Source organism: Mariniluteicoccus flavus, from assembly GCF_054776655.1.
Window position 1 is genome coordinate 1 of record NZ_BAAHBN010000003.1, and the last position, 196,220, is coordinate 196,220.

At 70.9% G+C, this 196,220-nt stretch carries 169 protein-coding genes, 2 tRNA genes, 1 other RNA gene and 3 pseudogenes; 103 read left to right on the top strand and 72 right to left on the bottom strand.

The features are described 5' to 3' along the window. The 5 genes from infB to truB all read left to right on the top strand — a co-directional run. The coding region (gene infB, locus ACYVAG_RS06220; protein WP_460768052.1) for a translation initiation factor IF-2 at positions 1-2,541 on the top strand (2,541 nt) is incomplete at its 5' end. 170 nt (positions 2,542-2,711) lie between these two features. Further along, positions 2,712-3,059, top strand: a complete 348-nt coding sequence (locus ACYVAG_RS06225; protein WP_460768054.1) for a GntR family transcriptional regulator — start codon at positions 2,712-2,714, stop codon at positions 3,057-3,059. Next, positions 3,056-4,096 carry a DUF1648 domain-containing protein gene (locus tag ACYVAG_RS06230; RefSeq protein ID WP_460768056.1) on the top strand — a complete coding sequence of 347 codons (1,041 nt, stop codon included), beginning with the start codon at positions 3,056-3,058 and terminating at the stop codon, positions 4,094-4,096. The genes ACYVAG_RS06225 and ACYVAG_RS06230 overlap by 4 nt, the downstream gene beginning before the upstream one ends. A 17-nt stretch (positions 4,097-4,113) precedes the next feature. Then, positions 4,114-4,554: a 30S ribosome-binding factor RbfA gene (gene rbfA, locus ACYVAG_RS06235; RefSeq protein ID WP_460768057.1), complete on the top strand. Its 441-nt coding sequence runs from the start codon at positions 4,114-4,116 to the stop codon at positions 4,552-4,554. Between the two features lie 4 nt (positions 4,555-4,558). Beyond that, entirely contained in the window at positions 4,559-5,467 is a 909-nt protein-coding gene (truB, locus tag ACYVAG_RS06240) for a tRNA pseudouridine(55) synthase TruB (RefSeq protein WP_460768059.1), read from the top strand. Positions 5,468-5,483: 16 nt separating this feature from the next. Here the strand turns inward: truB and ACYVAG_RS06245 are convergent, their stop codons facing one another. Then, positions 5,484-7,217, bottom strand: a complete 1,734-nt coding sequence (locus ACYVAG_RS06245) for an LGFP repeat-containing protein (protein WP_460768061.1) — start codon at positions 7,215-7,217, stop codon at positions 5,484-5,486. Between the two features lie 285 nt (positions 7,218-7,502). Here ACYVAG_RS06245 and ACYVAG_RS06250 point away from each other — a divergent pair. From ACYVAG_RS06250 to ACYVAG_RS06265, 4 genes and pseudogenes are all read left to right on the top strand, one after another. Next, a pseudogene (locus tag ACYVAG_RS06250) lies at positions 7,503-7,838 on the top strand (sodium:solute symporter family transporter); the annotation flags it as partial. Positions 7,839-7,858: 20 nt separating this feature from the next. Next, positions 7,859-8,800 (top strand): sodium:solute symporter family transporter, encoded by a 942-nt coding sequence (locus tag ACYVAG_RS06255; RefSeq protein ID WP_460768062.1) that lies wholly within the window; start codon positions 7,859-7,861, stop codon positions 8,798-8,800. Then, complete coding sequence (locus ACYVAG_RS06260; protein WP_460768631.1) at positions 8,739-9,281, top strand: aminotransferase class I/II-fold pyridoxal phosphate-dependent enzyme; 543 nt, start codon at positions 8,739-8,741, stop codon at positions 9,279-9,281. Before ACYVAG_RS06255 ends, ACYVAG_RS06260 begins: the two co-directional genes overlap by 62 nt. Continuing rightward, the gene (locus ACYVAG_RS06265) at positions 9,278-9,847 is read left to right on the top strand and encodes an aminotransferase class I/II-fold pyridoxal phosphate-dependent enzyme (protein WP_460768064.1); all 570 of its coding nucleotides are present in this window, start codon (positions 9,278-9,280) and stop codon (positions 9,845-9,847) included. The genes ACYVAG_RS06260 and ACYVAG_RS06265 overlap by 4 nt, the downstream gene beginning before the upstream one ends. A gap of 88 nt (positions 9,848-9,935) precedes the next feature. Here ACYVAG_RS06265 and ACYVAG_RS06270 read toward each other — a convergent pair whose 3' ends face one another. Then, positions 9,936-12,959, bottom strand: coding sequence for a glycoside hydrolase family 70 protein (locus ACYVAG_RS06270; RefSeq protein ID WP_460768066.1), 3,024 nt, complete (start codon positions 12,957-12,959; stop codon positions 9,936-9,938). Positions 12,960-13,139: 180 nt separating this feature from the next. Between ACYVAG_RS06270 and ACYVAG_RS06275 the strand changes: the two genes are divergently transcribed. Both ACYVAG_RS06275 and ACYVAG_RS06280 read left to right on the top strand, forming a co-directional pair. Beyond that, positions 13,140-14,063, top strand: coding sequence for a Rossmann-fold NAD(P)-binding domain-containing protein (locus ACYVAG_RS06275; protein ID WP_460768068.1), 924 nt, complete (start codon positions 13,140-13,142; stop codon positions 14,061-14,063). A 108-nt stretch (positions 14,064-14,171) separates the two neighbouring features. Then, positions 14,172-15,101 carry a bifunctional riboflavin kinase/FAD synthetase gene (locus tag ACYVAG_RS06280; protein WP_460768070.1) on the top strand — a complete coding sequence of 310 codons (930 nt, stop codon included), beginning with the start codon at positions 14,172-14,174 and terminating at the stop codon, positions 15,099-15,101. A gap of 143 nt (positions 15,102-15,244) precedes the next feature. Here ACYVAG_RS06280 and ACYVAG_RS06285 read toward each other — a convergent pair whose 3' ends face one another. Then, positions 15,245-15,553 carry an AzlD domain-containing protein gene (locus ACYVAG_RS06285; protein WP_460768071.1) on the bottom strand — a complete coding sequence of 103 codons (309 nt, stop codon included), beginning with the start codon at positions 15,551-15,553 and terminating at the stop codon, positions 15,245-15,247. Continuing rightward, positions 15,553-16,308 (bottom strand): AzlC family ABC transporter permease, encoded by a 756-nt coding sequence (locus ACYVAG_RS06290; protein WP_460768073.1) that lies wholly within the window; start codon positions 16,306-16,308, stop codon positions 15,553-15,555. Before ACYVAG_RS06290 ends, ACYVAG_RS06285 begins: the two co-directional genes overlap by 1 nt. A gap of 65 nt (positions 16,309-16,373) precedes the next feature. On the opposite strand from ACYVAG_RS06290, the gene prfB reads away from it, so the two are divergent. From prfB to ACYVAG_RS06320, 6 genes are all read left to right on the top strand, one after another. Next, positions 16,374-17,486 (top strand): peptide chain release factor 2, encoded by a 1,113-nt coding sequence (gene prfB, locus ACYVAG_RS06295; RefSeq protein ID WP_460768074.1) that lies wholly within the window; start codon positions 16,374-16,376, stop codon positions 17,484-17,486. 151 nt (positions 17,487-17,637) lie between these two features. After that, a complete protein-coding gene (ftsE, locus tag ACYVAG_RS06300; protein WP_460768075.1) occupies positions 17,638-18,327 on the top strand; it encodes a cell division ATP-binding protein FtsE in 690 nt (229 codons plus the stop codon). 43 nt (positions 18,328-18,370) lie between these two features. Beyond that, positions 18,371-19,273 (top strand): permease-like cell division protein FtsX, encoded by a 903-nt coding sequence (gene ftsX, locus ACYVAG_RS06305; RefSeq protein WP_460768077.1) that lies wholly within the window; start codon positions 18,371-18,373, stop codon positions 19,271-19,273. 133 nt (positions 19,274-19,406) lie between these two features. Next, positions 19,407-20,909, top strand: coding sequence for a peptidoglycan DD-metalloendopeptidase family protein (locus tag ACYVAG_RS06310; protein ID WP_460768079.1), 1,503 nt, complete (start codon positions 19,407-19,409; stop codon positions 20,907-20,909). A 126-nt stretch (positions 20,910-21,035) separates the two neighbouring features. Beyond that, positions 21,036-21,509 carry an SsrA-binding protein SmpB gene (gene smpB, locus ACYVAG_RS06315; RefSeq protein ID WP_460768081.1) on the top strand — a complete coding sequence of 158 codons (474 nt, stop codon included), beginning with the start codon at positions 21,036-21,038 and terminating at the stop codon, positions 21,507-21,509. 4 nt (positions 21,510-21,513) lie between these two features. Further along, positions 21,514-23,382, top strand: a complete 1,869-nt coding sequence (locus ACYVAG_RS06320) for a DUF2207 domain-containing protein (RefSeq protein ID WP_460768083.1) — start codon at positions 21,514-21,516, stop codon at positions 23,380-23,382. A 3-nt stretch (positions 23,383-23,385) separates the two neighbouring features. On the opposite strand, the gene ACYVAG_RS06325 is transcribed toward ACYVAG_RS06320, so the two are convergent. Beyond that, positions 23,386-23,763 (bottom strand): FKBP-type peptidyl-prolyl cis-trans isomerase, encoded by a 378-nt coding sequence (locus tag ACYVAG_RS06325; RefSeq protein WP_460768633.1) that lies wholly within the window; start codon positions 23,761-23,763, stop codon positions 23,386-23,388. 100 nt (positions 23,764-23,863) lie between these two features. Here ACYVAG_RS06325 and ACYVAG_RS06330 point away from each other — a divergent pair, with 100 nt between their 5' ends. The 13 genes from ACYVAG_RS06330 to ACYVAG_RS06390 all read left to right on the top strand — a co-directional run bounded on the left by ACYVAG_RS06330 (position 23,864) and on the right by ACYVAG_RS06390 (position 36,167). Next, positions 23,864-24,604, top strand: a complete 741-nt coding sequence (locus ACYVAG_RS06330) for a DUF4870 domain-containing protein (RefSeq protein ID WP_460768085.1) — start codon at positions 23,864-23,866, stop codon at positions 24,602-24,604. A gap of 116 nt (positions 24,605-24,720) precedes the next feature. Beyond that, positions 24,721-25,088, top strand: a transfer-messenger RNA (tmRNA) gene (gene ssrA / locus ACYVAG_RS06335). Positions 25,089-25,180: 92 nt separating this feature from the next. Next, a complete protein-coding gene (gene folP, locus ACYVAG_RS06340; RefSeq protein WP_460768086.1) occupies positions 25,181-26,044 on the top strand; it encodes a dihydropteroate synthase in 864 nt (287 codons plus the stop codon). 35 nt (positions 26,045-26,079) lie between these two features. After that, on the top strand, positions 26,080-26,634 hold the full coding sequence (locus ACYVAG_RS06345) for a YqgE/AlgH family protein (RefSeq protein ID WP_460768088.1): 555 nt from the start codon (positions 26,080-26,082) through the stop codon (positions 26,632-26,634). A gap of 25 nt (positions 26,635-26,659) precedes the next feature. After that, positions 26,660-27,469 carry a hypothetical protein gene (locus ACYVAG_RS06350; RefSeq protein ID WP_460768090.1) on the top strand — a complete coding sequence of 270 codons (810 nt, stop codon included), beginning with the start codon at positions 26,660-26,662 and terminating at the stop codon, positions 27,467-27,469. After that, positions 27,466-28,743, top strand: a complete 1,278-nt coding sequence (locus ACYVAG_RS06355) for a hypothetical protein (RefSeq protein ID WP_460768092.1) — start codon at positions 27,466-27,468, stop codon at positions 28,741-28,743. The genes ACYVAG_RS06350 and ACYVAG_RS06355 overlap by 4 nt, the downstream gene beginning before the upstream one ends. Before the next feature lie 5 nt (positions 28,744-28,748). Continuing rightward, positions 28,749-29,645, top strand: a complete 897-nt coding sequence (locus ACYVAG_RS06360; protein ID WP_460768094.1) for a hypothetical protein — start codon at positions 28,749-28,751, stop codon at positions 29,643-29,645. 305 nt (positions 29,646-29,950) lie between these two features. Next, on the top strand, positions 29,951-30,820 hold the full coding sequence (locus tag ACYVAG_RS06365) for a hypothetical protein (RefSeq protein ID WP_460768096.1): 870 nt from the start codon (positions 29,951-29,953) through the stop codon (positions 30,818-30,820). Positions 30,821-30,909: 89 nt separating this feature from the next. Beyond that, complete coding sequence (gene mtrA / locus ACYVAG_RS06370) at positions 30,910-31,608, top strand: MtrAB system response regulator MtrA (RefSeq protein ID WP_460768097.1); 699 nt, start codon at positions 30,910-30,912, stop codon at positions 31,606-31,608. Between the two features lie 92 nt (positions 31,609-31,700). After that, positions 31,701-33,284, top strand: a complete 1,584-nt coding sequence (gene mtrB, locus ACYVAG_RS06375) for an MtrAB system histidine kinase MtrB (protein WP_460768634.1) — start codon at positions 31,701-31,703, stop codon at positions 33,282-33,284. Then, positions 33,281-35,020, top strand: coding sequence for a GerMN domain-containing protein (locus ACYVAG_RS06380; protein ID WP_460768099.1), 1,740 nt, complete (start codon positions 33,281-33,283; stop codon positions 35,018-35,020). Before mtrB ends, ACYVAG_RS06380 begins: the two co-directional genes overlap by 4 nt. Positions 35,021-35,086: 66 nt before the next feature. Then, complete coding sequence (locus ACYVAG_RS06385; protein ID WP_460768101.1) at positions 35,087-35,788, top strand: ComF family protein; 702 nt, start codon at positions 35,087-35,089, stop codon at positions 35,786-35,788. A gap of 166 nt (positions 35,789-35,954) precedes the next feature. Next, complete coding sequence (locus tag ACYVAG_RS06390) at positions 35,955-36,167, top strand: hypothetical protein (protein WP_460768102.1); 213 nt, start codon at positions 35,955-35,957, stop codon at positions 36,165-36,167. A 3-nt stretch (positions 36,168-36,170) separates the two neighbouring features. Here ACYVAG_RS06390 and ACYVAG_RS06395 read toward each other — a convergent pair whose 3' ends face one another. The 3 genes from ACYVAG_RS06395 to ACYVAG_RS06405 form a co-directional block, all read right to left on the bottom strand. Beyond that, complete coding sequence (locus ACYVAG_RS06395) at positions 36,171-37,892, bottom strand: [protein-PII] uridylyltransferase family protein (RefSeq protein ID WP_460768104.1); 1,722 nt, start codon at positions 37,890-37,892, stop codon at positions 36,171-36,173. An 87-nt stretch (positions 37,893-37,979) separates the two neighbouring features. Then, a complete protein-coding gene (locus ACYVAG_RS06400; RefSeq protein WP_460768105.1) occupies positions 37,980-38,318 on the bottom strand; it encodes a P-II family nitrogen regulator in 339 nt (112 codons plus the stop codon). After that, positions 38,315-39,703, bottom strand: a complete 1,389-nt coding sequence (locus tag ACYVAG_RS06405; RefSeq protein WP_460768107.1) for an ammonium transporter — start codon at positions 39,701-39,703, stop codon at positions 38,315-38,317. Before ACYVAG_RS06405 ends, ACYVAG_RS06400 begins: the two co-directional genes overlap by 4 nt. A 349-nt stretch (positions 39,704-40,052) precedes the next feature. On the opposite strand from ACYVAG_RS06405, the gene hpf reads away from it, so the two are divergent. Continuing rightward, positions 40,053-40,697 (top strand): ribosome hibernation-promoting factor, HPF/YfiA family, encoded by a 645-nt coding sequence (hpf, locus tag ACYVAG_RS06410; RefSeq protein WP_460768108.1) that lies wholly within the window; start codon positions 40,053-40,055, stop codon positions 40,695-40,697. A gap of 95 nt (positions 40,698-40,792) precedes the next feature. Here the strand turns inward: hpf and gndA are convergent, their stop codons facing one another. Further along, the gene (gene gndA, locus ACYVAG_RS06415) at positions 40,793-42,262 is read right to left on the bottom strand and encodes an NADP-dependent phosphogluconate dehydrogenase (protein ID WP_460768110.1); all 1,470 of its coding nucleotides are present in this window, start codon (positions 42,260-42,262) and stop codon (positions 40,793-40,795) included. A gap of 725 nt (positions 42,263-42,987) precedes the next feature. Here gndA and ACYVAG_RS06420 point away from each other — a divergent pair. Further along, entirely contained in the window at positions 42,988-43,974 is a 987-nt protein-coding gene (locus ACYVAG_RS06420; protein WP_460768111.1) for a LacI family DNA-binding transcriptional regulator, read from the top strand. Positions 43,975-43,983: 9 nt separating this feature from the next. On the opposite strand, the gene ACYVAG_RS06425 is transcribed toward ACYVAG_RS06420, so the two are convergent. After that, entirely contained in the window at positions 43,984-45,282 is a 1,299-nt protein-coding gene (locus ACYVAG_RS06425; protein ID WP_460768113.1) for a lactate racemase domain-containing protein, read from the bottom strand. Positions 45,283-45,377: 95 nt separating this feature from the next. Here ACYVAG_RS06425 and uxaC point away from each other — a divergent pair, with 95 nt between their 5' ends. The 6 genes from uxaC to ACYVAG_RS06455 all read left to right on the top strand — a co-directional run bounded on the left by uxaC (position 45,378) and on the right by ACYVAG_RS06455 (position 54,412). Continuing rightward, a complete protein-coding gene (gene uxaC, locus ACYVAG_RS06430) occupies positions 45,378-46,787 on the top strand; it encodes a glucuronate isomerase (protein WP_460768115.1) in 1,410 nt (469 codons plus the stop codon). Continuing rightward, positions 46,784-48,121, top strand: coding sequence for a mannitol dehydrogenase family protein (locus ACYVAG_RS06435; protein WP_460768117.1), 1,338 nt, complete (start codon positions 46,784-46,786; stop codon positions 48,119-48,121). The genes uxaC and ACYVAG_RS06435 overlap by 4 nt, the downstream gene beginning before the upstream one ends. After that, on the top strand, positions 48,118-49,662 hold the full coding sequence (locus tag ACYVAG_RS06440) for a gluconokinase (RefSeq protein ID WP_460768119.1): 1,545 nt from the start codon (positions 48,118-48,120) through the stop codon (positions 49,660-49,662). Before ACYVAG_RS06435 ends, ACYVAG_RS06440 begins: the two co-directional genes overlap by 4 nt. A 929-nt stretch (positions 49,663-50,591) precedes the next feature. After that, positions 50,592-52,160: a DUF222 domain-containing protein gene (locus ACYVAG_RS06445; RefSeq protein ID WP_460768121.1), complete on the top strand. Its 1,569-nt coding sequence runs from the start codon at positions 50,592-50,594 to the stop codon at positions 52,158-52,160. A gap of 307 nt (positions 52,161-52,467) precedes the next feature. Further along, positions 52,468-53,049 (top strand): DUF2231 domain-containing protein, encoded by a 582-nt coding sequence (locus ACYVAG_RS06450; RefSeq protein WP_460768123.1) that lies wholly within the window; start codon positions 52,468-52,470, stop codon positions 53,047-53,049. A gap of 139 nt (positions 53,050-53,188) precedes the next feature. After that, on the top strand, positions 53,189-54,412 hold the full coding sequence (locus ACYVAG_RS06455; protein WP_460768125.1) for a winged helix-turn-helix domain-containing protein: 1,224 nt from the start codon (positions 53,189-53,191) through the stop codon (positions 54,410-54,412). On the opposite strand, the gene ACYVAG_RS06460 is transcribed toward ACYVAG_RS06455, so the two are convergent. Then, the gene (locus tag ACYVAG_RS06460; RefSeq protein ID WP_460768127.1) at positions 54,369-54,944 is read right to left on the bottom strand and encodes a CDP-alcohol phosphatidyltransferase family protein; all 576 of its coding nucleotides are present in this window, start codon (positions 54,942-54,944) and stop codon (positions 54,369-54,371) included. The two genes, ACYVAG_RS06455 and ACYVAG_RS06460, sit on opposite strands and share 44 nt — an antisense overlap. 128 nt (positions 54,945-55,072) lie before the next feature. Here ACYVAG_RS06460 and secA point away from each other — a divergent pair, with 128 nt between their 5' ends. Further along, complete coding sequence (gene secA, locus ACYVAG_RS06465) at positions 55,073-57,886, top strand: preprotein translocase subunit SecA (RefSeq protein WP_460768129.1); 2,814 nt, start codon at positions 55,073-55,075, stop codon at positions 57,884-57,886. Positions 57,887-57,916: 30 nt separating this feature from the next. Further along, positions 57,917-58,840 (top strand): polysaccharide deacetylase family protein, encoded by a 924-nt coding sequence (locus ACYVAG_RS06470; RefSeq protein ID WP_460768130.1) that lies wholly within the window; start codon positions 57,917-57,919, stop codon positions 58,838-58,840. A gap of 3 nt (positions 58,841-58,843) precedes the next feature. Here the strand turns inward: ACYVAG_RS06470 and ACYVAG_RS06475 are convergent, their stop codons facing one another. From ACYVAG_RS06475 to ACYVAG_RS06485, 3 genes are all read right to left on the bottom strand, one after another. After that, positions 58,844-59,326, bottom strand: a complete 483-nt coding sequence (locus tag ACYVAG_RS06475; protein WP_460768132.1) for an Rv3235 family protein — start codon at positions 59,324-59,326, stop codon at positions 58,844-58,846. 141 nt (positions 59,327-59,467) lie between these two features. Continuing rightward, a complete protein-coding gene (locus ACYVAG_RS06480) occupies positions 59,468-60,745 on the bottom strand; it encodes a hypothetical protein (RefSeq protein WP_460768134.1) in 1,278 nt (425 codons plus the stop codon). After that, the gene (locus tag ACYVAG_RS06485) at positions 60,745-61,140 is read right to left on the bottom strand and encodes a cupredoxin domain-containing protein (RefSeq protein ID WP_460768135.1); all 396 of its coding nucleotides are present in this window, start codon (positions 61,138-61,140) and stop codon (positions 60,745-60,747) included. The genes ACYVAG_RS06480 and ACYVAG_RS06485 overlap by 1 nt, the downstream gene beginning before the upstream one ends. 171 nt (positions 61,141-61,311) lie before the next feature. Here ACYVAG_RS06485 and ACYVAG_RS06490 point away from each other — a divergent pair, with 171 nt between their 5' ends. The 6 genes from ACYVAG_RS06490 (at position 61,312) to pruA (ending at position 67,603) form a co-directional block, all read left to right on the top strand. Beyond that, positions 61,312-62,814, top strand: coding sequence for a wax ester/triacylglycerol synthase family O-acyltransferase (locus ACYVAG_RS06490; protein ID WP_460768137.1), 1,503 nt, complete (start codon positions 61,312-61,314; stop codon positions 62,812-62,814). A 5-nt stretch (positions 62,815-62,819) separates the two neighbouring features. Next, on the top strand, positions 62,820-63,284 hold the full coding sequence (locus ACYVAG_RS06495) for a DUF6912 family protein (protein WP_460768636.1): 465 nt from the start codon (positions 62,820-62,822) through the stop codon (positions 63,282-63,284). Between the two features lies 1 nt (position 63,285). Beyond that, a complete protein-coding gene (gene ku / locus ACYVAG_RS06500; RefSeq protein ID WP_460768138.1) occupies positions 63,286-64,146 on the top strand; it encodes a non-homologous end joining protein Ku in 861 nt (286 codons plus the stop codon). Between the two features lie 219 nt (positions 64,147-64,365). Continuing rightward, positions 64,366-64,920 carry a cysteine hydrolase family protein gene (locus tag ACYVAG_RS06505; protein WP_460768141.1) on the top strand — a complete coding sequence of 185 codons (555 nt, stop codon included), beginning with the start codon at positions 64,366-64,368 and terminating at the stop codon, positions 64,918-64,920. Positions 64,921-64,927: 7 nt separating this feature from the next. After that, complete coding sequence (locus tag ACYVAG_RS06510) at positions 64,928-65,842, top strand: GlxA family transcriptional regulator (RefSeq protein ID WP_460768142.1); 915 nt, start codon at positions 64,928-64,930, stop codon at positions 65,840-65,842. Between the two features lie 132 nt (positions 65,843-65,974). Beyond that, complete coding sequence (gene pruA, locus ACYVAG_RS06515; protein ID WP_460768143.1) at positions 65,975-67,603, top strand: L-glutamate gamma-semialdehyde dehydrogenase; 1,629 nt, start codon at positions 65,975-65,977, stop codon at positions 67,601-67,603. Between the two features lie 9 nt (positions 67,604-67,612). Here pruA and ACYVAG_RS06520 read toward each other — a convergent pair whose 3' ends face one another. Then, positions 67,613-68,410: a class I SAM-dependent methyltransferase gene (locus tag ACYVAG_RS06520; protein ID WP_460768145.1), complete on the bottom strand. Its 798-nt coding sequence runs from the start codon at positions 68,408-68,410 to the stop codon at positions 67,613-67,615. A gap of 27 nt (positions 68,411-68,437) precedes the next feature. Between ACYVAG_RS06520 and ACYVAG_RS06525 the strand changes: the two genes are divergently transcribed. Then, complete coding sequence (locus ACYVAG_RS06525) at positions 68,438-68,713, top strand: hypothetical protein (RefSeq protein WP_460768146.1); 276 nt, start codon at positions 68,438-68,440, stop codon at positions 68,711-68,713. Positions 68,714-68,884: 171 nt separating this feature from the next. On the opposite strand, the gene ACYVAG_RS06530 is transcribed toward ACYVAG_RS06525, so the two are convergent. Further along, positions 68,885-69,355, bottom strand: a complete 471-nt coding sequence (locus ACYVAG_RS06530; protein WP_460768148.1) for a DUF2505 domain-containing protein — start codon at positions 69,353-69,355, stop codon at positions 68,885-68,887. 194 nt (positions 69,356-69,549) lie between these two features. Between ACYVAG_RS06530 and ACYVAG_RS06535 the strand changes: the two genes are divergently transcribed. Genes ACYVAG_RS06535 through ACYVAG_RS06545 form a run of 3 tightly spaced genes read left to right on the top strand, consistent with a single transcriptional unit; the run spans position 69,550 to position 75,747 of the window. Next, the gene (locus tag ACYVAG_RS06535) at positions 69,550-74,415 is read left to right on the top strand and encodes an NAD-glutamate dehydrogenase (protein WP_460768149.1); all 4,866 of its coding nucleotides are present in this window, start codon (positions 69,550-69,552) and stop codon (positions 74,413-74,415) included. Further along, positions 74,412-75,248 (top strand): PHP domain-containing protein, encoded by an 837-nt coding sequence (locus ACYVAG_RS06540; protein WP_460768150.1) that lies wholly within the window; start codon positions 74,412-74,414, stop codon positions 75,246-75,248. Before ACYVAG_RS06535 ends, ACYVAG_RS06540 begins: the two co-directional genes overlap by 4 nt. A 34-nt stretch (positions 75,249-75,282) precedes the next feature. Then, positions 75,283-75,747, top strand: a complete 465-nt coding sequence (locus ACYVAG_RS06545) for an S-ribosylhomocysteine lyase (protein WP_460768151.1) — start codon at positions 75,283-75,285, stop codon at positions 75,745-75,747. A gap of 18 nt (positions 75,748-75,765) precedes the next feature. Here ACYVAG_RS06545 and ACYVAG_RS06550 read toward each other — a convergent pair whose 3' ends face one another. Together ACYVAG_RS06550 and ACYVAG_RS06555 are read right to left on the bottom strand one after the other, a co-directional pair. After that, positions 75,766-77,478 (bottom strand): AMP-binding protein, encoded by a 1,713-nt coding sequence (locus tag ACYVAG_RS06550; protein WP_460768153.1) that lies wholly within the window; start codon positions 77,476-77,478, stop codon positions 75,766-75,768. 130 nt (positions 77,479-77,608) lie between these two features. Further along, positions 77,609-79,271: pseudogene (locus ACYVAG_RS06555) on the bottom strand (DEAD/DEAH box helicase). Positions 79,272-79,367: 96 nt separating this feature from the next. Between ACYVAG_RS06555 and ACYVAG_RS06560 the strand changes: the two are divergent. The 7 genes from ACYVAG_RS06560 (at position 79,368) to ACYVAG_RS06590 (ending at position 87,556) form a co-directional block, all read left to right on the top strand. Next, a complete protein-coding gene (locus tag ACYVAG_RS06560; RefSeq protein ID WP_460768154.1) occupies positions 79,368-79,889 on the top strand; it encodes a hypothetical protein in 522 nt (173 codons plus the stop codon). 136 nt (positions 79,890-80,025) lie between these two features. After that, a complete protein-coding gene (locus ACYVAG_RS06565) occupies positions 80,026-80,739 on the top strand; it encodes a ferritin-like fold-containing protein (protein ID WP_460768155.1) in 714 nt (237 codons plus the stop codon). 180 nt (positions 80,740-80,919) lie between these two features. Beyond that, entirely contained in the window at positions 80,920-81,903 is a 984-nt protein-coding gene (locus ACYVAG_RS06570) for an ABC transporter permease (protein ID WP_460768157.1), read from the top strand. A 1-nt stretch (position 81,904) separates the two neighbouring features. Next, on the top strand, positions 81,905-82,849 hold the full coding sequence (locus tag ACYVAG_RS06575; protein ID WP_460768158.1) for an ABC transporter permease: 945 nt from the start codon (positions 81,905-81,907) through the stop codon (positions 82,847-82,849). Next, positions 82,846-84,945, top strand: coding sequence for an ABC transporter ATP-binding protein (locus tag ACYVAG_RS06580; RefSeq protein WP_460768159.1), 2,100 nt, complete (start codon positions 82,846-82,848; stop codon positions 84,943-84,945). The genes ACYVAG_RS06575 and ACYVAG_RS06580 overlap by 4 nt, the downstream gene beginning before the upstream one ends. A 105-nt stretch (positions 84,946-85,050) precedes the next feature. Next, positions 85,051-86,772 (top strand): ABC transporter family substrate-binding protein, encoded by a 1,722-nt coding sequence (locus tag ACYVAG_RS06585; RefSeq protein WP_460768161.1) that lies wholly within the window; start codon positions 85,051-85,053, stop codon positions 86,770-86,772. Between the two features lie 115 nt (positions 86,773-86,887). Further along, positions 86,888-87,556, top strand: a complete 669-nt coding sequence (locus ACYVAG_RS06590; protein ID WP_460768162.1) for an NUDIX hydrolase — start codon at positions 86,888-86,890, stop codon at positions 87,554-87,556. 671 nt (positions 87,557-88,227) lie between these two features. Here the strand turns inward: ACYVAG_RS06590 and ACYVAG_RS06595 are convergent. From ACYVAG_RS06595 to ACYVAG_RS06670, 16 genes and pseudogenes are all read right to left on the bottom strand, one after another. Next, positions 88,228-88,653: a glutaredoxin family protein gene (locus tag ACYVAG_RS06595; RefSeq protein WP_460768164.1), complete on the bottom strand. Its 426-nt coding sequence runs from the start codon at positions 88,651-88,653 to the stop codon at positions 88,228-88,230. Beyond that, positions 88,653-88,877, bottom strand: coding sequence for a DUF3107 domain-containing protein (locus tag ACYVAG_RS06600; RefSeq protein WP_460768165.1), 225 nt, complete (start codon positions 88,875-88,877; stop codon positions 88,653-88,655). The genes ACYVAG_RS06595 and ACYVAG_RS06600 overlap by 1 nt, the downstream gene beginning before the upstream one ends. Before the next feature lie 70 nt (positions 88,878-88,947). Beyond that, on the bottom strand, positions 88,948-89,610 hold the full coding sequence (locus ACYVAG_RS06605) for a hypothetical protein (RefSeq protein WP_460768669.1): 663 nt from the start codon (positions 89,608-89,610) through the stop codon (positions 88,948-88,950). Positions 89,611-89,696: 86 nt separating this feature from the next. Further along, positions 89,697-90,026, bottom strand: a pseudogene (locus ACYVAG_RS06610) (MFS transporter); the annotation flags it as partial. Positions 90,027-90,091: 65 nt separating this feature from the next. Further along, entirely contained in the window at positions 90,092-91,027 is a 936-nt protein-coding gene (locus ACYVAG_RS06615) for an FHA domain-containing protein (RefSeq protein ID WP_460768167.1), read from the bottom strand. A 2-nt stretch (positions 91,028-91,029) separates the two neighbouring features. Then, positions 91,030-92,310: a vWA domain-containing protein gene (locus ACYVAG_RS06620; RefSeq protein WP_460768169.1), complete on the bottom strand. Its 1,281-nt coding sequence runs from the start codon at positions 92,308-92,310 to the stop codon at positions 91,030-91,032. A gap of 49 nt (positions 92,311-92,359) precedes the next feature. Beyond that, positions 92,360-93,469: a PP2C family protein-serine/threonine phosphatase gene (locus tag ACYVAG_RS06625; RefSeq protein WP_460768171.1), complete on the bottom strand. Its 1,110-nt coding sequence runs from the start codon at positions 93,467-93,469 to the stop codon at positions 92,360-92,362. Then, a complete protein-coding gene (locus tag ACYVAG_RS06630) occupies positions 93,466-95,832 on the bottom strand; it encodes a serine/threonine-protein kinase (RefSeq protein WP_460768173.1) in 2,367 nt (788 codons plus the stop codon). The genes ACYVAG_RS06625 and ACYVAG_RS06630 overlap by 4 nt, the downstream gene beginning before the upstream one ends. Beyond that, positions 95,832-97,022 carry a hypothetical protein gene (locus ACYVAG_RS06635; protein WP_460768175.1) on the bottom strand — a complete coding sequence of 397 codons (1,191 nt, stop codon included), beginning with the start codon at positions 97,020-97,022 and terminating at the stop codon, positions 95,832-95,834. Before ACYVAG_RS06635 ends, ACYVAG_RS06630 begins: the two co-directional genes overlap by 1 nt. Next, positions 97,019-97,945: a transporter substrate-binding domain-containing protein gene (locus ACYVAG_RS06640; protein WP_460768177.1), complete on the bottom strand. Its 927-nt coding sequence runs from the start codon at positions 97,943-97,945 to the stop codon at positions 97,019-97,021. Before ACYVAG_RS06640 ends, ACYVAG_RS06635 begins: the two co-directional genes overlap by 4 nt. Continuing rightward, complete coding sequence (locus tag ACYVAG_RS06645; RefSeq protein WP_460768178.1) at positions 97,942-99,297, bottom strand: hypothetical protein; 1,356 nt, start codon at positions 99,295-99,297, stop codon at positions 97,942-97,944. Before ACYVAG_RS06645 ends, ACYVAG_RS06640 begins: the two co-directional genes overlap by 4 nt. Continuing rightward, positions 99,294-101,048: an AAA family ATPase gene (locus tag ACYVAG_RS06650; protein ID WP_460768180.1), complete on the bottom strand. Its 1,755-nt coding sequence runs from the start codon at positions 101,046-101,048 to the stop codon at positions 99,294-99,296. Before ACYVAG_RS06650 ends, ACYVAG_RS06645 begins: the two co-directional genes overlap by 4 nt. Continuing rightward, positions 101,045-101,638: a hypothetical protein gene (locus tag ACYVAG_RS06655; protein WP_460768181.1), complete on the bottom strand. Its 594-nt coding sequence runs from the start codon at positions 101,636-101,638 to the stop codon at positions 101,045-101,047. Before ACYVAG_RS06655 ends, ACYVAG_RS06650 begins: the two co-directional genes overlap by 4 nt. Position 101,639: 1 nt before the next feature. Continuing rightward, positions 101,640-102,923: a toxic anion resistance protein gene (locus tag ACYVAG_RS06660; RefSeq protein ID WP_460768182.1), complete on the bottom strand. Its 1,284-nt coding sequence runs from the start codon at positions 102,921-102,923 to the stop codon at positions 101,640-101,642. 128 nt (positions 102,924-103,051) lie between these two features. Further along, entirely contained in the window at positions 103,052-103,672 is a 621-nt protein-coding gene (locus ACYVAG_RS06665; RefSeq protein ID WP_460768184.1) for a TetR/AcrR family transcriptional regulator, read from the bottom strand. 34 nt (positions 103,673-103,706) lie between these two features. Next, positions 103,707-104,678 carry a DNA polymerase domain-containing protein gene (locus tag ACYVAG_RS06670; protein WP_460768186.1) on the bottom strand — a complete coding sequence of 324 codons (972 nt, stop codon included), beginning with the start codon at positions 104,676-104,678 and terminating at the stop codon, positions 103,707-103,709. 595 nt (positions 104,679-105,273) lie between these two features. On the opposite strand from ACYVAG_RS06670, the gene moeB reads away from it, so the two are divergent. Further along, on the top strand, positions 105,274-106,452 hold the full coding sequence (gene moeB / locus ACYVAG_RS06675; RefSeq protein ID WP_460768187.1) for a molybdopterin-synthase adenylyltransferase MoeB: 1,179 nt from the start codon (positions 105,274-105,276) through the stop codon (positions 106,450-106,452). Between the two features lie 60 nt (positions 106,453-106,512). Here the strand turns inward: moeB and ACYVAG_RS06680 are convergent, their stop codons facing one another. Beyond that, entirely contained in the window at positions 106,513-106,722 is a 210-nt protein-coding gene (locus ACYVAG_RS06680; protein WP_460768189.1) for a cold-shock protein, read from the bottom strand. Between the two features lie 195 nt (positions 106,723-106,917). Here ACYVAG_RS06680 and ACYVAG_RS06685 point away from each other — a divergent pair, with 195 nt between their 5' ends. The 3 genes from ACYVAG_RS06685 to nudC are packed head-to-tail and all read left to right on the top strand — an operon-like array spanning position 106,918 to position 114,406. Then, on the top strand, positions 106,918-110,205 hold the full coding sequence (locus ACYVAG_RS06685) for an ATP-dependent helicase (RefSeq protein WP_460768191.1): 3,288 nt from the start codon (positions 106,918-106,920) through the stop codon (positions 110,203-110,205). Further along, positions 110,202-113,537: an ATP-dependent DNA helicase gene (locus ACYVAG_RS06690; protein WP_460768193.1), complete on the top strand. Its 3,336-nt coding sequence runs from the start codon at positions 110,202-110,204 to the stop codon at positions 113,535-113,537. Before ACYVAG_RS06685 ends, ACYVAG_RS06690 begins: the two co-directional genes overlap by 4 nt. Next, positions 113,534-114,406 (top strand): NAD(+) diphosphatase, encoded by an 873-nt coding sequence (gene nudC, locus ACYVAG_RS06695; protein ID WP_460768195.1) that lies wholly within the window; start codon positions 113,534-113,536, stop codon positions 114,404-114,406. Before ACYVAG_RS06690 ends, nudC begins: the two co-directional genes overlap by 4 nt. A 24-nt stretch (positions 114,407-114,430) precedes the next feature. Here nudC and ACYVAG_RS06700 read toward each other — a convergent pair whose 3' ends face one another. The 5 genes from ACYVAG_RS06700 to ACYVAG_RS06720 all read right to left on the bottom strand — a co-directional run bounded on the left by ACYVAG_RS06700 (position 114,431) and on the right by ACYVAG_RS06720 (position 123,914). Beyond that, the gene (locus ACYVAG_RS06700) at positions 114,431-114,898 is read right to left on the bottom strand and encodes a VOC family protein (protein WP_460768197.1); all 468 of its coding nucleotides are present in this window, start codon (positions 114,896-114,898) and stop codon (positions 114,431-114,433) included. 100 nt (positions 114,899-114,998) lie between these two features. After that, a complete protein-coding gene (recD, locus tag ACYVAG_RS06705) occupies positions 114,999-116,894 on the bottom strand; it encodes an exodeoxyribonuclease V subunit alpha (RefSeq protein ID WP_460768199.1) in 1,896 nt (631 codons plus the stop codon). Beyond that, positions 116,891-120,346, bottom strand: coding sequence for a UvrD-helicase domain-containing protein (locus ACYVAG_RS06710; protein ID WP_460768201.1), 3,456 nt, complete (start codon positions 120,344-120,346; stop codon positions 116,891-116,893). Before ACYVAG_RS06710 ends, recD begins: the two co-directional genes overlap by 4 nt. After that, positions 120,343-123,600 (bottom strand): exodeoxyribonuclease V subunit gamma, encoded by a 3,258-nt coding sequence (gene recC / locus ACYVAG_RS06715; RefSeq protein ID WP_460768203.1) that lies wholly within the window; start codon positions 123,598-123,600, stop codon positions 120,343-120,345. Before recC ends, ACYVAG_RS06710 begins: the two co-directional genes overlap by 4 nt. Before the next feature lie 68 nt (positions 123,601-123,668). Next, complete coding sequence (locus ACYVAG_RS06720; protein WP_460768204.1) at positions 123,669-123,914, bottom strand: mycoredoxin; 246 nt, start codon at positions 123,912-123,914, stop codon at positions 123,669-123,671. A gap of 51 nt (positions 123,915-123,965) precedes the next feature. On the opposite strand from ACYVAG_RS06720, the gene ACYVAG_RS06725 reads away from it, so the two are divergent. From ACYVAG_RS06725 to ACYVAG_RS06735, 3 genes are all read left to right on the top strand, one after another. Continuing rightward, positions 123,966-126,104, top strand: a complete 2,139-nt coding sequence (locus tag ACYVAG_RS06725) for an ATP-dependent DNA helicase UvrD2 (protein ID WP_460768206.1) — start codon at positions 123,966-123,968, stop codon at positions 126,102-126,104. A gap of 148 nt (positions 126,105-126,252) precedes the next feature. Then, entirely contained in the window at positions 126,253-126,510 is a 258-nt protein-coding gene (locus ACYVAG_RS06730) for a hypothetical protein (protein WP_460768208.1), read from the top strand. Positions 126,511-126,605: 95 nt separating this feature from the next. Then, positions 126,606-126,926, top strand: a complete 321-nt coding sequence (locus ACYVAG_RS06735) for a WhiB family transcriptional regulator (protein ID WP_460768209.1) — start codon at positions 126,606-126,608, stop codon at positions 126,924-126,926. A gap of 75 nt (positions 126,927-127,001) precedes the next feature. On the opposite strand, the gene ACYVAG_RS06740 is transcribed toward ACYVAG_RS06735, so the two are convergent. Genes ACYVAG_RS06740 through ACYVAG_RS06750 form a run of 3 tightly spaced genes read right to left on the bottom strand, consistent with a single transcriptional unit; the run spans position 127,002 to position 129,489 of the window. Continuing rightward, on the bottom strand, positions 127,002-127,175 hold the full coding sequence (locus ACYVAG_RS06740) for a hypothetical protein (protein ID WP_460768211.1): 174 nt from the start codon (positions 127,173-127,175) through the stop codon (positions 127,002-127,004). After that, positions 127,172-128,548 carry an ABC1 kinase family protein gene (locus ACYVAG_RS06745; RefSeq protein ID WP_460768213.1) on the bottom strand — a complete coding sequence of 459 codons (1,377 nt, stop codon included), beginning with the start codon at positions 128,546-128,548 and terminating at the stop codon, positions 127,172-127,174. Before ACYVAG_RS06745 ends, ACYVAG_RS06740 begins: the two co-directional genes overlap by 4 nt. A 44-nt stretch (positions 128,549-128,592) precedes the next feature. After that, on the bottom strand, positions 128,593-129,489 hold the full coding sequence (locus tag ACYVAG_RS06750; RefSeq protein WP_460768214.1) for a hypothetical protein: 897 nt from the start codon (positions 129,487-129,489) through the stop codon (positions 128,593-128,595). A 778-nt stretch (positions 129,490-130,267) separates the two neighbouring features. Between ACYVAG_RS06750 and ACYVAG_RS06755 the strand changes: the two genes are divergently transcribed. Continuing rightward, positions 130,268-130,876, top strand: coding sequence for a YgjP-like metallopeptidase domain-containing protein (locus tag ACYVAG_RS06755; protein WP_460768216.1), 609 nt, complete (start codon positions 130,268-130,270; stop codon positions 130,874-130,876). Here the strand turns inward: ACYVAG_RS06755 and ACYVAG_RS06760 are convergent. Together ACYVAG_RS06760 and ACYVAG_RS06765 are read right to left on the bottom strand one after the other, a co-directional pair. Beyond that, entirely contained in the window at positions 130,873-131,454 is a 582-nt protein-coding gene (locus ACYVAG_RS06760; RefSeq protein WP_460768217.1) for an NUDIX hydrolase, read from the bottom strand. The two genes, ACYVAG_RS06755 and ACYVAG_RS06760, sit on opposite strands and share 4 nt — an antisense overlap. Next, positions 131,451-132,842, bottom strand: a complete 1,392-nt coding sequence (locus tag ACYVAG_RS06765; RefSeq protein ID WP_460768637.1) for a zinc-dependent metalloprotease — start codon at positions 132,840-132,842, stop codon at positions 131,451-131,453. The genes ACYVAG_RS06760 and ACYVAG_RS06765 overlap by 4 nt, the downstream gene beginning before the upstream one ends. Positions 132,843-133,018: 176 nt before the next feature. Between ACYVAG_RS06765 and ACYVAG_RS06770 the strand changes: the two genes are divergently transcribed. The 4 genes from ACYVAG_RS06770 to ACYVAG_RS06785 are packed head-to-tail and all read left to right on the top strand — an operon-like array spanning position 133,019 to position 138,035. Next, positions 133,019-133,462: a molybdenum cofactor biosynthesis protein MoaE gene (locus ACYVAG_RS06770; RefSeq protein WP_460768218.1), complete on the top strand. Its 444-nt coding sequence runs from the start codon at positions 133,019-133,021 to the stop codon at positions 133,460-133,462. Continuing rightward, positions 133,459-134,565, top strand: coding sequence for a YlbL family protein (locus tag ACYVAG_RS06775; protein WP_460768220.1), 1,107 nt, complete (start codon positions 133,459-133,461; stop codon positions 134,563-134,565). The genes ACYVAG_RS06770 and ACYVAG_RS06775 overlap by 4 nt, the downstream gene beginning before the upstream one ends. Beyond that, positions 134,562-135,143, top strand: coding sequence for a PPA1309 family protein (locus ACYVAG_RS06780; protein ID WP_460768221.1), 582 nt, complete (start codon positions 134,562-134,564; stop codon positions 135,141-135,143). The genes ACYVAG_RS06775 and ACYVAG_RS06780 overlap by 4 nt, the downstream gene beginning before the upstream one ends. 48 nt (positions 135,144-135,191) lie before the next feature. Continuing rightward, positions 135,192-138,035, top strand: coding sequence for a UPF0182 family membrane protein (locus ACYVAG_RS06785; protein WP_460768223.1), 2,844 nt, complete (start codon positions 135,192-135,194; stop codon positions 138,033-138,035). A gap of 24 nt (positions 138,036-138,059) precedes the next feature. Here the strand turns inward: ACYVAG_RS06785 and ACYVAG_RS06790 are convergent, their stop codons facing one another. The 4 genes from ACYVAG_RS06790 to ACYVAG_RS06805 all read right to left on the bottom strand — a co-directional run bounded on the left by ACYVAG_RS06790 (position 138,060) and on the right by ACYVAG_RS06805 (position 142,083). Next, positions 138,060-139,385 (bottom strand): M16 family metallopeptidase, encoded by a 1,326-nt coding sequence (locus tag ACYVAG_RS06790; RefSeq protein ID WP_460768225.1) that lies wholly within the window; start codon positions 139,383-139,385, stop codon positions 138,060-138,062. Continuing rightward, positions 139,382-140,716, bottom strand: a complete 1,335-nt coding sequence (locus tag ACYVAG_RS06795; RefSeq protein ID WP_460768227.1) for a M16 family metallopeptidase — start codon at positions 140,714-140,716, stop codon at positions 139,382-139,384. Before ACYVAG_RS06795 ends, ACYVAG_RS06790 begins: the two co-directional genes overlap by 4 nt. Before the next feature lie 89 nt (positions 140,717-140,805). Next, a tRNA-Met gene (locus tag ACYVAG_RS06800) sits at positions 140,806-140,882 on the bottom strand. Between the two features lie 64 nt (positions 140,883-140,946). Then, positions 140,947-142,083, bottom strand: a complete 1,137-nt coding sequence (locus ACYVAG_RS06805; protein WP_460768228.1) for an FUSC family protein — start codon at positions 142,081-142,083, stop codon at positions 140,947-140,949. A 107-nt stretch (positions 142,084-142,190) separates the two neighbouring features. On the opposite strand from ACYVAG_RS06805, the gene ACYVAG_RS06810 reads away from it, so the two are divergent. Further along, positions 142,191-143,687: an ABC transporter substrate-binding protein gene (locus ACYVAG_RS06810; protein WP_460768230.1), complete on the top strand. Its 1,497-nt coding sequence runs from the start codon at positions 142,191-142,193 to the stop codon at positions 143,685-143,687. A 13-nt stretch (positions 143,688-143,700) separates the two neighbouring features. Here the strand turns inward: ACYVAG_RS06810 and ACYVAG_RS06815 are convergent, their stop codons facing one another. The 3 genes from ACYVAG_RS06815 to ACYVAG_RS06825 form a co-directional block, all read right to left on the bottom strand. After that, entirely contained in the window at positions 143,701-145,395 is a 1,695-nt protein-coding gene (locus tag ACYVAG_RS06815) for an alpha-amylase family protein (protein WP_460768232.1), read from the bottom strand. Between the two features lie 28 nt (positions 145,396-145,423). Next, positions 145,424-145,666: a hypothetical protein gene (locus tag ACYVAG_RS06820; protein ID WP_460768233.1), complete on the bottom strand. Its 243-nt coding sequence runs from the start codon at positions 145,664-145,666 to the stop codon at positions 145,424-145,426. A gap of 215 nt (positions 145,667-145,881) precedes the next feature. Beyond that, positions 145,882-146,376, bottom strand: coding sequence for an LLM class flavin-dependent oxidoreductase (locus tag ACYVAG_RS06825; RefSeq protein ID WP_460768235.1), 495 nt, complete (start codon positions 146,374-146,376; stop codon positions 145,882-145,884). A 59-nt stretch (positions 146,377-146,435) separates the two neighbouring features. On the opposite strand from ACYVAG_RS06825, the gene ACYVAG_RS06830 reads away from it, so the two are divergent. From ACYVAG_RS06830 to serA, 5 genes are all read left to right on the top strand, one after another. After that, positions 146,436-147,398, top strand: coding sequence for an ABC transporter permease (locus tag ACYVAG_RS06830; protein WP_460768236.1), 963 nt, complete (start codon positions 146,436-146,438; stop codon positions 147,396-147,398). Further along, a complete protein-coding gene (locus ACYVAG_RS06835; protein WP_460768238.1) occupies positions 147,395-148,207 on the top strand; it encodes an ABC transporter permease in 813 nt (270 codons plus the stop codon). The genes ACYVAG_RS06830 and ACYVAG_RS06835 overlap by 4 nt, the downstream gene beginning before the upstream one ends. Then, positions 148,207-149,064 carry an ABC transporter ATP-binding protein gene (locus tag ACYVAG_RS06840; RefSeq protein ID WP_460768239.1) on the top strand — a complete coding sequence of 286 codons (858 nt, stop codon included), beginning with the start codon at positions 148,207-148,209 and terminating at the stop codon, positions 149,062-149,064. Before ACYVAG_RS06835 ends, ACYVAG_RS06840 begins: the two co-directional genes overlap by 1 nt. Further along, on the top strand, positions 149,057-149,842 hold the full coding sequence (locus ACYVAG_RS06845) for an ABC transporter ATP-binding protein (RefSeq protein ID WP_460768241.1): 786 nt from the start codon (positions 149,057-149,059) through the stop codon (positions 149,840-149,842). The genes ACYVAG_RS06840 and ACYVAG_RS06845 overlap by 8 nt, the downstream gene beginning before the upstream one ends. Before the next feature lie 76 nt (positions 149,843-149,918). Next, the gene (gene serA / locus ACYVAG_RS06850; RefSeq protein WP_460768243.1) at positions 149,919-151,115 is read left to right on the top strand and encodes a phosphoglycerate dehydrogenase; all 1,197 of its coding nucleotides are present in this window, start codon (positions 149,919-149,921) and stop codon (positions 151,113-151,115) included. Here serA and ACYVAG_RS06855 read toward each other — a convergent pair. From ACYVAG_RS06855 to ACYVAG_RS06875, 5 genes are all read right to left on the bottom strand, one after another. Then, positions 151,112-152,383 (bottom strand): HNH endonuclease, encoded by a 1,272-nt coding sequence (locus ACYVAG_RS06855; RefSeq protein WP_460768244.1) that lies wholly within the window; start codon positions 152,381-152,383, stop codon positions 151,112-151,114. The two genes, serA and ACYVAG_RS06855, sit on opposite strands and share 4 nt — an antisense overlap. A 91-nt stretch (positions 152,384-152,474) precedes the next feature. Then, positions 152,475-153,332, bottom strand: a complete 858-nt coding sequence (locus tag ACYVAG_RS06860; protein WP_460768245.1) for an inositol monophosphatase family protein — start codon at positions 153,330-153,332, stop codon at positions 152,475-152,477. A gap of 19 nt (positions 153,333-153,351) precedes the next feature. Continuing rightward, positions 153,352-154,365 carry a ribosome small subunit-dependent GTPase A gene (gene rsgA, locus ACYVAG_RS06865; protein WP_460768246.1) on the bottom strand — a complete coding sequence of 338 codons (1,014 nt, stop codon included), beginning with the start codon at positions 154,363-154,365 and terminating at the stop codon, positions 153,352-153,354. After that, a complete protein-coding gene (gene aroA / locus ACYVAG_RS06870; RefSeq protein ID WP_460768248.1) occupies positions 154,362-155,729 on the bottom strand; it encodes a 3-phosphoshikimate 1-carboxyvinyltransferase in 1,368 nt (455 codons plus the stop codon). The genes rsgA and aroA overlap by 4 nt, the downstream gene beginning before the upstream one ends. Before the next feature lie 45 nt (positions 155,730-155,774). Then, positions 155,775-156,368: a DoxX family protein gene (locus ACYVAG_RS06875; RefSeq protein ID WP_460768250.1), complete on the bottom strand. Its 594-nt coding sequence runs from the start codon at positions 156,366-156,368 to the stop codon at positions 155,775-155,777. Between the two features lie 62 nt (positions 156,369-156,430). On the opposite strand from ACYVAG_RS06875, the gene ACYVAG_RS06880 reads away from it, so the two are divergent. After that, positions 156,431-157,174 (top strand): SOS response-associated peptidase, encoded by a 744-nt coding sequence (locus ACYVAG_RS06880; RefSeq protein WP_460768251.1) that lies wholly within the window; start codon positions 156,431-156,433, stop codon positions 157,172-157,174. 7 nt (positions 157,175-157,181) lie between these two features. Here the strand turns inward: ACYVAG_RS06880 and ACYVAG_RS06885 are convergent, their stop codons facing one another. Next, positions 157,182-157,619: a DUF4178 domain-containing protein gene (locus tag ACYVAG_RS06885; protein WP_460768252.1), complete on the bottom strand. Its 438-nt coding sequence runs from the start codon at positions 157,617-157,619 to the stop codon at positions 157,182-157,184. 54 nt (positions 157,620-157,673) lie between these two features. Here ACYVAG_RS06885 and ACYVAG_RS06890 point away from each other — a divergent pair, with 54 nt between their 5' ends. From ACYVAG_RS06890 to rsrA, 3 genes are all read left to right on the top strand, one after another. Next, a complete protein-coding gene (locus ACYVAG_RS06890; RefSeq protein ID WP_460768254.1) occupies positions 157,674-158,330 on the top strand; it encodes an alpha/beta hydrolase family protein in 657 nt (218 codons plus the stop codon). Between the two features lie 71 nt (positions 158,331-158,401). Next, complete coding sequence (locus ACYVAG_RS06895) at positions 158,402-159,094, top strand: sigma-70 family RNA polymerase sigma factor (RefSeq protein WP_460768256.1); 693 nt, start codon at positions 158,402-158,404, stop codon at positions 159,092-159,094. After that, the gene (gene rsrA / locus ACYVAG_RS06900; protein WP_460768258.1) at positions 159,091-159,366 is read left to right on the top strand and encodes a mycothiol system anti-sigma-R factor; all 276 of its coding nucleotides are present in this window, start codon (positions 159,091-159,093) and stop codon (positions 159,364-159,366) included. Before ACYVAG_RS06895 ends, rsrA begins: the two co-directional genes overlap by 4 nt. 71 nt (positions 159,367-159,437) lie before the next feature. Here the strand turns inward: rsrA and ACYVAG_RS06905 are convergent, their stop codons facing one another. Then, complete coding sequence (locus ACYVAG_RS06905; RefSeq protein WP_369797015.1) at positions 159,438-159,512, bottom strand: 50S ribosomal protein bL37; 75 nt, start codon at positions 159,510-159,512, stop codon at positions 159,438-159,440. Between the two features lie 144 nt (positions 159,513-159,656). Between ACYVAG_RS06905 and ACYVAG_RS06910 the strand changes: the two genes are divergently transcribed. Further along, a complete protein-coding gene (locus tag ACYVAG_RS06910) occupies positions 159,657-161,144 on the top strand; it encodes a sensor histidine kinase (protein ID WP_460768259.1) in 1,488 nt (495 codons plus the stop codon). 78 nt (positions 161,145-161,222) lie between these two features. On the opposite strand, the gene ACYVAG_RS06915 is transcribed toward ACYVAG_RS06910, so the two are convergent. Continuing rightward, positions 161,223-161,474, bottom strand: a complete 252-nt coding sequence (locus ACYVAG_RS06915; protein WP_460768639.1) for a WhiB family transcriptional regulator — start codon at positions 161,472-161,474, stop codon at positions 161,223-161,225. 241 nt (positions 161,475-161,715) lie between these two features. Here ACYVAG_RS06915 and ACYVAG_RS06920 point away from each other — a divergent pair, with 241 nt between their 5' ends. Beyond that, a complete protein-coding gene (locus ACYVAG_RS06920; protein ID WP_460768261.1) occupies positions 161,716-162,159 on the top strand; it encodes a hypothetical protein in 444 nt (147 codons plus the stop codon). An 8-nt stretch (positions 162,160-162,167) separates the two neighbouring features. Here ACYVAG_RS06920 and ACYVAG_RS06925 read toward each other — a convergent pair whose 3' ends face one another. From ACYVAG_RS06925 to galK, 4 genes are all read right to left on the bottom strand, one after another. Continuing rightward, positions 162,168-162,995 carry an amino acid ABC transporter ATP-binding protein gene (locus tag ACYVAG_RS06925; protein ID WP_460768641.1) on the bottom strand — a complete coding sequence of 276 codons (828 nt, stop codon included), beginning with the start codon at positions 162,993-162,995 and terminating at the stop codon, positions 162,168-162,170. Positions 162,996-163,069: 74 nt separating this feature from the next. After that, positions 163,070-164,029 (bottom strand): amino acid ABC transporter permease, encoded by a 960-nt coding sequence (locus ACYVAG_RS06930; protein WP_460768262.1) that lies wholly within the window; start codon positions 164,027-164,029, stop codon positions 163,070-163,072. Positions 164,030-164,031: 2 nt separating this feature from the next. Further along, positions 164,032-164,937, bottom strand: coding sequence for an ABC transporter substrate-binding protein (locus ACYVAG_RS06935; RefSeq protein ID WP_460768264.1), 906 nt, complete (start codon positions 164,935-164,937; stop codon positions 164,032-164,034). Positions 164,938-165,033: 96 nt separating this feature from the next. Beyond that, positions 165,034-166,185 carry a galactokinase gene (galK, locus tag ACYVAG_RS06940; RefSeq protein ID WP_460768266.1) on the bottom strand — a complete coding sequence of 384 codons (1,152 nt, stop codon included), beginning with the start codon at positions 166,183-166,185 and terminating at the stop codon, positions 165,034-165,036. A gap of 47 nt (positions 166,186-166,232) precedes the next feature. Here galK and ACYVAG_RS06945 point away from each other — a divergent pair, with 47 nt between their 5' ends. Further along, positions 166,233-166,778, top strand: coding sequence for a TetR family transcriptional regulator (locus ACYVAG_RS06945; protein ID WP_460768267.1), 546 nt, complete (start codon positions 166,233-166,235; stop codon positions 166,776-166,778). A 210-nt stretch (positions 166,779-166,988) separates the two neighbouring features. On the opposite strand, the gene ACYVAG_RS06950 is transcribed toward ACYVAG_RS06945, so the two are convergent. The 5 genes from ACYVAG_RS06950 to ACYVAG_RS06970 all read right to left on the bottom strand — a co-directional run bounded on the left by ACYVAG_RS06950 (position 166,989) and on the right by ACYVAG_RS06970 (position 173,975). After that, a complete protein-coding gene (locus tag ACYVAG_RS06950) occupies positions 166,989-168,203 on the bottom strand; it encodes a pyridoxal phosphate-dependent aminotransferase (protein ID WP_460768268.1) in 1,215 nt (404 codons plus the stop codon). A 128-nt stretch (positions 168,204-168,331) separates the two neighbouring features. Further along, the gene (locus ACYVAG_RS06955; RefSeq protein WP_460768270.1) at positions 168,332-168,508 is read right to left on the bottom strand and encodes a DUF6104 family protein; all 177 of its coding nucleotides are present in this window, start codon (positions 168,506-168,508) and stop codon (positions 168,332-168,334) included. Then, complete coding sequence (locus tag ACYVAG_RS06960) at positions 168,509-172,339, bottom strand: multifunctional oxoglutarate decarboxylase/oxoglutarate dehydrogenase thiamine pyrophosphate-binding subunit/dihydrolipoyllysine-residue succinyltransferase subunit (protein WP_460768271.1); 3,831 nt, start codon at positions 172,337-172,339, stop codon at positions 168,509-168,511. It abuts the gene before it with no gap. Between the two features lie 135 nt (positions 172,340-172,474). After that, on the bottom strand, positions 172,475-173,842 hold the full coding sequence (locus tag ACYVAG_RS06965; protein ID WP_460768272.1) for a hypothetical protein: 1,368 nt from the start codon (positions 173,840-173,842) through the stop codon (positions 172,475-172,477). Between the two features lie 61 nt (positions 173,843-173,903). Then, positions 173,904-173,975, bottom strand: a tRNA-Arg gene (locus ACYVAG_RS06970). A 119-nt stretch (positions 173,976-174,094) separates the two neighbouring features. On the opposite strand from ACYVAG_RS06970, the gene ACYVAG_RS06975 reads away from it, so the two are divergent. From ACYVAG_RS06975 to ACYVAG_RS07025, 11 genes are all read left to right on the top strand, one after another. After that, positions 174,095-174,598, top strand: coding sequence for a hypothetical protein (locus ACYVAG_RS06975; RefSeq protein ID WP_460768274.1), 504 nt, complete (start codon positions 174,095-174,097; stop codon positions 174,596-174,598). Positions 174,599-174,675: 77 nt separating this feature from the next. After that, a complete protein-coding gene (lysA, locus tag ACYVAG_RS06980) occupies positions 174,676-176,100 on the top strand; it encodes a diaminopimelate decarboxylase (protein WP_460768276.1) in 1,425 nt (474 codons plus the stop codon). Next, the gene (locus tag ACYVAG_RS06985) at positions 176,101-177,411 is read left to right on the top strand and encodes a homoserine dehydrogenase (RefSeq protein WP_460768277.1); all 1,311 of its coding nucleotides are present in this window, start codon (positions 176,101-176,103) and stop codon (positions 177,409-177,411) included. Further along, positions 177,411-178,481 carry a threonine synthase gene (gene thrC / locus ACYVAG_RS06990; protein WP_460768279.1) on the top strand — a complete coding sequence of 357 codons (1,071 nt, stop codon included), beginning with the start codon at positions 177,411-177,413 and terminating at the stop codon, positions 178,479-178,481. The genes ACYVAG_RS06985 and thrC overlap by 1 nt, the downstream gene beginning before the upstream one ends. A gap of 41 nt (positions 178,482-178,522) precedes the next feature. After that, positions 178,523-179,419 carry a homoserine kinase gene (gene thrB / locus ACYVAG_RS06995; RefSeq protein ID WP_460768643.1) on the top strand — a complete coding sequence of 299 codons (897 nt, stop codon included), beginning with the start codon at positions 178,523-178,525 and terminating at the stop codon, positions 179,417-179,419. Between the two features lie 264 nt (positions 179,420-179,683). Continuing rightward, positions 179,684-181,729 (top strand): transcription termination factor Rho, encoded by a 2,046-nt coding sequence (gene rho, locus ACYVAG_RS07000; RefSeq protein WP_460768280.1) that lies wholly within the window; start codon positions 179,684-179,686, stop codon positions 181,727-181,729. Positions 181,730-181,873: 144 nt separating this feature from the next. After that, positions 181,874-182,107 carry a 50S ribosomal protein L31 gene (gene rpmE / locus ACYVAG_RS07005; protein ID WP_460768282.1) on the top strand — a complete coding sequence of 78 codons (234 nt, stop codon included), beginning with the start codon at positions 181,874-181,876 and terminating at the stop codon, positions 182,105-182,107. Between the two features lie 70 nt (positions 182,108-182,177). After that, the gene (gene prfA / locus ACYVAG_RS07010; protein ID WP_460768284.1) at positions 182,178-183,281 is read left to right on the top strand and encodes a peptide chain release factor 1; all 1,104 of its coding nucleotides are present in this window, start codon (positions 182,178-182,180) and stop codon (positions 183,279-183,281) included. Beyond that, a complete protein-coding gene (gene prmC / locus ACYVAG_RS07015) occupies positions 183,278-184,147 on the top strand; it encodes a peptide chain release factor N(5)-glutamine methyltransferase (RefSeq protein WP_460768285.1) in 870 nt (289 codons plus the stop codon). Before prfA ends, prmC begins: the two co-directional genes overlap by 4 nt. 87 nt (positions 184,148-184,234) lie before the next feature. Next, complete coding sequence (locus tag ACYVAG_RS07020) at positions 184,235-185,167, top strand: L-threonylcarbamoyladenylate synthase (RefSeq protein WP_460768286.1); 933 nt, start codon at positions 184,235-184,237, stop codon at positions 185,165-185,167. Between the two features lie 12 nt (positions 185,168-185,179). Next, the gene (locus ACYVAG_RS07025; protein ID WP_460768288.1) at positions 185,180-186,343 is read left to right on the top strand and encodes a glycosyltransferase family 4 protein; all 1,164 of its coding nucleotides are present in this window, start codon (positions 185,180-185,182) and stop codon (positions 186,341-186,343) included. Between the two features lie 5 nt (positions 186,344-186,348). On the opposite strand, the gene ACYVAG_RS07030 is transcribed toward ACYVAG_RS07025, so the two are convergent. Genes ACYVAG_RS07030 through ACYVAG_RS07040 form a run of 3 tightly spaced genes read right to left on the bottom strand, consistent with a single transcriptional unit; the run spans position 186,349 to position 187,691 of the window. Next, on the bottom strand, positions 186,349-186,543 hold the full coding sequence (locus ACYVAG_RS07030) for a helix-turn-helix transcriptional regulator (RefSeq protein WP_460768290.1): 195 nt from the start codon (positions 186,541-186,543) through the stop codon (positions 186,349-186,351). 1 nt (position 186,544) lies between these two features. After that, on the bottom strand, positions 186,545-186,925 hold the full coding sequence (locus tag ACYVAG_RS07035) for a hypothetical protein (RefSeq protein WP_460768292.1): 381 nt from the start codon (positions 186,923-186,925) through the stop codon (positions 186,545-186,547). A gap of 1 nt (position 186,926) precedes the next feature. Continuing rightward, complete coding sequence (locus ACYVAG_RS07040) at positions 186,927-187,691, bottom strand: CPBP family intramembrane glutamic endopeptidase (protein ID WP_460768294.1); 765 nt, start codon at positions 187,689-187,691, stop codon at positions 186,927-186,929. A gap of 164 nt (positions 187,692-187,855) precedes the next feature. Here ACYVAG_RS07040 and ACYVAG_RS07045 point away from each other — a divergent pair, with 164 nt between their 5' ends. The 10 genes from ACYVAG_RS07045 (at position 187,856) to ACYVAG_RS07090 (ending at position 195,626) form a co-directional block, all read left to right on the top strand. Continuing rightward, on the top strand, positions 187,856-188,362 hold the full coding sequence (locus tag ACYVAG_RS07045; RefSeq protein WP_460768296.1) for a hypothetical protein: 507 nt from the start codon (positions 187,856-187,858) through the stop codon (positions 188,360-188,362). A 35-nt stretch (positions 188,363-188,397) separates the two neighbouring features. Further along, positions 188,398-188,595 carry a hypothetical protein gene (locus tag ACYVAG_RS07050; RefSeq protein WP_460768298.1) on the top strand — a complete coding sequence of 66 codons (198 nt, stop codon included), beginning with the start codon at positions 188,398-188,400 and terminating at the stop codon, positions 188,593-188,595. A gap of 55 nt (positions 188,596-188,650) precedes the next feature. Then, positions 188,651-189,436: a F0F1 ATP synthase subunit A gene (gene atpB / locus ACYVAG_RS07055; RefSeq protein WP_460768645.1), complete on the top strand. Its 786-nt coding sequence runs from the start codon at positions 188,651-188,653 to the stop codon at positions 189,434-189,436. 76 nt (positions 189,437-189,512) lie between these two features. Further along, the gene (locus tag ACYVAG_RS07060; protein ID WP_460768300.1) at positions 189,513-189,734 is read left to right on the top strand and encodes a F0F1 ATP synthase subunit C; all 222 of its coding nucleotides are present in this window, start codon (positions 189,513-189,515) and stop codon (positions 189,732-189,734) included. 8 nt (positions 189,735-189,742) lie between these two features. Continuing rightward, the gene (locus ACYVAG_RS07065; protein ID WP_460768302.1) at positions 189,743-190,285 is read left to right on the top strand and encodes a F0F1 ATP synthase subunit B; all 543 of its coding nucleotides are present in this window, start codon (positions 189,743-189,745) and stop codon (positions 190,283-190,285) included. Next, positions 190,282-191,085: a F0F1 ATP synthase subunit delta gene (locus ACYVAG_RS07070; RefSeq protein WP_460768304.1), complete on the top strand. Its 804-nt coding sequence runs from the start codon at positions 190,282-190,284 to the stop codon at positions 191,083-191,085. The genes ACYVAG_RS07065 and ACYVAG_RS07070 overlap by 4 nt, the downstream gene beginning before the upstream one ends. An 89-nt stretch (positions 191,086-191,174) precedes the next feature. Continuing rightward, on the top strand, positions 191,175-192,815 hold the full coding sequence (gene atpA / locus ACYVAG_RS07075) for a F0F1 ATP synthase subunit alpha (RefSeq protein ID WP_460768305.1): 1,641 nt from the start codon (positions 191,175-191,177) through the stop codon (positions 192,813-192,815). Between the two features lie 2 nt (positions 192,816-192,817). Further along, positions 192,818-193,750, top strand: a complete 933-nt coding sequence (locus tag ACYVAG_RS07080; RefSeq protein ID WP_460768306.1) for a F0F1 ATP synthase subunit gamma — start codon at positions 192,818-192,820, stop codon at positions 193,748-193,750. 5 nt (positions 193,751-193,755) lie between these two features. Then, positions 193,756-195,207 carry a F0F1 ATP synthase subunit beta gene (atpD, locus tag ACYVAG_RS07085; protein ID WP_460768308.1) on the top strand — a complete coding sequence of 484 codons (1,452 nt, stop codon included), beginning with the start codon at positions 193,756-193,758 and terminating at the stop codon, positions 195,205-195,207. 2 nt (positions 195,208-195,209) lie between these two features. Next, positions 195,210-195,626: a F0F1 ATP synthase subunit epsilon gene (locus ACYVAG_RS07090; RefSeq protein WP_460768310.1), complete on the top strand. Its 417-nt coding sequence runs from the start codon at positions 195,210-195,212 to the stop codon at positions 195,624-195,626. The last annotated feature ends 594 nt before the right edge of the window (positions 195,627-196,220 follow it).

The following is a 196,220-nucleotide window of genomic DNA, read 5'->3' on the forward strand; positions in this document are numbered from 1 at the left end:
CCCAGCGCGCCGGCGGCGTCGAGCGCGCCCACCCCGCGTCCCGACACCGCCCCGCGTCCCGGCGCGACACCGCGTCCCGACACGACCGACCGTGCCCCCGGCGCGGGTGGATCGGCGCCTCGACCGGGCGCTCCCGCCCCGCGTCCGGCGTCGCGTCCCGGCTCGACCGGCGGCCTTCCCGGCGCCGCGCCGCGCCCGCCGCGTCCCGCGGGGGGTGCTCCGCGCCCCGGCAACAACCCGGTCTCGTCGTCGCAGGGCATGGGCACCCAGGCCCGTCGTCCGCGTCCCGAGGGCGGCGACGCCCGTCCCGGTGCCCCGCGTCCCGGTGGTCCGCGTCCGGCCGGTGCCGGTGCGGGTGACCGCGCCGGTGGTCCGCGCCCCGGCGCCCTGTCCGGCATGCCTCGCCCCAACCCGGCGATGATGCCGAAGCAGTCCTCGACCCAGATCGGTGCGCCCGCGGGCCGCGGTCGTCCTGGCGGCGGCCCCGGTGGCGCCGGTGGGCGCGGCCGTCCCGGCGGCGGTGGCGGCCCCGGCCGTCCCGGCATGGGCGGCGGCCCCATGGGCGGTCCGCCCAGCGGTGGCGGCGGTCGCGGTCGTGGTGGCCGCGGCGGTTCCGGCACGCAGGGCGCGTTCGGTCGCGCCGGTGGCCAGCCGCGTCGAGGTCGCAAGTCGAAGAAGCAGCGTCGTCAAGAGTTCGACCAGATGGAGGCTCCCGCACCCGGTGGCGTGCGCGTACGCAAGGGCGACGGTGCGACCGTCCGCGTGCGTCGTGGCGCGTCGATCACCGACTTCGCCGAGAAGATCGGCGCCGACGCCGCTTCGCTGGTGCAGGTGCTGTTCGCCCTCGGTGAGATGGTGACGGCGAACCAGTCGATCAACGACGACACCCTGCAGCTGCTCGGCGCGGAGCTCGACTACAACATCGAGGTCGTCTCGCCCGAGGACGAGGACCGCGAGCTGCTCGAGCGCTTCGACCTCGAGTTCGGCGAGAACGACGGCGGCGAGGACGACCTCGCGCCGCGCCCGCCGGTGGTCACGGTCATGGGTCACGTCGACCACGGCAAGACGAAGCTGCTCGACAAGCTGCGTTCGGCCAACGTCGTCGCGAAGGAGGCCGGTGGCATCACCCAGTCCATCGGCGCCTACCAGGTCGAGACCGAGGTCGACGACAAGGAGCGTCGCATCACGTTCATCGACACCCCGGGCCACGAGGCGTTCACCGCCATGCGTGCCCGTGGTGCGAAGTCGACCGACATCGCCGTCCTGGTGGTCGCGGCCGACGACGGCGTGATGCCCCAGACGATCGAGGCGCTCAACCACGCCGTCGCGGCCGACGTGCCCGTCGTGGTCGCGGTCAACAAGGTCGACAAGGAGGCCGCCGATCCGTCGAAGGTCCGCGGCCAGCTGACCGAATACGGCCTCGTGGCCGAGGAGTACGGCGGCGACACCATGTTCGTCGACGTCTCGGCCATCACGGGCCAGGGCCTCGACCAGCTGCTGGAGGCCATCGTGCTGACGGCCGACGCGGCCCTCGACCTGCGCGCCAACCCCGAGATGGACGCCCAGGGCGTCGCCATCGAGGCCCACCTCGACAAGGGCCGCGGCCCCGTCGCGACGGTCCTCGTCCAGCGCGGCACCCTGAAGGTCGGCGACTCGATCGTCGCCGGCCCGGCCCACGGCCGCGTACGCGCCCTGGTCAACGACCTCGGCGAGAACGTGGACGAGGCGCCGCCGTCGATGCCGGTCCAGGTGCTCGGCCTGACGTCGGTGCCCGGCGCCGGTGACTCGGTGCTCGTGGTGTCCGACGACCGCACGGCCCGTCAGATCGCCGACCAGCGCGAGTCCCGCAAGCGGGCCGCGATGCAGGCGATCGGCGCCCGCCGCAAGACGCTCGACCAGCTGTTCGAGCAGCTCGAGAAGGGCGAGACGCAGGAACTGCTGCTCATCCTCAAGGGCGACGGTGCGGGTTCGGTCGAGGCCCTGGAGGAGTCGCTGTCGAAGATCGATGTCGGCGACGAGGTGTCGCTGCGCGTCATCGACCGCGGTGTCGGTGCGATCACCGAGACCAACGTCTCGCTGGCCGCCGCCTCCGGCGCGGTCATCATCGGCTACAACGTCCGCCCGCAGGGCAAGGCGACCGAGCTGGCCGACCGCGAGAACGTCGACATCCGCTACTACTCGGTCATTTACCAGGCGATCGACGAGATCGAGGCGGCCCTCAAGGGCATGCTCAAGCCGATCTACGAGGAGGTCCAGCTGGGCCATGCGGAGATCCGCGAGATCTTCCGTTCCTCGAAGTTCGGCACGATCGCGGGCTGCATGGTGTCCGACGGCCTCATCCGCCGCAACGCCAAGGCGCGTCTGCTGCGTGACGGCGTCGTCATCGCCGACACCGACATCCGCTCGCTGCGCCGCGAGAAGGATGACGCGACCGAGGTCCGCGAGGGCTATGAGTGCGGTCTGACGTTGGGCAACTACACCGACATCCACGTCGGCGACGTCATCGAGACCTACGAGATGCGCGAGAAGGCCCGCAACTGACGTTGTGAGTCGTACGCGGCGCCCGGACCCCTGTGGGTCCGGGCGTCGCGCGTTTCCGCGTTCTCCGAGCGAAGTCGTCCACGTTCTCCGAGCGAAGCCGTCCACGTTCTCCGAGCGAGCGAAGCGAGTCGAGGAGTTGCCCCTCCCAATGTTCTAGTTACTCTATAACTATGCTCTGGAAGGTCGACGCCACGCTCCCGACGCCCCTGCACGCGCAGGTCGCCGCGTCGGTGCGCGGCGCCATCGCCGACGGGAGCGTGCGCACCGGCGAGCGCCTGCCCTCGGCCCGCGACGTGGCCGAGTCGCTCGACATGAACCTCCACACCGTCCTGCGGGCCTACCAGGCCCTGCGTGACGAGGGGCTCATCGAGCTGCGCCGCGGCCGGGGCGCCGTCGTCATCGCCGACGACCCGGGCCACGCCCGCCTCGCCGGGCTGGTCGGCGACCTGCTCGCCGAGGCCGGGCGCCTGGGCATGGCCCGTGCCGACGTCATCCGATTGATCGAGGAGAAGCCATGACCACCACCCCTGCTGCCACCTCCGCCGATGCCGCCCTCCGGCCCCAGCCGCGGCGCGCGTTCGTCATCTCGGCGGTCGTGGTCCTTGCCGCCGTCATCGGCGCCGTCGCCCTCGTCCAGGGTGCCCGCGACGAGCTGCCCGACCCGATCGCGACCCATTGGGGTGCCGACGGGCGCGCCGACGGCTTCATGGCGCTGACGCGTCATCTCGTGTTCGGGGGAGTCTTCACGCTGGTCATGACGGGCTTCCTCCTCGGGGTGGGCGCGGCCGTCCGCCAACTCCGGGCGATGGCGTCGGTCGCCGCCGGCCTGGGGGTGTTCCTCGCCGTGGTCCTGATCGGTTCGACGCTGACCCAGCGCGGGCTGGCCGACGCCCGCGACGCCCGCGACCAGGGAAGCCTGCTGATCGGCGCCGCGGCCGGGGCGGTCGTCGGCGTCCTCGTGTGGCTGGCCGTGCGTACGCATGTCGTCCCCGCGGCCGCCCGGCCGGCCGCGCTGCCACCGGATGCCGCGGTCCTGGGCGTCGGCGACGCCGCGCGGGTCGCCTGGACCGGGCGTACGCGGGTGGGGCGGTGGGCCGTCGTGGTGATGGCGGCCACCGCGGCGCTGCTGCTCGGTCTGGCCATCGTGTTCTCGGTCCTCGGCAACGGGCAGGCGGGAGCCTTCGTGCTCATCGTGCTCGTGGCGATCGCGCTGCTCGGGTCGTCGACGTGGTCGCGGGTCATCGTCGACCGCGGGGGCGTGACGGTGCGCGGCCCCGGCCGGCTGCGCTGGGTGCACGTGCCCCTGGCCACCATCGAGTCCGCCGGCGTCGGCACGGTCGACCCGCTGGGGGAGTTCGGGGGCTACGGCATCCGGGGTGGGCTCGACGGCTCGGCCGGCGTGGTGACCTCCGCCGGGCCGGCGCTCCGCGTCGACCGTGCGGGCGAGAAGCCGCTGTGGGTGACTGTCGACGACGCCGACGGCGCGGCCGCCGTGTTGAACACGTTGCTGCGGCGGCAGGGCGCGCCCGGCGGGAGGCAGGGCTTCCGCGCCTGATCTGGAAAGATGGGCGCATGAGCAACCCGCGCATCCTCAAGCTCGCCGATCAGATCAAGGTCATCACCGCCCAGATGCTCGAGCGACGGATCAAGGACCCGCGCCTCGGCTTCATCACCCTCACCGACGTCACGGTGACGGGCGACTCGCGGGAGGCGACGATCTTCTACACAGTCCTCGGCCAGGACTCCGACGTCGTCTCGACCCAGGCGGCGCTCGACTCGGCGAAGGGCCTGATCCGGTCGACCATCGGCAAGCAGCTCGGGCTGAAGTTCACGCCGATCCTGACGTTCCAGGCCGACGCGATGCCCGAGAACGCCCGCCACATCGAGGAGCTCCTGGCTGCCACGCGCGCCCACGACGCCGAACTCGCCCAGCGCGCGCGGGAGGCGAAGCCCGCGGGCGAGGCCGACCCGTATCGCCGCAAGGACGAGGACGACGTCGACCCCGAGGCCTGAGCGCGTGGCCCCCGGGTCCCCCGATGGTTCCGTCGGCTCCGGCATCGTCGTCGTCGACAAGCCCCAGGGCTGGACCTCCCACCAGGTCGTGGGGCGCTGCCGTCGCATCCTCGGCACGAAGAAGGTCGGCCACGCCGGCACCCTCGACCCGATGGCGACCGGCGTCCTGGTCATCGGCGTGAACCGCGCGACGCGCCTGCTGGGTCACCTGATGCTGACCGAGAAGGCGTACGACGCGACGATGCGGCTGGGCCAGTCGACGGTCACCGACGACGCCGAGGGCGACCTCGCCGAGTCACTGGGCGCCGGTGCGGTCACGCGCGACCGGGTCGAGGCCGCGGCCCGGGCGTACGCGGGGGAGATCCTGCAGGTGCCCACGGCCGTGTCCGCCATCAAGGTCAACGGCGAGCGGGCGTACGCGCGGGTGCGCGCCGGCGAGGAGGTCGCGCTGAAGGCGCGGCCCGTCACCGTCCACGAGCTGACGGTGCTCGACGTGCGCGAGGCCGAGGCCGACGGCGGCGTACGCGTGCTGGACTGCGACGTGCGGGTGCGGTGCTCGTCCGGCACCTACATCCGCGCGCTGGCCCGCGACATCGGCCGCGACCTCGGCACGGGTGGTCACCTGACCGCGCTGCGGCGTACGGCGGTGGGACCGTTCGCGCTCGACCGCGCGGCGGTCGTCGACCAGGAGACCGAGGCCGTACGCCTGGTCGACATCGACGAGGTGGCGGCCGAGTGCTTCCCGACGTACGCGGTGGACGACCGCCAGGCGAAGGCCATCTCGTACGGCCAGCGGCTCGACGTCGCGCTGGCGGGGCTCACGGCGATGATGCACGAGGGCCGGTTCCTCGCGCTCTATGTGCCGGAACGCGAAGACGGCCCCGGCGCGAAGGCCGAGGCCGTCTTCAGCTGACGGTCACGCGTGCGGACTACCAGGTGCCGCGGTCGGAGCGGAACCAGATGGTGCCGCGCTGGAACCTCTGGGAGCACTGGGTGACCGACCCGCTGGTGGTGCAGCGTTCCGACTCCAGGGGATAGCCGTAGCGCCCCGCCTCCCAGCCGTTGCGACCCCAGTGGTCGCGGATGGCGCCCTTGACGCCCTGGACCTCGGTGGCCGGCGACCAGTACGCGCTGGTGCTCCCGAAGTCCTGCCAGCAGCCGCCCTGGACCAGGCCGCAGAACTCGCCCGAGCGAGGGGGCAGGTGGGTCCGGTTGTAGGAGCCCTGGTCCTGCCACCACTGGCGGATCGCGCCGCGCAGCGGCCACGCGCCGCTCGACGGCGTCCAGAGGATCTCCCCGCCCTGGAACTGGCTGTCGCACGAGAGGAACCACCGCCCGTCGATGCCGAGGTTGATGCAGTTCTCGTCGCGCGTGGGATAGCCGAGCCAGCTGTTCTCCCAGCCCAGGGCGGCCCAGCGGTCGCGGATGGCCCCCTGGACGCGCACGGCGCCGGTGGCGGGGGTGAAATAGATGGAAACGTCGCCGAAGTGCTGGAAGCAGCCGCCGTCGCGGATGCCGCAGATCTCGTCGGTGGTGGGGGCGACGCGCAGGCCGGACAGCCACTTGGCGCGGACGGCTCCGCGGAGGAAGAACGTCTCTCGGCTGCTGCTGATCAGCGTCCCGCGCTCGAACTCCTGGGAGCAGTAGTCGCCGTCGCCGCAGTATTCATCGCCGATCGGATAGCCGAGGAACGAGTTCTCCCAGCCCAGCTGGCCCCACCGTTCGAGCATCTTTCCGCGCACCGCATGGGCCTGCGTCGCGGGCGACCAATAGATCATGCCGCCGGTGAAGCGCTGGAAGCATCCACCGTCGCGGATCCAGCACTGCTCATTCTCGGTGGGCGCGCCGATCGACCGGTGCACCCGGCTCAGGTCGGCCCGCTCCGCCTCGATCGCGCCCAGCGACACGGCGGCGCGACCCTGGACGGAGAAGAACGTGCCGCCTTCGAAGGCCTGCGAGCAGACGTCGTCGGTGCAGAAGTTCGGCCCGGCGGGATAGCCGAGCTGTCCGTTCTCGGCCCCACGCTGCGTCCAGAGGTCGATGTAGGCGTTCGGGACGAACTTGCCCGTGGCCCTGTGGGAATAGATGCGGCCGTTCTCGAACGACTGCACGCAGCCGTCATCGCGCAGCCCGCACTTCTCGAGGGAGAGCATGACGCCCGTCGGCCGCGGGCCGAGGGAATATCCGGTGCTGGCCACCGGCGAGGGCGTCCCCGTCAGCGGGATGTCGAGACCGAAGGAGGCTTGGGTCGAGCCGCTCCCTGCCCGCATCACGACGATTGTGGACGAGGCGCCCATGTCCGGCATGCGTACGGGCACGCGGACGCGACCCGAGGTGTCGGTGGTCGAGGCCGGGGGCCACCCCGTCACCACGGTCCACCAGGCGGCTTCGTCCCGGGTGTCGAACGTGACGGGAATCCCTGCCTCCGGGGCGCCCGATGCGTCCAGCACGGTGCAGTCCACAAAGACCGCAGCCCGGGGCGTGGTCGTGATCGGCGCACAGCTGATCGTGCGTGTCGGCGCGGTGGGCGTCGCCCGGGGCAGGGCGGTACGCGTGGGCGTGGCCACCCCAGATGGCGTCGGCGCCGCCTCGGCCGGCGAACCCAGCAGGGGAAGGGACAGGGCACCCGCCACGAGCGGGACGAGGAGGCGGCGCAGGGCCATGGTTGATCCTTAAGTCAGCAGTGACGGGATGATTCAACACCCAAAACACGAAGAAGTGTGGTCATGTGACCTGATCGTCACATTTGCCCACTAGGTTGACGGCGTGACTCAGTGAGGAGCACAAAAGTGACGTTGCATCCGTTGGACCTCGTGGTCATCGGGATCTACTTCCTGGCCATGATCGGCATCGGCTTCTGGTCGATGCGCATGGCCAAGACCCGCGAGGACTACCTCGTCGCCGGTCGCCGCCTGAAGTTCCCCCTCTTCTTCGCCTGCATGGCCGCGATGGCCGTGGGCGGAGCCGTCACGGTCGGCGGCACGGGCAAGGGCTACAAGGACGGCATCGCCGGCCTCTGGGTCGGCGGCTCGCTCGGCATGGGCCTGATCGTGCTCGGCATGCTCGTCAGCTCGAAGCTCAACCGCCTGCGCGCCCTGTCGATCAACGAGGTCATCGAGCGCAACTACGGCGCGGCCGCCCGTGTGTTCGGCGCCGTGCTGACGATCATCTACACCGTCGCGCTGTCGGTCGTGCAGGTCGTCGCGATGGGCTCGATCCTCGCCGGCATCCTCGGCATCGACACCCGCATGGCCAGGGTGTACGCCGGCCTGGTGGTCGTCTTCTACACGTTCCTCGGCGGCATGTGGTCGGTCACGATGACCGACATCGTGCAGTTCGTCATCAAGACGCTCGGGCCGCGCGCAACGAGCGCATCGCGAAGTCCGGCACGCTCGCGGCCGGCGTCTATTCCATCCTCTATTCGCTCGCCGCGGTCCTGCTCGGCATGGCCGTCCTCGCCGCCGGCATCAAGGTCGCCAAGCCCGGCCTGGTGTTCGAGACCGGGGTGGTCAGCTTCCTGCCCGTCGGCATCGCCGGCCTCCTGCTCGCCGCCGCCATGGCCGCGGCGATGTCGGTCGCGTCCGGCACGATCCTGGCGGCGTCGACCGTCGTCTACAACGACCTCTACCTGCGCTTCGTCCGCGGCCAGAAGCACGCCGAGGTCGAAGAGGCCCCGATGAGCGCCGAGGGCCACGTCGGCACCGCCAGGGACGTCTGGGTGAACCGCATCATCGCGCTCGCCCTCGGTGCGGTCATCATCATCCTCTCGGTCATCATCGAGGACATCTTCAAGGCCCTCGACCTGTCCTACGGCTTCCTGTCGGGCTGCGTGTTCATCCCGGTGTTCGCCGCGTTCATCCTCAAGAAGGTCAGCCCGCGCGCCGGCCTGGTCAGCCTCGCCCTGAGCTTCGTGGGCGTGGCCGGCACCATGATCTACGGCGAGTCCACCAAGCAGGCCGACTTCGCCATCGGCGGCACCTATCCGATCATGGTCGGCATGGCCATCGGCCTGGTGTCCTACGTGATCGTCCACGTCACCGACCGCACCAAGGTCACCCCCAACGTCGACCCGGGGTCGACGACCTCGAGGAGCTGCCCGCATGACGGCCGACCCCACGAACACCGGCGTACGCGACCCCGAGCGCCTCGTCTCGTCGCGCTATCGAGGCGCGGCGTCGACGCCGATGAGCTCGGCGGTCGACCTCGCGTCGCGCTTCGACGACGTGATCTCGTTCTCGCTGGGTGACCCCGACCTGACGACGGACGCCGCGGTGATCGACGCCGCGGCGGCCGACGCCAGGGCCGGGCACACCCACTACACCGACACCTACGGCGACCCGGAGCTGCGGCGCGAGCTGCTCGCGTTCTATGCCGACGAGTACGCCCACCCCCGCCCGCTGAGCGACCTGCTCGTCACCACCAGCGCGTGCCACGGCATGTGGCTGGCGCTCGAGTCGATCCTCGACGACGGCGACGAGGTGATCATCCACGAGCCCTATTTCACGCCCTATCCCCACCAGATCCGGCTGGCCCGCGGCGTGCCGGTCAGCCTGCCGACCCACGAGGCGGAGGGCTGGCGGGTCTCCCCGGAGCGACTCGAGGCCCTGATCACCCCGCGTACGCGGGCGCTCATCCTCAACTCGCCGACGAACCCGACCGGGGCCTGCTTCACCCGCGAGACGTTGGAGGCGATCGCCGGGATCGCGCAGGGCACGACCTCATCGTGATCGCCGACGACATCTATCCGCTGTTCTCCTACGACGAGCCCCACACGCCGATCGTGACGCTGCCCGGCATGGCGGAGCGCACGAACGTCCTGGGCTCGTTCAGCAAGGACTACGTGATGACCGGCTGGCGCATCGGCTATGCGATCGCGCCCGCCACCGTGATCCGCACCATGAAGGACGTCAACGAGAACGCCGTCTTCACCGCGCCCGCCATCTCCCAGCGCGCGGCCCTGCACGCACTGCGGCGGCGCCACGAGATCCAGCCGCCGATCAAGGAGCTGTACGCCGAGCGCATGGCGTACGCGTACTCCCGGGTCGAGGCGATGCCGAACATGTCGGCGCTGCGGCCGCGCGGGTCGATCTACCTCTGGGTCAACGTGGCGGCGACCGGGCTGACCTGCGCCGAGGCGGCCGAGCGCATCTTCGCCGAGTCCCACGTGCTGACGATCCCCGGCACGGCGTTCGGCGACTCGTGCGAGGGCTACCTGCGGTTAGCGATGACCGTGTCGGTGGAGCGGGCGGCCGAGGCCTTCGACCGGATCGGGCGGATGAGCCTGTTCAGCTGAACAGGACGACGTCGACACCTGCATGACGCGCGAGACCCGCGGTGCCCAAGGGCGCCGCGGGTCTCGTCGTTGTCATCTCGGGCGTGGGTCAGTAGACCCCGCGCGCCGAGTTGTAGGTGATCACGCCGCCCTGGTAGCGCTGGGTGCACTGCCAGTCGGGCCCGACGGGTCCGCACTGCTCGGGGCCGACGGGGTAGGCGTACCTGCTTCGTTCCCAGCCCTGGCGCGCCCAGAAGTCCCGGATCGCGCCCTTGACCTCCCAGACGCCCGAGGCGGGCGACCAATAGATCGAGTGGCGCTGGAAGTGGTTGAAGCAGCCGCCGTCGCGCAGACCGCAGGTCTCGTCGGTCGTCGGATAGCCCAGCTCCGAGTTCTCCCAGCCCAGCGCGGCCCAGCGGTCGCGGATCGCGCCGCGGATGGCGTGCGCGCCCGACGACATCGACCAATAGATCGAGCCTCCCTGGAAGTGGTTGTAGCAGCCGCCGTCACGGATGCCGCAGATCTCGTCGGTGGTCGGATAGCCGAGGTACGACAGCTCCCAGCCCAGGTCGCGGAACCTGTCCTGGATCGCGCCGCGCACCCAGTGGGCGCCCGTCGCCGGCGACCAATAGATCGTGCCGCCCTGGAAGTGCTGGCCGCAGCCGCCGTCCTTCAGGCCACAGAACTCGTCGGTCGTCGGATAGCCCAGGAAGCCGTTCTCCCAGCCCTGCGAAGCCCACTTGTTCCAGGTCTCGCCGCGGACCCAGTGGGCGCCCGTGGCGGGGGACCAATAGATCGTGCCGCCGGCGAAGGTCTGGAAGCAGCCGCCATCGCGCAGGAAGCAGTTCTCGCCCGACTTCGGCTGGCCGAGGATCGCCTGGTCGGCGGCCCACTTGGCGCCGATCGCGCCGTGGACGGCGGTCTGCACGTTCGTGTCCACCGGCGCCCACACACCGAGGTGGCCGCGGACGTCGGCGTCGTGGCGCCCGGTCACGTGGAGGTCGAGGTTGCCCTGGCCGTCGGTGATGACCGTGCCGGCGTTCTTGCCGGTGACATCGCGGTACGCCTGGTTGGCGTGGCGGGCGCCCATCGGCACCTTGATCCACGTGTCCACGCCCGGGTCGTCCGACACGACGGTCGCGATGCCCTTGGCGCGGTCATAGCTGTCGCGGACGCTGGCGACCAGGTCCTGGCCCACCGCGGCGCGGTTTGTCGCGAACTGGTGGACCTGCTGGGGGCCGTCGACATAGCGGGCGCGCGCCTTCAGCAGCGCGTCGATCTCGTCGAAATAGGGCGTCTTGGTCGACATGTACGCGGCGTCGGTGCGATAGAGGTCGCCGTACCAGACCGTGGGGACGGTCTTGGCGTTGGTGAGCAGCATCGCGTACCGGGCCGGGACGTTCCAGTCGGTCACGCGCTTGTCCTTGGCGGACAGGTCGGCGAACCACGCGTCCAGCGCGGCCTTCTCGCCGGCCTTGGTGTATTCGTCGGCGAACGAGCGGGCGTTCGCGAGGGAGCCGTACTGGGCGCCCGGCTGGATGCCGAGGCGGCGCAACATCTCCCAGTTCACCTGGATCGTCTGCTTGTCGTGGTTGGCGACATAGCTCCAGTTGGGACGCGAGGCGCCGTCGGGGTTGGCGATGCGCGAGCCCGCGGCCGAGATGTCGTACGCGTCGGCCAGCCGGCGACCCGAGTTGGGCATCATGGCCTCGTTGGCGACGTCGCGCTGCGGCGCGTCCATGATCAACTGGGTGTTGTTGTTGGCGTCGATCACCGGCGCGATCTCGTTGGTGTTGTACGACTCGAGGTAGCTCGTGTATTTCGACCGGTCGCCCCCGAACTTCTCGCTGACGACCTGCGACTCGGCCGCCAGCACCTTCGGGTTGACGTGCGACGCCGCGTCGACGCGGAAGCCGTCGAAGCCGTAGGTGTCGAGCAGGAACTTCATCCAGTTCTTCTGCTCGGCGACGACGTCCTCGCGGGAGTTGTCGATGTCGTTGCCGACGAGGAACTCGAAGTTCACGACGCTGCCCATGGTGTCGTGGCCCTGGAACTTCACCTGGTCGTCCCACTCGATGCCCTCGGGCGCGTTGCCATACCAGCGGTCCTCGGACCGGCCGCCGTACGCCGGGGTCGCCGCGATGTATTTGTCCTTGCAGTCCCACACGCTCATCGTCGCGCTCGAGCCGGTCTTGACGGCCTCGCGGTCGGCGAAACCGCACGTCGCGACGGCGTGGTCGAGGAACGCGGGGTAGTTGATCAGGTAGGGGCGCCAGTTGCCGGGCGTCGCCTCGTACGCATCGCGCGCCGACAGGTAGCCGTCGACGTGGTTGAACCCGCGGCTGGTGCTGAACGGCGTGCCGTTCCACGCCCAGTCCGGCAGGTTGAGGTTGTCGCCGACGACCTTGAAGGGCTTGCCGGACGGGTCGCGGAGCAGGTCGCCGCGGCCGATGTTCTGGGTCGAGGTGCCGTTGAAGTGGTTCTTGTTCCACTCCTTGATCTGGCCATACTTCTGCTGCCCCGGGCCGCCGCCCTTGGTGTACATGAGCATGAGCTCGTCGACCCAGGTCGTCGTGTGCTTGTCGGTGAAATCGTCGACGAACCGCGTACGCCCGTCCCGGTCGACGCGGCTGGAGACCACGGCCTCGCGCCCGTTCAGGCCGATCATCTGGTTGGGGACGAGGTCCATCTGGACGCGGGATCCCTGCCCGTGCAGTTTGGCGATGAGCGCCTTGAGCTCCTCGGCCGTGCCGTACTTCGTGGCCTTCTCGCCGCCGAATCCCTGGTCGAACTCGCCCAGGTCGTAGCGGTCCTTGATCGCGTAGCCCTCCATGTAGCGCGACATGTCGAACGCGCGGTACGCGGGCGGCATCCACACGTCGGTCACGCCCCACTGCGCGAGCTGGCCGGAGTTCGCGCCGAGGGTCGCGTACATGTTCTTGTCATAGGGCTGGTAGACGCTGAACGACTGGAAGATCACGCGCTTGTCGTAGTCGTGGCCCCACTCGGCGCGCGGCGAGGCGGGGGTGGCGGCGCGGCTGGTCGCCGTGCGGGTCGTGGTGGCCGTGTCCTGCGGGCTCGGGGTGGCGGTGGCCGGAAGCGCCGAGCCGACGCACAACGTGCCGGCGGCCACCAGGGTGACGGCGAGGCGGGCGGGTTGTTTCAGGGATGTCCCATCATGTTGATGCTGGTCCGGTCATCCTCGGCCGGGATCGCCCCGGCGACGCCCGCGGCTCGGCGCCTGTGACGCTTTCGTTACGTTCGTGGGGCGGTGGGCCCCGCGAGCGGGACGGGTGTCCATGGACGAATTCGCATGTATGAGCGTGATTCACGTATGGATGGTCGGAACCGTACCGGCTTGTCTGGTCTCATGACTACGACACACACTCCACGCACCGTCCCTTCTATCGCGGTCCTCGGCGGCACCGGGCGCACCGGTGGCCGGGTCGCCGGCCGTCTCCGAGATCGTGGTATCGACGTCCACATCGGATCGCGTTCCGTCACCCCTGCATTCCACTGGGAGCACCCCGAGACCTGGGAGCCGGTGCTGAGCGGATGCACTGCCGCCTATGTGGCCTACACGCCGGAGATCACCCATCCCGGAGCTGTTGAAGCCGTCGCCGCACTTGCCGAGTCTGCGCGCCGATGTGGCCTGCGCCAACTGGTCCTGCTTTCCGGTCGTGGCGAAGAGCAGGCGGAACGTGCGGAGGAAGCTGTTCGAGCCGCCGGCGTCCCGACCGCAGTGATCCGCTCGGCGGTCTTCGCCCAGAACTTCAGTGAGCATTTCCTCCATGACCCCGTCCTTGCGGGCGTGATCGAGCTGCCTGCGGGGGATGTGGCCGAACCGTTCATCGACATCGACGACCTGGCCGATGTTGCCACCCACCTGTTGCTCGCCACCGAGCCCGCAGACGTGACGCTGGAACTGACCGGCCCGGAGCTGCTCACCTTCGCCGACGTCGCCGAGGAACTGTCGGTGGCGGTGGGTCGACCCGTGACCTACCGGGCCATCAGCGTCCACGAGTTCGTCGAAGGCTCGGTGGAGGCAGGAATGCCCCGCGAGGACGCAGAGGACCTGGGCGTCGTGTTCGCCCAGATCTTCGATGGTCGCAACGCATACGTCACCACGGCGGTGGAGCAGATCCTTGGTCGCCCGGCCGGTGATTTCGCGGCATACGTCCGACGTGCAGCCTCCTCCGGCGCGTGGGTATCGCCCGGCGAGCCGGTTCGCCCCTGAGAGACCGCTCCGGCGTCGCCCGCGGCTCGGCGCCTGTGTCCCTTTCGTCACGTTCGTGGTGCGGTGGGCGCCCCGCTACGATCGTGGCGGCGTACGGAAAGGACACCTGTGAATCCCCAGCCCACGCAGCCCTCCGGGGCGGCGACCGTGGTCGCGATCGGCAACTTCGATGGCGTGCACCGCGGCCATCACGCGGTGCTGGCGCGCGCGCGTGCGCTGGCGCCCGAGGCGCGCCTGGTGGTGGTGACGTTCTGGCCCCACCCGATGTCGGTGATCCGCCCGGGCCAGGCACCGAAGCTGTTGTGCTCGCTGGACGACCGCGTGGCCCTGCTGCGGCAGGCCGGGGCCGACGACGTGGTGGTGTGTCCGTTCACCACCGAGATGGCGGCCCTGTCGCCGGAGGAGTTCGTGGCCGCCCACATCGCGCCGCTGGCGCCCTCGCTCATCGTGGTGGGGACGAACTTCCGGTTCGGCCACCGCGCGTCGGGTGATGTCGCGACCCTGCGGCGGCTGGGGGAGTGGCGCGTCGAGGCGCTGGACCTGCTCGAGACCGACGCCCACACCACGAGCTCCACCGAGGTACGCCGGCTCCTGTCCGGCGGCGACGTCGCCGGCGCGGCCCACCACCTCGGGCGGCTGTTCAGCTTCCGCGGCACCGTCGTCGTGGGCCACCAGCGCGGCCGCGGGCTCGGCTTCCCGACAGCCAACCTGCCGGTGCCCGCGGGATTCGCGGCCCCGGCCGACGGAGTGTACGCGGGCTGGGTCACGCGCCTGGACGACGCGGCCGCCGCGCCGTGGCCGGCCGCGATCTCGGTCGGGACGAACCCGACGTTCGACGACGTCCCGGAGGTCGTGGTCGAGGCCCACGTGCTGGGCCGCGACGACCTGGAGCTCTATGGGGTGGCGATCGCGGTCGACTTCGTGGATCGGTTGCGGGGGAACGTGCGGTTCGAGGGCATCGAGCAGCTCGTCGCCCAGATCGGCGCGGACTGCGCCAAGGCGAAGGAACTGCTGGGGGCGCGTACGCCGGGGGAGTGAGGTTCGCCGAGAGGGCGCAGCCCGCGGACGTTCTCCGAGCGAGCGCACGACCTGACGTTCTCCGAGCGAGCGCACGACCTGACGTTCTCCGAGCGAGCGCACGACCTGACGTTCTCCGAGCGAGCGCCAGCGAGTCGAGGAGCTCAGCCCCACCCCGCCAGCCGCACCAGCGCCGCCGCGAGCGCCCCGACCAGCACCACGACCAGGTAGGGCGCCCGCAGCATCAGCGCGATCGCCCCCGCGACCAGCGCCGCCAGCCGTGCGTCGACGGCCAGCGTCGGACCCTCGGCGGCGAACGTGTTCATCATGACCAGCGCGGCCAGCAGCCCGATCGTCATCGTTCCCGCGACCCGCAGGATGCGCGGGTGCTGAAGGCGTTCGGCCGGCACGAGGTAGCCGACGCCCTTGGTCACGAAGGCGATCAGGCAGGCGAGCAGGATCCAGGTCCACATCACGCGCCTCCTCGACTCGCTGGCGCTCGCTCGGAGAACGTGTCGGGGTCCTCGTCCGCCGGTCCCCGCCCGAACCACCCGAACAGCGCCGCCACGGCGGCCGCGATGATGATCGGCACGCCCGCCGGCACCAGCGGGATCGTGATCGCCGTGACCAGCGCACACGTCACCGCGATCGCCCACGGCTCGCGGCCGCGCAACCGCGGCCACAGCAGCCCGAGGAAGGCCGCGACCGCGGCCCCGTCCAGGCCCCACTGCTTCGGGTCGCCCAGGCTCGCCCCCGCGTACGCGCCCACGAACGTGAACAGGTTCCACAGCACGAAGATCCCGACGCCCGCGGTGAAGAACCCGCGCCGCTGCTCCACCAGGCCGTCCTGACCCGCCGCCGTCGCCGTCGACTCGTCGATCGTCAGGTGGGGCATCGCCAAGCGGTGCCATCCGGCCGGGCGCAGCAGGGCGTTCATCTGCATGCCGTACACCGCGTTCCGGACGCCCAACAGACTCGCGGCACCGACGGCGGCGCCCGGCGTGCCGCCGGTGGCGATGACCCCGATGAACGCGAACTGCGAGCCCCCGGTGAACATGAGCAGGCTGAGCGCGCACGTCTGCAGCACCGACAGCCCGGCGGCGACCGACAGCGCCCCGAACGAGACCCCGTAGAGGCCGACGGCGAGGCTGATCGCCACCCCCGCGCGTACGCCGGGCGAGGCCCGCCGCCCGCCGGTCTCCGCGCCCCGTGTCACCTCGTCCGCCACCCGCGCATCGTAGGCGTCCCCGCGCGGGTGCGGGGGCCCGTCCCAAACGGGTAGCATCGGTTCCTATGGCCGTTGACTTCTCCACCGACATCGCCGACCTCGAGCGCGCCCTCGCGTCGATCGAGGCCGTCCTCGACCCCGACGCCAAGCGCCGGGAGATCGCCGACCTCGGCGAGCAGGTCGCCGCCCCCGACCTGTGGGACGACCAGGAGAACGCCCAGAAGATCACCTCGCGCCTGTCCCACCTCCAGGGCGAGGTCGAGCGCCTCGAGTCGCTCCGCGGTCGCCTCGACGACCTCGGCGTCCTCGTCGAGCTCGGTGAGGAGGAGGGCGACGCCGACTCGCTCGCCGAGGCCGAGAAGGAGCTGGGCTCGCTGCGCAGGGCCGTGGAGGCCCTCGAGGTCCGCACCCTGCTGTCGGGCGAATACGACGAGCGCGACGCCGTCGTCAACATCCGCGCCGAGGCCGGCGGCGTGGACGCGTCCGACTTCGCCGAGCGCCTCATGCGCATGTACCTGCGCTGGGCCGAGCGCCACGGCTATCCGACCGAGGTCTACGACACGTCCTACGCCGAGGAGGCCGGCATCAAGTCGGCCACGTTCAGCGTCAAGGCCCCCTTCGCCTACGGCACGCTCTCGGTCGAGTCCGGTACGCACCGCCTCGTCCGCATCTCCCCGTTCGACAACCAGGGCCGCCGCCAGACGTCGTTCGCCGGCGTCGAGGTCCTCCCCGTCGTGGAGGAGGCCGACCACATCGAGATCCCCGAGGGTGACCTCCGCATCGACGTGTTCCGCTCGTCGGGCCCCGGCGGCCAGTCGGTCAACACCACCGACTCCGCAGTCCGCATCACCCACCTCCCGACCGGCGTCGTCGTGTCCTGCCAGAACGAGAAGTCCCAGCTCCAGAACAAGGCCGCGGCCATGCGCGTCCTCCAGGCCCGCCTGCTCGAGCGCGCGCGCCAGGAGCGCGAGGCCGAGATGAACGCGCTCAAGAGCGATGGCGGCAACTCGTGGGGCTCGCAGATGCGCTCCTACGTCCTGCACCCCTACCAGATGGTCAAGGACCTGCGTACCGACCACGAGGTCGGCAACCCCGACGCCGTCTTCGACGGCGACATCGACGGGTTCATCGACTCCGGCATCCGCTGGCGCAAGCAGTCCGAGACCGCCGACGCCTGAGGCGCGCCACGCCGTGCGCGGCGGAAATGTCGACCCACGGCGTACGCGCGCGCCTAGACTCCCCGCAGGCCGTTCCCCTGCGCGTCCTCGTGATGGGGGCATGCCCCTTCCTTCCCCGGGGGCGTGATGTCGAACTCGGCCCTGGATGACCGTGATCCGTTTCGAGAATGTCTCCAAGACCTATGAGGGCCAGCGTCGTGCTGCCCTCAAGAACATCGACATCGAGATCGCCAAGGGCGAGTTCGTGTTCCTCGTCGGTGCGTCGGGGTCCGGCAAGTCGACGTTCATGCGCCTCATCCTGCGCGAATACCGTCCGTCCACCGGCCGCATCTGGGTGTCCGGCAAGGACCTCTCGCGCCTGCCGAACTGGAAGATCCCGGGCCTCCGGCGCCAGATCGGCACCGTGTTCCAGGACTTCCGCCTGCTGCCCGGCAAGACGGTCCACGAGAACGTCGCCTTCGCCCTGCAGGTGATCGGCAAGTCCAACGCCCACATCCGCACCGCCGTGCCCGAGACGCTCGAACTCGTCGGGCTCGGCAACAAGGGCGACCGCCTCCCGGAGGAACTGTCCGGTGGCGAGCAGCAGCGCGTCGCGATCGCCCGCGCCTTCGTCAACCGGCCCAAGATCCTGATCGCCGACGAGCCGACCGGCAACCTCGACCCCGCCACCAGCGTGGGGATCATGAAGCTCCTCGATCGGATCAACCGGGCCGACACCACCGTCGTCATGGCGACCCACGACTCCACGATCGTCGACCAGATGCGCAAACGCGTCATCGAGCTCGACGACGGCGAGATCGTGCGCGACCAGACCAAGGGCGTCTACGGGTATCAGCGATGACCACCCGACCCGCCCAGCACCGACGCCACACCGAGGATCACTGATGCGCCACACCCTGTCCGAGACCTGGTCCGGCCTCCGCCGGAACCTCACCATGACGATCGCGGTGATCGTGACGATGTGGGTCTCCCTGTCCCTGTTCGGGGCCGGCCTCATGGCGACCCAACAGGTCGACCTGATGAAGGGCCGCTGGTACGACAAGATCGAGATCTCGGTGTTCCTGTGCACCAAGGACACCCGGGGCGACTACTGCGACCCGGGCCAGGACGTCACCGAGCCCCAGAAGCAGGCCATCGAACAGACCCTGAAGACGAACCCCGAGGTCGCCCAGGTCTATTTCGAGACCAAGCAGCAGGCGTACGACGAGTTCCGCCGGGCGTACGAGGGGAGCCCGATCCAGGACTCCCTCACGGTCGACCAGATGCAGGAGTCGTTCCGGGTGAAGTTGAAGAACCCGGAGCAGTACCAGGGCGTCGTGTCCGCGGTCGAGGGCATGCGCGGCGTCCAGATGGTGCAGGACCTCCACCGGGTGCTCGACCAGCTGTTCGAGTGGCTGGGCTTCCTGAAGTGGGGGACCATCATCGCGTCGGGCCTCCTGCTCCTGGCCGCGGCGCTCCAGATCGGCAACACCATCCGCATGGCCGCGTTCGCCCGGCGACGGGAGATCGGCATCATGCGCCTGGTCGGCGCCAGCAACCTCTACATCATGCTGCCGTTCCTGCTGGAGGCACTCGTCTCGGCCCTCATCGGCGCCGGTCTGGCGTGCCTCACGCTCGCCGCCGCGCAGGAGTTCCTGATCGTCCGAAAGGCTCAAGTCTTACTCAAGGCTTCACCCTGGATCGGCTGGCCCCATGCGGGTCTGGCCATGGCGGGGGTTGCCCTGGTGGGCATTCTCCTGTCCATAATCCCCACGCTGATTGCAACTCGTAAGTATCTGAAGGTGTGACCCTCCTGGCCACCTTCGGGCAGCCATCGACATTGATTGGGGACCAGCTGTGCAACGGGACCTTCCCTCCGCCCTCGGCGGCCCGCGCACCGGCACCACCAGCCGCCCGCGTAAGCGCACGATCGTCGCCTCCATGGCCGCGGTCGCCATCGGCCTCGGCGGGCTCGCGCCCGTCGCGTACGCCGACGACCTCACCGACCAGCGCGACCGCGTGAACCGTCAGCTCGCCCAGTCGCAGTCGAACCTGCACGAGTCGAACACGGCCCTCAATGCCGCCGCCGACGCCCTCGCGCGCTCGCAGGCAGACCTCGCTGAGGCCCGCTCGGCCCTCGCCCAGACCCAGGCCCAGCTGGCGGACGCCCGGGAGAAGGACTCCGCCATGGCCGCCGCGCTGGCGACCGCCCAGAACGACCTCGAGCGTGCCCGCGCCGCCGTCGCCCAGGCCGAGCTCGACGTGGCCGACGAGCAGGCGAAGGTCGGCGACATCGTGCGTACGCAGTACCAGCAGAAGACCGGCCTCGTCGGCATCGGCATGTTGGTCTCCGGCCAGTCCACCGGCGAGGTCGGCACGCGCATGCAGTGGTCGACCACCATGTTCGACACGACCCAGGCCGAGATGGACCGTCTCAAGGCGACCCAGGCCCGGCTCACCGCGGCCAAGGACGCGCAGACCGCGGTCGAGGCCCGCGTGGCCGCCGACCGCCAGACGGCCGCCCAGAACCTCGAGACGCAGCGCCAGCTCGAGGCGTCCGCGCGCTCCCAGACCAACCGCATCGCCTCGCTCGTGAACGCCAACGCCGTCGCCCAGAGCGCCGCGCAGAACCAGGTCGAGGCCGAGCGCAACAACCTCGACGGGCTCAACTCCGAGCGCAACGACGTCGAGCGCCGCATCGCCGAGCGGATCGCCGCCCAGCGCGCGGAGGAGGCCCGCATCGCGGCGGAGAACGCCGCCCGTGCCGTCGCCGAGCGCCAGGCCCGCGAAGCCGCAGCACGTGCCCGCGCCGAGGCTGACGCCGCAGCACGCCGCGCCCGCGCGGCCCAGCAGGCCGCCGAAGAGGCCGCCGCCAGGCCCGCCCCGAGGGCCGCGGCGCCGGCCCCGAAGGCCGCAGCCCCGGCCCCGAAGGCCGCAGCTCCCGCACCCCGGGCCGAAGCCCCCGCACCCGCGCCCCGGGCCGCCGCTCCCGCCCCGGCTCCGGCAGCCCCCGCACCGGTCAACATGACCGCCGCCCGGGCCACCGAGCACCACGGCTTCATCTGGCCCAGCGGGTCCGCGATCACCTCGCAGTTCGGCATGCGCCTCCACCCGGTGCTCCGCTATTGGAAGCTGCACGACGGCACCGACTTCGGCGCCGCCTGCGGGTCGCCCATCCTCGCGCCCTACGACGGCGTGGTGAAGGAGCGCTACTACAACGCCGGCTACGGCAACCGCCTGATCATCGACCACGGTCGCGTGGACGGCCGGTTCGTCACCACGGCGCTGAACCACGCCATCACCTACAACGTGAGCCCCGGCCAGCGCGTACGCAAGGGCCAGGTCGTCGGTTCGGTCGGCTCGACGGGCTATTCGACGGGCTGCCACCTGCACTACATGGTGTGGCTGGACGGCGACCTGACGAACCCGATCTCCTGGTACTGAGCTGAATTGCGTCGCTCCGCGACGCGTACGGCTCGCCCTCACGTTCTCCGAGCGAGCGCCAGCGAGACGAGGAGCGCCCCGCGATATCAGCGAGACTCCGTCCCCGCGGCCCACTATCATTGCCCCATGCCCAAGGAGACCGGTAAGAAGCTGATCGCGCAGAACAAGAAGGCGCGCCACGATTACCACATCCACGACACCTTCGAGGCCGGCATGGTCCTCACGGGCACCGAGGTGAAGTCGCTGCGGCAGGGGCGCGGAACGCTCACCGAGGCTTTCGCCACCGTCGACGAGGGCGAGGTGTGGCTGCGGCAGGCCCACATCCCCGAATATTCCCACGGCACCTGGACCAACCACACCGCCCGCCGCACCCGCAAGCTGCTCCTCAACCGGCGCGAGATCGGCAAGCTCGAGAAGTCGCTGCAGGACAAGGGCACCACGCTCGTCCCGCTGTCGCTCTATTTCAACGACGGCTACGCGAAGGTCGAGATCGCGATCGCCAGCGGCAAGAAGGAATACGACAAGCGCGAGACCCTCCGCAAGCGGGACGCGAACCGCGAGGCCGACCGCGCCATCGCCGACCGCCAGAAGAAGCACTGACACCGTGGGTACGCGCGCGCTCCACCGGTGCCTCCTGTTCGTCGCCGCGCTCTGCCTGGCCGCGCTCGGCCCGCTGGCCGCGACCCCCGCGTACGCGGCCCCCGGTGACCAGATCGAGAAGTACGCGATCACCTACACCATCGCGCCCGACGGGCGGGTGGACGTCTCCGAGACGATCGACATGACTTTCGGCAGCAGCGGACGCCACGGCTTCGAGCGCACGCTCGTCACGCGCGAGCGCTGGGACGACAAGCAGGACGCCACCTTCCCGATCTCGAACATCTCGGTCACCAGCCCCACGGGCGCGCCGACCCAATACACGGTGAAGTCGGCCGAGAACGGCTCCGACGCCACCACCGCCATCCGCATCGGCGACCCCGATCGCTACGTCGACCGGCGCGAGACGTACGTCCTGAAATACAGCGTCGCGGGCGCCATGCGCCCCTTCGCCGACCACGACGAGTTCTCGTGGGACGCCACGGGCTTCGACTGGAAGATGCCGATGCGCAACATCACGGTCGACGTGACGGGTCCCCGGGCGCCGCAGGAGACGATCTGCTTCGCCGGACCCGTGAAGTCGACCACGCCCTGCACCAGCAAGTCCGTGTCGGTATCGACCGCCACGTTCACCCAGTCCTCGCTGCCGCAGGGCCAGAACCTCACGGTGGCGATCAAGCTCCCGAAGGGCGCGGTGACCAACCCGAACCCGCGCCTGGTGCCGAACGCCGCCGCGGAGTCCCAGCGCCAACTGCTCCTCGCCGGGGGAGCGACCGGGCTGACCGCACTCCTCGCGCCGCTGGTCGGCCTGCTCCACTGGCGCCGCAACGGCCGCGACGAGCGCTACGTCGGCCTCGCCCCCGGCACGGTCCCGCTGGCCGGCGCGCCCGCGGCGACGGGCCCGGACACGATCACCAACATCCCGGTCGCTTTCTCCCCGCCCCGCATCCCGGTGGGGGAGGCCGGCCTCCTCATCGACGGTGCCGTCGACATCCGCGACACGACCGCGACCCTGATCGACCTCGCCGTACGCGGGGCCCTCACCCTCGCCGACTCCGGTGGCTCGAACTATCGCGCGACCCTGCGCGACCCCGGCGTGGCCGCCGCCCCCCACGAGGTCGTGCTGCTCAACGCGCTGTTCCGCGGCGCCGGGCCGGGCGCGAGCGTCGAGCTCGGCCAGCGCGGCACCCTGACCGACGCCCACGAGGAGGTCTCCCGGTCGCTGCGCAGCCAGGTCACCGAGCGGCAATGGTTCCGCCGCATCCCCGGCGGCGGGTCGGGCGTACGCCTCGGCGCCGGCTCGCTGTGGATCGTCGTGATCGCGGCGTTCTGGTTCTTCCCCCAGCTCGGGTCGGGTCTCCTGGGCTCGGTGCTGGGTGGCGCCGGCGCCATCGGGCCGTTGGTCTGGATCCTGCCGCTCATCCCCGTCATCGCGACCGTGCTGGTCGTCCGCGCCAAGATGAAGCGGGGCCAGCGTACGGCCCAGGGGCGCGCGGTCACCGACCAGATCGAGGGGTTCCGCACCTACCTCGCGACGGCCGAGGCGAACCAGCTGAAGTTCGAGGAGGGCGAGGACATCTTCTCGAAATATCTCCCGTGGGCGATCATGCTCGACCTCGCCGAGCGCTGGGCGACGCTGTGCGAACAGCTCGTGCGGATGGGGCGCATCCCCGAATACCAGCCCACCTGGTACGCCGGCCACTATTCCGGCTTCAACGTCATCTACCTCAACGACGCCCTGGCCCACTCGAGCATGCCGGAGCCGCCCGCTCCCAGCACGGGATCGAGCGGCTCCGGGTTCGGCGGTGGGTCGTCGTTCGGCGGCGGAGGGTTCTCCGGCGGCGGTGGCGGCGGGGGCGGCGGCGACAGCTGGTGAGGCTCAGCGGCCCCTGATGCCGACGAGGTCGCAGACGAAGATCAGCGTCTCGTTCGGCGCGATCGCGCCGGGCGCCCCCCGCTCGCCGTACGCGAGGTGGGACGGGATGACGAGCTCGCGGCGACCGCCGACCTTCATGCCCTGGACGCCCTGGTCCCAGCCCTGGATGACCCTGCCGGCGCCGAGGGGGAACTCGAGCGGCGCGCCGCGGTTCCACGACGAGTCGAACTCCTCGCCGGAGCTGAACGCCACGCCGACGTAGTGGACCGAGACCACGTCGCCGGCCTTGGCCTCGGCGCCGTCGCCCGTGACGATGTCGGTGACCTTCAGGTCGGTGGGCGGCTCGCCGCCGGGGAAGTCGACTTCGGGCTTGCTGTTCATGTCAGTCATGGTCTCGACCCTAGCGACGACCGACAGGTCAGGGGGCGACCGGGGGTCCAACCGATGGTGCGGGGGAGCCCCGCGAGGGAGCATTGCACCTATGAGCACCCAGTTCCCGCACTACCGCGATTACCTCGAGCGCCCGGCGTCCTCCGACGCCGGCCCCACCGCCGCCTACGCGAACCCGACCGTCGCGCCGAGCCAGGCGTACGCCGAGCCGCAGCCCCAGCCCGCGCAGGCGTACGCCCCCGCCTTCCAGCACCCCACCCTGGACCTGCTCGTCAGCACCGAGCAGCGCGAGCGCGCCGAGTCGTTCCTCCAGGAGGCGTACGCCGACGGCCGACTGACGCACGCCGAGTTCGAGGTGCGCATCGACCAGGTCATGGGCGCGACGAACCGGCGCGAGCTGAACCAGGCGTTCTACGGGCTGGTCCAGGTGCCGTCGACCTCACAGGCGCTGGGGCTCCACCCCGCGTACCGCCCCTCGCTCATGAACCAGGGCAACACGGGCCGCACCGGCAAGGCGATGGCGTCGCTGGCCCACTTCTCGTCCTTCTTCACGTGGTTCTTCGGGCCGCTGGTGATGTACATGCTCGGCACGCAGGGCTCCTACGCCAAGCGCCAGGCCGCGCAGGCGTTCAACTTCCAGATCTACACCTTCATCGGCGGAGTCCTGGGTGGGATCGTCGCCGGCATCACCGGCATCGACGCGATCATGGCGATCGGCTTCGTGGGCTGGGTGGTGCTGAACATCGTCGGCGGCGTCAAGGCCTCGCAGGGTGAGGACTGGGTCAACCCGGTCAACAAGATGATCCCGTGGAAGCCGGTCTCGGAGAGGTGAACCGCCCCCCGCAACACGGGGAAACCCCGTGGCTGGTGCTCGCCACGGGGTGTAACATGGAATCTCCGGCGGTGACCCGAGGCTCAGGCCGACGAGCCGCCGGAGACAACTCAAGAGGGGATGATCGGTTTCGACTTGGGGCGCTTGCTCCAGGGGAAGCGGGCCGAGGAGCCACAGTTATCTCGTTAACGCTCTGTGGAAACCAATAAGTGCCAACAACCAGCGCACTGACTTCGCTCTCGCTGCCTGAGCAGTGACCGAAGGGTCAGCCCGGGGACGCCTTCGCCCCGGTTCCTGGCCTCATTCAGAAGGCTTGCTCCACTGACTCTGTCCTGAGGTCAGCGGGGGACTTTTTCAGGACTGGGCCTGACTGCAACTCGCCGGCGTGAGTGCAGGGGCCGAGCAGATCGCCTAGCCGGCTGCGCCCGGAGAAGCCCTGGTCCACGTTTTGAGGACGCGGGTTCGATTCCCGCCATCTCCACGATCACCTCGACGAGTGCGCGAACGCCTCGGCCCACGGGCCGGGGCGTTCGTGCGTTCCTGCACCCGCCCGTCCGGATCGCTAGGGTTTGCCTCATGTCCCCACGGGTGATCGGCCGACGCGCCTTCGACTTCGACCGCCAGGTCGCGGTCATGGCGATCGTCAACCGCACCCGTGACAGCTTCTTCGACGAGGGCCGCACCTTCGCGCTCGACGCCGCCGTCGACGCCGCGCTCACCGCGGCGCGGCTGGGGGCGGACTGGGTCGACATCGGCGGCGTGCCGTTCTCTCCCGACGCCGAGCCCGTCACCGAGGCCGACGAGATCGAGCGGCTCGTGCCGGTGGTGGAGCGGGTGGCCGCGGCCAGCGACGTCGTCATCTCGGTCGACACCTGGCGGACCGGGGTGGCGGCCGCCTGCCTCGCCGCCGGCGCGTCGGTGGTCAACGACACCTCCGCGCTGCACGACCCCGAGCTGGCGCCGATGGTGGCCGAGACCGACGCGACGCTCGTGCTGACCCATTCGCGCGCCCGGCCCGGCGTCCACCTGCCGAGGCCCGCGTACGCCGACGTGGTCACCGACGTCCGCGACCGCTTGGCCGAACTGGTCGAGACGGCGCGCGGCCACGGCATTCCCGAGGCGCGCCTGGTGATCGACCCCGGCCCCGACCTGAACAAGAACACCCGCCACACCCTCGAGATCTGTCGGCGGTTCGACGAGATCACCGCGCTGGGGCTGCCGACGCTCGTGGCGCTGTCGAACAAGGACTTCGTCGGCGAGACGCTCGACCGGCCCAAGCCCGAGCGGCTGGTGGGGTCGGCCGTGGCGGCCACCTGGTGTGTGTCCCGCGGCGGGCGCATCCTGAGGGTCCACGACGTGGTTGGCGGCGTCGACACGGCGCGCATGTGCGAGGCCATCCTCGGTTGGCGCGCCCCGGCGTACGAGCGGCACAACGTGTGATTCCATCCGAGGGTGAGGCGCGTGAAGGAGGCGGCATGGGTGCGGTGAAGGCCGGTGACCTGCTGATCAGCCACGTCCAGGTCGCCGACGACCGGTTCGACCAGACGGTGATCCTGGTGCTCGACTCCGACGAGACCGGGACGCTCGGCGTGGTCCTGAACCGCATCTCCGAGGTCGAGCTCGCGTCCGTGCTGCCCGACTGGGCCGACCAGGTGTGCGAGCCCCGCGACCTGTTCGACGGGGGCCCGGTGTCGCCGAACGGGGCGATCTGCCTGGCCTCGTTGGCCGGCGACGAGGAGCCGCCCGGCTGGCGCCGCGTGTTCTCCGACGTGGGACTGCTCCACCTCGACACGCCGATCGAGCTGGTTGCGGGGGCGTACGCGTCCCTGCGAATCTTCGCGGGCTATGCGGGCTGGGACCCGTCCCAGTTGGAGGTCGAGCTGGCCCGCGGCTGGTGGTTCGTGGCCGAGGCGCGCTATGACGACGTGTTCGGGGCGGCGCCCGAGGGCCTGTGGCGCTCGGTGCTGCGCCGACAGAATCCGGAAGTTGCCGTTTACTCCACCTGGACGGACGATCCGGAGGCCAACTGAGCCGAGATCCTGTCAGGGTTGTCTCGTGACCACGTGGGATGACCTGAGTGACGACGACGATTTGGTCGTCGACGCCCTGTCGCGCCCGCCGCGGGAGGACCAGCCGCGTTCGGGGGTGCCGGAGGACCAGACGGTGTCGGTGCAGGAGCTCCTGGCGGCGGGCTCGTCGGACGACGACGACGATGACGACGGTGGCGGTTTCAGCGATCCGAGCGGCAGTGTGACGGTGTGGGTCGACGAGGCGTACGCGGTGGTGCGCGTACGCGTGTCGACGCGGTGGCGGCACGCCTCGCCGCAGCCGCTGGGTCACCGGCTCCTGTTCGCGGCCCAGGCCGCCACGCTGGGAAAGCTCTATGCGGAGCCACCGGGTGACGGTGTCGAGGCACTGCCCGACACGCCGCCCCATCCGTCCGTCCCGATCCTCCAGCGCACCTACGACGAGCGGCTGTTGGCGGAGCTGGAGGAGGAGACCCTCCAACTCGGGGAACGGCTGGCTGCGCTCGAGGCGCGCAACGATGTGCGACCGACCGTGGTCCACTTCGACGAGGCGCGGGGCCACAGCCAGAATCGGCAGGTCAGCATCACCCTCGACCAGTTCCGCCGGCCCACCACGGTGGTCTTCGACGACCGGTGGCTGGCGGGGGCGCGGACGGAGAAGATCACCGAGTCCGTCACCGAGGCGTTCGCCGACGCGTACGCGCAGTGGCGCGAGCCCGTCGTCGAGCCGGGCGAATATGACGAGTTGGCCGACGAGTTCGCCGACCTGCGCCGACGCACCCTTCACCCCCTGCTGGTCGCCGGTGGGTGGATCGATCCACGAAAGGTTCTGTCATGACGGAGAAGTCCGGGAACGACCGGCTGTCGACGCGTGCTGGTGTGACGAACATCAGCGATCGGTTCAACGACACCGATGAGGATCTCGACCTGTATGAGGCGTTGATCGATCCCAACGGCGGCGGCGCCGGTGGGGGCAAGAAGGGCGGCGCGGGCGGCGGTCCGATGATGATGCCGCCGATGGGAGGCGGCGGTGCCGCAGGTGCGGGTGGGGCTCCGGGGGGTCTGGGTGCGGGTGCGGCCGGGGCCGGCCTGCGTGGCCCCGGGGCCGGCGCTGGCCCGGGGGGCGGTGCTGGCCCGGGGAGCGGTGCTGCGGGGCTGGGCGGGCCGGGTGGTGGACGTGACCTCGCGGCGGGTGGCCCCGGCACCTCGGCGGCCGGACTCGATGATCGTCCGAAAACAGGCCTGCCCGATGTCGACGGTGACGGGATCCCGGACTACGACGATCCTGATTTCCCGGTTCCGGGCGGCAGTGGGCCGCGTGGTCCGGGGTCGCCGGATCTGCGTACGCCCGACCTCGGGTCGCCGAACCTGCGTACGCCGGATCTGCGGACGCCCAAGCCGGGTGACCGGGACGGTGACGGGATCCCGGATTGGAAGGACCCGGATTTCCGGGGTCCGAAGCCGGGCGACCAGGACGGTGACGGGATCCCGGATTGGAAGGACCCGGATTTCCGGGGTCCGAAGCCGGGCGACCAGGACGGTGACGGGATCCCGGACTCGCAGGACCCTGACTTCCGGGGTCCGAAGCCGGGCGACCAGGACGGTGACGGGATTCCCGACTCCAAGGACCCCGACTTCCCCGGCGGACCGAAGACCCCCGAGATGCCGGGCGGACCGAAGACCCCCGAGATGCCGGGCGGACCGAAGACCCCCGAGATGCCGGGCGGACCGGGAGGCACGGGTGGCCCGAGTACGCCCTCGGTGCCCTCTGGCGGGGGCGGCGGCGGTGGGGACGCGGGCGCGGGCCATCAGTCCAGCGAGGACCTGTTGAAGAAGGACGCGGCGCGCTGGGACGAGTTGGCCGACCAGCTGGATCGCACGAGCAAGGCCCTGGCCGAGCCCGAACTCCAGTTGAGTCACTTCGGCGTGGCGGGAGGCGTCGCCGAGGGCTATCGCGACAACTGGGCCCAGAACGACGCCTGGTTCGGGCAGGGATCCACGGAGTTCCGCCGCATCGGTGAGCAGCTCCGCACCAATGCCAAGCAGTTCGGCGACACCGAGGACGAGGCCACCCGAGTGGCACGCTCCGCCAAACCGAGGAGTGCACGATGAGGCCCATGGACGAAGGCCGCGGCGGCAGCCCGGAGATCGATCGCGTCGCGACCGAGATCGACACGCGCATCGACCGACTGCGCCAGCTCGCCGAGGACTGCGCGAAGAAGGACAGCGACCAGATCGACGAGCACGGCAGCTTCTGGGACGAGGTCGGCAACGCGATCAAGAACACCTTCACCGGCAAGAACTTCTGGGTGCCGGTGATCAGTCCCGGTGGTGCGGTCATCATGTCGGCCTTCTCCGCGAACGAGGTCGCCGACGCCACCCGCCGCTACTACGAGGGGGTCCACACGAGCATGTGGAAGGCCTACGACGACATGGTGGCGGTGTGGAACAACGACCTCCGCACCGGGACCGTGGGTGCGGCCAAGCTGAGCCAGAAGGCCGTGGAATGGAAGCAGGAGCAGGACAAGAACATCGAGCAGATGCTGACCGGCCTCAACGACCTGGAGAAACAGGATCACTGGAAGGGTGACGGTCATGACGCCTACAAGGCGGCCATCCCGTCGCAGCGCGGGGCGTTGAACGAGATGAGCCAGCTGGTGCAGCGCAGCGCGGACGTCTACAAGAAGGGGAGCGTCCATCTCGGACTCGCCAACACCAACATGCGAGGGATCGTGGACAGCAGTGTGCTCCGCATCCAGAACCTGCCGGCGCCGGCCGATACGCGCCACTGGTGCACCCGGATGAAGGCGGCCCAGCAGACCTTCGTGCAGGTCAAGCAGCAGTTCGACAACAGCGTCACGGAGCTGCGCAGGTTCGGCGAAGACGTCCACACCGTCCAGAACGAGATCCGTCACGCGACCGCGAAGAGCGTCCCGTTCGCCGAAGGGGGCGGCACATGGCCCCAGGCCAAGGGCGACCAGAGCCACATGGCCCCCGCGTCCCCGCACGCCTGAGGGGGGGTCGGGGGAGGGGTCGGCGACCCGCCGTCGGCTAAGGTGCGGCCTGTGCCACGAGGAGGTCGCTGATGACGTACCCACCCCCGCCGCCCCCCGGATACCCCCCAGGCGGGCCGATGGGCCCCCCCGGCGGCCACCCGCAGGGTCCTCCGCCGCACCAGGGTCCTCCGCCGCACCAGGGTCCTCCGCCGCACCAGGGTCCTCCGCCGCACCAGGGTCCTCCGCCCTATCAGCCCGCGCGTTCCCCGCAGGGATTCCCCCCGCCCAGGCCGTCGCGTACCGGTCTGTGGGTCGCGCTGGCCGTGAGCGCCCTGGCCGCGGTGCTGGTGCTCGTGCTGGTGGCGACGTCGTTCGTGGGAGGGGGCGGCGACGACGACCGGACACCCCGGGACCTTCGGGCCGAGATCGGGCAGAAGGTGCACGTGATCACGAAGACCGGGGAAGCCGACATCAGGGTCCTGGGTGTGCAGTGGACCCGCACCGACAAGGGTGAGTCGAAGGGTCTGGTGGGGGTCGAGATGACCACCACCCGCGGGCAGGTCGCCGTGGACGTCATCACTTGCGACGGCCCCGAGGCGTTGGGCGACGATCGCGCAGCGGGGACGACTCCCGCGTTCCCCACCGATCCGGTGAAGGAGGGTCCCACGGTCCGGGGGATCGTGGACCTCGATCGCGCGAAGGCTCCCTGTGACCTCGTCTTCCGCGGGGCCAACGGCGAGTCCATGCCCAAGACCGTCCTCACGGTCCCCCTGCCGGGCGCAGACACCGGTGAGAAGCCGATGGCGATGCGCCCCACGGTGGGCGAGAGCGCGCTCGGGAAGGACGTGCAGGTCACCGATCGGTTGGGGACCTACACGGTCCGGGTCGTCTCTGCCCGGTGGCAGCCGCACCTGGGGCGCATGAACCTGTGCGTCGACGTGGAGATCGGGGTGCAGTCGGGTGAGAACCGCGTCTTCTACCACGGCTGGGAGTTCGCCTCCGACACGCGTCGCAACGGCCCGAATCCGTGGATCTCCACCGACGCCTGCCCCCCTCCCGCCGTGGGGACGGTCGGGGCCGGCCAGAAGGCGCGCGGCACGGTCGTCTACGCCCTTGACCAGCGGGAGAACGGCAGCATCTATGTGACCGAATTCGGTGGGAGGGTCGTCGCCCGGTTCCCGGTCGCGGGCTGAGCCCGCCGGGGGACCGGCGCGTACGCGGTGGCGTACGCGCCCGTCGGGCCTAGGATGTGGGCAGCCCAACCGCAGACCAGGGGGAGCACGTGACCGATTCGAAGGCCCATTCGAAGATCCTCGTCGTCGACGACGACGCCGCGCTGGCCGAGATGCTGCAGATCGTGCTGCGTCAGGAGGGCTTCGAGACCGTGTGGTGCGGCCAGGGTGACACCGCCGTGCAGGTGTTCCGGGAGGCGCGCCCCGACCTGGTTCTGCTCGACCTGATGCTCCCGGGCCGTGACGGCGTGGAGATCTGCCGCGACATCAGGGCCGAGTCCGGCATTCCGGTGGTCATGCTGACGGCCAAGTCCGACACCCTCGACGTGGTCGCAGGTCTCGAGGCGGGCGCCGACGACTATGTCGCGAAACCGTTCAAGGCCAAGGAACTCGTGGCCCGCATCCGCACCCGCCTGCGTCGCATGCCGGCCGATTCCGACCAGGACACGCTGCGCATCGGCGACCTGACGATCTCGGTGGAGGGCCACTCGGTCAAGCGCGACGGCCAGCCGATCGCCCTGACGCCGCTGGAGTTCGACCTGCTCCTCGCGCTGGCGCGCCGGCCGCGCCAGGTGTTCTCGCGGGAGACGCTCCTCGAGCAGGTCTGGGGCTACCGCCACGCCGCCGACACGCGCCTGGTCAACGTCCACGTGCAGCGCCTGCGCTCCAAGATCGAGCTCGACCCCGAACACCCGAAGATCGTCGTCACGGTCCGCGGCATCGGCTACAAGGCCGGCGAGGTCGACTAGGCCCGTGATCGTGTCTGGTGGGACCCGTGACCGTGTCTGAGGGGGCCAGCCTCCGGGGTCGTGCCGCCCGGGTGCTGAAGAGCCCCCTGGCCGTGTGGTGGGGTTCGCTGCCGCTGCGGGTGATCGGTTCGATCCTGCTGGCCTCGGCGGTCGTGCTGCTGCTCGGCGGCGTCCTGCTCATGCAGCAGGCGACCGACGGCGTGCTCAGTGGCAAGCGCCAGTCGGCGCTGGCCGAGGCCTCCGTCGCGGTCGACACGGCCCAGCGCAAGCTCCGCGCGGCCGACCTGACCACGGCCAATGTCAACGACCTCCTCACCCAGCTGGCCGTGGAGGTCGCCAACCGCGGCACGCTGGGCGGGCAATACCAGGTGGTGGTGTCCGGTCCGGTGTCCGACATCCGCTCGGGCCGCGTACTGCCCGAGTCGGTGCCGGCCGAGCTGCGGCGTACGGTCCTGTCGAACGCGGGCTCTGACCGGTTCTGGACCACGCCGACGCTGGTGCGCTACGGCGACGGGCGCGCCGACGAGCCCGGGCTGGCGATCGGGGCGACGCTGGAGACGTCGGCGTCGACGCGCTACCCGATGTATCTGGTCTTCCCCCTGACCCAGGAGCGCCAGACCCTCGACGTGCTCCAGCGCGCCGTCATCACCACCGGCCTGCTGCTGACGATCCTCCTGGCGATCATCGCGGCGCTGGTCTCGCGCCAGGTGGTCGCGCCCATCCGTGACGCGCGGCTCGCCGCCGAGAGCATCACGTCGGGCCGCCTCGATGACCGTATGGAGGTGCGCGGCACCGATGACCTCGCCCTGCTGGCGACGTCGATGAACAACATGGCTGCGGAACTGCACAAGCAGATCACCCAGCTCGAGGAGCTGTCCCGCGTCCAGCAACGGTTCGTGTCCGACGTGAGCCACGAGCTGCGTACGCCGCTGACGACCGTCCGGATGGCCGCCGAGGTGCTCCACGACAGCAAGGACGATTTCGCGCCGATGGAGCGCCGCTCGGCCGAGCTGCTGCAGGACGAGCTCGACCGGTTCGAGGAACTGCTGGCCGACCTGCTCGAGATCTCGCGGTTCGACGCCGGCGCCGCCGAGCTGTCGACCGAGGAGGTCGACCTCGTCGAGGTGGTGCGCAGCGAGCTGAACGCCCACGCGAAGTTCGCCGAGCGCAACGGCACCGAGCTGAGGCTGCATGCGCCCGAGCCATGCCGGGCCGAGATGGACGTACGCCGCGTACGCCGCGTCCTGCGCAACCTGCTGACCAACGCGATCGAGCACGGCGAGCGCCAGCCGATCGACGTGACCGTCGCCGCCGACGACAAGGCCGTGGCCGTGGCGGTGCGCGACCACGGCGTCGGCTTCGAGGCCAACCAGGTCAAGCAGGTCTTTCACCGCTTCTGGCGGGCCGACCCCGCCCGGAACCGCACGGTCGGCGGCACGGGGCTCGGGCTGTCGATCTCGATGGAGGACGCCCGGCTGCACGGCGGCTGGCTCAACGCGTGGGGCCGCCCCAACCAGGGGGCGCAGTTCCGGCTGACCCTGCCGCGTCGCGCCGGCGCGGTGCTGGAGATCTCACCCCTCCCGGTCGTGCCCCGCGACCTCGCCGAGATGGCCGCCGCCCGCGCGACCGCGCGGCCGCTGGAGCTCACGGCCGGCAGTGAGGGGGCCACCCCATGACCCGACGCTGGCTCGCGTACGCCCTCGTCCTCATGGTGCTCACCGGCTGCGCGACGATCCCGACCACCGGACCCGTCACCCCCGGCAACGGACCGTCCCGCGCCCCCGACGTGTCGGTCGAGATCGCGCCGGAACCGCCGCGCGCCGGGGCGGCGCCCGGCACGATCGTCAACGGGTTCCTGCAGGCGATGGCGAACTACCAGCAGGGGTACGCGGTGGCCCGCGAATACCTGGCGCCCGAGGTGCGCGACGCCTGGAAGCCCGAGGACGGCGTGACGGTGTATGCCGACGGGTACGGCGTGACCAGCGCCCCGGAGTCGGCCGTCCTGGCCGCGCCCGTCGTGGGGCGCGTCGGGCCCGACGGGGCGTACGAGCACGTCGACGAGCAGATGCGCGTCGACTTCGGGCTGGTGAAGGACCCCACCGGCGAGTGGCGGATCGGCCGCCCGCCGACCGGCATCCTCGTGAGCCAATACCTGTTCGGCCGGTTCTATGAGCGTGTCAACACGTATTTCTACGACCCCGACTTCTCCACGCTGGTGCCCGATCCGCTGTTCCTGCCGAAGGGCTCCCAGCTGGCCACGCCGCTGCTGCAGGCGCTGCTCCGCGGGCCCACCAGCTGGATCAGGCCGGTGGTGGTGTCGGCGATCCCGAGCCAGGCGCGGCTGAACGTGCAGTCGGCGTCGCGCGACCCGCGAGGGGTCGTCGAGGTGTCACTCAACCAGGCCGTGGCGGGGCTCGCCGACGACCAGCGGTCGCGCGTCGCGGCCCAGATCGTGTGGACCCTCGGCCAGGTGTCGGGCGTGACCGGCGTGCGCGTGACCGTCGACGGGGCGCCGTGGGCGGTGAAGGAGCAGGTCCAGGGGGTGATTCCCATCGGGGAGTACGGCTGGCTCGACCCGGTGCCGCTGCAGCGCTCGCCGCAGCTGTTCGGGGCGACCGCCCAGGGCATCGTCCGGATGAACGAGAACTCGCGGGGCCTCGAGCTCGCACCCGTGCCCGGGCCCCTGGCCAAGCAGGCCGGCCTCTCGGCGCTCGCCGTGGCGCCCGCCGGCGACCGCGTCGCCGTGGTGGCCGAGCGCGGCACGGAGCTGTGGGACGCGCCGCTGGCCGAGGTGGCGCCGGAGAAGGTCCTCACCGGCATGACGAACCTCCAGCGACCCCACTGGGTCGGGGGCAGCGCCCCCGAACTGTGGGCGGTGGGCGACGCGAACGGCGTCCAGGTGGTCCGCATGGTGGTGAACCGCCGCGTCGTGCCGGTGGCGGCTCCGGCTTTCGCGGGCGCCCGCGTCCAGGCGTTCCGGGTGTCACCCGACGGGGCGCGCCTCGCCGCGGTGCTCAAGCGCGGGGACACGCTCGAGGTCGGCATGGCGCGCATCAACCGCACGGGCCCCGAGCCGGTCGTCGAGGAGTGGCGGCTGCTGCGGCTCGGCGACGGGACCGACCCGGGGCCGACCCGTCCGGTCGACGTGGGGTGGACCGACGCGACCACGCTGATGGTGCTGGCGGCCGAGGACCCGAAGAAGCCCGTGCGCCCCTATCGCGTCGACCAGAACGCGTTCCAGGTGACGGCGATCGGCCAGCCCGACAACTGGCAGGCGACCCACCTCGCGACCTCCCCGCGCGTGGGGTCGGTCCGGGCCGTGGTGCTGGGGGAGCGAGGGGCCTGGCGCTACGACGAGGACTACCGCTGGCCCCTGCTGACCCGCGACGTGCTGACGGCGGCGTACGCGTAGGTCACGGATCGATCACGGTTTCGGGCGGAGCCGCACGATCCTCGGGGGCGCCGCCATAGTCCCTGGGTGTCGAGTCCTGTTGCGCCCGGTCCCGGTGAGCCGAGTCCTGTTGATGCCGCCGCCGATCTCCTGTTCGGCAGCCGGTGCCCCGGCTGTCGCGCGCCCGCGTGGCGCCTGTGCACCGGGTGCCGGGCGTCGCTGTCGGCCGAGTCCCCGGCGCGGGTGACGCGGCGGCTCCCGGGCTTTCCGGCGCGCGCGGTCGCGGCGAACGTGTACGACGGACCCGCCCGGACGCTCGTGGCCTCGGCGAAGGACGGCGGTGTGTGGTCGGCGGCAGGACCACTGGCCGACCGGCTGGCGTTGGCGGTGGGGTCGCTGGTGCCGGGTCCCGTCGTGCTGGTCCCGGTGCCGTCGTCGCCGGCCGCCGTGCGGCGACGTGGCCGCGACGCGGTGCGTCACCTCGCGCGACTGACGGCGCGCCGGCTCGGCGGGGGCGTACGCGTGGTCCCCGCGCTCGCGCAGCGCCGCCGGGTCGCCGACCAGGGCGGGCTCGACAGCGCGGGCCGCAGCGCCAACCTGGCGGGATCGCTGGTGGCGGCGCGGTGGGTCTGTGGACGTCCGATGGCAGGGCCGGTGGTGGTCGTGGACGACGTCATCACGACCGGGGCGACGGTGGCCGAGGCGGTGCGGGCGCTCGAGGCCGCCGGGGTGGAGGTGGCCGGTGTGGCGGCGGTGGCGGCGACGGTGCTGCGGAGGACCCGGGTGTGAGGCCAGGGGCCGGATCAGCGAGCCAGCGCGCTCTCGACGATGGTCGAGGCCGTGGCCCTGGCCGCCCGGGCCACGCCCGGCGGTGGGGCCAGGGCGCCGGAGGACAGTCCGCCGTCGAGGACCATCGCGAGCGCCTCGGCGAGCGCGCGGGGGTCGCCGGCGGTGTGTGGCCGCCGGCGACCACACGGTCTTCGTGTCGGCCGACGACGCCGCAGCCAAGGAGGTCGTGCGGGGCCTGCTGGCGCAGATGGGCCACACCGACGTCCTCGACCTGGGCGGACTCGACACGGCGCGCGGGACCGATGCCTACCTGCCCCTGTGGCTGCGCCTGTTCGGCGCGCTCGGCACCGGCATGTTCAATGTGAAGGTGGTCCGCTGACGGTCAGCTGACGTGTGCCCGGGTCTGGGCCACCAGCTCCTTGACCAGGCCCGCGCGCAGCGAGGTCCACGTGCGGGGCCCCGCGGCGCGGGAGTCGGCCTCGGTGAGCGCGGCGAGGAGGTCGAGCACCTCGGCTGAGTCGCCCACGCGCCGGGCCAGCCGGGCGGCCGTCGCCGGGTCGGCGACGTCGCGCGTGGTGGCCAGCACCATGAGGGTCAGGTGCTCGGCCACCAGCAGCTCGAGGGTCCGGGCGTCGGCGTGCGAGAAGCCCCAGCGCCGGGCGATGGCGCGTACGCGCTTGGCTCCCGTCGCGCTGTGGTCGCTGCCGTCGCCGATCTTGCCGATGTCGTGCACGAGGGCGCCGACCAGCAGGAGGTCGGGCCGTCCCACACGGCCGGTGAGCTGGTGGGCCTCGACGACGGTCTCGAGGCTGTGCCGGTCCACGGTGTGACGGTGCAGGGGATTGCGCTGGGGCCGGTCGCGCACGTCGGCCCACTCGGGGAGCCAGCGGTCGACCACGCCGCACAGGTCGAGGGTGTTCCAGGTGGCCACGACCGAGGTGCCGCCGAGGAGGTCCACCAGGAGCGATCGGGCCTCCTCGGGCCAGGGCTCGGGGAGCGGGGGCAGTTCGGCCAGGGCCGTGGTGGTGTGCGGTGCGAGCGGGATGTCCTGGGTCGCCGCGACGACGGCGGCGCGGAGGGCGAGCATCGGATCCGGGGCGGTCTCGCGCTGCGCCACGCCCGAGCCGCGACCGAGGACGACCTCGCCGTCGTGGGCATAGATGCCGGCGCCGAGTGGCTCGAGCTGGGGGCGCCGCGGCCCGCGGCGCGGGAGCCGCTGTCGCTGGCTCTGGCCCGCGCGCCGCAGCGTGGCGTCCAGGGCGGCAGCGACCTGCCGCGACGCCCCGCCGACCCGCTGCAGGAGGGCGTCGGCGTCCGCGTCACCGAGCAGGTCCGCGACCGCGTCCTGGTCGTTCATGGTCAGCAGGTTGCGAGGCCGCTTCGTCGTCAGCTGGAGGGCGTCCCGCACGTCGAGGAGGGTCGCGTACGCCTCGTCGACCGGACCGTGGGGCCGATCCGCGAGCCAGGACGCCGTCAGCGAGCGCAGGATGCCCATGTCCCGCAGGCCGCCACGGGCCTCCTTGAGGTCCGGCTCGAGCATCTGGGCGAGCTCGCCGAACCGCGCGTGGCGGGCGGCGACGTTGGCGGCGAGGTCGGGCAGGCGCTTGCGGGCGTGGGCGCGCCAGTCGTCGGCGAGGCGCCGCGCGGTGGCGTGGACGAGCTCGCCGTCACCGGCGATGGGGGACAGGTCGAGCATCGCCCCGGCGACCGAGAGGTCGTCGCCGCCGACGGTGCGGCAGTCCTCGAGGGTGCGGACGGCGTGGTCGAGGGACAGGCCGGAGTCCCAGATGGGATACCAGACCTGCTGGGCCACCTCGGCGACGCGGGCGGCGGGGGTGCGGCGGTCGTGGATGACCACGAGGTCGAGGTCGCTGAGCGGGCCGAGTTCTCGGCGGGCGAGCGATCCGGTGCAGGCGAGCGCCATGCCGGAGTCGGGACCGCCGGCGTCGCGCCACAGGTCGCCCAGCCAGTGGACGATGCGGTGGGACTGGGCGCCGCGGGCGGCGGTCCCGCGCGGGGCGGAGGAGCCGTGCGGCGCCGCGCCGGGGCCGTTCGGGCGCCGGAGTGCGGCGCCGAGGGCGAGCTGCTCGGATCGTGTGGTCATCATCGTCCCTTCACGGAGCGGGCGCGCCCGGCCGGGTGTCCCGGCCGGGCGCATTGGGGGTGGGTGCGTGCTGGGTGTCGCGCGCGGTCAGATCGCGTCGGGGCCGCGCTCGCCGGTGCGTACGCGGACCACGTCCTCGACCGGGATCGTCCAGACCTTTCCGTCCCCGATGGAGCCGGTCTGGGCCTGCTTGACGATCATGCCGACCACGGCTGACGCGTCGTCGTCGTCCGCGAGGACCTCGAGGCGGATCTTGGGCACCAGGTCGACGTTGTATTCCGCGCCGCGGTAGACCTCGGAGTGGCCGCGCTGCCGGCCATAACCGGAGGCCTCGGACACGGTCATGCCCTGGATCCCGAACGACTCGAGGGCGTCCTTGACGGGTTCGAGCTGGTGGGGCTTGATGATGGCGGTGACGAGCTTCATCGGGTGCTCTCTTCCTTGGTGGTGGACAGCTCGTCGTGGTGACGGGCGTCGGGCTCCTGCGTACGCCCGGTGGACGGGTGGCCGACAGCCGCCGCGAGGGCACCGCGGCCGAGGCGGCCACCGAGCGGGGTGAGGTCGTACGCCGACTCCGCGTGCTCGCGGGTGTCGACGCCGTCGGTCTCGGCATCGGCGGTGACCCGCAGGCCCATGACGAGGTCGAGGACCTTGGCGATGACCGCGGTGACGACGAACGAGTACGCGAGGACCGCGACCGCGCCGACGGCCTGGCGCCAGAGCTGGTCGACCCCGCCGCCGTAGAACAGGCCGTTGACCGCAGCCGGGGCCGACTCGGTGGCCAGGAAGCCGATGGCGAGGGTGCCGACGAGGCCGCCGACGAGGTGGACGCCGACGACGTCGAGGGAGTCGTCATAACCGAAGCGGAACTTCAGGCCGACGGCGAGGGCGCACAGGGCGCCGGCGAGCAGGCCGATGATGATCGCGCCGACGGGGGAGACCGCGGAGCAGGCCGGGGTGATGGCGACCAGGCCGGCGACGATGCCGGACGCGGCACCGAGCGAGGTGGGGTGGCCGTCGCGGATGCGCTCGGTGACGAGCCAGCCGAGCATCGCGGCGGCGGTGGCGGCCAGCGTGTTGACCCAGGCGACCGCGGCGGTGCCGTTGGCGCCGAGCGCGGAGCCCGCGTTGAAGCCGAACCAGCCGAACCAGAGGACGGCCGCGCCGAGCATGACGAGGGTGAGGTTGTGGGGCTTCATCGGGTCCTTGCGGAAGCCGATGCGCTTGCCGAGGACCAGCGCGAGGGCGAGGGCCGCGGCGCCGGCGTTGATGTGGATCGCGGTGCCGCCGGCGAAGTCGACGGCCTTGATGGTGTTGGCGATCCAGCCGCCCTTCTCCGCGGCGACGCCGTCGAAGGCGAAGACCCAGTGGGCGGCGGGGAAATAGACCAGGACGGCCCAGAGGGCCGAGAAGGCCAGCCACGCGCCGAACTTCATGCGGTCGGCCACCGCGCCCGAGATCAGGGCCACGGCGATGATCGCGAAGGCGGACTGGAAGGCGACGAAGGCGAGGGTCGGGACGGTGCCGACGAGGGCCTCTTCGCTCATCAGGCCCTTGAGGCCCAGGAACTGGGTGGGCGAGCCGATGACGCCGCCGATGGAGTTGCCGAACGTGAGGGAGTAGCCGAACAGGACCCAGAGGACTCCGACGACGCCCATCGACGCGAAGCTCATCATGATCATGTTCAGGACACTCTTGGAGCGGACCATGCCGCCGTAGAAGAACGCGAGACCGGGGGTCATCAGCAGCACCAGGGCGGCGCTGATGAGGACCCAGGCGGTGTCGCCGGTGTTGATCTCCAGTGCTGTCATGCAGATCAGTGAACTGGGCCGGTGTTTCGCGCGAATCGCGTCGATGTTCCGCGTGTGTTACAGGTTTGGTCTCATGTTTCGGCCATGTTTCTGAGACGAGTTGGGCGCGTGGACGGGCGTGGCGGGGCCGGGGGGCGTGGCGTGGGCAATGTCTCGTGTGTTTCGGGGGTGAACCTCTGGTGAACGGCACGTGTTGGCACTACCGTTGGTTCATGGCACCGACGACGATCCCGCGCCGAGGCCGAACCGGGTCACTGACCCCTTCGACCGACTGCGGGAGCGTCGTGGGTGCCTGTGTTTTTCCCACTGTCGTGGAGAAGCACAGCGCTCAACCCCAAGGAGGTTCGCAATGGACGTCACGGTGACCGGTAGGCACTGCAACGTTTCGGACGAGTTCCGCGCCCATGTGATGGACAAGATCACGAAGATCGAGAAGATCTCCGAGAAGGTCATCCGGGTCGACGTGCAGGTCTCGGCGTACGCAAACAAGCGACAGGCCGATGAGGCGTCGCGCGTGGAGATCACGGTGCGCGGGAAGGGCCCCGTCGTGCGCGCGGAGGCCGCGTCCCAGGACAAGATGGCCGCGTTCGAGCACGCCATGGACCGCCTGCGCGCCCAGCTGCGCAAGGCACAGGACCGCAAGAAGGTCCACCGCGGCCAGCACGCGCCGCGCTCGCTGCAGGAGGCGACGGCCCAGCTGCCGTCGGTCGATGACGGCCTGGCGACCGCGGAGGGCGAGGAGCCCCAGACCCGTTCTGTGGCAGGGATCGAGGTCACCGGCGACGGACCGCTGGTGGTGCGCGAGAAGACCCACCCGGGTGCGCCCATGTCACTGGAGCAGGCCATCGAGCAGATGGAGCTCGTGGGCCACGATTTCTATCTGTTCGTGGATTCCGGCAGCGGACAGCCGAGCGTGGCGTATCGCCGCCGGGCGTACGACTTCGGCGTGATCCACCTGGACGTCAACGACACCGACGAGGCGAAGTCGGCCTGATCGTCGGCCCGTGCGAACGGCGAAGGCCCGGATCCCTGTGTGAGCGGGGATCCGGGCCTTCGTGATTGCTCGACTGCGGTTCGTGTGCCTCGCCGTCAGCGGGGTGCGGGGCCCTGGCCGGGCTCGATGTCGATGCGCGACTCGGAGCGGTCGGCGGTCCACTCGATGTGGTATTTCCCTTCGTCGTCGATGCGCTGGTAGGTGTGCGCGCCGAAGTGGTCGCGCAGGCCCTGCACCAGCGCCGCAGGCAGGCGCTCGGCCCGCACCGTGTCGAAGTAGGCCAGGGCGGCGGAGAAGCCCGGAACCGGAACCCCGGCAGCGATCGCGAGGCCCACGGTGCGGCGCCAGCCGTCCTGGGCGGTGGCGAGATCGGCTGCGACCGAGGGTGCCTCGAGCAGCGTGGTGAGGTTGGAGCCGGCGTACTCGGAACGGATGCGCTCCAGCAGGCGCGCGCGGATGATGCAGCCCGCGCGCCAGATCTTCGCGACCTCGGCGACGTCGATGTCCCACCCGTACGCCTCGGCGGCGGTGCGGATCTGGTCGAGCCCCTGGGCGTACGCGATGACCTTGGACGCCCACAGGGCGGAGCGGACGTCGTCGAGCAGGGCGGCGCGGTCGTCGGCCTGCAGTGTGCGATCGGGGCCGGTGAGGGCCTTCCGTGCGGCGGCGCGCAGGTCCTTGTGGCCCGAGGTCGAGCGGGCGAACACCGACTCGGCGATGGTGTTGACGGGAACCCCGAGCTCGAGGGCGATCTGGACGGTCCAGCGACCGGTGCCCTTCTGCTCGGCCTCGTCGACGATGACGTCCACGAGGGGCTCGCCGGTGCGGGGGTCGGCCTGGTCGAGGACCTTGGAGGTGATCTCGATGAGGAACGAGTCGAGGTCGCCGGAGTTCCACTCGCGGAAGGCGTCGGAGATCTCGGCGACGGTGAGCCCGGCGGCGCGCAGGACGTCGTACGCCTCCGCGATGAACTGCATGTCGGCGTACTCGATGCCGTTGTGGACCATCTTCACGAAGTGGCCGGCACCGTCGGTGCCGATGTAGGCGCAGCAGGGCTCGCCGTCATACTGCGCGGCGATCTTCTCGAGGATCGGCCCCAGCGCCTCGTACGACTCCGGTGACCCACCCGGCATGATCGAGGGGCCGCGGAGCGCACCCTCCTCGCCGCCCGAGATGCCGGCGCCGACGAAGTGGAGCCCGACCTCGCGGAGCTTCTTCTCCCGGCGACGCGTGTCCTCGTAGTGGGCGTTGCCGCCGTCGACGACGATGTCGCCCTCCTCGAGCAGCGGGACGAGCTGGTCGATGACCGCGTCGGTGCCGGCGCCGGCCTTGACCATGATGACCATGCGGCGGGGCCGCTCGAGGCTCGCGACGAACTCCTCGAGGGTCGCGGCGGGGACGAAGTCACCCTCGGACCCGAACTGGTCCATCATCTCGTCGGTCTTGGCCTGGGTGCGGTTGTAGACCGCGGTGCGAAAGCCCTTGGAGGCGAAGTTGCGGGCGAGGTTGGAGCCCATGACGGCGAGGCCGATGACGCCGACGTCGGCGAGGGGAGTGTTGGTCATGGTCCGACCCTGCCTCGGGCTCATGGCGTACGCAAGAGGTTGCCACGTGTTGCCGGGGGATTTCCGTGGGTGCGCGGGGTGGGTGTCCGGGAGCGTCGGCTTGCGGCTGGGACGCCGAGCCGTAGGTCCTTTGGTCCCGTGGGCTCGCGGCGTCTTTACGCCGCTTCGCCGAACTCCCGGTCACCCACCCCACGCCGACGTTCTCCCAGCGGGCGCAGCGAGACGAGGAGTGTGCCCCGCGTTGGTCGAGCGACGGAGTCGAAGTCACCCGCGCACCAACACACGGCCACGCGAGCCGTTGGCGAACGCTCCTGCAGTTGGCGAGCGGTAGTTGTCCTCGAGAATGGTGCACCGCTCTCCAACGCAATTCCGACTCGCCAACTGCACGAGCGTTCGCCAACGGAGCGACCCCGGGGACGTTCGAGTCCCGAAAGGTCGTTTGAGTCTGTTGGAACCGACTCGAACGACTTTTCGGAACTCAAATGTGGGGGAGGCGGTCGCCCCCTCGTCCCTCTGGCGCCGGCTCGGAGAGCGTTCGGCGTGGGTGGGGTGGGGGCCGGGCACCCGCGAGTTCGGCGAAGCGGCGTAAAGACGCCGCGAGCGCACGGGACCCAAGAACTCACGACTCGGCGTCCCAGCCGCAAGCCGAAGCTCGCGGAGCCCGGAACCCACCCCAACCACGCCTGGCCCGGTCCACGAAGAGCCCGCCCCGATAGCATCGGCTCATGTCCCCCGCACCCACGATCTATGACGTGGCACGTGTTGCGGGTGTCTCGCCGTCCACCGTCAGTCGTGCGCTCAGCAAGCCCGGCCGCGTCTCCTTCGAGACCGCCGAGCGCGTACGCGCCGCTGCGGCCGAGCTCGGCTATCGCACGCGTACGCTCCATCGCGACGTGAGCTTCACCGCCGGGCTCATCGTCCTCGCTGTCGCCGACATCACCAATCCCGTGTTCGCGCCGCTCATTCGGGGCGCGCAGCGCACCGCCGAGGAGGCCGGGCACCACCTCATGCTCGTCGACTGCCACGGTTCGCCCGAGGTCGAGGAGGAGATCCTGACGCGCCTGGCCGGGTCGGTGGACGGCATGATCCTGACCTCGTCGCGCATGCCCGATTCCGCGATCCGTCGCTTCGCCAAGCAGGTTCCGCTCGTCGTGCTGAACCGTGTCGTCACCGATGTGCGCTCGGTCGTCCCCGACAACCTCCGCGCCGTACGCCGGGCCGCCGAGCTGCTCGGCCAGCACGGCCACCGCGAGGTCGTGTGGCTGTCGGGTCCCGAGCGCTCGTGGGCCGATGGGATCCGCTGGCGGGGGCTGCGCGAGGTCGCCCACGAGCTCGACCTCCGCGTACGCCGGCTCGGTCCCGCCGACCCGACCATCTCCGGTGGGGCGTCGCTTTTCGAAGCCTGGCAGGAGAAGCCGTCGACGGCGGTGATGGCCTACAACGACCTGCTCGCCATCGGCTTCGTCGAGGCGGCGCGGCGGGCCGGCGTACGCGTCCCCGGGGACGTGAGCGTGATCGGCTTCGACAACATCGTGAACGGGGCCCAGATGACGCCCGCGCTCACGACCATGGCGGCGCCGCTGCTGACGCTCGGGGTGACCGGCGTCCACCACCTGCTGTCGGTCGCCCAGCACGGCGACGCGCGGGCGCCGGTGCACCTGCCCGTACGCCTGGTCCTGCGCGATTCGGTGGGGCCAGCGAAGACCGCCTGACTTGTACGCTCACCGCAGCCGGTGCAGCACCTCACCCGCGTGGGGCACGACGAGCGTGTCCGGGTCGGCCTCGTACGCCGCCACGTCCACCTCGGCCGGGTCGAGGTAGCCCAGGTTGATGGATTCGCAGACCTCACGGGGAATGCCGGTCGCCAGGGTCACGCGTACGCGGTTCTGCTCGCCGCCCTCCGGCGTCCACGTGCCCATGCCGCGGAGGTGGGTCGAGTGGGCGAGGACGCCCCAGTGGTGGTGCTTGAACCGGTCCCACTGGCCGACGAAATAGTCGCGGTTGTGATAGCCCACCTCGAGGATATCGGGGTGCATGACCGAGACCTCGGTGATGTGGGGCGCATAGATGATGACCTCGCCGCCGTCGGCCACGATCGGCTCGAGCTTGTAGAAGCCCTTGGCGCCGGTCCAGATGTCCTCATATTTCGTCGGCATCATCGACAGGACACGCTTCACGGGCCGGTCCAGATAGGTGATGTGGGTCTCCGCCGACACGTCGGAGGCGGCCGCCCACGCGTCCTCCGGCGTGCCGATCGCCACGGCGTGCAGCGTGTCGGAGCCCGACGCGACGACCAGACACACAGCCAACCGCTGCGCCGGGATCATCGCCGACGCCTCGTTGATCAGGGCCCGCACGGGGGTCACGCCGCGCGACCCGATCATGGTGTAGCTCGTGATCAGCGCCCCCACCCAGTGGGACAGGTCGATGAGGTCGGCGCCGGCGACGCCGGGATAGAAATATTTGTTGCCACCCGAGAATCCCACCACTTCGTGGGGGAACACCGGCCCGACCACCAGCGCGACGTCGGCCTCGGCGACGTGGCGGTTGATCTGCACCGACACGCCCTGGTCGTGCAGCCGCCCGCCGGTCAGCTCGGTGACGCGCTCGGCGGGGATCTGACCGAGCGTGGTGAAGGTGTCGGGGTCCCAGTGCTCGTGGTTCAGCACCGTCATGCCGGGATAGGTCGCCTCGAGCTCGCCCTCGGCGAAGCCCAGGTGGCGCGCGATCGCCGCGTCGGTCATGGCCTGGTGGGTGCCGAGCGCGACGACGGCGGTGAGGGCGCGCACGCGGCCGTGCAGCGCGCGGTGGACCGCGCCGAGCACCAGCGGCAGGGGACAGGACCGCGTCCCGTCGGGGATGACGACGCAGACGCGTTTGCCGTCCCAGTCGTACGCGGCCAGCTGATCGGCCACGAAGGCGTCGACGGCGGCGGGGTCGAGGTGGTCACCGGGCCCGCCGAGCGTACGCGCGCGGGTCGCGTCGCCGGGGTCGGTGCCGAAGGCGTCAGGCGTGCTCATGGAGTCAGGGTAGTCCCGACTCCTGCGGTCTGGTGAGGCGCGGAAACATCTGGCAACCGGTGGCGATCCCCGCCCCGGCCCCGCAGGATGGCCCCATGGCATCACTGGAGCTGCACCCCGACCGGCTGTTCCCCGTCGACCCGACGGTCCGCGACATCACGCGCGAGCTGTACGCGTCGGTCGCCGACCTGCCGATCATCTCGCCGCACGGGCACGTGCCGCCGGCGTGGCTGGCGGAGGACACGCCGTTCGGCGACCCGACCTCGCTGCTGATCACGCCGGACCACTACGTGAACCGGCTGATGCACGCCTCGGGCGTCGACCTGGGGGAGCTGGGGGTGGGCTCCTCGGGAATGACCGAGGCCGAGTCCCGCCACGCCTTCCGCCTCCTGTGCGAGCACTGGCCGATCTATCGGGGGACCCCCGTGCGGCTGTGGTTCGAGTCGATCCTCGTCGACGTGTTCGACGTCCACGTCGTGCCCGCGGCCGACACCGCCGACGCGATCTATGACGCCATCGCCGCCAAGCTGGCGACCCCGGCGTACCGGCCCCGCGCGCTGTTCGACCGCTTCCGCATCGAGGTGCTCGCCACGACCGACGACCCCTGCGACGACCTCGCCCACCACGCGGCCATCGCCGCCGACGATTCCTTCACCGGAAGGGTTCTGCCGACGTTCCGCCCCGACCGATATCTCGAGCCCGGGCGCGACGACTGGGCCGAGCTCGTCGATCGACTCGGCGAGGTCGCCGGCACCGACACGTCCACGCTGGCCGGCTGGGTGGACGCCATGGAGTCGCGCCGCGCCCACGTCAAGGCCCACGGCGCGGTGTCGGCCGACCATTCCCACGCCGACCCGGGGATGGTCCCGCTCGAGCCGTCCGAGGCCGAGCGCCTGTACGCCGGATTCCGTAGCGGGGAAGGGAACGCGGCCGAGGCGGACCGCCTGCGCCGCCACCTCCTGTTCGAGATGGCGCGCATGTCGAGCGAGGACGGCCTCGTCATGACCCTCCACCCGGCGGTGCACCGCAACCACCACATGGCGACCTTCGAACGCTTCGGCGCCGATGTCGGCTGCGACATCCCGATCGCCGTCGAGTGGACCCACAACCTCGAGCCCGCGCTCAACGCGTTCGGCACGAACCCGAACTTCCGCCTCGTGCTGTTCACGCTCGACGAGACCACGTTCTCGCGCGAGATCGCCCCGCTGGCGGGCTTCTATCCCAGCGTGTACGCCGGGGTGCCCTGGTGGTTCATCGACGCCCCCGAGGCGATCCGTCGATTCCGCTCCGCGGTGACCGAGACCGCCGGGTTCACCCGCACCAGCGGCTTCATCGACGACACCCGCGCGTTCTGCTCGATCCCCGCGCGCCACGACATGTCGCGTCGCCTCGACGCGGGCTTCCTCGCCCAGCTCGTCGCCGAGCACCGCCTCACCGAGGACGAGGCCGCCGAGACCATCCACGACCTCGTCGCAACCCAACCCAGGAAGGTGTTCCGACTGTGACCGACCACGCCACCGAGAACCAGGCCACCGAGAACCACGCCCCGCGCCTGTCGCGCGACCTCCCCGGCATGCCGCCAGCCCCGCCCGTACGCATCGTCCACGTCGGCGTCGGCAACTTCCATCGCGCCCACCAGGCCTGGTACACCCACCACGCGCCCGACGCCGCCCAGTGGGGGATCGCGGGGTTCACCGGCCGCTCCGCCGCCATGGCCGAGGCGCTGACCCCGCAGGACGGCCTGTTCACGCTCGTGACGCGGGCCGCCGACGGCGACAGCTGCGAGGTCATCGGGTCGATCGCCGAGGTCCATCCGGCGGCCGACGAGGCCGCGTTCCTTGCCCTGCTGGCGAATCCCGAGGTCGCGGTCGTCACCGCGACGGTCACCGAGCAGGGGTGGCTGAGCGGCGATCTGCCCGCCCGCCTGGCGGCCGGGCTGAGGGCCCGCCGCGACGCCGATGCCGGGCCGATCACGATCCTGTCCTGCGACAACCTTCCCCACAACGGATCCGTGGCCCGCGACGTCGTGCTCAAGGCCGCCGCCGACGACGACCTCGCCGCCTGGATCGACGCCCACGTGGACTTCGCCTCCAGCATGGTCGACCGCATCACGCCCGCAACGACCGACGAGCTGGTCTCCGTGGTGGACACCGAGTGCGGCCACCACGACGTCGCGCCCGTGCCCACCGAGCCCTTCGCGGAGTGGGTCATCGCGGGCCGCTTCCCGGCCGGGCGGCCGCGTTGGGAGGACGCGGGTGCGACGCTGGTCGACGACGTGGAACCCTATGAGCGCAGGAAACTGTGGCTGCTCAACGGTTCCCACTCCCTGATGGCGTACGCCGGCTCGATCCTCGGCCACACGACCGTCGCCGAGGCCATTGCCGACCCGCGCCTGCGCCGCTGGGTGGAACAGCTCTGGGACGAGGCCTGCCGCCATCTGACGCTGCCGGCCGACCACCTGGCCGACTACCGCGCCGCGCTGCTGGACCGGTTCGCGAACCCCCGCGTACGCCACAACCTGGCCCAGATCGCCGGCGATGGGAGCTCCAAGATCGCGGTGAGGATCACGCCGATCCTCACCGCGGAGCGGGAAGCCGGCCACCTGCCGGAGGGCGCGGCCACCGCCTTCGCGGCGTGGGTCGCCCACCTGCGCGGCCACGGTGCGCCGGTCAAGGATGCGGAGGCCGGTGCGTACGCGGAGGCCGCCTCGGAATCCGAACCCACACAGGCGATCCGGGGCGTACTCTCCGCCCTCGGCGAGGACGCCCTCGCCACAGACGACGCGCTCGTGGACCTCGCGGCCGCGCGCCTGGCCGAGTTGGAGGACGGGGACCGGTGACCGAGCACGGCTTCCTCGACCCGCCGGTCCACATCGGTCTCGACGTCGGCACCACCGCCGTCAAGGTCGCGGCCTTCGACATCGGGGGCACCGCCGGGGCCCGCGCCATGGCCGTACGCCCGTGCGCGCTCCAGCAGCCGCAACCGGGGTGGCAGGTGGTGGACCCGGCGGCGTTGCTGAAGGCCGTGGACCAGGCGATGGAGTCGTGCCTGCGTCAGCTCGGCGGCGCGCAGGTCGTCACGATCTCCGTGTCCACGGCGATGCACGGCCTGATGGCCTTCGACGAGGACGTACGTCCGCTCACACCCGTGGTCACCTGGGCCGACGCGCGCGCGGCCGACGTGGTGGCGTCGCTGCGCTCGGAGGGCCTGGCGACGATGCTGCTGCAGCGCACCGGCACGCCCGTGCACACCATGAGCCCGCTCGCCAAGGTGATGTGGTTCGCCCGCAACGAGCCCGACCTCGTGCGCCGCGCCCGCTGGTGGGGCGGCATCAAGGAACTCGTCATCCACCACCTCACCGGTGGGCTGGTCTCGGAGTTCTCGAACGCCTCGGGCTATGGGCTGCTCGACGTGACGACCCTCGACTGGGACGAGGTCGCCCTCGAGATCGCGGGACTCGACCGCGACCGTCTGCCGGAGGTCGTCGACCCGACCACCGCGTACGACCTGCGGCCGGAACTGCGTGAGCGCTGGAGTCTCGACGCAGGGACGCGGGTGGTGATCGGCGCCGCCGACGGGCCGCTCGGCAACCTCGGCACCGGCGCCCTGACCCCCGGCACTGTCGGCCTCTCGCTCGGCACCAGCGGCGCGGTCCGCATGACCGTCGCCGAGCCCACGTTCGATCCCGAGGGCCGCCTGTTCTGCTATGCGCTCACTCGCGACCTGTGGGTGGCCGGCGGGCCGGTCTCCAACGGTGGCATCGCGTTCGACTGGGCCGCGCGTACGTTCGCCTCCGACGTCGTCGAGGGCAACGATCCCGGCCAGGCGCTGGAGATCGCCGCCACCGCACCGGTGGGCAGCGACGGGTTGGTGATGGTGCCCTACCTGCTGCCTGAGCGGGCGCCCTTGTGGGACGGCGGGATCCCGGGGGCCTACCTGGGGATGCGCTACGGCCATCGCCGCCAGCACTTCCTCCGCGCCGCGCTCGAGGGCGTCTGCCTGCAGGTCGGGTCGATTGTCGACGTGCTCGAGACCGTGGAGCCGGTCACGTCGATCCGGGCGACCGGCGGGCCGTTCCGCGCCCAGCTGTGGCGCTCGGTCATGTCGGCGGTGCTCGACCGCCCGTTCTTCGTGGCGTCCGATGCGGGCGGGACGGCTCTGGGGGCGGCGGCCCTCGGCGTACTGGCGGTGGGGGAGGCCGACTCGCTGGAGGCTGCGCTGACCTCGTTGGGCGGCCGGGTGGCGGGCAGCGATCCGGAGGAGCGGCCACTGGCGGTCTCGCGCACGGACGCGGCGGCGTACGCAGCCCTCCGGCGCGGGCTGCCGCAGCTGATCGAGGGCTATCAGGAGGTGGCGAGCCTGTACGCGGCGCGGCCCTGATCTCAGGGTTCGTGTGCGCGGTCGGTGCGCCGCTGCGCCGAACTCGCGGGTGCCCGGCCTCCGTCCCAACTGCGCCGACGTTCTCCGAGCGAGCGCCAGCGAGACGAGGAGCAGGTGACCGATCCGAGGAGTCGCGGTCGCGCTGGCTGAGCGAGGAACGAGTCGAAGCGCTCTGGAGGTCACGTTGGCTGAGCGAGGAACGAGTCGAAGCCACTCGCGGTCACGCTGGTTGAGCGAGGGACGAGTCGAAGCCCCTGGGGGTCACGCTGGCTGAGCGAGGAACGAGTCGAAGCCACCCCCCGGGCTCACGCTGGCTGAGCGAGGAACGAGTCGAAGCCACCCCCCGGGCTCACGCTGGCTGAGCGAGGAACGAGTCGAAGCCCCTGGGGGTCACGCTGGCTGAGCGAGGAACGAGTCGAAGCGCTCTGGAGGTCACGTTGGCTGAGCGAGGAACGAGTCGAAGCCACCCCCGGGCTCACGTTCTCCGAGCGAGGAACGAGTCGAAGCCACTCGCGGTCACGCTGGCTGAGCGAGGAACGAGTCGAAGCCCCTGGGGGTCACGTTGGCTGAGCGAGGAACGAGTCGAAGCCACTCGCGGTCACGTTGGCTGAGCGAGGGACGAGTCGAAGCCCCTGGGGGTCACGTTGGCTGAGCGAGGAATGAGTCGAAGCCCCTGGGGGTCACGCTGGCTGAGCGAGGGACGAGTCGAAGCCCCTGGGGGTCACGTTGGCTGAGCGAGGAACGAGTCGAAGCCACCCCCGGGCTCACGTTCTCCGAGCGAGGAACGAGTCGAAGCCACCAGCCCGCGATCACCTTCTGCGACAGAAAAAAATAGTTCGAGAAACTTTTCACGCACCCCTGTTCTGGGTCCGAAATTGTCAGACCCCCTTCCTAGGCTGGAACCATCACCACACCACCAGGGGGGAACCATGGACGATCTCATCGAACACCTTCTTGCGAAGGGAAAACCCGACCGCACCGCGGTCATCCTCGGCCTGAAGGATGCCGCCGACCGCCAACACCAGGCCGAGATCGACCAGATCTCGTTGATCGCTGCCGCAGCAAGGGCGTACTCGTGGATCAACGAACCGCTGTCCGACAACGATTCCGCGCCGTCGGTGCTTCATGGCGAACGGCTGATGGTTCTCGGTGGTGATGGTACGCCGGAGGTCGCCGAGTTCTGTTCGTTGGAGGTCGGTCCAGCGCTCGGCATCTCGCCGGACGCCGCCGCCCAGCTGATCGCCGACGTCCTCGACCTTCGTCATCGTCATCCGAAGTTGTGGGCGCTGGTGATCGGCGGCTACGTCCGTGTCTACGCCGCACGGAAGGTTGCCCAACTCACCCGGACTCGTGAACTCACCCACGAGATGGCGGGTGAGGTCGACCGGCAGCTCGCCCCGTTCGCCCCGCAATACACCGTCACGCGGCTGCTCAACCAGGCCGAACTGTTGTGTGATGTCGTCGACCCCGAGGGTGCCGAGGCCCGGCGGAAGGCCGCACTCGAGCGGCGGTTCGTCAACGTGCGTGCTGGTGAAGCGGGGACCGCGCTGGTCACGGGCCAGGTCGATGGCCCCGCCGGGCTCCGGCTCGACCAGACCGTCACTCAGCTCGCGGGCATCCTCCGTGACGCCGGACACCGGGACTCGGCCGACGGTGATGGCACGGTTGTCGATGGGGCGGAGGTCGACCGGTTGGACGAGCAGTTCGCCGTGCTGCGCGCCCAAGCGCTCGAACTCCTGGCCGACCCCGCCCGCGCGGGACGCGTCCTCGGCGCCGGAACCCTCGACCTCGACGGCACTGACCAAGCCGACACGTCGTCGGGATTGCCCTCGCGCAAGGACCTGCTCGAGCTCGTGGTCCATGTCCGCCCGGACCAGGTCGATCGCGGTGCGGGCGGCCAGGTCACCGTCCTCGGCTCGGTCGCCCGCTCCCAACTCGACGCGCTCCTCGCGAACGCCGAGAAGGTCACCGTCCGGCCGGTCCTGGATCCGGAGGTGCCCCACGTGACGGTCGGCTACGAACCCACTGAGGCGCAACGCCGGGAAGTGTTGCTACGGGAGGAATTCGAAGCGTATCCCTTCTCCACAAGGAAATCAGCGAGCACATTCATTGACTTGGACCACGTCACCCCCTTCCCCCTCGGTGCGACGTGCACCACGAACCTGACCCCGTTGTCGAAGCGGGTCCACCGGGCCAAGACGTTCGGCGGGTTCACCTCCACGCCGGTCCGGCCGGGCGTGAAGCACTGGAAGACCCCGACGGGGCAGGAGTTCTGGACCACTCCGCACGGGACTTATACGCGGAGCCCTGACACCGACCTGGTCATCGACCCAACAGGCACCCAGCGAAGAATCCGACAGGCCACCCGGCGAGCCGCCGAACTCGCCGACAAGCACACCAAACAACAGATCAAGGAGGAAGCACGAGCTGCTGCAGAACGACTGTTCGCTCAGATGAGCCCAGCCCTCATCCCCCTCACGGAGGACACCGCCGCCTGAGCCAACCGCACGATCGCGGCCCACCTCACTGCTGACCGACCCGCCAGGAGAACCCACCCGGCGGGCGCGAAGCATGCCCCCAGCGAACCAGCCGGCTCCTCGTCTCGCTGGCGCTCTCTCGCAGAAGGTGGACCGGTCCTCAGGTCGTCACGACTCCTCGTCTCGCGGAGCCTGTGCTGAGCGAGGCCGTCCGCGGCCGAGACGAAGTGCTCGCGCGGAGGACGTCCCGGCGATCTCCGACCCCGGGCGGAGCCGAATCTCCCACGAGGGCCAGACTGGTGACCACGCCCGCATCCCTGGAGGAACCATGGCCACCGATCGCCCCACCCGCAGCTTTCCGAAGGCCCAGAGCCCTCTCAGCCCCCTCATGCAGAAGCTCGAGCGCGCCAGCGGCCTCGACGGGGCCGTCGCCGCGGTCCAGCCCGTCATGGACGCGGTGACGGCGAACCCTGCCGTACGCGGCGCCCTGCAGGGTCGTTCGCTCGGCCACGCCCTCCACCCGCTGCTGGTGCAGGTGCCCATCGGGGCGTGGATGAGCGCGTCCGCGCTCGACGCGACGGGCGCCGACCCGGACGGCCGCGCCGCGCGACTCCTGGTCGGGCTGGGATTCCTCGCCGTCCCGCTCTCCGCGCTGTCCGGGTGGGCCGAACTCGCCGAGACCGGCCAGCGGGAGAAGCGCGTCGGAGTCGTGCACGCGGTCGCCAACGGCGCGGGCGCCATCCTGCAGGGCGCGTCGTGGGTCGCCCGCGGCAAGGGTCACCGCGGCATCGCCGCGCTCACCTCGGTCGCCGCGCTGTCGTTGGTGGGCGCCGCAGGGTTCCTGGGGGGTCACCTCGCGGTCGCGCGCGACGTGGGTACGCACGACCCGGTGTTCGACGACACGATCTGAGGGGGCGGCTCCCAGGGCCAGCGAGGTGGCTTCGACTCGCTGGCGCTCGCTCAGCCAGCGTGGGGACGCGCTCGCTCAGCCGGCGTGGGGGACGCGCTCGCTCGCAGAGCCTGTCAGACCGGTCGGCTAGCGTTCCCCCATGCACCCCGCACCTGTTCGCCTTGGCCTTCCCGCCGCCCGGCGCATCGCGCTGGCAGCGCAGGGGTTCGACCGGCCACGGCCGGACCGCCCGCCGACGATGCGCGACGTCCAGCGTGTGATCGATCGCCTCGCCCAGTTCCAGATCGACTCCATCAACGTGGTGGCCCGTGCCCACTACCTGCCGCTCTATTCGCGCCTCGGCCCCTACGACACCGGGCTGCTCGACCGTGCGTACGGCCGCGCGCCCCGTCGCATGTTCGAGTATTGGGGCCACGCCGCCAGCCTCGTCGACGTCAGCCTCCAGCCCGCCCTCCGCTTCCGCATGGCCCGTGCCCGCGAGGAGTCCTGGGGTCGCATGCAGCGCATCAGCGCCGACCAGCCCGATCTCGTCGACCGCATCCGCGCCGACGTCGCCGAGCGCGGCCCTATCACGGCCCGCGAGATCGACGCGCTCCACAACCCCGAAGGCGCCGAGCGGCGCCGCGACCACTGGGGCTGGAACTGGTCGGACACCAAGACCGCGATGGAGTTCCTGTTCTGGGCCGGCGAAATCACCTCCGCCAGCCGCAACAGCCAGTTCGAACGCAGGTTCGACCTCCCCGAACGCGTCCTGCCGAAATACATCACACAAGAGACCACGCCCACCGATGCCGACGCCGCCCTCACCCTCGTACGCCGGGCCGCGGCCGCGCTAGGGGTCGGCTCCCTCGCCTGTCTGGCTGACTACTTCCGTCTGCCCACGGCCATGACGAAAGCGGCGGTCGACTCCCTCGTCGACGCGGGCGAGTTGATCCCGGCCACGGTGGAAGGGTGGGCGAGGCCCGCGTACCTCTGGCACGAAGCCCGCCGCCCCCGGGCCATTCGCGCCCGCGCACTCCTCAGCCCGTTCGACTCCCTGGTGTTCGAACGGGCGCGGCTGCTCGCGCTGTTCGACTGCGACTACAAGATCGAGATCTATGTCCCCGAGGCGAAGCGGCGCTACGGCTACTACGTCTACCCGTTCCTGCTGGGCGACCGGTTCGTCGCCCGCGTCGACCTCAAGGCCGACCGCGCCCGCGGCGTCCTGCTCGTCAAGGCCGCGTGGCTGGAGCCGGGGGAGGACTCGTCGCGGGTGGCGCCCGAGTTGTACGCGGAACTCCGCACGATGGCCGACTGGCTGGGGCTCGACCGCGTCGAGTTCACCGGCGCCGGAAACCTCGTCCTCGACGCTCCTGGAACCTGATGTCGCGAGCGAAGGACCCGGCGAGCAGGACGAGGGCCACGGCTGTCAGGCCCTGACCGACCCACAGTGGGAGGAACGGGGCCAGGGCGGTCACGAGCGCGACCGCCTGGAACGCGGCGATGAGCCGCCGCGACTGGCGGAACGGCAGCGGCCCGAGCCAGTGGGGACGGACGAGTCCACCCACCACGAAGAGGTAGCGCGCGAGCCCGATCGCCAGGGCCCAGGGCGCCCACGGGACGACGGCGAGGCTGAGGACGAGCAGCACCGCCGCATCCACCTCCATGTCCCAGCGCGCGCCACGCTCGGTCACCGTGCCGGTGTGTCGCGCCACGGGTCCGTCGACGGCATCCAGCACGGTGGTGGGCACCGCGAGGAGGAACAGCCACCAACTCCGCGCCGGGAGGAACCCCAGGTGTTGGACCGCCACGAGCGCGGCGCAGCCGACGCCCAGCGCTCCGCGGAACAGCGTGACCCGGTCCGCGGGGGTCAGCCACCGGCCGGGCGTCCCTGCCCACGGCGTCGGCGAGCTCATGGGCCGAGCCTAGCTGGGGCGCCCTCGCACCCGCGCTGGCTGCGCCCTTGCCCCCCACCCACTAGGCTGGGGAAGGCTGCCCCGCCGCGGGGTGGTGAACGCCGACACACTCAGGGAGACAGGGTCTCGTGGCTGTATTCGACAAGTTGCTGCGCATGGGCGAGGGCAAGATCCTCAAGAAGCTCGGCAAGGTCGCCGACAGGGTCAACCTCATCGAGCCCGACTTCGAGGCGATGACCGACGAGGAGCTCAAGGCCCAGACCGAGGAGTTCAAGCAGCGGCTCGACGACGGCGAGACCCTCGACGACATCATGCCCGAGGCGTTCGCGACGGTCCGCGAGGCGGCCCGCCGCGTGCTCGGCAAGCGCCACTTCGACGTGCAGATCGAGGGTGGCGCGGCGCTCCACTGGGGCAACATCGCCGAGATGAAGACCGGTGAGGGCAAGACGCTGGTCGGCACGCTGCCGGCGTACCTCAACGCGCTGACCGGCAAGGGCGTCCACGTCGTGACGGTCAACGACTACCTCGCCGAGGTCCAGTCGGAGCAGATGGGCCGTGTCCACCAGTTCCTGGGCCTGAGCGTCGGCTGCATCCTGTCCAACATGACGCCCGCCCAGCGGCGCGAGGCGTACAACTGCGACATCACCTACGGCACGAACAACGAGTTCGGCTTCGACTACCTGCGCGACAACATGGCGCTGTCGGTGGAGGAGTGCGTGCAGCGCGGCCACCACTACGCCATCGTCGACGAGGTCGACTCGATCCTGGTCGACGAGGCGCGTACGCCGCTCATCATCTCCGGACCGGCCGAGGACACCCACGAGTGGTATCCGGAGTTCGCCAAGATCGTGACCCGCATGAAGCGCGACCGCGACTACGAGGTCGACGAGAAGAAGAAGACGATCTCGATCCTCGAGCCCGGCATCGAGGTCGTCGAGGACCGGCTCGGCATCGACAACCTGTACGAGTCGGCGAACACCCCGCTGATCTCCTACCTGAACAACGCGATCAAGGCGAAGGAGCTGTTCAAGCTCGACCGCGACTACGTCGTCATGGACGGCGAGGTGCTGATCGTCGACGAGCACACCGGGCGTACGCTCCACGGCCGCCGCTACAACGAGGGCCTCCACCAGGCCATCGAGGCCAAGGAGCAGGTGGAGATCAAGGACGAATACCAGACGCTCGCCACCGTCACCCTCCAGAACTTCTTCCGCATGTACGACAAGCTCGCCGGCATGACGGGCACCGCGAAGACCGAGGAGTCGGAGTTCCAGAAGATCTACGGCCTGTCGGTCGTGCCGATCCGCACGAACAAGCCGATGATCCGCAAGGACAACAAGGACCTCATCTATCGCACCGAGCAGGCGAAGTTCGACGCGATCATCGCCGATGTGGCCGAGCGCCACGAGAAGGGCCAGCCGGTCCTGATCGGCACGGCGTCGGTCGCGAAGTCGGAGATCCTGTCGCAGATGTTGAAGGCAGCCGGCGTGAAGCACGAGGTGCTGAACGCGAAGAACCACGCGCGTGAGGCCGCGATCGTCGCCCAGGCAGGAAAGCGTGGCTCGGTCACGGTCGCCACGAACATGGCCGGCCGCGGCACCGATATCATCCTCGGCGGCAACGCCGAGTTCCTCGCCGACCTCAAGCTGAAGCAGCAGGGCATCGACCCCCACGAGCACGCGGAGGCGTACGAGGCTGCCTGGGCCGACACGCTCGCGGCGTTCGAGGAGGAGGCCAACGCCGAGCACGAGGAGGTCGTCGAGGCCGGCGGCCTCTATGTCGTGGGCTCCGAGCGCCACGAGTCGCGCCGCATCGACAACCAGCTCCGCGGTCGTTCCGGCCGTCAGGGCGACCCGGGCGAGTCGCGGTTCTACCTCTCGCTCGGCGACGACCTGATGCGCCTGTTCAAGTCCGACATCGTCGAGTGGGTGCTGAACGCGCTGAAGATCCCCGACGACCAGCCCATCGAGGACAAGCGCGTCTCGAACTCGATCGCATCGGCCCAGAAGCAGGTCGAGTCGCAGAACTTCGAGATGCGCAAGAACGTCCTGAAATATGACGACGTGATGAACCGCCAGCGCCACGTGATCTACGCCGACCGGCGTCGGGTGCTCGAGGGCGCCGACCTCGAGGAGCAGCTGCGCGGCACCGTCGACCAGGTCGTGGGCGCGTACGTCGTGCAGAACACCCAGGGCTTCGCCGAGGACTGGGACCTCGACAAGCTGTGGGCCGACATGCGCTCGCTGTATCCGGTGACGCTCGACATCGAGGACTACCTCGAGGCCGAGATCTCGCAGGAGACGCTGATCGAGGACTTCCAGGCTGACGCCCAGAAGGCCTACGACGCCCGCGAGGAGACCATCGGCGAGGAAGGCATGCGCGACCTGGAGCGCCAGGTGCTGCTGACCGTGCTCGATCGCAAGTGGCGCGAACACCTCTATGAGATGGACTACCTGCGCGAGGGCATCGGCCTGCGCGCGATGGCACAGCGCGACCCGCTCGTGGAATACCAGCGCGAGGGCGGCGACATGTTCAACGCCATGCGCGACGCGTTCTTCGAGGAGGTCGTGGGCTTCATCTTCCAGGTCGAGGTCCAGGTCCCCGAGGTGCGTCAGCTCGCCGACGCCGAGGGCAACGCCATCTCCGCCGACACGCTCGAGGCCATGCTGGCCACCACGGCCGAGGACCGCTCCGAGCCCACGAACGAGGAGCTGGCCGAGCGCGAGGAGAAGGCGGAGCCCGAGCACGTCCGCGTCAAGGGGGCCGGCGAGCGCCGCGCCCGCACGCTGAACTATTCGGCCCCCGGCGAGGACGGCAACGCCGAGGAGCGCGCCGAGGCCGAGCCCGGCGACGACGACGCGTACGCCGGGGTCGGCCGCAACCAGCAGTGCCCGTGCGGTTCCGGAAAGAAGTTCAAGGCTTGCCACGGCAAGAGCGCGTGATCGGGGCCGTCGCGTCCTTATGATGGGCGCGTGACCCACCCCTCGAAGTTCCTGCTGCCCGTGACCGTCGGCCTCGCGCTGGCGGTCACGGCCTGTTCCGGCACCGACCAGCGCGTGGCCGCGCCCGCGGCCACGTCGGCGCCGCCTCCCGCGCCCGCCCCGGCCGCAACCCCGGAGCCCGCCCCCACGCCCACGCCGACCCCGGCGAAGACGACGCCGGCCTCGGCGACCCCGGCGAAGACGCCGTCCGGCAAGGCCTCGTCGGCCGCCCCCGCCAGCCCCTCGGGCAGACCCGCGCCCGCACCCGCGCCGGGGGTCCAGCCCCCTCCGGGCGCGCCGGTGGACTGCGCCAAGGTGAAGTGCGTGGCGCTCACGTTCGACGACGGGCCCGGCAAGGACACCCCGAAGGTCCTGGAGGCGCTGACGTCGCGCGGCGCCGTCGCGACGTTCTTCATGCAGGGCCCGTCGCTGCGGACCTATCCCGACATCGCCCGTCAGGTCGCCTCGACCCCCGGCATGGAGCTGGGCGACCATTCCTGGACCCACCCCAACCTCACGGGTCTCGGCCGCGACGGCGTGAAGAAGCAGCTGTCGCAGACCCACGGGAAGATCAAGGAGCTCACCGGCAAGGACGTGACGGTGTTCCGCCCGCCGTACGGGTCCCACAACGCGATGGTCGACGGTGTGGCCAAGGAGCTCGGCGAGTCCGTGATCCTGTGGGACGTCGACACCATGGACTGGAAGTCGCGCAACGCCACCGCCGTCCGCGGCGAGGTCAAGCGGCTGACGAAGCCCGGGTCGATCGTGCTCATGCACGACATCCATGCGTCGACGGTCGCCGCCGTGCCGGGGGTCGTCGACGACCTCAAGGCCCAGGGCTACGTCTTCGTCACGGTCACCCAGCTGATGGGCGGCCAGACGACGCCCGGCAAGACCTACACCAATCGCGGCTGAGCCCTAGGCGCTCGTCGAGCGGGCCTCGCGCGGCGCGCGGGCCGGCCCCAGGTCGGCGACGGTGCACAACCAGCTCCCCGCGGTGCGTTCGAGCCGCAGCGCCAGGGCGATCGAACGTCCCGTGGGCGCGGTCAGGCGCGCGCACGTCTCGACGACGTCGACGGCCGGCTGTTGGGCCCGCAGTGACTGCACCTGCCACTGCACCCGCGGGTCCTGGGCCCGGGCCCAGCCGTTGAGGGCGTCGAGCGCCTCGGCGGTGGTCCACCGGACGAGCTGGGCGGGCGTACGCCGGCCCACGGCCAGGTCGGCCGCCGCGCGGGCGAGCCGCAGTGCGGTCTCCACCGCCGGCGGCTCGGCATCGGTCACGACGGGGACGGCCATGGGGTCGACGAGCCGCAGGGTCAGCGACGCAGCCGGCGTGGGCAGCGCCGCCAGGGGTCGCGGGGTCGGTAGGGGGCGGGGATCGGGGATGAGTGCGATCGACATGGGACCAGCCTGCCGCGCGGAGGGACGCCGGAACGGGGTCGAGGGGAAATCTGTGGACAACTCCTCGACTCGCTGGCGCTCGCTCGCCTCGGAGAACGTTCTCCGAGGCGAGGAGGGCGGGCTCGCCCAGCCAGCGGGGGGTCACGGCGAGAACAGCAGCAGCAGCCCCGCGCAGCTGTAGAACACCATCACCGCCAGCATCGGCAGCTGGCCGACCACGCCCGCGTCGCGACGCACGAGGCGCAGCGACTGCTCGTGGGCCGCGACGATGCCGAGGAGGTGGCCGCCGACGATGCCGACGAGCTGCACCACGGCGGTCACCGTCGGGTGGTCGAACAGCGCCGCGTTGACGCCCATCTCGGCGCTGCCGAACAGGTTCCACCCCCGGCCCAGCGGGTCGGACAGGTGGATCGCGGTGCGCTGGCCCTCGACGACGAGCAGGCTGAAGTAGTGGGCGATAGCATAGCCCGCGCAGATCGGCAGCACCGTCGGCGCCATCAGCCGCGGCAGGTCGCGCGCCGGCACGTCCGACCAGCGGGCCATCGCCCGGGCCGCCGCCCCGTAGGTGACCGCCACGATCGTGATCATCGCCAGCAGCCCGCCGGTGCCCCAGACCCAGCCGGGGATCGCCGAGTCCTGCACCGCGCGGATCCACAGGGTCGTGTTCGCGAACGAGTCGTACGCGGTGGCCCCCAGCAGCACCACCACGACGGCCGCGAGGCCGCGCGGCGCGTCGAACGACAGGAGTCCGCGCAGGGGGTTGACCGCGTGGAGGACTCCGTCGACCCGGCGCAGCCACGACAGCTCGGCGAGCGAGGACGCGTACGCCGCGAATGGGTCGGCCGCCCGCAGCCAGCGGCGCCCGAACCACAGCGCGCCGCCGACGACCGCGATCGCCCACGCGACGAACCAACCGCGAAACACCGGCAGCGTGGCGCGGTCGGGCTGGACCAGCTCCAGCCACGCGAACGCGGCGAGGCCGAGGGCTGCCGGCCACACGCCCACGCGTACGGCATTGACGCTCCCGAAACCCTGCTCGGGAAGGCGTTCCAGCGGGTTCGCCCAGCGCCAGGCCTGGCCCGCGAGCAGCGAGATCGGCACCAGCCCGACCCACAGCCACGCGAACACGAAGCCGAACACCGGGTTGGTGTAGAGGTCGCGCCCGAACCACAGCGCCGCGAGCACGAGCAGCCAGACCCCGGCCACCAGAAGCTGGGCGACGGCCCGCGTCGCGGGATGGTCGACGACGCGGGTGAGCCGCGGCAGCGGGCGGCCGGCGGTGCCGACGAGCCGGGGCGTACGCCACGCCAGGCCGAGCAGGGCGAACGACAGGACGAGGACCGCGACAGTGCCGCCGACGACCGCCTCGAAGGGGAGGGGAAGGTCGTGGCGCGACGCGATGCCGTGCAGGAGGCGCATCAGCGGATGTTCAGGCGCGCGATCACCCGCGGCGGGTGATGGCTCTCGACCTCGAACTGCCCGATCTTGTCGGCGACGAACGTGAAGTCGGCGGGCTTGCCGGGGCCGACCTCCACCTCGCGGTCATAGCCGTGCACGTGGATCGAGTCGGGCGCGTCGCTCGTCGCCGTCACGTGCACCGTCGCGCCCTTCGGCACCTCGATCTTGGCGCCCGACGGGTCGACCCTACCCCCGGCGATGGTGATCTTCAGCTCGATCGGGCCCGACGGGGCCGGGGCGGGCGCCGCCGACTGGCAGGCGGCGAGCACCGCCACCGCCAGCAGCGCGGCGACGACCGACAGGAGGCGCCGGGGTGACAGGGAAGGTCGGACGGACGGCGTGGTTCGGGGTGACATCGGGGCCTTTCGTGGTGGAGCGAGGGTGCGCAGGCGTGCGTACGCACCACCATGGTCCACGAACGGCCCCGGGCGCGGGTTCCCCCGGGGCGCGTGGGACGGCAGGCGGTACCGTGATGTCAGTCACGAGCACGCACGAGCAATGATTCAGGAACGACGCGAGGAGGATCGATGCCGGACCGGCTGAGCGCGCGCGAGGTCACCATGCTGGCGGGGGACACGCTGCACACGCCCGCCCACGTCGGCACGGTCGACGTGTTCGCGGCGTCGGAGGACTTCGACTACGGCGCGCTGGTGTCGCTGATCCGGGACCGGCTCGACTTCGTGCCCCGCTATCGCATGCGCGTGCGCCAGGTCCCGGGGGCCCTCGCCGCGCCGGTGTGGGTGGAGGACGAGGACTTCGACCTGACCTATCACGTGCGGCGCTCGGCCCTGCCTCGGCCGGGGACGATGGAACAGCTGCGCGAGTTCGTGGGCCGCGTCATGGCCCGACGCCTCGACCGCGACCGCCCGCTCTGGGAGGTCTATCTCGTCGAGGGTCTCGAGGACAACCGCTTCGCCATCGTGACCAAGACCCACCAGGTGCTCGTCGACGGCGTCGACGGCGTCGACCTCGGCCAGGTGTTGCTCGACGAGTCGCCGGACGACGAATGGGACCCCGACCGCGAGCCCGCGCGCTGGGAGCCGGTGCCGGAACCGCGCCCGGTCGACCTGCTGCTGGGCGCGCTGGCCGAGGGCCTCGGCGACGCCGACGCCCTGATCGAGTCGGCGCGCCGCGGCGTCACGGGTCTGCTCGGCACGGCGGTGACCATCGGCGAGGCCATGGGCGGCATCGGCGGCACGCTGGGCGAGCTCGCCGGGTCGGCGCTGCGGGGCAGCGGACGCGTACGCGGGGACTCGCCGCTGGCCGGCATGCCCTCGGAGCAGCGGCGCTTCGCGACGATCGCGTTCGACCTCGAGGAGCTGCGCTCGCTGCGGATGGAAGAGCGCTACACCGTCAACGACGTCGTGCTCGCGCTGATCGCGGGAGGCTTGCGCGGCTGGGTCGCGACCCGCGGCGAGAGCCTGCGCCGCGGCGAGCTGCTCGCGATGGTTCCGATGAGCGTGCTGGAGGAGGAGGACGAGCCGACCTCGCTGGGATCCAACGTCGCGCCCCACCTGATCTCGCTCCCGGTGGGGGAGGCGAACGCGCTGATGCGGCTCCACCAGGTCAGCTTCGGCACGCGAGCCCACCTCGACACCGGACGCGCGGTCGGCGCGCGCACGCTCAGCCAGATCGCGGGCTTCGCGCCCACCACGCTGCACTCCCTGGGGGCGCGGGTCTCGAACGTCGTCACGCGGCGCGCCCACGACCTGCTGATCACCAACGCGCCGGGGCCGCAGCACGCGCTGTACGCGGCGGGGGCTCCCATGGTCGCGAGCTATCCCATGCTGCCGCTGGCGCCGGGCCAGCTGCTGGCGATCGGCGTGACGTCCTACAACGGCGAGGTCTTCTTCGGGTTCACCGGCGACCGCGACGCGCTCAGCGACCTCGACGTGCTCGCGCAGTGCGTCATCGACGCCCGCGACGAGCTGGCCCAGACTGCGGCCCTCGCGGCGGCGGCGCGGACGCCCACGCGACCGGCGCGGCGGCGTACGGGTCCTTCGGCCGCCGATCAGGAGGACGTGTCGTGAAGCCCATGGTGTTCGTGCCCGTCTCCTCCGAGGAGTTGGCGGGCTGGGTCGGGGCCGCCTACGCGCCGGACGGCCCGGCGTACTCGGCGACGCCGGGCCTCCTTGCCCTGTTCGGATTCGACGCGTCCGAGGACGAGGAGGCCGACCACGCGGCCCTGGTGTTGGCGTCGCTGGCCTGCGTACGCCGGGGTCTGCCGCGCCTCGTCGTGGCGGCGGAGGTGGCATCGCTGCCGGACGCCGCTCGCGACGACGGGCGCGTGCCCGGCGAGGTGACCGTCGGTCGAGTGCCGTGGCGCGACGTGCGCGCGGTGTTCGTCGACGACCCTGACGACGCCCCGACCCCCGAGACGTTCGAACTCGCGCTCGGCGGCGACCTGTCCGCCCTCGATCCCCACCCGCTGCTGTGGTTCGCCCCCTCGGAGGTCGACCAGCTGCCGCCGTTGTCCCGACCCGAGACCCCAGGAGCCTGACATGCCTCGTTCGACGTGGAAGGGGGCCATCTCGTTCGGCCTCGTGACGATCCCGGTGAAGCTCTACACCGCCACCGAGGAGAAGGACATCTCGTTCCGCCAGGTGCACCCGGAGGACGGCGGGCGGATCAAATACAAGCGGGTGTGCGACAAGTGCGACAAGGAGATCCCGTACGCGGAGATCGCCAAGGGCTATGAGACCGCCGACGGGCGCATGGCGATCCTCGAGAAGGAGGACTTCGACAACCTGCCGCTGGCGACGACGAAGGCCGTCGAGGTCGTGCAGTTCGTCGAGGAGGAGTCGATCGACCCGACCTATTTCGCGAAGACCTACTACATGGAGGCTGATGGGCCGGGCGTGAAGCCCTACGTGCTGCTGCGCGACGCGCTGACGAAGACCGGGCGCGCGGCGCTGGTGAAGGTGGCGCTGCGGTCGCGCGAGTCGCTGGCGCTGATCCGGGTGCACGAGAACCAGTTGGTCATGCACACGATGCTGTGGCCCGACGAGATCCGCGACGGGGAGTTCGCGGCCCCGCCGGAGGAGGTCACAGTGTCGGCGGCCGAGGTGAAGATGGCCCAGTCGTTCATCGACGCGCTGTCGGGGGAGTTCACGCCGGAGGACTACAAGGACTCCTATCGCGAGGCGCTCGAGGAGGTCGTGGCGGCCAAGCTGTCGGGTGTCGAGATGGCCGAGGAGGCCGACGAGCCCAAGGGCGAGGCCGAGGTCGTCGACCTGGTCGCTGCGCTGCGCGCGTCGGTCGAGGCGGCGAAGAAGCGGCGCGAGGCGGAGAAGGGCGACTCCGACTCCGGCGCCAAGTCCGACGCACCGAAGAAGACGGCCAAGAAGTCGAAGGCGAGCTGAGGGGCACGTCGGCTGAGCGAGCGCGGTCTGACGTTGGCTGAGCGAGCGGGTTTGACGTTGGCTGAGCGAGCGCCAGCGAGTCGAAGCCATCTGGCCAGATCGTTCCGCCCCCCGTTGGCTGAGCGAGCGCCAGCGAGTCGAAGCCACCTGGCCAGATCGTTCCGCCCCCCGACCTGATCGGCTCTGGTCGCCGGGCCTGCGGCAGGGGAGTCTGGTGTCATGACCGACACCGCACTCCTCGTCATCGACGTCCAGGACTCCTTCCGCGCGCGCCCCGATTCGTGGGCGGCGATGCAACCGGCCGACATCGCCGATCGCTGCTCGCGTCTGGTGGCCGACGCCCGCTCGCGCGGTGAGCTCGTCGTGTGGGTGCTCCACGCCGAGCCCGGCAGCGGCGGGGTGTTCGACCCCGAGAGCGGCCACGTACGCCTGCTCGAACCCCTCGATCCCGACGCCGGGGAACCCCTGCTCCACAAGACATCCCACAACGCGTTCACGTCGACCGACCTCGGGCAGCTGCTCGAGGAGCGCGGGATCACCGCGGTCCGCGTCTGCGGCATCCGCACCGAGCAGTGCTGCGAGACGACGGCCCGACTCGCGTCCGACCTCGGCTTCACAGTCGAGTTCGTCGTCGACGCGACGGCGACCGACCCGCTGCCGCGGTGGGACGGGTCGGGCACGTTCTCGCCGGCCGAGGTCGTCGAGCGCACGGCGTCGGCGCTGCAGGGGAGATTCGCCCGGGTGGTCAGGCTGGAGGAGGTGCTGGCACGATGACCACATCATGACCACCCCCGTCCGCTTCCTGCTCCCGCCCGGCCTCCACCTGCTCGACCTCGCCGGCCCGGCCCAGGTGTTCTCCACCGCGAACGACCACGGCGGGGCGTACGTGCTGGAACACCTGGCCGAGACGTCGACGGTCGCCACACACCAGGGCGTCGAACTGGCCGCTCGGACGGACTGGCCCGAGCCGGACGGGCGCGGTCTGGTGGTCGTGCCGGGGTGGCGGGTGGGGACCGGACGCGTACGCCAGCCCCTCGGAAAGCCTGCCCTGCAGTGGATCCGCCACCACATGACCGCGGGCGGCGAGGCCGTCAGCGTGTGCGCCGGGGCCTGGTCGCTGGCCGCTGCGGGCGTCCTCGACGGGCGACGAGCCACCACCCACCACGACGTCCAGGCGGCCCTGGCCGCCCGGTTCCCTCGCGTCACCGTCGTGCCCGACGTGCTGTTCGTCGACGACGGCCCGATCCACACGTCAGCAGGGATCGCGTCGGGCATCGACCTCGCCCTCCACCTCGTCGCGCGCGACCTCGGACCGGCCGCGTCGGGGCGCGTGGCGCGGGCCATGGTCGTCTACGCCCGCCGCAACGGGGACGAGCCCCAACAGTCGGTGTTGCTGGGCCGCCGGGCCCACCTCGTCGACGCGGTGCATCGCGCGCAGGACGTGATCGAGGGGCGATACGCCGACCCGCTGCCGCTCGAACTGCTGGCGGGCGAGGTGGGGGTGAGCGCGCGTACGCTCACCCGACTCTTCGCCCACGCGCTCGGGACGACGCCGCTGCGCCACCAGCAGGCCGTGCGGGTGGAGCACGCCGAACGCCTGGTCGGTCAGGGGTGGACGCGGCAGGCGGCGGCGCGGGCGGTGGGATTCGCGGACGCGCGGATGCTGCGGCGGCTGGTGCGGGAGCGGGCGGGGTAGGCGGGCTTCGACTCGGCCGCAGGCGGCCTCGCTCAGCCAGCGTGGGGGCTGTGGGCGGCCTCGCTCAGCCAGCGTGGGGGCTGTGGGCGGCCTCGCTCAGCCAACGTGCGCTCCCTCAACTATGGTTCGTGGGTGGATATCTTCAGCCCCGTACCCCAGCCCCGCAACGAGACCGTCCTGACCTATGCCCCCGGCACTCCCGAGCGCGCGACCCTCGAGGCCGAGCTTGCGAAGCAGTCCGCGCAGGGTCCCATCGACCTCACCGCCCGCATCGACGGCGAGTCGCGCATGCCCGGCGGCGAGAAGTTCGACGTGACCATGCCGTCGGACCACCAGCACGTCCTCGGCCACTCGGCCGAGTCGACCGCGCAGGACGCCACCGACGCGATCGCCGCGGCCGCCGCCGCGGCTCCGGCCTGGGCCGCGCTGCCGTTCGCCGAGCGCGCCGCGATCTTCCTGCGCGCCGCCGACCTGCTCGCCGGCCCCTGGCGCGCTCGCCTGAACGCCGCGACGATGCTCGGCCAGGCCAAGACCGCCCAGCAGGCCGAGATCGACTCCGCGTGCGAGCTGATCGACTTCCTGCGCTTCAACGTCGCGTTCGCCGAGCAGATCATCGGCGTCCAGCCCGAGAGCTCGCCCGGCGTGTGGAACCGCACCGACTATCGCCCGCTCGAGGGCTTCGTCTATGCGATCACCCCGTTCAACTTCACCGCGATCGCGGGCAACCTGCCGATGGCCCCCGCGCTCATGGGCAACGTCGTGCTGTGGAAGCCGTCGACCACCCAGCAGTACGCGGCCCACCACACCATGGAGCTGTTCCGCGCCGCCGGACTGCCCGACGGCGTCATCAACCTGCTGCCGGGTCGCGGCGAGGACATCTCGTCGGTGGCGCTCACTCATCCTGACCTGGCCGGCATCCACTTCACCGGCTCGACCAAGACCTTCCAGATGCTGTGGAAGACCGTCGGTGAGAACATCGCGAACTATCGCTCCTATCCGCGCATCGTCGGCGAGACCGGCGGCAAGGACTTCGTGCTCGCCCACCCGTCGGCCGACGTCGACGTCCTGCGTACGGCGCTGCTGCGCGGCGCCTTCGAATATTCGGGACAGAAGTGCTCCGCGGCCAGCCGCGCGTACGTCCCCCGTTCGCTGTGGGAGCAGATGAAGGACGACCTGGTCGCCCAGGCCGACGCCATCACCGTCGGAGACGTGCGGGACCTGTCGAACTTCACCTCGGCGGTCATCGACGAGCGCTCCTTCACCAAGCTGTCCGACGCGATCGACCGGGCGAAGGCGGCCGACGACGCCGAGGTCGTGGCCGGCGGCTCTGTGGACCGCTCGACGGGCTGGTTCGTGCGCCCGACGATCGTGACGACCGAGAACCCCGACCACGAGGTGCTCACCACCGAGTTCTTCGGGCCGCTGTTGGGTGTCTACATCTACGACGACGCCGACTTCGACGAGGTGATCGAGGTCGTGGACCGCACGTCGCCGTACGCGCTGACCGGCGCGATCATCTCGGAGGACCGGTATGCGACCGAGCGCGCGATGAAGGGTCTGCGCCAGGCGGCCGGCAACTTCTACATCAACGACAAGCCGACCGGCGCGGTCGTCGGCCAGCAGCCCTTCGGCGGCGCCCGCGCATCGGGCACCAACGACAAGGCCGGCTCGATGTGGAACCTCATCCGCTGGACGAGCCCGCGCTCGGTCAAGGAGACGTTCGTGCCGCCGACGGCGATCGACTACCCGCACATGGGCTGAGGCGTCTCGCTAGGGCTTTCGCGCCACGATCTCCCCGTGCAGCAGCGACAGCCAGCCGTCGGGTGAATCGGCCCACCGCAGCCACGCGCCACGGATCTGATCCAAGTCCGTACGCGTGGCTGCTCCGTCGTCCAGCGCCTGACCGGCGAAGCGTGACTGCAGGACGCGGTCGGCCCACATGCCGCCCCACCACGCGCGGTCGTCGGGCGTGGCGAAGCACCACGTGCTCGAGGTCGGGGTCACGTCGGTGAGCCCGGCCTCGCGGGCCCAGCGGGCGAGGTGACGACCGGCGTCCGGCTCCCCGCCGTTGGCCCGCGCGAGGCGCTGGTAGAGGTCCATCCACCCGTCCAGTGCGGGGTCGGCGGGTGCCCAGACGAAGCCGTGGTAGTCGGAGTCGCGTACCGCCACGAGCCCGCCGGGGCGGCACACGCGCCACATCTCGCGCAGCGCCTGCACGGGGTCGCCGACATGCTGCAGGACCTGGTGGGCGTGGACGACATCGAAGCTCGCGTCCGGGAAAGGGAGGGTGTGCACGTCGCCGGTGGCGTACGCCAGCTCGACCCCCTGGCGCTCGGCCTCGGCGCGGCACAGGTCGAGGGCGTCCTCGGTGGGTTCGAGGGCGGTGACATTGGGCCCGGAGCGGGCGAGGTCGACGGTCAGCGTGCCGGGGCCGCACCCGATGTCGAGGAGGCTCTCGCCCGGGCGCAGGTGGGGCAGCAGGTAGGCCGCCGAGTTCTCCGCCGTGCGCCAGCGGTGGGAGCGCAACACGCTCTCGTGGTGGCCGTGGGTGTAGGTCGCATGCGCCATGCGGCGACGCTCTCATAGGCTGGGGGAATGGCCATCAGGATCCACTGTGCGGACGCCGAGACCGCGGACGAGTTCGTCGAGACGCTCACCCTCGGAGGCTTCATGGCCTCCACCGAGGCCGAACGGTTCGCGGGCGAGGACGACGACGAGGACGTGGTGCACGTCGTGACCACCGACGCCCCGGTCGACGCCGTCACCGAGCTGGTCGGCGACGGCGACGAGTTCGTCGAGGTGTCCGACCCGACGACGGGCGTGCGGGCGGGTGTGCCGGCGACCTACCTGCCGAACGGGCCGAAGAAGTAGGGATGGCCATCGCCGGGTGAGTTCACCCGACGATCCTCATGTCCTCGATCCGCCCTGCGCGAGGAGATGGCGATCGTTGGGCATACACACCCAACGATCTGCAGGAATCAGGCGGGCCATCGCGCAGGCCGGTCAGGTAGGCGCGACCCGGCGGCCCTCGTCAGCGACAGCTCAGCGCGCCAGCCACTTGTCGCCCACCTGCTGCTGGATGCCGATCCCCTCGAGGATCGCGGGGGCCGCGGCCTTCTCGAGCTTCTTGCCCAGCAGGGGGATTTTCACGGTGAGGTCGCCGTTGACGGTGATCTGGGTGCCGCGGCCACCGGGGGCCAGCGAGACCCGGCCCGGCATGGTGACGGGCTGGCCCGGCACCTTGAGGTCGAGCGTGCCGGTGCGGGAGCCGTCCGGGCCCGCCTCGCCCCACACGACCTCCTCGATGACGGTCAGGCTCGGGCCCGCGAACTTCGCCATCTCGGGCGGGTTCGGCAGGACCCGCTTCGAGCGGGTGGTCGAGCCGGAGACGGCGACCTCGTGCTCGGTGGCGCCCGACGCCTTCGCGACCTCGGTCAGGAATGCCTCGTCGGTCAGCATCGCGTACACGGTCTGGGGATCGGCGGCGAAATCTGCGGTGGTGGAGATGTCCATGGCTTCACTATGCCCTACGCCGTCGACGGGCTACTCGCGCGTAGGTCACGGCGCGCCGAAACCCCCGCGACCGATGGTCAGACGTGCCGTCTAGGGTGGGCCGGAGGGCACGACGACGTGCCCGCCGGGCGGTCCACAAGACCCCGCCCCGGGTGAAGAGATCCACAAGATCGGAACGCAGCGAAGTGACAGTCATGCAGCCCACCAAGGACCGCGACGTCCGGGGCAAGGAGTCGAAGATCGCCGAGGTCGCCGACCTCGGAGCCGAGCGAGCCCAGGAGATCATGGGGGCCGACCCCGACCAGGTGCGCACCTTCGTCGGCCACTATTTCCGCCACGTCGACGCTGCCGACGTCGTCGACCGCGACACCCGCGACCTCCTGGGTCTGGTGAACAGCCACGTCACGCTGGCCGGCACGCGCGCCGACGCGAGCCCCAACGTGCGGGTCTTCCGCCCGGTGCGCGACGCCGACGGCTGGGAGGTCGGTGCGGCCGTCGTGCAGGTCGTGACCAACGACCTGCCGTTCCTCGTCGACACCGTGTCGATGGAGGTCCTGCGCCAGGGCTGGAACATCCGCGAGGTGTTCCACCCCCAATACGTGGTCCGCCGCGACGCCGTCGGCGGGCTCGAGGCCATCGTGCACAGCGCCGCCGCGTTCACCGACCCCATGACCACGCGCGAGTCGTGGATCCACCTGGAGGTCGATGCCCCGCTGTCCGACGAGCCGTTCGAGGACGTCGCGCGCGAGCTCGAAGAGGGCCTGCGCCGCGTCATCGGGTCGGTCGAGGAGGCCGTCGAGGACTGGCAGCGCATGCGTGCCAAGATGAGCGAGACCGTGCGCCTCCTCGAGGCGATGCGCTACGAGATCCCGTGCCCGGAGTCCGAGCGCGACACCGCCGAGGAGTTCCTGACCTGGTTGGGGGAGAACCACTTCACGTTCCTGGGGTATCGCGAATATCGCCTGACCGGCGAGGGGGAGAACCGCGCGTACGCGCCCGTACCCACGACCGGGCTCGGCATCCTGCGCGCCGATGCCGACGAGAAGGACGCCTTCCACGCGCTGCCGCCCACCGACGACCGGCCGCTGCTGATGGTGGTGACCAAGGACAACGTGAAGTCGACGGTCCACCGGCCGTCCTACCTCGACTATGTCGGCGTCCGCCTGTTCGACGGTGACGGCCACGTGGTGGGGGAGCGACGCTTCCTCGGCCTGTTCGCGGCGTCGGCCTACACCGACTCGGTCAAACGCATCCCGATGCTGCGCGCGAAGGCCGACCGCATCCTGCGCAACTCCGGCTATGACCCCGATTCCCATGGCGCCAAAGCCATCGAGGCCGTGGTCGAGTCCTATCCGCGCGACGAACTGTTCCAGACCAAGGCCGACGTGCTCAGCCCGGTCATCGAGCAGATCTCACGGCTGCGGGAACGCCGCCAGGTGCGCGTCTTCGCGCGCCGCGACACCTACGGGCGGTTCGCGTCGTTCCTCGTCTATTTCCCGCGGGACCGCTACAACACCGCCGTCCGCCAGAAGGTCGAGCGCGTCCTGATGGATCGCCTCGGTGGGGCGTCCGTCGAGTTCCAGGCGCGCGCCAATGAGTCGATCCTGGCGCGCCTGCACTTCGTCGTACGCATGGCCCCGGGCCAGCGGGTCGGCGACATCGACCTCGTCACGCTCGAGACCGACGTGACTGCGGCCGTGCGCAGCTGGGACGACGACTTCGCCGCCCAGGTCGCCGACGGCGGCATCGGCGGCCACCTCGCCGCGGTGGCCCAGGCGCTGCCCGAGGGCTACAAGGAGGACTTCTCCGCCCGTCACGCCGTGATGGACCTGTCGGCGCTCACCGGTCTCGGCGACCAGCGCGCCATGGACATGGTGCTGTACACCCCCGACGAGGAGGCCGACGAGGCCGACCTGCGCTTCAAGGTCTTCCGCCGCGGCGCGTCGATGTCGCTGTCGCAGGTGTTGCCCCACCTCACGCGGCTCGGCGTCGACGTGATCGACGAGCGGCCCTACGAGATGAACGTGCCGGGTGTCGGGCGGGCCTACGTCTATGACTTCGGGCTGAAGGTGCCGGGCGGCGAGGCCGCGCTGGCGTCGTGGACGCCGGAGGCGCGCCAGCGTTTCGGTGAGGCGTTCGAGGCGGCGTACGCGGGCCAGGCCGAGTCGGACCTCCTGCATGGGCTCGTGCTCAGCGCGGGGCTCGACTGGCGTGAAGTGACGTGGCTGCGGACGATCTCGCGCTACCTCCAGCAGGCCGGGACCACCCACTCGCAGGCCTACATCGCGCAGGCGCTGCTGGCGAACGTCGAGATCGCGGCCGACCTCGCGGCGCTGTTCCGCACCAAGTTCGATCCGGCCGGCTTCACCGACGACGACGAGCGCCACGCCGAGGTCGCGCGCCTTGTCGACCAGGTGACTGCCGCGCTCGACGACGTGGCGAGCCTCGACCACGACCGCATCATCCGGTCGTTCCTGGCGATCATCGGCGCGACGATCCGCACCAACGCGTTCCGCGACGACGCCCAGGCGATGGCCATCAAGCTGCTTCCGCGTGAGTTGAAGGACCTGCCGGAGCCGAGGCCGGCGTACGAGATCTTCGTGTGCTCGCCGCGCCTCGAAGGGGTGCACCTGCGCTTCGGCGACGTGGCGCGCGGCGGCCTGCGCTGGTCCGACCGCCGGGAGGACTTCCGCACCGAGGTGCTCGGTCTGGTGAAGGCCCAGATGGTGAAGAACACCGTCATCGTGCCGGTCGGCGCGAAGGGCGGGTTCTTCCCCAAGCAGCTCCCCGATCCCGGGGTGGACAGGAATGCGTGGTTCGAGGAGGGGCGCGCGTCCTACAAGGTGTTCATCAACTCCCTGCTCGACGTGACCGACAACATCGTCGAGGGTGAGATCGATCCGCCGCGGAACGTGGTGCGCTACGACGGCGACGACCCCTATCTCGTGGTGGCGGCCGACAAGGGCACGGCGACGTTCTCCGACACGGCCAACGAGATCTCGACGACGCGCGGGTTCTGGATGGGTGACGCGTTCGCCTCGGGTGGCTCGGTGGGCTATGACCACAAGGCCATGGGCATCACGGCCCGCGGCGCGTGGGAGTCGGTCAAGCGCCACTTCCGCGAGATGGGCGTGGACTGCCAGACCGAGGACTTCACCTGCGTCGGCATCGGCGACATGGCCGGTGACGTGTTCGGCAACGGAATGCTGCTCAGCAAGCACATCCGGCTGGTCGCGGCGTTCAACCACCAGCACATCTTCCTCGACCCCACCCCCGACGCGGCGTCGTCGTGGGAGGAGCGCCGGCGCCTGTTCGACCTGCCGAGGTCGTCGTGGAGCGACTACGACGCGTCGCTCATCAGCGAGGGCGGCGGCATCCATTCGCGCCAGGCCAAGTCGATCCCGATCACGCCGCAGGTGCGCGAGGCGCTCGGCATCGACGACGACGTCACCGCGCTGCCGCCGACCGAGCTGATCTCGGCGATCCTGACGTCGCCGGTCGACCTGCTGTGGAACGGCGGCATCGGCACGTACGTGAAGGCCGCCACCGAGACCCACACCGAGGTCGGCGACAAGGCCAATGACGTGCTGCGCGTCAACGGCGAAGACCTGCGCTGCAAGGCGATCGGCGAGGGCGGCAACCTCGGGTGCACCCAGCTCGGCCGCATCGAGTACGCGATGGCCGGCGGTCGGGTGAACACCGACTTCATCGACAACTCGGCGGGTGTCGACACCTCCGACCACGAGGTGAACATCAAGATCCTGTTGCAGAACGAGGTTGCGGCCGGTCGCCTGACGATGGAAGAGCGCAACGTCCTGCTGGGATCGATGACCGACGAGGTCGCCGAGCTGGTGCTGGCGCACAACTACGACCAGAACCTGGCGCTGGCGAACGGCGTGTTCCAGGCGGCGTCGATGGCGGGCGTCCACGAGCGCTGGATGGCCGAGCTGGAGCGCATCGGGCTGCTCGATCGTGGCATCGAGTTCATGCCGTCGACCGAGGAGATGGGCCGGCGCATGGCCGACGGACGCGGGCTGACGGCACCGGAGCTGTCGACCCTGCTGGCCTACACCAAGATCCACCTGGAGCAGCAGATCCTCGCCTCCGACCTGCCGGACGATCCCTATCTGGCCGACCGGCTGGTGCAGTATTTCCCGGCGGCGCTGCGGGAGAAGTACGCCGCCGTGATGCCGGAGCACCGGCTCCACCGCGAGATCATCACCACGGTCGCGGTGAACCGCTATGTGAACTCGTCCGGCATCACGGGGTTCCACCGCATGGTCGACGAGACCACCGCGTCGGCGCCCGACATCATCCGGGCCCAGCTCGCGGCGCGGTCGATCTTCAAGGTCGGGCTCCACGAGGTGCAGACCCAGCGGCTCGACAACGAGCTCGACGCCGACGTGCAGACCCGCGTACGCCTCGAGCTGCGCAACCTGGTCGAGCGCGGCGGCCGCTGGATCCTGATGAACCGGCCGACGCCGCTCGACGTCCAGGGCGCGCTCGACCAGTTCACCGAGGGCGTGCAGGAGGTCAAGGCGAACCTGGCGTCGGTGCTCAGCGGGCGGCCGCTGGAGCTGTTCGAGCGGCGCCACTCCGAGCTCGCCGAGGCGGGCGTACCCGACGACCTGGCGCGCGTGGTGGCGGGGACGCCGCTGCTCTATCAGGCGCTCGGCATGGTGCAGAACGCCCAGGCGCTCGACCGCGACGTGCTCACGGTCGCGCGCATCCACTTCGCACTCGCCGACGAGCTCGGCCTCGACCGCCTGCTGAGCCAGATCTCGGCGCTCCCGCGCCAGGACCACTGGGACTCGATGGCGCGGGCGGCGCTGCGCGACGACCTGCTGCAGGTCCACGCGCAGATCACGGCGGAGGTGCTGCGATCGCACGGCTCGGCCGCGGTCGACGCGGACGACGTGGACGAGGTCGTCACGGGCTGGGTGGCGGCGGCGCCGCGCGGCCAGGCCGCGCGCGACACCATCGCGTCGGTGATCGAGGGTCGGGCCGACGTGGCGCGCCTGTCGGTCGGGCTGAGGACGGTCAGGTCGCTGCTGCCGTGAGGATCGATCTCCACACCCACTCGTCGGTCTCCGACGGCACCGATCCGCCGGAAACGCTGGTGCGCAAGGCGAAGGCGGCCGGGCTCGACGTGGTGGCGCTGACCGACCACGACACGTTCGCGGGCCTGCCGGAGGCCGAGGCGGCGGGGCATGAGGCCGGCGTGGTCGTCGTGCCCGGCATGGAGATGTCGACGACGCTCGACGGGCGGTCGGTGCACCTGCTGGCGTACGGGATGGACGTGACGGACGCACCGTTGCTCGCCGAACTGGAGCGCATCCTCGAGGGGCGCGACGGGCGCCTGCCGGCGGTGCTCGCGCTGCTGGCCGGGCTCGGCATGGAACTGACGGAGGACGACGTGCGCGCCCAGGCCGGTTCTGCGCCGGCGCTGGGGCGGCCGCACATCGCCGATGCGCTGGTGGCGAAGGGATTCGTCGCCGACCGCACCGAGGCGTTCGACCGCTTCCTGCACGACGGCGGCCCGGCCCACGTGGAGCGGTATGCCTGTGACCTCGAGCGCGGCATCGCGCTGGTGCGGGGAGCGGGGGGAGTCCCGGTGATCGCGCACCCGTGGGGGCGCGGGTCGCGGGGGGTGCTGACGGCCGACGTGCTGGGGTCGCTCGTGCGCGACCACGGGCTGGCGGGTTTCGAGGTCGACCACCACGACCACGGGCCCGAGGCGCGGGAGACGCTGCGTACGCTCGCGCGGGACCTGGACTGTCTGGGGACGGGCTCGTCGGACCACCACGGGCTCGGCAAGGTCGACCACGAGCTGGGCAGCAACCTCACCACGCCACAGATGTACGCGCGGCTCAGGGAGCTGCTGGGACGGTGAGGTCTCGAGGGTCGTGGTCGGGCAGACTGGCCCCATGACCGAACGCATGAACGTGGAGAGCTTCAACCTCGATCACACCGCCGTGGCCGCGCCCTATGTGCGCGTCGCCGACGTCAAGCGGCTGCCGCAGGGGGACGTGCTGACCAAATACGACGTGCGGTTCTGCCAGCCCAACAGCGAGCACCTCGAGATGACGGCCATCCACTCGATCGAGCACACGTTCGCCGAGAAGTCCCGTGACCACAGCGATGCCGTGATCGACTTCTCGCCGATGGGCTGCCAGACGGGCTTCTATCTGATCATGAGCGGCGAGCCCGACATCGACCAGGCGATGGGCCTCGTCGAGGCCGCGTTCAGCGACATCCTCACCGCGACCGAGGTGCCCGCGGCCAACGAGGTGCAGTGCGGGTGGGGCGCCAACCACTCGCTCGCCGACGCGCAGGCCGCGGTGCGGGCCATGCTCGACCGGCGCGCCGAGTGGGCGCAGGTCATGGCCTGAGCCGTTCGGCCCACCGTCTCACAGCCCCAGCAGCTGCGCCGCGCTGGCGCGCATCTCGACCTTGCGTACCTTGCCGGTGACGGTCATCGGGAAATCGTCGACGACGAGCACGTATTTCGGGATCTTGAAGTTCGCGAGCTGCCCGGTCGCGAACTCCCGGATCGCCGCCGCGTCCAACTGCTTGCCGTCGCGGGTCTTGAGGAACGCGCACAGCTCCTCGCCGTATTTCTCATCGGGCACGCCGACGACCTGGACGTCGGTGACGTCGGGGTGGGCGTACAGGAACTCCTCGATCTCGCGGGGGTAGATGTTCTCGCCGCCGCGGATCACCATGTCCTTGATGCGGCCGACGATGGTGAGACAGCCGTCCTCGCGCATCACCGCGAGGTCGCCGGTGTGCATCCACCCGTCGTCGTCGATCGCCTCGGCGGTCTTTCGGGGCTCGTTCCAATAGCCGATCATGACCGAATAGCCGCGTGTGCAGAACTCGCCGGTCTCGCCGCGGGGGAGCGTCTCGCCCGTCGCGGGGTCGACGACCTTCACCTCGACGTGGGGGTGGACGCGCCCGATCGTGGCGGTGCGGCGCTCGACGTCGTCGTCCATCGCGGTCTGGGTCGACACGGGCGAGGTCTCGGTCATGCCGTAGGCGATCGACACCTGCGCCATGTGCATGTCGCTCATGCAGCGCTTCATGACCTCAATGGGGCAAGGGGATCCCGCCATGATGCCGGACCGCAGCGACGACAGGTCGAAGTCGGCGAACGACGGCAGGTTCTGTTCTGCGATGAACATCGTCGGCACCCCGTGGAGGATCGTGGCCCGCTCGTCCTGCACCGCCTGCAGGCAGCTCTCCGCGTCGAACGTCGGCGCGGGCTGGATCATCGTCGCCCCGTGGGTGGTGCACGCGAGGTTCGACATGACCATGCCGAAGCAGTGATAGAGCGGCACGGGATAGACCAGCCTGTCGGCCTCGGTCAGCCCGATCCCTTCACCCACGAAGAATCCGTTGTTCAGGATGTTCGTGTGCGACAGCGTGGCGCCCTTCGGATAGCCCGTCGTCCCCGACGTGTATTGGATGTTGATGGGATCGCCGGCCTGCAAGGAATCGGAGGCCTCGCGCACGCGCTCGATCGCCACGGAATCCTTGCGCGCAAGGAAATCGGTCCAACTGGACACGGTGAGGTCGCCGGCGGCGTACGCGTCGGGAAGCGCGGCGGCAGGGTCGCCCGGCTCGCCGAACAGCACCACGCCGCGCAGGAAGTGGGCCTGCGGGGCGACCTCGGTGATCATGGCCGCGTACACCGACGTCTTGTAGGCCTGCGCCGCGACCAGGAGCGAGCACTCGGACTGGTTCAGCGCGTACGCGAGCTCGTGGGTCCGGTAGGCCGGGTTGATGTTGACCAGGATGATGCCGAGCCTCGCCGTCGCGTACTGAAGCAGGACCCACTCGGCGCAGTTGGGCGACCAGATGCCGACGCGATCGCCCGTGCTCACGCCGGCCGCGATCAGCGCCCGGGCGACGTCGTCGACGTCGCGGTCGAGCTCACGGTAGGTCCAGCGGCGGCCCGTCCACCGCTCGACGAGCGCCTCGCGATCACCGTGGGCGGCCACGGTGGCCTCGAAGTTCGCGCCGATCGTCTCGGTCAGCAGGGGCACGTCGGTCGGGCCGGCGGCGTAGGACAGGGTCGGGTCCTCCGGGGTCGGGCCAGAGGAGGTCGCTTCGTTGCGCATGGGGCACAACGTAATGGCCGTCACACCGAAACGGCACCCCCTGTTCGGGGGTGCCGTGGTGGCTTCGACTCGCTGGCGCTCGCTCAGCCAGCGTGGGCGGTGGGCGCTCGCTCAGCCGGCGTGGGCCGGTTCAGCCCGCCTGGTCCTCCGCGGTGCTCTCGCCGTCGCCCCCACCGCTGCGGCGGCGACGGCGGCGGCGCGGCTTGCGGGCCTCGCCGTCGACCGGGGCGACGCCCTCCACCGCGCGCTGCGGCGCGGACTCGGCGGGCACGGACGCCTCGGAGCCCTCGGCGACCGTCTCGCCGTTGCGCGTACGCCGGCGCGAGCGATCGCGACGCGGGCGCTCCTCACGCTTGCGCTCGGTGCCCTGTTCGCGCTCGCGGTCGCGGCGCGGGGGAGCGGGCTCTTCGTCCTTGAGACGGCCCTTCGTGCCCGCCGGGATGTCCATGTCGCTGAACAGGTGGGCCGACGTCGAATAGGTCTCCACGGGCTCGTCGAACGACAGGCCGAGGGTCTTGTTGATGACCTTCCAGCGCGTCGTGTCGGCCCAGTCGACGAAGGTGACGGCGATGCCCTTGGCGCCGGCGCGGCCCGTGCGGCCGATGCGGTGGACGTAGGTCTTGTCGTCGTCGGGGCACTCGTAGTTGATGACGTGGGACACGCCGGCGACGTCGATGCCGCGCGCGGCCACGTCGGTCGCCACGAGCACCTTGATCTTGTCCTCGCGGAACTTCTTCAGCGCGCGCTCGCGCGCCTCCTGGCGCAGGTCGCCGTGGATCGGGGCCGCGTTGAACCCGCGGGCCTCGAGGTCGTCGGCGACGCGCTGGGCCGACCGCTTCGTGCGGCAGAAGATGATGACCTTGCCCACGTCATCGGCCTGCAGGATGCGGCCGACGATCTCGGGCTTGTCGAGGTCGTGGGCCTGGTAGATGTATTGCGTCGTCAGCGGCACCGTCGTCAGGTCGTCGTGGTGCTCCGCACGGATGTTGACCGGCTGGGTCAGGTGGGTGCGGGCCAGCGAGGCGATGGCTGACGGCATGGTGGCCGAGAAGAGCAGCGTCTGGCGCGAGTCGGGCGTCTGGGCGATCAGGCGCTCGACGTCGGGCAGGAAGCCCAGGTCGAGCATCTCGTCGGCCTCGTCGAGCACCATGACCTTGATGTGGCGCAGGTCGAGCGCGCGGCGGTTGACGAGGTCGAGCAGGCGGCCCGGCGTACCGACGACGACGTCGACGCCGTCGCGCAGCGCGTCGAGCTGGGGGTCATAGCCCACGCCGCCGTAGACGGTGAGCACGCGCGCGCCCAACACCGACGAGGCCACGGCGAGGTCCTTCGACACCTGCAGCGCGAGCTCGCGCGTCGGCGCGACGACGAGGGCCTGCGGCGCGACGCCCGGCTCGTTGTCGACGGTGATGCGCTGCAGCAGCGAGATGCCGAACGCCAAGGTCTTGCCGGTGCCCGTGCGGGCCTGGCCGATCATGTCGGTGCCGGCGACCGCGATCGGGATCGACATCGACTGGATGGGGAACGGGTGGGTGATGCCGACCTGCTCCAGCGCCTCGCAGATCGAGGGCAGCACGCCCAGGTCGGCGAACGTCTGGCGGGGGTCTTCGATGGGCTGGTCATCAGTCACGAGCTCGGCCGCGACGATGTCAGAGATGTCCTCGGACAGGATCCTGTTTCCTTCTGTGGGTCCCGGACCCGTCAGGACCCGGCGTGGAACGTGTGTCGCGGTGCAGCGCCGAAGGGCGCCGGGCGACCGCCGACAGTACGCGGGATCGCGTACGCCTGGCCATTCTAGCGCGAAAAGGGCGAGAACCCGGGAACACCCGGGGGAGGTGGGTGCATCGCAGGGGTCCGAAGCAGTACCCGAGAGCATGAAGGAGAAGACCATGAGAAGGACCATCCTCGCCCTCGCGACCGCCGGAGCCGCCGCCGCGGCGACGCTGACCGGCACGTCGGCGCACGCGGGGGAGCCGAACCCCGTCATCGAGGCTCCCGGCCCCGTGGCGTTCGCGTCGCCGACGGGCAACCTCGGCTGCACCATGGACGCCGAGAAGGGGGTCACCTGCAACGCTGACGAACGTCAGTGGGAGACGCCGCCCCGCGACTGTGAGCCCGGCACCAGCGCCGGTGTGCTCAGGCTCGCCCAGGTCGGCGCCGGAGGCTGCGCAACCCAGGCGGGCCAGGCGTTGGCGCACGAGGGGACAGCGCCGACGGCGTGGTGGAGCGGCCACCCGAACGCCGGGCACCGCATCGACTGGCACGGCGCGCCGACCGTGGCGCTGAACTATGGCCAGACCATCAAGGTCGCAGAGTTCCAGTGCTCGTCGGCCGAGGCCGGCATCACCTGCCTCAACCAGGAGACCGGTGGGCGCCTGGAGATCGCGAAGGAGGCGTACAGGCTGGGCTGACGGCCGCGTACGCCCGCTCCCCGGCGTGTCCCGTGTGCACGAATCGCGGCGACACGCCGGGGCGGGCACCCAACCCGTGCAGTCGGGTGCGCAAGTTGCGTGAGTGGGGAGCGGAGCGACCTCCTACGATGGCGGCATGTCAGAGCAGCCTGCGCTCACCCCCGAGCCCTCCACTCCCGAGCCGTCCACTCCCGATGTCTATCGCGACGGCGCCGTCGACCTGCTCGGCGTCCTCGCCTACGGCGAGCTGACCGCGTTCCAGCGCCTCGCCGAGGACGCCGACGGCGCCCCGACCCTCGCCGACCGCGTCATGGTGTCGTCGATGGCGGCGGTGCAGTTCAACAACTTCGACCGCGTACGCCAGCGCCTGCTCGACCTCGACGCCGACGTGATGGACGTGATGGAGCCGTTCCACAAGGCGTTCGACGCCTACCACGCGTTCACCAAGCCCCACTCGTGGCTCGAGGGCCTCGTCAAGACCTATGTGGGCGACGGGTTCGCGGCCGACTTCTATCGGGAGGTGGCCGCGTACGTCGATCCCGAGACCCGCGACCTCGTCTTCGAGGTGCTGGCCGACGAGCGCGCGTCGGACTACATCGTGGGCCGCGTACGCCAGGCCATCTCCGAGGACCCGACGGTGGGCGGCAAGCTGGCCCTGTGGGGCCGCCGGCTGGTCGGGGAGGCGCTCACCCAGGCCCAGCGCGTCGCCGTCGACCGCGAGGCGCTGACCGCGCTGCTGTCGGGCTCGGCCGACCGTCCGGGGCTCGACCTCGCGGCCATCGGGCGCATGCTCACGCGGCTCGTCGAGAATCACCAACTGCGCATGGATCGTCTGGGTCTGGCGTCCTGAGTTCTGAGTTCTGACAGTTTGATAACGCTTCGGCACCGGGTGCTGTCAATCTGCCCAGACGAGGACTAGTTTCGCGTCACCGCAACGACGCGGTGGAAGAAATCCCCGACCGAAGGTGGAGACGGGCCCTGCGACCCAGGGCGCGGGTGACGCCGGGAAGAAGCGCGTAGGCCACCCCCTATGTTCAAGTACCTCATGCAACGGGTCGTCACCTGGATCATCATGATCTTCGCGGCGACGAACCTGACCTACTTCTTGGCGAACTGGGCCCTGGACCCCGAGTCCAACTATGCCGACCGGCGACCCCCCATCCCCCCGCAGCAGCTGGACCGGATGCTGCGTGAATACAACCTGTCGGAGCAGCAGCCGATCCTCGAGCGCTGGTGGACCTGGATCAGCGGCATCTTCCTCCACTGGGACTGGGGCAAGTCGCCCATCGGCGACCCCATCAACAACCAGATCTCCTACCGCATCTGGATCTCCTTCGAGCTGATGCTCCTGGCCACGGTCCTCACCGTCGTCATCGGCGTCGCGATCGGAGTGTTCACCGCGTCGCGGCAGTACAAGGCGGGGGACCGCTTCTTCCAGTGGACCTCCATCATCGCGATGAACATCCACGTGGTCGTGGCCTCGCTGATCGTCGTGCTGCTCGGCATCCGCTTCAACAAGCTGGTCGGCACCACGGTGTTCTACGTCGCGGGCTCGGAGTCGCCGACGCCCAAGGAGGGTTTCGCGAAGTTCGTCGACGTGATCCAGCACCTCGCGCTCCCCACGGTCGCCCTCGTGCTGATCGGGTATGCGTCCTACCACTTCCTCCAGCGGGCGCTGCTGCTCGACAACATCGGCGCCGACTTCGTCCGCACCGCGCGGGCCAAGGGCCTCACCAAGGCCGAGGCCATCCGCCGCCACGCCCTGCGCGCCTCGATCATCCCGGTCGCCAACTCGGTCGCCTTCTCGATCCCCGGCATCTTCTCCGGCGCCGTGATCACCGAGACCCTGTTCGCCTGGAAGGGCATGGGCTCCTATTTCATCGAGACCCTGAATAAGAACGACATCCACGGCGTCGTCGCGGTCGCCGCGTTCGGCGCCCTCATGACCGCGATCGGCGCAATCCTCGCCGACATCGCGCTGGTCGTCCTCGATCCGAGAGTGCGGGTGAACTGACATGGTCATGCAGAACCCCGAGGTGCTGGCCACCACGGCCGACGCCGAGAACGATCCGGGCCCGCTCGGCCCCGTGCCGCCCAAGCGCCGCCCCGGCGGCCGCCTGCGGCTCTATGTGCGCCGCTTCTTCCGCAACAGGATGGCCTGCGTCGGCGTCGTGATCTTCCTGCTGCTGGTGCTCTACAGCCTGGTGGGCCAGATGCTCACGAAGTTCGGCCCCACCGACACCGACTTCATGGCGCTCGGCGAACCGCCGGGCCCCGTGCACTGGTTCGGCACGAACGACGCCGGCAACGACGTCTTCGTCCAGAGCGTCTATGGCCTGCGCCGCTCGCTGATGATCGCCCTCACGGTGTCGCTGTCGGTGACGGTCATCTCGGCCATCATCGGCTCGCTCGCCGCGTTCTTCGGCGGCCGCATCGAGAAGGTCATCCTCAACATCATCAACTTCCTGCTGATCCTGCCGACGTTCCTGATCCTCGCGCTGCTGTCGAGCAAGACCAGCGGCCAGTGGCAGATCCTCGTGATCATCCTCATCGCCACCGGCTGGATGTATCAGGCCCGCGTGGTCTGGTCGCTCGCCACCTCGCTGCGCGAGCGCGACTACGTCACCGCGGCCCGGTTCATGGGCGTGCCCGCCCTGACCAACGTCGTGCGCCACATCATCCCCAACATCGGCTCGCTGCTCGTGATCAACTTCGCCCTCGGCGTGATCACGACCGTGATGGCCGAGACCGGCCTGTCGTTCCTCGGCTTCGGTGTGAAGATCCCCGACGTGTCGCTCGGCACCCTGCTGGGCGAGGGCGTCGCGTCGGTCTATGTCTCGCCCTGGCTGTTCTACGTCCCCGCCGGCATCGTCACGCTGCTGACGGTCTCGATGGCCTTCATCTCCGACGGCCTGCGCGACGCCCTCGACCCGAACTCGGCCGCAGGAGGTCGCGCATGAGCACCAGCGTGGAGTCCAACCCCTGGGCCGAGCCCGCGGCGCCGGCCGGCGGCCCCGTGCTGTCGGTCCGCGACCTGTGCGTCACCTTCCCCTCGGAGGCCGGCCGCGTCGACGCCGTACGCGGGGTCAGCTTCGACCTGCACGCCGGGCGTACGCTCGCCATCGTCGGCGAGTCCGGCTCCGGCAAGTCGGTGACGTCGCTGGCGATCATGGGGCTGCTGCCCGACACCGCCCGCGTGACCGGCTCGGTGATGCTCGAGGGCAGCGAGATCCTCGGCCTGAGCGACAAGAAGCTGTCCGACATCCGCGGCAAGAAGATCGCCATGGTGTTCCAGGACCCGCTGTCGTCGCTGACCCCGGTGTTCAGCGTCGGCGACCAGATCGTCGAGGCCCTGCGTACGCACGATTCGAAGATCTCCAAGCAGGCCGCGTGGAAACGCGCGGTGGAACTGCTCGACCTGGTCGGCATCCCGAACCCGAGTGAGCGGGTGCGGTCGTTCCCGCACGAGTTCTCGGGCGGCATGCGCCAGCGCGTGGTCATCGCCATCGCGATCGCCAACGACCCCGACGTGATCATCGCCGACGAGCCCACCACGGCGCTCGACGTGACGGTGCAGGCCCAGATCCTCGACGTGCTCGACAAGGCCCAGCGCGAGACCGGCGCCGCGGTGATCATGATCACCCACGACATGGGTGTCGTCGCGGCGACCGCCGACGACGTGGTCGTGATGTATGCGGGCAAGCCCGTGGAACAGGCGCCCGTACGCGAGGTCTTCCGCCACCCGCAGATGCCCTACACCGTGGGCCTGCTCGGCGCGATTCCTCGTCTGGACACCGATTCCCGCGATCCGCTGGTGCCGATCAAGGGCAACCCGCCGCTGCTGATCGACCTGCCGGCCGGCTGCCCGTTCGCGCCGCGCTGCCCGGTGGCGATCGACGCGTGCCGGGTCGAGGAGCCCGAGCTGCGGCCGGCGCTCAGCGGCGACCACCGCGTCGCCTGCATCCGCTCGGGCGAGATCCGCGACGGGGCGATCGACGGCAGGCCGCTCTATCCGCTGCCCGAGCGGCCCGAGGGCGTGCTGGCCGACGTGCCGCGCGACGAGCGGCCGACGGTGCTCGAGGTCAAGAACCTGACCAAGGTGTTCCCGCTGATGAAGGGGTCGCTGTTCAAGCGGCGCGTGGGCTCGGTCCACGCCGTCAACGGCCTCGACTTCGAGATCAAGCGCGGCGAGACCCTGGCGATCGTCGGCGAGTCGGGCTGCGGCAAGACCACGACGCTGCTCGAGATCATGTCGCTGCTGGCGCCGGAGAACGGCGAGCTCGTGCTGGACGGGACCTCGGTCGGCTCCCTGCGGTCGAGCGCGGAACGTCGTGAGCTGCGACGCAACGTGCAGATGGTGTTCCAGGACCCGATGGGCGCGCTCGACCCGCGTCTGACGGTGCAGGAGATCATCGCCGAGCCGCTGACCGCAGTGGGGGAGAAGGCCGACGCCGCCCACGACCGGGTGACCGAGCTGATGGCGCTCGTGGGACTCGACCCGACCCACGCCGAGCGGTTCCCCGGTGCGTTCTCGGGCGGCCAGCGGCAGCGCATCGGCATCGCCCGAGCGCTCGCGACCAACCCGAAGCTGCTCGTGCTCGATGAGCCGGTCTCCGCCCTCGACGTGTCGATCCAGGCGGGGGTGATCAACCTCCTCGACGAGCTGCAGGCCAGGCTGGGGCTGTCGTACCTGTTCGTGGCCCACGACCTGTCGGTCGTGCGCCACCTCGCCGACCGCGTGGCCGTGATGTATCTCGGCCGGTTCGTCGAGCACGGCGACGTCGACAAGGTGTTCGCCGACCCGCAGCACCCCTACACGCAGGCCCTGCTGTCGGCCATCCCGGTGCCCGACCCCGACGACCCGCGCAACCACGACCGGATCGTCCTCAAGGGCGACCTGCCGAGCCCCACCGACGACCGCGAGGGCTGCCGGTTCGCCGGGCGCTGCCCCCTGCGGGCCACCCTGCCGGAGGCGGACCGGGAGCTGTGCACGTCGCAGACCCCGCCGCTGCACGGGAAGGAGGCGGACCACGTCAATGCCTGTCACTTCCGCTGACGGCATCCGCGCACTACACCTTTCACCCGCATCACGCTTTTCACCCGCACCACCCATGGACCCGGGGCGATCCTCGCCCCCACCCCCATCATCCGAAGGAGAACCATGAAGTATCGAAAGACAGCAGTGGCCGCGCTCGCCACCCTGGCGCTCGGCCTGACCGCCTGCGGCGGCGGAGGCGGCGGCCCCCAGACCGGTGGCGGCGCCCCCGGCCAGCCCGGCGGCTCCGCGTCGAAGGGCACCAACACCTCGCTCAAGGCCGAGTTCGGCGAGACGCCGCGCGACCAGGTCAAGGACGGCGGAACGCTGACCACCTCCATCGTCGAGATCAACGCCCAGATGAACGGGTGGCACGGCGACTCGTCGGCGTACACCACCCAGCTCGAGCACTGGTTCACCCCCGTCACGGTGTCCTACACGCCCGATGGCGAGTGGAAGCCCAACCCCGACTACTTCACCGACGTGAAGTCGGAGGAGAAGGGCGGCAAGACCGTCGTCACCTACACGATCAACCCGAAGGCCAACTGGAACGACGGAACGGCCATCGACTGGAAGGCGATCGAGTCGGGCTGGATCGCGTGTGGCAAGGGCGACGAGGCCTTCTCCTGCAACTCGACCGACGGCTATGACCAGATCGAGTCGGTCGCCCAGGGCGCCGACGCCAAGCAGGCAGTCGTGACCTTCAAGGCCGCCTTCCCGTGGTGGAAGGGCCTGTTCAACAGCCTCCTGCACCCGAAGGCCGCCAACGCCGAGGTGTTCAACCAGGGCTTCGTGAACAACCCCCACCCGGAGTGGGGCGCGGGTCCCTACAAGATCGACCAGTTCGACGCCAACAAGGGCATCGTCTCGTTCGTCCCGAACGAGAAGTGGTGGGGCAACAAGGGCAAGCTCGACAAGCGCATCTTCCAGCAGATGGAGGAGTCGGCCTCGATCAACGCCTTCAAGAACGGCCAGATCGACGCCACCGGCGTCTCGTCGAAGGACCGCCTCGCGCAGGTCAAGGACATGCAGGGCATCGAGGTCCGCAAGGGCAACACGCCCTCCAACGGCCTCTACACGCTGAACACCGCGTCGCCGGTGCTGTCGGACATCAAGGTGCGCGAGGCCGTCATGGCCGGCATCGACCGCAAGACGATCGCCGACATCTCGTTCCAGGGCCTCGACTACACCGAGAACCTGCCCGGCTCGTTCCTGTTGTTCCCCTGGCAGAAGGGCTACAACGACAACTTCGGCTCGGTCGTGAAGTTCGACAAGGCCAAGGCCGGTCAGATCCTCGACGAGGCCGGCTGGAAGAAGAACGCCGAGGGCGTCCGCGAGAAGGACGGCAAGAAGCTCACGGTGAACTTCGTGCTGTTCGGCGACAACCCCGTTCGCAAGAACATGGCCAAGGCCCTGCAGTCGATGCAGAAGGAGAACGGCGTCGACCTCGTCGTCGTCGAGAAGGCGTCGGGCGACTTCGCCAAGGTCATGAAGGCCAAGGAGTTCGACATCGTCTATTCGGGCTTCCTGTCCGGCGACCCGTTCGGCGTGGCGTACACGTGCCAGATCTGGTGCTCCAACTCGACGCTGAACAAGTCGGGTGCCGGCACCAAGGAGATCGACGCCAAGCTGCAGGCGATGGCCAAGATCGGCACCGAGGAGGGCCAGATCTCCGAGGCCAACAAGATCGAGGCCGAGGCCATGAAGTCCTTCGGCATCATGCCGGTCCTCAACGGTCCGACGCTGATCGCGGTCAAGAAGGACGTCGCCAACTACGGTGCGGGCGTCTTCAACGGCTCGCCGCTGAAGAGCTGGTATCCCGTGCAGGACATCGGCTTCAAGAAGTGAGCTGAGAGCTGAGCTGATCGCGAACGACCCCCGGGAGATCCTCCCGGGGGTCGTTTCGCGTGTGAGCGACGCGAAACACTTCGGTCGGGCACCGGCGCCCCCTATGCTCGGGGGCGTGGACAACCTGGCGGCGGCGGTGACGGTCGACCTCGTGGTGCTCACGCTGAGGGCGGGCGAGCTGTCGGTGCTGCTGGAGCGGCGTACGCGGGAGCCGTGGGCGCGGGCCTGGGGGCTGCCGGGCCGCGCGGTCGAGGCAGACCTTTCGCTGGACGAGGCCGCGTACGCGGAGCTCGCCCACATGGGGCTGCCCGGCGACGAGGTGGTGCTGGAGCAGCTGCGCACCTATGGGGACCCGGGGCGCGACCCGCGGGGGCGCGCGGTGACGGTGGCCCACATGGTGCTGGGCGCCGACCTCGAGGTGCCGGATCGCGACGACGTGATGGTCGACTGGTGGCCGGTCGCGGTCGCGGGGCGGGAGAACCTCGTGTTCGACCACGGCGCGGTCCTGGCCGACGGGGTCGAGCGCGCGCGGGCCAAACTGGAATATTCGGCGCTGGCGACGGCCTTCTGCCAGCCGGAGTTCACGATCCCGCAGCTGCGTGAGGTCTACGAGGCGGTGTGGGGGGAGCGGCTCGATCCGCGCAACTTCCACCGCAAGGTCATGTCGGTGAAGGGATTCGTGCGCGACACCGGCCGTCGGACGCAGGGTCGCGGGCGGCCGGCGACGCTGTATTGCCACGGTGGGGCGGACGTGCTGCACCCGCCTCTTCTGCGTCGGAAGTAGGCCTGGGTCTGACCGGGGGGTTGAGCGCGCGGTTGGGGCGCGGGCCGGGCTCCGCGAGCTTCGGCTTGCGGCTGGGACGCCGGGTCGAATCTTCTTCGGTCGCGTTTGTTCGCGGCGTCTTTACGCCGCTTCGCCGAACTCGCGGGCGCCCGGCCCACGCCCCAACCGCGCCGAACGTTCTCCGAGCGGCCGCAGCACCCACGTTGGCTGAGCGACGAAGGAGTCGAAGCCACGCCAGTGACGCTCTCCGAGCGAGCGCCAGCACCCACGTTGGCTGAGCGACGAAGGAGTCGAAGCCACGCCAGTGACGCTCTCCGAGCGAGTGCCAGCACCCACGTTGGCTGAGCGACGAAGGAGTCGAAGCCACGCAAGTGACGTTCTCCGAGCGAGCGCCAGCGAGTCGAGGAGCAGTGTCACGAATCGTCCACAACTCTTCGCAGATCCGTCAAAACCGCCGATCCAAGGGATCGACTGGACGGTTCGTGACATCTGGCGTGCTGATGAGGCCTCGTTGTGGACGATGTGCGGAAATCGGAGCCGGGACGGCGGACATGAGGCGCTACTGGGCGGTAGGCGCAGATCGTCCAATCCTCGACTCGGCCGCGGGCGGCCTCGCTCGGAGAACGTGAGGACTGCTCCTCGACTCGCTGCGCTCGCTCGGGGAACGTGATTCAGCGCGGGGTCTTCACCAAATGGGCGCCGACCCACTGCGGGTCGGGGTTGCGGCGGACCTCCTCGCCGACGACCACCGTCGGGACCAGTTCGTCGCCGCGGTTGAGGTCACGCACGTGGGCCGCCGCGTCCGGGTCGGCCCAGATGTCGACCCATTGCGCCTTCCTGGCGATGTTGCGCAGGCCCAGGCGCAGGCGTACGCAGAACACGCAGCCGGGGCGGAAGAAGATCGTGACCCGCTCGGGGTGGCGCCGGGCGACCGCGTACGGGGTGCGGCGAGGGAAGAACAGGGGCGAGACGACCCAGGCCAGCGGCAACAGGATCGCTGCGTACACGAGGTTTCCGCCCTGCTTCGCCGCCAGCGACATCGCCACGAAGGCGGCCAGGAACGCCACCAGGGCGAGGGCGGCGCCCCAGCGGCGCATCAGACGGCGCCGAAGCCCACCCGGCGGACGTTCTCCTTGCCGAGGTCGAGATAGGCCACCGAGGACGCGCGCACCAGCGTGCGGCCGCCTCGGGAGTCGACGAGGGTGAACAGGCCGTCGTCGGCCAGCGCCTTGGTGAAGGCCTCCTCGACCTTCTCGGCGGCCTCGTCGGTGTCGACCGTCAGCTCGCGGGCGATGTGCTGGATTCCGACCTTGACTTCCACGGTTCCTCCTCGAATGGGCGCGGTGACTCTGCGCCGAACAGCCCCCACCCTGCCACGAGCGGGGGCGCGATCATGCATCTGTTCGCCGTGGGCGGAGCGCCGCGGCGAGCGTCACGACCGCGACGGCGAGGCCCACGAGCAGCACTGGTGTGGGCGCCTCGACCGGCAGCAGCGAGATCAGCCACGGGCCGAAGAAGCCGACGTAGGTGAAGCAGTAGTAGACCGCGGCCGCCGGCGCCAGCAGCCCCAGCGGCACCCGGGCCTCCACGAGCTGGAGGCCGCCCACCATGAGGGCCCCGTACGCGGCGCCCCACAGCGGGGCGGTCAGCGCGATGAGGGCAGGGTGGCGTACGGCCACGGCGAGCAGGGAGGCGAGCAGCGCGAGGACGAGGAGGGCGAGGCCGAGGGGGAGCGTACGCCCGGGGTGGCGCGCCTCGAGCCGGCGTACGCTCGGCTGGACCAGCACGCCGGTGCCGAGGCTGAGCCCTGCGGCGATGCCCGCCACCAGGGTGGGCGGCAGGCCGGGGGCGATGCGGGGCGCGACATAGACGAACGACATCGAGACCGAGCCGAAGACCCACGGCGCGACCGGCACGACGCCGAGCCAGAACCAGCGGTGGGCCAGCGCGCGCCACACCGCGCCCATCGTGGGCGTCGCGTGGTCGCTGCGATCGAGTTCGGGCGCGCGCCACGCGAGCACCGTCGCGACGGCGATGAGGACCAGGTGCGGCACATAGGGGACCACGCGCGGGTGGGGCAGGACGTAGCGAGGACGCCGCTGACCAGGGGGCCGCCGGCGAAGCCCAGCGAGAGCGCGATCGTGGCGCGGCGTGCGCCGGTGCCGACGGGCTCACCGGCACTGAGCTCCTTGATCCACGCCGTGCCGGGCCCCATGGCCGCGCCGGTGGCGAAGCCGGCGAGGACGCGGGCGGCGAACACGGCCTCGGTGCTGTGGACGCCGAGGAACAGCAGCACCGTGGCGACGAGCGAGCAGACGAGGGCCGGGCGGAGCGTACGCCGCTTCCCGATGTGCTGCGACGCCCATGCGGCGCCGAGGAGTCCGGGGACGAGGCCGATGACGTACGCGGCGAACGCGAGCGTTGCGGTCGACTCGGTGAACCCGCCCCACTGGCGATAGACCGACAGCATCGACGCGAACTGGTTGGCACCCCACGCGATCGCCGTCAGTGCGAGGGCGACACGGACCCAGGCGGTCAGGCGTACAGCTCCTTCTCCTCGGGCGTGGCGCGGCGCAGGACGATGCGCGTCCAGGCGCCGAGATAGACCCGGTCGTCGGCGTCGAGCTCGCGGCGGCGGCCCTGCGGGATCGGCGTCGTCGGCAGCGGCTCGGCAGCGCCCGCGACGTAGGTGCCGTTCGCCGAGTCGAGGTCCTCGACGAACCAGCGCGAGCCGTCGGTCGAGAGCTGGGCCTGGCGGCGGCTGATGCCGGAGTCGGGCTCGAGGTCGAGGTCGGGGTGGATGTTGCGGCTGCGGGACGCGCGGCCGATCAGGAGCGAGCGGCGACGCAGCGGAACCATCGTCGGCAGGCCGGGCGAGGGGAGCGGGTCGGGGGCCTGCTGGAGGGTGTACCACTCGGGGTCGATCCAGACCTCCGCGATCCATTCGAACGGGATCTGGGGCGCGGGGGTGTCAGGCGCGGGAGTGGCCTCGGGCGTACGCGGGGCCGCGGCCTGCGGAGCGCTGGGCGCGGGCGGCGCGGGGGTGTCGAGGTCGAGCAGACCGGCCACGGGGGGCTGCTGCGGTGTCGCCGATCCCGGCGCCGAGGGGTCCGGCGGGGCCACCTGGCCGGCCGCGGGCACCTCCCGCTCGCGTTCCCGGGTGGGGTCGGGCGACTCGGGCGCCGAGGCGCCGCGCGGCATCGTGCCGGTGGTGTAGTCATAGCCGCACGCCTCGCAGAACAGCGAGTCGGGCGGGTTGATCGTCGCGCAGCTCGGGCAGGGCGCACCGACCGGCTTGTCGGGGGTGGCGTCGGGGGCGTTCGCGGCGTGGCCGGGCGACGACGACGGGGCGGAACCGGACGGCGCGCCGGCGCCCGCCGGCCCCTGCGAGGCCGCGGCCATCGGCGTGCCGCACACGTCGCAGTAGTCGCTGGACTGGCTGGGATGTCCCGCGGGGCAACTCGGTGCCATGGTCAACCTCGGATTCGCGTCGTCTTCGTCGAGGCGGTGTCGAGGGCCATCTCGTCGGCCTTGTCGACCGCCTTCTTCAGTCGCACCGTACCGGTCTCGGCGTCCTGCACGTCGACGACCTTCCGCAGCTTGGCGGTCGCCTCCTCGTTGCCGGTCTCGCGGGCCAGCTGGACCGCGCGGCCGAGCCGGGTGGTCGCGGTGCGGTCGTCGCCGGCGGCCTTCGCGGCCAGCCCCTCCTGGATGGCGTCCGCCAGCTCGGTCTGGCCGGTGTAGTGGGCGACGGCCGGGTTGATGCGGGTCGTGAGGGTGTCGTCGGAGCTCCACGTGGCCTTGACAAGGCCCTGGGTCACCAGCTGCCCGTCGACCTCGAGCTGGACCCGGGCCGCGAGCTGCTCCTGGCCCACGGCCTTCGCGGCCAGGCGTACGCCGATGTGGTAGTCGCGCGCCTCGTCGCCCCACGCGCCGGTGGGATATTCCGACGTGAGCGGGTTGGTCTGGCGGCCGCGCGCGGTCAGGTCCTCGACGGTCGGCGAGACCTGGCGCACGAACATCACCTGGGCGCCCTGCGGCGCCCAGACGCGCAGGCTCGCGTCGGCGACGCCGCGGCCCATGGACTGCTGCATGATCTCGGCGAACGCGGCTCCCATCTCCTGGGGGCTCGGGATCAGGTCGACGGTGCCGAGCAGCGCCTGGGCGACCTTGCGGATCTCGGCGACCTTCCAGTCGACGCCGATGCCACGGCAGTCGCACTGGAACTGGCCGATCGCGCCCTGGATCGCCGCGTCGAGCTGCTGCGGCAGCTCGTTGTGGTTCTCGCCATCGGTCAGCAGCAGGGCGTGCTTCTGGCGCAGTCCGGGCACGGATGCGAACAGCGCGCGCGTCAGCGACAGCCACGACCCGATGGCCGTGCCGCCGTCGGAGTGGAAGTGGCCGATGGCCTGGGCGGCCTGGAAACGGGTCGTCGCGTCCATGCGGACCATGCCCTGCGACGACTGGGTCAGCGGGTACGCGAGGTAGGCCTGGTGGTTGCCGGCCACGACCGCGAACCAGGTGCCGTCGACGATGTGGTCGAGGGCGGTGACGGCGGCCTGCTTGGCGGCCTCCATGTTGGTGTCGCCCATCGAGCCCGACGTGTCGACGATGATGATCTCTCCGGCGTCACCGCCCGCGCCCGCCCCGGCCTTGCCGGCGTTGGCGCACGTGATGGTCACGATCGCGTTCACGTCGGTGCCGCCGTCGGGCAGGAACTCGTTCTGATAGACCGCCGAGGTGAAGTCGGCCATGGGATCCTCCTGGGTCGAATCGGGTCGGTGTGGCTGAGGCTGCGATGGGTCAGGTGGTCGGAAGCGGGCGGGCCTCGCCGAAGCGCGCGAGGGCCACCGTGATGTTGTCGCGCCCGCCCTGGTCGCAGGCCCATCGCACGAGGCGGTCGGCGAGCGCGCGGGGGTCCGCGTACGCGGGGTGGTCGTCGACGAGCGCGCGGGCGAACAGCGCGTCGAGGTCGCCGACCGCCGACGCGTAGTTCCACAGGCCGTCGGAGCAGACCATCAGCCAGCCGTCGCCGGGGACGCGCAGCGAGCCCGCGGTGGGGACGAGGTCGGGGGCGTCCCGGCCGAGCCAGCGGGTGATCGCGTGGGACTGCGGGCCGTTCTCGGCCTGCTCCCGCGACATGCCCTGCTCCATCTGGATCTGGGCCACCGAGTCGTCGACCGACAACTGGACCGAGTCGCCCTCGTCGGCGATCCAATAGACGCGCGAGTCGCCGATGTTGCCGAAGACGATCAGGTCGTCGACCACGACGGCGGCCGCGAACGTGCACGACGCCGGGCTGCGGCTCTCGGGCCTCGTGTTCTCGAGGACGGCGTCGTTGGCGGCGCGTGCGGCCTGCGCCAGCGTGGCGGTGAGGGCCTGCACCTGCGACTGCTCGAGGCCGAGGCCGGCGGGCCGCTGGCCGTCGAGCACGTCGCGGGCCGCGCGCGCCGCGGCCAGCGACGCGACGTCGGAGTCCTCCGACGACGACACGCCGTCGCACACGACCAGCACGGCGCGGGTGTCCTGCGCCGACAGGGCCATCGCGTCCTCGTTGCGCTTGTGGCGGATGCCGCGGTCGCAGACCCCGGCGACCCAGGGGGCCACGACCTCCTCGAAGTGGTCGCGGTCGCTCGGGGCCTTGGCTCCGCAGCTCTCGCAGTAGCCGTCGGCGTCGACCGTGCCGCCGCAGTCGCGGCAGGGGCGGCGCGGGCCCGGCGCGGTGGCGACCTGCTCGCCCTCACGGGTCACGGGGACCGAGAGGGTGATGGGGGCCTCGCGCGTCTCGGCGGCCGGTGCGGGGGCCGACGGGGTGAGCTCGGCGCCGCAGCCCTCGCAGAACGACTCCCACGCGGCGGCCGGCGAGCCGCAGGAAGGGCACGGCACGGGCTCGGGGGTCACCTCGGTGGTCACAGCAGGCTCCATTTCCTCATCCGGTTCGCCCGGTCGATCAGCTCGATGCGACGCTCGGGGGCGAGTTCGTGCCGCGCCAACGAACGATAGGCCCTCTCGAGTCCGCCGCGCAGGGCATCCGGGTGGGCGGGATAGTCGCCGACCATGATCGACGGCTGGGGTCCGGTGCGGGTGACCTCGGCGAGCGAGCGTTCGAGCACCGTCACCTGGAGTTCGGCGGCGGCACGCTCGTCCATGCGGATGCCGTCGACCGACTGGAGGGCGGCCGCGAGGTCGGGGAGGCCACGGCCCAGCGCAAGGAGGTGCATCGAGCGCTGGCGGCGGGCCTCGGCGTACCCGCGGCTCGTGGTGGGCACGAGGTCGAGCGCGGCGACCGCGGCCTCGAGGTCGCCGCGGCCCGCGCGTACGCGGTTCAGGCCGAACGCGGCCGGCGTGACGTAGTTGGCATCGGTCGCGACGCAGGTGAGGTAGAGGGCCTCGGCGACGTCGGGCGCCTGCCCGTGCTCGCAGGCCAGCGCCAGCGCCAGCTTGGGTGCGAGCTCGCCGGGGACCTGGCCGTAGACGGCGTTGAACGCCGCCTGGGCGTCGGCCCACTGGCCGGACTGGAGGGCGTGGAGCCCCTGCATCCACACCGCGCGCCACTCCCACGGGTCATGGGCCAGCAGCTCGTCGACCGTCTGGCGGACCAGGGCGCCGTCGGAGAGCTCGAGGGCCGCAGAAGCGCGCGCGAGCATCACCTCGGGCGACGACTCCGGGGCCGTCGCCAGCGCCTGCAGGCGCTCGGCGGGGTCGTCGAGGTCGATGTTGGAGAGCCACGCGTACTGGCTGTCGGCGGTGTCGGGGCGCAACCGCGGCAGCTGGTGCCAGTCGAGGGAGTCGCCCATGATCAACGGCGCCTCGAACAGCAGCGAGCTGGCCGACGTCAACGCGGTGCCGGCGGTGCGCCGCGCCACGGTCTCGCGCAGGACGCCGAGGACCTGGACCCGGAGCTCGTCGGCGGTGGAGAACCGGTCGGCGGGGTCGGGCGCGCAGCACTTGAGCAGCAGGCGGTAGAGCGAGTCGTTCTCCTGGAACAGCGGGGTCTGCTCGACCGGCGGCAGCGAGAACTCATACGTCGTCTGATAGCCGCGGAACTCGCTGCACAACACCATCAGCGTGCGGCCGATCGTGAAGATGTCGGACTCCACCGAGACGCCGATGCGGGCGACCTCGGGGGCCTGGTAGCCGACGGTGCCGTAGATCGCCGAGTCCTCGTCGTCGGCCCGGCGCACGCCACCCAGGTCGATCAGCTTGATGGCGTCGCCGACCTGGATGATGTTGTCGGGCTTGAAGTCGCAGTAGATCAGGCCGAGGTCGTGGAGGTAGGAGAACGCGGGCAGGGCCTCGACGAGGTAGGCCAGCGCCTGGTCGACCGGCAGCGGGTCGTACTCCCCGCCGTTGTTGGCCATGCGGGACTTCAGCAGCTGCTTCAGCGAGCGGCCGCCCACGTATTCCATGACGATGTAGCCCGCGCCGTCGTGGGTCACGAAGTTGTAGATCTCGACGATCAGCGGGTGTTCCACCTGGGCGAGGAACTGCTGCTCGGCGATCGCCGCCGCCAGCGCGTCGGGATCGCCGGAGTTGAGCAGGCCCTTGAGCACGACCCAACGGTCGGAGACGTTCTTGTCGCGGGCGAGATAGATCCACCCGAGGCCGCCGTGGGCTAGGCAGCCCTCGACCGCGTACTGGTTCGCGATCAGGTCGCCCCTCTTGAGTTTCGGCTCGAAGCTGAAGGGGTTGCGGCACTTGGCGCAGAACCCCGTCGTACGCCCGGGCTGGCCGTCGCGCGAGCGGCCGACGGGCGCACCGCAGCTGGGGCAGGTGCGCTTGTTCTCGGGGACCTGCGGGTCCTTCATCAGGGCCGCGGCCGGGTCCACCGGCGGGGCGGGGGGTACGCGGGTCAGTCCGGCGCCGATGCGGGCGGCCCGCAGGCGCTGGCTGCCGGTGCCGGTGCGGCGGGTGGCCTTCGAGCCCGACTTCCGCGCGCGGGCCGAGCCGAGGGCCGTGGAGTCGAGGCGGTTCGAACCGCGGGTGATCGTCGACAGGCCGGCGTCGTCGCCGACCGGAGCGGGGGCGGCATCGGGCGGGGAGCCGCAGATGTCGCAGTAGCCGTCGCGGATCTCGCCGCCGCAGCCGGGCATGACGCAGCGCCCGGTGGCGGCCGCGGCGGGGCGCGCTCCGGGGACGGGGACGAGACCGGCGGGACGCTGCTCCTCGCCCCCCTGCTGGGGCTGGTTCGGAGCAGGCGCGTCACCAGGCATGCCGCAGCGGTCGCACCACCCGTCGACGATGGTGCCGGCGCAACCGGGCTGGGTGCAGGTCATCAGGACTCCTTCGCGCCGGACGCCGGCGTCTGAACCAGCGTGGCCAGCGCCATCTCGTACGCCTCCACGAGCTCGCGGGCCAGCGGTAGGGGGCTGGGGCGGCGGTCGAGCACGTCGGCGGTGAGCGTCCCGATCGTGACGAGGTCGGCATGGTCGGCGTGACGGGCAGCGTCCGCGTCGGCCCGGGCCTTCGCCAGGCGGCCGGCGAGCGCGTCGCGGTCGCCGAGCGCGCGCGAGTAGGCGTCCTGGACGACCTGCATCGCGCGGCTGACCTGGTCGAGGCGCTTCAGGTAGGCCTCCACGCGCTCGCGCGTCCCCGGCACCGCCCCGAGGGCCTCGACGTCGGGGACCGCGTACTTCGGGCACGGGCTGACGGTCTCGATGGTCTGGTGGACCAGCCGCGTCAGGGCCGTCTCGCGGGCGCTCAGGTCGGCGCGCAGCTCGCGGGCCTTGTCGAGCAGGTCGCGGGCCTCGCGGCGCTCGACGCCGCCGACGATCAGGTCGCGCTCGAAGCGGGCGGCCTCGATCTCGGCGGGGCCGATCATGCCGCCGATGTCGCCGCCGCGCGACGCCTTCGCGACCATCGCGTCGACGCGGGTGGCGAGCTCGGCCAGCCTGGCGTTGGGGGCGGCCCGCAGGCCCGCGGGCTCGAGGGCGACCTGGTCGCGGACGCGCTCGAGCTGGGCGCGGAGGTCGCGCAGGCGTGCGGTGATGGCGTCGGCGTTCGGGTCGATGGCCAGGCGCGTACGCAGCTGGGAGGCCATGGCGTCGGACAGCCGACACGCTTCGGGCAGGCTGACCGCGAGCCCCGCGGCCGTGGAACCGGGGGCGTGCTGGCCACCGCGCGCGTCGGCGCGGGCGATCAGGCTCGGGTCGAGCGTGGCGTCGAGCCGGCCCCAGATCAGCGCCGACAGGCGTTCGCGATCGGTCAGGTCGACGCGGCCCGAGTCCCACGTCGCCATCAGAAGGGCGAGGCGGTCGGAGGTCGCCTTCCACAAGGCCATCGACAGCATCATGTCGCGGGTCAGCTGACCCCGCTGGGGCGACTTGAGGACGGCGGCGTCGAGTACGTCGAGCTCGCGGCGGCGCTCGGCCACCCAGGCGGTCAGGTCGCGGAGATAGGTCACGGCCGCCGCCGGGTCGATCGGGTCGCCGAGACGTCCGGGCGCGAGCGGGGCGAGGGCGGTCATCGGGCCCTCCCGTAGGTCGGCTTCGGCGGCTGGGCGTCGCCGGCGTACGGGCGCACCCAGCGATTCCAGGACTCCGCCCAGGCGCCGCCCGAGCGCTGGGCGAGGACGCCGTTGACCCAGGCGGCGAGGTCGGGGCGGTCGGCGCGGGCCGCGACCGTCAGGTCGGCGGTGCCGAGGTCGAACTTCGTGATGGCGGCGTAGGGGTCCTGGCGGGCGAGCCCGGCGAGGACCGGGGCAGTGCCGGCGACGGCGTCGACCTCGCCGCGCTGGAACCGCACCAGGCAGGCGGTGTCGGTGGGCTCGAGGGTGACGCGGGGGGTGCGGTCGCGCAGCGTCGCCGCGATGTCACTGCCGCGGACGGCGCAGATGTGCAGCTGCGCGAGCACGGCCAGGTTGTCGGGGACGGCGTTGGCGCGGCTCAGCACACGGACGGGGGTGCTCGCGTACGGGGCCGACAGGCGCATCGACTTCTGGCGCTCGCAGGTGGCCGCGACCTGGCGCACGACCAGGTCGACGTCGCCGTCGGCGAGCGTCCGGTCGAGGTCGGCCAGCCCGATCACGCGCAGCTCGAGCTTCGACTCGTCGTTGAACATGGCCTTCGCGAGGGCCTTCGCGAGGTCGATCTCGAACCCCTCGAGATCGCCGTTCTGGGCGTTGCGGGACGCGAACGGCACCGCGTCCGCCGAGACGCCGACGACGAGGCGGCCGCGGTCGGCGAGCCGCGTCATGGTCGAGTTCGGCGGCAACGGCGAGACCGGGACGGGATCGTAGGACTGGACGGGGTTCGGGCAGTTCGCCCCCGGCCGGGGCGGCGCGGTGTCGACCGGGCGGGGGGAGGGGAGGGGCGTGGGGGCGTACGAGGTCGAGCAGGCGGTGGCGGCCAGGGCCAGCGCCGCGGCCGCGGCGAGCGCGCGAGATCTCATGCGTACTCCTTGAGGCGACGGTTGACGCCGATCGTCGCGGCCACCAGCGATCCGAGGCACGCCAGCACGACGATGCCGGCGGAGACGAGCGGCGCGAGCCGGAGCCCGTCGAGTGAGGTGGCGGCGTTGCGGGCCGACGAGGTGGCGGTCGCCGTCGCGGCTTCGTCGAACGCCGCGAAGGTGGCGTTCGAACTGCGGGGACCGGTGCCGGTCGCCTCGGCGCGGGCGAGGTCCCAGCGTCCGTCGAGGTCCAGCTCGCGGATCCTGCGGTGGCTGACCGTGTGGGCGGTCCAGGCCTGTTCGAGGCGGGTCAGGGAGCTCCCTCCGGCCGAGGCCAGGGCGCGCCGGGTCAGGAGCGACGACCGGGCCCATTGGGCCTCGTACTCCCCGCCCCGGGAACGGGCGATCAGGGTGAGGGACTCGAAGGCCTTGGCGTCGTACGCGTGGACCCGCGCGGCGCCCGCGGCGCGGGCATCCGCCAGCGTCGTGCGACGCACGCTGGCGACGGAGCCGGCGGAACTGTCGATGGTGGACAGCGACGACACGAGCGCGACCAGCACGAGGCCGAGGGCGATGGCCAGGCCCACGTTGATAAGGCGGCGGAAGCGCTGCGCGACCAGTACGAGGGTGAGCCCGAGCGCGCCCAGCGCCAGGATGCCGGTCAGCACGACGGCGGTGCGGGAGAACGGATCCATCCGGGCCTGGACGCGCGCGGTGTTCGCGGTGACGAGGCTGTCCAGCAGCGGCATGGCCCGGGCGCGCAAGTGGGTGCCCGCGTCGGCGAGGTAAGCGCTGCCCACAGGGAAGCCCTGACGGTTGTTCGCGCGGGCCTGCTCCATGGTGGCGGCGTAGGCGACCACCTCGACGTTCAGGGCACGCAGCGCGTCGGAGTCGGCGGGCTGTGCCTCGCCGGCCTCGGGGACGAGGCGGGCGACCTCGTCCAGGGCCGCCACGTACTGGGCGCGCTGTTCGGGCGACTCCAGCCCGCCGACGAGGAAGGCGTTGGTGGCCGTCGCGTCGGCCTTCAGCAGATTGGCCTGGATCGCCTGGATGCGGGTCAGTTGCCGGGTGTGATGGGTCGCCTCGCCCAGGGAGTTGGACCCGCCGATGAGCTGTGCCGCGGTGGTGGCACCGAAGACGAGGGTGGTGAGGATCGACAGGGCGAGGAGGAGGCGCAGTAGCTTCGGCGTGGACAGCGACGAGGCGCGGGAGCGGGTCTGCACCGTCGCTCGGGGACCGGCGGCGCTGGGGGCCGTGGCCTGTCCGGGGGCGCGACCGGGACGCGGCGGCGCCGGGACGCCGACCGGCTGCTGGCCGGGCCCGGGTGGCGGCCAGGCCTGGGCCTGGGTCACGGGGTCTCCTCGGGTTCGGAGGGCTCGGTCGGCTCGATGGTCTTGGGGGGTTGGGCGCGTTCGGTGGGCGTGGTGGGCTCGAGGTCGACGGTGTCCCCGTCGGCGTCATCGAAGCCTTCGGGGGCGTTGAGGGGTTCGTCCCCGCGGGGGCGTTGTGCAGCGAGGTCGGGAAAGTCGTCGTCGGGCGTCGGGTCGGGTCCGAGGTCGTCGGGGAGCAGCGTACGCAACTGGTCGAGGCTCGGGTCCTCGACGTCGCGCAGGCGCCAGGCGTGGGCGCCCACGGCGGCCTCGAGGATGTTGCGGGCGAAGCGGCCGTTGCCGAACGCGCTGTCGCGGACCTCCTCGGCGAGGAGCTCTCGGAACCGGTCGACGGTCGCGTCGGGGGCGTCGTAGTCGGCTCCGGCCGCCATGCCGCGGAAGATCTCGACGAGTTCGGCGTCGGTGTAGTCGTCGAACGCGATCGTCGTGCGGAACCGGCTCGTCAGGCCGGGGTTCTCGGCGATGAACACCTGCATCGGCACCGGATAGCCCGCGACGATCACCACGAGGTCGTCGCGCTTGTCCTCCATCTCCTTGACCAGGGTGTTGATGGCCTCCGAACCGTATTGGTCGCCGGACAGCGCGTACGCCTCGTCGATGAACAGGACGCCGCCCTCGGCCGACTTCACGACCTCGGCGGTCTTCATGGCGGTCTGGCCCAGATAGCCCGCGACGAGCTCGGAGCGGTCGACCTCGACGAGCTGGCCCTTGCTGAGGAGGCCCAGGGCGCGATAGATGCCGGCGACGAGGCGGGCGACGGTCGTCTTGCCGGTGCCGGGGTTGCCGACGAAGACCAGGTGGCGCGTGACGGTGGGGGAGGTGAGCCCCTGCTTGGCGCGCAGTCCCTCGACGCGCAACACCGCGGACTGCTTGTGGATCTCGTCCTTGACACGGGCCAGGCCGGTGAGGCCGTCGAGTTCGGCGAGGAGCTCCTCGAGGGACCTGGGCTCGGGTTCGGGTTCGGCGGGTTGCTCGGGCTGCGCGATCTCCTCCGGCTGCGCGGGGGCAGTCGGCTCCTCGTCTCGCCGGCGCTCGCTCGGAGAACGTGGGACCGAGCCGGGCAGGCCCGCGAACGCGCCGGGCGTCAGCGGGGTGAAGGGGTCGAGGTCGAGGCTCGAGCGCTGGTCGAGGCGGCCGGTGACATCGGCCGACTGGCGGCGGATCGACTCGTGCAGCGTGCCGAGGACCCGGTTGAGCACGCCCGGCGCCTCCGCGGCGAAGTCGCGGGCATCGGAGGCGTACGCGGACAGGGAGGTGGGATCGCTCCTCGACTCGCCGGCGGTCGCTCGGAGGGTGGTGGGGTCGGGCGCCGTGGACTCGGTGGCTGCGAGTTGCGCGGCGGCCGCAGCCTGGGCGTTGCCGAGGACGCGGGCCGTCGGCCTGCCGAGCAGGCAGGCCGTGGTGCAGACGTCGGCGAGGGCCTCGGCGTACGCGCGGGCACCCGGGGAACGGCTCACCACGAGTTCGTGGAGGAGGGCCGTGGGGGCGCCCCGCCAGCGACGACCCTGCTGGGCCGCGCGCATGAACTCCTCGGCACCCGGCTCCGCGCCGGTCTCCGAGGCCCAGTCGACGAACGCCTGGCTGTTCGACTCGGCCACGGCGGCGGCCAGCACGCTGCCCTCGTGACGCGCGCGGGCGGCGTCGAGTCCGGCGGCGGTCGCGGCGCGGGTCAGGCGTTCGAGCGCCGTCGCGAGGGTGAGGTCGTCGGTCATGGTCCCTCCAGGTCGAGCGGGTTGCGCGGCGCGGGCGGGGCCTCGGCCGGGTGGGCTGATGGTGCGGATGGGCCCGTGGGCCGGTTGAGGTCGAGGTCGCCCCCGGTCGACGCGTGGCCGAAGCGCTCCTGCAGGAAGCGGCCGTGGGCGATCAGCGCGTTGGCGTCCTGGCGGGCCACCGCGTCGAGCATCTTCTCCATCGTCGCGCCCAGGAGGTCGAGCTGGTCGATGAGCAGCATCAGCGAGGTCTTGCCGCCCTCGATCGGCCGCGAGTCGGCCCAGTCGCGGGGGAGGCGCAGGTAGTTCGACAGGGCCTCCGGCAGGTAGTCCGTCGCCGTCGCCATCACCGCGTACGCGTCGGAGGAGCCGAGACCGACGTTGCGCAGGCGAGGCATGGTCTCGCGTACCAGGCGCGCGACGCGCCCCACCCGCGCGAGCACCACGGGGTTGAGGCGGGACTCGCGCGCGAGCTGCTCGGTGCGGTCGAGGGCGTTGAGGATGTCGTCCTCGGTCGGCACCGTCGGCGTCGTGGTGGCACCCTCGGGCTCGAGGCGCTCGTTGACGCCCTTCACCCAGTCGAGGAAGCCCATGTCAGCGCAGGTCGCGGCCCTGCGGGCCGCCGCCGGCGATGTCCATCGAGCCCGAGGCCAGGCGCTGGTCCTGCTGGGAGACACGGTCGAGGTAGGACTTCGACTTGCCGACCTCGTGCTCGAGGACGCCGATGGTCTGGGCCATCGAGTCGAGGGCCTGCATCTTGAAGGTGTCGATGGAGTCCATCGTCTCGTAGATGTTCTGGAACGCGGCCTGCAACTGGGGCAGGCCGATGGTGGACTCGGCCGCGCCCTTCTGGATCGCGGCCGAGTTCTGCTTCAGCGCCAGCGACGTCTGCTCGATGATGTTCGAGGTCGTCGCGTTCAGCGCGGTGATCTGGTCGAGCACCAGCTTCTGGTTGGTGAGGGCCTGGCTGACGATCACGGCCGTACGCAGCGCGGACATGGTCGTCGTCGAGGCGCGGTCGACGCCCTTGATCAGCTCGATGTTGTTCTTGATGATGATGTCGATCGCGAGGTAGCTCTGGATCGACACCGCGAGCTGGGTGAGCAGGTCCTGGTGTTTCTGGCGCACATAGAACAGGACGTCCTGGCTCAGGGCCTGCGCCTTCTCGGGGTCGGTGATCTCGAGCTCGGAGATCTGGGCGGCGAGCTTCGCGTCGAGGCGCTCGGCGATGTAGATGTATTGGTTCAGCCGGCCCATGGTCGCCCACAGGTTCTGCTTCTCCATGTTCAGCGCGACGTTGTCCTTCGCGAGCTCGTCCTTGCCGTTCTGGAGCGAGTGGAGCAGGCCGTTGAGGTGGGACTGCGCCGACTGGTATTTGCGGAAGTAGTCGACGATCTTGTCGCCCATCGGGATCATGCCGAGGAACCTGCGTACGCCGGTGGCCTGGCTGGGGTCGAGGTCCTCGACGGTGCGGCGCAGTTCGAGGAGCGTCTTGCCGATCTCGCCGCCCTGGGAGATGCCGCCCTCCTTGAGGGCCTTGACGGGCTGGGCCAGCAGGCGGTTGGAGGTCTCGGCGGCCTTGCGGACGTCGGCGTCGCCCATCGACCGGACCGCGGTCGCCTGCGCGTCCATCTCGGGCGAACGCGACTCGGCGGCCGTCATCGCGGACATGAAGGCGTCGACCTTCTGGTCGAGCACGCCGACCTGTTCGGGCTTGACCTGGGGCGCCATCTTCGGGGCCTGGGTGGTGGTGACCGGCGCCGGCGCCGGCGGGGCCTCCAGCGTGAGGACGGCCTCGGCGCCGGCGGGCGGGGCGAGGGGCTGCGTCGCCGGGGAGTGGGGTGCGGGCTGGCCCTGCTGGTCGTGCGGGAACGTCATGGTCGCCTCTCGTCTCCCAGACCGATCCACCGGCGGACGGCCTCGTTGGCGCCCACAGTACTGCCCGACGGGGGCGACGCCGCGGGGCGTGGGAGGGGGGCGCGTACGCCGTGGTCGCGGCGGGAGGCTCAGTCGCGCTGGGTCTTGGGGAACGACGCGATGCCGCGCCACGCGAGGCTCGCGACGAGGTTGGCCGCCTGGTCGACCGTGACGTCGGCGCGTGACTCGGAGACCCAGTGGCGGGCGCTGACCTGGGCCATGCCGACCAGGGAGATGCCGAGGATGCGGGCCTGCTCGGGGGGCAGCTCGGTGTCGGCGGAGATGACCTCGCCGATGGCGCCCGCGAGGTCCTGGTGGACCTGCCAGATGCGCTGCTGGACCTGGGCGTCGGCGAGGTCGGACTCGAACACGAACCGGAACTGCTTGCCGGTCTCGGAGACGAAGGCATAGAACGCGCCGATGGCGGCGCGGACGCGTTCCTTGTTGTTCTCCGCCGACCTCAGAGCCTTCGCGACCCGGTCGGTGAGTCCCTGGCAGGCCTGGTCGACGAGCGCCTGGTAGAGCTCGAGCTTCGACGGGAAGTGCTGGTAGAGGACCGGCTTGGACACGCCGGCGGCGTCGGCGATGTCGTCCATCGCCGCGGCGTGATAGCCCTTCTCGGCGAAGACGTCGCCGGCGGCGGCCAGCAGCTGCGTACGCCTCTGGTCGCGAGGCATGCGGGGGCTGCGGGGGGCTGTGCGGTGCTCCATCTGCCGAATGCTACCTGTCGGTTCGGTTCTCGCGTCACGACGTGGCCGTGTCGGACACGGCGGGCAACCGGGGCGGGTCGTCGGGGTCGAGGAGGTCGGCGAACAGGTCGCCGTGGTCGGCGATCCGCGCGAGGACGGCGTCGGGGGTGAAGCGCAGGTCCTCGGCGGACTCGACGGCGGCGACCTCGTCCCACTCGAGCGGGGTCGACACGTTCGGGTAGGGATTCTTGCCACGCAGGGAATAGGGCGCGATCGTGTTGCGGCCGGTGAGGTTCTGGTTGTGGTCGACATAGACCTTGCCGGGGCGCTCCGCCACCGTCACCGTCGGGACGAACAGGTCCGGCTCGTGGCGGTGGAGCCGGCGGCCGAGGTCCTGGACGTAGGCGACACAGGCGCGGCCGGGAGTGGGCTGGATCGCGGCGTAGAGCTGGAGGCCCTTGGAGCCGGACGTCTTGATCAACGGCTGGAGGCCGTCGGTGGCCATCAGTCCGCCGGTGAGCATGGCCGCGCGGGCCAGGGTCTTCGGGGACAGCCCCTCGCCGGGGTCGAGGTCGACGACGACGGTGTCGGAACCGGGGCCTGGATCGGTGAGGGGGAGGGGTGTGTCGGTGTCGCGCCGGCCGTCGGGATCGGCGTGCCACTGGGGGACGTGCATCTCGAGGGCGGCGAGGTTCGCGAGATAGACGAGCGTCGCGGTCTCGTCGGCGACGAGGTATTGGATCTCGCCGTCGGACGCCTTGACGGTCAGGCGGGAGACCCAGTCGGGGCAGCCCGGAGGGAGGTTCTTCTCATAGAACGAGCTGGCGTCGGGCGCGGTGCCGTTGGGGAAGCGTACGCGGGTCATCGCCTTGGCGCGCAGGTGAGGGAGGAGGGTGTCGGCGACGTGGAGGTAGTAGTTGACGACCTCGCCCTTGGTCCACCCGGTCTCGGGATAGAGGACCTTCTCGAGGTTGGTGAGCTTGAGCACGCGACCGTCGACCTCGGTGCGGAGCTCGGACTTAGGCATGAAATGAGTCTGCCGGAGATTCGTTGGGTGCGTGGGGTGGGGGTCCGCGAGCTCGGCTCGCGGCTGGGACTGTGCATATTGCGCCGCTCCGCGGCGCGATCGGCCTCGCGCGCTCAATCCGGTGTCTTCGGACACTCTTCGCGACGCGGCCCGGGTTCGCTCGAAGGCCGCGGTTCGTTGGTGGGGCCGCGCCGCTCATCGGTCCTCCAGACACCGGGCACGCGAGTCCAGGCCTGGCTGGCCGGGACGTTCTCCGAGCGAGCGCCAGCGAGACGAGGAGGGCCGAGCCATCGCAGGCGGTTGGCGAACGGTCCTGCAGTTGGCGAGCCGTAGTTGTCCTCGCGAGTGCAGCAGCACACTCGAAGGCAATTCCGACTCGCCAAGTGCACGAGCGTTCGCCAACGTCAGATCGGAGGCTGTTTGAGTCCCGACAGGTTGTTTGAGTCTGTTCGAACCGCCTCGAACGACCTTTCGGGACTCGAACGCGTACGCCGGGCCTCTCGTCTCGCGGGCGCTCGCTCGGAGAACGGGGGGCCCGAGTCGGTGGCCGGGCCACGCCCCATCCGCACCCGGACCTGCGCAATAGACTCGCCCAATGAGCTTTCCTCCCCTCGTCGAGCCCGGTGAGGCCCTGACCGCCGACGAGGTGCGGCGCTATTCACGGCACCTGATCCTTCCCGAGGTCGGCGTGACCGGGCAGCGGCGGCTGAAGAATGCGCGCGTACTCGTCGTCGGGGCCGGGGGCCTGGGATCGCCCGCGCTGCTCTATCTCGCCGCCGCCGGCGTCGGGACCCTTGGGGTGATCGACGACGACGTCGTCGACGAGTCGAACCTCCAGCGGCAGGTGATCCACGGGACCGGCGACATCGGCCGGCCCAAGGTCGAGTCCGCGCGCGAGGCCGTCGCCGAGGTGAATCCCCTGGTCGCCGTCGAGGTCCACCGCGCGCGGCTGACGCGCGACAACGCCCGTGAGCTGGTGGCCGCGTACGACCTCGTGGTCGACGGGACCGACAACTTCGCGACGCGCTACCTCGTCAACGACGCGTGCGCGCTCGAGGGCAGGCCGTACGTGTGGGGGTCGATCTTCCGGTTCGACGGCCAGGCCGCGGTGTTCTGGGCGGGGCGCGGGCCCTGCTATCGCTGCCTGTTCCCCGAGCCGCCGCCGCCCGGCGCCGTGCCGTCGTGCGCGGAGGGCGGCGTACTGGGGGTGTTGTGTGCGGCGATCGGGTCGGCCCAGGTGGCCGAGGCGCTGAAGCTGATCGTCGGGATGGGCGACCCCCTGGTGGGGCGGCTGGCGATCCACTCGGCGCTGCAGGCGCGGTGGTCGACCATCGAGGTGGCTGCCGACCCCGAGTGCGCGCTGTGTGGCCGGAACCCGACGATCACCGAGCTGGTCGACCACGACGCCTTCTGCGGAGTGCCGGCGGCCGACCCGCGCGTGGCCGACCGGACGCTGTCCGTGGCCGAGCTCAGTGACTGGCTGGGGGAGCGCGGGGCCGGCGTACGCGACTTCGACCTCATCGACGTGCGGGAGCCGCACGAGCGGGAGATCAATGCCATCCCGGGATCGCGGCTGCTGCCCAAGGCCGGGTTCGACTCGGGCGAGGCGCTGGCGGGGCTGGGGGAGCGGCCGGTGGTGGTCTACTGCAAGTCGGGGGGGCGGTCCGCCGCCGTCCTCGACGGACTCCTGCGCGCGGGGCTCGACGCCTGGCACGTGGCCGGGGGCGTCACCGCCTGGGTGGACGAGGTGGAGCCAGCGCAGGCGCGCTATTGACCTTCGCCCGAACGCGCGAACGGCGCCCCGAGGGGCGCCGTCAGCGGTGGTCGGGGTCGCTCAGAGGGGCCGCACCTTCTCGGCCTGCGGGCCCTTGGGTCCCTGGGTCGTCTCGAACTCCACGCGCTGGCCCTCGTCGAGGCTGCGGAAGCCGGTCGACTCGATCGCGCTGAAGTGAACGAAGACGTCGTCGTTGGGGCCGCCCCCATCGACTGCGATGAAGCCGAAGCCCTTCTCGGCGTTGAACCACTTGACGGTGCCCTGTGCCATGTTCCTTCTCTTTTCCCTGTGATGCTGCCCGCTGGTTCACGGGACGGCAACAGCGTGGCACAGTGCCGGTCGCCTGAGGCCCGTTCTCGGGAGTTTCTTATCTGTATGTCGATATTTGACCCGGGTATTGGAACATTCTCAGTCGCTACGGGGGTCACGCCCGGAATTGTCGGAGGCGGGTGGTTGCATGGTCGCGTGCCCGGAACCTATCGCCTCGAACGCGTCGTCCCCGATGTTGTCGTGCCCGACCTCGACGACGCCCAGCAGCGCGTCGTCGACCACGCCGACGGGCCCCTGCTCGTGCTCGCGGGCCCCGGCACCGGCAAGACGACGACGCTCGTGGAGGCTGTCGTACGCCGGTTCGAGCGCGCGGAGTCGGCGGCCGCCCCGCTGGTGCTGACGTTCTCCCGCAAGGCCGCGGTCGACCTGCGCGCCCGCATCACGGCGCGGCTGGGGCGCTCGGTCACGACGCCGACGGTCCTGACGTTCCACGCCTTCTGCTTCGCGCTCGTGCGCCGGTTCGGCGACGAGGAGGCGTACGGCACGGGAGTGCGCCTGCTGACCGCGCCCGAGCAGGAGTTCCGGGTGCGCGAGACGCTGGCCGGCACGCTGGACGGGGCGGACGATTGGCCGGAGTCGGTGCGGGCGGCGTACGAGACGCGGGCGTTCGCCGGGGAGGTGCGCGGCGTGCTCGCGCGGGCGCGCCAGCTCGGCATGGACCCCGAAGACCTCGCCGAGGTCGCCGACGAGGCGGGCCGGCCCGAGTGGCAGGGCGTGGCGCGGTTCATGGACGAATACCTCAAGGTGCTCGACTGGGAGCAGGCGCTGGACTATGCGGAGCTGGTCCACCGCAGCCGCATCCTGCTGACCGATCCCGAGGTGCTGGACGCGGTGCGCCGCGAGATCGACGGGGTGTTCGTGGACGAATACCAGGACACCGACCCGTCGCAGGTCGCGCTGCTGCGTACGGTCGTGGGGCCGGGCGGCCACTGCGTGGTGGTGGGCGATCCCGACCAGTCGATCTATGGCTTCCGCGGCGCGGAGGCGCGCGGCATCACCGATTTCTGCGACCGGTTCCGCACCGGAGCGGGCGAGCCTGCGCCGGTGGTCGCGTTGGGGCGTACGCGGCGGTTCGGGAAGGCGATCGCGGCCGCGACGCGGCAGGTGTGCGACCGGCTGCCGCTGGCGGGTGCGGTGCCTGCGGCCGTACGCGAGGCGTTCCGTGCGCCCGTCGTCGACCCGGCGGCGCCGCGGGGTCGCGTGGAGGTCCTCACGTGCGACTCGCCGGGCGCGGAGGCCGAGCACATCGCCGACCTGCTGCGGCAGGCCCACCTCCACGACGGTGTGGCCTGGGCCGACATGGCGGTGCTGGTGCGGTCGGGGCGCCGGGTGCTGCCCGGGCTCTCGCGCGCGCTGATCGCGGCCGGCGTGCCCATCGAGGTGGCGGGCGACGAGATCGCGCTCTCCGCGGAGCTGGCCGTGCGGCCTCTGCTGCTGGCGTTGGAGATCGTGGCGCGCGGTCGGGTCTGCGATGCCGACGAGGCGGCGCGCCTGCTGCAGTCGCCGCTGGGCGGGCTCGACTCGTTGGGACTGCGCCGGCTGGGCCGCGACCTGCGGGAGGCCGAGCGGCGCGAGCTGGGCGGGGCGATGCCGCCCCTGAGCGACGAGCTGGTCGCGAGGGCGCTGGCCGACCCGGGGCGCATCGACGATGCCGTGGTGGCGCTGGAGCGCACGTCCCCCGAGCTCGAGAAGGCGCGAACCCTGGCCGGGTTGCTGCTGGCGATCGAGGAGCGCGTCCACGGGTCGGCCACCGCCGAGGAGGCCCTCTGGGCGCTGTGGAGCGGCACCGAGTGGCCCGAGCGGCTGCGGTCCGCCGCGGCCCGGGGCGGCGACGCGGCCCAGCGCGCCGACCGCGACCTCGACGCCGTGTGCGCGCTGTTCGACGTGGCGGCGCGGTCGGAGGAGCTCGTCGGGCTGCGGGGGCTGAGCGGGTTCCTGGCCGAGGTCGAGGCCCAGCAGATCCCCGCCGACACCCAGCGCGAGGCCGACGTCCGCGGCCGCGGGGTCCGGCTGATGACGGCCCACCGGTCCAAGGGCCTGGAGTTCCGACTGGTCGTGGTGGCGTCGGTGCAGGAAGGCATGTGGCCGGACCTGCGTACGCGCGGGTCGCTGCTGGAGGCCGATCGGCTCGGCAGCTCGGGCGGGCGCTGGGGCATCACGCTGCCTCCGCCCACGTCGGCGCGCGTGGCCGAGGAGCGCCGCCTGTTCTATGTGGCGTGCACGCGGGCGCGCGAGCGGCTGGTCGTGACCGCCGTGGAGGGCACCGAGGGGGAGGGCGACCAGCCGTCGCGGTTCTGCGCGGAGCTGGGCGTACGCCCGGTGCACCTGGCGGGACGGCCGACGCGCCCGTTGACGCTGGGCGCACTGGTCGGGGAGTTGCGGCGGGTGTCGGTCGACCCCGACCAGCCGCCCGTCCTGCGCGACGCGGCGGCGATCCGGTTGGCGCGCCTCGCCGATGCCGTCGACGACGACGGGCGGCCGGTGGCGCCGTCGGCCGACCCGCGCCGCTGGTGGGGCATGGAGGCGGTGACCGAGGTCGACGGACCGGTGGTGCCGGCCGACGAGCCGATCCGCATCTCGGGCTCGACGCTGGGCGCGCTGGTGACCTGCCCGCGCCAGTGGTTCCTGTCGCGGCGCGCCTCGGCGGAGTCGGGCCGATCCAGCGCGGCGAGCGCGGGCGAGGTGATGCACGTGCTGATCGACCACGCCGAGCGCGAGGGCATCGACGCGACGGACCTCGCCGACCACCTCGACCACGTGTGGGACCGCATCGACTTCGACGCGGCCTACCTGTCGGCGGTCGAGAGGGCCGAGGCCGAGGGAGTGCTGGAGCGCTTCGTGGCATGGCAGGACGCGAACGCCCACCGCGAGGTGCTGGGCTCGGAGGTCTCGTTCGAGGTGCCCCTCGAGGTCGCCGGTGACCACGTCGTGCTCCACGGCACCGTCGACCGGCTCGAGCGCCTGCCCGACGGGCGGCTCCACGTCGTCGACTTCAAGACCGGTCGGAAGCCCGCCGACAAGAAGGACGTCCCGACCCACGACCAGCTCGGGGTCTATCAGCTGGCCGCCGCCGCGGGGGCGTTCGACCACCTGGCGCCGGGGGAGCGGCGGGTCGGCGGGGCCGAGCTGGTCTACCTGCGCGTGCAGGACAAGGTCGACCTGCCCTACCCGGTGGTGCTGCCGCAGGCGTCGATCGACGACGTGCCGGTGGTGGCGACGGGTGGCGAGGGGTCGGGTGGCGAGGGCGACGGTGAGGGTGAAGCCGAGGTGGTCGGGCCCACCTGGGTCCACGACAAGCTGGCGCGGGCGTGCCGGACGGTGCGTACGGAGCAGTTCGACGCGCGCGCGGGCGCCGCGTGCCAGTGGTGCGCGTTCGCCGGCAGCTGCCCGGCCCGCGCCGAGGGAGGGACGGTCGTTCCATGATCGACAACGTGACGACGCTGCCGCTGAGGCGGCGATTGACCCAGCCGGAGGAGATCAGCGAGGCGCTCGGAATCCCCTTCTCGGCCCAACAGCTCGAGGCCATCACCGCGCCACTGGAGCCGGGCGTGATCATCGCCGGGGCGGGATCGGGCAAGACCACGGTCATGGCGGCCCGCGTCGTCTGGCTGGTCGGCACCGGGGCCGTGCGGCCCGAGGAGGTGCTCGGGCTGACCTTCACCCGCAAGGCTGCGGCCGAGCTGTCGGCCCGCGTACGCGCCGCGCTGCTGCGCGCCGGGGTGCTCGATGCGGCGGGCGTCGACGAGGCGGGCGAGCAGGTCGTGATGACCTATGACGCGTTCGCCGCGCGGCTGGTGTCGGAGCACGGGCTACGCATCGGCGTCGATGCGGAACAGACCATGATCACCGGAGCGACGCGCTATCGGCTGGCGGCCCGGGTGGTGAAGGGCGCCGCGGGTCCGTTCGAGGCGCTATCGCGGCTGCGCCCGGCAACGATCACCGAGCGCGTGCTGAAACTCGACGCCGACCTGCAGGCCCACCTGGTGGGGAGGGCCGAACTCGACCGGCACGCCCGCGACTATCGGCTCGCCTGGGCCCAGGCGCCGCTGAACCGCATGAAGAAGACCTATGTCGACGTGGCAAAGGCCGAGCAGGCGCTCGAGGAGCGGCTTGAGTTGGCGTCGCTGGTGGGGGACTACCAGGACCTGAAGGCCCGGCTGGGCGTCGTCGAGTTCGCCGACCAGATGGCCGTGGCGGCGCGGCTCGTCCGCGAGGTGCCGGCGGTGCCCCAGTTGGTGCGGACGCAGTTCAAGGTGGTGCTGCTCGACGAATACCAGGACACGTCGTCGGCCCAGGCGCTGATGTTGCAGGGTCTGTTCTCGGGACCCGACGCGGCTCATGGGCGGGGCCACGCCGTCACGGCGGTGGGCGACCCCTTCCAGGCGATCTATGGCTGGCGCGGGGCGGCGGCCAGCAACATCCTGCAGTTCGCGACCGACTTCCCCACGGCCGGGGGAGAGCCGGCCCGCGGATTCGCGCTCACGGTGAACCGGCGTTCGGGCCAGACCATCCTCGACGTGGCGAACGTGCTGGCCCAGCCCCTGCGTACTGACCCGCTGCTGGCCGACCAGCCGGCCGACCTCAGCGGGTCGGCGCTGGTCGCGCCGCCGGAGGCCGGGCCGGGCGAGGTGCGCGGGGCCACATTCGACACCTGGCCCGTGGAGGTCGCGTGGGTGGGGTCGTCGATCGCGGCGGCCCGTGACACCGGCGAGGTGGCGGCGTGGAGCGACATCGCAGTGCTCTGCCGCCGTAACGCCGACATCGCGGCGCTGTTCACGGAGCTGTCGTCCCGCGACATCCCCGTCGAGATCGTCGGGCTCGGCGGGCTGCTGGCGCTGCCCGAGGTGATGGACGTCGTGTCGACCCTCACGCTGCTCGACGACGTGACGGCCAACCCGGAGCTCGTGCGGCTCCTCACTGGACCGCGCTGGGCGATCGGGCCGGGTGACCTGGCGCTGCTGGGTCGTCGGGCGCGCGAGCTGGCCCGGTCGCGCGACCAGGAGGCCGGGGGCGGCGACGCCCTGCTGGCCGCCCTCGAGCAGGCGGTGGCCGACGTCGACCCGACCGAGGTGATCTCGCTGCTCGACGCGGTCGAGAACCCGGGGGAGGCGGCCTATTCGTCACAGGCGCGGCGTCGCTTCGCCGCGTTCGCCGCCGAGGTCGCCGGCCTGCGGGGTCACGCCGACGAGCCGGTGCTCGACCTGGTGCGGCGCGTGGTCGCCGTGCTCGGTCTCGACGTCGAGCTGGTGGCCACGCCCCAGTTCGCCCGCACGGGGCGCCGCAACCAGCTCGCGGTGTTCGTCGACGCGGTCGCCGACTACGTCGACGTGGACGGGGACGCGTCGCTGGCCGGTCTGCTGGCCTACCTGCGCGCCGAGGTCGAGCAGGGCACCGGGCTCGACCGCGCGGTGCCGACCGACACCGACTCGGTGAAGCTGTTGACGGTCCACAAGGCCAAGGGGCTCGAGTGGACGTTGGTGTTCCTGCCGGCGCTGGTCGCGGGGGTGTTCCCGTCCGACCGGGTGAGCGACAACTGGGTGACGACGCCCGCGGCGATCCCTGGTGAGCTGCGGGGTGACCGCAACTCGATCCCGCAGCTCCAGGACGCGTCGAACGACGGCTTGAAGGCCTTCAGGGCCGAGCTGAAGGACCAGCAGGTGCGCTCGGAGGACCGGCTCGGCTATGTCGCGGTGACCCGGGCCAAGCGCGTGCTCGTCGGGTCGGGCCACGTGTGGCGCCCCGGCTCGACGAAGCCGCGGCAGCGGTCGGCGTACCTCGAGGCCATCCTGGCCGAGGCCGAGCGGCAGGGGCACGTGCTCGCGGAGGCGGCGCCGGTCGCGGCCGACGCGATCAATCCGCTCGACGTCGCGGCCGAGCCCAAGCCGTGGCCGCGCCCGCTCGACCCGGACCAGCTCGGGCGACGGCGCGAGGCCGCGCTCGCGGTGGAGGCGGCGCGGGAGCGTCACCGGGCAACGGGCGACTACGAGGGCGGAGGAAGCGAGTCACTACTGCTGGACGACGCGTCGGTCGTCGCGGGCTGGGACGCCGACCTCGACCAGCTCGTCGCGGAGGCCCGCGAGGGGCGGCGGGGTGTGCGCCGCGTACGCGTGCCGGCCGCGCTGTCGGCCACCCAGTTGCTCGCGGCCCGGCGTGACCCCGAGGCGTACGCGGCCGAGCTCGTGCGGCCGATGCCGAAGGCGCCATCGCGTTCGGCGCGCTTCGGGACGCGGTTCCACCGCTGGGTCGAGCGCCACTACGGCGCGCTGGGGGTCCCCACGGCGCTCGTCGACCCTGACGAGCTGGCCGACCGTGCCGATGCGGGCGCCGTGGACGAGCGTGACCTGAAGGAACTGTGCGCGGCGTTCGCGGAAGGCCGCTATGGGGAGCGCACCCCGGCCGCGCTCGAGACGCCCTTCACGCTGGTGCTCGACGGCCAGCTCGTGCGTGGGCGCATCGACGCGGTGTTCGCGCTCGACGGCAGCGACCCCGACGCACCCGGGGCGCTGTGGCAGGTCGTCGATTGGAAGACGGCGCGCGCCCACACCGCCGATGCGGGTCAGCTCGCGCTCTATCGCCTGGCGTGGGCCGAACTCCAGGGGGTGCCGGTGGACCAGGTCGACGCGGTGTTCCACCACGTGCGCGACGACGTCGTCGTCCGCCCGGCGCGGCTGCCGGGCCGCGACGAGTTGGCGAGGTGGCTCGACTTCGACACGAGCGGGCGAGGTGACGGCCGGGGCGCTAGCGTGGACCTGTGATCGTTGACCAGTGGACCACCCCGAGCTCGCTCGACCGGGCCGAGCAGCACCGTGCCTCACCCGAGTGGGTGGCGGGGCTGTGGCGCCGCGAGGACGCGCTCCTGGTGAAGGCCGACGAGGACGGCAACCTGTTCTCCGACGCCGACGGGACCGCGCTTCGCCTGACACGACCGTTCGTGGAGCACGACCCCCGGCGACACATCCTTCTCGGGCTCGTCGACGAGTCGCCGGTGTTCGCCGTGCAGGCCATCGCCGACGGTCCCGTGGCGTCGCTGCGTGCCCTGAACGACCACCTCGACGGCGCGTGGCTGGACGTGGCCACGACGGCGCTCGCGCTGCTGCACTGGCACCGTCTCGATCCCCGCTGCCCCGGATGTGGGGGCGAGACGACCATGGCGTCGGGTGGCATGACCCGTGCCTGCCCGGCCTGCGATCGCGTGAGTTTCCCCCGCACCGACGCCGCCGTCATCGTCGCGATCCTCAACGACGCCGACGAACTGCTCCTCGGCCACCAGGCGACCTGGCCGGAGGGTCGCGTCTCCCTGCTTGCCGGGTTCGTGGAGGCGGGGGAGTCGCTCGAGGAAGCCGTCCACCGCGAGATGGGCGAGGAGGCCGATGTCGAGATCGGCGACATCACCTACGTCGGATCGCAGCCCTGGCCCTTCCCGCGTTCGCTGATGGTCGGGTTCGTCGCGCGGGCGACGACGACCGACATCTCGGTCGACGGCGAGGAGATCGAATATGCCCGCTGGTTCTCGCGCGCCGAACTGGACGCGCGCATCGCGGACGGCACAGTGAAGGTGCCGGTCGCCGGCACCATCGCCCACCGCATCATCACGGCGTGGCGCGAGGGGACGCTGACGGTCTGATCGACCGCCTGCGCGGCGGCCGCGTCAGCGGCCGGCCGACTCCAGGGTCGCGATGTCGATCTTCTGCATCTGCTGGAGGGCCAGACCCACCGCCGCGCCGCGCTCGGGGTCGCTCATCAGCGCGCCCAGCTGGCTCGGCACGACCTGCCAGGAGAAGCCGAAGCGGTCGGTGAGCCAGCCGCACTGGCTCTCCTGTCCACCGCCAGCCATGAGCCCGTCCCACACGCGGTCGAGCTCGGCCTGGTCGCCGACCGTCACCACGGTGGAGTACGCGGGGTTCGGCGTGAACTCCGGGCCACCGTTGAGGCCCATGAAGTCGCGGTCGAGGATCGTGAAGTCGACCGTGAGTGCCTGGCCGGCCCTGCCGGGCGGCGCCCACGCCTCGTCATAGCGCGAGACGTTCCTGATCTCCCCGCCGAGGACGTCGCAGTAGAGCTGGGCTGCCTCCTCGGCGTCGGAGTCGAACCACAGGCAGGTGGAGAGGGAGGTCATCGGGGGTTCCTTTCGCGGGTGCCGCATGGGTGCGACGTCGGACTTGATGGTTCCACCGTGGCCCGGGGCCGGCGTACGCGGCTTCTCCGATCGTGCGGGATCATCCGATCCGGCGGCCCAGGCCCGAGGCGCGGTTCGCGGGTCGTTCCACGGCCCGGCGGATGGCCTCGGCGGTGCCGAAGACCTCGACGCGCTCGCTCGCGCGCGTCACGGCGGTGTAGAGCAGCTCGCGGGTGAGCAGCGGCGAGTCGAGCGGCGGCACGATGAACGTCAGCCCGCGGAACTGGCTGCCCTGTGACTTGTGCACCGTCATCGCGTGGACCGGCCCGGCCTGGTCGAGCTGGATCGTGGAGTAGAGGGCCGGCGTACCGCCACGGGCGAACGCGCCGCGCAGGCCGGCGTCGGTCTCGACCAGCACGCCGGTGTCGCCGTTGTAGAGCCCCGCATCGGCATCGTTGGCGTTGACGATGAGGGGGAGCCCCGGATACCACTCACCCTCGACGCCGTAGCCCTCGATGTCCTCGCGCAGCCAGTCCTCGACGCGGCGCCCCCACCAGGCCACGCCGAACGGGCCCCGGCGGTGGGCGCACAGGACGCGGTGGGCGTCGAGCCCGGCGAGGGCCTCGCTGACGTCGCCGGCCAGCGCGGCGGCGTGCATCGGCCGGCTGGCCTCGACGATCCGGCGGCGCAGCGATGCGACGGCCGCGGTCTCGGTCTGCCGCGCCGGGTCGGACAGGTCGACCTCGGTGAAGGACAGCTCCGGCAGGCCCGCGCGCAGGACGTCGAGCGTGGCGTCGGCGTCGCCGACGCGGATGGCGCGGGCGAGGGTGTCGATGCCGCCGTCGAAGCGCCAGGTGTGTTGCAGCGTGACGACGCCGGGTCGCGGGGCGGGTGGGGCGGGACGGTCGCCGACGGCGAGGTCGCGGACGCGGGCCTCCAGTGCGGGGTTCGGATCCACCTCGGCCCGCGTGATGTCGGCCATCACGGCGCCGGCCTCCACCGACGCGAGCTGGTCCGGGTCGCCCACCAGCACCAGTCGCGCATCGGGTCGGACGGCCTCGAGGAGGTGGGCCATCATCGACAGGGACACCATCGACATCTCGTCGACGACGACGACGTCGTAGGGCAGGGGGTTGCCGGCGTGGTGCCGAAACGGTGGCCGGAACCCGCCGAGCAGGCGGTGGAGCGTGCGGGCTCGCTGGTCGCCGACGCGCGTACGCCAGGGCTCGCCGAGCCCGGCGGCCGCGTCGCGGACCGCCTCCTCGAGCCGGGCGGCGGCCTTGCCGGTGGGCGCGGCGAGGGCGACCGTGGGAGCGAGGGAGCCCACCGAGGCCAGCAGTGCGAGGACCTTCGCGACCGTGGTCGTCTTGCCGGTGCCCGGACCGCCGGCGATCACCGTCACCGGGGAGGCGGCGGCCATGGCGGCGGCGAGCCGCTGGAGGTCGGGCTGTCCCTCGGGCAGGTCGCTGCCGTCGAACAACTTCGCCAGCGTGCGGTTGACCATGGCGAGGTCGGCCAGCGGGGGTGCGAGGGTCTGACGGGTCTGGAGCTGGTGGCGGACGGCCTGCTCCTGGCCCCAGTAGCGCTCCAGGTAGAGCAGGTCGCCGACCAGGCGCAGCGGTCGGTCGCCGAGTTCACCGACACCGAGCGTGACGGCGGGGCTGTCGGTGAGGGCGCGGCGCCACTCTTCCGGTTCGGGCCAGGTGAGCGGGGTGGTGTCCTGGTCGTCAGGCCGGTGGATCGTCGCGTCGGCCGCGGCGGAGTCGGAGGCCTCGGTGTCGAGCACCAGTTGGCCCGGGTCGGTGATGTCGACGCACACGGAGCCGCCGCGCAGCGCCCGCACGGCGACGGCGAGGGCGAGGCGTACGGACTCGTCGGGCTCCTCCCAGATCTCGCCGAGCCGGCGGGCGGTGTGGACGTCGGCCGGGCCGAGGACGCCCGCCCGGGCGAACTCGCCGAGCAGACCGGGGGCATCGAGGACGAGGTCGGCTGTCATCGGGTCTCCTGGGTGAAGGTCGCTGCGTTGACGGTGCCGCGGTCGATCAGGCGGGACAGGGCCTCGACGAGAGCGACCGGTGGGTGCCACGCGAACACGCCGTGGGGCGTCCCGTCGACCGTCGGGGTGTCGGGGCCAGCCATGCCACGGACGAAGAGGTAGGCCACCCCGCCGAGGTGGGCCTCCGGGTCGTACGCGGGTTGGCGCCAGCGCAGGTAGCGGTGGAGCGCGACGCAGTAGAGCAGGGCCTGCAGCGGGTAGTGCGCGTCCATCATGGCCTCGGCAAGGCGGTGCGGGGCATAGTGCTCGACGAGCAGCGGGACGTCGCCCTCGAGTGGGCCCAGCCAGTTCGTCTTGTAGTCCACCACGAGGTAGCGGTGGTCAGCGGAGGAGTCGGGCGTGGAGTCGGCGGGCACCCGCAGCACGGCATCGATCGAACCGATCAGATAGCCACGCAGTCCCTGGGCGGCGACGAGGGGGTCGCGGAGCCGGTCGGCGTACGCGGCCAGCGGGTCGTGGGCCGGCAGGTGGGCCTCGACGAGGTCGGCGACCTCGCGGAGGGTCGCTCTCGTCGAGCGGGGATCGTCGCCGCCGGCCAGCGGGTATTCGAAGTCGAGCTCGGGCAGGCGGTCGCGGGCGGGGATGTCGCACAGGCGCAGGCCGCCCGAAATGGGCCCGAGCGTCGTGTGGACGCTCGGCAGCAGCGCCCGGCCGAGGTCGGCCGGGCTCAGGCCGGCCATGGGCAGGCGGTCGAGCCAGTGGGCCGCCAGGCGTTCGAGCTCGGCGCCGAGGTCGGGCGCGGCGGGGTCGAAGGTCTCATAGACCGCGTGGACCAGGGTGCCGAAGTCGGCGCCGCGGGGGAGGGCGGCCATGGGTGAGGGGGTCCCGGGAGGCGGGGCTGCAGGCACGTCGCGCGCGGGCGCCGCGGGCGACGCCTGCTGGTCGGCTGGATCGTCGGGCTCGTCGACGACTTGCGTGAGCTCGTCGTCGTCCAGGCCCTCAGGCCGCGCGTGGGCGGCATCGTGGGCCTCGGCCGTGAGGCCCGAATAGGACGTCCGGCGCCACTCGGTGTCGATCGCCCGGTCGAACACGCGAGCCGTGAGAGCGTCGGCGTCGGGTCCGCGGCGACGGCGTACGGTCGGGGGCCTGTCGGTGTCCAGCACCTCGCTGACGTGGACGAGCGGGTGGGCCAGCACCGCGGTGGCGGTGGGGTCGTCGTCCCACGGATAGCGGTCGCTCGGCACGGTGGCCTCACCGCGGTGGAGGACCCGGTGGAGGGCGCTCGCGGAGGTGTTGTGCTCGTTGGCCGCCCACCACGCCACCACCTGGCACTGGGCACGGGTCATGGCGACATAGAGCAGCCGCAGCGCCTCGTCGCGCGCCTCGGCGAGGTTGCGTCGATGGGCGGTCGTGGCACCCCGCGTGCGGCCCGCGATCCAGACGCGGTTCTCGCCGTCGTCGCCGCGATAGCGGATGCTGCGGCCCTTGTAGTCCTGCTCGTTGTGGTCCCAGCGGTCGGGCAGGAGCACTACAGGGAACTCGAGCCCCTTCGAGCGGTGGACCGTCATGATCGACACGGCCTGGGCGTCGGTCTCGAGTCGTCGGGTGCGCTCGTCGCCGGCCGTCGCGGCCTCGCGCCGCCGGTCGGTCAGCCACTCCACGAGGCCCGCGGTGCCGAGTCGATCACGCGTGCGGGCGGCATGGAGTGCCTGGGCGACGTGGCGCAGGTCGGTCCAGCGGCGGTCGCCGTCGGGCTGTTCGAGCAGGCGCACCGCGAGCCCGGCCTCGGTCATGGCTTCCATCAGGGCGGCCACCCCGTGGAGGTCGAGCACCCTGGCCCACGACCGCACCTGGGCCGTCAGGGCGTTCAGCCGGTCGTCGGTGGCCTCGGCCAGCTCGGCGAAGGTCCAGCCCACGAAGTCGGTCAGGGCGACCTCGCGGATCGCGGCGGCCCGCGGGGCCTCGAGGGCCCGCAGGAGCGTGGACCAGTCGCGGCCCGCCGGGTTGCGGGGGTCGAACACGCTCGTCGAGCCGGCATGAATCGCCGGGATGCCGTGGGCCGACAGCCGGGACCGCAGGTCGTCGGCCGTCTCGTGGCGGCGGACCAGGATGGCGATGTCGTCGGCGCGGAGCGGGCGCTCGACGCCGTCGACGGTGATCGTGGTGCCGTCGGTGAGCATCGTGGCGACCTCGGTCACCACGTCGTCGGCGACGAGGTCGCGGAGATGGGCGATACGCGGCGCCCTGCGCCGCGGCGCGTCGCGGGTGGGGAGCGTGCGCAGGCGCAGCGGAAGGCCACGGGCGGGGTCGGGCGACCGGAGGCGGGCGTCGTGTTTCGCGCCGACCTCGCGCACGACGATCTGCACGTCGCCGAGGGCCGCCCCGCCGAGGACGTGGCCGATGGCCTCGACCAGCGGGCGGTCGCTGCGGTGGTTCGTGTCGAGGGTGTGGTGGTGGTCTCCGGTGCGGATCGCCGCCAGGTAGCAGTGGACGTCGGCGCCGCGGAAGGCATAGATCGCCTGCTTGGGATCGCCGATCAGCACGACGGTCGAGTGACCGACGAAGGTGTCGCGCACGATGGCCCACTGGACCGGGTCGGTGTCCTGGAACTCGTCGATCAGCACCACGGGGAACCGGTCGCGCAGGCGCTGGCGCACCGACGCGGCGAGCTCCGGATCGGGGTCCACGCCCGGGGCACGGCGGCCCTCCACGAGCGCGTGGAGGCCGGTCAGCAGGTCGTCGTAGGTGAGCAGCCCGCGGTCGCGCTTGCGCTCGGCGACCTGGGCGCGGAGCGCACGGGCGTACGCCAACCGGATCGCCTGGTCGGCGTCGTCGGCAGGCTCGGGCGGATCGGGGTGCTCGGTCACGGCGCGGGCGATGTCGGTGGCCTCGTCCCACGTGAAGTCGGGATCGGGGTTCGTGGAGAACTTGCGGAGCCACAGGTCGGCGGCGACCTCGCGCACGAGGTCGTCGATCTGGTCGACGCCCTCGGCGAGTGGGTCGCGGTCGGCGAGCACGCCCAGGCCGTCGAGCATGCGGCCGCAGAACTCGTGGGTGGTCGCGATGGTTGCGCGGTCGAGGTCGGCGAGCGCCGTGGTCAGCCGGTGGAGCCGCTCGGCGACCTCCTCGTCGGTCCCGGTGGCCAGCAGCGCATTCACCGGGTCGGCGTCGACCGGGCCGCCGGCCAGCCGCGTGCGGAGGGCGGACTCGGCCCACGCCAGACGGCCGCGTACGCGGTCGCGCAGCTCGGCGGTCGCGGCGCGCGAGAACGTCACGAGCATGAGCTCGGAGATCGGCCGTCCGGCGGCGACGTGCCGCGCGGCGAGCGCCGCGATGGTGTAGGTCTTGCCGGTGCCGGCCGACGCCTCGAGCACCCAGGTGCCGCCCTCGGGCAGGGGACCCGTGAGGTCGAAGGGCAGGGGCTCGCTGTCGGGTGCCTGGGGGTGGGTCATCGAAGGTTCCCTTCGCGATGCAGGATCGGCTGCCAGACGCGGAGCGCGAGGCTCTCGAAGGACAGGGGCGCGCGGCGCCCGCCGCCGAAGCGCTCGAGGGCGTCGATCTGGTCGGGGAGGAAGCAGCCCCAGGCGGGATCGTGCTCGAACCGCCAGGTCTTGGCGGTCTGGGACGGGATGTCGCGGTCGGCCGCGTACGCCTGCTCGGCGGACGTCTTGGGCGGCAGCGGGAGGAGCTGGCGCAGGCCAGTGGCGTACAGGTCCAACAGGTCCTTGAGCAGGGCGGGCGCATCGGACTGGGCCACGGGGCCGAGCCGGTGGCCGTAGCCGCCGCGGCCGATGGTGATCGCCCTCCAATCGACGTGGGGCTGGCTGGCGCGGAGGGCGAGCAGGCGGATCCATGCGGTGATGCGGTCGCGCCCCGACTCGCGGGAGAAGGAGACCTGGGTGACCGTCGTGCCGCGGACGCCCGACACCAGCCCGGTCAGGCGGTAGGGCCCCACCGCGGTGCTGACCCAGGTGGAGGACGGAGGCTCGGCGAGCCAGGGCTGGGCCTTGTCGGCGATGGCTTTCACCTGGCGGCCAATGTCGGTGAGCTGGGCCAAGCCCCACGCGTGGGGCGGCAGGTCGCCGCGGACGAGTTCGGCGTCGCGGAGGTCGACCAGCGGGACGCCCGAGAGGTGGAGGCGGAGCATTCGATCACCGATGGCCCACTTCTGAAGCCCGTCGAGCTCGACGGGCAGTTCGTCGGCGAGGGTGGGCTCCACGTTGTCGTCGCTCACATAGAGCTGGCCGCGGCGACGCAGCAGCGCCTTCGCGGGGTGTTGGTAGAAGCGCACCAGGTCGTCGAGGTCGACCGGGATGGTCTCGCCCGAGAATTCCGGCAGGGGGCTCAGGGGGGCGGCGAGGGCGTACGGACCGGGGCGCGCCTCGCGCACGCCGATCGCGGAGCGGGCCGCCTCGAGGGCGATCGGGTCGAAGCTGAAGGGACGCTCGCCGGTGAAGTCGGTCGCGGCGTAGGGCTGGAGGGGGTGGCTGTGCTCGAGCACCGGCCACGGGTCGCCGTCGCAGAGGTCGGCCACGGCGTCGCGGAGCTCGGCCACCGGGATGGAGGGAGGACGGCGCTCACCCGACTGGGACGAGAACCCCTGCAGCACCACGATGAACTTCTCCCGCGCCGCCATCACCGCGTCGAGGAGGAGCTGGCGGTCCTCGCTGCGGGGGTCGCGGTCGCCGACCCAGGGGTCGCCGGCGAGCAGGTCGTCGCCGTCGCTGCGGTTGGCGCGCGGGAACACGCCGTCGTCGGGACCCAGCACGATGACGACACGGTGGGGCACCGAGCGCATGGGCGTCATGGTGCAGACCGTGAGCGCCCCGGTGCGGAAGTTGGCGCGGGAGGCGCGCCCGGCGAAGGCGTCGCGCAGGACGCTGCGCAGGTCGGACAGCGACACGTCCACGTCGGCGTCGCCGAAGCCGGCCGAGGCCGCGAGCGCGGCGAGCTCGCTCCACGCGTGGGCGACCTGCCATGACTCGGCGTTCGGCACCGAGGTCAGGGAGTCGAGGGCGTCGCGGCAGGCGGTCGTCCAGGCGGCCAGCGGCTGGGGCCGGGCGAACGAGGCGAGGACCCCGCGTACGCGTTCCACGAGCTCGGCGAGGCGTCCCACGAGGTCGACGTCGGAGGAGTCGACCGCTTCGAGCGGCAGGACCCCGCCGGTGTGGTGGAGGCCGGACTCGTCAAGGGCCACGCCCGTGAGCAGGCGGTCGAGGCCGGCGGCCCAGGTGTTCTGGGCGAAGCCCTGCATGTGCCACCGCTCGCGGAAGGCCGGGTCGAGTCCCCAGCGGATGCCCGACGCCGGGATCAGCTCGTGGAGCCGTTCAAGGTCGCGGTCGGAGAATCCGAACCGACGCGCGACCGGGGCGTCGGCGCAGAGGTCGAGCAGCTCCGAGGCGCCGGCGCGGCCACGGGCGAGGTCGATCAATCGCGACAGCGTGCCGAGCAGGGGGTTCAACTGGCGCAGGGACCGGTCGGCCAGGCGTACGCGGAGGCGCTGGCCCGGGTGGGCCGCCTCGTCGGCGACGCCGTCGAGGGCGAACACCGCGGAGAGCAGCGGCGCGTGGGTCTCGATGTCGGGACACAGCACGACGATGTCGCGCGGCTCGAGGGTCGGGTCGTCGGCCAGCAGGCCCAGGACGACCTCGCGCAGCACCTCGACCTGGCGATCGGGACCGTGGGACGCGTGGAAGCGGACGGAGTCGTCGCTCGGGTCGAGGGGGGTGGCCTCGGCCTCGGCGCCGTCGGTCGCGATGGCCCGCTGGAGGCGGCCGAGGACGCCTGGGCCGTACGCCATCGTGGCGGGCGCCGCGGCGGCCGGGCTGCCGAGGGCGAGCTGGAGTTCGCGTGCGTCGCGGCCCAGTCGCCGGTTGATGCGGTGGTGGGGGAGCGTCGCCGTGGGATCGTCGCGGCGCGGCCCCGCGTAGCCGCCGGGCTCGGCCCGCTCGACGGTCGCCCAGAGCGCGGGTGAGGGGTGGGGGAGCCAGACCGACACGTCGCGGCCGGTGGCGAGCGCGCGGAGCACGGTGATCTGCTCGGTGGCGAGCCGGGTCGGGCCGAAGACCGCCAGGCGCTCGGGCAGGTCGATCGCGCCCGGGTCGGCCTGGAGACGCACGGCCGCCCGGCGGACGCGGGTGGCCGGATCTGGCACGTCGACCGAGGCGGTCAGCCGCCGCCAGAGCTCGGCCTGCCACGCCGCCGAGGGGTCGAGGGGGCCGCCGTCGGCGCCCACATCGCGGCCCGCCGACCACGCCGCGAGCATCTCGGGGCGCTGGGCCGCGTACGCCCGGAACCGGCGGAACGCCTCGCGGGCCGTGACCCAGCGGTGGGGGCCCTTCGCCGCCGCGCGGGCCGGGGCCATCCACGCCTCGTCGGCGCACGCGTCGAGCACAGCGAGCAGCGACCAGACGCCCCGCGCCGGGTGCCACGGATCGGTGTCAGGATCGATCGTGCACGCCTCGTCGACCACGCGCCGCAGCAAGGTGTCGAGCCTGGGGAAGTCGACGCCCGCGCACACGCCGTCGGCGCCGCCGGTCGCGCCGAGGTGGTGGGACAGCGTCTGCGACAGCCACCGCTCGACGCCGGGGGACGGGACGCTGACGACCTCGGTGGCGAACGGGTCGCCCAAGGGGGCGGCCAACTGGGCGGCGAGGCGCGCGGCGAGCTCGTCGGCGCGAGCGGCGTGATGGACCTGGAGACTCATGATGGTGCCACCCTATTCATGGGCTCCGACAACTCTTTGGGGCCGACTCGCGCGCGGCACAACCTCGACTAGGCCAGTTTCTCGGCCACCTGCGAGACATCCGGGTTCGTCAGCGTCGAGCCGTCCGCGAAGAGGACCGTCGGCACCACGCGGTTGCCGTTGTTCACGCTCTTCACGAACTCGCCGGCCGCGGCGTCGCGGTCGACGTCCACCGGGGCGTACGCGATGCCCGCGCGGTCGAGGTCGGAGATCAGCGCGCGGCAGTAGGGGCACCAGGTGGTCATGTAGACGGTCGGGGTCGTGGAACGGCTCATGCGGGGCTCAACCGGAAGGGTTGTCGGACTATTCCCCTAGGGTTGGGGATCGTGACCGACCTGCCCCGCCCCGACGCTCCCGAGCGGCTCCTGGAGGCCCTCGACCCCGAGCAGCGCGCCGTGGCCACGGCCCTCCAGGGGCCGGTGGCCGTCATCGCCGGCGCCGGCACGGGCAAGACCCGTGCGGTCACCCACCGCATCGCCTACGGGGTCCGCACCGGCGTCTACAACCCCACCACCGTGCTCGCGGTCACCTTCACCACGCGCGCGGCGGGAGAGATGCGTGGCCGGCTGCAGCAGCTCGGCGTACGCGGGGTCCAGGCCCGCACCTTCCACTCCGCCGCCCTGCGGCAGGCGCAGTATTTCTGGCCCCGTGCGTACGGCGGCGACCTGCCCCGCGTGCTCGACAACCGCATGTCGCTGGTGGCCGAGTCGGCGTCGCGGCTCCGCGTGCCGGTCGACACCGCGCGCCTGCGCGACCTCGTCGGCGAGATCGCGTGGGCGAAGGTGTCCAACGTGACGGCGGAGGACTACCCGGCGATCGCCCGCAGCTTCGGGCGTGAGCTCGCGTCGATCGAGCCGGAGGTCGTGGCGCGGATGTTCCGGGCCTACGAGGACGCCAAGCGCGCCCGCGAGCGCATCGACTTCGAGGACATCCTGCTGTGCACGTCGGCGCTGCTGTCCGACCGCCCGGAGGTCGCCGACGAGGTCCGGCGTACGTATCGGCACTTCGTCGTCGACGAATACCAGGACGTCTCGCCCCTGCAGGAGTCGCTGCTGAACCTGTGGCTCGGCGACCGCGCCGACGTGTGCGTCGTCGGCGACCCGGCCCAGACGATCCACTCGTTCGCGGGCGCGCGGGCCGACTACCTGACGGGGTTCGCCAACCGCCACCGCGACGCCACGGTGGTCAGGCTCGTGCGCGACTATCGCTCGACGCCGCAGGTCGTGAACGTCGCCAACGGCATCATGAAGCGCGCCAACCAGGAGGGCGCGAGCGGCTCGGCGCTCACCGCGGTGACGCTGCAGGCCCAGCGCCCCGCCGGCCCCGAGGCCGCGTTCGTCGAGGCGCCCGACGAGGCGTCCGAGGCCGCCGGCGTGGCCGACTGGCTGAAGTCGCTCGTCGCCAAGGGCGTCGACCCCCGCGAGATGGCCGTGCTGTTCCGCATCAACGCGCAGTCCCCGGCGTACGAGCAGGCGCTGTCCGACCGAGGGATCCCCTATCTCGTGCGCGGGGCGGAGCGGTTCTATGAGCGTCCCGAGGTGCGGCAGGCCCTCGGGGTGCTGCGCACGCAGGCCCGCGTCGGCGACGACCAGCCGGTGGGGGAGCAGGTCCGGGCGATCCTGGAGGGTGTCGGCTGGTCGCGCGAGGCGCCCTCGGGCGGCGGACAGGTGCGCGAGCGGTGGGAGTCGCTGGCGGCGCTGGTCTCGGTGGCCGACGACGTCGTCGCCCACGACCCGTACGCGACGGTCGAGGCCGTGCTCGACGAGCTCGAGCGCCGCGCCGAGGCCCAGCACGCCCCGGTGGCCCAGGGCGTCACCCTCGCCACGATCCACTCGGCCAAGGGCCTCGAGTGGGACGCCGTCGCCGTCGTCGGCGCCCAGGAGGGCACGCTGCCGTTCGTGCTCGCCCAGCGCCCGGCCGAGGTCGCCGAGGAGCGCCGGCTGCTCTACGTCGCCGTCACCCGCGCACGTGAGCACCTGCGGGTCTCGTGGTCGCGTACCCGGTCCGGGTCGGGCGGACAGCGCAACCCGTCGCGCTTCCTCGACGGCGTACGCCCGGCCTCGGAGCGCACGGCGCCGACGCCGCGCCGGAAGTCGTCCGGGCCGAAGGGGACGCGCATGTCGGCGACCTGCCGCGTCTGCGACCGCCACCTCGACACCGCGACCGACCGCAAGCTCGGCCGCCACGAGGGGTGCCCGTCGACCTACGACGAGGCGCTGCTCGAGCGGCTGAAGGACTGGCGGCGCGAGACGTCGGACGAGGCGAAGGTGCCGGCGTACGTCGTGTTCACCGACGCGACCCTCATCGCGGTGGCCGAGGCGCTGCCCACCGACGAGCGGACGCTGCTGGCGATCAGCGGCATCGGGCGGGCGAAGGTGGACCGCTACGGCGAGGACGTGCTGCGGATCGTGGCGGAGCAGGGGTCGGCCGACGCCGGGGGCGACCCCGACGAGACCGCCGACTGATCCCCGCGACGACCGTCCGAGAAAGATTTTCGAGACCGCGATTTAAATCGGTTGCGCGGGTGAACCCCGCGTCCGTAGGGTGCTTGTTGCCTGCATGGTGCAGGCGCCGACCGCAGTCGGTGGTTGATCCCGGGAGGAGGGGAACGAGATGGACAAGATGACGAACCTGATGCGTGTCTGGCTCGCGACCCCGCGCGCCCTGGTCACCGCGTGCGTCGAAGCCCTGCCGTCTGCCGCCCGGAATCCGTTCCTGGGCGCCGATTCCCGCAATTCGCAGATCGCAGTCCGCCTCCTCGTCACCTCCACCGACCCGACCGCCACGGCTCCTGCAGCCCATGGCAACGACACGTTCGGCGCCCGCGAGCGCCACCCGCTGGCCCACCGACCAAGGATGGTGGGGGTGTAGACACCCCCCGACCTCCGAGGCCGTGGATCCCAGCAACCGGGATCCACGGCCTTCGTGCTTCCCGGGCCAAGGCACCACCAGGAAGGAAGCACCCCATGACCGCCATCCTCGACGATCGAATATCGACCGCCGTGGCGTTGCCCTGCCACCTCGTCGACCCCGAGACGTTCTTCGCCGACACCCCGGCCGAGGTCGAGCACGCGAAGGCGTTGTGCGGCCCGTGCCCGATGCGCGAGGCGTGCCTCGCGGGCGCGCTCGAGCGCCGCGAGGCGGCCGGCGTGTGGGGTGGGCAGTTGTTCGTCAACGGTGTCGTCGTGGCGCGCAAGCGTCCGCGTGGCCGTCCGCGCAAGCACCCGTTGCCCGAGCAGCGGCCGGCGGAGCTCCCGGCGCGCCGGGAGGCCGCGCACGCGGCATGAACGGCCGAGGTGGAGCCCCGTGACCCGGTGGGTCGCGGGGCTCCGTCGTGCCCAGGGCGTCGCGGCGTTCAGGGGCTATTCCCACCAGTCGTCGGGCAGCTTCGCCTCGATGTCGCGCGCGTGGGTGCGTACGCAGGTCTCGCAGAGCAGCGACTCGCGGCCGCGGTCGTCGGTGGTGCGCGACCAGGTCCAGGGCGCGGTCGGGCCGTCGGCGCGGCGCCCGCAGCCGGCGCAGGCGAGAGGGATCACTCGGGCCGCCACTCGGGGAGGTGGTCGTCGAGGATCGCGCTGAACCGCGCGCGGACGTCCAGTTGGGAGAGGACCGCGATGCCGCCCAGCCACACGCGGTGGATGAGTGCGTACGACGGCGGCAGGTTGATCTGGCGCATCAGCCGCCCGCCGGTCTTGGCGTCGCTGACGCGCCGGAACTCCGACTGCATCCAGGCACGGGTGAAGTGGAACTCCTCCGATTCGGCCGGCTCGAGGAACGGGCTCAGGTAGTCCAGCAGTTCCTGGGGGTCCACCAGGCCCGAGCGCGGGGTGAGGAACCCCTCGCGGCGCAGGCCCTCGGTCATGGTGGCGGCGTCGCGTTCGACGGCGATGCGCATGAGGTGGCCCATCGACGGGGGGAGCCCGTCGGGGAGGCGGTCGACGAGGCCGAAGTCGACGACGCCGAGGCGACCGTCGGGCAGCACCTTGAAGTTGCCGGGATGGGGGTCGGCGTGGAGCAGTCCGACCTCCTTCGGGCCAGCGAACAGGAAGGTCGCATATTTCAGACCGACCGCGTTGCGGTCGGCCTCGTCCCACTCCTCGACCCGGGACAGGGCTACGCCGTCCACCCACTGGCTCACCATGACCTTCGAGCCGTGCGCCAGCACGTGGGGGACCATGAAGTCGGCGTGACCCTCGAAGCCACGCGCGGCCTGCTCCTGGGAGGCGGCCTCCCGCTCGTAGTCGGTCTCCTCCATGATGCGCGCGGCGAGCTCGCCGATCAGCGCGCGCAGGTCGATGCCCGCGGCGAGCGGCGCCATTGCGCTCGTCAGACGGCCGAGCTGCTTGAGGTCGGACTCCAGTGCACGGTCGGCGCCGGGGTATTGCACCTTGACCGCCACCGGCTCGCCCGTCGCGCGCCACGTGGCGCGATGGACCTGACCGATCGACGCCGCGGCGGCCGGCCGCTGGGAGAAGTCGTCGAACAGGCCGCGCCAGTCAGGCCCGAACTCCTTCGCCAGCACGGCGTGGACGCGGGACGTCGGCATCGGCGGCGCCTGGTCCTGCAGGCGCTTGAGGTGGACGCGGTAGGGGCCCGCCATGTCCTCGGGCAGCATCACCTCGAACAGGCTGAGGATCTGGCCGAACTTCATCGCTCCGCCCTTGAGCTCGCCGAGCACGCGGAACAGCTGCTCGGCCGACTCGGCCCGCAACTGGGCTCCGACCTCGTCGGCCGTCTGGCCTCCGAGCCGACGGCCCAGGCCGCGCGCCGACCGGCCCGCGGCGCCCAGGGGGAGCGACAGCAGGCGCGAGCCGCGGCGTACGGCCGAACCTGTGACGGGACGGCTCTCGCGCTCGTCGGGCTCGCGGTCGCCGAAATCGGGGTTGTGCGGGGTGGAGTCGCCAGGCATGGACCCATTGTCGTCGCTGTGCCAACCGCGACCCGGCGGTGGGGTCAGGCGGCGGCCGCGGAGTCTGCGCAGCCGCACTCGGGGTGGAGCGGCCACGCGCGGGAGGTGACGGTCCAATCGCGTCCCAACTCCTGCGTGACCCCCGCGGTCGTCGGCTCGGCCCCCGCCGCCCACGCCCGCAGCGAGACCAGAACCTGACCCACGGCCCACGCGCGCTGCGTGGAGGGGGTGGAGAGCTGGGTCATGCACAGACGCGCCAGGACATGGACCCACTCCGGGTCGTGGGAGCGGACGAGGTCCATGCAGCGCGTGCACGCCGTGCGGCCGGGCAGCACGAACGGGCCGACCACGACCCCACGCACCTGTGGGCGGACGAACAGGTGGGGTCGATTGCCGCGGAGCAGGACCTGCGTGAGGGCGCGATCGGGCTCCAGCCGGTCGTCGGCCACCACAGTGACATCGTGCCCGGAATCGCCCGCGTACCAGTGACCGTCGACCGTGACCCGGTGCCCCCGTGCGAGGAGGTGGGCCTTGAGGCTCTCGGCCCCGGTCGGGCGCGGATGGGCATACACCCGCGGCTGCGGCGCCTCGGGATCGACCACGACCAGGGGACCCAGGTCCGTGGCGCAGATCGCCTCCGCCAGGTCGCGGGCGAGGGCGCCCGACCCGACGAGACGTACGCGGGGGCGTACGCGCCGGCGCTTCGGGACGACGAGCTCATGGCTCTCGAGCTGGGCGGCGATGTCCCGGGCGAGGTCGGGGTCGATGCCGGACTGTTCGGCGACCGCTGTCACCGTGCGGGTGCCGTTCATGAGGCGGAGCGCACGGGTGAGGAGGTCGGGGTCGCCGTGGACGATCAGTCCGTGATCGGCATCGACACCGACCTGGAGGCCGGAGGCGCGGGGGAGGAGGGGAACGCGGGGATCGAGGTGGGGGCGCATGAGACAAGTCTGGCGGCTGGAGGGCAGGGAAAAACGTCTATCCACAGGCCTCTTTCTGGGGGCCGGCTCGCGCGCGGCGCTTTACCCCTGTCTTCGGCCCAGTCGTCGACGGCTCCTCGCGGCAGCCTGGTTTGTGGGTCACGTGGGCGACGCGTGGGGCCGTGTTCTTGGTGGTCCTCCAGACAGGGGGGGGGGCGCCGCACCGACGCTCGCCGGCGGGACCGGGCGGATCGTGGAGGTTGTGCAGAGATCGGTCGTTTCGGGGCCGTGAGTGGGGGTTTGAGGGCTGATCTGTGCGAATCGTCCACGGGGGGGTCTGTGGCTTCGACTCGCTGGCGCTCGCTCAGCCAGCGTGGAAGGAGCGCCCGCTCACCCAGCGTGGAAGGAGCGCTCGCTCAGCCAGCGTGGGGGCTCCTCGTCTCGCTGGCGCTCGCTCGGAGAGCTTCCCGGCCAGCCAGCGACCGCTGGCGCGCGAGCCAGCCCAACAAAGAAAGACGAGGCCCCCAGGAAATCGTCACCGCTTGCCTTCCCCTGCGAGCGGGCGACCATCTGAGGGCCTCGTGGGGAAGAAACTAGGGGCTCGTGGGGGTCGTCGTCAACCCGGTCTTCGGAGGCTTGTCCACTGCCTGTGGATAACGGTGTGGACAGCCTGTGCACGACGATGCCGGGGGTGTGGAGCGATTCGGAGAAAGCCCGTCACGGCCCGTTCACCCTGTGGACACCTCGGCGTGTCGCCCGTGACACAGATCTCGTCAGTGGCGAGCACTAGGTTGGAGTCATGTCAGATGTCGCTCCCCATGACGCCGGTGCCGCCGGCGGCCCGTGGCTGCGTTCCGCGTCCGGGGACCAGGTGGAGGTGCGGCGCAGCGCCCGCCGCAAGCGAACCGTGTCGGCCCACCGCGAGGACGGGCGCATCGTGGTGCTCCTGCCGGCGCGGCTGTCGCGCGCCGAGGAGACGGCCTGGGTGGAGCGCATGGTCGCGAAGGTCCATGCGCGCGAGGCCAAGGTGAGGGGCCCGGGTGGGGATGCCGAGCTCGAGGCACGCGCGGCCGAGCTCCTCGAGACCTACCTCCTGCCGCACGTGTCGACGCCGCGCCGGCCGACCAGCGTCGCGTGGGTGTCGAACATGAACCACCGCTGGGGATCGTGCACGACCGGGGTGGGCACCATCCGGCTGTCGGACCGGCTGCGGCCGATGCCGGCGTGGGTGGTCGACTATGTGTTGATCCACGAGCTCGCCCACCTGTTCGAACGAGAACACTCGCCGCGGTTCTGGAGGCTCGTGGGCGCGTACGCGAAGGCTGAGAAGGCGCAGGGCTACCTGGTGGGCTGGAGCGATGCCGCGGCGCTCATCGGCCCCGGGCCATCCCCGGCGCAGGACGACTAGGACCGCAGCCGCTGCCGCGCGGCCCGCACGAGGGTGGTGACCGAGTCGTCGACCTCAGGCAGGGCGTCGACGGAGAACCAGCGCACGTCCTCGGACTCGTCACTCACCGTCGGTCGCTCGCCGGGGTCGGCGAGCAGCACATAGCGGACATCGAGGTGGAAGGTGGGCCTCACCAGACCGCAGGGGACCTCGTGGCGATCGAGTTGGGCGATCCCGGGCAGCGGGCGCAGCGCGCTGAGCCCGGATTCCTCACGAGCCTCACGGAGGGCACCGTGGAGGAGGTCGTGGTCACCGGCCTCGAGGTGGCCGCCGGTCTGGAGCCAGCGCCCCAGCCTGCGATGCAGCACGAGCAGTACGCGGTCACCCGCGGGCGCGATGATCATGGAACTCGCGGTCAGGTGGGCGCCGGGGCAGTCACGCGACCAGCCGTCGGGGTGGGCGTCCGCGTGGGTGAGGAAGGCCTCTCGGAGCCCCGCCTGCAGGTCGTTCGGCGCCGACCACGCGGCGAGTTCGTCGCGGCAGCGACCCATGAGGTCGCCGGGTGCCTCTCCTGGCCGTTCGCCCGCGGGCAGGCTCACGCCGGCGACCCCGGATCGTCGCCCGAATCGCGACGGCGCTCGGCGTCGAGAAGGCGCTCGAGCTCGGCGTCCATGTCGTCGACCTCGTCGGCGACACTGTCCGGGTCGCCCGGTTCGGCCGGGGCGCCGACGTCGCCGGAGACGAAGCCCAGCGGGTCATCGAGGTCGGCCGCGGTGGGGATGAGGTCGGGATGGTTCCACACGGCGTCGCGTCCGTCGGGGCTGCGCGCATCCCGCAGGGCGGCCCAGAGATTGGCGGCATCCCGCAGGCGCCGGGGGCGCAGTTCCAGTCCGACCAGCGCCTTGAACGTGGCCTCGATGGGCCCGCCGGCGGCGTGGCGTCGACGCAGGGCCTCGGCCAGGGGGCCAGAACTGGGCATCCACTTGACGGTGGCCTGGCCGACGACCTCGTCGACCCACCCCTCGACGAGCGCGAGCAGGGTCTCGAGGCGCTCGAGCACCCCCTTCTGCTCCGCGGTCTGCTTGGGCTCGAAGAGGTTGCCCTGCAGCTGCTCGGAGAGCTGTTGCATGGTCTCGGGGGTCAGCGACGTGGGATCGATCTCGCTCACCGCATCTTCGACGCCCGAGAGGTCGATGGTGATGCCCCGCGCGTACTGCTCCACCAGCGTCAGCAGCTGGGGCCCGAGCCAGGGCACCGCGCGGAACAGGCGCTGGCGGGCGCATTCCCGCAGGGCGAGGTAGAGCGTGATGTCCTGCGCCGACTGGGACAGGCCCTCCCCGAACGTCGCGGCGTTGTGATGGACGAGCGCGATCGTCGAGCTGTGGTCGCCGTCGAGGGGGAGTCCGACCTCGGTCGCGCTGACGACGCTGGTGGCGAGCTCGCCGATGGCCTGACCCGCCTGGAGTCCGAAGATCGTGGCGCCGCTGGAACGCAGCCACGGGCGCAGGAAGGCGTCGAGGCCGCCGAGACCGGCATCGGCATCGCCCGGGGGTGACATCGAGTCGGCCATGGCATCGGCCATCGACTCCGCGACGGGGTCGATCAATCGACGCCACGTCGGCATGGTGGCCTCGACCCACTCGGCGCGGCTCCAGGCCCGGACGGTGCCCCCCGTGGCCGGGAACGCGGTCGCTCCGTCGAGCCATGCGTCGGCGAGGCGCACCGCGTCGCGGACGGCTTCATGATCGGCGGCGGTGGGCGAGGGATCCTCACCCTTGCCCGCGACGATCTTGCGGGCCACGTCGCGGATCTGGGTCCAACGAGCGCCCTCGGCATCGGCGGGGTCGCCGCCGCCGAGCAGCCCGCCCATCCCCATCTGGGACAACGCGGACTGGAACTGCTGCATCATCGCCTGGAGGTCGGGCTGGCCGCCGGGGCCGCCGCCGGACGCACCGGGAGCCCCGAACCCGAGGTTGCCGAACAGCATCTCGAAGGGGTTCTGCGGCTCGTTGCGGTCGTCATCGTCGCGGCCTTCGCGGCGGTCTTGGTTCTCGGCCATCGTGGCTCACTCCTGTGGGATCGACGGACTCCCATTCAACCGCACCCGGCCAAGCGACGTCGCGCTGCGTGCGTTGGCTGGGGCGGGCGGGGTAGGGTCGTCGCGTGTCGCACCAGTCAGAAGCGGCCGCGACCCGCGTCTCGGCCCGCGTCTCCCCCGAGCCGCTGAGCGTCGACGCCCTCATGGCCGAGGTGCGCGATGACGCGGCAGGCGCCGTCGCCCTCTTCATCGGGCTGGTCCGCAACCACGACGAGGGCCAGGGCGTCACGAGCCTCGCATACACGGCTCATCCGTCGGCGACCGACGAACTCGCACGCGTGGCACGAGCGGTCTCGAGCCGCCATGACGTGATCGCCGTCGGGGTCGACCACCGCGTGGGCGACCTGACGATCGGTGACCTGGCCGTCGTGGTGGCGGTCAGTGCAGCCCATCGCGCGGCCGCGTTGGAAGCCTGCCGCGACCTCATCGACACGTTGAAGGCAGAAGTGCCGATCTGGAAGGAGCAGGCCTTCCTCGACGGCGCCACGACCTGGGTGGGTCTCCCATGAACGCCCCCGCCGACGGCGAGCAGCCGCGGCAGCGCGTGGCCCCGCACCTCCTCACCCGACAGACCTGGACGGCGCTCGCGTCGGCCATCGCCTTCGTCGGCCTGGCGCTGGCCCTGGCGCTCGTGCCGGTGCCCTACGTGGTCTACAGCCCGGGCCGGGCGTACGACGTCATGGGCGTGGACGCCCAGGGCCAGCCGATCCTGCGGGTCGAGGGCGCGCAGACGTTCGACACCCCGGGGCGGCTCAGCATGACCACCGTGGCCGTCAGCCGGTCCGACTCGTCGGCGAGTCTGCCCGAGGTGCTCCTGGCCCACGTGCTGCCCAGTCGGGACGCGTTGCCCCGCGACTCCGTCTACCAGCGCGGTCAGTCCGTCGACCAGGTCCGGTCGGAGGAGAAGCGCAAGATGGACACCTCCCAACAGGACGCCGTCGTCGCAGCCCTCCGCGCGGCACGCCAGCCCGTGGAGGAGTGGCCCGTCGTGTCCACCGTCACCGTGTCGGGGCCTGCGAACAACAAGCTGCGCCCCGGCGATCTCGTCCTTGCCGTGGACGGACGCCAGACGCGTACCGTCGGCGACGTCCAGCGCGCCGTGGCCTCGCGCAGCGCCGGGGACACCATCACCTTCACAGTCTGGCGCGACCGCCGCGAGCAGCGGGTCGCGATCACGTCGACCAGCCGCCACAACGACCCCAAGGCGGCCGCGGTCGGCATCGACTCCGGGGTCGGCTATCGCTACCCCCAGACCGTGCGGTTCGGCATCAGCCAGGAGGTGGGCGGCCCCTCGGCGGGTCTCGTCTTCGCCCTCGGCCTCTATGACAAGCTCACGCCCGACCCGCTCCTCGCCGGCCGCAACATCGCCGGAACGGGAACCATCACCGCCGACGGCGTCGTGGGCCCCATCGGCGGGATCCAGGAGAAGATCGCAGGCGCCGAGGAGGCCGGTGCCACCGTCTTCGTCGTGCCGGCCGCGAACTGCGCCGACCTCGCCGGCGTCTCGACCAAACTCGACCTGATCAGGGCCGACACGCTGGCCACGACGATCGACGCCCTCAAGAAATCCGCCAATCCCGCCACCGCGAATCAGGTTCCCCGCTGCTCATGACCACCGACCCGAACTCTCCGAACACCCACGCCACGCAGAGCGACCGCGACGCGCTGGTCGCCGCGCTCATCGAGATCGAGCGCCACGTCGGTCGCTCCGGCTGGGACCAGCCCGCGCGGCTGTTCGCGCTGGTCCGCACCGATGAGCTCCTGGTCGCCGAGCCCGCGCTCGCCGCCCACCTCGGGCTGCGGGCCACCCAGGACGGGGCGCCCGAGGGGGCCCTCACGTCGATCGAGCAGGAGGACTTCCGCGAGGTCGGACGAGACGGCGACGAGTCCGACCTGCCCCAGGTCCTGTCCCGCATCGCCTGGCCGGACGCGGTCCACGGCTGCGCGATCGCGCTCGAGCGCAGTTTCCTGCCGCCCAGCGCCGAGAGGGAGATCCCGGCCGACCCCCAGGAGGCCGCCGCGTTCGTCGCCGGCCACCCCGAACGGCAGGACCTCCGCGTCGTCGTCGGAGCGACCCGCCAGCGCATCACCCACGGCGTGGCGCGCCTCGTGACCAGTCCCGAAGACCTGCTCGGGGGCGACGACCTCGCTCCGGGGATCGCGTCGGCCCTCGCGGCTACGCTGGCCTGACCACACCTCGTCCCTGCACGACAACCCGCCGAACACGAAGGAGAGCACGTGTCCCACACCCGGGTGGTCCCGCCCAAGCCCGCCGGTCGCCGCCGCTCGGCGCTGCTGCCGACGCTGGGCGTCGTCGCGCTGCTCGGCCTGGTGTTCTCGGCCTTCATGAACGTCTGGACCGAGCGCCTGTGGTTCCAGTCGGTCGACTACGGCCAGGTGTTCTCCATCGGGTTCTGGACGCGCACGGTGCTGTTCCTGGTGTTCGGCCTGGCGATGGCGGGGGCGGTCGTCGGAAGCACGGCCCTGGCATACCGGTTCCGGCCGCCGACCCGGCCGGGACCCGCGGCGAGCGAGCTGCTCGAGCGCTATCGCGAGGCCCTGGAGACCCGCTTCGTGCAGATCATGGTGGGCGTGGGCGTCGTGGTGGCGCTGTTCGCCGGACTGTCCGCCGCCTCGGCCCTGCCGACCTTCCTGGCGTGGCGCAACAGCACCCCGTTCGGCACCACCGACCCCCAGTTCGGCCTCGACCTGAGCTTCTACGTGTTCGATCTTCCCTGGTGGCGCTTCCTCGTGGGGTTCCTGATCGCCCTGTGCGTCTTCTCGACCCTGGCGGCCGCCGTGGTCCATTACGTCATGGGCGCGCTGAGGGTCGCCAAGGGCACGAAGCGGCAGACCTCCGCTGCGGCGCAGGCCCAGCTGTCGGTGCTGCTCGGGCTGACGGCGCTCGCGCTCGCGGCGAGCAGCTGGCTCGATCGCTACGGCTACCAGACCACCACCAACCCGCTGCTCACCGGCATCGGCTTCACCGACGACCACTCGCGCGTCAACGGCCGGCTGGTCGTCGCCGTCATCACCGCGATCTGCGCGCTGCTGTTCTTCGCCAACATCTGGGTGCGTCGCTGGATCCTCCCCATGACCGCGGCGGTCCTGACGGTGGTGTCGTCGATCGTTCTGACCACGGTCTATCCGGCATTCGTGCAGGGCTTCACCGTCCGGCCCAACGAGCCCGACAAGGAGCGTCCCTACATCGAGCGCCACATCGCGGCGACGCGGGCGGCGTACGGCGTCGACCAGGTGCAGATCACCGACTATTCGGCGGAGACGAACACCACGGCGGGCCAGCTCCGCGCGGACGCCCAGGCGCTCCCCGGCATCCGGCTGGTGGACCCCGCGGTGGTCGGGGCGACCTTCGAGCAGCGCCAGCAGGTGCGCGGCTACTACACGTTCCCGCAGGTCCTCGACGTCGACCGCTATCGGATCGACGGCCAGGAGACCGATGCGGTCGTCGCGGTTCGTGACCTCGAGACGAGCGGCCTGGAATCGCAGTCGTGGAACAACCTGCGGACGGTCTACACCCACGGCTACGGGCTCGTGGCCGCGTACGGCAACCGCAATGTCGGCGGCGAGCCCGAGTGGATCGTCGGCGACCTGCCCCCCAAGGGGAAGCTGAACCAGCCCGAGCCGCGGATCTATTTCGGCGAGCAGTTCGACGAATACTCGGTGGTGGGCGCCCCGCCGGGCACCGCTCCGATCGAGCTCGACACGCCGGGCGGACCGACGACGACCTACAGCGGCAAGGGCGGCGTACCCATCGGGAACCTGTTCAACCGGCTGCTGTACGCAGCGCGCTTCGCCGATGTGAACCTCCTGCTGTCGGGGCGTGTGAACGAGGCGTCCAGGATCATCTACGACCGGACGCCGAAGGAGCGCGTGCAGGCGGTCGCGCCGTGGCTCACGGTCGACTCGAATGCCTATCCGGCGCTGGTCGACGGGCGGATCGTGTGGATCGTCGACGGCTACACGACGTCGGACAACTATCCGAACAGCCACCGCATCTCGCTGCAGCAGGCCGCGTCGGACGCGCAGTCGCGCGTCGGCACGACAGGCGTGGCGCCCGACGAGACCGTGAACTACATCCGCAACTCGGTGAAGGCCGTGGTGGACGCGTACGACGGCACCGTGAAGCTGTACGCGTGGGACGAGGCCGACCCCGTCCTGAAGACCTGGCGGAAGGCCTATCCGAACACCGTTGCGGACCGCTCGACGATCCCGGCCGACCTCAAGGAGCACCTGCGGTATCCGGAGGACCTGTTCAAGGTGCAGCGCGACGTGTTGGGGCGCTATCACGTGACTGACCCGATGATGTGGTTCCAGGGCAACGACCAGTGGCAGATCCCGCCGGACCCCGTCACGCCGTCCCAGAAGGAGAACCCGTTCTATCTGTCCGTGAAGTGGCCGGGCGAGCCGGCGCCGGTGTTCTCGCAGACCACGGTGTTCGTGCCGCGCGGCCGGGCGAACCTGGCCGCCTACATGGCGGTCGACGCCGACGCGTCGTCGCCGGGCTACGGACGCCTCCGCATCCTGCGGATGTCGGACCAGAAGCAGATCGCCGGTCCCGGCCAGACCTTCAACGAGATGAACACCCACGACGAGGTCGCGCGGCGCCTGCTGAGCTATCGCCAGACCGCCGAGGTGATCCACGGCAACCTGCTGACCCTGCCGGTCGGCGGGGGGCTGCTCTATGTGCAGCCGGTCTACACGAAGAAGAACGGGGCGGGGTCCTATCCGACGCTGTCGTTCGTCGTCGTGCGCTTCGGCGAGAAGGTCGGTGTGGGAGACACGCTCAAGGAGGCGCTCGACCAGGTCTTCGCGGGCGACGCGGGGGCCGACACCGGCGAGAACGGTACGCAGACACCGCCCCCCGGTTCCGGCGCGCCGGCCCAGCCGCCGGGGCCCGTGGACCAGGCCGCGGCCACGGCGGCCGTGAAGGAGGCCGAGGCCCTCTTCGTGTCGGCCGACAAGGCCCTGCGCGAGGGCGACCTGGCGGCCTACAAGAAGCGGACCGACGAGGCGCGGGCCGCGGTGCAGAAGGCCGTCAAGGCGCTGGGCGGGGGCGGCTGAGCCGAACGGGTGACGCCGACGGATTCAGGCCGTCAGCCAGCCCGCCTTTTCCAGACCGGGGCGCAGCGCGGCGGCGTCGCCGACGACCACGAGCGTGAGCGCGTCAAGGTCGACCGCGTCCGCGTACGCCGCAGTGGCGGACTGCGGCGTGACGTCGCGGAGCGCGGCGAGCCACCGCGTCACGTGGTCGACCGGGGTGCCGTTCAGGACGTTGGCGGCCTGCTGGTCGGCGACGCCCTCGGCGGTCGCGTACCGCAGGGGCGAGGTGCCGGTGTGGTGGCTCACGGCCTGGCGCACCTCGTCGTCGGTGATGGGGCGGTCCGCGACGTGGAGCAGGCGTCGCGCCTCCACGACGGCGTCGACGACCACGTCGGTGCGGAACGAGCCGGCCACGGCCCACGTGCCGCCCGCCCGACGCGGAACCGGCTGGAGGTGGGCGCCGTAGGTCCAGCCGCGATCCTCGCGCAGCACCGAGTTGAGGCGGCTCAGGAAGCCGCCGCCCACCGCGTACGCGGCGACCTGGAACGGTGCCCAGCGCGGGTCACGCCGGTCGAGGCCCTGGCCGCCGAGGCGGACGTCGGCCTGGACTGACCCTGGTCGGTCGATGAGGCGGACGGTGGCAGGAGCGGGGTCGGGCGGCGGTTCGGTGAGCGAGGGGCGACGGGGTTCAGGATCGTCCCAGGTGCCGAGGGCCGACTCGAGCCAGTGGTCCGTGCCGTCCGGGAGGTCGCCGGCGATCACCAGCGTCGTGGCGCCTGGCCGGACGTGAAGACGATGGAAGGCCCGCGCGTCGTCACCGGTGACGGCCGCGACGGTCTCGGGGTCGCCGCCGTTCATGCGATGGGCGCGATCGGACTCCAGCCAGCTGGCGGCCCTGAACTCCATCGTGGCCCGCGACGCGGCGTTGGCGCGCTGCTGTTCGATCTCCGCCAGGCGCAGGGCGCCGTGGCGACGCACGTCCTCGTCGCGGACCTCGGGGGTGCGCAGCGCCTCGGCAAAGAGTTCGAGGGCCGGGAGCAGCCGCGTGGCGGGGACATCCAGCATGACCTGCAGGCCCGACAGACCCCAGCTGGCGTGGAAGGCTGCTCCGACCGACTCGAGCGCCTCGGCGTACGCGTCGCCGGGGTGGGCGGTGGTGCCCTCGTCGAGGACGCGGGACAGCAGCAGCGCCACCCCCTCGAGGTCACGCGGCTCCGCGGCGAGCGGCACCTCGACCGTCGCGACGACCGACACGACGTGCTGGCCGGGCATGGGATGGCGCAGCACGCGGATGCCGTTGGAGAGGCGTCCCTCGGTGGGCTCGGGGAAGGCCCAGGGGGCAGGAATCGGGACGTCGGGTCGTGCGGTCACTGGACACCCTCCTGGGTGGCGGGGCTGGGGGAGGCCTTCGGAAGGGCGTGGTGGACCAGGGTCGCGCGCTGCTCGGCGCGAAGGTGAGTGCGGCAGGCGTCGCGGATGGCCGTCCCATCGATCGTGGCCATGTCGGCCACCCGGCGGTTCACGCGGGTCGGGTCGCCGAGGAGCGTCGCGTACGCGGAGAACTGGTCGGCGCGCGTGTCGAGGGAGGCCAGCGACTGGAGCCAGTCGCGCTCGAAGCGGGCGTGGGCGCGGGTCACCTCGTCGTCGGTCGGGCCCTCGTCGGCGAGGCGCTCGACCTCGGCGAGGAGTGACTGTTCCACCGTGTCGATCGACACGCCGTCGCGGGCGCGGGCGGTGACGAACCCGAAGGAGTTGCCGCCGACCAGCGGCATCACCGAGGCGCCGGCGCCCTCGGCGACCTCGTCCCGGCGGACGAGAGCCCGGTGGAGGCGTGAGGTCTGGGACCCGCCCAGCACGGTGGTGGCGAGGTCGAGCGCATCGAGCTCGGGGTCGCCGAGTGCGGGGAGTCGCCAGGCCAGGGCGACGGAGGAGGCGGGGACGTCGGCGTCGACCTCCGCGCGCGGTAGGCCGGTCAGCGGGGGCAGGGGAGCGGCGAGGGCGCGGTCGGGCTTGGGCCCGGATGGCAGGTGGCCGAACCGGCGCTCGACCAGTGCGTACGCGTCGTCGACGGTGACGTCACCGACGATCGTGAGGACGCAGTTGCTGGGGAGGTAGTGACGGCGGAAGAAGGCGTGGACGTCCTCGACCGTGGCGGCGTCGAGGTCGGCCATCGACCCGATCGTGGTGTGACCGTAGGGGTGGTCGGAGGGGAAGACGAGCGCGACGAGACGCTCCATGAGGTCGCCATAGGGCACGTTGTCGTAGCGCTGGCGCTTCTCCTCCTTGACCACCTCCCGCTGGTTGTCGAGGTTCTCCTGCGTGACGGCGTCCAGGAGGCTCTCCAGCCGGTCGGCCTCCAGCCACAGTGCCAGGTCGAGCCCGCCGGTGGGTAGCGCCTCGAAATAGTTGGTGCGATCGAACCAGGTCGTCGCGTTGACCGCGGCGCCGTGGGCCTGCAGCAGGGCGATGTGCTCGCCGCTGGCCACGCCGGCCGACCCCTGGAACATCAGGTGCTCGAACAGGTGGGCAAAGCCGGTGCGCCCGGGTTCCTCGTGGCGGGAGCCGACGTCGTACCAGAGGTTCAGCGCCGCGGCCGGGGCGTTGTGGTCGGGGCTGACGATGACGCGGAGGCCGTTGGCGAGGGTGTGCTGGTGGACGGGGTACGCGAGGTCGTCGCTCGGGTCGGATCCCGGAGAGGTCATGGTGTCCCTTCGTGGCGCCTGATCTGGCCGAGGCTAGCGCACCGGGAAAGCACCGAGGCCCGGCCACTGATGTGGCCGGGCCTCGGATCTGGTAGCGGGGACAGGATTTGAACCTGTGACCTCTGGGTTATGAGCCCAGCGAGCTACCGAGCTGCTCCACCCCGCGTCGACTCGAAGAACTTTACAGGAGGGTGAACGAGAAGCCAAATCGAGGGCGATGAGCGGCAGACTCAATCCATGTCCGGGATCGCCTCGCGCGCCTCGGCGTAGTCCATGCCGGTGAGTTCGAGCGCGTCCACCAGGATCGAGCGCACCTGCGCCAGCATCACGATCGACGAGAGGTTGTCGGCCAGGCCGAGGTGGGAACTCTTCGTCCCGAGGGCGATCAGGCGGGGACGGGCGGCCTCCGGGATCCGGCGGGCCTGGAGCTCGTTCGCGCAGTAGCGGAGCTCGTCGGCGAGGGCACCCAGCAGCGAGCGGTAGGACAGCGGGATCTTCTCCTCCCGCCACAGCGCGATGGCCGAGCGGCGCGTGAGGACCCGAAGGTTGCGCATCATGCGATCCAGCGGATCGGTGAGTTGGGAGATCTCCTGCATGTGGGGGAGGTCGCGCCGGCGGAAGGGGGAATAGCGCACGACCGCGAGGCCCTCGTCGGTGGCCTCGTTCAACTCGTCCAGCGTCGACTCGCTGTTGCGGGCGCGCTCGAGGACCCGGTCCCCGGCCTCCGGGTCGCCGGCGACGAGGGCATCGCGCACCTCGTCGAGCGTGGCCGCCGCCTCGGTGAGGACGCCGGCGGCGAGCAGCCGCGGGCGGACCACTGACGAGGCCGGGGCGATGGTGGTGACGACGAGCGCCAGGAGTACGCCGACCGCCGCGTCGAGCCAGCGATTGAAACCCTGGTTCGGGTCGGGCATCAGCGTGAGCACGATGATCGACTGAAGTCCGGCCTGGATGATCATGAGGTTGCGGGCCCCGAGCCAGGTCGCCACCGACATCGACAGCAGGCAGACCAGCACGATCTGCCACGGGCCCGTGCCGAAGAACTGCACGAACAGGTCGCCGAAGAACACGCCGACCGCGACCCCGACCGCGATCTCCGCGGCCCGGCTGAGCCGCTGGCCGAACGAGAAGCCCAGCGTGACCACCGCGGCGACCGGTCCGAAGACGGGCAGCGCGTGGCCGAGCACGCGACCGCAGATCCACCACGCGATCCCCGCCGTGAGGGCGCACTGACAGATCATCCACAGCCGGTTGCGCCATCGGTCCACACGGCGGCGCTGTGAAGCCGCGCCCCTGCGTACGCCCTTCTCACTGAGGTCGAACGCACGCAGCGCCATGCCCTGCCAGGTGAACCGCCGCGCATCCATGGGGTCATCATGGCGCGGTGGGCGCGGACTCGCCACATGGCGGGGACGGGTGGCTAGAGTGGCCGCCATGCGCGCGGCCGTGGGCGCCTGCGCGGAGGAGGTTCGAGGTGTTCCGACCGATTCTGGCGGCCGTCGCGGCGCTGGTCGTGGCGTTGGCGGGCTGCACGAGCCCGTCCGACCCCGGCCCGGCGACCGGGGGACCGAAGACCCTCACCGTCGGGGCCACGGCCCAGCCGCCCACCATGGATCCCACCGCCAACGACGCGGCAGCCATCGCCCAGGTGATGCTCTACAACGTCTACGAGACGCTGGTGAAGATGGATGCCGACGGCCGCCTGCGGCCGTTGCTGGCCCAGAAGTGGGAGGTCTCGCCCGACCGCCGCACCTACACCTTCTCGCTGGACCCGGCCGCCACGTTCGCGTCGGGCCGTCCCGTCGCCGCGGAGGATGTCGCGTGGTCGATCAACCGTATCAAGAACTCGGCGTCGACGGCCGCGCTGAAGCGGCAGATGTCGGTGGTTGACTCAGTCCAGACGCCCGACGCGAGAACCGTGGCCGTCACCCTGACCCGTCCCAGCAACGCCTGGCTGTATGACATGTCGTCGACGGCAGGCATCGTTTTCGACTCGAAGTCCACCGACGACCTCGCCAACAAGACCGCCGGGTCAGGTCCGTTCGCCCTGAAGGAGTGGGTGCAGGGGGCGTCGGTCGGGTTGGCCAAGAACGCGAAGTACTGGGGGACGGCGGCCCGCTTCGACGAGGTGACTTTCCGCTATTTCTCCGACGCCAACGCGATGAACGCCGCGATGCTGTCGGGCGACCTCGACATCATCTCCAACCTGCAGGCGCCCGCCGCCCTGCCGCAGTTCGCCGACGCCAGCCGCTTCCAGGTCATCGAGGGCACGACCAACGGTGAGGTGGTGCTGTCGATGAACAACACGTCGGCGGCACTGAAGGACGTCCGGGTCCGCAGGGCCATCAAGTACGCGATCGACCGCAAAGCACTCCGCGACACGGTGTGGGCGGGCAAGGGCGCACTGATCGGGTCGATGGTGCCGCCGACCGACCCGTGGTACGAGGACCTGTCCGGCGCGTACCCGTTCGACCCCGCCAAGGCCCGAGCCCTCCTCCAGGAGGCCGGAGTCAGCGGGCTGAAGCTGCGCCTGCGGCTGCCGACCCTGGCGTACGCGACGGGGGCGGGGCAGTTCATCGCCTCCCAGCTCAAGGACGTCGGGATCGAGGCGACCATCGACCAACTGGAGTTCCCGGCGCGCTGGGTCGACACCGTGCTGACCAAGGGCGACTACGACATGTCGATCGTGTCCCACGTGGAGGCGCGTGACCTCGTGCGGTTCGCGAACCCGCAGTACTACTTCCACTACGACAGCCCGGAGTTCCAGCGGCTGGTCACCGAGGCCGACGCCGGCACGCCGGCCGAGCAGGTGGAGAAGTTGAAGGCAGCGGCGAAGCTGCTGTCGGACGACGCGGCAGCCGACTGGCTGTTCCTCCTCCCGCAACTCGTGGTGACCGCACCCGGCATCACCGGGGTGCCGAAGAACGCGACCACGCTGAGCTTCGACGTGACGACGATCGCGAAGGCGTGACGCGGGGCCCTCGTCAGCGGATGCGGCGGTCCTGGGGGCCGTGGACCCGGAGCCAGAGATGGCCATAGCCATCGACGGGGACGGAGACGCGCCCTCGGTCATCGCAGGTCACCACGGTGTCGGAGAACAGGTCGGACAGGTCGGTGGCCCCCTCGATCTCGGCGAGCTCGAGATCGACCGTGGCCGGTTCCGAGCTGAAGTTGTGGATCAGCACCGTGCTGGGATTCGAGCCGTCGATCGTGTGCCAGGTGCAGCGGTGGGCGAGCACGCTTCGGACATCGTGCTTGAGGATCGTCACGTCGCCGAAGCCGACCTCGGGACACTCGCGATAGCGGCTCGCCAGACGGGTGATGAAGTTCAGCAGCGACGCCTGGTCGTGGCGCGAGCGAGCGACGTTGACGTGCTCGGGCCCGTACGCGCCCTGGACCACAGCGCGGGTCACGCGCGACGGTGCGACCGTGGAGAAGCCCGCGTTCTTGCCGGACGTCCACTGCATGGGCGTACGCACGGCCATGCGTCCCTCGGCAGACAGGTCCTCGCCCATGCCGATCTCCTCGCCGTAGAAGAGGACCGGGGTGCCGGGAAGCGCGAACATCAGCGAATAGACCATCTCGAGGCGACGCGGGTCGCCCTCGAGCATCGGGGGCAGGCGGCGCTTCAGTCCGCGACCGAAGAGCTGCATGTCGGGATCGGGGCCGAAGGCGTCGAAGACCTGTTGGCGCTCGTCGTCGCTCAGCTTGTCGAGGGTCAGCTCGTCGTGATTGCGGACGAAATTGGCGTACTGCGACTCCGGCGCGAGCTTGGGGCGGCCGGCGAGGGCCTTCGCGAGCGGTCGCGCGTCGTTGCGGGCGAGGGACAGGTAGAGCGCCTGCATGCCCATGAAGTCGAACATCATGTTGAGTTCGTCGCCCCGGTCGCCGCCGAAGAACTTCTTCTGGTCGGCGTACGGGACGTTGACCTCGCCCAGGAGGGCCGCCTCGCCGCTGCGGCGATTCAGCAGGGCACGCAGCGCACGCAGGTAGTCGTGCGGGTCGTGGTAGTCGTTCAGCTGGGCCGTATCGATGCCCTTGGTCTCCACGAAGAACGGGACGGCGTCGACGCGGAAGCCATCCAGACCGAGCTGGAGCCAGAAGCCGATGATGCGCGCGACCTCGTCGCGGACCTTCGGGTTGGCGATGTTGAGGTCGGGCTGGTGCTTGTAGAAGTTGTGGAGATAACACTCGCCGGTGCGCTCGTCGAGTTCCCACAGGGAGTTCTCCTGGTCGGGGAACACCACTTGGTCGCTCGTGTCCGGCGGCGGGGTGTCGCGCCAGACGTAGAAGTCCCGGAAGGGGTTGTCCTTCGATGACCGGGCGGCCTTGAACCATGGGTGCTTGTCGGAGGTGTGGTTCAGCACCAGGTCGACGATCACCCGCATGCCGCGGTCCTTGGCGGTGCGAATGAACTCGACGACGTCGCCCATGGTGCCGAGGCGCGGGTCGACACCGTAGAAGTCGGTGACGTCGTAGCCGTCGTCGCGCTCAGGGGTGGGATAGAACGGCATCAGCCACAGGCACGTCACCCCCAGCTCGGCGAGATAGTCGAGCCGGTCGGTGAGCCCGGAGAAGTCTCCGACTCCGTCGTCGTTGCCGTCGAAGAACGTCTCGACGTCGAGGCAGTAGACGATGGCGTTCTTCCACCACAGGTCTGAGGTCTCGGCCTTGCGCATGGGATCTCCTTCGATCGTCAACCGCTGGTCAGCGGAATTGGGGCAGCACCTTGTCGCCGAAGGTGTCGAGGTAGCGTTCCTGGTCCTGGCCGACGTAGTGGAGGTACACGGCATCGAAGCCGAGGTCGATGAAGCCCTGGATGAGTTCGGCGTGCTCGAACGGGTCGTGGGAGACCTGCACGGACTTCTGCACGACCTCCGCAGGGACGTGCTCGCTCACCGGGTCGAAATGGGCGAGCGTCAGGTCCCAGCAGACCGGGGGCGGGAACACATTGCTGCGCCACTGGTCCTGGGCGATCGCGACGGCCTCATCGCGGGTGGGGGCCCAGCTGAGGTGCAGTTGGAGGACGCGGTGGTCGGCGCCCCCGGCGTCGCCTCACGCCCGGATCATCGTGCGGAGGTGATCGTGGTCCTGGTTCACGGTCGCGAGGCCGTCGGCCCACGTGGCCCCGCGTACGGCGGTGTCAACGCTGACGGCCGGCGCGATCAGTTTGGGTCTGGGTCGGGGAGGTCCCACAGGCGCGCCCTGTCGACGTGAACCAGACCGTCGTGGGTCACCTCCTCGCCGTCGAGGAGGCGCGAGATGACATCGACACATTCCTCGAGGCGCTGCTGGCGCTGTTCCTTGCGGGGCCAGGGATCTCCCGTGATGTGCTCGTTGCTCCATTCACCCGTCCCGAGCGCAGTCCAGAACCGGCCGGGGAACATCTGGCCGAGAGTCGCGATCGACTGGGCGATGATGGCCGGATGGTAGCGCTGGCTCGGCGCGTTCACGACGCCGAAGCTCAGGTTCGTCGTGGCGAGGGCCGCGCCCAGCCAGGCCCAGGCCATGCCCGAGTGGCCCTGGCGTATCGACCAAGGCTCGAAGTGGTCCGAACACATGGCCGCGGAGAAGCCGACCTGTTCGGCTCGCTGGACATCGGCGAGCAACTGGCGCGGCGAGATCTGCTCGTGCGAGGCGTGGAAGCCGATCGTCGTCATGGCCCCTTGTCTATCGAACCTCCACGGATCAGGCGTCACCACCCCCTACGCTGTGGGCCATGTCCGTCGTCGTGCAGGTGCTGCGCCGGCTGGCCGTCTTCGCCGCCAGCCTGTTCGTGGCGTCCGTCCTGATCTTCCTGGCCTGCCAGGCCCTCCCCGGCGACATCGCGCAGGTCATGCTCGGCCAGAACGCCAGTCCACAGGCAGTCGAGGCCCTGCGTACGAAACTGGGGCTGGACCGGCCGCTGGCCGTCCGCTATGCGGAATGGGCGGGGGGCATGGTGAGCGGTGATTTCGGCACCTCCTTCCTGTCTCGGCGCCCGGTTGTCGAACAGATCGGGGCGAAGTTGGAGATCACTCTGTCGCTCGTGGGCGGCGCGATGCTCCTCGCTCTGCTCATCGCCGTGCCGGTCGGCATGCTGGCCGCGGTGCGTCGTCGACACGCCTCAGGACTTGCGGCATCGGTGCTGTCACAGATCGGTCTCGCCATTCCGGCGTTCTGGGCGGGCATCATGCTCATCTACCTCTTCGCCGTGAAGCTGCGGTGGTTCCCGGCCAACGGGTACGTGCCGTTCCTCCGCGACCCAGGCGGCTGGCTGGCCCACCTCGTGCTGCCCGTGGTGGCGCTGGCGATCGTGCAGGCCTCGGTTCTGGTGCGCTACATCCGGTCGGCGTTCATCGAGGTGCTGTCCGAGGACCACTACCGCACTGCCCGGGCCATCGGGTGGCGCCAGATGCCTGCCCTGCTGCATCACGGCGTACGCAACGCGGCGCTCTCGGTCGTCACCGTGCTCGGGCTGCAACTCGCCACCCTGCTGGTGGGGGCGATCGTCATCGAGTCGGTCTTCACCCTGCCGGGACTGGGGATGTTGCTGCTGAACGCGGTGACGCAGCGGGACCTCGTCGTGGTCCAGGGAGCCGTGATGGTCCTGGTCACTGCGGTCCTGGTCATCAACGCACTCGTGGACCTGAGCTATCTTGCGATCGATCCGAGGCTGAGGGCGCGGGGGAGGGACGCATGAAGCGCGCTTCGTTGTGGATCGGCGCGGGCCTCGTCCTCGGGGTGGTCCTCACCGCCCTGGTCGCGGTCGTCTGGACGCCGTTCGACCCGCAGCGGGTCATCCCCGGGGCGCGGATGCTGCCGCCGGGCTGGCCGCATCTCCTCGGCACCGACAACTTCGGCATCGACCTGGTCTCCCGGCTGATGGCCGGGGCACGGGTCTGCCTGCTCGTGGGCGTCATCGCGGTCGGTATCGCGGCCCTGGTCGGCGTACCGCTCGGGATGCTGGCAGGCATGGCCAGGGGCTGGTTGGGGGAGTTGGTGATGCGGGCGGCCGACGTGCTGTACGCGTTCCCCGCCCTCCTGCTTGCGATCCTGCTCGCGGCGGCGTTCGGGGGGTCGACGTGGACTGCCATGACAGCCATCGGGGTGGCAACCATCCCAAACTTCATCCGCGTGGCACGGGCGGCGACCCTGGGGGTGATGAGTTCGGACTACGTATTGGCGGCACGAGCGTCCGGCACCGGACGGCTGGCGACCGGCCTGCGGCACGTGCTGCCGAACATCGCGCCCGTGCTTGGAGTCCAGGCGTCGGTGTCCTTCGGCATCGCCATCCTGGCGGAGGCTGCGCTCAGCTACCTCGGTCTGGGAACACCCCCACCGACCCCCACGTGGGGTCGGATGCTCCGCGAGGCGCAGACCTTCCTGTTCACCGATCCGTTGCAGGCCCTGTGGCCGGGACTGGCGATCGCCCTGGCGGTGCTGGGGTTCAACCTGTTGGGCGATGGCTTGCGTGACGCCCTGGACCCTCGCCTGAAGGAGGTGCGGTGATGGCGCTCGTCGAGGTGCGGGACCTTCGAGTGGCGTTCGGTCGGGATCGGCGGGAGGTGGTCCGCGAAATCAGCTTCGCCTTCGACTCGGGTGACCGGGTCGGCCTCATCGGGGAATCGGGGTCGGGAAAATCCGTGACGGCGCTGGCACTCATGGGGCTGCTACCGGAGACTGCCCACGTGAGCGGGTCGATCCGGTTCGACGGGGTCGAGATGTTGGGGCGATCCGATCGCGAGTGGTCGCGCCTCCGCGGCAACCGGATGACCATGGTCTTCCAGGAGCCGATGACCGCACTCGACCCCACCATGAAGGTCGGACGCCAGGTCGCGGAAGTGCTGGAACTGCACGGACAGTCGCGGCCGGGCGGCGGCGGTACGCGCGATCGCGTTGTGGCGATGCTTGACGCCGTCGGCCTGCCCAGCCCCGATCGGATCGCCGGGACATTCCCGCACGAACTCTCCGGGGGCCAACGGCAGCGGGTCGTCCTGGCCATGGCCCTGATCAACCAGCCCGACCTCGTGATCTGCGACGAGCCCACCACCGCGCTCGACGTCACGGTGCAGGCCAAAGTCTTGGACCTGCTCGATCGGTCGCTCGATGAGGTGGGTGCTGCATGCCTGTTCATCAGCCATGACCTGGCAGTGGTTTCCCAGGTGTGCCACGAGGTGCTGGTGATGCTGGACGGAGAGATCGTCGAACGGGGTCCTGATGCCGAGGTCTTCCGTGAGCCGCGGCATGCGTACACGCGGGGCCTGTTGGCCACTGCGCGGCTGGATCTCTTGAGCCCGGGCGCCCGGTTGCCCGTGGTCGCAGACTTCTGGCGACGCGATGCCGAGGACGGAGGTCGCCATGGATGAGACGGTCTTCGAGGTTGACAGCGTCACGCGACGCTTTGCCGCGCGGGGACGCTCAGTGAGTGCGGTCGATGACGTCTCCGTGGTGATCGAACGCGGACAACGGCTCGGCATCGTGGGTGAGTCGGGATCGGGGAAGTCCACCCTGATCCGGATGATGGCGGCGCTCGACCGGCCCACGACCGGTCGGATCCTGCTGCGGGGTCAGGAGATCCACGCGCTTCCGGAGCGCCGACTCGGGTTCCTCCGGGCAGACGTCCAGATGGTGTTCCAGGACCCACGGTCGTCGTTGAACCCACGGATGCGCGTGCGTGACATCGTGACCGAGCCCCTCCGGTCGAGGCTGCTGCGTGGACGTCAGGACGTGCCCACCGAGCCCGGGGCGCGGTTGACCGAGGTCCTGGATCAGGTCGGCCTACCGCGTGGGTCGGGGGACCGGTACCCGCACGAGTTCTCCGGCGGACAGCGTCAGCGCATCGCCATCGCCCGCGCGCTCGCGCCACGTCCGCAGGTGCTCATCGCCGATGAGCCGGTGTCGGCATTGGATGTGTCGGTGCGCGCCCAGGTGCTGAACCTGCTCAACGACCTTGTGGGGGAGATGGGACTCACCATGGTGTTCGTGTCCCACGACCTCGAGGTCGTCCGTCACGTGTGTGATCGAGTCATGGTGATGCGTCAGGGCAAGGTGGTCGAGGCCGGGCCGACGGCCGAGGTGTACGCCAGGCCCCGCGAGCTGTACACCCAAGAACTGCTTGCCGCCATACCCAGGCTGTCCTGGTGAAGCCGCCCGATCAGTCCGTTGGCCGGCACGTGGACCGGCGGATCGGCGGCTGACGGCCGCAGTAGGATCGGCGCTCGTGAAGGCCCTCCTGCTCGAAAACATTCATGCCGATGCCGCGCGCGCGTTCGAGGAGAGGGGGATCGAGGTCGACGCACTCAAAGGTGCCCTCGATGAGGACGAGCTCATCGAGGCCCTCGACGGCGTGGGCATTCTGGGAATCCGCTCCAAGACGATGGTGACCGAGCGCGTCTTGGCTGAGCGTCCGCTCCTCGAATCGATCGGCGCCTTCTGCATCGGTACCAACCAGGTGGACCTCCGGGCCGCCGCCGCCGCAGGCGTACCGGTCTTCAACGCCCCGTTCTCCAACACCCGCTCCGTGGTCGAACTGGCGCTCGGCGAGATCATCTCCATGGCACGCCACATGACGGACAAGAGCGAGAAGCTCCACCAGGGGATCTGGGACAAGTCGGCGGCCGGAGCTCACGAGATCCGCGGTCGCACGCTCGGAATCGTGGGCTATGGAAACATCGGGTCCCAACTGTCGGTCGTGGCTGAGGCGTTGGGCATGCGGGTCTACTTCTACGATGTCGTGGACAAACTCGCCCTCGGCAACGCCCAGCGGTGCACGACGCTCGAGGAACTCCTGTCCAAGGTCGAGACTGTGTCCCTCCACGTCGACGGGCGCGCCGGCAATGCGGGATTCTTCGGTGCCGAACAATTCGCGATGATGCGCGAGAGGGCACTGTTCCTCAACCTGTGCCGTGGATTCGTCGTGGACCACGATGCCCTGGCCGATGCATTGCGCTCTGGCCATGTGGCCGGCGCCGCCGTGGATGTCTTTCCCGAGGAGCCCAAGAAGAATGGGGATCCCTTCTCCTCGCCTCTCCAGGGCATCCCCAACGTGATCCTCACCCCGCACGTGGGCGGTTCGACGGAGGAAGCCCAACAAGACATCGGCTTCTTCGTCAGCGGCAAGCTCGGTGACTTCCACCGGACCGGAGCGACCGTGATGAGCGTGAACATGCCGCAGGTCCAGGTCGATGAGCAGTTCGCCGGTGTACGCCTGCTTCACCTGCACCACAACGTTCCGGGGGTCCTGGCGCGCATGAACCAGGCCGTCGCCGATCACGGCGTCAACATCGATCGGCAGACGCTGTCCACCCGGGGCGACCTCGGCTATGTGGTCACCGACGTGAGCGGCGATCGCGTACGCGAGCTGGCGCAGGCGCTGCGCGACCTGCCGGAGACCGTGCGCCTGCGTGCGATCGCCTAGGAGGCGCGTACCTCTGGCGGTGATGCGTCGCCAGATGTGGGTCCGGTGAGTCGCTGCAGTGGTCCCTCACGGGGCGCTTCGTAGGCGTGGCCAGTCGGTGTCGTGGTGCGGATGGAGCCGTCAGCTCGGGGGAGCGATGTCCATCCCAGCGCTTCCTTCGCCTGGTTGCACTGCTCACAGAGCCCCTGTTGGTTGGCCTCCGAACTCGGGCCCCCTCCTGCATGTGACACGACGTGGTCGTACTGCCGGATTGCCGCGCTGCACCAAGGGGTGCGACACATGCCGTCCCGCCACCGCACCAGCTTCTTCATCCCGGGAGTGAACAGACGCGAGCTCGTCTCCATCGCGATCGTACGGCCGGGGGGACGATAGAGGCGACGCAGTGCAACCTGGACATCATCCTCGGCATCCGAGAGCACCTGCCTGATCCAGCGCGCCGGCACCGGACCCTGACCGTCGACCACGGCGGGCCGGTCAGACTGGCCCAGCAGGGTCTCGTCGGTCATCAGAATGCTGAGCTCGATCTTCCCCGGCACCGCGGCGTCGTCGCCCGTCACCCGCGCGACCAGCGTGTCCGCCATGACCTGACTCCGAGCGCGGGGGTCTCCGGCCAGTCGCGCCGAGTCTGCGGCCGCCGACAGGGCTGCGTGAACAGCAGCGCCCTGCAGCGTGGACAGATGGGCGGTCACCGTGGTCGTAGTGTCCGGTCCGGGCCTCGTCACCACCCGCCGACGTGCGTACGCCTCGTCGGCACGTTCCTGCGCTCCCTCCGGGTCCAGCGCGTACGCCAGGTTCCGCACCTCCTCGGCGATCTGGCGATCGCCCAACCCGTGGTCGGCGTCCAGGCGTGTGCCCAGGTGCGTGTCGATCTCGGCGCGCGTCTCGGGAGAGAGCGCGGCCGTCTCGCGGACGACGACCATCGCTCGTCGCTCGTTCAGCCTGCCGTCGAGCAGCGCGCCCAGGGTGTGCTCCATGTCGTCAGTGAGCGTGACCGCTGCCTCCATCAGTCGCGCCGCCACGGCGGGGGATTCCCGGCGGGCAAGTCCCACCTCGGCGGACACTCCGCGCCCCGCCCCATCCGTATGCCGGCCCGCGAGATGGGCTGTCACGATCGCCTGGGCCGCGCACGCCGCAGACTTGAGGTCCTCCAGTTCGCGCAACACGTCCACGCAGGCGGCGGGTTCGCGCGGAGCGGCCACCACCCGCTCGGCGATCTGCCCGGCGACGTCGTGCACCCACTCCGGGGTCAACAGAATCAGCTCAGTCACACCCACACCATGGCGGCGCGGACCGAGATCGGTTCACCGGACCTGCCCGCCTGTGGACACAGCTTCAGGTCACACCCGACCTGTGGACAACTCAGTTCTCCGGGCGGGTCCGCGGCGCCTCCGGATCGACCGCCCCGCCCTCCGACAGCTGTCGCACCACCACGTCATGCAGTGGCCCGTTGGTCGCCACCGCGCCCGGCCCGAACGGCCCTCGCGCGCCCTCCACCGACGTGAACCGGCCACCCGCGGCCTCCACGATCGCGCAGCAGGCAGCCATGTCGTGCAATGCCAGCTCCGGTTCGCACGCGATGTCGACCGCGCCCTCGGCCACCAGCATGTACGACCAGAAATCCCCATACGCCCGGGTCCGCCAGCATCCCCGCATCAGGTCGACGAAGTTCTGTCCCGTCCCCGACTCCACCCAGCCGCCGAGCGAGGAGTACGAGAGTGACGCGTCACCCACCGAGTCCACGCGCGACACCGAGATCGGGGTCGCCTGCATCAGCGACTTCCCCGTGTAGGCGCCACCCCCGACCGAGCCCCACCAGCGGCGGCCCAGCGCGGGTGCTGACACGACCCCCACGACGCACTCCTCGCCCGCCATGAGTCCGATCAGCGTCGCCCACACCGGCACGCCACGCACGAAGTTGGACGTCCCGTCGATGGGGTCGATGACCCAACGCCGCTCGCCGAACCCGGACTCTCCGCCCTCCTCGCCCACGATCGCGTCCCGCGAGCGCGCGCGCCCGAGGGTTTTGCGCAGCGTCTCCTCGACGGCGACATCAGCATCGGTGACCTGCGAGAGGTCCGGCTTGCTGGACACCTTCAGGTCCTGCGCCTTGAACCGCGCCATCGTGAGGGAGTCGGCGTCGTCGGCCAGCAGGTGGGCGAGGCGCAGGTCGTCGGTCCAGCCGCGATGGGTGGTGGAGGGGGCATCGGAGGAGGCCATGTCCGCCAACCTAGCGCCCCTACTGGTCGTAGGGCAGCGCCCGCGCCGTGATCATGCGGCGGAACGACGCGACACGTTCGCGCGGCACATCGCCGTCACGCCACGCCGCGTCCAGACCGCAGTCGACGGCCTCCGCGTCATGGGCGCAGCCCCGCGGGCAGTCCACCGTGTACGCCTGCAGGTCCGGGAACGCCTTGATCACGTCGGCCGGCTCCACGTGCGACAGCCCGAACGAGCGTACGCCCGGCGTGTCGATGACCCACCCGTCGCCGTCGGGCAGCTCGAGTGCCATCGCTGACGTCGACGTGTGGCGCCCACGGCCCGTCACCTCGTTCACGTGCGACGTACGCCGGTCGACGCCCGGGATCAACGCGTTCACCAGGGTCGATTTCCCGACCCCCGAGTGCCCGACGAACACCGACACGCGGTCGGCAAGGAGCTCGTGCAGCCGCGAGAGGTCCGCTCCGGGCTCCACCGCCACCACCGGCACACCGAGCGGCGCGTACGCCGCCTCCAGTTCGGCGGGTGACGCCAGGTCGGCCTTCGTCAGGCACAGCAGCGGCTCCAGCCCCGCGTCGTACGCCGCCACGAGGATTCGGTCGATCATCCCCGTCCTGGGTGGCGGGTCGGCCAGCGCGGTCACGATGACCAGTTGGTCGGCATTCGCCACGATGGGTCGCTCGAACGGGTCGTCGTCGTCGGCCGTGCGCCGCAGCACGGTCTCGCGTTCCAGCACCTCCACGATGCGCGCGAGCGTTCCCTCCTCGCCGCTCGTGTCGCCCACCAGGCGTACGCGGTCGCCCACGATCGTCGACTTCTTCCCCAGGGGTCGGGCCTTCATGGCCGACACCTGCCTGGCCTCGCCCGTGTCGTCCCTCACCAGGCAGCGATAGCGCCCGCGGTCGACGGTCACGACGACCCCGACCTCGGCGTCGGAATAGTCCGGGCGGTCCTTCGTGCGGGGACGCGTCCGCCGCCGGGGGCGGTCGAAGCCGGCGTGTTCGTCGTCGTAGATCCCCCCGCTGCGACTCACCGAGCGCCTTCCTGCGCGTCCGACCAGTCGGCCGAGTCGGCCAGCATCTGCGTCCACAGTGTGGGGAACTCCGGCATCGTCTTGCCGGTGCAGCCGATGTCGTCGAGGGTCACGTCGTCGACGAGCAGTCCGAGCAGCGCGCCCGCCTGGGCCATGCGGTGGTCGGCGTACGTGCGCCAGTCGCCCCCGTGCAGCACCCGCGGGTGGATCGCCAGACCGTCCGAAGTCTGGTGGGTCGCCGACCCGAGGCCCTCGAGTTCGGCCTCCAGCGCCGCGAGCCGGTCGGTCTCGTGCCCTCGGATGTGCGCCACCCCGCGGATCCGGCTCGGATCGTGCGCCACAGCCGCCATCGCTGCGACCACGGGTGTCAGCTCGGAGGCCTCCGACAGGTCGAGGTCCACGCCGTTCAGCCGATGCCCGCCGGTGACGGTCAGCCCCGACCTGTCCAGGTGCACCCGCGCCCCGAACTGGGTCAGGATTTCGCGGAGCTGGTCGCCCGGCTGCAGCGTCTGCCTGGGCCAGTGGGGGATCGTCACCTGGCCCTGCGTCAGCGCGGCCGCCGCGAGGAACGGCGCCGCGTTCGACAGGTCGGGCTCGATCACGACGTCGTGGGCGGCGATCCGGCCCGGCTTGACCACCCAGCGATGCTCCGACGGCTGGTGGACCTCGACGCCGCGGTCGCGCAGCATCGCCACGGTCATGTCGATGTGGGGCAGGCTCGGCAGCACGCGGCCCACGTGCTCGACGTCCAGCCCGCGCGCGCAGCGGGCGCCCGCGAGGAGCAGCCCCGACACGTACTGACTCGACGTCGACGCGTCCACCCTGATCCGTCCGCCCGGCAGGTCAGCCCGTCCGCCGATCGAGAACGGCAGTCCAGTCGCACCCTCGGTCACCGCCGCGCCCATGTCATACAAGGCGTCGAGGAGGGGCGCCATCGGCCGCGCGTACGCCTGCACATCGCCGTCGAAGCGAACGGTTCCCGGTGCCAGCGCCGCCACCGGCGGCAGGAAGCGCATCACGGTTCCCGCCAGCCCGCAGTCCAGGCGGCCGCCGGCCGCGAACCGCGCCGGCGGCGTGATCCGCCACGCCCCAGGGCTGGAGTCGTCGATCGCCACGCCGAGCGTCCGCAGCCCGTCCCGCATCAACCGCGTGTCGCGCGCGTCCAGACCGCCCGTGATGGTCGACGGCCCATCGGCCAGGGCCGCCAGCACCAGTGCGCGGTTGGTCTCGGACTTCGACCCCGGTACGCGGACCACCGCGTGGACGGGTTCGGTCGCGATGGGCGCCGGCCAGGGGCCAGAGTCAACAGCCCGCCTCGGACGGACCGGAGGCGGGCTGGGGACGTGGTCGTTGGGCGTGCTCACGGCCTCGAGTCTAGAGGGAGTGGCGCGGATCCCACACGGGGCGGGTCAGGCCGACAGCGCCTTGACCTGCGCACGGGCATTCTTGCGGGCCTTCATGATCTCCCGAGCGACCTGGCGCTTCGACTTCGACGCGTCGGCCTCGAGCTGGCGGCGCGTCTGGTCGACCGAGCGGGCGATGCGACGCGACTGGTCCTGGGCGCGCCACGACAGCGAAGGCTTGCCCTCGGTGTCGTTGGCGGCGAGCAGCGCGGCACCGGTCAGGGCGAGGTTCTTGAGCAGGTCGTTGCGGTTCGCGGCCCGCTCGACGCCCGAGGCGCCCTTCAGCGGGTTGGCGGCGACCAACTGGGGGAGCATCGCGGTGGCGATGGCGCTCGCGCCGAGGCGACGGCCCTTGCCCGTCATGAGGCCGAGGCCGCCGATGACCTGCATCGCGCCGGCGATCCGGGCGAGCGTGACGGCGTCCTCGGGGATGGAGGTGGCGACCTCCGGCGGTGCGACGCGCTTGGCGAGCGGCACGACGGTGGTCGCGAAGCGCTCGGTCTCGGCGGCGTACGCCTCCGGCTCCTTGAGGGCCTTGGCGCCGTTGGCGACGAAATAGCCGGCGAGCATGGTGCGGGCAGCAACGCGGATGAGGTTCATGGGATATTCCTACCGCGTACGCGGGGTCGATTCCAAGGGACCCCCCGACTAGGTTGTCCCCCATGTGTGGAAGGTACGCCGCCGCCCGGGACGTCGACCAGCTCGTCGAGGAGTTCGACGTCGGCGAAGTCCCCGAGGCGATCCCCGGACCGAGTTGGAACACGGCCCCGACCGACCAGGTCGCCGCGGTGGTCGAGCGCGAGCCGAAGGAGGGCGGCGAGGTCGCCCGCAAGCTCGTCCCGCTGCGCTGGGGCCTGGTCCCGTCGTGGTCGAAGGACCTCTCCGGCGGCGCCCGCATGATCAACGCCCGCGTCGAGACCGTCGCGGAGAAGCCGGCGTTCCGCAAGGCGTTCGCCGCGCGCCGCTGCCTGATCCCCGCCGACGGCTACTTCGAGTGGTACGCCACGTCCCGGACCGACGCGAAGGGCAGGCCGGTGAAGCAGCCCTTCTTCATCCACCGCGCCGACGGCGACCTGTTGGCCATGGCCGGCATCTTCGAGTTCTGGCGCGACCGGTCGAAGGCTGACGACGACCCGGCACGCTGGGTCAGCTCGTGTTCGATCATCACGACGACCGCCACCGATGCCGTCGGCCACCTCCATGACCGCATGCCGATGGTCATCGGCCGCGACGCGTGGGCCCGGTGGCTCGATCCGGCGCTCACCGATCCCGCGGAGGCGCTCGACCTCCTGCAGGTCACCGAGACCGCGATGCTCGAGGCGTACGCGGTGTCCCCGGCGGTCGGCAACGTCCGCAACAACGGTCCCGAGCTGGTCGAGCCGCTCCCCGAGGCGCCGGAAGCCTGAGGTCGGGTCACCGCAACGCGGTCAGATCGCCGGACGCCAGGGCCCGTCCCGTCGAGACCTCCCACGCGCCGCCGTCGAAGCGCTCGAAGCTCAACACCGCTCCGGAGTCGGACGAGTAATCGTGGTATTCCACCGTCCCCGACGGTCCCGTCCCCGTGTCGCCCTCGGCCACATAGCTGGCCTCGCCCGACTCCTCGCGACGAAACGTCGTGTCGTCCGCGTCCAGGCTGCGTCGGGCGGGGGAGAGGTGGGCCAGGTCGGGTCGCTGCGTCCAGCGGACGAGCTCGGTGCCCTCGACCGACACCCAGAGGTCGACGGGGAAGCCGACCAGGTGGTGTTCGGCCCATTGGTCGCCGTCCTCGGTCAGGCGGATCGTGCCGACGACCGTGACGGGATGACCCTGATAGGCGACCTGGGCATCGGCGTGGAGATAGGGGGCTGTCATGCCCCCAACCTAGCCAGTCGCCGGTTCTCCGCGACCCACCGGCATGATGGCCCGGTGACCCATGCCGTCATCGACCTGTCCACCCCGCTCGGCCCTGCGCGCCTGTACGCCGACGTCCCCGCCGAGCCGTCCGCCGTCCTCGTCCTCGGCCACGGCGCCGGGGGAGGCGTCGACGCGCCCGACCTCGTCGCTCTCACGGCCCTGGCCGACCGGGGTGTCGCCGTCTGCCGGTTCGAGCAACCCTGGCGTACGGCCGGGAAGAAGGTCGCCCCCGCGCCGCCCCGGCTCGACGAGGGCTGGGCGCCCGCCATGGCGTACGCGGCCGAGCGCTGGCCGAGACTCCCGGTGTTCGTCGGCGGCCGATCCGCGGGGGCTCGCGTCGCGTGCCGCTGGGCCGCCGCCCACCCCGTGGCCGGGGTCGTCGCGTTGTCCTTCCCGCTCCACCCGCCGGGTCGCCCCGACCGGTCCCGGGCGCCCGAACTGCTCGGCGCCCGCCCCCGGGTCCTGGTCCTCCAGGGCGAGCGTGACCCCTTCGGCACGCCGCCCGAGTTCGTCGACGCCCTCGGCGACCGCGACGACCCCTCCGTACGCCTGGTCGTCGTCCCCGACTGCGCCCACGCGTTGAGTCCGCCGAGGCGTGGACCGCTCGGCGAGGCCGATGTCGCCCGGTTGATCGTCGCCGAGGTGGAGGGGTTCGTCGCCGCGGAATAACGCCCCGGCCACGGGCGTTGCGCCAGGCGATGGTCACCACAACATGCCCCGCGCCGGTACTGTCATACGTGATGACACTGCCGACCACCCACAGCGACAGCGACGCCCCCACGAGCGGCGCCGCCCACGATGATGCCCTCGACGTCGACACGATCGAGGCCCCCGACGCCGACGTCGATCTCGCCACCGAGACCGCGGCCGAGCGTGACGTCCGTTTCGAACGCGACGCCTTCGTCCACCTCGACCAGCTCTACGGTGCCGCGATGCGCATGACGCGCAACCCGAGCGACGCCGAGGACCTGGTGCAGGAGACGTTCGCGAAGGCGTACGCGAGCTTCCACCAATACACGCCCGGCACGAACCTCAAGGCGTGGCTCTACCGCATCCTCACCAACACCTACATCAACACCTACCGCAAGGCCCAGCGGAGCCCCCAGATCTCCGGCGGCGAGGACGTGGAGGACTGGCAGCTGGCCCGCGCCGAGTCCCACACGAGCCGGGGCCTGCGCTCGGCCGAGATGGAGGCGCTGGACCACATGCCCGACTCGGTCGTGACCGAGGCCCTCAACTCCCTGTCGCCCGATTTCCGCCTGGCTGTCTACCTCGCCGACGTCGAGGGCTTCGCCTACAAGGAGATCGCCGAGATCATGGGGACGCCGATCGGCACCGTCATGTCGCGACTGAATCGCGGCCGCTCCCAACTTCGCGATCGGCTGGCCGACCACGTCCGGGAGAACAACCTGCTGCCCCGGGAGGCGAAGTGAGCCAGTCCGACCACGCACCTGACCTCGAGTCCGACGACTGCACGGTGGTCCTCGGTCGCGTCCACCAGTTCCTCGACCATGAGCTCGACGAGGCCAGCTGCGACGAGATCCGCGCCCACCTCGACGCCTGTGAACCGTGCCTCGAGGACTTCGACGCCGAACAGGCCATCAAGCAGCTCGTCAGCCGCTGCTGCCGGGGTGAGGCGGCGCCCGAGGGATTGAAGTCCTCGATCATGCGGTCACTGGCAGACCTGCGCCGCGACCCTGCCTGACCGTCCCCACGAACGCCGAGGGCCCCGCACCGTGTCCGGTGTGGGGCCCTCGTGCGTACGCTGATCAGTGATCAGGCGTTGGGACGCTTGCCGTGGTTGGCGCCCTTCTTGCGACGAGCGCGGCGCTTGCGACCGGTCTTGCCCATGATGAGCCTCCTTCGTGGATGCGGTGGTGCGGGCGAACCCGCGTTTTGCCACCGGATCTGGCGGCCGAGGGGACACTCTATCAGCGAGTGCGGCCCCGCACCGAACCGTGACGGACGCGGGCCGGCGCGGCCTAGGCTGACCCCATGCAGCTCATGGCCCGCCTCATCCGCCAGCACACCACGCTCTCGCCCTCCCAGGAGGAATGGCTGACGCGGTTGATCGCCGACTGGCAACTGATCGCGGACCTGTCGTTCTCCGACCTCGTGCTGTGGGTGCCCGACGAGGATCCCGAGATCTTCTGGGCGGTGGCCCAAATCCGGCCCACGACGGGGCCGACGGCCCTCGAGGACGACGTCGCCGGCAGCCGCGTGGCCTACCAGCCCGAACACGGCGTGCCCGAGGCCTATTGGTCGGGCGAGATCGTCGAGACGAGCGAGAACAAGCTGCAGGCCGGCATTCCGGTCGACGTGCACGCCATCCCGATCCATCGCGACGGCGAGGTGTTGGCGGTGGTCGAGCGCCACACCAACCAGATGGGCGTACGCGCCCCCGGCGCGCTCGAGGACAACTACCTCGAGATGGCCGAGATCCTGACCGAGATGCTCGGTCGCGGGCTCTTCCCCGTGGAGGGGACGACGAGTGATCCGGTGCTCAGCCCCCGCGTGGGCGACGGCCTGATCCGCCTCGACCAGCGCGGACGCGTCCTGTACGCCACGCCGAACGCCGTGACCGCCTATCGCCGCATGGGGCTGGCAGCAGACCTCGAGGACGAGTTCCTCGCCGAGATCACGATGGCCCTGATGGCCAGCGATCCCAGCCAGCACATCGACGTCTCGCTCGCCGAGGTCTTCGCCTCCGACGTCGCCCACGAGCTCGACGTCGCCGTGGGCATGATCTCGGTCCGACTCCGCGTCCTGCCGCTGCTGGGCGCCAGGGGCCGGGCGGGGGCGATCGTGTCGTGCCGCGACATCACCGAGCTGAACCAGCGCGAGCGCCAGCTGGTCACCAAGGACGCGACGATCCGCGAGATCCACCACCGCGTGAAGAACAACCTCCAGACCGTCGCAGCGCTGCTGCGCATGCAGGCCAGGCGCATCAGCTCCGACGAGGCCCGCCAGGCCCTCATCGAGGCCCAGTCGCGCGTGGCGGCGATCGCCGTGGTCCACGAGACCCTGAGCCAGGTGTTCGACGAGGAGGTCGTGTTCGACGACGTCGCCGACCGGGTCCTCAAGATGGTGGGCGAGGTGGCCGCCGCACGTCGCCGCGACGGGCTCGTGACGCGGCGCGAGGGGTCGTTCGGCCTCGTCCCCGCCGCGGTCGCGACCAGCCTGTCACTCGTCGTCACAGAGCTGTGCCAGAACGCCATCGAACACGGCCTGGCCGACGCCGACGAGGGCCTCGTGCGGGTGCTCCCGCGCGCCACGGAGGGATGGTTGGCCGTGGACGTCATCGACGACGGCGCCGGCCTCCCGCCCGACTTCACCCTCGACCGCTCGCGCTCGCTCGGACTGTCGATCGTCTCGACTCTGATGCGTGACCTCGGGGGGACGTTCGAACTGGTCAACAACCCTGAGGGCGGCGGTTCGAGGGCCCGCATCAGCATGCCGATCCGGCGCGGCGACCCGGCCTGAGGCGGGGTCCTGGGGGATTTATGGCACACGGCAACGACCCCGGGGGCACGCCCCGGGGTCGTGTGTACGTTCAGGCGGTCAGGCCGTGCGGATCCGTGATCGGGCCGCGCGTCGCTTCATGGCGCGCCGCTCGTCCTCCGACAGTCCTCCCCACACCCCGTGGTCCTGCCCTGCCTCGAGGGCCCATTGCAGGCACGCCTCGCGGACGTCGCAGCGCTTGCAGACCTGCTTGGCCTCTTCGATCTGCATAAGGGCGGGCCCGGTGTTTCCGATGGGGAAGAAGAGCTCGGGATCCTCGTCCAGACAGGCTGCCTTGTGGCGCCAATCCATAACGTACATCCACTCCTTTGGATAGAGACCCGGTCGCTGGCCGCGACGTTGCGGGGGTAGAAGACTGGGGGTCGTTTCGACAGTGCTCTCAAGAGTGGCAACAACGACGCGGGAAAACAAGATCTTGACACGTCGGTTGAATCACATTTTCTCGGGCTGACTGCGAGGATCGCCCGTGATAGGTCGTGTGTGCGCGTGGGGCCGACACGCGGACGGCCGCGCGCGCGTACGCTTGCTCCTCGTGCCCGCCGATTCCGTCCCCCAGACCCCGCCGACCGTGCCCGACCGAGGCTCGGCCCCCCCGCCCGTACGCGTGGCCGCAGCCATCCTGGCGCTCCTGGCCCTGGTCTCGGCGGCCCTGGGCGTGTTCGAGGCCTTCCAGGTGCGGCCCGACCGCGCGGTCGTCGGCATCGGCTCGGCCATCCTCATGGTCGCGTACGCCGTGGCCCTGGTCCTGATCGCTCGCGGGCTGTGGCGTACGCGGGCCTGGTCCCGCGGACCCGCCGTGGCCACGCAGCTGATCCACCTGCCGGTGGCCTACAGCTTCCTCGGCGGCGCGACGGTCTGGATCGGCGTCACCCTCGGCGTGCTGGCCCTGATCGTGATCGGCTGCCTCGTGAGCCCGGCCGCGACCCGCGCCCTGGTGGGGCCGGCCACGCCCGAGGAGCCCACTCCCGTCCGTTGAGCGAAGGTCTACTCCAGCACGCCGATCACCGAGTCCAGTGCCGCGTCCTTGGTCTGGGCCTCGCTGCGGACGCGCGACAGGAACTCCCGCGTACGCGCCTCCTTCGGGGCGTGCAGCACCTGCTGCGGGGTGCCCTCCTCGACGACCATGCCTTCGGCCATGAACACGACGCGGTCGGCGACCTCGCGCGCGAAACCCATCTCGTGGGTGACCACGACCATGGTCATGCCGTCGCGCGCCAGTCGCTTCATCACGGCCAGCACCTCCCCGACGAGTTCGGGGTCGAGCGCCGAGGTGGGCTCGTCGAACAGCATCAGGCCGGGCTTCATGGCGAGCGCGCGGGCGATGGCGACGCGCTGCTGCTGGCCGCCCGACAGCTGCGACGGATAGAAGTTGGCCCGCTCGGCGAGCCCGACCATGTCGAGGAGCTCGAGGGCCTCCTTCTTCGCGGTCGCGCGGGCGACGCCCTTGACCTGCACCGGCGCCTCCATGACGTTGCCGAGCGCGGTCATGTGGGGGAACAGGTTGAAGCGCTGGAACACCATGCCGATCGACGAGCGCTGGCGCGCGATGTCCTTCGGCGTACGCGTGTGCAGCTTCCCCTTGCGTTCCTCGACACCGACCAGTTCGTCGTTGACCCAGATGCGGCCACCGGTCAGCGTCTCCATCTGGTTGATCAGGCGGAGGAACGTGGTCTTGCCGGAGCCGGAGGGGCCGAGAAGGCAGACGACCTCACCGCGGTGGACGTCGAGGTCGATGCCGCGCAGCACCTCGACCTTGCCGAACTGCTTGTGCACGTTCACGGCGCGCACGACGGGCGGCCCCGAGCGGTCCACGTGGTGGCCGGACTGGCCCTCGGGCTGGCCTTCGTCGGCCGCGGACGCGGGGATGGGCGACTCAGCGTTCGTGCTCAATGGTCATTTCCGATCGCGATGGGGCGGTCCTGACCGGCGCCGCCGAACCCGCGCCCGAAGCGGCGCTCCAGCCAGGCCTGGCCGATCATGAGCACCGACGTGGCGATGAGGTAGTACAGCGTCGCCGAGATCAGGACCGGGAACGTCTGGTAGGTCCGCGACCCAATCGCCCGCAGCTGGAAGAACAGCTCGGTCGACAGCGGGATCGCGATCAGCAACGACGTGTCCTTCAGCATGGCGATGGTCTCGTTGCCGGTCGGCGGCACGATCACGCGCATGGCCTGGGGCAGCACCACGCGCCACATGGCCTTGCCGGGGCTCATGCCGAGCGCCTGCGCCGCCTCGCTCTGGCCCTTGTCGACCGAGAGAATGCCGGCGCGCGCGATCTCCGCCATGTACGCCGCCTCCGACGCCGCCATGCCGAGCACCGCGCCCGCCATGCCCGCGAAGATCTTGTTGGCGTCGAGCGTCATGAACCGCCACGAGCCGCTGAGGCCGAGCCACTCGATGATCTTCCAGTCGAACGGCACGCCGAGGCTGATGCCCTCCTGGAACACGATGCCGAGCGCGCCCATGATCGTCAGCAGCACATAGCGCGGGATCGCCCGGAAGAACCACGTGTAGGCCCACGAGAAGCTCGACAGGATGGGGTTCGACGACAGCCGCATGACCGCGAGCAGCACGCCGCCCAGCACCCCGAGCACCATCGACAGCACCGTGACGAGCAGTGTCCCCTTGAGGAATCCCTCGATGACGGGCTTCTGGTTCATGGCCTCGGCGATGAACGGCCAGTCGAAGGCGGGGTTGAACAGCAGCATGTTGACGAACATGAGCGTGAGCACGGCGAGGACGGCAACCGCCACCCAGCGCCAGGGGTGGCGTACGGGGACGGCGTCGATGCGGCCGGGACGATCGCTCGTCCCGGCCGCCGACGCGGTCGCTGAAGGGTCGGTCATGCTCAGGGGTTGACCTTGAAGTCGCTGATGGCGCCGCCCTCGGTGCCCCACTTCTTCAGTGCGGCCTCGTAGCCGCCCTCCGACTTGAGCTCGGTGAGGGCGCCGGTCAGGGCCTCGGCGAAGTCCTTCTGGTCCTTCGGCACGACGAAGCCGTACGGCGACGCGTCATACATCTGGCCGACCTGCTCGAGCTTGCCGCCGGACTGCTTCACCGCGTACGCCACCACCGGCGAGTCGGCCAGCATGGCGTCGGCCTTGCCCGACACGACGGCGGCCGTCGCCTGGTCCTGGCCCTCGAACTGCAGGATGTTGATCTTCTTGTCCCCGCACTTCGCCTGGCGCGCCGGGAGGTCCTCCTGCTCCTGGACCGTGCCGGTCTGGACGGCCACCGTCATGCCGCAGACGTTCTGGGGGTCCACCTTCTTCGGGTTGCCCTTGGCGGTGCCCCACAGGGTGCCGGCGTTGTAGTACGACACCATGTTCACCTGCTCCTTGCGCTTGTCGTTGATGGTGAACGACGAGACGCCGACGTCATACTTGTTCGCCTGCACGCCGGTGATGATGGAGTCGAACGCCGACGGGGTCCACTCGACGGTCACGCCGAGTTTCGCGGCGACCGCGTTGAACAGGTCGACCTCGGAGCCCACGACGGTCTTGCCGTCGGCGTCGAGGAACTCGTTCGGCGCATAGGTCGCGTCGGTGCCCACCACGATCTTCTTCGAGGACTTGACCTTCTCCGGCAGCTTCGCGGCGAGGGCTTCGTTGACCTTGGCCGGCTTCGAGCCGCCTGCGGCAGACGGCTGGTTCGCGGTGTTGCCGAGCGAGTTGGACCCGCAGCCCGAGAGGGCGAGGGCGGCGGACGAGGTGATGGCCAAGGTGGCCAAGGTGGCCAGGAAGCGCGACTTCATGTGTTCCTCCAAATGATGCGGTCGCGCAATCTTGTCACTTCTCGTTCATCGGGCGGGACACGTGAGGATAACTATTTGGTACGCCCGGCCCGTCGGTCAGCCCACGCGGCGCGCGCCGGCCGCCGGGGTCGGCACGAACCCGGCCGGGGCACGGAACCCGGCGTCGGCGAACGACTGCGCGATGGCGGCCTCCACGTCGCCCGCGGTCCCGAGGTCGCACAGCGCGATGATGCAGCCGCCGAATCCGCCGCCCGTCATCCGCGCCCCGTGGGCACCGGCGGTCCGGGCGGTCTCGACGGCCAGGTCGACGGTCGGCACGGTGATCTCGAAGTCGTCGCGCATCGACGCGTGCGACGCATCCAGCAGGGGGGCGAGGTCGCGCGTACGCCCCTGGTCGAGGCACTCCACGGCCTCCAGCACGCGGGCGTTCTCGGTCACGACGTGGCGTACGCGGCGCAGCATCTCGTCGTCGGCGAGCGTCCGCTCCAGCCCGTCGACCGACGTGATCGCCCGCAGGTCCGGTACGCCGAGCAGCGCCGCCGCGTCCTCGCACGACCGGCGACGGTCGGCGTACGCGGAGTCGACCAGCGCGTGGGGCGTGTTGGTGTCGAGCACCAGCAGTTCCAGCCCGGCGTCCCCGAGCGCCAGCGGCACCGACCGCGTGGACAGGTCGTCGCAGTCCAGCAGGAGGGCGTGGTCGGCGGTGCACAGCATCGAGGCGGCCTGGTCCATCAGCCCGGTCGGCGCACCGACGTACGCGTTCTCCGCCCGTCGCGCGAGCTGCGCCCCGTCCATGGGAGAGATCTGGAGGCCCGAGAGGTCCGCGAGCGCCACGAGCGTCGCGCACTCGAGAGCCGCCGAGCTGGACAGCCCGGCGCCGACCGGCACGGTCGAGTCGACGAGCAGGTCCGCCCCACGCACCGTGTGGCCCGCCTCGCGCAGCGCCCAGACCACCCCGGCGAGGTAGGCCGCCCATCCCCCCGATCCCGGCTGGAGGTCGTCGACGGTCACCGTCACGGCGTCGGGCTGACCCGTCGACGCGAACGTCCACGTCTCGTCGTCGCGCAGTCGGGCGGCGACGCGCACCTCGCGGTCGAGCGCGAACGGCAGCACGAACCCGGCGTTGTAGTCGGTGTGCTCGCCGATCAGGTTCACCCGCCCGGGGGCGGCCCACTGCCCGTCGGGCTCACCCCCGATGAGCTCACGGAACAGGTCGGGCAGGTCGGTGCGAACAGCGTTCTGGGGCACGGGGCAGATCCTCTCGGGCGTGGGGCCTCTCGCGGTAGGGTCCCATCATGCCCCTCAGCCGCCCCGACGTCGTGGCGGCCGCGCTGGACATCCTCGACACCTACGGCCTGGCCGACCTCACGATGCGCCGCATCGCGGGAGCCCTCGACGTCCACGTGGGCGGCCTCTACCACCACGTCCCGAACAAACAGACCCTCCTCGCGGCCCTGGCCGACGCCATCCTGACCGACCTCCCCGAACACCGAGCACAAACGGCCCCCGACCTGGTCACGACCTGGGCGTACGCCTTCCGCTCGGCCCTGCTGTCCCACCGCGACGGAGCCGAACTGGTGGCATCAGTCCTCAGCATGCGCCTCTCGGACAGGTCCCCCATCACCCACCTCACCGACCTCCTGGAAGAAACAGGGATCCGGAACGCGCACCTGATCGCGTCCACAGTGGTCCACTTCACCCTGGGCCACGTCATGGACGAACAGGGCCACACCCAACTCGTCGCCCTCGGCGTCGCCCAACCCGACGACCAGGACCCGGAAGAGCTCTTCGCCGGAGGCCTCCACCTCCTGCTCCACGGCATGGGCCGAGATTCGCGCTAAACCTCGGCCCGGCTCAACCTCCGCCCGCCCCCAAACGGAGGGGCGGTGGTGCCAACTGCAAGCGTGGGGTCTGGCGGTGTGGGTGAAGCGGCGTAAAGACGCCGCGAACCGACGGAACCAAAGAGCCGCCGACCCGGCGTCCCAGCCGCAAGCCGACACCGCCAGACCCCACGCGCAGCCCCCAAGCCACAAAACCGCCCCCAGAAGCCCCTACCTCCGCGTCCCCAAGAACTCCCCGATCCTCCCGATCGCCTCCGTCAGCAACTCCTCATCAGGCAGGATCACCAACCGGAAGTGGTCCGGCTTCGGCCAGTTGAACCCCGTCCCGTGCGTGACGAGGATCTTCTTCGCCCGCAGCAGGTCGATCACGAACGCCTCGTCGTCCTCGATCGCGTAGACCTCCGGGTCCAGCCGCGGGAAGCAGTACAGCGCGCCCATCGGCTTGACCACGCTCACGCCGGGGATCTCCGACAGCAGCCGGTGCGCGACCTCGCGCTGCGCGTGCAGGCGCCCGCCGGGCCCCACCAGTTCGTCGATGGTCTGCCGTCCACCGAGCGCGGTCTGGATGGCGTGCTGCGCCGGGACGTTGGCGCACATGCGCATGTTCGACAGCAGCGTCAGCCCCTCGAGGAAGTCCTCGGCGATCTCCTTCGGCCCGGTGATGGCGACCCAGCCGGCGCGATAGCCGCACACCCGGTACGCCTTCGACAGCCCGCTGAACGTCAGGCAGAGGACGTCGTCGCCGGTGTAGCTGGCCATGAAGTGGTGCTTGGCCTCGTCGTAGACGATCTTCTCGTAGATCTCGTCGCTGAGGACGACCAGGTCGTGGCGGCGGGCCAGGTCGGCGAGCCCGCGCAGGACGTCCTCCGAATAGACGGCGCCGGTCGGGTTGTTGGGGTTGATCACCACGATGGCCTTGGTGCGCTCGGTGATCCGCGCCTCGATGTCGGCGAGGTCGGGCGACCAGTCGTTCTCCTCGTCGGCGTAGTAGTGCACCGGCGTCCCGCCCGCGAGCGAGACCACGCCCGTCCACAGCGGATAGTCGGGTGACGGCACGAGGATCTCGTCGCCGTCGTCGACCAGCGCCTGGCAGACCATCGTGATCAGCTCGCTGACGCCGTTGCCCAGGAGCACGTCGTCGACCGTGACGTCGTCGAGCCCGCGCGACTGGTAGTGGTTCGCCACGGCCGTCCGGGCCGAATAGATGCCGCGGGAGTCCGAATAGCCCTGGGCCTCCGGGAGGTGGTGCACCATGTCCTGCACGATCGACTCGGGCGCCTCGAACCCGAACGGTGCGGTGTTGCCGATGTTCAGCTTGAGGATGCGGTGGCCCTCGGCCTCCAGGCGCTGGGCCTCCACCAGGATGGGGCCGCGTACGTCGTAGCGCACGTTCTTGAGCTTGGAGGACTGCTTGATGGGACGCATGTCCGCATTCTTCCACGGGCATCGCGCGCCGCCAGCGATTTCTCGCGGTACGCCGGACCGCGCCGGCCCCGCAACGGCGACGCCCCCGCCGGTCCGAAGACCGACGGGGGCGTACGCGTGTCAGGACCTCAGTCGTCCTCGTCGTCCAGCCTCGCCAACCAGGTCGCGAGTCGCTCGACCGGTGTCTCGAACTCGGGGTTGAGGTCGGTGAAGGTCCGCAGCTGGTCGGCGAGCCACGCGAAGGTGACCTCCTCCTCGCCGCGGCGCTTCTCGAGCTCCTCGATCCCGCGGTCCGTGAAATACACTCACGCCTCCTTGGGGGCCAGCGCGCGGGCGATGAGGTCCTTCTGCTCGACCTCGTGCACCTTGTGCAGGCCCACCGACGGCGCCGACGACGGCTTGCGGGTGATCGGCTCCATGACCAGTTCGCGCTTGGGCAGGAAGTGCTGCAGCGCGCCCGGCAGGTTGTAGGACATGAACATCCACGCGCCCTGGTTCTCGGGCTCGTCCTGCACCCAGCGGATGTCGGTGACGTGGTCGTAGCCCTCGAGCGCCGCCGCGAGCTCCTTGGTGGGGAGGGGATAGAGGCGCTCGAACGCGAAGATCGCGACCTCACCCTCCTGGCCGTTCTTCTCGCGGGCGTTGACGAGGTCCCAGCGCACCTTGCCGGAGCAGAAGATGATCTGCTTGACCTTCGACTTGTCCGTGATGGTCGCGTCGTCGATCAGCGGCTCCCACTTGCCGTTCGTGAAGTCCTCCGGTGTCGATACGGCGCGCTTGTTGCGCAGCATCGACTTCGGGGTCGCGATGACCAGCGGCCGATGCCAGTTGACGTACGCATGGGTCCGCAGCAGGTGGAAGTGCGACGCCGGGGTCGACGGCTGGCACACGGCCAGGGCGTCCTCGGCGCACAGCTGCAGCCAGCGCTCGATGCGGGCCGACGAGTGGTCGGGGCCCTGGCCCTCATAGCCGTGGGGGAGCAGCAGCACGATGCCGGACTTCTGCGTCCACTTGGCCTGGCCGGAACTGATGAACTCGTCGGCGATGGTCTGCGCGCCGTTGGCGAAGTCACCGAACTGGGCCTCCCACAGCACGAGCGCCTCGGGGCGGGCCACCGAATAGCCGTACTCGAAGCCCATGACCGCGTACTCGCTCAGCAGCGAGTCGAAGACCTGGAACTTCTCCTGGCCCTTCGCCATGTTGCGCAGCGGCACCCACGACTCGCCGGTGTGGCGGTCGACCATGGCGGCGAACCGCTGGGTGAACGTGCCGCGGCGCGAGTCCTGGCCGGTGAGGCGCACGGGTCGCCCCTCGAGCAGCAGGGAGCCGAACGCGAGGATCTCGGCGGTGGCCCAGTCGATCGGGCCCTCCACGATCGCCTTGGCGCGGCGCTGCAGCTGCGGCAGCACCTTGTTGTGGACGGTGAACCCGTCGGGGACGTTGACGTGGGCGTCCGCGATCGTCTGCAGCATGTCGGCGCTGATCGAGGTCGGCTCGTCGCGCCCGTGCTTCTTCGGATATTTCGCCGTGCGGTGGTATTCCTCGTCGGCGCCGGAATCGTCGCGGACCTCGCGGAACACCTCCTCGAGGCGCTTCTGGAAGCGGTCCATCGCGGCCTCGGCGTCCTCGACCGTGATGTCGCCGCGACCGATGAGCGCCTCGGTGTAGAGCTTGCGGGTCGAGCGCTTGCGCTCGATCAGCTCATACATCAGCGGCTGGGTGAAGCTCGGGTCGTCGCCCTCGTTGTGGCCGCGGCGGCGATACGACACGACGTCGATGACGACGTCCTTGTTGAACGCCTGGCGGAACTCGAACGCCAGCCTGGCCACGCGTACGCAGGCCTCCGGGTCGTCACCGTTCACGTGGAACACCGGTGCGCCGATCGACTTGGCGACGTCGGTGCAGTAGACCGACGAGCGCGAGGCCGTGGGCGAGGTGGTGAAGCCGACCTGGTTGTTGACGACCACGTGGATGGTGCCGCCGGTGCGATAGCCCCGCAGCTGCGACATCTGCATGGTCTCGAAGACCACGCCCTGGCCCGAGAACGCGGCGTCGCCGTGCATGAGCACCGGCATGACCGGGAACTCGGTCGCCCGGTTCAGCAGGTCCTGCTTGGCACGCGTGATGCCCTCGAGCACCGGGTTGACGGCCTCGAGGTGGGACGGGTTCGCGGCGACCGACGTCTTGATCGTGTTGCCGGACAGCGCGGTGAACTCGCCCTCGGCGCCGAGGTGGTATTTCACGTCGCCCGAGCCCTGGACCGTACGCGGGTCCACGTTGCCCTCGAACTCCTTGAAGATCTGGGCGTACGACTTGCCGACGATGTTCGCGAGCACGTTGAGGCGGCCGCGGTGCGGCATGCCGATGCAGACCTCCTCGAGACCCGAGTTGGCGGCGGACTCGCAGATCTCGTCGAGCAGCACGATCGTGGCCTCGGACCCCTCGAGCGAGAAGCGCTTCTGGCCGACGAACTTCGTCTGCAGGAACGTCTCGAAGATCTCGGCCTCGTTGAGCTTGTCGAGCACGCGGAGCTGCTCGTCGCGCGGGAGCTTGGGGGCGCCGACCTCGACGCGGTCCTGGATCCATTGGCGCTGCACCGGGTCGGGGATGTGCATGTATTCGATGCCGACCTGGCGGCAGTAGGACTCGCGCAGCAGGCCCAGGATGTCGCGCAGCCGCATGAAGGGCGCCGGGCCGCCGAACGAACCCGTGGCGAACTGGCGGTCGAGGTCCCACAGCGACAGGCCGTAGGTCTGGACGTCCAGGTCGGGGTGCTTGCGCTGGACGTATTCCAGCGGGTCGGTGTCGGCCATGAAGTGGCCCGACGTGCGATAGGCGTTGATCAGCTCGTGGACGCGTGCCTGCTTGCCGACCTGGGCCTCGTGGGAGACCGACGAGTCGGTGGCCCACCGGATGGGCTCGTAGGGGATGCGCAGCGCCCGGAAGATGTCGTCCCAGAAGCCGTCGGAGAGCAGGAGCTCGTGGATGACCTTCAGGAACTCGCCCGACACCGCGCCCTGGATGACGCGGTGGTCATAGGTCGAGGTGAACGTCATCATCTTCGACACGCCCATGTCGTTCAGGCGCTCGGGGTCGGCGCCCTGGAACTCCGGCGGATAGTCGATGTTGCCGATGCCGATGATGCAGCCCTGGCCGGCCATGAGGCGCGGGATCGAGTGGTTCGTGCCGATGCCGCCCGGGTTGGTCAGCGTGATGGTCGTGCCCTGGAAGTCGGAGACCTCGAGCTTGCCGTCGCGCGCCTTCTTCACCAGCGCCTCGTACGCGGCCCAGAACTGGGCGAAGTCGAGGTCCTCCGCGTTCTTGATGGAGGGGACCACCAGCGAACGGGTGCCGTCCTTGCCCGGCAGGTCGATCGCGAGGCCGAAGCCGACCGAGTTGGGGACGACGAGGTTGGGCTTGCCGTCGATGACCTCGTACGCGTTGTTCATCGCGGGCACGGCGTCGAGCGCCCGCACCATCGCATAGCCGATGAGGTGGGTGAACGACACCTTGCCGCCGCGAGCGCGCTTGAGGTGGTTGTTGATGACGACGCGCTGGTCGATGACGAGCTTCATCGGGACCGAGCGCACCGAGGTCGCGGTCGGGATCGACAGCGACAGGTCCATGTTCTTGGCGGTGCGCATGGGAGCCCCACGCATCACGCTCTTGGTCGGCTCACCCTTGTCGGCGGCGTCGCGGACCGTCGGGTTGGGCGGGTCGGCGGGGAGGCCGCCGGGGTTGCCGGGCTTCACCGGGCGGAGGTCCTTGACCTCGTTGGGCTGCTCGACGGTGGCCTTCGGCGCGTTGGCGGGCTTCTCGGGCTTCTCGGCCCTGGTCTCCGACGTCGGCTCCGCCTTCTTCTCCGATGCGGTCGGCGTCGACGCGGGCTTCGCCGCCGCGGCCTTCGGCGCCGCCTTCGCCGCGTCGGCCTTCGGTGCCGCCTTGGTCTGCTGCGACGCCTTGGCGTCGGCCTGCTTCGTCGCGGGCCTGGCGCCCGTCATGCCGTTCTCCTCGAAGTACGCCTTCCAGCTGTCGTCCACCGAGGACGGGTCCTGCTGGTAGCGGTCGAACATCTCGTCGAGGAGCCAATCGTTGGCGCCGAAGTCTGACTGGTCTTGGTCGGGCGCGGGGGCCACAATCGCCTTCTTCCGGTTCGTGTCTGCAAGCCTGTGGCAGCAGCGACGCTGCCTCGCCTGATCCTACCCAACTCTGCATACCACTGCGGCACTGGTCCGTTCGACACGCGGGGCTCGCCACACGCGTGCGGGGGGCTACCGGGACGACGCGCTGCGGCGGCCAGAATCGTCGGGGTCGGCCGGGGCCGCGGGAGGCTCCGGGGCGGACGCGGCGCTGGCCGCGCTCTGCTGCACGCGAGTCTGGGCCGGCCGGGCGCCCAGAGCCACCCAGGCCCCGCGGAAGGTGTCCACGGTGAGCCAGACGAGCAGCACGTTGCGGGCGGTGAGGAGGCCGGCCGCCACCCACCGGTTGGTGTCCTCGGGCGCGCTGGGGAAGATCAGGGAGTCGTAGAAGAAGGGAAAGATGAGCTGAGACAGCGCCGCCACCAGGATGATCTCGGCGGCCCACCAACGGGCGGTGGCGGGGGAGACGGAGTGGCGTGCGGGGCCGCGTACGCCCACCCGCGCGATGAGGGCGGCGACCGGGGCGCCCAGCCATCCGATGTATTGCGGGCTGAGCGTCTTGTTGGTCACGATGATGATCGCGACGGCGGCGAGCATCGCGGCCGCGATGGCCGGCCCGTCGGGGCGCGGGGCGGTGACCACCCGCCAGGTCAGGGCGAGGCAGGCCAACATGCCGAGCACGGTCGAGACCGTGGCCATCGCCAGCCAGAACGGTACGCCGGGACCGAACACCTCGAACGCCTGCCAGCGGGAGAAGGCGATCGACCACGTCTGCTGGTCGCCGGCCCGGGCCAGCATCAGCGGCGTGGCCCACACCGATTCGACCTGCAGGCCGCGCCCGCCCTGCCAGTCGAGGGGACTGAGGAGCCGTTCACGGCCTCCGAGCGCCAGGCACGCGATGAGGATCGCCCCGCCGGTGGCGATGAACCCGCCGACAGCCGGGAGCCGGGTGCGGCGCTGCAGGAGGAAGGCCAGCAGCGTGCCCGGCCACAGCTTCACCGCCGCCCCGACCGCGAGCAGGGCGCCCGCCAACGACGGGCGGGTCGTCGCGAAGATCGCCGCGGCGCCCACGGCGACCGCGGGGACGAGGTCGAACCGCAGCCACATGAGGGGGCCCAACGCGGTGAGGAAGACCGACCAGACGATGACGGCGGCCGCGCGATGGCGTCCGCCGCGCGCCCACAGCAGGGCGCAGAAGGCGAGGTCGAACGCCATCATCAGCATGACGAAGCCACCCAGGTAGGCCATCACCGTGGTCCCGGCCCAGGTCGGCACCTGGAGGAGCCAGGCGACAGGGATGGGGTACTCCAGCAGCGTGTGGGGGAGCCCCTTGGCCGCCAGCTCGCCGACCTTGGTGAAGTAGTACGGGGTGTCGCCCATCTCCCATTCACGGAGGCGCCACAGGACGGCGGTGAGGAATCGGGTCGCGACCATCACGCCGAGGACCGTCAGCCCGCTGGGTGTGCGCCGCTGCGGGCCGGAGTTGAGGATGGTGGACACGGAAGCCTTCGGATCGATCACGGTGCGGTCAGATCTTGTGGCCACGTGTGCGGCCCGAGGGCGCCCCCGGCAGGATTCGAACCTGCGCTCCCGCCTCCGGAGGGCGGTGCTCTATCCCCTGAGCTACGGGGGCCGTCGGCCGCGTGACGACCGAGGGAGAGCGTACCAGCAAAACCGTCCCGACGTGTCGCACCGACCCGCGGAGGGCGGCGCTAGGGTGCTCGGGTGCGGAGGCGACGGGACCATCAGGGCGTGACGGCGTTCGCCGTGGCCATGTGCGCGGCGCTGGCGACCACCGGCTGCGTCGCCCGGGCCCAGCCCGCGCCTGCGGTGATCGCGGACACGCCGCCGCCCTGGCGTCCGCCTCGGGACGCCGTGTCCCACATCGACCTCGCGGGCCTGCCCCACGTCCCGCTCGACGCCACCGAGAACCAGCGGATCCTGCGGCTGGCCGTCACGGTCGACGGGGCCTCGGTGGAGGTCCCGGCCCATATCGGGGTCGACCGCATCCGCGCCGTCCAGGCTCCGGTCCACACCCACGACACGTCCGGCACGGTCTGGCTCGAGGGCCAGGGGGTCGACCGCGTCACCCTCCGCGACTTCTTCACCCTGTGGGGCGTGCGGTTCGACGGGCGCTGCGTGGGTGCGGCGTGCGGCGGCGTACGCGTGGTCGTCGACGGGGCGCCCGTCGCCGATCCCACCGGCGTACGCCTGGCGTCGGTCCGCGACCGCGTCGAGGTCACCGCGACGTCCTGAGCCGTCGGACCGCCAGGGACGGCCCACCACGTGGGCTCGGCTCGGTTCTGTCGGCGGTGTCTGGCAGGGTTTCGTCCATGACGCACATGCACGTGGCCGGCTCGATCCATGCCGACGCCGTGACCCCGGGCCCCAAGTGGCTCAACATCCCGGCCGATGTCAACGCGCTGCTCCCGCAGCTCTGGCCGGTGGGGGTCACCCGGGGCGACGACGGAGCCCTCGCCGTCGGAGGGTTGAGCGTCACCGAGATCGCCGAGCAGGTCGGCACACCGGCCTATGTCGTCGACGAGGCCGACTTCCGTGCCCGCGCCCGGGCCTTCGCCGAGGCCTTCGAGGGGTGGGACGTCTACTACGCCGGCAAGTCGTTCCTGTGCACCACGACGGTGCGGTGGGTGACCGAAGAGGGACTGGGAGTCGACACCTGCTCGCTGGGCGAGCTCATGGTGGCCCTGGCCGGGGGAGCCGACCCCGCCCACATCGGCCTGCACGGCAACAACAAGTCCGCCGAGGAGCTCGAGCTGGCGGTCACCGCCGGCATCGGTCGCGTGATCGTCGACTCGTTCACCGAGATCGAGCGCCTCGAGAAGATCGCCGCCGCCCACGGCCGCACGGTCGGGGTGATGGTGCGCGTGACCGCGGGCGTCGAGGCCCACACCCACGAATACATCTCGACCGCCCACGAGGACCAGAAGTTCGGGCTGTCGATCACGGGCGGGCACGCCCTCGAGGCGCTGCGCAACTGTCACGACGCCCCCCACCTCGACCTGCGCGGCATCCACAGCCACATCGGGTCCCAGATCTTCGAGACGGCGGGCTTCGAGGTCGCCGTGCGCCGCACCCTCGAACTCCACCACGCCTTCACCGCTGCGACCGGTGCGACGATGCCGGAGCTCGACCTGGGGGGCGGGTTCGGCATCGCCTACACCTCGGTCGACCGGCCCGTGCCGCCCATGAAGCTGGCCGAATCCCTCCGCGCGATCGTCGCCCGCGAATGCCGCGGGCTCGACATCGCGCAGCCCCGCCTGTCGATCGAGCCCGGCCGGGCCATCTCGGGGACCCCCGCCTTCGCGCTCTACACGGTGGGCACGGTGAAGTCGGTCGAGCTCGACGGGGGAGGTGCCCGGGCCTACGTGTCGGTCGACGGTGGCATGAGCGACAACATCCGACCCGCGCTGTATGGCGCCGAATACTCGGCGACGCTGGCCTCGCGGCGATCGACGGCGGTCCCGGCGCTCTCACGCGTGGTGGGCAAGCACTGCGAGTCGGGCGACATCCTGGTGCGCGACGAGTTCCTCCCCGCCGACATCGGCCCGGGAGACCTCGTCGCCGTGCCCGCCGCGGGGGCCTACAGCCGCGCGATGGCGAGCAACTACAACCATGCGCTGCGTCCCCCGGTGGTCTCGGTCCGTGACGGCGAGGTGACTACGCTCATCCGCAGGGAGACGATGAGTGACCTGCTGTCGCTCGATGCGGGCTACCCGACGAAGCCTGAGGAGAACTGAATGTCGAGCACGCTGAAGGTGGCCCTGCTGGGTTGCGGCGTCGTCGGGTCCGCCGTGGCCCGGCTCCTGATCGACCAGGCCGATGACCTCGAGGCCCGCGTGGGGCGACGCCTCGAGCTCGCCGGCATCGCGGTGCGCCGACTCGGAGTGGACCGGCCCGGCATCGACCCCGACCTGCTGACCACCGACGCCGACGCGCTCGCGGCCCGCGAGGACGTCGACCTCGTGGTCGAGGTCATCGGCGGCATCGAGCCGGCCCGCGGCCTCATCCTTCGGGCGCTGGACCACGGTGCGTCGGTCGTGACGGCCAACAAGGCCCTGCTGGCCGAGGACGGCGCCACGCTCTTCGCGGCCGCCGAGGCCGCCGGCGTCGACCTCTATTTCGAGGCGGCCGTCGCCGGCGCCATCCCGATCATCCGGCCGCTCCGCGAGTCGTTGGTCGGCGACGAGATCACCGCCGTGATGGGCATCGTCAACGGAACGACCAACTTCATCCTCGACAAGATGCACACCGAGGGGTCCGGCTTCGACGACGTGCTCGCCGAGGCCCAGGCGCTGGGCTACGCCGAGGCCGACCCGACGGCCGACGTGGAGGGCTTCGACGCGGCCGCCAAGGCCGCGATCCTGGCCGGGCTGGCCTTCCACAGCCGCGTCCGGGCCGAGGACGTCCATCGCGAGGGCATCACCGAGATCACCCGGTCCGACATCGCGGCCGCGACCGCCATGGGCTGCGTGGTCAAGCTCCTGGCCATCTGCGAGCTGAACGAGGGGGCGGAGGGGGGCGGCCAGACCGTGTCGGCCCGCGTCCACCCGGCGATGATCCCGCTGACCCATCCGCTGGCAAGTGTGGGCGGCGCTTACAACGCCGTGTTCGTCGAGTCCCGCAACGCGGGCCGGCTGATGTTCTACGGCCCCGGCGCGGGCGGTGCCCCGACGGCGAGCGCGATCATGGGTGACCTCGTCACCGTGGCCCGCAACCGCGTGCGCGGGGCCGCCGGTCCGGGCGAGTCGACCTACGCGGCCCGCGAGGTCGTGCCGGTCTCCGAGGTGCTGACGCGCTATTTCATCGCGTTGGAGGTGGCCGACCAGCCCGGCGTGTTGGCCACGATCGCCCGCTGCTTCGCCGAACACGGGGTCTCGGTGCGGACCCTGCGCCAGGAGACGACCTCCCGCAGCGACCGCACGGGCGCGCGCCTGGTGGTCGTGACCCATGAGGCGCGCGACGGCGACCTGAGCGCGACGGTGGAGGCCCTCCGCGGCCTGGCCGAGGTGGACGACGTGGTTTCGGTGATGAGAGTCGAGGGCGAGTGATGAGTGATTTCCGTGCCACCCAACAGGGCCTGATCGAGCGCTACCGCGCGTGGCTTCCGATCGACGACGGCGACCCGGTGGTCAGCCTCGGCGAGGGGTCCACCCCGCTGGTCCAGGCCCCGGTGCTGTCGGCCGAGCTCGACTGCGAGGTCTGGGTCAAGGTCGAGGGCGCCAACCCCACGGGCTCGTTCAAGGACCGCGGCATGACGATGGCGGTGTCGAAGGCCGCGGCCGAGGGCGCCGAGGCCGTCGTCTGCGCCTCGACGGGCAACACGTCGGCGTCCGCGGCGGCCTATGCGGTGCGCGCCGGCATGAAGCCCATCGTCCTGCTGCCCACCGGCAAGATTGCCCGCGGAAAGCTGGCCCAGGCCATCGTCTACGGCGCAAAGATCGTCCAGGTCGAGGGCAACTTCGACCAGTGCCTCACCGTCGCCCGCAAACTGTCCGAGTCCCACCCGATCGCCCTGGTGAACTCGGTCAACCCCCACCGGCTCGAGGGTCAGAAGACCGCGGCGTTCGAGATCATCGACGCGCTGGGCGATGCGCCCGACCTCCACGTGATGCCGATCGGCAACGCCGGAAACATGCCGGCCTACTGGCGCGGCTTCTCCCAATACGCCGAGGCGTCGCGGGCGACCCGGCGTCCTCGCATGTGGGCGATCCAGGCCGAGGGTGCCGCCCCGCTGGTGCTGGGCCACCCCGTGCTCGAGCCCGAGACGGTCGCCACGGCGATCCGCATCGGCAACCCCGCCTCCGCCCACCTCGCCAACGCGGCGCGCGACGAGTCGGGAGGCCGCTTCATGGCGGTCTCCGACGACGAGATCCTCGCTGCCCAGCGCTGGCTGGCGTCGCGCGAAGGCATCTTCGTGGAGCCGGCCTCGGCGTCCGGCATCGCGGCGCTCTTCAAGGCGCAGGCGGCGGGCGAGGTCGATCCGGGCCAGCTGATCACCGTCACCGTCACGGGCAACGGACTCAAGGACATCGACACCGCACTGTCCGGCATCGAGATCAACACCGAGACCGTCGCGCCCGAGGCCTCCGCGGTCGCCGACGCGATCGGGGTCGGGTGAACGACGCAGCTCCGCGAGATCGCCCCGATGAGGCCGAGCCCATCCAGCCCGGACGTGTCGTCCGTGCTCGCGTACCGGCGACGTCGGCCAATCTCGGGCCCGGCTTCGACCACTTGGGACTGGGGCTGGCGTGGTATGACGACGTGGAGATCGAGGTGCTGGCCGATGGCGTGGTGATCGACGTCACCGGCGAGGGCGCCGACCACGTGCCCCACGATCGGTCCCATCTGCTCGTGCGCTGCCTCGACGAGGGGCTGGCCGCCCTGGGGCGCCGGGCGGGGGGCGTGCGCGTCGTGGCCCACAACACCATCCCCCACAGCCGCGGGCTCGGGTCGTCCGCGGCCGCCACCGTGGCGGGGTTGCTGGCGGCTTGGGGCTTGGTCCACCCCGGCACCGACCCCGACCTCGACTGGCTGTTGCGCCACGCCGACGGGCTCGAGGGCCATCCCGACAACGTTGCGGCGGCCATCCACGGGGGATTGGTGGTCGCGTACGCGGCGGGCGACGAACTCGACGGAGGTGTACGCGCGGTCCGCGGACGCGTCCACCCGGAGATCGCCGCTCTGGCGTTCGTCCCGAACCGTCCGGTGTCCACGAAGTCCGCCCGGGGCGTCCTCCCCGACAGCGTGCCCCGCGCCGACGCCGTCGCGAACGCCGGGAGGGCGGCCCTCCTGGTCCACGCCATCGCGGAGGCGCCGGAACTGCTGCTGGACGCGACCCACGACCGCCTCCACCAGCCCTACCGGGCCCCGTTGATGCCCCAGTCGGAGGCCCTCATCGCCGAACTTCGGGCGACCGGCCTCGCGGCGTTCGTCTCGGGCGCGGGCCCCACTGTCCTCGTGCTCGGCCGCCGCGCCGACCTCGCAACGACCGGCGAGTTCGAGGGGTTCGGTCGTCGCCTCCTCGAGGTGGGGGAGGGTGCGGCGCTCCACCCGTGACGGCGCCGCGCGGGGCCGGATTGCCGCGTGCAGGGCTCGCGGTGCTATCCTTGCTGTTCAGGAGCCGCGGCCATGCCGCCTCCGCCCCCCGCAGGTCGGGGTGGACGATCCCCGCTCAGAGGCCCTCACCGGGTGTGCGACCGGGTCGCCCGCGACATCTCACTCACCAACGTCATGACCTGCTCGAGGGCAACCTCTTCTCTTGACCTTCCCCAGGCGAGCGTGCCCACACGGGCCGATCCGGCTGGACCTGAAAGGACACACGTGACGGACTCCACCGAAGCGACCACCACCCTGCCCCTGGACGGCGCGGCTCCCGCCCGCCGCCGCAGGGGCACCGGACTGGACGCGATGGTCCTTCCCGAGCTCAAGCAGCTCGCGGCCTCGCTCGGCCTGAAGGGCACGGGCGCGATGCGCAAGGGCCAGCTGGTCGACGCGATCAAGACAGCTCAGAGCGGTGGCGGGGCGCCGGCCGTCCGCGCCGAGCGCGCGCCCGAGACCGGGGCGGGCACCCAGAACGACCGTGCACCCCAGAACGACCGTGCACCCCAGAACGACCGTGCACTCCAGAACGACCGTGGCCCGGCCGAGCCGGCGGCCGCGGTGGCTCGCGACGAGCGTCCCGACCGCGGCGCCGAGCGCTCGCGTGCCCGTCGCGAGGGCGCCAACGGCGACGGCCCGTCCGACGATGCGGCCGCCGAGATCGCGCGTCGACTGGAGGCCGAGCGCCCGCGGGTCGACCAGCAGCCCGAGACCGAGGGTGAGGGCCGTTCGCGCCGTTCGCGCCGCGACCGGGGTGACGACGCCCAGAGCGATCGCCAGAACAACGATCGCAACGGCAACGATCGCCAGAACGATCGCAACGGCAACGATCGCCAGAACGATCGCAACGGCAACGACCGCCAGAACGATCGCAACGGCAACGACCGCCAGAACGGCAACGGCAACGGCAACGGCAACGATCGCAACGCCAACGGCGACCGCACCAACGACCGCCAGAACAACCAGAACCGCCAGCAGAACCACAGCCAGAACACCCAGGACAACGGCCCCGACGACGAGGACGGCGGCGGCCGCCGCGGTCGCCGTCGCCGCAACCGTGACCGCCAGAACCGCCGCACCCGCGGTGGCGCCGGCATGGATCGCCTCGAGGCCGAGCCCACCATCAGCGACGACGACGTCCTGGTGACCATCTCCGGCATCCTCGACATCAAGGACAACTACGCGTTCGTCCGCACGTCGGGCTATCTGCCCGGCAACAACGACGCGTACGTCTCGATGAACATGGTGAAGCGCTTCGGCCTGCGCCGCGGCGACGTGGTCGCCGGCGCGATCCGCCAGCCGCGCGAGGGGGAGCGCAAGGAGAAGTTCAACCCGCTCGCGCGCGTCGACTCGATCAACGGCGACGACCCGCTGAAGTCCCCGGGCCGTCCCGACTTCGCGAAGCTGACGCCGCTCTATCCCCAGGAGCGCCTGCGCCTCGAGACTGACGCGACCAACATGACGGGCCGCATCATCGACCTGGTCGCCCCGGTCGGCAAGGGCCAGCGCGGCCTGATCGTCTCGCCGCCCAAGGCCGGCAAGACCATGATCATGCAGGGCATCGCCAACGCCATCGCGGCGAACAACCCCGAGGTCCACCTGATGGTCGTCCTCGTCGACGAGCGCCCCGAGGAGGTCACCGACTTCGAGCGCACCGTCTCGGGCGAGGTCATCTCCTCGACGTTCGACCGCCCCGCCAGCGACCACACGACGGTGGCCGAGCTCGCGATCGAGCGTGCCAAGCGACTGGTGGAGCTGGGCCACGACGTCGTCGTCCTCCTCGACGGCATCACGCGCCTGGGCCGCGCCTACAACATCGCGGCGCCCGCGTCGGGCCGCATCCTGTCCGGTGGCGTCGACTCGGCCGCGCTCTATCCGCCGAAGAAGTTCTTCGGCGCGGCGCGCAACATCGAGAACGGCGGTTCGCTCACCATCCTCGCGACCGCGCTGATCGACACCGGCTCGAAGATGGACGAGGTGATCTTCGAGGAGTTCAAGGGCACCGGCAACATGGAGCTCCGCCTCCGCCGCGAGTTCGCCGACAAGCGCATCTTCCCGGCCATCGACGTCGACCAGTCCAGCACGCGTCGCGAGGAGCTGCTGCTCGGCAAGACCGAGCTGGCGATCATCTGGAAGCTGCGCCGGGTCATCTCGGGCCTCGACGGACTCCAGGGTCTGGAGATGCTGCTCAAGCAGATGCGCAAGACGCAGAACAACTCCGACTTCCTGCTCCAGATCTCGAAGACCACGCCCAACCAGGACGGCTGAGCGCCGTCCCGGGCGGGGCCGGAATATTTGGTCCCCGCCCGCGGTTGGTGCAGAATGGTCCGTCGGTCCGGTTCACCCCGCGTACGCCGCCTCCCCACGGGGGGAGAGGGCAGGGGACCCGGCACTCATCAAGGAGAAACCACCATGCAGCAGGGCATCCACCCCACGTACCACGAGACGTCCGTCTCCTGCACGTGCGGCAACACGTTCACCACCAAGAGCACCGCGGCGAGCGGCACCATGCGTGCCGAGGTCTGCTCGCAGTGCCACCCGTTCTACACCGGCAAGCAGAAGATCCTCGACACGGGCGGTCGCGTCGCCCGCTTCGAGAAGCGCTTCGGCGGCCAGAAGCCCGCGGGCTCCAAGAAGTCCAAGTAAGGCTGCGCCGGCGCCGGGAACCCACGGGTTCCCGGCGTCTTTGCGTCCCACTCGCCGACCAGGAAGCCCCATGCCCGAGACCCCCGAGGCGCCGTACGCCTCAGCCGAGCCGTTGCGCGCCGAGTTCGCCGACCTCGAGCGGCGCATGGCCGATGCGGATGTCCACGCCGATCCCGCGCTCGCGCGACGCATCGGCCGGAGGTACGCCGAGCTCACCCCCATCGTGAAGGCGCTCGCGGAGCACGCGACGCTCACCGACGACCTCGCGGCCGCGGTTGAGCTGGCCGGTGAGGACGCGGGCTTCGCTGCGGAGGCCGACGACCTGACCGAGCGCCTCGGTGTGGTGGACGAGCGCCTCACCCGGCTGCTCGCGCCGCGCGACCCCAACGACACCTCCGACGCCATGCTCGAGATCAAGTCCGGCGAGGGCGGCGAGGAGTCGGCCCTGTTCGCCGGCGACCTGCTCCGCATGTACACCCGGTATGCCGAGTCCCGCGGCTGGAAGGTCGAGGTCATCGACAGCCAGGAGACCGACCTCGGCGGGCTCAAGTCGGTCACCGTCGCCGTGAAGTCCGGGAGCGTCGACGATCCCGCGGCCATGCCCTACGGCGTGCTGAAGTTCGAGGGCGGTGTCCACCGCGTCCAGCGGGTCCCGGTCACCGAGACCCAGGGCCGCATCCACACCTCGGCCGCCGGCGTCCTGGTCATGCCCGACGTCGCCGACGACGAGGTCGAGATCGACGACAACGATCTCCGCATCGACGTGTTCCGGTCCTCCGGCAAGGGAGGCCAGGGCGTCAATACCACCGACTCGGCCGTCCGCATCACCCACCTGCCGACCGGCACCGTCGTCTCGTGCCAGAACGAGCGCTCCCAGCTGCAGAACAAGGCCCAGGCCATGCGCGTCCTGCGCGCGCGTCTCGTGGCCGCCCGCGACGAGGCGGCGGCGGCCGAGGCGTCCAACGCGCGGCTCTCCCAGGTCCGCACGGTCGACCGCTCCGAGCGCATCCGCACCTACAACTTCCCCGAGAACCGGCTCGCCGACCATCGCATCGGGTTCAAGGCCTACAACCTCGACGCCGTCCTCGAGGGTGACCTCGCGGCCCTGATGACCGCGCTGCAGGAGGCCGATCTCGCCGAGAGGCTCGCACGGGTGGGGGAGGAGAGCCGATGAGGGACTTCGCCGAATCGCGGCCGATGCCCGTCAGCGAGGTGCTGCGCGAGGCCGCCTTCGCGCTCGACGGCTCCGGCCTGCCGAGCCCCCAGGCCGACGCACGCCACCTCCTGGCCCACGCGATGGACGTCGACCTGGGCCGCCTGCCGCTCCTCGACCCGCTCACGCCGGGCCAGCAGGCCCGTTATTTCGCCCTGGTCGAGCGCAGGGCCACGGGCCTGCCGCTGCAACACATCACCGGCGAGACCTGGTTCCGCAACGTCCGCGTCGCCGTCGGGCCGGGCGTCTTCGTGCCGCGGCCCGAGACCGAGGTGATGACCGGGTGGGCGATCGACCGCCTGCGCGAACTCGACGTCGAGACCCCGCGGGTGGTCGAGCTCTGCGCCGGTTCCTGCGCCATCTCGCTGGCCCTGGTCGACGAGGTCCCCCACGTCGACCTGCACGCCGTCGAGTTGTCGAAGGACGCGGCGGAATGGGCGATCCGCAACCTCACCGGCACCGGGGTGTCGCTGACGATCGGCGACATGGCGGACGCCCTGCCCGACCTCGACGGCACCGTCGACCTCGTCATCGCCAACCCGCCCTACATCCCGCTCGACGCGTTCGAGCAGGTGGCCGAGGAAGTGCGCCTCCACGACCCCGCCATGGCGTTGTTCTCCGGCGACGACGGACTCGACGCCATGCGTACGCTGGCGCGCACGGGGGCGCGCCTGCTGCGACCCGGCGGCCTGCTGTGCGCCGAGCACGCCGACGTCCAGGGCGAGAGCGCGCCGGCGGTGTTCGTCGAGGCGGGGGAGTGGACGCAGGTCCGCGACCATGTCGACCTGAACGACCGCCCGCGGTTCGTGACGGCCGTGCGCCGCTGACGCGGCCCTCGAACGTTGGCTGAGCGAGCGAAGCGAGTCGAAGCCGCAACCGACCGCACATCATCACCCGCGTGGCAGGATGGCATCGTGACCGACCACTCGACCCCCGACGAGACCAGCGACACCCCTGAACCCAGCGACGTGCTGGACGAGGCCGCTTCCGCGTATGCGACCTTCGACCTCGCCGGCGACGATCGCGACGCAGGCCTCGAGGCCGCGCGCGACGCCGTCTCGTCGGGACGCTGCATCGTGTTGCCGACCGACACCGTCTATGGCATCGGCGCCGACGCCTTCAATGCGGGCGCCGTCCAGGGCCTGCTCGACGCGAAGGGGCGTGGCCGCGACATGCCGCCGCCGGTCCTGGTCGCCGATCCCGCGGTGATGATGGCGCTCGGCACCGACATCCCTGACGCGGCCAAGAAGCTCGCCGAGCAGTTCTGGCCCGGTGCGCTCACGCTGATCCTGAAGGCCCAGCCGTCGCTGTCCATGGACCTCGGCGACACCGCCGGAACCATCGCCGTCCGCGTGCCCGACCACGACGGCGCGCGCGAGCTGCTGCGCCGCACCGGACCGCTGGCCGTCTCGAGCGCGAACCGCTCGGGCGAGCCGGCCGCGATGTCGGCCGGCGATGCCGCCGAACAACTGGGCGACCGCGTGGCCGTCTACCTCGACGGGGGAGCGACCTCGGGGCCGGAGCCGTCGACCATCGTCGACTTCTCGCGCTCGACCTACGGCAAGGTGCTGCGCGACGGCCGCATTGGCCTCGACGAGCTCCGTGCGCTGGTGCCCTACCTCGACGGGCCCGACCCGGAGCCGGAGCCCGAGCCCGAACAGACGTACGCCGGCTCCCTCGGCCTCGGCTCGTGGAACGACGAGCAGTCCCACGCCGAGGCGGCGAAGGACCCCGATGACGTGCCGCCCACCGCGGAAACACCTGCCGCGGAAACACCTGCCGCCGAGACGCGCGCACCGGGTGCCACGGCCGTCACCGACCCCACCACCCCCGACATTCCGCGCTGACACGGACGACCCATGCGTGAATACACCCTCGTGCTGCTCGTCGCCGCGGCGACGGCCTACCTCGTCAGTGGGCTGTGCCGCCGCATCGCGCTGCGCACGGGGGCGGTCGCGAAGGTGCGCGACCGCGACGTCCACGCCATCCCGATCCCCTACTTCGGCGGCCTCGCGATGCTCGCCGGCGTCGCCGCTGCGTTCCTCGTGGCGACGCGGCTGCCCAACATGGGCCGCAACCAGCTGATCCAACACGACTTCAGGGCCGTGCTCATCGCCGGTGTCGTGATCTGCCTCGTCGGCGTGATCGACGACCTGTTCGAGCTGAACGCCGTGGCGAAGATGGCCGGGCAGGTGTTGGCGGCCGGTCTCGTCGTGGCCAACGGTGTGAAGATGCTGTGGATCCCGCTGCCCGACTCGATCATCTCGCTGGACGACTCGGCCTCCATCGCGATCACGGTGTTCTTCATCGTGCTGTGCTCCAATGCGGTCAACTACGTCGACGGACTCGACGGGTTGGCCGCCGGCGTGGTCGCGATCGGGGCGCTGGCGTTCTTCCTCTACTGCTATGTGCTGGTCGCCGAGCAGGAACTCAACCGCGCCACCACCGCCAGCCTCATCACCGTGGCCGTCGCCGGGGTGTGCCTGGGCTTCCTTCCCCACAACTTCTTCCCGGCCCGCATGTTCATGGGCGACTCGGGCGCCCTGCTCCTCGGGCTGCTGCTGGCCACGTCGACGATCACGTTGACCGGTCAGCTCGACTCCGCCGCCCTCACCGAGAACGGGCGCGGGGCGGTGGCCGCGTACCTGCCCCTCATTCTTCCGCTCGCGATCCTCGCGCTCCCGTTCCTGGACTTCGTCCTGGCGTACGCGCGACGCACCATCGCCGGGAAGTGGTTCTGGGTCGCCGACAAGCAACACCTCCACCACCGCCTCCTGGAGCGGGGCCATTCCCACCGCCGGGCCGTCGTGATCATGTATGTCTGGACCGCCCTGATCAGCTTCGGCGTCGTGGCCCTGGGCCTGCTGCAGCGGTGGGAGGTGGGCGCCGTCCTCGCCGTGCTCGCGGTGGTCCTCACATGGTTCACCATCGGCCCGGGGAACCGGCCCGATCCGGCCGACGAGGTGACCCGCCAGCGTGAGCGGATCGCCGAGGCGCGCGTGAACGAGGCGGAGCGGGGCTGAGGCCTTCAGGCCTCGTCGCTGAACACCTGCTCGATCGGCAGTTCGAACAGCCGCGCGATGCGGAACGCCAGCGGCAGCGACGGGTCGTAGCGCCCTTTCTCCAGTGAGCTCACCGTCTGGCGGCTCACCTCGAGGGCGTCGGCCAACTGGCCCTGGGTCATGCCGCGAGCGGCGCGGAGTTCCGGCAGTCGGTTGCGCATGTCAGTACCTCCGCCGGACCCACACGTGCGCCGCGAGCCAGCAGGCGCAATACACGGGCAACGCGAACATGATCGGGATGCGGGGTGCCCCGGCGAGCTCCAGCCAGCCCCAGGTGAAACACAGCAGGCTGCCGAGCGCGAAGGCGATGGCCAGCGACTCGGTGAGGATGCGCGACTGCAGTTCGTCGGCGTCGCGCGCGAACCGGGCCACGGCCCAGGCCACGCCGATCATCGGCGGCACCAGCAGGGCCACGGCGGCGAGGCGCCAGGGGGTCTCGGGGAAGCGGTGGAGGAGGAACGCGACAAGGGGAGTGAGCACCACATACGCCCCCATCGCCACGCCGAACCTCATCAGGTACGCCCGGTCGGCGCGGGTCGCCATGTCAGGCGCCCATCGCGAGCATGAGCATCGGTACGCCGAGGAACAGCACGTCGAGCAGCCAGTGGGCCACGATCAGCGGCCACACCCGGCCGATCCGGAACCACAGGGCGCCGAACGCCAGGCCGGCGAGGAACGTGGTGACGAAGCGGGCGATCATCTCCTGCGGCGAGCCGATGGCGAAGAACACATGCTGGAGCCCGAACAGGGTGGCGCTGATCACCACGGCCCCGACCTTGCCGACCGACGCGCCCAGCCGGGGGAGCGCGTACGCCCGATAGAGGGCCTCCTCGACGACGGCCACGGTCGCCGGCATGACGATCAGCGAGACGAGTCCCAGGCCCAGCGGGACGTGCGGCATCGCTCCCGCGGCCGGCGGCGCCCCCCGGTAGGCAACGAGGTTGCCCACGAACGTGGCGGCGAAGAAGGCGATCGCGATCGGCACGAACAGGCCGAGGCCCCACAGGGCGTCGCGGCCGGGGCGGTCGCTCGAGAGCAGGCGACGCACCGAGGAGCCCTCGCGCCCGAGCACCGAGGCGAGGGTCACGAGACAGACGACGTCGACGACGACGATGGCGAGATTCATCCAGATTCCGCCGGCGTCGGCCGGGGACGACGGGTCGAGCGCGCGGGCGAAGGCGAAGCAGGTGGCGGCGGCTGCTCCGAGGAGGCCGACGCGCAGGACCATCAGGACGACGGTGGTGGCGACGGCGGCCCCGGACTTCGTGGGGGCGGCGGCCGCGGCGAGCGGGGGTGTGTGGGTGGTCATGGATCCAACGTAAAGCGTGCTTGACAACATGTCAAGCATGCTTTCCAAAATGTCCAGCACGCTTGACGCCCCCGTGTGGCCTCACGATGCGCAGATCCCGGAGAGTTTGTGCTAAGTTTCACAAGCGTGCCCACCGGCTTCACCGCCCCTGAGACAGCGAGACCATGACCACCGTGATCGGTTCCCCCCAGCAGGCGACGCCTGCCGATGGCGCCCCGAGACCCAGTGTCGCGGCGGTCCGGGCGCGGAGCCTTCTCGTGGCCGGCCTCGCCGGCGCCCACGTCGCCGCGATCACCTGCGTCGGCGTCTTCCTCGTCTCCGATGGCGCGCGCGGCGCTGCCAGCGCAGCACTCGCCGCCGGCATGGTCATCTTCTTCTACACCGTCGGCCAACTCGTCCAGGTCCGCTACGCCGACGCCCCGGCCAACGAGCTGATGCGCGTCGCGGTCGCGTCCTACATCGTCCGCGTCACCGCGCTCGGCGGCCTCCTGGCCCTCTATTTCGCGTTCGGCAGCGAGCAGAACCGCCTCCTCGGCGTCCCGGTCGCGGCCACCGCGATCGCGACCGTCGTGGCGTGGCTCGCGGCGGAGGCGTACGCGTTCCGCCGCCTGCGCATCCCCAACTTCGACGAGCCCGATCAGGGCGCCCCCGAAGCGGGGTCGCCGAAGTGACCGGAGCGAAGCGTGCTGATAGTGTCCCAACCGCCATGGAGCAGGGATCGGGCGGTCACAACGACGGCATGGCTGTGCTGTCCTACCTCATCGCGGGAATCCTGTTCTACGGCGGGCTTGGCTGGTTGGGAGACCACTTCCTGCACACGAAGTTCCTGCTTCCGCTCGGGTTGATCCTGGGCATGGTGGGGTCCATCTACCTGATCATCAAGCGCTACGGCCAGTCCGAGTGAGACTGGCACTCAGAGAGGAGGAACGGTGGGCTTTCCGACCCTGCCGCTGACCCCCATGGAGGGTGGTGGCTCCGAAGGGGGCTACAAGTCGCCCGGCGTGGAGGACTTCAAGTTCGACGGCGGATTCATCCCCGGCCTCGACTGGTTCAACAAGCCCCTGGTGCAGGCGATCATCGCCGCGCTGCTGGTGATCACGCTGTGGCTCATCGCCTCGCGCCGGCTGAAGGTCGTCCCCGGCAAGGGCCAGTTCCTCGCCGAGCAGGTCTATGACCTCGTCCGCAACGGCATCGCCCGCGACGCCCTCGGCCACGACTTCCGCCGCTACACGCCCTACCTCGTCGCCCTGTTCTCGTTCCTCCTGGTGAACAACTGGTTCGGGCAGGTCTTCCTGTTCATGCTGCCGACGTTCTCGAACATCGGCTACGCGTACGCGGTGGCCATCATGACCTTCGTCATCTACAACGCGGCCGGCATCGCCCGCAAGGGCTTCTTCGGCTACCTCAAGGCCATGACGATCCCGGCCGGCGTGCCGTGGTGGCTGCTCTGGCTGATCATCCCGCTCGAGATCATCTCGAACTTCATCGTGCGCCCGATCACTCTCGCGCTGCGACTCTTCGCGAACATGTTCGCCGGCCACCTCGTCATCCTGGTCTTCGTCGTCGGCGGGTCCTACCTGCTGACCCAGGCCGACAACCCGGTCCATCGGGTTGCCGGCGGCGTCTCCTTCGTGTTCTCGTTCGCGATCTTCGCGCTCGAGCTCATGGTCGGCGCGCTGCAGGCCTACGTGTTCACCGTCCTGACGGCCCAGTACGTCGCCTCGGCCACCGCCGACGAGCACTGAGCCCGACCACCACAGACCACCCGTCCCCAACCCTCCAGTCTTCACCAAGAAGAAGAACCATCCGAAAGGAAACGCAATGACCCCCATGGAAATCGGCGGCTCGATCAACATGATCGGCTACGGCCTGGCCACCCTCGGCCCGGGCATCGGCGTGGCAATGATCTTCGCCGCTGTGATCAATGGCACCGCCCGTCAGCCTGAGGCTCGCGGCGCGATGATGGGCACCGCCTGGATCGGCTTCGCCGTGGTCGAGGCTCTCGCCATCATCGGCATCGCCCTGGCGTTCGTCCTTCAGTGAGCCCAGCCATGGTGCCGATGGAACTCGACCTCGGCCCCCTGCTGCCGCATCACCTCTCGGAGATCATCGCCGGCATCATCTTGATGATCCTGGTCTGGATCATCATCCAGACCAAGGTCGCACCGGCCTTCGAGAAGATGTACGCCGAGCGTACAGCGGCCATTCAGGGCGGCATGGAGAAGGCGGAGCGCGCTCAGGCTGAGGCCGAGGCGGCTCTGCAGGAATACCAGCAGCAGCTCGCCGAGGCCCGTCAGGAGGCGGCTCGCATCCGCGAGGACGCCAAGAACGAGGGCGCCCGCATCAAGAGCGAGATGCGCGAGCAGGCCGACGCCGAGGCGGCGCGCATCGTCGCGACCGCCAAGGCCCAGATCGAGGCCGAGCGTACGCAGGTCACGACGCAGCTCCGCAACGAGGTCGGCGGCCTGGCCACCACCCTCGCGGGCCGCATCGTGGGTGAGTCGCTCGACGACGACGAGCGCGCTCGTCGCACGATCGACCGGTTCATCGCCGACCTCGAGGCCGAGCCGGCCAAGGGGAGTGTTCGCGCATGAGCAGGACGAGCGCGGCCAACGAGAGCCGTCTGGGCGTCCTCGACCGGGTCCTGGACAGCCAGGAGCCTCATTCCACCCTCGCCGGCGAGCTGTTCGCCGTCGTGGATGCGATGGACGCCCAGCCGGTGCTTCGACGCAGCCTCACCGATCCCGGCATGCCGGCCGACCAGCGCAAGGGGCTGGTCTACCAGCTCCTGAACGGCAAGGTCTCCGGCTCTGCGGTCTACATCGTCGAGGAGGCGGCCGCCCAGCGTTGGATGGGGGGACGTTCACTCGCCGATGCGCTGGAGCGTCAAGGGGTGCGGGCCGAGCTTCGCGCAGCCATGGCGGAGGGCAAGCTCGACGAGGTCACCGACGAGCTGTTCCGCTTCGAGCGCACGATCGCTGCCGAGTCCGAGCTGCGGGCGGCGCTCGCCAACCGCACGTTCCCGGTCGAGGGCCGTGTCGAACTCGTCACGCGCCTGCTCGACGGACGTGCCCACGAGGCGACCGTCGTCCTCGCCCGTCGCGCCGTCTCGGCGCGCGAGCGGACGGTGGCCGACACGCTGGAGGGCTACCTCAAGCTGGCGTCCGACATGCGCAACCGTGGCGTCGCCACGGTGCGGGTGGCGCGTCCGCTCGACCATGACCAGCACGAGCGGCTGCGCCAGGCGCTCAGCCGTCAGGTCGGTCGTGACCTCGACATGCACGTCATCGTCGACCCCCGGGTCCTCGGCGGCGTACGCGTCGAACTCGGTGACGAAGTGATCGAAGGAACGGTCGAGGGGCGCCTTGAAACGGCGCGCCGCGCCTTCCAGTGACCCTCACGGGCCACCCCCACGCAGAACGCCCCACCGGGGCTCACCCCACAACACGGGCAACACGAAGAAACGAGAGCAGGGACGCAACGATGGCGGAACTCACTATTCGTCCGGAGGAGATCCGGAGCGCGCTGGACAGCTTCGTCCAGAACTACACCCCGGAGACCTCCTCCCGCGAAGAGGTGGGCACCGTGGTCACGTCGGGCGACGGCATCGCCCGCATCGAGGGCCTGCCCTCCTGCATGGCCAACGAGCTCCTCGAGTTCGAGAACGGCACCACGGGCATCGCCCTGAACCTCGACGTCCGCGAGATCGGCGCCGTCGTCATGGGCAACTCCGAAGGCATCGAGGAGGGCTCGAAGGTCCGCGCGACCGGCGAGGTCCTCTCGGTCCCGGTCGGGGACGGCTACCTGGGTCGCGTCGTCGACGCCATGGGCAACCCGATCGACGGCCTCGGTGACATCACCAACCTCGAGGGCCGCCGCGCCCTCGAGCTCCAGGCCGCGGGCGTCATGGACCGCCAAGAGGTCCGCGAGCCGCTGCAGACCGGCCTCAAGGCCATCGACGCGATGATCCCGATCGGCCGCGGCCAGCGCCAGCTGATCATCGGCGACCGCAAGACCGGCAAGACCGCCATCGCGATCGACACGATCATCAACCAGAAGGCCAACTGGGAGTCGGGCGACCCCAAGAAGCAGGTCCGCTGCATCTACGTCGCCATCGGCCAGAAGGGCTCGACCATCGCCGAGGTGCGTGGCACCCTCGAGAAGGCCGGCGCGCTCGACTACACCACGATCGTCCACGCCCCGGCGTCCGATCCGGCCGGCTTCAAATACATCGCCCCGTACGCCGGCTCGGCCATCGGCCAGCACTGGATGTATCAGGGCAAGCACGTCCTCATCGTGTTCGACGACCTCACCAAGCAGGCCGAGGCCTACCGCGCGATGTCCCTGCTGCTGCGCCGCCCGCCGGGCCGAGAGGCCTACCCCGGTGACGTCTTCTACCTCCACTCGCGTCTGCTGGAGCGCTGCGCCAAGCTCTCGAACGAGCTCGGCGGCGGCTCCATGACCGGCCTGCCGATCATCGAGACGAAGGCCAACGACGTGTCGGCGTTCATCCCGACCAACGTCATCTCGATCACCGACGGCCAGATCTTCCTGCAGTCCGACCTCTTCAACGCCAACCAGCGTCCCGCTGTGGACGTCGGCATCTCGGTGTCCCGCGTCGGCGGCGCCGCCCAGATCAAGGCCATGAAGTCGGTCTCCGGCTCACTGAAGCTCAACCTGGCGCAATATCGCGACATGCAGGCCTTCGCGATGTTCGCCTCCGACCTCGATGCGACCTCGCGCCGCCAGCTCGACCGGGGCGCCCGCCTCACCGAGCTGCTGCGCCAGGGGCAGTACGCGCCCTACCCGGTCGAGGACCAGGTCGTCAGCGTCTGGGCCGGCACCAACGGCCACTTCGACGACGTGCCGGTCGACGACGTGCTGCGCTTCGAGCAGGAGCTTCTCGAGCACCTGCGCCACGCGACGCCCGTCCTGCAGACCATCGCGGAGACCGGCAAGTTCGACGACGACACCGCGGCTGCGGTCGAGCGTGAGATCGCGAACTTCAAGCAGGGCTTCCAGACCTCCGACGGCGGCTTCCTGCACGCCGGCCGCGAAGAGCACGACGCCACCGACGCCGACGATGTCGCCCAGGAGCAGATCGTCAAGCAGAAGCGGGGCTGACCATGCCAGCATCACTGCGAGAACTCCGGCAGCGCAAGAAGTCGGTGTCGACCACCAAGAAGATCACGCGCGCCATGGAGCTCATCGCGGCGTCCCGCATCGTCAAGGCGCAGCAGCGGGCGACCTCTGCTGCGCCCTACGCGCGGGAGCTGACGCGGGCGGTGTCGGCGGTGGCCACCCACACCGACATCGAACACCCGCTGACGACAGAGAAGGAGAACCCGACCCGGGCCGCGATGCTCCTGATCACCTCCGACCGCGGTCTGGCGGGGGCCTACTCGTCGTCGGTCATCAAGCAGGGCGAGCAGCTCTCCGAGCTGCTGCGCAGCGAGGGCAAAGAGGTGCTGCCCTACCTGACCGGCCGCAAGGCGATGGCGTTCTACCAGTTCCGCCACCGCGAGGTCGAGAAGACGTGGGAGGGGTTCTCCGACTCGCCGTCGTACGCCCACGCCCGTGAGATCGCCGACGAGCTGATCAACGCGTTCCTCCGTCCCACCGAGGAGGGCGGTGTCGACGAGATCCACGTCGTCTACACGCGCTTCGTGTCGATGATCACCCAGAAGCCGGAGATCATCCGTCTCCTGCCGCTGGAGGTTGTCGAGGCCGATGAGGCCGATGAGCGCAACCGGCCCACCAACGGCGACGGGGACACCTACCCGCTGTATGAGTTCGAGCCCGACACCGAGACGGTGCTCGACGAGCTGCTCCCGCTCTATGTGGCGAGCCGCATCCAGTTCTGCCTGCTGCAGTCGGCCGCGTCCGAGCTGGCCTCGCGCCAGCGCGCGATGAAGTCGGCCACCGACAACGCGCAGCAGCTGATCGAACGTCTGACCCGCGAGGCCAACCAGGCCCGCCAGGCGGAGATCACCCAGGAAATCAGTGAGATCGTGGGTGGCGCGAACGCGCTGGCCGACGCAACTGCCGAGAGCGAGTGAACAACATGACTGCCACCATCAACGACACCCACGAGGCGAAGACCGCCGGCGTCGGTCGCATCGCCCGGGTCATCGGCCCGGTCGTCGACGTCGAGTTCCCGGTCGACCAGATGCCCGACATCATGAACGCGCTCCACGTCGACGGCATGGTCGGTGACGAGAAGCGCACCATGACCCTCGAGGTCGCGCTGCACGTCGGCGACAACATCGTCCGCGCGATCGCCCTGAAGCCGACCGATGGCCTGCGCCGCGGCCAGGAGGTGCGCGACACCGGCGCCCCGATCTCGGTTCCCGTCGGCGACATCACCAAGGGTCACGTCTGGAACGTGACCGGCGACGTGCTCAACGTCGACCCCGCGTCGATCGAGATCACCGAGCGCTGGCCGATCCACCGCGAGGCGCCGAAGTTCGACGCGCTCGAGTCGAAGACCGAGATGCTGCAGACCGGCATCAAGGTGCTCGACCTCCTGACGCCGTACGTCCAGGGCGGCAAGATCGGCCTGTTCGGCGGCGCCGGCGTCGGCAAGACCGTCCTCATCCAGGAGATGATCTACCGCATCGCCCACAACTTCGGTGGCACCTCGGTGTTCGCCGGCGTGGGGGAGCGTACGCGTGAGGGCAACGACCTCATCAACGAGATGGAGGAGGCGGGCGTCCTCAAGGACACCGCGCTCGTCTTCGGCCAGATGGATGAGCCGCCGGGCACGCGCCTGCGCGTCGCGCTGTCGGCCCTGACGATGGCCGAATACTTCCGCGACGTCCAGAACCAGGACGTGCTGCTGTTCATCGACAACATCTTCCGGTTCACCCAGGCCGGCTCGGAGGTGTCGACCCTGCTGGGCCGCATGCCTTCCGCCGTGGGCTACCAGCCCAACCTGGCCGACGAGATGGGTCAGCTGCAGGAGCGCATCACCTCGACGCGCGGTCACTCGATCACCTCGATGCAGGCGATCTACGTGCCGGCCGACGACTACACCGACCCGGCGCCGGCGACGACGTTCGCCCACCTGGACGCGACCACCGAGCTCTCGCGAGAGATCGCGTCGCGTGGCCTCTACCCGGCCGTCGACCCGCTGACGTCGACGTCGCGCATCCTCGATGCGCAATACATCGGCCAGGAGCACTACGACACCGCGGTGCGCGTGAAGCAGATCCTCCAGCGCAACAAGGAGCTGCAGGACATCATCGCCATCCTCGGTGTCGACGAGCTCTCCGAAGAGGACAAGATCGTCGTCTCGCGCGCCCGCCGCATCCAGCAGTTCCTGTCGCAGAACACCTACATGGCCGAGAAGTTCACCAACATCCCGGGCTCGACCGTGCCGCTCAAGGACACCATCGAGGGCTTCCAGATGATCTGCAACGGTGACGTCGACCACGTCGCCGAGCAGGCGTTCTTCAACGTCGGTGGCATGGACATGGTGATGGAGAACTGGGACAAGATGCAGAAGGAGCAGTGAGCATGGAGTCCACCCCGCTGCACGTCGAGGTCGTCTCGGCCGACCGCGTCGTGTGGTCCGGCGAGGCCACCCAGGTCATCGCCCGCACCAGTGAGGGCGACATCGGCGTGCTGTCGAACCACGCGCCCATGCTTGCCGCGCTCGTGCCCTGTGGCGTCGAGGTGTTCGCCACCGACGGCAACCGCGAGATCGTCGCGGTCGGCGGCGGCTTCATCTCGGTCGACAACAATCGTGTCGGCATCATCAGCGAGTACGCCACCCTCGGCTCCGAGGTGTCCCTGGACGCCGCCGAGAAGGAGCTCGCCGACGCGACGCGTCGCCTCGAGGACGGCGATGACGACGACGAGACGCGTCGCCACTTCAACCGGGCGCAGGCCCAGGTGAAGGCGGCACACAAGGGGCAGGGCAAGCAGCTGTAACATTTGCGCCCCTCCGGGGCGCGATCGGCCTCGCGCGCTCAATCCGGTGTCTTCGGACGCTCTTCGCAACGCGGCCCTCGTTTCTGGATCGGTTCCGGTCTGGTTGCGGGGGCCGCGTTGCTCATCGGTCCTCCAGACACCGGGCGCGCGAGTCCCAAGGGCTCCCCACTCACGTTGGCTGAGCGAGCGCAGCGAGCCGAAGCCTCAGGTTCTCTGAGCGAGCGCCAGCGAGTCGAGGAGTCGGGAGCGAGACACGGGTTGTCCGTTCTCCGAGCGAGCGCCAGCGAGTCGAGGAGCCGCAGCGGGACACGGGTTGTCCGTTCTCCGAGCGAGCGCCAGCGAGTCGAGGAGTCGGGAGCGAGACACGGGTTGTACGTTCTCCGAGCGAGCGCCAGCGAGTCGAGGAGTCGGGAGCGAGACACGGGTTGTACGTTCTCCGAGCGAGCGCCAGCGAGTCGAGGAGTCCGGAGCGAGACACGGGTTGTACGTTCTCCGAGCGAGCGCCAGCGAGTCGAGGAGTCCGGAGCGAGACACGGGTTGTACGTTCTCCGAGCGAGCGCCAGCGAGTCGAGGAGTCCGGAGCGAGACACGGGT

Bases quoted from the DNA above. Each gene is read 5' to 3' on its own strand.
- ACYVAG_RS06425 (WP_460768113.1), bottom strand. From the start codon at position 45,282: ATGAGCACGCCTGACGCCTTCGGCACCGACCCCGGCGACGCGACCCGC.
- prmC (WP_460768285.1), top strand. From the start codon at position 183,278: ATGAGGGACTTCGCCGAATCGCGGCCGATGCCCGTCAGCGAGGTGCTG.
- ACYVAG_RS07040 (WP_460768294.1), bottom strand. From the start codon at position 187,691: ATGACCACCCACACACCCCCGCTCGCCGCGGCCGCCGCCCCCACGAAG.
- ACYVAG_RS06495 (WP_460768636.1), top strand. From the start codon at position 62,820: ATGGTGTTCGTGCCCGTCTCCTCCGAGGAGTTGGCGGGCTGGGTCGGG.
- prfA (WP_460768284.1), top strand. From the start codon at position 182,178: ATGCCCGAGACCCCCGAGGCGCCGTACGCCTCAGCCGAGCCGTTGCGC.
- ACYVAG_RS07060 (WP_460768300.1), top strand. From the start codon at position 189,513: ATGACCCCCATGGAAATCGGCGGCTCGATCAACATGATCGGCTACGGC.
- thrC (WP_460768279.1), top strand. From the start codon at position 177,411: ATGAGTGATTTCCGTGCCACCCAACAGGGCCTGATCGAGCGCTACCGC.
- gndA (WP_460768110.1), bottom strand. From the start codon at position 42,262: ATGACCAACACTCCCCTCGCCGACGTCGGCGTCATCGGCCTCGCCGTC.
- ACYVAG_RS06845 (WP_460768241.1), top strand. From the start codon at position 149,057: ATGGATGAGACGGTCTTCGAGGTTGACAGCGTCACGCGACGCTTTGCC.
- moeB (WP_460768187.1), top strand. From the start codon at position 105,274: ATGAGCTTTCCTCCCCTCGTCGAGCCCGGTGAGGCCCTGACCGCCGAC.
- ACYVAG_RS06680 (WP_460768189.1), bottom strand. From the start codon at position 106,722: ATGGCACAGGGCACCGTCAAGTGGTTCAACGCCGAGAAGGGCTTCGGC.
- ACYVAG_RS06475 (WP_460768132.1), bottom strand. From the start codon at position 59,326: ATGTCGATCGCACTCATCCCCGATCCCCGCCCCCTACCGACCCCGCGA.
- ACYVAG_RS06575 (WP_460768158.1), top strand. From the start codon at position 81,905: ATGGTCATGCAGAACCCCGAGGTGCTGGCCACCACGGCCGACGCCGAG.
- ACYVAG_RS06560 (WP_460768154.1), top strand. From the start codon at position 79,368: ATGAGAAGGACCATCCTCGCCCTCGCGACCGCCGGAGCCGCCGCCGCG.
- ACYVAG_RS06935 (WP_460768264.1), bottom strand. From the start codon at position 164,937: ATGAAGTCGCGCTTCCTGGCCACCTTGGCCACCTTGGCCATCACCTCG.
- ACYVAG_RS06400 (WP_460768105.1), bottom strand. From the start codon at position 38,318: ATGAAGCTCGTCACCGCCATCATCAAGCCCCACCAGCTCGAACCCGTC.
- ACYVAG_RS07030 (WP_460768290.1), bottom strand. From the start codon at position 186,543: ATGCGCAACCGACTGCCGGAACTCCGCGCCGCTCGCGGCATGACCCAG.
- ACYVAG_RS06630 (WP_460768173.1), bottom strand. From the start codon at position 95,832: ATGACCTGCACCCAGCCCGGTTGCGCCGGCACCATCGTCGACGGGTGG.
- ACYVAG_RS06330 (WP_460768085.1), top strand. From the start codon at position 23,864: ATGAGCACCCAGTTCCCGCACTACCGCGATTACCTCGAGCGCCCGGCG.
- ACYVAG_RS07065 (WP_460768302.1), top strand. From the start codon at position 189,743: ATGGTGCCGATGGAACTCGACCTCGGCCCCCTGCTGCCGCATCACCTC.
- ACYVAG_RS06485 (WP_460768135.1), bottom strand. From the start codon at position 61,140: ATGTCACCCCGAACCACGCCGTCCGTCCGACCTTCCCTGTCACCCCGG.
- ACYVAG_RS06245 (WP_460768061.1), bottom strand. From the start codon at position 7,217: ATGGCCCTGCGCCGCCTCCTCGTCCCGCTCGTGGCGGGTGCCCTGTCC.
- ACYVAG_RS06325 (WP_460768633.1), bottom strand. From the start codon at position 23,763: ATGAACAGCAAGCCCGAAGTCGACTTCCCCGGCGGCGAGCCGCCCACC.
- ACYVAG_RS06480 (WP_460768134.1), bottom strand. From the start codon at position 60,745: ATGCGCCTCCTGCACGGCATCGCGTCGCGCCACGACCTTCCCCTCCCC.
- ACYVAG_RS06655 (WP_460768181.1), bottom strand. From the start codon at position 101,638: ATGGGCTTCCTCGACTGGGTGAAGGGCGTCAACGAGCGCCTCGAGCCC.
- ACYVAG_RS06405 (WP_460768107.1), bottom strand. From the start codon at position 39,703: ATGACAGCACTGGAGATCAACACCGGCGACACCGCCTGGGTCCTCATC.
- ACYVAG_RS06945 (WP_460768267.1), top strand. From the start codon at position 166,233: ATGCCCCTCAGCCGCCCCGACGTCGTGGCGGCCGCGCTGGACATCCTC.
- ACYVAG_RS06880 (WP_460768251.1), top strand. From the start codon at position 156,431: ATGTGTGGAAGGTACGCCGCCGCCCGGGACGTCGACCAGCTCGTCGAG.
- ACYVAG_RS06775 (WP_460768220.1), top strand. From the start codon at position 133,459: ATGAACGCCCCCGCCGACGGCGAGCAGCCGCGGCAGCGCGTGGCCCCG.
- ACYVAG_RS06875 (WP_460768250.1), bottom strand. From the start codon at position 156,368: ATGAACCTCATCCGCGTTGCTGCCCGCACCATGCTCGCCGGCTATTTC.
- ACYVAG_RS06830 (WP_460768236.1), top strand. From the start codon at position 146,436: ATGTCCGTCGTCGTGCAGGTGCTGCGCCGGCTGGCCGTCTTCGCCGCC.
- ACYVAG_RS06570 (WP_460768157.1), top strand. From the start codon at position 80,920: ATGTTCAAGTACCTCATGCAACGGGTCGTCACCTGGATCATCATGATC.
- prfB (WP_460768074.1), top strand. From the start codon at position 16,374: ATGGCCGTTGACTTCTCCACCGACATCGCCGACCTCGAGCGCGCCCTC.
- ACYVAG_RS06635 (WP_460768175.1), bottom strand. From the start codon at position 97,022: ATGACCGCCCTCGCCCCGCTCGCGCCCGGACGTCTCGGCGACCCGATC.
- ACYVAG_RS06595 (WP_460768164.1), bottom strand. From the start codon at position 88,653: ATGCGCCGCTGGGGCGCCGCCCTCGCCCTGGTGGCGTTCCTGGCCGCC.
- ACYVAG_RS06835 (WP_460768238.1), top strand. From the start codon at position 147,395: ATGAAGCGCGCTTCGTTGTGGATCGGCGCGGGCCTCGTCCTCGGGGTG.
- ACYVAG_RS06455 (WP_460768125.1), top strand. From the start codon at position 53,189: ATGCACCCCGCACCTGTTCGCCTTGGCCTTCCCGCCGCCCGGCGCATC.
- hpf (WP_460768108.1), top strand. From the start codon at position 40,053: ATGGACGTCACGGTGACCGGTAGGCACTGCAACGTTTCGGACGAGTTC.
- ACYVAG_RS06950 (WP_460768268.1), bottom strand. From the start codon at position 168,203: ATGCGTCCCATCAAGCAGTCCTCCAAGCTCAAGAACGTGCGCTACGAC.
- ACYVAG_RS06670 (WP_460768186.1), bottom strand. From the start codon at position 104,678: ATGCCTAAGTCCGAGCTCCGCACCGAGGTCGACGGTCGCGTGCTCAAG.
- ACYVAG_RS06690 (WP_460768193.1), top strand. From the start codon at position 110,202: ATGATCGACAACGTGACGACGCTGCCGCTGAGGCGGCGATTGACCCAG.
- recD (WP_460768199.1), bottom strand. From the start codon at position 116,894: ATGACAGCCGACCTCGTCCTCGATGCCCCCGGTCTGCTCGGCGAGTTC.
- ACYVAG_RS06930 (WP_460768262.1), bottom strand. From the start codon at position 164,029: ATGACCGACCCTTCAGCGACCGCGTCGGCGGCCGGGACGAGCGATCGT.
- atpB (WP_460768645.1), top strand. From the start codon at position 188,651: ATGGAGGGTGGTGGCTCCGAAGGGGGCTACAAGTCGCCCGGCGTGGAG.
- ACYVAG_RS07035 (WP_460768292.1), bottom strand. From the start codon at position 186,925: ATGGCGACCCGCGCCGACCGGGCGTACCTGATGAGGTTCGGCGTGGCG.
- ACYVAG_RS07050 (WP_460768298.1), top strand. From the start codon at position 188,398: ATGGAGCAGGGATCGGGCGGTCACAACGACGGCATGGCTGTGCTGTCC.
- ACYVAG_RS06915 (WP_460768639.1), bottom strand. From the start codon at position 161,474: ATGGATTGGCGCCACAAGGCAGCCTGTCTGGACGAGGATCCCGAGCTC.
- ACYVAG_RS06225 (WP_460768054.1), top strand. From the start codon at position 2,712: ATGCTCTGGAAGGTCGACGCCACGCTCCCGACGCCCCTGCACGCGCAG.
- ACYVAG_RS06395 (WP_460768104.1), bottom strand. From the start codon at position 37,892: ATGACCACACGATCCGAGCAGCTCGCCCTCGGCGCCGCACTCCGGCGC.
- ACYVAG_RS06420 (WP_460768111.1), top strand. From the start codon at position 42,988: ATGTCCCCCGCACCCACGATCTATGACGTGGCACGTGTTGCGGGTGTC.
- ACYVAG_RS06310 (WP_460768079.1), top strand. From the start codon at position 19,407: ATGGCCGCGGTCGCCATCGGCCTCGGCGGGCTCGCGCCCGTCGCGTAC.
- ACYVAG_RS06510 (WP_460768142.1), top strand. From the start codon at position 64,928: ATGACCACCCCCGTCCGCTTCCTGCTCCCGCCCGGCCTCCACCTGCTC.
- ACYVAG_RS06735 (WP_460768209.1), top strand. From the start codon at position 126,606: ATGACCGCCATCCTCGACGATCGAATATCGACCGCCGTGGCGTTGCCC.
- ACYVAG_RS07070 (WP_460768304.1), top strand. From the start codon at position 190,282: ATGAGCAGGACGAGCGCGGCCAACGAGAGCCGTCTGGGCGTCCTCGAC.
- atpA (WP_460768305.1), top strand. From the start codon at position 191,175: ATGGCGGAACTCACTATTCGTCCGGAGGAGATCCGGAGCGCGCTGGAC.
- ACYVAG_RS06545 (WP_460768151.1), top strand. From the start codon at position 75,283: ATGACCGAACGCATGAACGTGGAGAGCTTCAACCTCGATCACACCGCC.
- ACYVAG_RS06230 (WP_460768056.1), top strand. From the start codon at position 3,056: ATGACCACCACCCCTGCTGCCACCTCCGCCGATGCCGCCCTCCGGCCC.
- ACYVAG_RS06520 (WP_460768145.1), bottom strand. From the start codon at position 68,410: ATGGCGCATGCGACCTACACCCACGGCCACCACGAGAGCGTGTTGCGC.
- ACYVAG_RS06505 (WP_460768141.1), top strand. From the start codon at position 64,366: ATGACCGACACCGCACTCCTCGTCATCGACGTCCAGGACTCCTTCCGC.
- folP (WP_460768086.1), top strand. From the start codon at position 25,181: ATGTCCCCACGGGTGATCGGCCGACGCGCCTTCGACTTCGACCGCCAG.
- ACYVAG_RS06895 (WP_460768256.1), top strand. From the start codon at position 158,402: ATGACACTGCCGACCACCCACAGCGACAGCGACGCCCCCACGAGCGGC.
- ACYVAG_RS06710 (WP_460768201.1), bottom strand. From the start codon at position 120,346: ATGACCCACCCCCAGGCACCCGACAGCGAGCCCCTGCCCTTCGACCTC.
- uxaC (WP_460768115.1), top strand. From the start codon at position 45,378: ATGGCATCACTGGAGCTGCACCCCGACCGGCTGTTCCCCGTCGACCCG.
- ACYVAG_RS06525 (WP_460768146.1), top strand. From the start codon at position 68,438: ATGGCCATCAGGATCCACTGTGCGGACGCCGAGACCGCGGACGAGTTC.
- ACYVAG_RS06730 (WP_460768208.1), top strand. From the start codon at position 126,253: ATGGACAAGATGACGAACCTGATGCGTGTCTGGCTCGCGACCCCGCGC.
- lysA (WP_460768276.1), top strand. From the start codon at position 174,676: ATGACGCACATGCACGTGGCCGGCTCGATCCATGCCGACGCCGTGACC.
- ACYVAG_RS06665 (WP_460768184.1), bottom strand. From the start codon at position 103,672: ATGGAGCACCGCACAGCCCCCCGCAGCCCCCGCATGCCTCGCGACCAG.
- ACYVAG_RS06360 (WP_460768094.1), top strand. From the start codon at position 28,749: ATGGACGAAGGCCGCGGCGGCAGCCCGGAGATCGATCGCGTCGCGACC.
- ACYVAG_RS07090 (WP_460768310.1), top strand. From the start codon at position 195,210: ATGGAGTCCACCCCGCTGCACGTCGAGGTCGTCTCGGCCGACCGCGTC.
- ACYVAG_RS06745 (WP_460768213.1), bottom strand. From the start codon at position 128,548: ATGCCTGGCGACTCCACCCCGCACAACCCCGATTTCGGCGACCGCGAG.
- smpB (WP_460768081.1), top strand. From the start codon at position 21,036: ATGCCCAAGGAGACCGGTAAGAAGCTGATCGCGCAGAACAAGAAGGCG.
- ACYVAG_RS06345 (WP_460768088.1), top strand. From the start codon at position 26,080: ATGGGTGCGGTGAAGGCCGGTGACCTGCTGATCAGCCACGTCCAGGTC.
- ACYVAG_RS06825 (WP_460768235.1), bottom strand. From the start codon at position 146,376: ATGACGACGATCGGCTTCCACGCCTCGCACGAGCAGATCTCGCCGCGC.
- ACYVAG_RS06720 (WP_460768204.1), bottom strand. From the start codon at position 123,914: ATGAGCCGTTCCACGACCCCGACCGTCTACATGACCACCTGGTGCCCC.
- ACYVAG_RS06640 (WP_460768177.1), bottom strand. From the start codon at position 97,945: ATGAGATCTCGCGCGCTCGCCGCGGCCGCGGCGCTGGCCCTGGCCGCC.
- ACYVAG_RS06885 (WP_460768252.1), bottom strand. From the start codon at position 157,619: ATGACAGCCCCCTATCTCCACGCCGATGCCCAGGTCGCCTATCAGGGT.
- ACYVAG_RS06530 (WP_460768148.1), bottom strand. From the start codon at position 69,355: ATGGACATCTCCACCACCGCAGATTTCGCCGCCGATCCCCAGACCGTG.
- ACYVAG_RS06450 (WP_460768123.1), top strand. From the start codon at position 52,468: ATGGCCACCGATCGCCCCACCCGCAGCTTTCCGAAGGCCCAGAGCCCT.
- ACYVAG_RS06795 (WP_460768227.1), bottom strand. From the start codon at position 140,716: ATGACCTCTCCGGGATCCGACCCGAGCGACGACCTCGCGTACCCCGTC.
- ACYVAG_RS06755 (WP_460768216.1), top strand. From the start codon at position 130,268: ATGTCAGATGTCGCTCCCCATGACGCCGGTGCCGCCGGCGGCCCGTGG.
- ACYVAG_RS06985 (WP_460768277.1), top strand. From the start codon at position 176,101: ATGTCGAGCACGCTGAAGGTGGCCCTGCTGGGTTGCGGCGTCGTCGGG.
- rpmE (WP_460768282.1), top strand. From the start codon at position 181,874: ATGCAGCAGGGCATCCACCCCACGTACCACGAGACGTCCGTCTCCTGC.
- ACYVAG_RS06580 (WP_460768159.1), top strand. From the start codon at position 82,846: ATGAGCACCAGCGTGGAGTCCAACCCCTGGGCCGAGCCCGCGGCGCCG.
- ACYVAG_RS06765 (WP_460768637.1), bottom strand. From the start codon at position 132,842: ATGCTGTTCGGCAACCTCGGGTTCGGGGCTCCCGGTGCGTCCGGCGGC.
- ACYVAG_RS06860 (WP_460768245.1), bottom strand. From the start codon at position 153,332: ATGGCCTCCTCCGATGCCCCCTCCACCACCCATCGCGGCTGGACCGAC.
- ACYVAG_RS07045 (WP_460768296.1), top strand. From the start codon at position 187,856: ATGACCACCGTGATCGGTTCCCCCCAGCAGGCGACGCCTGCCGATGGC.
- ACYVAG_RS06815 (WP_460768232.1), bottom strand. From the start codon at position 145,395: ATGCGCAAGGCCGAGACCTCAGACCTGTGGTGGAAGAACGCCATCGTC.
- ACYVAG_RS06535 (WP_460768149.1), top strand. From the start codon at position 69,550: ATGCAGCCCACCAAGGACCGCGACGTCCGGGGCAAGGAGTCGAAGATC.
- ACYVAG_RS06565 (WP_460768155.1), top strand. From the start codon at position 80,026: ATGTCAGAGCAGCCTGCGCTCACCCCCGAGCCCTCCACTCCCGAGCCG.
- ACYVAG_RS06285 (WP_460768071.1), bottom strand. From the start codon at position 15,553: ATGTGGACCTGGATCCTGCTCGCCTGCCTGATCGCCTTCGTGACCAAG.
- ku (WP_460768138.1), top strand. From the start codon at position 63,286: ATGCCTCGTTCGACGTGGAAGGGGGCCATCTCGTTCGGCCTCGTGACG.
- ACYVAG_RS06445 (WP_460768121.1), top strand. From the start codon at position 50,592: ATGGACGATCTCATCGAACACCTTCTTGCGAAGGGAAAACCCGACCGC.
- ftsX (WP_460768077.1), top strand. From the start codon at position 18,371: ATGCGCCACACCCTGTCCGAGACCTGGTCCGGCCTCCGCCGGAACCTC.
- ACYVAG_RS06660 (WP_460768182.1), bottom strand. From the start codon at position 102,923: ATGACGTTCCCGCACGACCAGCAGGGCCAGCCCGCACCCCACTCCCCG.
- ACYVAG_RS07025 (WP_460768288.1), top strand. From the start codon at position 185,180: ATGCGTGAATACACCCTCGTGCTGCTCGTCGCCGCGGCGACGGCCTAC.
- ACYVAG_RS06780 (WP_460768221.1), top strand. From the start codon at position 134,562: ATGACCACCGACCCGAACTCTCCGAACACCCACGCCACGCAGAGCGAC.
- recC (WP_460768203.1), bottom strand. From the start codon at position 123,600: ATGAGTCTCCAGGTCCATCACGCCGCTCGCGCCGACGAGCTCGCCGCG.
- atpD (WP_460768308.1), top strand. From the start codon at position 193,756: ATGACTGCCACCATCAACGACACCCACGAGGCGAAGACCGCCGGCGTC.
- ACYVAG_RS06700 (WP_460768197.1), bottom strand. From the start codon at position 114,898: ATGACCTCCCTCTCCACCTGCCTGTGGTTCGACTCCGACGCCGAGGAG.
- ACYVAG_RS06615 (WP_460768167.1), bottom strand. From the start codon at position 91,027: ATGGCACCGAGTTGCCCCGCGGGACATCCCAGCCAGTCCAGCGACTAC.
- ACYVAG_RS06620 (WP_460768169.1), bottom strand. From the start codon at position 92,310: ATGGCCGACTTCACCTCGGCGGTCTATCAGAACGAGTTCCTGCCCGAC.
- ACYVAG_RS06260 (WP_460768631.1), top strand. From the start codon at position 8,739: ATGAGCTCGGCGGTCGACCTCGCGTCGCGCTTCGACGACGTGATCTCG.
- ACYVAG_RS06585 (WP_460768161.1), top strand. From the start codon at position 85,051: ATGAAGTATCGAAAGACAGCAGTGGCCGCGCTCGCCACCCTGGCGCTC.
- ACYVAG_RS06910 (WP_460768259.1), top strand. From the start codon at position 159,657: ATGCAGCTCATGGCCCGCCTCATCCGCCAGCACACCACGCTCTCGCCC.
- rbfA (WP_460768057.1), top strand. From the start codon at position 4,114: ATGAGCAACCCGCGCATCCTCAAGCTCGCCGATCAGATCAAGGTCATC.
- ACYVAG_RS06805 (WP_460768228.1), bottom strand. From the start codon at position 142,083: ATGGATGCGCGGCGGTTCACCTGGCAGGGCATGGCGCTGCGTGCGTTC.
- ACYVAG_RS06460 (WP_460768127.1), bottom strand. From the start codon at position 54,944: ATGAGCTCGCCGACGCCGTGGGCAGGGACGCCCGGCCGGTGGCTGACC.
- ACYVAG_RS07080 (WP_460768306.1), top strand. From the start codon at position 192,818: ATGCCAGCATCACTGCGAGAACTCCGGCAGCGCAAGAAGTCGGTGTCG.
- ACYVAG_RS06275 (WP_460768068.1), top strand. From the start codon at position 13,140: ATGTATGAGCGTGATTCACGTATGGATGGTCGGAACCGTACCGGCTTG.
- ACYVAG_RS06840 (WP_460768239.1), top strand. From the start codon at position 148,207: ATGGCGCTCGTCGAGGTGCGGGACCTTCGAGTGGCGTTCGGTCGGGAT.
- ACYVAG_RS06550 (WP_460768153.1), bottom strand. From the start codon at position 77,478: ATGCGCAACGAAGCGACCTCCTCTGGCCCGACCCCGGAGGACCCGACC.
- ACYVAG_RS06650 (WP_460768180.1), bottom strand. From the start codon at position 101,048: ATGACCGACGACCTCACCCTCGCGACGGCGCTCGAACGCCTGACCCGC.
- ACYVAG_RS06355 (WP_460768092.1), top strand. From the start codon at position 27,466: ATGACGGAGAAGTCCGGGAACGACCGGCTGTCGACGCGTGCTGGTGTG.
- ACYVAG_RS06490 (WP_460768137.1), top strand. From the start codon at position 61,312: ATGCCGGACCGGCTGAGCGCGCGCGAGGTCACCATGCTGGCGGGGGAC.
- ACYVAG_RS06750 (WP_460768214.1), bottom strand. From the start codon at position 129,489: ATGCGCCCCCACCTCGATCCCCGCGTTCCCCTCCTCCCCCGCGCCTCC.
- ACYVAG_RS06380 (WP_460768099.1), top strand. From the start codon at position 33,281: ATGACCCGACGCTGGCTCGCGTACGCCCTCGTCCTCATGGTGCTCACC.